The sequence below is a fragment of the Bradyrhizobium campsiandrae genome (assembly GCF_014529705.1).
Taxonomy (GTDB): Bacteria; Pseudomonadota; Alphaproteobacteria; order Rhizobiales; family Xanthobacteraceae; genus Bradyrhizobium; species Bradyrhizobium campsiandrae.
Genome location: NZ_JAANIH010000006.1, coordinates 1 through 204788, shown reverse-complemented (window position 1 = coordinate 204788; position 204788 = coordinate 1). Strand labels below are relative to the sequence as shown.

The window sequence follows — 204788 nt, the reverse complement described above, 5'->3', positions numbered from 1 at the left end:
GTTCGACACGCTGACCAAGGCAGTGCCTGGCACGGTGGTGATCGTATCGTTGAACCCACCGCCGCCACCGCCCCCGCCGTCTCCCGCGGCTGCGCCAGCATTGCCAACTGCTCCGTTGATATTGAAGGTGGTCGCGCCCGATCCGCCCGCGGCACCGCCGCTGCCCGCGCCGCCAAATCCTCCCGCTCCGGAGTATGGGAATCCAGAGCCGCCATTGCCACCACCACCACCGCCGCCGCCGCCGCCTGCACTGGCGGTGCCCGCCGTTCCAGTGCCGCCGGTCCCGCCCACCAGATTGTCGGTGGCGCCAGCGCCGCCCGCGCCCGCGCCTGTCGCGCCGGCGCCGCCCGATCCGCCGTCCGCCTTTGCAGGTGACGCCGATGCCAGCGCGAGGTACATCGCACAGAGGGCAGCGAATGCGGCCCGGCCGAGTGCGGTCGTCGTCGGCAGCGATGATCTGAAAATAAATGTTCGCTGCTTGCGCATTCCAAATCCGGTCCCGCCCATCGCAATTGCTCGTTCGTCGGCCACGTACGAACGCAACCAATTTACAGAAGTGGGTTGCACAGGCTTGGACCAGACGGCACGGGACACGGGCAGCGCGGCATTCTGCTTGCCAATTTGAGCGGCTGTTGCCGTTGGGCGACAAAAACGCGGCGGCCCGCGATCTTCATCGCGGGCCGCTTGGGACTGATGGGAATTCGCGGGGGCGTGCCGGCTGCTACACGGCCGGCAAGAGGCCTTCGCGGGGCAGTTTGCCGGCGCCACCTCCGCCGCCAAGTGCTCCGTATCCGCCACTGACGTTATCCAGCTGCTTTTGATCGAGCTCGCCGTTCTGCTTGCGCTGCTCGGCCGGAGCGGACGTCTTGTCTTTCGTGCTGTCGCTCATCGTTCAAAACTCCTCGGCTTGAATGGGATCTTTAGAAAGGGCGGGGCGCGTACGCTCCGCGATCAATAGTCCACGTTGGTCGGGCAGTTGAAGGTCCGGCCCGATCCGCCGGTCTGGTAGCCGCCGCTGACCTGCGCGAGATCGTGCTCGGACAGCTCGAACTGCTCGGTCTTGCCGGCATGTGCATCAGGCGCGATCGAATCGTCAGATGTCCGATTCGCGCTCAGCGCCTTGGACGATGTCTTGGTCATGTAAACTCCGTCTGGAAGTTGATAAGCGGTCGCGTGGTGCGCTCGCCTGCAATCCGTGTCGGCAAACGCGCGCGAGGTTCTGGGTGCAGGATTTCACTTAATCGTTATTGCTGAAAATCAGCATATCGGGAGATGAATGACTTGGGCCAGACGGCACTGTGTTTGGACTCGGCGGCAAGAACGTCCCTCACCAGGCGTAGCGCACGACGCCCTTGCCGGCATAGGAGCGGGTGACTTGCGAGAACTCGCCCTCGAAGGTCGCGGCCGCCGACCAGCCGTTCAGCCATTTCATCTCGGCCGATGCGGTCGTGAGTGCGGAATCGCGCGCCTGCGCCGCGCCGTTGACGACGAAGCTTGCGCCCGGCAGCGCCTGGAAGGTCGCAGCGATCGTGCGGTTCGGATTGAAATCATGCGCCCAGGCGAGGCGGCCGCGCAGCGTCAGCACGCCGCTCTGCTGCGCAAAGGATTTGTCGCTGCGCAGGCCGAGCTCGCTGCGCGCATCGGTCACGTCCTTGGCCGCATAATTGAGCGCGAAGGCCGGCGCCCCTGAAATCACCTGCTCGGCATAGGACGGCAGCTGGAACGTGGTGGCTTGCGCGGCCGCATAGGGCGTGAGACCGACGCCGCCGATCCACGGCGCAACGAAGCGATAGCCGCCTTCGAGCCGACCGGACCATGCATTGGCGTTGAACTCCGCGCGCAGCCGGTCGGCGCCCGCGATCGTCACGGTGCGGTCGGTGGTCACATCCTGCCAGCCGTAGGCGAGTGCGGCGGTGACGTAAGCGGGGCCGCTGGTGTGATGCACATAGGCGCCGGCCTGAAACAGGTCGGAGCGTCCGCCGCCGAGCCCGCTGACGCCAAAACTGGTGCCGCCACCGGCGAGCGCAAAGCCGGCCAGCGTGCTCGGCGAGATCAGATAGTCCGCGCCGACGGCAGTGCCGAAGATGCGGCTGGTCGCCTGGCTCGAGCCGACGATGGCGTTGCCCTCGGTGGTCTGTGTGCCGCCGAATCCGGCCGCCCACACGCTCCAGCGCTGTTCGAACGGGCGGCCGCGCAGCGGCGCCTTGGTGAACATGGCATAGGCGTCGGCGCGGCGATCGTCCGCATAGCCGATCGCGCCCGCGGGCGCATCGCCGCAGGCGGCCTGCGATGGCGAAGCGGTGCGGCAATTGGAGTTTCGCATGAAGGGATCCGTCAGCAGGCCCATGAACTGGCTCATGGCATCGAAGGTGGCCTGCTGCGAACCGGCCGCGCTCTCGCCCGAGGCCTGGGTCAGGCCTGCGGGCGTCAGGCTGCCATAGACTGCAGGGATTCCTCCGGTCGAATTGAAATAGCCGACCAGCGCGTCGGCGACCGCCTGCTGGTTTTGATTCATCGCGTTATACGAAGGGCCAGCAAAGCCGAGCGCGAGATTGAGATAGACGTTGTTGGCGTCATAGCTCAGCGTGTCATGGAATCCGGCAGGCAGGTTGTTGTTGGCGATGACCGACGCGAACGTTCCGGATAGGCCACCGGTTGCGGTGAGGATCGTGTACTGCTTGCTGACATAGCTGCCGGTGAGGAAGGCAGCCTGCACGGTGGCGCCGTTGAGGGTCGCCGTGCCCGAGACCGTCGTGAAGGAGGCAGTCGAGGGGTTCAACCCGATCAAATAGAGCGCACCGGCCTGGAAGGCGAGATTGCCGGCGACCGTCAGCGAGGTCGTTGGCGTGCCGTTACCAGGGCCGAGCAGGCCGCCGGCATTGACCTGCGTATTGCCGATCGTGCCCGCGCCCACAAGCCAGGCGCCATTGTTGACCGTGGTCAGGCTCGATGTGGCGATCGAGCCGTCCACCCACAACGTGCCGCCGTTGACCGTCGTCGCGCCGGTGTAGGTGTTGGCGCCGGTCAGCCGCATGATGCCGTTGCCGATCTTCACGAGCGAGCCGCCCGTGCCGCCACCGCCGCCGCCGTCCTTGATCACCCCGGACACTGTCGTTGAGAAATTATTGCCGCCGACGGTCAACTGGTTGCTGCCGAGCTGGAAGAATCCGCCGCCTGCTATGGAGCCGGCCGAGAGTTGATGGTTGCCGGCAGGTCCGGATGAGAGGGAGAAATCCGTCGAGGCTGTGGCGTTATTGGTGATGGCAGCGTTGCCCGCCGTCGCGTTGTTCGACAGGGCAAGAAAGCTCTGGTTGTCGATAACGGCGTTGCCGGCAGAACTATTGGCGACAAAATAGAGGCCACCCTGGTTTGTGAAGACGGCGCTGCCCGCGGTGCTCGCGTCGAAGAAATACATGGTGGCGGCGGCGGCGTTTCCAACCGTCGCGTTGCCCGCAGTACTGTTGTTGAAGAAGCCGGTCGAGCCCGCGTTGCTGATAGTGGCAGTGCCGGCGGAGCTATTATTGGTGAAGTAAAGGGTACCAGTCTGGCTCGTGGCGATCGAAATGCTGCCGCCGTTGGCCGCGATCCCTGCGCCCGTGAACGAGAGCGTAACGTTTGCCCCGATCGTGGCCTGGTAGCTGGAGGCCCCTGAATTGAGAGTCCAGCCGCCCACACTGGCGTCGGCCGCGATGGCGATGGCGGTCTGGTTGGACGTACCGAAGAAGGCCGTGCCAGTCGGCACCAGACCCGTGTTCCAGTTCGTGCCAGCGTTGTAGATGCCACTGCCGGGATTCGTCTTCCAGGTGGCATTCTGCGCCGACGACGGCGCGGCGGGAATCATGAACGCGAGTGTGGAGCAGGCGGCCAGCAACGCCGCACGCGTCCGTTTTCGCTGCGATGTGGTGATCGCGGCAGCGGCAACGACAGTCATCTTCGTCATGGTCTTCCCAGGGCATTACCGGGCGAAGCGAGCGTCGCCCATCCAATTGGCTACCTAGCGTGCGAGCGATAGTCCGGCTTGGGCACAACGGCAGCCCCCTTGGGCTGTGCGGACCTGCGGTCGCGAATTGCGATCTCTGTTGAAGTTGAGCAACAGCGCCGGAGAGCCGCGACTTGAGCGCGTGGGTCAACAATTGGACTGGGCGGCACATGGCGCGGACTAAACGGCACTCACGTGCCGTTTGATCCAATGTTCCCCTTGTGCGACAAATTGGCATGTCCATTGGGGGTCCTGTCGTGACGGCGGTCGATGCCAACGAGTTGCTTCAGTTTCGCGTGACGTCCGCGCCCTTTGCGGCGAGCGGACAGCTCGACGCCTTCATCGAGGTGTGGGGCCGCAAGATGATGCGCTTTGCGATCGAGCCGTTGGCCGGCCAACCGCTCCAGATCGATGCCATGCTGCGCTCGCTGCCCGACTTCGCGATGGCGAGCGGGCTACGTTCGCCGATGCGGGTTCATCGCCACGCCGAGCTGATCGACAATGACGATCTCCACCTCGTCGTTATCGCGCAAGGCACGGGCGAGCTGCGTCAGCAGGGCCGTGTCGCGACCATTCGCGCGGGCGAGGCCGTTCTGACCGACAACGGCACGCCGGCGATCTTCGTGATGCCGACGCGGTGTCACACCATCACCTACCGCTTCAGCAGGGATCTGCTGCGGCATCGCGTCAGTCGCGTCGACGCTCTCGTCGCGCGGCCGAGCGACAGGGATCACCCGGCGCTGCGCCTGCTGACCGGCTATGCCGGAATCCTCAACGATCAGAGTGCGCTCGCCACGGCCGAGCTGCGCCGCGCCGTCAGCGATCACATGCACGACCTTGCTGCTCTGCTGTTCGGTGCCCGGACGGGGCCGAGTCTGGCCGAGGGGCTTCGCGCCGCGCGGCTCAAGGCGATGAAGGACGAGATTTTCCGGCGGCTCGTCGACAGTTCGCTTTCGGTCGGCGACGTTGCGCGCAGCCAGCAGATTTCGGAGCGCTACATCCGCCAGCTCTTCGCCGGCGACGGCACCACCTTCACCGATTTCGTCCGCGATGCACGCCTCGCACGTGCCCATCGCATCCTGACAGATCTCACCGCGCCACACCGGCCAATCAACGCGATCGCCTATGAATGCGGTTTCAACGACCTCTCTTATTTCAACCGTGCGTTCCGCCAGCGCTACGACATGACGCCGTAGGGGGCCCGCGGCGCGACGACGCACACGGTCTCCTCGATCTGTGTCTTTCTCTATGAGTTCCGAGAATCCGGCGGAAGCTGACTTTCATGAGCAAACGCCCTACTGCCTCTGCAGCAGCTTCAGCCGGCAGCGCAGCGCCTCGCGGATATGGGCGCGGGCGAGCTGCTCGGCCTTGTCGCCGTCGCGCGCGGCAATGGCCTCGATGATGGCCTGGTGCTCGCCATGGCTGGTTAAGGGGCGGCCCGTCACGGTGAAGGTGGTGGGGCCGAGGAGGGCGATCCAGTCCGGCCTTTCCCGCGAGGCGTTGTCGAGGGAGCGGTGGCGCGCGGCACGGAAGATCGCCTCGGGGTAGGCGCGGTTGAGCTTTGCCGTCTCGATGGCGTCAGGCTACGGCGCCGCGACACAGGCCGGTGCGATATCCCTGAGCGCGTCGACCTCGGGCGCGGAGGCGTGCTCGGCGGCAAGACGCGCGGCGGCGCCTTCCATGATTTCGCGCATCGCATAGAGCTCGAGCACCTCCGAGATGTCGAGGCTGCGGACGATCAACCCGCGACCGGCGGCGGGCGCGACGAAGCCGCGCGCGGCGAGCCGGCCCAGCGCCTCCCGCACCGGCGTGCGGCTGACCCTCAGCCGCTGGGCGACTTCCTCCTCGCGCAAGCGGTCGCCCGCGCGGTAGTTGCCGGCCTGGAGCGCCTCGCAGAGCGAGCGAAATACCGCCTCACCCAGCGCGACACCACCGCCGCGGGTGATTGATCCGCCTGTCTTCGCCGGACGTCTGGCCATAGTCCCTCGACGCATCCTGCCCATGCAGAGATGCCGCTTGCACCGCTTCTGTATATCTTTGTATACAATAGTACGCAAGCGCGAAGCTGGTTGACGCCGGCCGCTGGCGGGCAAGAATGGCTCCAACTTGGTCGTGACGGACAGACGGCATGGGCAGCAAATACGACGTGCTGGTGATTGGCGGCGGCAACGCCGCTCTGTGCGCGGCGATCAGCGCCCGCCGCGGCGGCGCCTCGGTGCTCGTGCTCGAGGGCGCGCCAAAATTCTACCGCGGCGGCAACACCCGCCACACCCGCAACATGCGCTGCGCTCATGACGCCGCGACCGAAATCCTCACAGGACCGTACACCGAGGAGGAGTTCTGGGAGGACCTGCTGCGGGTCACCGGCGGGCAGACCGACGAGGTGCTTGCCCGCCACATGATCCGCGAATCCAAGGACATCCTGAACTGGATCGTGGAGCAGGGCGTGCGCTGGCAGCCTTCGCTCGGCGGCACGCTGAGCCTTGGCCGTACCAACTCGTTCTTCCTCGGCGGCGGCCGGGCGATGCTCAACGCGCTGTATCTGACCGCCGAACGTCTCGGCGTCGAAGGTCAGTACGATGCAGAAGTTAACGACCTCGTGCTCGAGGCCGGCCTGTTCCTCGCCGCGCGCCTGAAGCGGCCGATCCATGGCGAGACCGAAATCCGCGAGACCTCGCTGGTGGCGGCCGCCGGCGGCTTCGAAGCCAACAGCGATTGGCTCAAGCAATATTGGGGCGAGGCCGCCGACAATTTCCTGATCCGCGGCACGCCCTATAATCGCGGCTCGATCCTGAAGATGCTGCTCGCCAAGGGCGTGCAGGAGGTCGGCGATCCCACCCAGTGCCACGCGGTCGCGATCGACGCCCGCGCACCGAAATTCGACGGCGGCATCATCACGCGGCATGATTCCGTCGTGTTCGGCATCGTCGTCAACAAGCACGCCCAGCGCTTCTACGACGAGGGCGAGGACATCTGGCCGAAACGCTATGCGATCTGGGGCCGGCTGGTCGCGGCGCAGCCGGGCCAAATCGCCTACATCATCTTCGATTCGACCGTCGTCACCAGCTTCATGCCGACGCTGTTCCCGCCGATCGCCGGGCAAACCATCGCCGAGCTTGCCGGCAAGCTCGAGCTCGATCCGGCCGTGCTGGAAAAGACCATCTCCGAATTCAACGCCGCGGTGCGGCCAGGCACGTTCGATCACACCATCCTCGACGATTGTCGCACCGAAGGCATCACGCCGGCCAAGACGCATTGGGCGCGCAAGATCGAGACGCCGCCCTACCTCGCCTATCCGGTGCGGCCCGGCATCACCTTCACCTATCTCGGCACGCGCGTGACCAAGGAGGCGCGGATGCTGATGGCCGACGGCAAGCCGTCCGCCAACATGTTCGCCGCCGGGGAGATCATGGCCGGCAACGTGCTTGGCAAGGGTTACGCTGCCGGCATCGGCATGACCATCGGCAGCGTGTTCGGACGGATCGCGGGGCGGGAAGCGGCACGCCACGCCAAGAATTAGGATCAAGAAAAGATGCAGGGAGTAAACATGTCACGCCTAGCCATTGCTTCGATCGCGACGCTGTTGATCGTCAGCGACGTGTATGCCGACGAGCCCATCACCCTGCGCGACATGGGCTCGTTCCATGTCGGCGGGCGGCTGGTCGAAATCTCCGGCAAGCCGGTGAGGGAGGTCGTGTTCTCGCCAGGCGGCGTGCCTGCCAAGGTCGATCCCAACGGCACCTACCAGGTCGAGCAAATGTATGTGCAGTATTTCCTGCCGGCGAGCGAGAAGGGCGCCTATCCGCTGCTGATGTGGCACGGCGGCGGGCTGACCGGCGTCACTTATGAGACCACACCCGATGGGCGCGAAGGCTGGCTGAACTATTTCCTGCGCAAGGGCTGGGCGGTCTATAATTCCGACGCGGTGGAGCGCGGGCGCGCGGGCTGGGCGCAATATCCTGACATCTTCAAGGGCGAGCCGGTCTTCCTGACCACGGCCAATCCGTTCGAGCGCTTCCGCATCGGCGATGGCCCGAACTCCTACGATCCCGATCCCGCCAAGCGGAAGGTGCTGCCGGGCAACCAGTTCCCCGTTGAACGCTACGAGAATTTCGTCAAGCAGAACGTGCCGCGCTGGACCACGACGGACGATGCGACCATCGCCGCCTATATCGCCGAGATCGATCGCGTCGGACCCTCGGTGATCCTGTTCCACAGCCAGGCCGGCAGCTTCGGCTTCAAGGTCGCGCAAGCCCGGCCCGACAAGGTCAAGGCGCTGATTGCGATCGAGCCCGCCGGCATTGGCGATATCGCCAAGGCGGACGCGCTGAAGAACATCCCGACCCTCATCATCTATGGCGACTATATCGATCGCGATTCGCGCTGGCCCAAAATCCGCGCCAATGGCGTTGCTTTTGCCGACGCCATCAAGGCGGCCGGGGGCAGCGTCGACATCGTCGACCTGCCGCAAGTGGGCATCAAGGGCAATTCGCACATGGTGATGATGGACAAGAACAACCTCGTGGTCGCCGACCTGATCCAGAAATGGCTCGCGGCCAAAGGATTGACGAAGTAGCGCCATGCACGGAAGCAGAATCCTGGACGAAGCCGACCGTCTGATGACGGTCTGCAATTCCTGCCGCTACTGCGAGGGGCTTTGCGCGGTGTTTCCGGCGATGGAGATGCGGCGCGCCTTCTCGGACGGCGATCTCAACTATCTCGCCAATCTCTGCCATGCCTGTGGCGCCTGCTATGTCGATTGCCAGTTCTCGCCGCCGCACGAGTTCAACGTCAACGTTCCGAAGACGCTCGCGGTCGCCCGTGCCGAGTCCTACGCCATTTATGCCTGGCCACAGGCCCTGTCGGGCGCCTTCGCGCACAACGGCCTCGTCATCAGCATCGTCGCTGCGCTCAGCGTGGCGGCCTTCGTTTTTGGTTTCGCCGCGCTCAATGACCGGAGCGTGCTGTTCGGCGTGCACGCCGGCGCCGGCGCGTTCTACAAGCTGATGCCGCACAATGCGATGGCTGCATTGTTCAGCGCTGCATTCCTCTATGCGATCGTCGCACTGGTCATGAGCGTGCGCACATTCTGGCGCGACATCGCCACGCCGGTCGGCGGGCGCGCCGATGGCGGCTCGATCTTCCAGGCCATTCGCGATGCGGGTGAACTGCGTTATCTCCATGGCGGCGGCGTCGGCTGCTACAACGAGGACGACAAGCCGACCGACCGGCGTAAATTGTTCCATCACCTGACGTTCTATGGCTTCCTGCTGTGTTTCGCCGCGACGTCGGTGGCGACGCTCTATCACTATCTCCTGGGACGCGAGGCGCCGTATCCGTGGTGGGACCTGCCCGTGGTGCTCGGCACGTTCGGCGGCTTCGGCCTGATCGTCGGCCCGATCGGCCTGTTCGTGGCCAAGCTGCGGCGCGATCCGGCCTTGCTCGACGAAAACCGCTACGGCATGGATGTCGGCTTCATCGCTATGCTGTTCCTGACCGGGCTTACCGGTATGCTGTTGTTGATCCTGCGTGAGACTGCCGCGATGGGACCGCTGCTGGCGCTGCATCTCGGCGCGGTGTTCGCGCTGTTCATCACCATGCCCTATGGCAAGTTCGTGCACGGCATCTACCGCTTTGTGGCATTGGTGCGCTATGCCCAGGAGCGGCGGACGGCTGTCTAGAACGAAATGGACTTGGATTGAATCAGCCGCGGGCTCGGTGCACCTCCGATACCGTGGCGCAAGACCACGCCGCCAGACCGCGCATGCGCTGGCGCGATGGGCACGGGCCGGGCCTCATGCAACCTCGCGCTCCGGCGCGGACGCCTGTTCGCGGGCCATCGTCGTTGCCGTGACATAGTCGGTCTTGCCGGTGCCGAGCAGCGGCACCTTGTCGACCACCATGATCGTCGCGGGCACGGTCAGCTCGGAGGCGCCGATCGACTTGGCCTGAGCCTGCATCGTGCTGCGCTCGGCGTTCTTTTGTGTGGTCAGCAGCACGATGCGCTCGCCCTTGCGCGGGTCGGGGATCGAGACCGCGACTGAGGCGGCCTGCGGCCACAGCGTGGTCGCGATGCTCTCGACCGCCGACAGGGAGACCATTTCGCCCGCGATCTTGGCAAAGCGCTTGGCGCGACCCTTGATGGTGATGAAGCCGGCCGCGTCGATGGCCACGATGTCGCCGGTGTCGTGCCAGCCCTCGGGCAGCACTTCGAGCACGCCAGGATTTTCGGCCCTGAGATACCCGAGCATCACGTTCGGGCCGCGCACCGACAGGCGGCCGCCATCCTCGATGCCGGGGACCGGGTCGAGGCGGCTTTCCATCAGCGGCGAGAGCCGGCCGACGGTGCCGGGGCGGTTCGCCATCGGCGTATTCATCGCCAGCACAGGCGCGGTCTCGGTGACGCCATAGCCTTCGAGGATGCGGATGCCGTAGCGCTCCATGAACACCTGACGCGTGCGGTCCTTGACGGCTTCCGCGCCGGCGATCACGAGGCGCAAGGTGCGGAAGTCGTAGGCATGCGCCGAGCGGGCATAGCCTGACAGGAACGTGTCGGTGCCGAACAGGATGGTGGCGCCGGTCTGGTAGATCAGCTCGGGCACGATGCGATAATGCAGCGGCGAGGGATACATGTAGATCGGAATGCCCGCCAGCATTGGCATCATCATGCCGCCCGTCAGGCCGAATGAATGGAACACCGGCAGCACGTTGAAGACCTTGTCATTGGCATTGGCATCGACCCGCGCCAGCGCCTGCGCCGCGTTGGCGAGGATGTTGCGGTGGGACAGCACCACGCCCTTGGGCGTGCCTTCGGAGCCTGACGTGAACAGCACGACGGCGGGATCGCTCGCCTGGCGGGTGACACGCGGCGTGGTTCCGGCGAGCAGGCCCTTGATCTTGTCGACTGTTCCGATCGAGGCGCGGATATCTTCGAGATAGATAACGCGCGCCTCGGCGGAGATCGCGGCCATCAGCTTGTCGAGCTTGCCCTTCTCGATGAAGGCCTTCGAGGTCAACACGGTCTTGACCTGCGCGGCCTTCATGGCGGCCAGGACGTTGACCGGGCCTGCGGAGAAGTTGAGCATGGCCGGGACGCGGCCGATATTTTGCAGCGCCATGAAGACCACGGCGACGCCGGCGGAGTTCGGCAGCAGGACGCCGACATTCTCGCCGACGGAGGTGCCGTCTTCCAGCTTCCGGCTCAGCACCTGCGCGCCGAGGATCAGCTTGCGATAGGTCAGCTTGGTGCCGAGCGCGTCCTCGATGATGACCTTGCCGGTGTCGCGGTCGCGATAGGCATGTCCGAGCGCTTCGAACAGCGAGTGATCAAGCATGGCGTTCTTCACCAGGGCGTCGATCATGACGTCCTGCAGCGCCGCGCCGGCGGCGTTGCGGCGCGCCTTGCCCTTCAGCTCCGAAGCAACCGGCAGCTTGACCGGCGGCAGAATCGTGACCGTCACCCGCGGAAACCACGAGCGCTTGATCTGGCTCGAGGTGAGATAACTGAGATGCGAGCGCTGCGCACCTTCGATCCGGACCGGCACCACCACGGCGTCGGCCTTGTCCGCGATCATTGCCGTGCCGTCATAGACCTTCATCAGCGAACCGGAGACGGTGATGCGCCCCTCCGGGAAAATGACCACGGGCTCGCCCGCGGCGACCAGCTTGATCAGGTCGCGCGCAGCCAGCGGCTTGGTCGGGTCCATGGTGTAGTGCTTGACCACCCGCAGGAAGGGCTTCGCCCACCAGGCCTTGGCGATGCCGGTATCGACCGCGAAGCTGGCGTCGATCGGCAGCACGGCGTGCAGCAGCGGGCCGTCGATCAGGCTGACATGATTGGGTGCGATCAGCATCCGCGTGCCCGGAGGCGGCAGGTTTTCGAGGCCGCGAATCTCGGTGCGGAACAGGGCACGGAACAAGAGGGCGCCGAAATCGCGCACGCCCTCCTTGCCCCATTTCGTCAGCACGAACCACACCGCGCCGAAGCTGGCGACACCGAGGCCGAAGAAGATCCAGCCGACATGCAGCCCGCCCGCCTGCAGCAGCGCGACGAACAGGGAGCCCACCACCATGAAGGCCGCCTGCAGCACATTGCCCGCGGCGATGATGCGGGCGCGCTCGTTCGGGACCGACCAGGCCTGCACGGCGGCGAAGGAGGGAACCACGAACAGGCCGCCGCCGAACGCGAAGGCGACGAAATCGGCCAGCATACGCAAGCCCATGAATGAGGTCGCAAAGTCGATCGCTGCGATGTCCTGGCCCTTGGTCGCGACGGCGATGGCCCAGGCGAGATCAAGGCCGGCACAGCCCATGATGATGGCGCCGATCGGCACCAGTGCGAGGTTCGGGCGAACGTGGCTCAGGCTGGCGGCGAACAGCGAGCCAGCCGCAATGCCGATCGCGAAGATCGCCAGGCACAGCGTCACCACCCCTTCACTGCCGCCGACGACGTCCTTGACCAGCGCCGGCAGCAGCGACAGCACGATGGCGCCGACCAGCCAGAACCAGGAGACGATCACCGTGCCGTCCCACAGCCTGTGGTCCGCGTGCAGCGTCTTGAGCAGGCCAAGCGTCGAGGTCCACGGATTGGCATCGACCGGCAGATCGGGCGCGGAGGGCGTCGTTTGCGGAATGCGGGAGGCGAAGGCCCAGGACAGCAGGGCCAGCACGACCACGGCCGATGCGACCCAGCCCATGTGGGCGGAGCCGGCCACGAACTGGCCGCCGGCGACCGTGCCGAGCAGGATGGCCATGAACGTCGCGCCTTCGACCAGCGCGTTGCCGGTCGCGAGCTCGCCGAGCTCGAGCTGGTCCGGCAGCATGGCGTATTTCACGGGGCCGAACAGGGCGGCGATGATGCCGAACAAGGCGAGCGCGGTGAACAATAGCGGCACCGAGTGCATGAAGAAGCCGGCGGCGGCAAAGCCTGCTGCGAAGATCTCGGCGAACTTCAATCGTCGCGCGACGACCGACTTGACGTATTTGTCGGCGAGCTGGCCGCCGAGCCCGGACAGGATGAAATAGGGGAAGATGAAGACGGCGCCTGCCACCGTCACGAGCGCATCGCCGTGGCCGGTCGCCGCGCTGTAAAGCAGGATGATGACGAGCGCGTTCTTGAGCACGTTGTCATTGAGCGCCGAGAAGAATTGCGCCCAGAACAGCGGCGCGAAACGGCGTGACGACAGCAAATCCCTGATCATGACTAGTCCTGTTTTGAAAAAGGCAGCCTGAGGTTGTTACCTGGTCGGTCGTGCGTCACGACCGGATGAGTGTGGGAGGAGCGATTGCAGGGTGACTGTTGTCACCGGCCTGCTGTGTTCCCCCGGCTCCTCCGATCCTGTTGGTCGCCAAGTGATCCCGTTAGGTTCGCAAAATATCCGGTCGCGGCCCGCAGTTCGGGCGACCATGCGCGCAAACCTTGTCTCAGGTGAGGTCGGCGAGATGGCGAAGAGGGTTGAACCGGCCGAGCAGGCCGAAGCGGCGACCCTCGAGGCGGGCACGGGCGCGGCTGGCCCGCCACATCCGGAAGGTCGCGCGGCGTTCAGCCAGGACGCCGGCAATGTCGCAGGCGTTTGCGATCCGGTCGATCGGCGCCATGGCGAACCGCAGCAGGGCGCGGCCAAGCCCGGTCACGAGGGCTGCGGCGTCCTCGACGAAGGTGGAGGCGATATCGACAGCGAGCGTTTGCATTTTGCAGGTCTCCGGGTTAATTTGAACATTGTTCACATGAGTAGCTTAAAAATGAACAATGTTCAAGAGGATTCGCTGCGGGATCGAAAAAAAACCCGGAGGCGGTTCCAGATCCTGGAGATCGCCCGTGGCATCATTGCATCCAAGGGATTGAGATCGTTGAAGGTTCGGGACGTCGCCGAAGCCGCCAATTGCTCGGTCGGCAGCGTCTATAACGAGTTCGGCGACTTCGACGGGGTGATCCTGACCGTCAACAGGGAGACGGTTCAGGCGCTGACCGCGCGGCTGCGCGGGGTTCCAGGGGAGGATCCGGTCCGCCAGCTCTATGGATTGGCCGAGACCTATCTCGACTTCTTCGCCGAGCACGCCAATTTGCTGCGCGCGCTGTTCGCGCATCGGACGGAGGACGACAGTCCCTATCCCGACGACATCCTCCAGATGGTGATGGACGCCTTCGCGTTGATGCATCTGCTGCTGGTGCGGGTGCTGCCGAATGCCGATGACGTCAGGATCGCGCTCTTGTCACGCACGCTGTTTTCCGCGGTGCATGGGATCATCTCGCTCGGCCTTGAAGAGCGCATGGTCGCCGTGCCGCCGCAGATGCTGCGCCAGCAGGTCACGCAATTCCTGGACGCGCATCTCGTGGGTCTCGGAATCCTGCCGGCGCGCTGACGACGCTACCCGCCGTCACGCGCGGGCAGCTTCGCGCGGCCTTGCGGCGACGACGACGACATCCGCTTTCCCGTTGTCGACCTGAACCCGGTTGCGCCCTTTTTCCTTGGCGCGATAGCAGGCGGCATCGGCGCGGCGCATTGCGTCCTCGAGCGTGGTGTTGCGATCGGCGATGCAGGCAACGCCGATGCTGGCGGTGATAGCAAAGCAGCGATCATCCCAGGCGAAGCTGAACAGCTCGAGCGAGCGCCGCAGCCGCTCGGCAATGTCGACGGCCTCGTAGGGCGCGCATTCCGGCAGCATCAGTCCAAATTCATCGCCGCCGAGCCGGGCGACCAGATCCTGCGGCCGTCGGTCCTGCCGCAACAATTGCGCGACCTGACACAGCAGCCGGTCGCCGGCGAGATGTCCGCAGCTGTCGTTGACGCTCTTGAACTGGTCGAGGTCGAGCAGGATCAGGCTGAGCGCGCCCGCAGCGTTACCGTCAAGCTCGCCTTGCAGGCGCGCCTCGAAGGCGCGGCGGTTGGTGAGGCCCGTGAGCCAGTCGTGCGACGCCTGATAGGCCAGGCGCTCCTTCTCCGCGTGCAAGGCATCCTCGAATGCCTGTCGCTGCAACACCAGTCGCCGTGTGTGCCAGATCAGGAGCAGGATCAGGGCTGCGGCAGTGACGATGTTGACGCAGGTCAGCGTCACCTTGATGGTGCGAGAGCCTTCGCCCAGAGCGGTCGAGAATCGCTCTGCATGTCCGGTAAACTGCGTGTTCAGCTCCGAAAGCCGCGACGACAGGAAGTGCAGCCGATCTGCGTTGCGGATGGGGCCGCCCTTCAGGTCGCTTCGGATCACTTCACTGAAGATGCTGAGTTCGAGCAGCATCGGGTCGGTGGCAGCCCACTCCCGGATTGCCTCCTGAAAGAAGTTGATGCCGCTGAAGTACCGGAACAACCAGATCATGCCCGGAACATCGTCGGGATGGTTGCCGCCTTGCAGGAAGCCGATGCGCGCGAGCTCGACATTGACCGGATCGCGCTCGAGCGCCCACCTTGCGTACTCGTCACCGATAGGAACGGCGATCGACGACTGATACTGCGCGAACTGGCTTGCCTCGCCTGACTGCAGATACAGATGGAGAAAATAGACGGCGTTCTTCTGCGAGCGCGACCACATCGCCTCGCCGGCGACATAAGCGCGAACCGACGACATCACCTCCAGGCTGAATCCAGCGATCATCGCCTGGAGCACGACGACCATGACGAATGGCGAGACGAGCTTGATGACGTGAAGGAGACTACGTTCCTTCGCCGAAAATGCTGTTCTGCGAAACACCCTGCGTTCCCCAAGTCACGCAACGACCCCAGCGGAGCGTTGCGCCTGCAACGCCAAGTAGAGGGGATGGTTGCTTAACTGGACCTGAAAACTGCGGGGGACCACATGCTAGAGTGAAAGCGTCGTGAAGCGGATGTTTCAAATACCGGCGAAGCGGAACTGACGCGGTATCGGCGAACCAATATCGCGTATTCATCGCGTGCGGTTTACTCGATCGAGAGAATTGCTAGACCAGCACCGGCTTGCGCACGCGGCCGGCGTCGCCGAACACGCGCAGGTATCGCTCGATCTCCGAGGCCATGCCGGTCGCCTTCTCCGGATTGTCGGAGAGCTTGACGGCCGGATGTCCGTCGACCGACGACACCTTGCAGACCAGCGAGATCGGATCGAGGTTGAACGAGCCGTCCGGCGCGCAGCCGACGAAGTCGTTGGTGAGATTGGTGCCCCAGCCGAAGGAGAGCCGCACGCGGCCGGCGAAGTGGTGATAGGTCTCCTCGATCGAGCCGACGTCCATCGCATCGGAGAACACCAGCAGCTTGTCCTTGGGGTTACGGCCTTTCTTCTCCCACCACGCGATGATCTCCTCGCCGGCCTGGATCGGCGGCGCGCTGTCGGGGCGGAAGCCGGTCCAGTCGGCCACCCATTCCGGTGCATCGCGCAGGAAGGCCTTGGTGCCGAAGGCGTCGGGCAACGCGATCAACAGATTGCCGCCATAGGTCTGGCGCCACTGGTCGAGGATGCGGTAGGGCGCCCAGCGCAGCTCCTCGTCGTCCCTGGCGAGCGCGGCCGCGACCATCGGCAGCTCGTGCGCATTGGTGCCGATGGCTTCGAGATCGTTGTCCATCGCGAGCAGCACGTTGGAGGTGCCGATGAAGGACGGACCCAGCCCTTCCTTCACCGCTTCCACGCACCAGCGCTGCCACAGGAAGCCGTGGCGGCGGCGGGTGCCGAAATCGGACAGCCGCAAATTCTCCAGCTTGCGCAGCCGCTCGACCTTGGTCCACAGCTTGGCCTTGGCGCGGGCATAGAGCACGTCGAGCTCGAAGCGGCCGCGGCCCTTCATGGCCGAACGCGAGCGCAGTTCGTTGAGGATGGCGAGCGCCGGGATCTCCCACATCGTGGTGTGGGTCCATGGCCCGTGGAAATGCAGCTCGTACTGGCCTTCGACCTTGCGCAGCTCGTATTCGGGAAGGCGGAATTCGGCCAGCCAACGGATGAAGTCCGCCGAGAACATGTGGGTCTTGCCGTAGAAGGTGTTGCCGGCGAGCCAGATCAGCTCCTTCTTGGAGAAGCGGATGGTCCGGGCGTGGTCGAGCTGGGCCCGCAGCTCGCCCTCGTCGATGATCTCGGCAAGGCGCACATGGCGCGAGCGGTTGATCACCGAGAAGGTCACCTGCTGATCCGGGTAGTCCTCCCGAATCATCTGCAACATCAACAGCTTATAGAAGTCAGTATCAAGCAGGCTGCGGATGATGGGATCCAGCCGCCAGCTGTGATTGTAGGTTCGGCTCGCAATGTCGGTCACTGTCATGGCGGAATTCTAGCGTGGCGGCCAGCGTGCAACCAGTGGGTTTGGCGAAGGGCCGGCCGCCTGATGCCGAACCAACGCATACCTCCGGGTAGGGCGCCGCGGCTGACCCGATCGAGTGCAGCAAGGGCGTGATGGTTACATCGCGTCGAACTGCCCCGTCAGCGTAACGCGCGGACCGTGGGTGTAGCGGTCCGGCGTGAAACCGGAGTTGGATCTGCCGGTCTCGTTGAACACGTTGATGAACGTATCGAGCCGGTAGGAGGCGCCAAGCTTCAGGTTCTGCGTCAGCCAGTAGGAGACGCCGACCTGAATGTCTGCGCTCAGCACGCCGGCAAACTGCCGGTCATTGCCCGTTGCGACCTGATCGAAGACGGTGAGAGGCGGGCCGCCAATGAACAAGCTCCTCGTCGTGATCTGCGATTGCTGCCGCCCCAACAGCAAGGCGACGTCGCCGCTATAGTCGAACGACCATTGGCGGGCGAACCGGGCCGAGCCTTCCAGACCGATGAGTGGTCCGGCGCCCAGGGAGCTCGCACGCGTGTCATCGAAAATCGATTGCGTGGTGGAGAGGCCGCCGGCTGTGCCAGCCTGGACATTAGAGTCCGAGCTCCGGGCGGGGAATTCGGGAATGCGAAGCCCCGCCTTTAGCTGGAGGGCGTCCGGGCCGTGCCCGGCGGTGGCATGCCCGCCCGCAAGTTCAGCGAGCCAGTGGGTTTCCTTGTAAGCGGCCCCGAAGGTTTGTGTTCCCGTTACCCCGCCGGGCAAGAGGAAGCCGATCGTTCGTGTGCCGTCGGTCTTGCCGCCTTCGCCGTAGCGGAATTGGCCGTTGATGTGCCAGGGAGATCCGGCGAAGCGATGGTCGAATCCGATGGCTGTTTCCCAGCCGACCTTGGGCGTCAGATCGAAGACACCGGTGACATTGTTGTTGCTGCTATAGGTGTTGAACACGGGATCCCCGCCACTCCAGATCGCGCCGCCTTCGATCCAGGCCCTGAACTGTCCCGGGGCTTCGGGTGGGAGTGCCTTGATGGGCAGGGCGGCATAAGCCTGCAATGGATTGCGGCTTCGTGGCGAGGGAGCTGAGGTTGAGGCGAACTCAGCCTGGCGTGATTGAGACGAAGTTCTGCCGGGTTCGCTCGAAGCCCGCGCGCCCAGCGATTTCAGCCGGTTATTTTCGTCGAGCAGCCTCTGGTTCTCGCGAAGCGCGGCGTTTTCCTTGCGGATCGCGGCATTCTGGCGTTCCAGCTGTACGAGGCGCGCATTGACGTCTTCGAGTTCCCCGGCAGTGGCGCCGGTCGCCGGCAAGGCCGCAATTGCGCCGCTCGTGAGCGCAAGACTTTTCTTCATTGATTCACGTCGTCACACCAGTGGCGCGACCGCGACGGTCCATCTGGGCTTGCGCATCAACCTATAGGGTGAAGCCGTACTGCCGCCGTGCTCTGCGCAGCATTGCCGCACATGGGTGTGACCGATAGGACGCAGCTGATGCGTTCAGCCGTGCGCGGCCGTCGCTGCGACTGTCTCGAGCTGGCTCCTGACCCAGCGATGCGCCGGGTCCTTCTGGTAGCGCTGGTGCCAGACCATGAACATCGGCAATTCGGCTAGCGTGCGCGTGCGTGAGGCCAGCGGAATCCGCGCTTGTGCGAATCCGCGCATGACGCCGGAGGCGAGCAGGCTCGGCATGCTCGCCAGCATCTGCGAGCCGCGCAGGAACGCCGGCACGCCGGAGAAGCTCGGCACGGAGATGGCGATGTCGCGGTGGAGGCCGTTGGCAGCGAGCCTGCGGTCGAAGTCAAGCCGCTCATTGTCGGTATAGACGACCGAAATGTGACGCGCCGCGCGATAGGCGTTACGGACGGCCGGCGCGGCACGCGCCCTGGCGTCGGAGTGGCAGACGTAATGATGGCTCAAAAGCCGCTTCTGCACGATGTCGATGCCGACAGGCGGCAACGGGGTGATCAGAAGGTCGCAGCGATTCTCCCGCAGCATGGCCGGCGAGGGCGATTGCGATGGGATCACGCGCAGGTTCAGGCCCTTCACCTGCGCGGCAACATGTCCGAAGAAGCGCGGCAGCAGCAGGTCGCGCTGGAAATCGTTGGCGGCGATCGTCAGCGAAAGTTGCGCGCTTGCCGGCTCGAACGTGACGCCGCCGGCGAAGCTGCGCATCTCGTCGATCAACGCTCGCGCCTTTGCCGCCAGCGCCTGGGCATGGGCGGTCGCGACGATGCCGCGGCCGGATTTTGCAAACAGCGGATCACCGGCGATCCGCCGCAGCTTGTTCAGGCCGTGGCTGACGGCCGATTGCGTCAGATCGAGCCGGGTTGCGGCCGCCGTCACCGAGCCTTCCTCCAGCACGGCCAGGAACAGGTCGAGGGCGTGGCCATCGAGGGCCAAATGATCGATTTCTTTCATGTAATGCATTATAATTGATCTATTTATTTGTGGAATAGGCCGGCCCATGATCTCCCGATAAAGCCGCGCGCCCGCAAACCCGGCGCGTCCAAGGGCGACACAACGCCGATGAATGCCCAGGCGCCAGCCTCGCAGGATCCCCGCCTCAACCGCCCCGAACCGTTCACGCCGCCGCTTGGCGATGGAGGCTTCTTCCAGCGCGACCGCAGCATCCATCCGCCGGCCTACGCGCCCGGCTACAAATCCTCGGTCTTGCGCTCGCCGCGCCAGTCGCTGCTGTCGCTGGAAGGCTCGGCCTCGGAGATCACCGGCCCGGTGTTCGGCCACAATGATCTCGGCCCGCTCGACAATGATCTGATCCGCAATTACGCCAAGGACGGCGATCCCGTCGGCGAGCGCATCATCGTCCATGGCCGAGTGCTGGACGAGAACGGCCGCGGCGTGCCGAATACGCTGGTCGAGTTCTGGCAGGCCAATGCCGGCGGACGCTACCGGCACAAGAAGGATACCTATCTGGCGCCGATCGATCCGAACTTCGGCGGATGCGGCCGCGCGCTGACCGATGACACCGGCTATTATTATTTCCGCACGGTGAAGCCCGGGCCTTATCCCTGGCGCAACTTCGTCAACAGCTGGCGTCCCGCCCACATCCATTTCTCGGTGTTCGGCTCGGGCTTTGCGCAGCGGCTGATCACGCAGATGTACTTCGAGGGCGATCCGCTGATCCCGATCTGCCCGATTCTGACGACGATCCCGGACAAGGACGCGCTCGACCGCCTGGTGGCGCCGCTCGACCTCAATGCCTCGACGCCGTTCGACTCGCTCGCCTACCGCTTCGACATCGTGCTGCGCGGCCAGCGCTGCACCTATTTCGAAAATCGTCCCGAAGGGAACTGAGCAAATGCCACAGCCGCTCAACTATCTCAAGGAAACAGCCTCGCAGACCGCCGGACCCTACGTTCATATCGGCCTGATTCCGGCGATGGCGGGTTTCGATATCTTCGAGAAGAACTTTTCCAACGTGCTGGTGAGGCCGAACACGCAAGGCGAGCGCATCACGCTGGAAGGCAAGGTGCTCGACGGCACCGGCTCGCCGCTGCGCGACGTGCTGCTCGAGATCTGGCAGGCCAACGCAGCCGGCCGCTACAACCATCCCGCCGATCGCTCCGCCGGCGCTTTGGACGCGGACTTCCGCGGCTGGGGCCGCGCCGGCTCCGATTTCGAAACCGGATTGGTGACATTCGAGACCATCAAGCCGGGCGCGATCACCGACAGGGCAGGGCGCAAATGCGCGCCGCATGTCAATGTCTGGATCGTCGCGCGCGGCATCAATATCGGCCTCAACACGCGGCTCTATTTCTCCGACGAGGAAGCCGCCAACGCCACCGATCCCGTGCTCAATCTGGTCGAGCCGCCGGTGCGTCGCAAGACGCTGATTGCCACGCGAGGAGAGCGCGCCGGCAACGTCGTGTATTCCTTCACGATCAATTTGCAGGGCTCGGACGAGACGGTGTTCTTCGACGTGTGAACTGACTCCGTCCAAAATCAAACGGCCCCATCCGAAGATGGGGCCGTTTCTGTTGTCACGACACTGAAAGCTAGAAGCCGGTCGGTCCCACCGCACCGATCCAGTGCTTGACCTTGGTCGGATCCTTTTCGTCCATATAGAAGAAATGGACCATCGTCGGCCTCACGGCTGCGATGGTGGGATCGTCGAAGCGCATCGCGACCTTGCCGTGGAAGATCTTGAGCTCCGGGCTGTCCCAGAACTCGACAACGTCGTGGAGCGCCGGGAAGCCGCGATCGACGAACTGACGCAGATTGTTGCGGATCGCCTCGCGGCCGTGCCAGTCGGCGACGCCGAGATTGCAGATCGCATCTTCGGCGAAGCAATCAAATCCCTTGCCGAAGGTCTTGTCGTCGATCTCCTTCCACATTGCGAGGAGCCAGTCTGGCGCGGTGGTCTTGGTGAAGGTTTTCGTGCTCATGATCTTTCCTTTGATGTTCGATTGTGAGTTCCGCGAATTAGCGATTGGACGTGGCAATCCCGAGCTTTGCGGCCACGCGCCGGGCAGTTGCTTCCCGTTGGGCCGTGATGCCGGCCACGGCACGCTTCTCTTGGGCGAGGATTGGGACTGGAGAACGCACCGGCGAGCCGGCGTCGAACGGCGGTTCCGGCGCATACTGCATGTAGAGCTGGATCGCGCGCGCCACGTCGTCGCCACGTAACTCGGCTGCGAGGCATAACGCCCCGTCAATTCCGGCGGTGACGCCGGCCGCAAAGATCCAGCGGCCGTCGACGACGACGCGTTCGTTGATGGGAACGGCACCGAACAACGGCAACAGGTGAAACGAAGCCCAGTGGGTCGTCGCCCGTCGTCTCCTGAGCAGTCCCGCCGCGCCGAGAAGCAGAGCGCCGGTGCAGACGGAGAATATGCTGCGCGCACCCGCGGCCTGTTGGGCGATCCAGGCCAGAATTTCCTCGTTGTCCATCAAGGCTTCCTGGCCGAAGCCGCCCGGCACGTGGAGCACATCCAACTGGGGCGCCTCCGCAAGCGTCGCGTCCGGCGTGAGTCTCAGGCCTTTGACGTCGCGAACCGGTTCGGCCGTCTTGGCGTAGACGCGGTAAGTCGCGTTGGGGATGCGCGACAGCACCTCGAAGGGGCCGGTCAGGTCGATCTGGTCGAGACCGTCGAACAGCAGGGATCCGATTTGCAGGTGCGTCTCTTGCGGGATCATGGGTTTGCTCTCAACGGGAGGCTGGACAGGGCCAACCTAGCGGGGCAGGCTATGGCGCAAATGCCAAAGTCCCCTCGGTTTCCGCCAAGTTCGATCTCGCGTGCCCAGCGGAGCGGGTCCGCGCGCGTGATCGAGGTGCTGGCCTATCCGGCGGTGCAGCTGCTCGACGTCACGGGACCGCTCCAGGTGTTCGCGACCGCCAACGAGCAGGTCGTGGAGGCGGGCGGAACGCCGCCCTATGCCCTCCGGGTGGTTGCAAAAGATCGCTCGCGCGTGGCGGCTTCGTCGGGACTGGAGATCGCAACCGAGCCGCTGCCACGCCGTGGACGTGCGCCGGACACGCTCGTGGTTGCAGGCGGCCCAGGGGTTGATCTCGCCGCGTCAGATCCAGCGCTGCTGGACTGGCTGCGGCAGCGTGTGAAGAAAGCACGGCGCGTGGCGTCGGTCTGCACCGGCGCATTTCTGCTGGGTGCATCAGGTGCACTGGACGGACGGCGTGCTGTGACCCATTGGTCGTACTGCGCAGAGCTCGCGAAGCGTTTCCCGGCCATACGGGTCGAGTCCGACCCGATCTTCGTGCGTGATGGTTCGATCTGGACCTCGGCCGGCGTGACCGCCGGCATCGATCTGGCGCTGGCTTTGGTGGAGGAGGATCTGGGCCGCACCACGGCGCTGGCGGTGGCGCGCTATCTCGTCGTCTTCCTCAAGCGACCGGGTGGACAGGCGCAGTTCAGCGAGGCGCTGTCGCTGCAATCGGCCGAGGACGAATTCGGGGCGCTGCACCAATGGATCAGCAAGAATCTCTCTGGCGACCTCTCCTTGTCCCGACTGGCCAGCGAGGCCGGCATGAGCGAGCGCAGTTTCAGCCGCCACTATGCCAAGGCGACCGGACTGACCCCGCTTCGGGCCATCGAGCGGCTGCGGGTGGAGGCTGCGCGACGCATGCTGTCGGAGACGCGGTTGCCAGTGAAGCGGATATCCCAGCGCTGCGGCTTCGGATCCGAGGAAACCATGCGCCGCAGTTTCCTGCGCGTGCTCGCGACCGTACCGCAGGACTATCGCCGCCGCTTCGGCGCGTAAGCGCGATCGACATGGTTGAATGGGGGCCGGTCGATCCGGCCCCCATCCATTACTCCACGATCGCAGTCACGATGCCGGCACCGACGGTGCGGTTGCCTTCACGGATCGCGAAGCGCGAGCGCTCTTCGAGCGCGATCGCCTTGTTGAGCTCGATCGTGAGCTCGGCGCTGTCGCCCGGCATCACCATCTCGACGCCGTCGTCGAGCTGGACGGTGCCGGTCACGTCGGCCGTACGGAAGTAGAACTGCGGGCGATAGTTCTTGAAGAACGGCGTATGCCGCCCGCCTTCGTCCTTCGTCAGCACGTACACCTCCGCGCGGAAAGCCCTGTGCGGTTTCGCAGCACCCGGCCGCGACAGCACCTGGCCCCGCTGCACCGCCTCCCGATCGATCCCGCGCAGCAGGCAGCCGACATTGTCGCCGGCCTGCCCCTGTTCGAGGATCTTCCGGTAGGTCTCGATGCCCGTCACCACCGATTTGCGCGTCTCGCCGAGACCGACGATCTCGACCTCGTCGCCGAGCTTGACGGTGCCGCGCTCGATCAGCCCGGTCACGACGGTGCCGCGGCCGGAGATCGATTGCACGCCTTCGATCGGCATCAGGAACGGACGATCCCTCGGCCGCTCGGGCACCTCGATCCAGCGATCGAGCGCCTCGAACAGCTTCAGGATCGCCTGGTCCGCGAGCGGGCCGGTCTCGCCGCGCAGTGCCTGGATGGCGGAGCCGCGGATGACCGGCGCATTGTCCCCGTCGTAGCCGTACTTCGACAGGAGATCGCGCAGCTCGATCTCGACGAGATCGACCAACTCGAGGTCGTCAGCGACATCGCACTTGTTCAGGAACACCACGATGCGCGGCACGCCGACCTGTCGCGCCAGCAAGATATGCTCGCGCGTCTGCGGCATCGGCCCGTCGGTTGCGGAGACCACCAGGATCGCGCCGTCCATTTGCGCCGCGCCGGTGATCATGTTCTTCACGTAATCGGCGTGGCCCGGGCAGTCGACGTGCGAATAGTGCCGCGCCGCCGTCGAGAACTCGACGTGGCTCGTCGCGATCGTCAGGATCTTGGAATCGTCACGCGTACCTTGCGCAGCCGATGCCTTGGCGACGTCCTGATAGGAGACGAAGGCGCCCCAGCCGTAATCGGCCGAGACCTTCGTCAGCGCCGCCGTCAGCGTCGTCTTGCCGTGGTCCACATGGCCGATCGTGCCCACGTTGCAGTTGGGCTTGAGGCGAGTGAACTTCTCTTTGGACATAGGACACCTGTGGTGCTCGAGCTCCCGTGCTGGATTTGCACGACTCGGGACACCGCGAGAGCTCGACCGGCATCCGGAGCCGTATCCGCTCCGGGCCGCTTCGATTGTCAGGTGTGACGTTCGTTCAGGCGCAAAGCAGATCCACGGCGGACCAGGGCATTAGCCCTGCCGTCATCATCAGCACTGATGCTTGCTGTGACTGCCGCATTGTCGGTTGCCTGATTACAAAGTGAGGCGCGTACATAGGGGATGGCCGCGCCGTTTGCAAGGGGGCGCTATTCGTCCCCGTGAAGCTGCGCGCGAAAGGCACGCGGCGACAGTCCGGTCGCCGCGGCATAGACCCGGCTGAAATAGGCCGGATCCTCGAAGCCGAGCGCGTAGGCGATCGTCGAGACCGGCAGATTGGTATAGACGAGGTTGCGTCGCGCCTCGCGGATCAGCCGGTTCAGGATCAGGTGCGAGGCGGTATCGCCGGTCGCCGCGCGCGTGACGCGGTTGAGATGGGTCGGCGTGATCGCCAGCGCCTTCGCATAGTCCGCAACGCTCCAGCGCTCCAGATGATGCTGTTCGAGCAGGGCCTCGAAGCGGCGGAACAGGTTTGACTCCGCGCTGCCGCTGCCGCCGCTTTCGCCCGACAGCGCGCGTGCCACGAGGCCGACCATGGCCGCCGACAGCGCACGCAGCACATGCGCGCGGCCGAAATCGCGTGCGGCGTGCTCGGCGAAGATCTGCTTCATGGTGGCCCGGATCTGCGGTGTGCCGCGCACCACGGCGGATCGCGCCAGCACGCCGCGGAGTCCCTCGGCGGCGAGCAGCGCCTCGTCGAGGATTTCCGCGGCGATGGTCAGGACCCAGCCCAGGGTCCCCGGAATGAAGCGGAAGCCGTGGACGTGGCCGACCGGCACGTTGACGATCTGCATCGGCTTCAAGGCAACCAGGCGGCCGTCGAGCGTGGCCTCGCCGCCGCCGCGCTCGATCAGCAGCACCTGGTGCAGCCGGGCATGCCGGTGCACCGCGAGCTTCCAGTCGTGCAGCACCGAGCGCGAGGCAATCGTCTCGCAATGGACGACATCAGGCAGGTCGCCGGCTTCGCCGAACAGGTTGTAGACCCGGATGGCCGGGGCGGGAACTGCGCTTCTCATGTTCGAATTGTACAAGATAATGGCGAAAGCCTCCATCGGTCCCGCCTGCGGAATCTGCAAAAAAGTGCCGACGGGAGGACGCAAAAATGAAAGTTCAGGTCTGCATCATCGGCGGTGGGCCGTCCGGATTGCTGCTGTCTCAGCTGCTGCACCTGAAGGGCATCGACACGATCGTGCTGGAGAAATACAGCCGCGACCACGTGCTGGCCCGCATCCGCGCCGGTGTGCTCGAGCACGGCTTTGCGCGGCTGATGCGCGAGGCGCAATGCGGCGAGCGGATGGACCTGGAGGGCGAGATCCACAAGGGCTTCGAGATCGCCCATGACGGCGTGCTCTCCCACATCGATCTGCACAGGCATTCCGGCGGCAATTCGGTGCTGGTCTATGGCCAGACCGAGCTGACGCGCGACCTCTACGAGGCGCGTGACCGTCTCGGCGGCAAGGTCGTGCACAATGCCGAGGACGTGACGCCGCACGATCTGACGTCGGACCGGCCCTACATGACCTATCGCGCGACCGGTGCCACCATTCGCGTCGATTGCGACGACATCGTCGGCGCCGACGGCTTTCACGGCGTCAGCCGCAAGTCGATCCCGAAGGACGTGCTGCGGGAGTACGAGAAGGTCTACCCGTTCGGCTGGCTAGGGGTGCTGTCGCGAACCAAGCCGGTGTCGCCGGAGCTGATCTATGTGAAGCACGAACGCGGCTTTGCGCTGTGTTCGCTGCGCTCACAGGTGCTGAGCCGCTACTACGTCCAGGTGCCGCTCACCGACACGGTCGAGGACTGGTCGGACGATGCGTTCTGGGCCGAGCTGAAGCGTCGTCTGCCGGACGAGGTTGCCGCACGGCTGATCACCGGACCCTCGATCGAAAAGAGCATCGCGCCGCTGCGCAGCTTCGTCGCCGAGCCGATGAGCTACGGCCGTCTGTTCCTCGCTGGCGACGCCGCCCATATCGTGCCGCCGACCGGCGCGCGCGGGCTCAACAGTGCGGCCTCCGACATCTACTATCTCTACCACGCCATGCTCGCGCATTATCAGGACGGCGACGATGCCGGGCTGAAGGGCTATTCCGCCAAGGCACTGGCGCGGATCTGGAAGGCGCAGCGCTTCTCGTGGTGGATGACGATGATGCTGCACCGTTTCCCGGATCGCTCCGAATATGAAGACCGGCTCCAGCAGACGGAGCTCGAATATCTGTTGTCGTCAGAGACGGCGCAGCGGCTCCTGGCGGAGAACTATGTCGGGCTGCCGTTCTAGAGCCTTTTCCGTTCCGATGGCATCGGCACGGGGCTCTAGATTCTTGTTTTGACGCGTTTTCTTGACGCGAACCGGTATCCAGTTCGCTCGAAAACGCTCTAGGCAGCCGCTACTTCCCTTCCAGCATATTCACCGGCGTCCAATCGGCCGGCGGTGGATTGGCAGCCAGCGCCCGCGCGCGTCTGGCGAAGTAACGGCACGGCGGATCATCCGCGGCGGCGCTTTCGGACAGCGCGGGGGCCTTCGCGAAAACGCGCGCGCGCCAGCACGCAAGGCCGCCGGCATAGGCCGCCGCGCGCATGCCTTGCTCTTGCGTCTCTCTGTTCTTCTCGGCGAGAGGTTCGTACACCCTGATCGGCTCGTCGCGCCCCTGCACCCGGACCAGGTCCAGCTCGCGCCAGGTGTAAGCGCCGCGGCTTCGATTGACGGTCGCCTCGGACACCATGATCACGGTGCCGAAATATTTGTTGGCGCCCTCGAGCCGTGAGGCGAGGTTCACCGTGTCGCTCATGACGGTGTAGTTGAAGCGCCGGCGCGAACCGATATTGCCGACCACGGCCTCGCCGCTGTTCCGCCCGATGCGGTGGGCGAGGCCGCGGCCGTGGAAGGCGGGATGGCTGCCGTTGCGCTCCTCGAGCCGGGCGCGGCATTGCAGCGCTGCCGCAACCGCATGCGTTGCGTGATCGGGATCGTCGGCCGGCGCGCCGAACATGGCGACGATGGAATCGCCGATATATTTGTCGACATAGCCGCCATGGCTTTCGATGATGTCGGTCATGGCGGAGAGATACTCGTTCATCAGCGCGACCAGCTCGGCGGGCGTCATCTTCTCGGCGATCGAGGAGAAGCCGCTGAGGTCGGAGAAGAACATGGTGATGTCACGCATCTCGCCGCCGAGCACCGGCATCTTGCCGGAGGCCACCATGCCGTCGATCACCTCGGGGGCGAGATAGAACGCAAAGCTCTTGCGCAGGAAGCGCTCCTCGCGGTCGGCGATCACGAAGCGGTAGCCGATCATCATGGCGAGCGCCGTGAGGCCCGCAAGCACGGGCTCGGTCAGCGGCAGCGCGATGGCATGCGCGAATGTGCCGACGGCGACGGCCGTATAGGCGACGGTGAGCGCAAACCAGGTGATCGCCGCCCCGGTCGGAGCCAGCCCGCAGGCGGCGCCGGCGCTGATCGCCGCGAACAGGATCGCCAGAACCAGCCGTAGTAAAGAGCCAGGCTCGGTGACGGCATCATGCTCGATCAGATTTCTGACGGCGGTGGCATGGACGAAGACGCCGGCGACCGTGCCGCGGGCCGCTCGCGCGGTGCTGGCCGGGGCGGGCAGGGCGCATCGCGCCGCCGGCACACCGTCATATCCACCGGTCAGGTGCATCGACGTGAGCTTGCGGTCATCGAAATTGAGGATGCTGCCGAGCAGCACGATCTTGCCGCCGAAGGCGCGGCGGAAGAAGTCGGTGTCTCCCTTCTCGAGACAGGCGCGCAGATCGGCGAAGGAATAGGCCGGAATGTCGCGGCCCATGCCGCGGAAGTTGAGCGTCAGCGTGTTGGTGACCGCGCTCGGGATCGCATAGCCGGACAAATTCGTCACGCCGGCTGGCCCGGTCTCGGGCCTGGTACTGAGCGAACGTGCGGCGAGCTCGACGGCCACCGCGGGCCGCGGCTGGCCCTCGATGGAAACTCTCAGCGGCATCCGCCGGAGCACGTTGTCGGCGCCGGAATGAACGTTGAGGGCGCGGATGTTGTTTCTCACCGCCAGTTGCTGCGCGCGATCCGGCCTCTCCGGATGGTCGTTGCTCAGAATCTCGCCAAGCACGAGCTTGCCGGTGTCGGAGAGCTTCTTCAGAGCAATGAGATAGTCCCGGTCAAAGCCCTTCACACGGCTGCCGAATGACGCGTCGCCAAAGGGGATCTCCGACTGCTCGATCGAGCTCGGAAAGATCACGTCGAAGCCGATGACCTTGGCGCCCCCGTCGGCGATGCCGCCGAGCACCCGGCCGATTTCGCGGGTCCAGGTCTGCGTCGGCGATCCCTTGAAAGGCGGCGTGTCGTAGGTCTCCCCGTCGATCGCCACGACCACCACCGGCGACGTCGCGACATCGCGGCGGTCGCCGATCGAGTTCCAGCGTAGGGTCGTGAGAAGGTCGAGCGAGAGACCGTGCAGCCTCTGAAGCGGCGGGGACGCGAACGCCGCGCCCGCAACCAGCGCCATCAGGACCGTCGCAACGATGTTCCGCCTGCCGATCCGCCGCATCGCTGCTGACGCGCGCCGTCTATTCCAGTCGCAGCAGACGGCCGATGATCGGCGTCGGCGACGAGGTCGCGCTTGCGTCGACCTGGAATGTGTGGCGTTTGGTGCCGAGCTTGGCGAGATAGCTGCCGCCCGGCGTCAGCGACTTTCCGGCTTTCGCAAAGTCATAGAACTTTCCGGCCACCATGTTGTCGCTCCTGAGCGGCACGCTGATCGCCGGCTCCTTGCCGTCGGTGCGTTCGATCACCAGCGTGCTGCCGCTCTTGGCCTGGATCAGCGGTGCGACACTGTAGATCGTCGGCAGCTTGGCCGGCGTGCTGCCGGCGTCGGCTCGCATGGTGCGGAACGTGGTCGCCGCACTCTGGTTCGCCTCGTGCTCGGAGAGCTGCACCGCGTTGGTATCGCACGGCACCTTGACGCGCTGGACGTTGCCGAGTTGCACGGTACTTTGCTCGGTTCCGACTAGAACGACGCCTTCGGTGATGCTCGCGCGCAGGCAGGACTTGAGGACGCTGAGCGGGATGCCGGCCTTGTGGCCAAGCTTGATGATCTTGCCGGGCGCCACATAGTCCATGAATTCGATGCCGTCGATCTTGCCCTGGACGTCCTCGACGAGGGCGGCCGGCGTTTCCGCGACGGCCGGCGCGCTCAGGCAAAACACGCCGACGATGGCGCCGATCAGGCTTTTCATGACTTCTCTCATCCAGTTCGATCGGTAGGCGAGGAATCCGCGTCCCGGCGCGAGCCTAGCAAGGGGGCCCCCCGGCCAGTGTGATCAGAATCACTCTCGGCATTGGTGCACCCCGGCAGGAACAGGTTCAAACCGTTGATGGCAGAAAACGGCGTCGCGGCGAACCGACATTGCATGCGCAAGGTCAGCTAGGAGAGGTCTCCGGCGCGCGGTCCTGGTCCGGCGGGGCCCCGGGCGCTCCCAATATAAGGGGTGCCAGCCCCGGCCCGATGTCGGCCAGGCGGGGGCCGGTGTGCGCGGCGTTCGCCCCCACCTCATCCCAGCGCGACAGAAAGGCTTCGACGCAGGCCGGGTCGAACTGCCGTCCCCGGTTTTCGATCAGATAGTCACGGGCCAATGCCAACGGCATCGGCTCTTTATATGGCCGTCGCGTCGTCAAGGCGTCGAAGACGTCGGCGACGGCGACCACGCGCGCGGCGATCGGGATCTCCTCCGCCTTGAGGCCGTTCGGATAGCCGGCGCCGTCCCAGCGCTCGTGATGGCCTGCGGCGATTTGTGCGCCGAGCTGAATCAGCTCGCAGCTGGAATCGGCGAGAATCCTCTCGCCGATCGTCGCGTGGGTGCGGCTCACCGCCATCTCGTCGTTGCTCAACTTGCCCGGCTTGAGCAGGAGGTTGTCGGGAATGGCGACCTTGCCGACGTCGTGCAAGGGGGCGGCGAGATAGATGTCACGGCAGAGCCGGGCGGGAAGGCCGAGCTGCTCGGCGATGATCCGGCTGTAGCGCGCGACCCGCAGCGTGTGCTCGCCCGTATCGTTGTCGCGATATTCGACCGCGAGCGCGAGCCGCAGGATGATCTCTTCCTCGCGCTCGCCGAGCTTGCGTGTTGCGGCTGCGACTTCGCTTGCCAAATGTGCGGCGCGATCGTTGAGCTTGCGTACGGCTGCACCAAGCTGAATCAAATTCCGCAAGCGCACCGTCATCTCGACGCTTTGCGGGGCCTTCGGCAGGAAATCGGTTGCACCTGCCTGCAGCGCTTCCATTTTGACGTCGTCGGTCTGACGCGAGGTGATCATCGCGATCGGAATGTCGGTGCAGCCAGGCAGCGCACGAAGCGCGCGGATGAAGCTGATCCCGTCCATATGAGGCATTTCGTAGTCGACGAGCACGAGGTCGAAGCCACGCTCGCGCGCGCAGGCCAGCGCCTCGACAGGGTCGAGAAATGCTGTGGCCTCGACGAGGCCCTCCGCTTCGATATGACGTTTCAGGAAATTGAGGACAGAGCGGCTGTCGTCAACCAGAAGCGCTTGGGTCAGCATCGGCGGCCGGGCTCGTTCGGATGGCGAGGCGCGATCTCGACAAATAGCCGGTGCGATTTAACGTGAAGCAAACATCCGTGCGGCGCCGCGCCGCCTCAACGTTGCGCGCAACGCATGAGATTTGGGCGGGCTATGCACGCCTGCATGCAGACGCGAGATTTCGCGGATTGTGACCCGTAGTTGTACGGACGGGTTCATTAGGGGTTTGCACACACTCCGAAGCGAATAGTCCTCATGTCAGATTCGCGTCATGCGTGCAGCGAATCTCCGGAAATTGGGGGACGAATGTCGTCTGATGTCACTGCGCCGAAGTGGTCCCTACGGCTGCCTGCGGACTGCAGCATCGCTGCGATCCGTAGTGTCTATGACCTGATCCGTGAAGCCTTCAACCGGCAGGACCGGCTCGAGATCGACTGTTCGAGCGTCGACAAGGCCGACGTGACCTCGATCCAGCTTCTGCTGTCTGCTGCCAAGACCGGCGATGCCCAGGGCCGCCCGGTGGTCTTGACGTCCTTTTCCCAATCTCTGCGTAACACTCTTCGCCGCGCCGGTTTCGCCAGCGAGGCGATGATTGATCAGCACTTCCCGCAAAAGAAAGATGGCACCTAATGGCCACGATTCTGACCGTCGACGATTCGCCCAGCATCCGGCAGATGATCAAGGTCGTGCTCGAGCCGGCCGGTCACAGTGTGATCGAGGCGGGTGACGGCGCTCAAGGCCTCGGCCAGGCGCCGGCCGGCAAACCCGACCTCGTCATCACCGATCTCAACATGCCCGTCATGAACGGGCTGGAGTTGATCAAGGCGCTGCGCAAGCTTCCGAGCGCGGTGGGCATGCCCATCGTCTTCCTGACCACCGGATCCAACGATACGGTCAAGCAGGAGGCCAAGAGCGCCGGCGCCACGGGGTGGATCACCAAACCGTTCAAGCCCGCGCAGCTGCTCGCTGTCGTCGCAAAACTGGTGCGCGCATGAGTGCGATGGACCCGACCGAGGTCTTTCGGCAGGAAGCCAGCGAGCTGTTCGAGGTCCTGGAAGGGGCCCTGCTCGATCTTGGCCAGCGGCCCGACGACCGCGAGCTGGTCGACTCCGCCTTCCGCGCCCTGCACACGATCACGGGCTCGGGCGCGATGTTCGGCTTCGACAAGGTCGCTTCCTTCACCCACGAATTCGAGACCGCGTTCGATCGCGTTCGCAAGGGCGAGATCAGGCCGACCCAGGAGTTGATCTCGGTCGCGCTCGCCGCCAAGGACTATATCCGCGCGCTGATCGAGAATCCTCAGTCGACCGACGACATCATCGGCGAGGCCATCCTCGACGATCTCAAGCGCTTCGTCTCGTCCGATCAGTCTGCCGCGGCCGTTGTCGAAGTCGCCGGAGCGCCGCCGCTGGCCCCCGTCGAGAGCAAGCAGGCCGGCTGGCACCTTCATCTGGAATTCGAATCCCACATTCTGCGCAACGGCTCGAACCCGCTCGATCTTCTGGAAGATCTCTGCAAGCTCGGTCCCTGTTTCGTCGTGCCGATCACCGACGGCGTTCCGTTCCTCGACGAAATGGAGCCGGAAGACTGCTATCTGAAGTGGGACGTCAAGCTGCATGCGGCTTGCGACAAGGACGCGATCGACGACGTCTTCATGTTCGTCTCGGACGAGATGAAGCTGACGCTCTCGCCGCTCGAGCATGTCGAAGTGCCTGCGCCGGCGCCGCCGTTGCAGCTGCTCGACGAGGACCCGATCGCAGCGGCCGAGATGCCTGCGCCGGTCGTCGAGGCCGTTGCGGTCCCCGTTGTCGAGCAGCCCGTCGCAAAGGCGCAGTCTCAATCCAAGACCAATGTCGAAGTCAAAGCCGAGCCGAAGCCTGAACCGAAGGCCGAAGCCAAGCGCGACGAGCGCGGCATCGCCACCGTCCGTGTCCAGGCCGAGCGTCTCGACGAGCTGATGGATCGGGTCGGCGAGCTCGTGATCGCGCAGGCGCGGCTGAGCCAGCTTGCGGCTTCCGGCTCCGATCTTTCGATCAAGATGATCGCCGAGGGAATCGAGCGTCGCGCCTCCTCGTTGCGCGACACCACGATGGGCGCGCGGATGGGGACGGTCGGTTCGCGGTTCGGCCGCTTCCGCCGCCTGATCCACGACCTGTCGCGCGATCTGTCGAAGCCGGTCGAGTTCGTCACCTCGGGCGAGGACACCGAACTCGACAAGACCATGATCGAGTGTCTGGCCGATCCGCTCGTGCACCTGATCCGCAATGCCATCGACCACGGCATCGAGGACACCGCGACCCGCGCCGCCAATGGCAAGACCGAGCAGGGCCGGATCGAGCTCGCGGCCGTGCATTCCGGCGCGCAAGTGCTCGTCACCGTCAAGGACAATGGCGGCGGCCTCAATACAGCCCGCATCCGCGCGAAAGCGGAAGAGCAGGGGCTGATCGCGGCCGGCGCGGTGCTCACCGATCACGAGATCCACCAGTTCCTGTTCCATCCCGGCTTCTCGACCGCGCAGACCATCTCGGCGCTGTCGGGCCGCGGCGTCGGCATGGATGTGGTCAAGCGCACCATCGAGAATATGCGCGGCACGATCGACCTGTCGACCAGGCCCGGCCAGGGCACCACGGTGACGCTGCGCCTGCCGCTCACGCTTGCGATCATCGAAGGTCTTCTGATTCGCGTCGGCGAAGGCCGCTATATCATTCCGCTGTCGGCGGTCGAGGAATGCGTCGAGCTGACCGCCGAGGACGAGCGCTCGCGAGGCCGCAACTTCCTCAACGTACGTGGCAATCTCGTTCCCTTCCTGCGTCTGCGCGAGATCATGTCGTCGACCGGCTTGCCGGATCGCCACCAGAAGACGATCATCATCTCGACCGGTGAGACCCGCGTCGGCCTCGTCGTCGATCAGATCATCGGCAACCACCAGACGGTGATCAAGTCGCTCTCCAAGCTGCATTCGGATGTCACGATCTTCTCCGGAGCGACCATCCTCGGCGACGGCACAGCGGCACTGATCCTCGACGTCGCGCAGCTGGTCGCGCTGGCGCAGTCGAAGGTCGAGAAGCAGCATATCAGCGAGGCGGCGTAATGACCGAAGCTTTGGCGGCGGAACACCAGGTCGACGCGATGCAGGTCGTGATGATCGGTCTCGGCGAAGAGAAGTTTGCGCTCGATGCGGGGCTTGTCCGCGAAATCATCGACCCCGTGCCGGTGACGAAGGTCGCCGGCGCGCGGTCGTTCGTTCCGAGCGTGATCAACGTGCGCGGCAATGTCATTCCGCTTGCGGACCTGCGTATCCGCTTCGGCATGCCGCAGCTCGAGGATTCCGCCGATACGCGGATCGTGGTGATCGAGATCGAGCTCGACAACGAACCGGTGCTCGTCGGCGTAACCGCCGACAAGGTCTATGAGGTCACGGAGATCTCGCAGACCGCCGTGCAGCAGACGCCGCGCGTCGGCATGCACTGGAAGCCCGAGTTCATTCGTTTCATCGCGAAGTGGCGTGAAGAGTTCGTCATCGTTCCGAACATGGAACGCATTCTGAATTGAAATAAGGGCCTCGCGAGAGGTCTGAGGGGCAGGGGCTGAAGATGAGATTTACGGTTAAGGCGAAGCTGGCCAGTGCGTTCGGCCTGGTCATCGTCCTGTCCATGGTCGCCGGCGGCGTCGCCTATATGAAGCTCGGCGACATGATGGCAACCGCCGACAGCATGGTCCTGCGCGCAAAGCGCATGGAAAAGGCGATGGAGATCGAGAAGGACGTTCTCATCCAGCTCCGCGCGGAAAAGAATGCCATCATCGGCAGTGAAAGCGAAGTCGAACTGGCGGCGGCTGACGCCGCCAAGCGCCGCGATGCAGCCTTGAAGACCAGGGACGAGGTCTACGCCCTGGCGAGCGAGGCGGGCAGGAAGCTGCTCGACGGCTTTGCCGCGACATACGCCAAAATGAATGCCTATCAGGAAGAGACGATCCGGATCGCCAGGACCGACAAGGCCAAGGCGGCGGACCGCTCGACCAATGAGGGCCGCAAGGTCGTGAACGAAGCGCTCGAGTCGATGGGCGCCTATGTCGAGAACACCAAGAAGCAGATGGCCGACCAGGCCCTCGCGTCGAAGGAGGAGGGACATCAGGCGCAATTCCTGCTGATGACGCTTCTCGGCGTGTCGCTGATGGTTGCGGTGGGCGCGGCTCTGTGGATATCGATTGCGATCAGCCGTTCGCTCGGCCGCGCGGTCAATCTCGCCGGCGCCGTGGCCAATGGTGATCTCAGCCAGACCATTCCCTCCGCCAGCAACGATGAGATCGGCGATCTCATCCGGTCACTGAACCTGATGGTCGGCAAGCTCCGGCAGATCGTCGCCGAAGCGATCACCGCGGCGCAAAACGTCTCGGCCGGTAGCCAGGAGCTCTCCGCCAGCGCCGAGCAACTCTCGCAAGGTGCGACCGAGCAGGCTTCTTCTGCCGAGGAAGCCTCGTCCTCGATGGAGGAAATGGCCTCGAACGTGAAGCAGAACGCTGATAACGCCAACCAGACCGAGAAGATCGCGGCGCAGTCGGCCAAGGACGCGGAAGCCAGCGGCGTCGCCGTCGGCCGCGCCGTCAACGCGATGCAGACGATCGCCGAGAAGATCACGATCGTGCAGGAGATCGCACGGCAGACCGATCTTCTCGCGCTCAACGCCGCGGTCGAGGCCGCGCGCGCCGGCGAGCACGGCAAGGGGTTCGCCGTCGTCGCCTCCGAAGTGCGCAAGCTCGCCGAACGCAGCCAGGCTGCGGCGGCCGAGATCGGCACGTTGTCGACGGAAAGCGTGAAGGTCGCCCAGGAAGCGGGCTCCATGCTGTCGAAGCTCGTGCCCGACATCAAGAAGACGGCCGAACTGGTCCAGGAGATCACGGGGGCTTGCCGCGAGCAGGACGTCGGATCGGCCCAGATCAACCAGGCGATCCAGCAGCTCGACAAGGTCGGCCAGCAGAACGCCAGTGCGTCCGAGCAGGTGTCCTCGACCTCGGAAGAGCTCGCCTCGCAGGCCGAGCAGCGGCAGTCGGCGATCTCGTTCTTTCGGATCGAGGAGGGCTCGCGCAAGACGAAAGCAGCTCCTCAGGAAATTGACCGCGCCGTCAGCCAGCTTCGTACCAAGGCCGCAAAGATGGCCGACGCCGACGGCCGCGGCAGGAAGCCGGCCGCCAAGCCCGCGCGGGCGCTGAAGGCCGCGGGTGGCGGAGGCGGCTTTGCCTTCGACATGGACGACGGCGAAGACGACCGCGACGCCGAGTTCCAACGATAAGTGTTGTTGCTGGACGGGCGCAGCAAGTGATGTCGCTCGCGAATTCCAACATCAAACCGGGCCTGGCCCGAAGGTTCTGAAATATGCGCTTCACCGTCAAAGCAAAGCTGGCGACTGCTTTTGGTGCCGTCCTGCTCCTCTCCATGATCGCGGGTGGCGTCGCCTATCTGAAGCTCGCCGATATGGCCAACTCCACCGAGGTGCTGATTGGAGCCGCCGGACGATCGGCGAAGGCCGACGAGTTGCAGAAGGATCTGCTGCTTCAAATCCGCGCCGAAAAGAACGCGATCCTGGCGCAGTCAGACAGCGACGTCGAGCGCTACGCCGGTGAGGTACGCAAGATTCGCGAGGACCTGCTCAAGACGAAGGATGACATCTACGCGACCGCCACCGAAACCGGAAAGAAGATGCTCGACCGGTTCTCGCCGCTTTACCGCGACGTGAATGCCGCCCAGGACGAGTCCCTTAAATTCGCGCGATCCGACAAGGCCAAGGCTCTGGAGCAATCGACCGGACCGGTTCGCAAGGCCGTCGCCGAGGCATCGAAGAGCCTCGATGAATATGTCGGCTTCCTCAAGAAGCTGATGGACGAGCGGGCTGAACAGTCGCGGGTGGAGAGCAGCCACGCCCAGATGCTGCTCTTGAGCATCCTGATCGCCTCCTTGCTCCTCGGCGACGCTGCTGCGACCCTGATTGCGCTCAGCATCAGCCGCGCGTTGCCGAAGGCCGTCGGGCTGGCGAATGCGGTCGCAATCGGCGCTCGCAGGCAGACGATCGACGTCAAGAGCAACGACGGGGGCGGTGATCTCGTCAGGCCGCTGAATGGGGAGACCGCAAATCTCAACGCGACGGCCGCGATCGCCAACGAGGTCGCGCTGGGCAACCTAGCCGTGGAAGCCAAGCGTCTGTCCGACAAGGACACGTTGGGCATCGCCCTGGAGCGGATGATCGCGAGCCTGAACACCAATGCGGAGGTCGCCAACGAGATCGCGCGGGGCAATCTCATGGTCGAAGCCAAGCGCATTTCCGACAAGGACAAGCTGGGCATCGCGCTGGAGACCATGGTCGAAAAGCTCAGGCAGATCGTCACCGAAGCAATCACGGCGGCCCAGAACGTTTCGTCCGGCAGCCGGGGGCGCTCCGCCAGCGCCGAGCAGCTGTCGCAAGGCGCGACCGAGCAGGCCTCCTCTGCGGAAGAGGCGTCGTCCTCGATGGAGGAGATGGCCTCCAACGTGAAGCAGAATGCCGACAACGCCAACCAGACGGAGCAGATCGCCGCGCAATCGGCCAGGGACGCGGAAGCCAGCGGCGCCGCCGTGGGTCGCGCCGTCAACGCGATGCAGACCATCGCCGAGAAGATCACCATCGTGCAGGAGATCGCCCGCCAGACCGACCTGCTCGCGCTCAACGCGGCCGTCGAGGCCGCGCGCGCCGGCGAGCACGGCAAGGGCTTTGCGGTTGTCGCCTCCGAGGTGCGCAAGCTCGCCGAGCGCAGCCAGGCCGCGGCCGCCGAGATCGGTACGTTGTCGACGGAGACCGTCAAGGTCGCGCAGGAGGCCGGCGGCATGCTGGCCAAGCTCGTGCCCGACATCAAGAAGACCGCCGAGCTCGTGCAGGAGATCACCGCCGCCTGCCGCGAGCAGGATGTCGGTTCCTCGCAGATCAACCAGGCGATCCAGCAGCTCGACAAGGTCGGCCAGCAGAACGCCAGTGCCTCCGAGCAGGTGTCGTCGACTTCGGAAGAACTCGCCTCGCAGGCCGAGCAGCTCCAGTCGACGATATCGTTCTTCCGGATCGAGCAGGCGGCGCACAGGGAAAAGGCTGCGGCTGGGCCGATCGATCGCGCGGTAGGCCAGCTCCGTGCCAAGGCCGCACACATGGCCGTGGCCGATCGCGGCGCGAAGAAGCCTGCGGCCGTGAGGCAGCCGGCGCGTGCGCTCAAGGCGGCCAATGGCGGCGGCTTTGCCTTCGACATGAACGATGCCGACGACGATCGCGATGCGGAGTTTCAGCGTTAGCCGGCGGCCCGACCTCGCGGTCGGGCGGCCTTCTCGAAATCTCGTGACCGGGTGGACTATATCATGGCCGCAACCTCGCAATATCTGACGCTCGGGCTCGCCGGCGAGACGTTCGGCATCAGCATCCGCAACGTGCGGGAAATTCTCGACATGCGGCCGATCTCGCGCCTGCCGCATGCGCCGAATTTCCTGCTCGGCATGATCGACGTTCGCGGCGCCGGCTACCCCATCGTGGATCTCCGGACCAAGCTCGGTCTGGCGGCCGCTGCCGCCACCGAGGCAACCCGCATCATCATCCTCGACGTGCCGATGAAGGACCGCCTCGTCGGCGTCGGCTTCGTTGCCGATTGCGTGTTCGAGGTGACTGATATCGACGAGCAGGCGATCGAGCCGATCCCCGAAGTGGGTGGAAAATGGCAGTCCGCCTATGCCGCCGGCATCGGCCGCAAGGGCGCGAAGTTCGTCGTCATCTTCGATCTCGCGAAGCTGATGGCCAGTGATGAATTTCCCGAGGGGCGCGAAGCGTCGGTCGACGCCTCCTGCGCCGCCTGCCCGCGTAGCAGTAAAGCGTCGCCAAGCGTAGCAACCCCTTTCACGCCCAGATAACGAGCCATACAAATGAGATTCACCGTCAAAGCGAAGCTTGCGAGTGCCTTCGGCCTCGTCATTCTGCTGTCCGCCATCGCGGGTGCAGTCGGCTACGTCAAACTGACCGATATGGCTGCGACGACCGAGGTTCTGACGGCGGCGGCAGGACGCCTGGACAAAGCCAGTCAGTTGAAGGAGTTGATCCTGCAGCAGGTGCGCGCTGAAAAGAACGCGCTGCTGGCGAGCTCAGACAGCGAGGTGGACCGTTTCAACACCGAGATTGGCAGCCTTCGCGCGAAAATGATGCAGGCTAGGGACGAGGTTCACGCCGTTGCCACCGAGAACGGCAAGAAAATTCTCGACAAATTCTCCGGAGCCTACGCGCACATGAACAGCGTCGAGGATCAGGCGCTGCACCTGGCAAAAGCCGACAGGGCAAAGGCGGTCGAGCTGTCGACCGTGGAGGTTCGCAAGGCGGTCGTCGAGTCGACGGCGGCGCTGGACGCATACGTCGTCTTTCTGCGAAAGCTGATGGCGGATCGTTCGGAGCAGGCCAGGGAGGACGGTGCTCGCGCCCAGCTGATGCGGGTCAGCCTCGTCCTGGGGTCATTGCTGGGGGCCGTGGGCGCCGCGACCTGGATCGCGCTGAACATCAGCCGCGGACTGAGCCGCGCCGTTAACCTCGCGGATGCGGTCGCAATCGGCGATCTCAGCCACAAGATCGAGGTCTCGAGCAATGACGAGGTCGGCGACCTCGTCAAATCGTTGACGGCGATGACGGTGAACCTGAACGCAACCGCGGCGGTCGCCAACGAGATCGCCCAAGGCAATCTCACCATCGAAGCCAAGCCCCTGTCGGACAAGGATACGCTTGGCCTGGCACTCGAGCGCATGATCGAGAAGCTCCGCCAGATCGTCGCGGAAGCGCTGACGGCGGCCCAGAACGTCTCCGCGGGCAGCCAGGAGCTGTCGGCGCGCGCCGAGCAGCTCTCGCAAGGCGCGACCGAGCAGGCCTCTTCCGCCGAAGAAGCATCCTCCTCGATGGAGGAGATGGCGTCCAACGTGAAACAGAACGCCGACAACGCCAACCAGACCGAGAAGATCGCGGCCCAGTCCGCCAAGGATGCGGAGGCGAGCGGTGCGGCCGTCGGGCGTGCCGTCAACGCGATGCAGACCATCGCCGAGAAGATCACCATCGTGCAAGAGATTGCCCGCCAGACCGATCTGCTCGCGCTCAACGCGGCGGTCGAGGCCGCGCGCGCCGGCGAGCACGGCAAGGGCTTTGCGGTGGTTGCCTCCGAAGTACGCAAGCTTGCCGAGCGCAGCCAGGCCGCCGCAGCCGAGATCGGCACGCTTTCGGCCGACACCGTCAAGGTCGCGCAGGAGGCCGGCTCCATGCTCGCCAAACTCGTTCCCGACATCAAGAAGACCGCCGAGCTGGTCGAGGAGATCACCGCGGCCTGCCGTGAGCAGGACGTCGGTTCGGCCCAGATCAACCAGGCCATCCAGCAGCTCGACAAGGTCGGACAGCAGAACGCCAGCGCCTCCGAGCAGGTATCCTCCACGTCGGAGGAGCTTGCCTCGCAGGCCGAGCAGCTTCAGTCGACGATCGCCTATTTCCGTATCGAGCATGGCGGAAGGAATCCTGCTGCGGCGCCGATCGACCGCGCCGTCAATCAGCTCCGTGCCAAGGCTGCAACCATGGCGGCGACTGAACGTCCCGCCAAGAAACCGCAGTCAAAGCCGGCGCGCGCGATGAAGGTGGCGGGCGGCGGCGGCTTTGCTTTTGACTTGAACGACGGCGAGGATGATCGGGACGCCGATTTTCAGCGCTGAGATTTTCGAAGGATAGGTCCACCTCGCTTCCGGGGTGGACCTATCCATCTTCTGTTGTCGCGTAAACGCGTAGGATTCAATATGGCCCGTCTGGCCCGACATTCATTGCGTGCTCGCCTTCGGGGCCGAGGCTGGCGGCCATGATCCCCGCCGTGCAGGCTACGGACGTGCACCTGTCGGACCGGCATTTCCGGACCATTGCCGAATTGATCGAGGGCCAGGTCGGCATCAAGCTGCCGCAGGGCAAGCGGCTGATGCTGGAGGGGCGCCTGCACAAGCGGGTGCGCGCGCTGAATTTCTCCGACCTGAACGACTATGTCGACAATTTGTTCGAGGCCGATCATTTCGAGACCGAGCTCACCCATCTGATCGATGTGGTGACGACCAACAAGACCGATTTCTTCCGCGAGCCGCAGCACTTCGACTTCATGCGGGAGATCGCCATCCCGTCGCTGCTCAAGTCGCACGGCCGCAGAAACGCGAATCTGAACGTCTGTAGCTCGGCGAGCTCCACCGGCATGGAGGCCTACTCCATCGCCATGGTGCTGGACGACATGGCGCGGAGCGGATCGCGGTTCCAGTATCGCATCGTCGGAACCGACATCTCGACCGCGGTTCTGCGGCTCGCCAAGACCGCGATCTACACCCGCGACGTGCTGGCGCCCGTGCCGGAGCCGTTCGTGAAGCGGTATTTTCTCTCCTCGCGCGACAAATCGCGCGGCGAGGTGCGGGTGGTTCCGGAATTGCGGCGCATGACGCATTTCATGCGGATGAACCTGATGGATCCGTCCTATCCCGTCGACCGGGATGTCGACATGATCTTCTGCCGCAACGTGCTGATCTATTTCGACAAGCCGACGCAGCGAAAGGTCGTCGAACAGCTCTGCAGCCACCTTCGGCCGGGAGGATATCTGCTGGTCGGACATTCCGAATCGATGATACACAGTGCCGTTCCAGGCTTGAAGCAGGTTCAGCCGACCATTTTCCAGGTCTGACCGGGAGCACATGTCATCATGCCGAGGGAGAAAGTTCGCGTACTGATCGTGGACGATTCGGCGTCGGTGCGCCAAATCCTTCAGACGATCCTCAATGACGATCCCGACATCGAGGTGATGGCGACGGCGTCCGATCCGTTCGTAGCGGCGCGGCGTCTGCAGGACGAAATCACAGACGTCATGATTCTCGATCTCGAGATGCCGAGGATGGACGGCATGACGTTCCTGCGCAAGATCATGGCGCAGCGTCCGATCCCCGTGATCATTTGTTCTTCGCTTACCGAGGAGGGCTCGAACGTGATGTTCGAGGCATTCGAGGCCGGCGCCGTCGACATCGTGCCGAAGCCGAAGATCGACACGAGACAGGCCTTGCTCGAGTGCTCGACGCGGCTGCGCGAAGCCGTGAAATCGGCAGCGCGCGCGCGCGTGCGGCCGCGCGCGGAGCGACGGGCGATCGAGAAGAAGCTGACGGCGGACGCTATCATCCCGCCGCCGGTGCAAGGCAAGGTTCGACCGACGACCGAGCGCATCGTGTGCATCGGGGCATCGACCGGGGGCACGGAGGCGCTCAACGACGTTCTCGAAATGCTGCCGGCGAACTGTCCTCCCATCCTGATCGTGCAACATATGCCGGCTGGCTTCACGGCTGCCTTCGCCAGGCGTCTCGACAGCGTTTGCCAGATCCGCGTCAAGGAAGCGGAGGATCGCGAGCCGGTATTGCCGGGCTGCGCGTATATCGCGCCGGGCGCCCACCACATGCTGGTCCAGCGCATCGGCCTCCGCTACCAGGTCGCGATCAAGGACGGCCCGCCGGTGTCGCGGCATCGTCCCTCCGCCGATGTGCTGTTTCGCTCCGCGGCCCAGCATGCCGGCGCCAATGCGCTCGGGGTCATCATGACCGGCATGGGCGACGATGGCGCACGCGGCATGCTGGAGATGCGCAAGCTCGGCGCCGCGACCCGCGCGCAGGACGAAGAGAGCTGTGTGGTGTTCGGCATGCCCAAGGAAGCCATCGCCCATGGCGGGGTCGAGAAGGTGGTTCCGCTGCACCACATTTCGCGCGAGATCATGCACTGGTACCAGGCCGGGCACGTGGTGACGGGCTGAGCGCGATGACCGCCATTTCGACCGGCAAATTGACTGAGACCATCGCTGCGGTCGAGGACGTCTCGTCGCGCATCGAGGACGTGTTTGCGCGCGTCGGCCACGAGCTCGGTCGTGGCCACATCATGTGCAAGGAGCTCAATCTGGGCCTCGCCTCCCTGTCCGGCGCACTCTCCGGCGAGGAGAGCGAAGGAGCCGCAACCGCCCTGCAGGAGATCGCGGCGCGGCTCAGAGAGCTGGCGCCGGCGCTGCCTTCCGAGAGCGCGCTGCTCGCGATGATCGGAAAGAGCACGACCGAGGCATCTGCGCTGCTGAAGCCGCTGTTCAAGCATGTCCAGATGATCACCATCATCGCGCGTAGCGCGCGGATCGAGGCGGCGTCGCTCGAGGGCGATCGCGAGGGCTTTCTCGCCTTCACGCAGGAAGCTTACGATCTGGGCAAGGCCGTGCAGGGCTCGATCGAGGGCTGCGCGCGGGACCAGCAGCATCTATCGGAAGCGGTTGCCACCGCCTCGGGTCGGCAGAAGGAGTTCGAGAGCCGCTATGGCGATCAACTGATCGCCGAGAGCGCCGAGCTTGGCGCGGCCTATTACGGCCTGCGTGACCAGCGCAGCAAGAGCAGCCATCTCGCCGACCTCGCGAGCGGCAGCACGCGGAAGATCGCCGAGGCCGTCGGCAGCGCGATCATTTCCTTGCAGGCCGGCGACAGCACGCGGCAACGCCTGGAACATGTCTGCCATGGCCTGCGCCTCTCATCCAGCTCGGAGCCGAGCCTCGTCCCGGGGGCGGTCGCAAGCGAAGACGGCGCGCACGCAATCCGCAAGCTTGAGGCGGCCCAGCTCAGGGACGCCCAGCGCGAGTTTAGCGGCGACATCGGTCAGATCATCCGGGCACTGGCGGCGATCCTGAATGACGCGGGAAGAGTCGTCGCTCACGGCAGCTCGCTGTTCGGCGGCGAGAATGGTTCCTCGTCGTCGTTCCTGACCCGTATCAAGCAGCGGCTGGCTCAGGCCTCGACCCTGATCGCAACTTGCGAGAGCGCTGGCCGCTCGGTCGACGAGGCGCTGGCGGTCGTCGAGGAGACGCTGGCGAAATTTCGCCAAGCGATAGCGGGCTTGGCCGAAGCCACGGTCGATATCACGTTGATCGGCATGAATGCGGGTCTCAAGGCGAGCCATCTCGGCAGCCGTGGCAGCGCTTTCGTCGTCATCGCCAACGAGCTCAAGGCGACCGCCGACCAGGTCTCGGCGGGCGCCGGGCGCTTGCGGCCCGTCCTCGATGGCATTGAGCGCTCCGCCAGCCAATTGAAGGACCTTCGGGTTCAGGGTGATCCGACCCAGCTTGCCAATCTCGAGCCGCAGATCCTTCGGGCGCTGCGCGAGGTCGAGACCGGGAACGAACGGCTCGGCAAGCTGATGAGCCGGCTCGTGGACGAAGGAGCGGAGTTCGAGGGGTTGATGAACTCGGCGCAGGGTTTGATGAGCTCGCTCGGCGAGAGCTCCGCGGCGCAGCCCGCCGTCGCGGCACTCCACGAGACCGCAAGCGCAGGTACGCATCGGACGCAGCCCCAGGACGAGGAGCTGCTCGACGATCCCTTCGCGCACTACCGGACGGAGCGGCAGCGCTACGTCCACCGCGAATTCCTCGGAACCCTCGGGGATTCGTCGACAGCGGCCGCGCGCCCGGTCGAGGAAGTCGCGCCGGCGGATGACGGCATCGAGCTGTTTTAGGCTCGCCACCGCGGCGCGCGCATGCGGCGCCGGCAATTTGACGGATTGATTTTGCAGGACGTTAACCGTGGCGCAATGCGCGCCACGTCGGCCATTGTCGCGCCCCACAGTTGGTCGCAAATACGTTTGAATTTCACGACGGATATTGTTCATGCTCAGAGACGGCAAATACGCTGCCTGGTTCAGGACCCCACGTGGTCAAGGCACGGGGCTTGTCGAGTTGTCCGATGGACGGATCTCCGGCCGCGACAGCTTCTTCACCTATGGCGGCTCCTATCGGGTCGATCAGCAGCGCTTCACCGCCATCCTCACCGTGAAGCGGCATACCGAGGGCAATCCGAGCGTGTTCGGTCCTGACGAGGTCGAGGTCGATCTGTCCGGCCTCTGCGCCGGCGCGATGGCGACCTGCTCGGGGGCGGCGAGGGAGGTGCCTGATATCAAGTTCGAGGCGACGCTGATCTACAGCCAGGAAGACGCCGTTGCAGGCGACGCCAAATGCGCGGTCGTGAAGCTCAATGCCGACACATTGCCCAAGGTCCTCGACAGCAGATCGCGGCCACGGCCTCCGTTCGGGCCCGCCAGGCCTCCTGCGTCCTGATGTTCATCCGAGCTTTAGCATTGCGTTGACGCTGTTCGCGCGAAAGCGTGTGATGCCCGCACCTCGGCAAGAGTGCTTTTAGGTGTGAAATCTAGGTTGAGGCTCACAACAAAAGGCGGACAGGGACATGCCTCAGATCTGGATGACTTATGACGAACTCGGGATGCTTTGCGGCTGTAGTGCCGGCGAGGCCCGGGTGCAGGCGCTGCATTGGGCGCTCGATCGCCGCAGGAGCCGCGATGGCAACACCCGCGTCAAGCTGAACTTCGCCCTGATGAACCGGTTCTTCGAGGGCATTCGCAACACCGAATCCGATCTTGACGAGGCGATCTCGGCGCTCCGCGATACGCATCGGCAGATGTCCCGCGGCTTCATCTCCGATCAAGGGGATTTCAAGCGCGACGCGGTGTAGGTCCGTCGCTTCGGCGGCGGTCGTTCGAATCAGGCATAATCAGTCGGCCGGATTTGGCGCGACCTCCAGGGTTTCACGCTGGAGCAGGTCGGGACCAACGGGATCCGGGCTGGGAGGTTGCCATGATGAGAGCCGTGTACCTGGTCGGTGCCTTGGTTTTTGTGCTTCCGCATCTTCTCGTGACGGCGGCCAGGGCCGAACTCGTCAAATTGCATGCGGAACTCAAGGGCGGCAACGAAGTGCCGCCCAATACGAGTTCCGGCTCGGGCAAGGCCGAGGCGGCGTTCGACACCGAGACGAAGCTCCTCACCTACACCGTCACCTACGCAGGTCTGACCGGGCCGGCGCTCGGCGCGCATTTCCATGGACCGAGCGAAGCCGGCAAGAACGCCGGCATCGCGCTGCCGTTCAAGTCGACGCAAAGTCCGATCCAGGGCACCGCGACCCTCACCGAGGCGCAGGCTGCCGATCTGCTGGCCGGCAAATGGAATACGAACATTCATACCGCAGCCAATCCAGGCGGTGACCTGCGCGTGCAGATGGCCAAGTAAGCTGCCGCGCATCGCCGCGATGTGCGCCGAGGCCGCGCCCGCGTCAGGACGGTGGTCTGGGCAGGAAAGCCAGAATGGTCTGGGCGAGGATGACGCCGAGGGTGCCGCCGGCGGCCTTTTGCAGCACGTCGATGAACGCCGGATCGCGGTCGGGCACCATCGCCTGCAACACTTCGAGCCCGATGGCGACGGCGACCACGAATGCGCAAGCCAGCCCGAAGCGTCCCGGCAGCAGAAAGGACAGCAGGAAGCCGAGCAGGCAATAGGCGCTGAAGCGCTCGATGACGACGACCCAATAGGCTTCGGCATGGCCGAGCAGGACCGGCCTGCCAGCAAGCGTGGCCAGTGTGGCGTAGACGATCAGCGCAAGGCAGATGGCCGCCGCTGCGATGAGATGATTTCGGCGCATTTCGGCATCATAGCCGCTCGGCCGGCGCGCCGCTCCCAAAAGCGGATAACATCGTTAAGAGTGCGCACATCGTGGATGGCTTGCAACCGACTGGTGGCTCCCAAGGGGACGTATCGGTGGCGGCGTCTTGCCCGGTCGTCCGAACGCGGGCCAGCCGGATCAGTCAGGCGACCAGCACGGCGCCGGCAGCCTGAGCTGAAATTGCGGCGGCGGTGCGCTGCGACGCCATCAATTCGCAAAAACCGGCAAAGGGTAGAGGCGCTGCAACGAGGTAGCCCTGCCCTTCTCCCACGCCGCACGAAACCAGGGCGCGGACCTGCTCCTCGGTCTCGATGCCTTCCGCTACCACGGTCATGTGGAAATCTCTGGCGAGCGCCACCAGCATCTCCACGATGGTCGTGGTCGAGGCGTCCGCCGTGATGGTGTCGACGAAGAACTTGTCGATCTTGATCGTGTTGGCGCCGAGCCCTTTCAGTCGCGACAGCCCGCTATGGCCGACGCCGACGTCATCGATGGCAACGCGAAAGCCGTAATCGCGCAGCTCGCCCACCACGGCTGCAGCGCGCGTCAGATCGTCGAGCTCGTCGCGCTCGGTCACCTCGATCATGATCTGCCGTGCGGACACTCGTGCCGCAGCGACGGTGCTGCGGAGCGTCTCGACGAAGCCGGCGCCGAGGATATGCCTGGGCACCACATTGAACGAGAGCTTGAAGTCCTTGTCGGCTTTCAGCTGCGGCTGGAGGTCGGTCAGCGCCTGGTGGAGCAACTGCCAGGTCATGGCTTCGATCCGCCCGCTGGATTCCGCCAGCGGAATGAAGTTCATCGGCGGCACCACCGTGCCGTCCTCACGCAGCCAGCGTGCCAGGATCTCACAGCCTCTGATCTCGCGGGTGCGCAGATCGAAGATCGGCTGGAAATAGGGCCTGAATTCGCCGCGCGTCAGCGCGCGATCGAGGTCGGCAACCGGCCCTTCCATGCGCCGGGCCCGTGACAGCAGGATGCCGAACAGGACACCGAGCGCGAGCGCAACCGTCATCGTGGGCCAGTAGGCCTGGCTGTTCCATGTCGACAGCACGGACTTGTCGATGCGGATGATCACGCGCAGCGGATAACGCGTCGAGCTCTTTTCGAAGTCGATCGCATGCGTCAGCGCCTTGTCGGCCTCGAGCGCGAATTCGCCGAGCCTTGCGCCGTTCTTCAGTGCGAGCAGCACCTCGCCGTGCGCGCGCAGCTCGGCCGGCATGATGTCGAACAGGCTGGAATTGATGCCGAGAATGGCGACCAGCGCTTTCTTGTCGCCGATGTCCCTGAGCACGCCGAGTGCGTCACCACCGAACTGCTCGACGCGAAACAGCATCAATTTCGAATCGCGCGACGCGAGCATGTCCGCCCGATCGACCCAGCCTTTGTCGAATTCGAGCGTCTCGGAATAGGCCGAGCAGATCACCGAGCCGTCGGAATTGACCAGACGGACATCCTTCACGGCGGAGCGTTGGTAGACGTGCAGTCGGATCGCCTGAAGCGAAGCGGGCGCGCATGTCGCAAGTCCGCGGCCGGCCAGATCGTCAAGGCTTGCCGTCGCGAAGTCGACGGCGAGTTCCGACCGGTGCAGCACCACTTCGGTCAACTCATGGAGCTGACGCATTTGCTGATCATGGATGAAGCGCGTCGCGGCGATGTGGCCCGCGAGCGCGAACGCCGCCATGCCTGCAAGCACGAGCGCCGCCATCGAGAGTCTCGGCCGTGTTGCTTTCATCCAGCCCGCGAAGGTTAAACGGATGAGATAACCTTAACCTTGGAGCCTCTAAAATACGGTTTAAGGCGATCGCGGGCCGGTTTGGTCGCCTACAGCGGCCAACAGTCCGTTAACGGCTCGTTTCAGGAATAATGCTGGGGCGCCGGCAGTTCCATTCGCTGGAACTCACGCTCATCACGGGCTCGAATTCCCGTCATCCGCAAGCGGGAGCCCGTGGGCAACCCAGAAGGCCGGTCGCCCCGGCAGGCGGGCGCCCGTGAGCTGCGGCCTCACCGTCGATTGTAGGACCAGCCCTTGTCGACATTGGTCGGGTAGCGCGCAGCGAAGTAGGGATTCCGGAGGCAGTTGCGCGCGGGATCATAAACCCAGTCGGCGCATTCGTGGAAATTCAGGAATCTGCAATCGAAACCAAAAGCACACCAAGGCGCCCCGTTGGGAAATCCGAAGCGGACGGGGCCTTGTGCCCACGCTATCGAGGGCAGGGCCAGGAGCAAAGCTACGGCGAGAGCACGGGACACCATGGTGCAATCCTCCAGCGGATCTTCGGCGGGACACCGAGGTATCGAGCGATCGTCCGCAGCGAGAAACAACCGACGTTCAATTGGGAAGTCTAGCATCGTGGGATGAGGAGATCGAGAGCGCTGTGGCGCCGGAAAGGCGTCGTTCTGCCCCTATATCCAGTTCGTGCCGGCGACAATCGCCTGTCTCTCCCATTACCGCTCACCCGGCGTATGGGCACTAGCCCTTCTTGGCGGCCTTCGATTTCAACGCCAGGCCGAGACGCAAAGCCATGCGCTTGATTGCGTCGGGCGATCGTCCGAGCTGCTTTGCCGCTTCCTCCAGCGATGTCGAAGATTTCGCCAGCTCCATGAGCCGGCGGTCTTCCTTGAACGACCAGGGCTTCCGCGCCATAACCGAAATAATCCTCCTGCAACGACACAACGACAAAGCCGCCAAGCGGACCCATGTCGCTCGGCGGCTTTGCTTGGGTGGGGCCGGGCCTTGGGGGAAGCCCGGTGCGGAAATGGATATGCGATCGGTGAGACTTCGCAACAAACAACGCGGATTAAGCTAACTGCTCAACCTTACCGCGATAAAATCGGCGCCCGGGGCTCCGTACAACTCCGGGGTTTTTGTGGATGTCGTGCCGGTCTGCCCAATGCCGCAGCTCCAGGACATGTCGCCCGCAGGGTGGCGCGATCGCCGCAAGGCGCGGCGACCAAATCTGAGCATGCAGTTCGACCGACTCTCTTGAAAGTTGCAATCTCTCGAATCCCTTCGGACATCGATCAAGGACGTCTTCGGAGATATTGTTCCGTCGCTCGACGCTGGTTGCCGCATCGATTCAAAATTCGTTGAAGACAGAGATCGTGATGGAGCATGTTTGAACATCGGCCGCTTCTCGTTCGCGTCGTCACGAGATCGTCGAATTCGTTCGGTTATGATCAGTGCAAACGATACGAATAGAAGAAGATCGAGATGCTTCAAAAAACGCTGTCCGAGAAGCCTCTGGCGAAGATAAGAGAACGAGCATTCGAAGGCGCTTTTCTCGGCGTCGCGTTGATCGCAATGGCGGGATGGGCCTATTTCATCATTCTGCTGTCGCTGAAATTCTTCCTCTGGCTGATCGGGTGATGCAAACGATCGGGAAGCATGCACATTGCTGCTCAAGAATTCCCGCCCTTGGTGAAAAAATCAGCGATCATCGTTGTTGTGTAAAGACAACTGTAGGGTGAGAATAGACGTGCAGCGAACGAAGATGGCAGTATCCGCGAGCAGAGGGAGCTCTGCATGACACAGGCGTCATTGCTGATTTCGGCCTTTGCCGACTTGCGCGTCAGTTATGCGGGGCGTGGGCACGCGAGGGACGACGATCGCCTTGAGCGCGTGGGCGCGGCGGCACCGGCCTTGTCGCAGCCGCCATGCATTCGGACTGGGGTTGACGGATGGCAGGGCGCGCAACGGTAACCATAACCGGCAAGGTTACGTCGCTCCCGACATTGTTCCCCCACTCATGTCCTTACTAGATTACGCACGGTTCTTTCGGGAGTGTCCTGTTGATCCTAGCCGCCCGTCGATCGCGAAAGAGGTGCGCCATGGCTACCGTCAGGAGCAATAATGCGCCGCGACGATATTTCGTCGATGGGGGCGGCAGGCGCGTTCTGATCGGTCTTACGCCCGAGGAGACCTCCGAGTTCGAACGGCTTGATAGAGCGCCGACCCGAACCGAAATGATATCGATCGAGCGTGGTCCTCAACCGGCTCCGGGCGAGCGGCGCTGGTTGGAGCTCTACGCCAAGCATGAAGACGCGTGGAAGGACTGGATGGCGCAGAGCCGCGTGGATCGGCCTTACCTCTAGCCAGTCTTCTATTGGACGCGGCCGGGCTGCGGCCGCCCTCTTGCGGGACGGCGGCCGCCGGCGAAAGGGGGCTATCCGAGGCCGATGCGCTTCTGCTGGTAGCCGCGATCGAGAATGGCTTGCCACCATGGCCTGTTGTCGAAGAACCAGCGAACGGTCTTGGCCAGCCCGCTTTCAAAATTCTCATCCGCCCGCCATCCGAGTTCGCGCTCGAGCTTCGAAGCGTCGATGGCGTAGCGCCGATCGTGACCAGGGCGGTCGGCGACGAACGAAATGAGGCCACGTCGGGAGCCTGCCGCGTGCGGCGACATCTCGTCGAGCAGGTCGCAAATGCTTTCCACGACGTGCAGGTTGGTGCGCTCGTTGCGGCCGCCGACATTGTATGTCTCGCCGATCGCACCGCGCTCGAGCACAAGCGTCAGCGCCTTGGCATGGTCCTCGACGTAGAGCCAGTCGCGGATGTTCTGTCCATCGCCGTAAACCGGCAGCGGTTCTCCCGCGAGCCCCTTGATGATGATGTGGGGAATGAGCTTCTCGGGAAAGTGATAAGGCCCGTAATTGTTCGAGCAGTTCGTCACCATCGTCGGAAGATCATAGGTCTCGCGCCAGGCGCGGACCAGATGGTCGGACGACGCCTTGCTCGCCGAGTAGGGCGAATTCGGTGAATAGGACGTGGTTTCGGTGAAGTAGCCGTCCTTGCCGAGCGATCCGAACACCTCGTCGGTCGAGATGTGGAGGAAGCGGAACTGCGAGCGGCGCTCCGAGGATAGCGCCCGCCAGTATCGCAGCGCCTCCTGAAGCAGCGTGAAGGTGCCGACGATGTTGGTCTGGATGAATTCGCCGGGGCCGTCGATCGAGCGATCGACATGGCTCTCGGCCGCCAGGTTCATCACCGCGGCCGGCTGGTACTTCTCGAACAGCTTGCGCAGCGAGGCAGCCTCACAAATGCATTGCCTCTCGAATGTGTAGCGTGGGTTCGCATCGGCATCCGGAATTGACTCGAGGTTTGCCGCATAAGTCAGCTTGTCGATGTTGACGACGCGCGCCTGCGTGTCGCGGAGCAGGTGACGGACGACCGCGGAGCCAATGAAACCCGCACCGCCCGTGACGAAAATCGTGGAGCCTTTGAAACGCATGGGTGATCTACCTCAGGCTTGAGCGGCGAAGGAGCGGGCCACCGAATGCAGATACTGGCCGTAGCTGCTCTTGGCGGTCTTCTCGGCGACCTTCGTGAAGGCGTCGAGGGAGATGTAACCGCGGCGCAATGCGATCTCCTCTGGGCAGGCGATGCGCAAGCCCTGGCGCTGCTCCAGGATCTGGACGAAATGACTGGCTTCGACCAGCGAGGCGTGCGTGCCGGTGTCGAGCCAGGCGAACCCGCGCCCGAGCACCTCGACGAACAGATCGCCGCGTTTGAGGTAGGCGTTGTTCACGTCGGTGATCTCGATCTCGCCCCGCGCAGAAGGCTTGATCCCTGCGGCGATGTCGACCACCGCATTGTCGTAGAAATAAAGCCCGGTTACGGCCACATTCGACTTCGGCTGCTTGGGCTTCTCTTCGATCGATCGCGCGCGTCCATCAGTGTCGAGCTCAACCACGCCGTATTGTTCGGGGGAGACGACGACATAGCCGAAGATCGTGGCGCCGCTCTTGCGCGCTGCGGCCTTGGCGAGCATTTCCGGAAGTCCGTGGCCGTAGAAGATGTTGTCGCCGAGAACAAGAGCGACGGAATCCGATCCCACGAATTCGCGGCCAACGATGAACGCGTCGGCAAGACCGCGCGGTGTTTCCTGCGTGGCGTATGAGAATTTGACGCCAATCTCCGATCCATCGCCGAGCAGGCGTTGGAACAGCGGCTTGTCCTGCGGAGTCGAAATGATGAGGATGTCGCGAATTCCAGCGAGCATCAACGTTGACAGCGGATAGTAGATCATCGGTTTGTCGAAAACCGGTAGCAGCTGCTTCGACACCACGGTCGTGACAGGATAAAGGCGCGAGCCAGTTCCGCCAGCGAGGATGATTCCCTTCATTGGTCCCTCCGGTTTACCCGTTCGAAAATATCAGATAGTGTGCGCTGCACAACATCGATGTGTGCGCGAAGCGGAAGTCGCTGGAATGAACGTTATCAAGACGGATCTGCCCGAAGTTCTGATCATCGAGCCGAAACTGTTCGGCGATCAACGCGGCTTTTTCTTGGAGACTTATCAGTTCGAGCGCTACGCGCAGAGCGGGATTGCGCGGCCGTTCGTTCAGGACAATCTGTCACGCTCGCGTCACGGGGTGTTGCGTGGGTTGCATCTGCAGAATCCGTTCACGCAGGGCAAGCTGGTCTCAGCACTTCGCGGTCGAGTCTTGGATGTTGCTGTCGATGTTCGAGTCGGTAGCCCGAATTTTGGGCGTCACGTTGCGGTCGAATTGAGCGAGGACAACCGCAGGCAATTGTGGGTTCCACGCGGATTCGCGCATGGATTTGCCGTTCTCTCCGAGACGGCCGACTTCTTCTACAAATGCGACGCGCTCTACAGCCCGAAGGACGAGATCTCCATTCGGTGGAATGACCCGGCGATCGGCATCGACTGGGGCCTCGCAGATCCCTCGCTGTCGCCGAAGGATGCCGATGCGCCATTGCTTGCCGATATGAAGAATCTGCCGCGTTACGGAGAGATTTGACATGAGGATCCTCCTGACGGGCGCTGCCGGGCAGGTGGGCGGAACTCTGCTTCCGTTGCTTCGCGAACGAGCCGACGTCGTTGCGCCATCGCGGGAACAGTTCGACCTGTCGCGGCCGGACGAGCTCGCAGACAGATTGGACTCGATCAAGCCGCATCTGATCGTCAACCCGGCTGCCTACACCGCCGTCGATCGTGCCGAAGACGAGCGCGAGCTCGCTTTTCGGGTCAACGCGGACGCGCCTGCCGCGATCGCCCGATGGGCGGCGCCTCGCGGCGTGCCGCTCGTGCATTTTTCGACGGACTATGGCTTAGAAGGAACCGGTGGAAGCCCCAGGCGCGCGAACCGCACGCCGGGACCGCTCTCGGTGTATGGCAAAAGCAAGCTCGCCGGCGACTTGGCGATCGCCGAGGCCGGTTCCCTGCACGTGATCGCGCGGACGTCCTGGGTGTACGCTGCGTCAGGTGCGAATTTTCTCAAGACCATCGTGCGGCTTGCCGGAGAACGCGAGCAGCTGCGCATCGTTGCCGACCAGATCGGCGCGCCGACAAGTGCCCATGCCATTGCGCAAGCGGTGGTTGCGATGCTGCCGCGGAACGACGAGGAGCTTCGCGGTATGTTCGAGGCGCGAGGTGGCGTCGTCAATCTGGTCTGCGCGGGCGAGACCAGCTGGCACGGCTTTGCGACGGCAATCGTTTCCGGGCTGCAATCGAGGGGCGTCAGCTTCGCGGTGAAGGAGATCGTTCCGATCCGTTCGGACGAATTTCCCGTGAAGGCGAAGCGGCCCGCCAATTCCCGCCTTGATGTGACCCGGCTGCGCGAGCGCTTCGGGATTGCACCGCCGAGCTGGCAGCATGCGCTCGATCGAGAACTGGATGCCCTGAAGGCCGCGATCTGAACGCGCTCCGCTCGGCCAGAGGCCGCGCCGGAGCGCAAGGTGCGTCAGGCTTTAAACTTTATTAACCATCCAGGGCCCATTTTCCGGTCTGGTGCCTCGAACCGGAAATGCACGCATGTTTCAGCTCTTCTTGCGGGCCCGCACTCACAATTTCCTGAAAGACCGTTTCGGCGGAGAGCAGACGTTTCGTGCACGCTCGCCCGAGCGCGACGCCGAAACCGATCGGACGCGCATCGAAGCCATCATGGCCGCGATCGAGAACGCGCTGCAGGCCGCGGAGCGCGAGCAATCCGGCCTGAACCGCCGGGTGGAAGACGTGCTGGCGCGCGCGGCCGTGACCATCGGCCATGGCGATGACGAATATCTCGAACGCGAGGCGCTGGACAATCACCACCAGGATCTGTTCGACAGGGAAATCCTGAACGGCCAGCGCAGGCTCAAAGAGCTCACGGCCTCGATCGCCCATTTCAAGTTCCTGAAGGCGGCGATGCTCAGCCGGTTTCCGGAATACCGGCAACCATCAAGCCAACCCAACTGATGTTCCGCGCCGCGTGCCGGCGCGTCGCTAGATCGCGAGCATGCTGTCGCCCTGAATCGACAGCAGCGTCAGGTTGCCGGTGGCATAGGCTCCGGTGTCGATATTGGCGCGGTTCTCGAGCAACTCGGCCTGACGTACCGGCGTATGGCCGTGCACGACGTATTTGCCGAAGCGCTTCTTGCTCTGGAGAAATTCGTCCCTGATCCAGAGCAGATCCTGCTCACGCTGTTCGGATAGCGGAATTCCGGGACGAACGCCCGCATGCACAAAGAAAAAGTCGCCGCATGTGAATGTCGGCCGCAGCTGGCGCAGGAACGCGATGTGCTGCGGCGGCATCGCCGAGATGAGTTCGCGCACGAGATCGGCCTGTTCGTCCTCGCCAAGATCTGGAGGCGCTGAGATCCCGTAGGACATCAGGGTCTGCAGGCCGCCGAACTGAAGCCAGTCGGCCGCGCGCGAGGGATCGTCCAGCATCGCGGTGAAATAGGCCTCGTGATTGCCCTTGAGAAAGACCGTGTTGCGGTACCGGCTGCGCTGTATCAGAAGGTCGAGGGTACGACGGGAGTCCGGTCCGCGATCGATGTAGTCGCCGAGAAAGACCTCGATGGCGCGATAGGGGCGGCTGTTCGCCATGTCGGCATCGATGACGGCGAACATCTGCTCGAGCAGATGCGCGCAGCCGTGAATGTCCGTGAGCGCGTAGATCCGCACGCCGTTCGGCAGCTTCGGCCGGGGCGAGTTCTGGGAAGGGAGCGTGATCATGGGGTTCAACTCTTGGAAAGAGCTTCGCCCGGGATGTCAATATGCTATCGACCGATCCGGCTCAGCAAGCGCGGTTTTTATGTCCACGGCGATGTGAACGTCCCGTTTTGGACGGCTGCCGGATGACCATGCCGATAGGTGGCGCGTCGATTTGCGGCCCGGCCTCGTCAGCTGAGGCTGCTGCCGTCGAACGACGGTGCGGCCTTGCCACGATAGCCGACCACGCGAGCGCGGCTCAGGATGGCGCCGCAGCAATAACCAAGCTGCAACACCGTCGCAAACAGCAAGATCATGCCGACCGTGTGAGCCGGTCCCTGTCCTTGCCATGCAGACATCCCGCCGATCAGCGCGGCACCGAGGACGATGGCAGGAGGCAGGATGAAAACTCTGAAGCGACCCCCGAGCAACGATCCGATCAACAGACTGAAAATGGCGATAGTACTCACGGCACAACTCCCCCGAACCGACCATCAGTGTGGCCGGTCCCGCCCTAAGGGTCGCTTAAGCAACAGGGTTGAATAACCGTTCAAATATCTGCGCAATGTTGCGTAAAATGCGTGCGATTGGCACGAAGCGCGTCACGTTGCTCAGCCAAAGGTCACACCCGCGACCGCGCTTTGATCACCGACGTATGCAGACGCCGCAGTGCAGAAATCGAATCGGTTTTTTTGGTTGCAGTGCCGCAATGTTGCTTTGTTTGGTTAAGACATTCCGCAACACGCATCGCAAGTTTGAATCGACCGCTTGCACTTATCGGCTGCGAGTGCGTGGCGAGGCAGCGAGGGACGGATGGCTGTAGCTAGTTATGGTTCGGGCAACGTCTATTCGGCTGTCGCGAACCGTCGCAGTGCCCTACAACACCCTCTCCAGATCGTGCTGCTCGCGGGTGACTTACTTGAACTCCGGCTTAGATATTCCGCGGAGAGTGGATTGTATCGTCTGCTCGTGGCCGAGCAGGATTCGTCGGTTGGTGCGGGTCTCGTCGTCGCCGCGGTGTTCGTGACGATCTCGTACTTCCAGGGCATCTACGAACATCATCGTCTCCTGGGCGCAGTCTGGCAGCTGCGCAAGACGCTGGCGATCTGGATCGTCTCGCTGACGATACTCGCGGTCGAAGCGTTTCTGCTCAAATCGTCGGCGGATCTGTCGCGCGGAACCACGCTGCTGTTTGCTGCGACTGGCGGCATTGCCTTGGCTGGGCTTCGGGTGCTGTGGCGCATTGCCTTGAATTCGTGCTACGCCAGGGGCCGTCTGGTCGACCTCAAAATCATGTTGCTCAGTCTGAAACCACTCGTTTTCACCTCAATTCGTTTCAAGGATCTGCGCAAGCACGGTTTCAACGTCGTGCGGCATTACGTTCTCGGACCATGCGCAGACGGTGCCGGGTGGGATCACGCGATTCGCGGCGTGGTGCGGCAGACGCTCGGGGCCGTTGTCGCGGGCTATCTTCATAAGATCAGCAGGGTCGAAAAGCCTCTGCTGCAGCGGCTGAGCCACAACCTTCGTGTCGTCCCGCAGCCGATCCGGCTGCTGCCCGACTTCCCGATCGCCGATCTCGTTTCTCGCCCGTTTCAGCCCGTCAGCGGAACGGTTGCCATCGAGATTCAACGTGCACCGCTCACCGTGTTCGAGCGGGCGCAGAAGCGCTGCCTCGATGTTGGCCTTGCCTCGTTTGCCCTGCTGCTGCTGGCGCCCCTGTTGGTGACGGCCGCGGTCATGATCAAGCTGGACTCGGCGGGCAGCGTGATCTTCAAGCAGTCCCGACGCGGGTTCAACGGCAAGCCCTTCCAGATCTGGAAGTTCCGTTCCATGACGGTGGCGGAGAATGGTCACACCGTGACGCAGGCGACGAGGTCCGATGTGCGGGTCACCCGGGTTGGTCGCATGTTGCGACGGACCAGCATTGACGAGCTACCGCAGCTCTGGAACGTCCTGCGCGGCGAGATGTCGCTGGTCGGGCCACGGCCGCATGCGTTGGCCCACGACAATTATTACGACCAGCTCATCAGCAACTACGTGTATCGGCACCACATGAAGCCGGGTCTAACCGGTTGGGCCCAGGTCAACGGTTTTCGTGGCGAGACACCGACCATCGACCTGATGGAAAAGCGCGTCGAATACGATGTCTGGTACGTCAGCAACTGGAGCATCTGGCTCGACATCAGGATCATCCTGAAGACTGCGCTGGCGCTGGTCCATCACGAAGCCTACTGAGCGCGGCAGGGCTCGCGTCGGTCCGAAGCGGCCGAGGATTGTCGGCTCTGCAGTAGACGCGATGGTTTTTGTCGTTGGCCATCCTGTGATGAGCGCCGGCCGAGAAGGTCCCAAGCGATCCGAAAGATCCGGTTGAGCGCACCCAACAGGGGTCTTGCCCATCCGATTCAACGGCCTCGACATTCGCCTGGCTCGGGTCGGTGGCCGCGCACGGTCATGTCGGCGGCCGATCGATCGGTGCAGGGCGAGAAGCGCGCCAGCCACTTTGGTTCGCACGCGCGGCTGAGCCACCGGCAGGTCTGGGGTTACGATACGCCCGGGCACAAGACTCGCTGGCTATGGGACCTGTCTGGCAAATCCAGGATTACCGACGGTTCGGGTCAGGTTGGTGATGCTGGCCCCAGGTCAGGGTTGATACCGGCGGCAGGAATGGGCTCCAGGCGTGAGCCGGACCCAGGCGCCGGCGTCGCCTCAGGCTCCTTCGACATAATACGCGTTGTAGTGCGAGCCCTTATAGCCTTCGATGCGCTTCAGCATCTTCGGGTTTGCACCGTTGAGAACCGCGCCGAGCACCTTCTTCTGAATGCCTTCCGAGCTCGACAGCGATTCCTGCAGGGCAGTGCGCGTCGTGCGGCCCCATTCGATGACATAGATGTAGGCGTCGGCGAGGTGGCTGATCGCCTTGGCATCGGTCACCGGCATCACCGGAGCCGGATCGATGACGATGTAGTCGTATTCGTTTCGCAGCAGCGTCAGCAGGTCGGCCATCGCCTTCGAGGCCATGATGTCGGCGGAATTCACCATCCGAGAAACCGCAAACGAAGGCAGGAAATCCAGTCCGGTCTCTGCGCTGCGCCTGATCTGGTGTCCAACCGATTGCGGATTCTTGAGAGCCTCGAGCAATCCGCTCTTCGCAGTCGGGTCGAGCTCCCTGGTCAACGAGCGCGTATGGAGATCGCCGTCGATCAGCAGCACACGCTTGCCGGTGAACGCGGTGAGATGGGCGAAGTTGGCCGAAACCGTGGTCTTCCCTTCCTTCGGAAGCGAGGACACGATGCCGATGACCTTCACCTCGCGAGAGAGCCGCGCGAGATCGATCGAAACCTTGATGATGCGCATGGTCTCAGCATAGCGCGAGAAGGGATGATCGATGTCGTAGCGGGACAGCTGGCCGCTGGGCTCGGCCGGCTCGCCATCCTGCGATCGCGACCGGCGCAGCTTCGGCAAGCCCATCGCCTTGGTGCCGATGGCGGGCAGCACCCCCAGGCATTTGACGCCGATCTCCTCCTCGACCTCGGTCGGCGCGCGAAGGACGTCGCTCAGCATTTCCCGGGCGAAGGCGGCTCCGAGGCCGAAGCAGAGGCCACCGAACAGGGCTCCGATCAGCGAGAGTATCGTCTTGGGCGAGCTCTTGCGGTCCGGCTTGACGGCGGTGCTGATGATGCGGGATTCGCTGATGGGGAAGCTCTGGTTTTGCATTGCCTGCTGCTGCTTCTCGAGGAAGCTGTTGTACAGGTTGCGATAGGTGTCGGCGGCGCTCTCGAGGTCGCGCAGCTTCACCTGCGCCTGGCCGGTGTTGCCGGCCTGGCTGACCAGATTCTTGAGGTTTTCCTCCAGCGACGTCTCGCGGCTCTTGGCGATTTCGTAGTCGCTGCGATAGGCGTCGCCGATGCGCTTGACTTCGTCTGCGATCGACTTGCGCAGCTCCTCCATGCGGCTGGCCAGATTGATCGAGGCTTGATGGGTCTTGCCGTAGCGGGCCGACCAATCGGAATACTGCGCCTGCAGGTCGAGATATTGCGCGCGCAGCCGGGTGATCACGGGATTGTTCAGCGCGTCGGTGACCGTCGGCTGGGCCAGGTCCTTGTCGGTGATCGCATCGATGCGGTCGAGCCGGGCCTTGGCCTCGGCGGTGGACGCGCGGGCCTGGATCAGTTGCGTGTTGACGTCGGTCAGCTGCTGCTCGTTCATCAAGCCGCGGCTGGTACCAACGATATTGTTCTGGCTCTTGAAGGTCTGCACGGCGCGGTCGCTGGCGGTCGCTTGCTCGCGCAAATCGGCGCTGCGCTGCTGAAGCCCTTCGCTGGCGCGCTTGGTGGACTGATATTTTGCGTCGAGGGCGCCCACGATATAGGCATCCGCGATCTCGTTGGCGATCTTCGCCGCCTTGTCCGGATCCCGCGACTTGAAGCTGGCCGACAGGACGTAGGTCGTCAGCAGGCGCTCGACCTTGAGATTGTTCTCGACCGCGGCAACCGTTCCGCGTTCGATCCGCTCCTTCGACGCAGGCCCGTCCGAGCCGAACAATCCGATGACTTTACCGATAAGGGCACCCAAGAGGCCCGGATCATCGCCGTTAAACTCGGGATCCGCCGTCAGATTCAGGCGGCGGACCACGGACCGGATCAGATCGTCGGAGGTGATGATCTCGACCTGACTGTCGACGAAGCCGGGGTCGATCAGCGCGTTGTTCGTGCCGTTGTCCTTGTCAAGCACCTGTGTCTGGCGCGTGTCCATCAGGATACGCGTGTTCGCCGTGTACATCGGCGTCGCGGTCAGCAGGTAGACGAGACAGATCGCCAGGGCCACTCCCACGACCGTTGCGATAACAGGCCATTGCCGGCGCAGAATGCCAATGATCCGCTCGAGGCTGAGCGTCGATGCCGCCATCTCGACCGCGGACCTCTCCTGCAGATGAAATTGCTCTCTGGGCTGATACATCTGAATGTTCATCGACCTGACGTGGGGTTATTGGGGGAGCGGCGCAGGAGCAAACGGATCGCCGATATCCGTGCTCCATTCACCAGTCATGAGGCTGTTCGCCGAAGTGGAAGGCTTGTTGCTTGCCGATCCCGGCGCGCTTCCACCTAGGGAGGGGGAGGCCACCGCGTTCGGATTGAATTCGACGGCCTCAAGCTCCGCGGAGTAGCCCGAGCTAACGGCAGAGTCTGCCAGCTTTTGCACAAACTGACGGGTCTTCTGGGCATTCTCGGGCTTGCGCGACAGACAGATCAGCTGCGCCCGACGCAGCGCCATGCCGATCGAGCTCCGTTCGGCATTGGCGGATTCGCTGACGAGATCGCGGACGGCGGTCAGGAGTGTCAGGTCGCTCACGATATAGGCAGCAAACCGGCCTGTGAGCTTGCTGCTGTCGCCGCGCACGGTGGGGTCGTGGAGCAGCGACGCAGGTTCCGTCTGGAAGACCTTCAAAATGGTTGCGGGGACGCGCTCCGATTGGTCGACGCATTGGGCCTCGCAACGACCCGCGCACGCCAGTGTCAGCCCTGCGACCGCAAGCGCTGCGCGAAGCCCGCTCAGCGGGCGACCGGGAGATTGTCGTCGTTGAAGCAGGGCCAAACCGCTCATTGCGCTCATTCACATCGTCGCAAGGACACATCGTCGCAAGGATTCTTTCAGGCACAGTGTCGCGCTTAACTATGTCAAATTCTTGTGCGGTGCAAAATTTAGTACGAAGCTCGGAGATTCTCGGCAAATTCTACGCTCAGCGATCGGCCTGTTTGCAAGCCCACCACATGCAAGCGAAAGCTTGCGCTCTTGATCGCCGATGTTCGCCGGAATCGCAGGTTGATTGCCGAACTGCATCGCAATCCATTCCTGACCGCGGAACTCCTTGCGCGAACGGGCAAGTACAAATTGTCCAGTGCGACGTCGCTATCCGAAAGCCGCGCCTCGATGATTCGTTCCACAATTCCTTCCTGCAACTGCAAGATGTAAATCCACTTGCGGCGATCCGGTCGCGATCAGTTTGTGGTGACTGGTGATTGCGCGGTCGTTGCGGCAGTCGTCAGCCGACGGCGAGACTGATGACGAGATCGGCGACGATGAGAAATCATCGAGCATCATGCTTCCCAGATAGGCAGCAGCGAGACTGCGAGCGGGCATCATGAGCGTCTCACAAGATCAACCACTGACAGCCGCAGCGGCGCCGCATTTGAGTTCCCGAAGCGCGATGCTCTTTTGCCACATTCGTGTCGAATGAAGAGGCTAGTTGCGTTGTGCTGCGAGCACGCAAAGCGAGGGACATCGACGGCAAGAGATGCGTTGGCTGATGGGCTTCTTGTTCTGTGGATCACCAGTTGCTCATCCAGAAGTGCGCGATCGTTTCCTTCGCGGCTTGTCGACGGATCGTGTGCGGCGAAGCGCGTCGTCGCGCTCGTGCATTTGATGTGGGCGGCTCTTCCATCGATCTGCATGCAAGAAATGCGAGCCGAACATTGTGCTCACGTCGAATGCTCAGTAGAAATGTTGCGCTGCAAAGTGCTAGGAAATTGCCGTGACGGTGCCCGTCCATCGCGAGAAAGAGCATGTCCTCACGCTGGACAGCATTCGGGGAATTGCTGCGGTTACCGTGGTGATTCACCACGTCATCCTGATGCCGACATTCCTCGCGGCGTTTCCGAATCGTGCCTGGATCGATTGCGCGTTCTTCCGCAGCGGCGGATTCATGGTCGATCTGTTTTTCGTGCTCAGCGGCATCGTGATGTCGTTGAACTATCTGCAACCCGATTTCGGGCGATTTTCCTTGCGCGAGTTCATGGCCCGACGGTTCGCGCGCGTATATCCCCTTCACATCGTGATGCTTCTCGTGTTGCTGCTATTCCGCCTCGCGCGCATCGGGCTTGGATTGGTGATGGCCGGGATCGTCGTGACCGCTCCCGCGGCGTTCGAAGTCAACAACGGGTATTCGTTCTTCCTGAATGTCTTCCTGTTGCAGTCCGTCGGCCTTGTTCAGTACCTGAGCTGGAATGCGCCGAGCTGGAGCATCAGCGTCGAATTCTACACCTATCTCGTGTTCGGCCTGATGCTGCTGGCCGCGCAGCGGTTTAATTCGCTCGCCTGGTTTTACGGCGGGGCCGTCGCACTGGCGGTCTGCAGCTGGTTGATCCTCACGATGGTGGTGGCGGCACCGCAATTGGACGTGCAGTTCGACTGGGGCCTGCTGCGCTGCTTCACGAGCTTCTTTCTCGGCGTGCTCGCTGTGAAAGCAGTCGAGGCATTGCCGCGCGACATCAGCCCGGCCTTGCAGGGCGCCATCCAGCTTGCGGCCGTGGTGGCATCAGTTGCGCATGTCGCGTTGACGGAGGCCCATCCGTGGATGAGTTACCTTGTGCCGGTGACTTTTGCGGTGCTGCTCGGCTCGCTCTTGGCGTTTCCCAGGGCCGCGGTCGTCCCCGGCATGCTCAGCATCAGGCCACTGCTATGGCTCGGTGAACGATCGTACTCGATTTACATGGTCCACGCCTTCGTCGTGCTGCTCGCCGAGTATTTTGTTCGCGCCGTGGGCAAGCATGCAGTGGCAAGCCTCGAGGCAATCCATCCGGGGTTGGCGCCGACGCTCAATCTGCTGGTCGTGCTCGGCGCCGTGCTCGCTCTGTCGCAATTGACCTATCGGTGGATTGAACTGCCCGGGTCAAGGCTGGTGCGAAACATCTTCCACGGAGTGGCGGCCTATTCGCCGGCGCCGGCGGAGCCCTCCACACGGCTGTCGAGCTGAGGACCGATATGACGACGACAACGCTCGCGCTACGCCGGACGATGCCGATATTGCGGTTCCCGCTGCTGATGTGGGGGGCGTTCAGCCTCGAGGCCGTTGCCATGGCCACATATTTCCTGCGCGATGATTTCTCGGCCGCCGCGCGATACTATCTCTACATCGCGCATCTGAGCCCGATCTGGTTCATACCGGATGGCTTCGGATTCATCTGTCTCTTCCTGTTCATTTACCGCTGCATCATCCAGAACCGGAGCATCATCGCCCTGGTCGTGCTGGTGTGGATCTTCCTGTCGCTCGGGATCGGCTATCTCTTTCTCGGCAACTCCACGGCGCTCGCCTCGTCTTTCAAGATGATCCTGCCGGTTTTCATCGGCTTCAGCTTTTGCGATTCGAACACGGCTGCCTACAAGAAGCTGCTGCTGCTGATGTCGGTACTCTTCTACGCATCGATCTTCGGCGTCGTGCTGTCGGCGTATTGGAAGGCGCCGTGGCTCAATTACACCTATGAGGCGTTCGGCGTGAAGCGGCAGGCCGGGCGGCTGTGGTGGGCAGGCTCCGAGCAGCGACTCTCCGGCTTCTGCGAGGATAGCACCGTCGTCAGCCTCTTCATTCTGGTCGGCTTCGTCATGACGTCGATACGAAAGAACGTGTGGTGGTGTCTCGTTTGCGGCGGGGTCGCTCTCTATGCGTTGAAGCTGACAACGAGCAAGACGACCATGGGCGTTCTCGCCATGTATCTCCTCGCCTTGCTCGTCGTCCGCGCAATGCCTGAAAGAATGCGTTTCCCGACCTTGAGGATGTTGGCGGCATGGTCCTATGCCACGATCCTGGTTCCCATCTTCCTGATCCTGGTGTTCGGCGGGACGTCGGTCGGTCAAAAAGCTCTTCTCTTCAGCCTGGTCGACCGGATCAACAACAGCTGGCAGAAGCCGTTCGTCTTCATGTCTCAGTTGATGCCGATCGGCTATATCACCGGGTGCGGCGTGGGCTGCTTCAACTATCCCATGAATCAGTTTTCAAACCTGACGTCCTACTGGGTACCGGTCGATAATTTCTATCTCGTCACCTTTCTGATGTTTGGTCTGCCTTTCGTCGCCTTCATGTTTTTTGTCATCCGAGCAACCCTGCTGACGACCGACATTTACAAATTGTCGCTTATATTCGTGCTGAATATCTTCAGCATCACGGTGGCTGATTATGGGCCGGCGTCGGGGCTGTTGCTGATGTCGTTCATCTTCAGCGACGTGTTCTCCAGGCGCGCTTCCTTCGTCTTCCAGGGCGGAAGGACGAAACGAGGCTATGCGCTGCATCCGAGCGCGGCCGCCCAGGGCGTGCCGGCAATGGCCGGAGCCACGCCTCGATTGAACGAGTCGGGTTGAAGGGCGGGCGATGCACAGGCGGCTCGCATTCATAGATACCTTGCGCGGCATCGCGGTCCTCGCGGTGCTGCTCCAGCACGCGCTGGAGCAGATCGTGCTGAACGGGTCCGCCGGTGATTACTATCGGATCCTCCACAATGCGGTCGGCGAATACTTCAATTTCGGCCGCTTCGGCGTCGCGCTGTTCTTCTTCGTCAGCGGCTTCGTGATTCCGAACAGCTTTCCCGACAGCTCGGCGCCGATCCGGGACTTTGCGATCAGCCGCGTTTTCAGGCTCTATCCGGCCTATTGGGTGTCGATCGTCGTTGTCTTGCTCATCGCGCCGGGGTTCGAAGCCAAGACATTTCCGCTGTCGCAGATCCTTGCCAACATCACGATGTTGCAGATGTTCATGAACGTCCCGAACCTCAACATCGGGTATTGGACGTTGGCCGTTGAGCTGATCTTCTATGTCGCATGCATCGCGTTGTTTGCGATCGGGTTCCTGAGGACGCGCTGGACCGCGATTTGCATCGTCGTGGCGGCCTCTCTGACTGCGATCGTGGCGGCTCCGTTCGTCAAGGCGCATCTCTTCTGGGGGCTGCTGGAGCTCATGCTGGATCTGACGGCGATGTTCCTCGGCAAGGTGGTGCGCGATGCCGTGATCGGCGAACGCCTGCAGTGGCGTCATGTCGCGATCTGCACGCTGCTTTACGTGCTCTATGCGGCCGTTTGCGCCTATCGGCGCTATGGCGTGGACTACCAGGACAATTTCTTCTGTGCTTACGGCATGGGGGCCGCCTATATCGCGGCTGCCATCGTGTTCGTGGCCTTTGCCGGACTAGGCGAGCGAGGCGCGGTGGGTGTGCTGTCGTTCGTCGGCCGCATCAGCTATTCGGTCTACCTGATGGGCCCCTACGCGCTGGTGGTGGTCGTTCATTTTTTCGGAACGGGGCAGAGCCCGCTGCAATGGTCTGTCTTTGTGATCGGAGTTGCCTGCGTGTCGATCTTGGTCAGCTGGCTGAATTATCTCACCGTGGAGAAGCCGATGATAGCCTTTGGTCTCCGGTTTCGTTCGCAGGCGCTTCGTGCGGTCACACTTCAGCCGTCGTTGCGGGGACAGGGGGCCGAATGAGCAGCCACAGCGAAAAATCCTATGCGGAATCGGGCGGCGCGTTCGTCCCTTCCATTCAGGGATTGCGCGGAATTGCCGCGCTCACGGTCCTGATCTGTCACTTTCGCGACATGCCCAAGGGGGGCATGCCCGATGTCCCAGGCGCGGGCTTCCTGCCGCCGATCTGGCCATGGCTTCAGGCCGTGCTCAATTCCGGCGGGCACGGGGTCGAGCTGTTCTTCATGATCAGCGGCTTCCTGATTCCGGCGAGCCTGGTGCGGCATGCGTCGATCGCGAAATTCATCTACGATCGTGTTCTGCGCATCATGCCGCTCTTCGTCATTTTGCACCTGACGCTGTTCCTGGTCGGGCCGTTCGTCGGGTATAAGTTCTTCCGCGGTCTGGATCTTGCGGGCTATCTTGAGATTTTCATCGCCAACCTGTTCTTCCTGCAGAACGCGCTGGGCTTGCCGATCGCCCAGCAGAACGCCTGGACCCTGACCTATGAATGGGCGTTCTACATCTGGTTCGCGCTGACCTTCTGTGCGGTCGTCCAGCTCAAGAACTGGTGGCTGGCGGCGCCCATGATGGTGGTGGCTGCGATTGCGCTGTTCTATTGGCCGATCGCGGCCTTCTTCGGCATCGGCATGCTCTTCAGCGCCACCAACATCCGCATTCCCGCCTCCGGTCCCTTGGGCCTGGCTGCGGGCCTGATCTGCTTTGCCGCGATGTATGCGGCGCTCGATCTCTTCCACCCCTTTGTCAGCCTGATTCCGGGCTTCCTCCTGTTCGGAATGGTGCTTGCGCCCGGGTCCGGCGTCTCGACCATCCTGAAGGCGTCGCCGCTGCAATATCTCGGCAAGATCAGCTACAGCTTCTACCTGGTCCACCCGTTCATGCTGTTTCCACTGCAGATGATGGGTCTGAAGCTGGTTGAGCGCGGCTACGATCGATGGCTGTTGTGGTCGGGCTTCGTGATCATCGGGACCGTCCTGGTGCTGATCGCGAGCGCCATGAGCTATGAGCTGATCGAGGTGCGGTTCCGCCGCCTGATTGACAGCGTGTTCCGCAACGCCTTGTTCGGAAAGAGGGCGGCGCGCAGTCCTGCCTGATCTCGGTTCCTCACGCCGGGCATGCCCGCTTGCGTCAGGCGGGTCTCTGGTAGAACCGGCGCAGCCGAAGCGCCGGTTTTTCGATGACGTTCCACGAGAAGGCCGCGAAGCCCAGCGTCAGCACCACGACGATCGGGAGGATCACCGCCAGCGAAAGGTGGTGATCGGGCCCAAGGACACGCTGGAAGATGTCGATCGTCGCCTGCGTGATCGGGAAGCCGTAGAGATAGATGCCGTAGGAAAGATCCTGGCTGAACAGGCGATCGAATGCCTTGAAGCTCTGCATGCCGATATAGACCGTGCAATAGGTCAGGAAGAGTCCGGCAAGCGGCAGCAATACGTTGAGCCACATGATGCCCGCGTAGCAGAGGGCCGATGCCACAAAGAGCATCCAGTGGATCGGCACGTATTTCGCGTTGAGGCGGAACACCATGCCGAAGAAGAACATGTAGACGAGGTACCAACCGGCGAGCCGCGTCGAATCGGACCGGACGTTGAAGGTGCCGGGATCGATGCAGTAAGCGACGAGCTCGGCAAGGAGCGCCGCGCCCACCAGGAACGTGATCCAGCGGACCTTTCGCGCCTCACCCGAGATCATGCGCGCAAGCAGAAGCGCGAAGGCGAAGACGTAGCACCACAGCTCCCAGGGCAGGGTCCAGAGATTGGCATTGACCATCTCCGGCCAGGGATTGTGCAGGAACAGGCCCGGCAGCTCGAACGTGACGTGGCCGACGATGTTGCCGAAATAGCGGTAGAACTGGTACTCGGACAAATATTGCGACAGCGGCAGTTGCGTCAGCAGCGGCCCGACCAGCAGCGCACAGAGCGTCACCTCGACGCTGAGCGCCGGGACGATCCGCAGCACGCGGTTGATGAAGAAGGTCTTGAGATCCGGGTTCTTGATGGCGCTGCCGGTGACCAGGAAGCCGCTGAGCGCAAAGAACATGCCGACGAGGGCGATCAGTCCGGGCCGCAGCAATTCCTGGATGATCTCGGATGCATGGAGGTGGCTGAACGACAGCGCGGTCAGTCCTCCCATCTTGTCGAAGGCGGCCGCGCCGGGATCCTTGAGGACATAGACGGCCATTCCTGGTTCATCCAGCTTCTTGACGAAGGCTGCGCCGGCGAACAGGCCGGCAACCGCGACACGACAATGATGCGACAGGATGATCAGCGACAGCATGTGCCGCATCATGTTGAAGCCCGGCCCGAGACCCCCGTTCCTGGCGAGAATGCTTTCCGCGGTGTCCTGCCGCGCCAGGCTCGACTGGATGGTGTCGGGCAGCCGCCGGAGACGAGACGGAGCGGAGGGACGCACGCGACCGAGGGCGCCCGGCAACGAAACGGCTGCGAGCTCTGGGTCCCGATCCGGTTGCGACATTCTCGTCAGCCTTTCATGCGCGCAGTTTTGCCGGCATCAGCCGATGCCACGAAGTTGAAGCCAATTCATGGCCGCCCGACAGCTCGGCGCTAGGCGACGACCGAGCGGCGGCGTCCGAGCCTGCGGCACCAGGCGATGAGCGGCTGCTCGATATACCAATGGATCAGGATTCCGGCGAGGATCGACACGATCACCGACATCATGACGAACAGCGCGGACGGCAGTGGATTGTGAAGCCGCGCGGATATCTGAATCAGCACGACAGCGGTCGCTGCGTGGGTGAGATAGATGGAATAGGAGGCGTTGCCGAGCAGCATGCCGAGGGAATGCCACGGTCCTGGCGCCTCGGTCGAGACGATGCCGAGCCAGACCACTAATGTCGCGAACAAGGTCCACCACAGCGCCCGAAGGCCATTGTCTTCAGACAGCGTGGCCCCGACAAGGGCAGTTGCCAGGATGGTCGCTGCAAGTGTGAGCAGGAATGCCGCCGGGAAGCGGTTCTGCACGATGGGGTGCGCCTTCAGCCACAGCAGGCCCAGCACGAAGCCCATGCCGAACTGCAGGTTGGGCATCATGATGTTGCCGTAACCGACCACGGTTGCGAGCGCGAGGCTGGAACTTTCGGGCTGCAGCAGCTCCGGCCACGCAAGCAGGCGGGACGCCGCGAACCACGCCGGCGGCGCGACGAACCAGGCCGCCAGCAAATATGCAAGAGGGCCCGGCCGCCACATGGTGAGAGCGAGCAAGGTGGAGGAAATGAAATCGAGCCTGAGCGTCCAGACCACGTGGGGGCGCAGCTCGCCGATCGGCCACAACGCCATGGCGCGTAGTCCCGGCAGCAGATCGATCCTTGCGGTCCCGGCCATGGACAGCAGGTTGTATCCGATCACGCATACCCACATGAAGGGAATGATGCGCACGAAGCGCCGGACGAAGAATTCCGTGCGCGTGGCGCGGATCGGGCCGAATGAAACAATCGTGATGATGAAGCCGCTGATGACGAAGAAGATGGCGACGCCGAAGAGGCCGGTTTCAGCGAGCGCGAACGGGCTAATCCCGTAAGACGGCGGCAGGCTGACCAGCCAGTTGACGTGCCAGATCACCACCAGAATGGCGGCAAAACCGCGCAGATACTGAATTCCCGGGACGATCCCGCCCTTGGGCGAACGTGCACCCTCAATATCCGTCAATGTCGCCTCAATGCCGCGTCAGCTCGCAATGTCGAGCGCATCAGGGCTGCCGTCTAACCCTGATTTTGCGGCGCGATGATGGTCGATGAGGCGAGGTGGTGGCGAGCAGGCGAGGCCCAGCTCATGCCCGGGGTTGCGTGCGGTGAGGTGGAACCGCGCCGCACGCGCCCCCGGGCCTGATCAGACGAACAAGAAGTCGTTGCTGCTCAGATTTGCGGCGACGACGTTCTTCAGCAGAACGGTGTCATTCGCGGTGACGTGGACCAGCGTGTCGGCGCCGGACTGGCTGAGCTGGAGCTGGCTGTAGTCGGTCGCCAGCAGCTTGGCGATCGCGACCGTATCGTGGCCGGTTGCCGATCCCGCGTGAAAGCCGTTGACCGTGTCGCTGCCGCCGCTGAAGGAGATCGTGGTCGATCCGGCGCCAGCCACCGCAAAGACGTCGTTTCCGGTACCGCCGGCAAGCGAGATGCCTGCGACCTTCGCCGCGGCGTTGTGCGTTCCGTTCGAGTTCAGGATGTCGACATAGGCGAGGTTTCCGGCGGTGTTGTAGGCGTCGTGCTCCGTGTTGGTGGCATTGAAGTAGAAGTTGTCGTGCGACCCGTCGGCGTTGTTGACGTACATCTTCGCCTTGACGCCGTCCGTGTAGACCGTCGTCGAATTCGAGCCGTCGGTGTTCTGGACATAGTCGCTGGCGATCTTGCCGTTCGAATAGGTCTGGGTATCCTTCGAGCCGTCGGCATTGGTGATGTAGACCGAAGTCTTGACCCCGCTGCTGTAGTTGGTGGTCGTGGTATTGCCGCTGGCCTTCGCCACCGTCTGGGTCACGCTGCCGGCCGTATCGAACGAGGAGGTCAGGCTCGACCCGTCGGTGTAGTTCTGCACCTCGGTGGTCTTGTGCCCGGTCTGGTCGTACAGATCCGTCGTGATGCTGCCGTCCGAATTGACGACCTTGCTGTACTGCAGGGTGCCGTCGGCGTGCAGATCGGTGATCGCCGTGATCGTGCCGTCCGCCTTGCTCTGCTGGATCTCGGTCGTGTAGGCCTTGCCGGTGATGTTGAAGAACGTGTTGGTGTGCGTGCCGTCCGCATGCGTCTCGTAGGTCGCGGTCTTGACGTCGTTGCTGTAGACCGTCGTCGACGACGAGCCGTCGGTGTTCTGGATCAGCGTGCTGGTCAGATGGCCGGACGTGTAGAGATCGGATTCCTTCACGCCGTCGGCGTGGGTGATGTAGACCGAGGTCTTGACGCCGTCGCTGTAATTGGTCGTCGTCGAATCGCCGCCGGCCTTCGCCACCGTCTGCGTGACGGCGCCTGCCGTATTGTAGGTGGAGGTCAGCGTCGAGCCGTCGGCGTAGTTGACGACCTCGGTGGTCTTGTGACCGGTGCCGTCATACTGGTCGGTGGTGACGCTGCCGTCGGCATTGACGACCTTGCTGTATTGCAGGGTGCCGTCCGCGTGCAGGTCGGTGATCGCGGTGATGGTGCCATCGGCCTTGGTCTTCTGGATCTCGGTCGTGTAGGCTTGGCCGGTGATGTTGTAGAAGGTGTTGGTGTGGGTGCCATCGGCGTTGGTGGCGTAAACCTTGGATTTCACGCCGCTGGCATAGACCGTCATCGTCGACGAGCCGTCGGTCTTCTGGACGAGGTCGCTGGCGATCACGCCTGATGTGAACAGCTTGGTGTCCCTGGTGCCGTCGGCGCTGGTGACGTAGATCGAGGTCTGCACGCCGGCGCTGAGGTTGGTGGTCGTGGTGGTGCCGTCGATTGCCTTGGCCACGGTCTGTGTGACGACGCCCGAACTGTTGTAGGTCGTCGTGAGGCTTGAACCGTCGATGTAGTTGCGCACCTCCGTGATCTTCTGGCCGGCCGTGTTGTAGAGGCCGGTGGTGGTGCTGCCGTCCGCGTTGGTGATCTTGGTGTACTGCGTGGTGCCGTCAGCGTGAAGGTTGGTGAAAGCCGTCACGGTTCCGTCGGCCTTGGTGGTCTGGATCTGCGTCGTGTAGGGCTGACCCGTGATATTGTAGAACGTGTTGGTGTGGGTGCCGTCGGCGTTGGTGACATACACCTTGGATTTGACGCCGTTGGCATAGACCGTCATCGTCGAGGAGCCGTCGGTCTTCTGGACGAGATCGCTGGTGATCACGCCGGCTGCGAACAGCTTGGTCTCCTTGCTGCCGTCGGCGGCGGCGATATAGATCGACGTCGGAACGCCCGCGTTGAGGTTCGTCGTCGTGGCCGTGCCGTTGGCAGACTTGGAGACCGTCTGCGTCGCGACCCCCGACGTATTGTAGGTCGTGGTGAGGCTCGAGCCGTCGGCGTAATTCTGGACGACCGAGATTTTCTGTCCGGCGCTGTTGTAGAAGCCGGTGGTGGTGCCGCCGTCAGCGTTCAGGACCTTGGTATATTGCGTCGTGCCGTCGGCATGCAGTTGGGTAATGGCGGTCACCGTTCCGTCGGCCTTGGTGGTCTGGATCTGCGTCGTGTAGGCCTGGCCGGTGATATTGTAGAAGGTGTTGGTGTGGGTGCCGTCGGTGTTGGTGACGTACACCTTCGATTTGGCGCCATTGACATAGAGCGTCACCGTCGATGATCCGTCCGTCTTCTGGATGGTATCGCTGGAGATCACACCTGATGTGAACAGCTTGGCTTCCTTGGTGCCGTCGGCGCTGGTGATGTAGATCGACGTCTGCACCCCCGCGAGGTAGTTGGTGGTCGTGCTGGCACCGCCGGCACCCTTGGCAACGGTCTGCGTCACCGCTCCGGAGGTGTTGTAGGTCGTGGTCAGGCTCGAGCCGTCGGTGTAGTTGCGCACCTCCGACGTCTTCTGTCCGGCGCTGTTGTAGAGATCCGTTGTGGTGCTGCCGTCGGCGTTGACCACCTTGGTGTATTGCGTCGTGCCGTCGGCGTGCAGGTTGGTAATGGACGTGATCGTCCCGTCAGCCTTGAGAGTCTGGATCTGAGTGGCGTAGGCCTGCCCGGTGATGCCGTAGAACGTGTTGATATGAGTTCCGTCGGCGTTGGTCTCGTAGACCTTGGACTTCAGGCCGTTGGCGTAAACCGTCGTCGTGACCGATTTGTCGGAGCCGAGGACCGTTTCGCTGGAGATGCTGCCGTCCGAATTGTAGTTGATGGTCTGCTTCGCGCCGTTGGCGCTGACGATGACTTCCTGCGTCTTCACGCCGGCTGCGTACAAGATCGTGTCGCTGCTGGAGTCGACGTTGACGAGCGATTTGCTGGTGATGACGCCGTTGCTGAAATTCGACGTCTGCGTTCCCGTCAGCGTGCCGGAGGCATTGAAGAATTTCGTCTCGCTCCAGCTCGTCGTGGAGGTCGTCACGGAGAAGGAGTAGCCGCCCTGAATCGCCGCCAGCGCGTTGCCGTAGTGCGAAATGATGTAGTTCATCGTCGACGCCGAGGCGACGGCCAGCACGTGGGTGTCCGTCAGGGTGATCGATTGCAGCGTCGTGGAGGCCGAGAGATCGGCGAGTTCGGCGACGATCTGGGCGGCAGTGCCGGTGACGTCGCTGGTCTGGCCGGGATTCGAGGGAGCCCGGGCGACGCCATCGATCTCGATGATGATCGGGTGATCGCTCACGGGAATCGTGAATGAGCTGACATTGGTGTAGGTCGCGATCGGGTCGGTGCCGCCGGTGGGATCGTAGACCTTGATGGACTGGTGCACGCCGTCGAGCTGAACCGTGACGGTCTGGCTCGGATTGCTGATCTCCGTGTTCGTCTTGGGATCCCAGACCTTCGGTTCGGCCCAGACGACGAGATCGTAAGCGCCGTTGCTCTTGCCAAGCACCATGCTGTTGCCGGAGTCGGGCATGTTGCTCAGCGTGTAACTCAAGGGGCTCGTCGGCTGGCCGCTGCCGGTTCCGTCGTCGTTGAGGATTGTCGTCAGATTATGCACGGCGGTGGCAGCCAGCTTGGGCGTGCCGTCGTCATAGAACAGTCCGAAATGGCTCTGCGGGTCGGTGTCGCTGCTCGACGAGTTGCGATCGAGCAGCTCGTAGAGATAGGTTGTGCCGACACCGCTCTTGAAGGCGTCCATCAGGGTGTTGAGGATGGATTTCGCCTGGACCGATTCGTTCACACCGAGATATGGCGTGGTGCTCAGCGTGGTGTATCCGGTTTCGGTGATCACCGTGGGATCGCCTGGTGATACCGAGCTTGCCAGGTTCAGCGCCGATGCCAGCGCGGCCGCAGGCGTCGTACCGGTGCTGACATAGGCGTGCGAGTTGGCGTAGTCCGAGGACGCACCGAGATTGCCGAGCTTGGCGAAATCCGCGGGGTCGTCGTAGCCGAGGGTCAGATTGTAGACCGGAAGCTTCGCGAGGGAAGCGTCGGCCTTGATCGCGCTGTAGAGCGCCTGCTGGAATTGCGCGGCGGCGCTGATCGACGAACTGCCATTGTAGCTGAACGCCTGGAGATTGACTTCGTTCAGGCCTTCGAGCGCGATGACGCTGCCCGGGTGGGCCGCCTGGAACGCATCGAGCGCGGCAATGTATTGCTGCAGGCCGGCGGCGCCGGTCGCCGGGATCGATGATGAGACGCCGAGATCGAATTTGTATCCGTCGTTCGCCAGGCCATCAAGCACAGGTTGTGCTGCTGGAATGTTGGTCAAAACGTCGCGAAGCGTGGAGACGCCGAGATATTTGAGATAGTCTTCGATCAGCGCGAGGTTGTGGTACATGCCCAACGCATATGACAAGTGCGTGTTGACGTCGATGGCGCTCGCGAAAGCGCTTGAGGCGAGAAAGGCTTGATTGCTGCTGGTGATAGTCGTCGACATGAGTTGCTCTGGTGATGCCCGCTGTGTTGCTTCATTGCGTAGCGGCAGAGTTTGTCAGTGACGTTAGAAAGAAGGCTAAAGATGTAGGTATCCGCGGCTTTTCGCTGAACGAACTGCAAGTATTTTCAGCATATTGTGCGACACTGCTTGTTCCATGTGGGAACTCGTCGCGATCGCCAAATCAGCGTCCGCGCATGCCCGTTGTTCTACGGAATCTTTTCACGACAACGACGTGACGAAGATGAAAATGATTCGTCGCGCGCTAATGCACCGATGCGGTGTTCGATGCCGATGCGCCAGGCAACTGATACTCGCTTCGCCACCCGAGTCGCTGCGCATCGCCGTCGGAGATGGCTTCCAGCAGCGGTCGCAGCGCCTTTCTGGCGCCGCTCAGGCTGCGCTAGGCCAGGATTGCCTCGATCGCGAGGAGGCCGACATAGCTCGTTCGGTTGATTCGATAAATGATCGGGGAGGTTGTATACCGTTTCTCAATAAGGATTCGGTTCCGGCAGGCATAATAGAGCCGCCAGGCAGGTGCAGCGGGACTGACAAGCGCGCTGCGTGCACTGGTGCTGGGCTTGTCCCAGGATTCCTCGGCATCGTTGATGCAGCCCACATCGGTCAGATAGACGGTAATGCCGGCGTCCATCAGCCGCAGCGAGTAGTCGTGGTCGTCGCTGTAGAGGACGAAATCCTTGTTCGGGGGCGACACCTTCCGGATGGCGGCCATCGGCAGCAGCAGCCCGCCATAAGGGGCAGTCTCGATCCGGCGCAGATGAAGTTCCCCGTGATTGTCCTGATCTGGCCGGCCGGATCGCGTGAACCGTCGCCATAGTTTCGACGGAAGCGAGGCGAGGTGAAAATTCAGGAACGAGTTGGCGCGGATGGCCACGGCGTTCTGATCGGCGAGCAGGGTCGGATAAATACCCCGATGCCTGCGCAACGCGCACAGCCCGATATCATCGGTCGCGCCGAGCGCCGTATGCAGCGCGAGCAGGCGCTCGAGGAAGCCGTCCTCGCCGACATTATCGTCGTCCAGAATCAAGACAAATCCCACATCGTCGTCTTCGAGCCGCTGGACGGCGGTGATCCCGGCATGAAATCCGCCGGCAGATCCCAGATTCGAATCCAGCCTGATGACGTCGACGCGTGGCTCGGTTGCGAAATCGTCAGCCCGGACGGGGCGTCTGCATCCATTGTCGACCACGATCACGCGTTTGACCGCTTGGTTGCTCTGGACAGCTGCCACGGTCCGCCGCACCAGCTGCTCGCGCCGCCCGTAAGTGACGATGACACATGCGACCGATCGTCCCGCGCTGGTCGTGCGATTGAGAACGATCGATGGCTTCGGTTCCAGTGGAGCGTTCGACAATTTACTCTCGCTTGGCATCAGTTCATTTCGTTCGGACGACATTATAGCTACTCGGCCGAATTGGAACGGCAATTTCGCCGGCAATTTTCGCCACAAAAGCGTGCAAGCCTCCTGTTCGCTCCGGAAGCGGCTGTGCCCTCCCGGTGAAAGCGGATTGTGATCATATTGTGAAGGTCGGTCGTACGGATGCAGGCGATGGTGGATCAGAATCTGATGCATGCAGTTTCCCGAATGCACGGAGGCGCAATGTTCCGGCAAGTGAAGAGAGCGATTCTGGCTGCACTGTTCATAGCGCTCAGTCTGGCGACGTTCGTCGAGACTGCCAGCGCAGGTCCGCTCACATGGGGGGTCGACGGTCCCGACGGACGACGCGCAGACCTGAAGGCGATCTTCGAGGTCATGCGGGCGCGCGGGCTCACGCAGTACAGGGTCGGTGCGAACCTCGCACGGGACACCGATCCCTACGAAGTGCAGATGTACCGGGACATGCTCGCGCTCGCCAAGACCTACGGCATCACGCTCAAGCCGATATTGGCAACTCCTTTTGCCTGGGGTGATCGCACCGATGGCGGCAAATATCCGGCCGGCGACTGGAACGCGCTGTACCAGCAGGCCTATTCGAGAACCTATAGCTTCGTGATCAACTTCAAGGATCAGATCAAAGATTGGGAGATGGGCAACGAGATCAACCTTCTGGCGCTGGATTCCAGCGGCAAGAAGCTCTACGGCCGCGGCTGGACCGCCGAGGAATTCGACATGCCGGTCATGAACGACTGGGTCGCGGTGCTCAAGGGCATGTCGGATGCGATCGACAAGATCAATCGCGAGAACGGCACGCATTTGCGACGGGTGCTCAACACCACATCGACGATGTTCGGCTTCCTCGACTTCATGGCGTCGAAAGGCGTCGGCTTCGACGTGATCTCCTATCACTACTACGAGGTCCTGAATCAGAATCCGAACCGCGCGTGGGGAGGCAGCCGGCAGCCCTACAACCTGTTCAAGAAGCTTGGGTCGTATGGCAAGCCTGTGGTCTTCAACGAGGTCAATTGCGGAGAGATCTACAAGCCGGCTTACGAGAACGAGGCCGGCAAGCCTCTCACCGAGGCATGCTTCAAGAGCCTGCATACGACCTTGAGCTTCATCGCCAACCAGGTCGATGCCGACGTCGAGAGCGTGCTGATCTACGAGCTGTTCGACGAGCCGAAGAAAGCCCCGCCGGAAAACCGCTTCGGTTTGATGTACGACCTCAAGACGCCGAAGATTCCGCTTTACATGGTGTCGCGCTTCGCGGGAAAGGAACTCGCGCCGCACGAGGCCGAGGAGCTGAACAAGCGGGGAATGTAGCAGCGGCAGGTCAGGCGCTGCAGCTGCCGCCCCTGCGGCAACGTTCGGTCTAGATCCAGAGCCACGGGCAGACCGTGTCTAGCCCCACCCGGATGTAGAACTTCCAGATGTTGTCGGTTGCATATCCCTTATTGTCGAGGCCACGGATGCCGCTCACGAGCGGCACGGTCCGGAACCGTCGAACGAATTTCGACGTTCGCGGCGCGGCGTCGAAATCGTCGCGCAACGCCTTCTCGGGGAACGCGGCAGCGGACGTCTCCTCATAGAGCTTGCATTTGCCCTGGAGATATCGGCGATAGCCGGCTTTGGTCCACGCCATCATGTACATGTCGACGACCCTCTTGGGGTAGTTGCGCATGTTGACGTAGAAGTCGAATTCTTTCGGGCGCTTCTGGATCAGCTTGGCAAGATTGAGGACGATGTAGCGGCCGGTGACCTTCCAGATCGGGGTGTTCGCCTCGGCTTCCCTGACGAAGCGCGAATTCTCCATGGCATAGTCGAGCAGGAACAGTTCGCCGTAGCCACGGCCATACATCTGCGGGTAATCCAGCCCCGGGAAGGATATGAACTCGATCTTGTCCATGATGTTCAATTGCTCGGCGATGGCCTTGAGGCTCGACAGGTCGGATTCGGAGTTCTCGACGAAGACGATCTGGTCGATGCACTGGCCGACCAGGCGGCCATAGAACCCGAGCGCGTCTTCATAATCCTTGCGGCGGAGGGCGGGATCCTTGCGGCCGAGACTTCTGACGTCGGCTTTCGGCGTGATGGTCGCCGTCATGATCAGGATATTCATGGGTCCTTTCGATGTCATCTCATCAAATCCTCGCGGTCTGGCGCGGCAGATACTGTCGCTAGCTCGTCGAAGTCTTGCAGGTTTGTCCGATGGTGTGAAGGTTCGAGGCCGATCGCATGGGCTGCGATCGAGCCGGATTTCTAGGTGGCGGCAACGCGCTCCTTGTTCAGTTCAAGATCGCGCAAACCGAGGACACTTCGTCCCAATTGTCGGTGAAACAGCAGATAGCTGATCGCGATGGTCACGACGTAGGCAGCCGTGCCAAGCAGCCAGGCGGACCTCGGTGTCACCGCCATTTCCATGACGCGATTTGCGGCAACGAGACCGAGCAACGTCGCGATCGTCGCAGGCGCAAGCGCCTTGACCAGATCGAGCACCGGCAGCCGGGTTTCCCACGAGGTGATCAGCATCGTGGCGACGGAAACGACCAGCGTCACCGCGAGGTAGATCTTGATGATCCCGATCAGCCCAAATCTCAGTCCGATGACGAACGCCACGATGGTCGAGATGCTGTTCGCGGTCGACACCCAGAATTGCAGCTTAGCCTTGCCGCGCGACAGCAGCATGGCGCCGCTATAGGCCGTGATCGATTGCGCCGCGCCGGCGATCGACATCAGCCCGACCAGGGGAATGATGCCGGTCCACTTGGCCGGAAAGAACGTGGTGAAGAGATAGTCGGCGCCGAAGGTGAGATAGAGCATGCCGGGAAACACCACGGCCGCCGTCAGCGACAGCACGCCGCAGATGATCTCGTTGCGCTCCTTCAGGGAACCCCTTGCGGCCTGACGGCTGAGCGTAGCCATCAGGACGCCGCTGCCGGGCCATGTGATCACCATCAGCGGAAGGATCATGATCTGGTAGGCGAGGCCATACAAGCCGACGGCCGCCGCGCCGACGGCGCCGCCGATCAGGACGTTGCCGACCGCCCGGCCGGCAAAGTTGAGCAGATTGCTGGCCAGCACCCAGCCGCCGAAGGTCAGGATCGAGCGCACGCGGCCCCATTGAAAGTTGAGCTGCACGTCCTTTCGCGCGATGAATGCGAAGGCCGCGGCGCGGACGATCTGGACGACCACATAATAGCTCACCAGTGCCCAGACGCCCCAGCCGAGGAGAGCGCCCAGAACGCAACTGATGACCGAGACGATGACGGCGGTGATCTCGACGCTCGCCACGACCTGATAGCGCAAATGCCGCTCGAGCACGGCGCGCGGGCCGAGTGCGGCAATCGAGAGCACCACCGAAATCGACAGCGTGGCGAGCACGCGTCCCAATCCCTCCATTTCGAGGCCGGCGGCAAGAGGCGCGGAGATGGCCGCCAGGATCGCCGCGCAGAGCAGCCCGATGGCGCAGATCAGCGTGATCGCCGCGCCCGCGTCATCCCGATCGAGCGTTGCCCGCTGCACCATGGCGCTCGACATGCCGAGATCGGTCAGGAGCGCGATGAATCCGACGAACGGCAGCGAAAAGGTGACGAGGCCGAATTCTGCAGGCGCCGCGAAATACGTCATCATGACGGTCATCGCGAACTGCAGGCCGGATTTGAGGACGTTCATGCCGGACATCGACAGCAGATTTTTCAGCATTGCGTCGATCTCCGGGTGCCAGAGGATGACATCCACTCAAGTTCCATATCCCCCAGCCCCCGCACCCGCGCGTTTATCTCGCACATGCACAACTGGCAAGACAAGCGATCGTGCAAGTCGCACTGCCGGGTTGTTGGGCAGAGCATTGTTCGTTTTCGCGCGCATGGTGGCGTCATGCTGTCTTTACACATCTGCTCGGGATGTGCCGGGCGCTTCGAGAAAGCGTCCTCTCCAGGCAAGGAGCGCGACGATCGCCGTGGCCGCCACGATCTTCGCGCCCAGCCAGATCGCAGACGTCGAGGGAACAGCCGAAAATGCGCCGATGATTGCGGCCCCCGCAACGGATGCCGCGACGAGACTCCATCGTGGCGTTGCGCCGAACCGGATCATGGGCCCCGCTGCGAGCACGATGACGATCGCGGTTGCGAGGATCGCCCCGGTCAGGACGAAAGTCGGTATTCCCGTGATTGCTTGTGTCGGCACGGCGACGGCGAGGACGAGCAGCAATTGGCAGAGTGCGACGACGACGAGCCGCACCGCGGATTTCGTCAAATGTGGCGCAATCGCGAGCGTGGATTGCAGATGACAATGCATGAAATAGAAGCAGGCCGCGGCCGCCGACGTCTGGAGAAAGCCCGGCAGAATGGACGCCGGAACGAACAATTGCCCGGCGTCCGGCAGAAATCCGATCAGACCTCCGAGCATCACCAGGGTGGCGCATATGATGAAGTCGAGGAGGTGGGCGACGGCCGAACGGGCATCGGCGGCGCTGCCGCGCTCGTATTGATGGACGACCTCGGGGTAGTTGACGGTATGAATGGCCGCGACGAGCACCGCGAACGGCCGTTGCAGCAGATCGATCGCCATCGAGAAGCCCGCGGTGACCGCCGGGGCGTTCGCACCCAGGCCCGACACGACGACGAAGCGCATCGAGACCGGAACCGAAAGGTGTAGCACCGAAGCGCCGGCGGCGAGCATCCCATAGTGCGCGAAGCCGCTCCAATCCCGAAGCAGGTCCGAACGCGCCACTTTCCGCAGCGCGTAAGGATACAGCCCTTGGCCCACGATCAGGACGGCGCGTTGAGCCCCTAGCATGCCGAGCAGCGCCGCGTCGGCCGTGCCATGGAACCACGCTGCGGCTGTCGCCCCGCCCACCATCAGCGTCGCTCTGAGAATCAGGAGAAACGCAGCTGCACCGAGCCGGTGCGAGACGCGGACGACCATGAAGTGGAGGTCCGTAGCACCCTGGGCGACGGCCAGCGCGAGGCCGACATAACCCACGCTCGCGGCGATCGGTGGCACGAACGAAACGACGAGGCCGCCGATCACCAGCAGCGCGAGCGCGCTGGCGAGCGCGGCGGCGAACAGCGAGGATCTCAGTCGTTCTGCAACGTCCCGCACGGCGGCGGCCAGAAAGCGCACGCCGGCCAGTTGCAGCCATTCGAACATCAGCACGCTGAGCAGCTGACTGGCGGCGAGCGTGAGGGAGAACGTGGCGTAGGCGAGCGGCGAGAGAACCCGGCCGAGCAGAAAGATGAGAATGATCGCCGCCGCACTCTGGTAGACGACCCCGGCAAGTGCGAACAGGCGGGTCATGTGACATTCAAGCCGCTGACCGTCGCGCAGGGAGGAACGGGTTCATGGCGCAAACCGGTCATCCCGATTCTATTGCTTTCGCCGGCTCAAATGTTCGAAGGCGTCGCGATATTCGGTGATGACGTCCGTGAACGTGCGGTGGTCGTTCTTCTCGGCCAGCCTGCCGACCATCGCCGCCAGCTCCTCGGGCTTCGACATGATGCGCAGAATGCTGTCCGCCAGCGATTTCGGGTCTGGCGCGGTCAACCAGCCGACGGCACCGCGCTCCACGGCCTCTGGGATTCCGCCGAATTGCGTCCCCAGGAAAGGCTTGCGGGCCGCCTGAGCGTCGGCGACGACGAGCGGACCCGGCTCCTCCCAGATCGGCGGGATCACGACCACGTCGATCTGCCGGTAGAACTTCTCCGGCTCGACGAAGCCGAGAAATTCGATGTTGGCCTTCGGCGCCATCGCCCTGAGCTCCTGCTGGATCTGCGCGTCAGCGACGCCTGCGATGACGAGCCGCACCCGGTCATGGGGAAGATAGGCGAACGCCTTGACGAGATTGTAGATGCCTTTCTCTTCCGTGAGACGGCCGATGAAGCCGAGGATCAGGACCGGACCTGGAGCATGCCGCGAGGGCGCGGAGACCGGCATCGTCGATGCATGGGGGATCACCTTGCGCAGCTCCGTATCCGCGAACAGGCCCGTCTCGAGATGGATGTCGAGGATGCGCTGGCTGACGCCGACGACGCCGCGCAGATATTTGGTCGCGCCTCGGCGATTGATGGTCAGCAATCTGCAGCTCATGCAGGTATGCTCGCAGGTCTTCCCCTTCGAGAAGCGCGAGCATCGCGGGCAAGTCAGGTAGTAATCGTGCAAGGTGTGGAGCACCGGCACGTTCATTTCGGCGGCGACCTTCCATACGGCCGTGGTGAGGCCCGATAGATTGTTCGAGTGCAGCACGTCGGGCCTGAAGGCATTGATCCTGTCGGCGACGAGGTCGGCGCTCCCGCACCAGTCCTCCATCACATGCCACAAGCCTCTCGCCGGCGCGCTGCGCTGCCCGGTGAAGGGTCGATAGATATTCTTGACCGGCGCCGAGTACACCTCGATCCCGTTGACCGTCTCCATAGCCTGTTCAGGCAGCGAGGCGGCGCGACCGACCTCGACGGTATCGCCATTCTTCAACAGGCCGTCGGCAATGCGGCGCACGAATATCTCGGCTCCGCCGACCACCTTCGGGGCGCCGGGAGTCGGGTACAATGACGATGTAATCAATACCCTCATCGAAAGAATCTCATCCAGTATGGATCTGTGAACGAACCCCGAGAGTCCTTCTCATCTTTCTCCATCGGCGTTCGGGGTGCCTGCCAAATAGACGTCGAGATATTGTCGGGTGACAGCTTCAGGCGTGAAGCTGGCTGCAAATTCAGGCCGCGGTGGGAAAGCCTTCTTCCATTTCGGCGCCTCGCTGATGGCCTGCTTCATCAGTTTGGCAAGTTCGTGAAAGTCGCTCGGCTCGTAAGAGCCGAGCGAGGTCGAGAAATGCGAGATCTCCGGTATGCCGCCGGCGGTCGAGCAAATGGTCGCCCGACCGGCGTTGATGCTTTCGATCAGCGTGCGCGGCAATGGCTCGGGCCAAACCGAACTGATCAGGCAAACATCCACGGTGGAGTAGAATTCCGTGGGCTTCACGAAGCCCAGCCATTTGATCCTCTGATTATCATACCGTCCCCTCAGCTCCCGTTCGTAAGCTTCGAGGCCCTTTCCGGCGATTTTGAGTTGCCAGCCCGAATCCGGGATCAGCGAGACGGCTTTGAGGACGACATCGATGCCCTTTTCCGGCTCGATGCGGCCGATGAAGCCGAAAGTCATGTCGGCATCGGAGTTCGGCGGGCCAGGCCGAACGCTGGAATATGCAATGTTGTAGATGACCCGGTGCGAAACGTCGGGGAAAAAGCCGAGCTTGAGGTGCCGGTCGAGCACGTACTGGCTGTTGGAGACCACCGCATCGACCATCCGCGAGGCGTACAGATGCGGCATGGTCATGGTGGTGCACGCCAGGCAACGCTGTTCGCAGGTGGAGCCTTTGCTGAAGAGCGTCGATCGTTTGCAGATCAGCGAATAGTCGCGCAGCGTATGAACGATACGAAGGTTGCGGCGCTTGGCCTCGGCCCAGAGCGAGACTGAAAATCCGGTCAGATTGTTGGTGTGGACGACATCCGGCTTCTCGGCGTCGAGAATGGCGCCAAACCTCTTCGCCGCCGGCCTGTTCCAGGTATCGCGCAGGTGCCATCGCAGACGTTCGAACGGAGGCGGCTTGCGATCCTGTCCAAACGGCCAATAGGCATTGTCGATCTGCACCCGATAGGTGCGGATCCCGTTGCGATTGCCGATCGAGACGTCGCCGGCTTCCTGCAGGCAGACGACGGCAACCTGATGGCCATTGCGCATGAAGGCTTCTGCGAGCAGCGATACCGACACCTCGGCTCCTCCCATGACGTCGGGCGGATAGAGGGTATTCACGATGAGTATCTTCAACGATCGCCTCATGCGTTGATCGATGATTGGGGCGCACCTCGCTTGCCACGCAAGAGCCGGATCCGCAATCGCATTCCATCCCAAAACGGCGTGAACGATCACGCCGGGGACGAGCGTGGAATGCTCATCCGGTATTCAAGAAGCGGGCCATGAAAATCCGGTCCGGATCTCCGCGCAGGATGAAACCGAACCGAACCATGCGAGATGAGACGCGCGTGGTCGTTCCTATTTGGAGTTGACCACGACGGTGGAGATGTTCGACGCGTTCGTCGAGGCCGCATCCAGCGGGTTCATGAGTTTGACAAATTCGGTCGACGGCGATTCCGCGACCGAAATCACGTCGTGATCTCGCATCCTGAACGTATCGGCCTGGAACCAGCCGTCGGGCTTGCTCATGTCGAACTTGTAGACGGCCGGGACCGTCACGGTCGGAAATTGCGAGACGTTGACGCCGATGCTCGCGAGAAGCGGCTTTGGCTCGAACCGGTAGACGTAGATCGACTTGGAATCGGCGCGAGTTCCATCGAGGCCGCCGGCTTTCGCGAGGGCCTCGGCCAGCGACATGTTGTCGTTCTCGAAGGTGAAGCGGCGGTTGTTCGTGCCGCCGATCGATCCCGGCGACGGCGTCGAGCCGAACGCCATGTAAACCCTGGGAATGCGCGTGAGGAAGACCACGTCACCGGGAGCGAGCAGCACGTCCTCGCTCGGATGATGCACGACCGAGGACATCGTCTCGCTGTAGGTGCGTCCTTCGCGCTTGATCGTGATCGTGCTCTCATAGGACGGAAATTTGGGACCGCCGGCGCGCGCGATCGCGCCCATCAGTCGAATGCCGCCGGGATCGATCGGAAAACGCAACGGCGAATTGACTTCGCCCAGCACGCTGACCTGATTGCCGCGCTGCTCCGCGACGCTGACGACCGCTTGCGGATCGATGGCGCGATCCTTGAGGCGTTCACGGACGATGTTCGAGACGGCCCGCGGCGTCAGTCCGGCGACCTTGATCGAGCCGGCGTAGGGAATGTTGATATTGCCGGACTGGTCGACCTGCTGGCGCGGAATGTCGACGAAGTTGCCCGGCCTCACGCCGGCTTCGCGCGGAATGAACAGGCCGCCCGCCTGTGCCTCGTAGACGGTCACGGTGACGATGTCGCCGACGCCGATCGTCACGTCGCGGTAATTGCCGCCGGGGAGGTGGGAGAAGATGAGACCGGAACTGTCGGTGAACGCGTTGGTCGCCTGCAGCACCGCCGGATTGACCGGCATCAGGGCATAGGCAAGCGGCGCACTCGGCTCGGTGACAAGCGCTGCATTGGTCTGCGTGGCAACGGCATCGGGAGCGTCCAAGGGGATGACGTTCGCGCAGCCCGCCAAGGAAATGCCGACCGCGGCGATGGCCAGAATTCGACTGATCCCGAAGTCCGAATGAGTTCGTTCGGTCATCGTCAATGTCATGTCCCCGCACTCACGCAAAATCTGAATTACCGTAGCAATCATTCAGCCGCAGAGTCACTGCTGCCTCTTCGTGTTTATGGTAAAGCGCAGATGGTTGTGTCCTTATTGCAACTTCGGAATCTGCAGACACGTCTGCGCGGCTGTCTAAAGTTCGCGCGCGACATTGTTCGCATCCTTGCGTCGCGCAAAGTAGACGCACGCGTGTCGGATCGATGTCACCATTAAGGCCGAGGCGACTTCGTGAGCAGTGCAACGACCAATCTGCGCATCCGATGATCATCACGCGATGGAGTTCCCTTCGGGCTGAGTTGCCTGATGTCGATCCGATGTCTCGTCTTTGAGCACTGGGACTGCACCGACCGATTGCATCGAAATTGTCCGTTGTCGGCACCATCTCAGTCGATGCTTCGATCCGATCGGGGGACGGTCGGATATCAAGGCGCAGACAGCGCGACAAACCGCATCATGACTGATCGGGGCTCGCGCAACTCTTGCTAGCCCGATGGCATGCTCGGCCGGTGCTTATGGTCGAAGATTGTTCGAGAAATCGGACTGCAGCTTGGGTTGCCGCCTGGCCTCGGTCTTCTGGATGTGCAGGACGTCGGCATACACCTGAGTCAGGTTCCGGTGGGTCTGCCTGATGTCGTAAAGGCGCGCAAAGCGGCTGTATCCGGCCTGGCCGACCGCGGGCAGATCCAGCTGGCTCGCGCGCTGAAAACCCTCGACCAGCTTGTCCGGCGAGACCTCGTCGCAGAGCACGCCCGTGACGTCGTCTTCGACGATTTCCGGCAGCGCGCCGATGCGGAACGCGATGATCGGCTTTGCCGCCCGCATCGCCTCGATCGCCACCAGGCCAAACGCCTCCCAGCGCGAGGGAATCGCGACCAGATCGGCCTGGTCCAGTTCCGCTTCGATCTCGTTTCGATTCATCCAGCCGAGCAGCGAGACGTTGGCAGGCAGGTCGTCGACGTTGAACTTGCTCACGACCGAAGCGCCGATGAGGCGCACGTCGACCAAATTACCGAGCGCGCGCGCCGCATCAATCAGCAGGTCATATCCCTTCTGACGGTCGAGGCGTCCGATGAAGAGGACCTTGATCTTGTCCGACCGCCACGGTGCTGCACGCGTGTCGAGCATGGGACGCTGTTTGGAAATGCCGTTATGCACAAGGACTAGGCGATCCGCCGCAATGCCGGCCCGTATGGCGTCCGCTCGCTCGCTTTCCGAAATGCAAATGATGCGGTCGGTGAGGGGCGACAGTGCAAGCTCGGTGAATTTCGTGACGTCGTGGCTGAGACGGCCCGTCTCGCGACCGAAGGCCCATCCATGGGGGCAATAGACGATGCGTGTATGTCGGGAGGCGAACCACAGCACCGGGCGCACCACGAAGCCGGCGAGCGACGAGTGAAGGTGGATGATGTCAGGCTGAAGCTGCCGGACCGCACGGATGGTTGCAGAAAGCATGCGAAACAACCCGAGCACGCTGCGTCCGTCACGCGGAAATGTGGTGATGGCATCGTCTGCGATGTTCACCAGGTCGCTGCGATGATCGGATGGAACGACGTAGTGAACGTTTCCAGGCCCGAAGCTCGCGGACTGATGAGGATGGAGCTCGTTGAGATAGGTCGCAATCCCGCCCCTGACCGTTTCGGCGATGTGCAGAACCTTCAAGCCGCTGGACAACGGTCAATCCTTCCTTGTCTTGCGAAGACCATGTGTAGCGCCTCTAAAGCAGCGATATCTGGGCCGCATCATCGTGACGGGCCGGCGGTTGCGTCTTGCGGCACGAGTTTGCCAAGGACATCAAGCAAGATTGCGGCCGATTTGTTCCATGAATATGTCGCCAGCCGTTTGCGCTGCTGTTCCTGCTCCATCGGCGAGATCCTGCCGAGATCAATTCTTTCGCGCATGCGCGCTGACAGCTCGTCGGCGTCGAGCGGGTCGAAATAAGCGGCGGCATCGGCGCAGGTCTCGCGAATCGCTGGAGCGGAACTCGCGATCACCGGGCAGCCGAAATACATCGCTTCCAGCGGAGGAATTCCGAAGCCTTCATAGAGACTTGGGAATACGAACGCCGTTGCGCGGGCGAACAGCGCTGCGATCTCCTCGTCCTTCAGGCGCCCGGCGACGATGATCCCCGCTCCCGATTCGGCCGAGCGTCCGCCGAACACTTTGTTGTTGTCGCCGCCGACTACAACCAGCGGGAAATCCGTGCGGCCGAGCTGCTCGGCCGCACGGATGGCGGTCTCGACATTCTTGTTCTTGGTCATCGACCCGACGAAAAGAAAGAATCGGTAGGGCTCGAGGCGCAGAGTCTCGATGATCGAGAACTGCGGATCGACCGACGCGAAAGGTTCCGCGCTGATCGGAAGGATCGGGATCGAGGCGGGAACCAGAGACAGCACGGCAGCAAGGTCGGGGCGGGAAAACGCGGAAACCGTCGCGATCCTTGCCGTGCGGGCCAGCAGATGGCCCAGCGTCCGATGCAGGGCGAGATAGCGCCGACTGAAGAAGTCCGGTCGCCGGAATACTTGTGCGTCGTGGAGCACGACCAGATGATCGCGGTGAAGCACGGGGCCGGAGTTGGCGAGGCTGATGAGGCGGGTGGCGGAGGCCCCGCGCGCCAGATCGATCTGGTCCCACGCATGCCCACGGAATGTTCCGACGTGTTTGAGCCTGATGTGGCGGAGACCGGCGAGTGTCTGCGCATTCGGCGGCGCCAGGATTTGCCACTCTGCATCCAGCAGTTGCTGTGGGGCCTGTTTGCTCGCAAGCAGACGGTCCGTCGCCTTGACGATTTCCGCTGCGTAGCGCTGCACGCCCGTGAGCGACTGTGACAGGAACCTTCCGTTGATGGAAAACTTCAAGAGCGATCTTTTTCTTTGCGCGTCTCTCGCGCGAACGATGCCTCAAGACTGAGCATTAGCGCCGACTGTGCGATCTCGCGTGCACGACCCATTGCATGTAGCACATGTAACGCCGTCATCCGAGTGTGCTCGCAAGGCGGGTCCGCATGCGAGGATGCATGACGCCATCATGTTTCCCACACATTTCGATGCGCTTAGATGCACGCGCTCGGCTTGATGATTCCTGTCATCGTCAAAACCTTGCCTCTCATGTCCTGGTCTGGCATTGCTTCACGGAGTGAACGAGGTGACAAGTTTGCGGCCAGTGATCGTGACCGGCGCTGCCGGCTTTATCGGAATGCACGTTTGCGAGCGACTGGTCGCCCGTGGCGAGCGGGTCGTTGGTATCGATGCGCTCACGCCGTACTACGACCCGGCGCTCAAGCGGGCGCGCCTCGAAAGGCTCAAGCATCTTCCCGGCTTCAGCTTTCACGAGATCGACCTTGCGGATTTCGCCGCAGTGACACACGTTTTCGATGAAGCTGCGCCCGATCGGGTCGTGCATCTCGCGGCGCAGCCCGGCGTCCGCGCCTCGATCGACGATCCCATCACCAGCATCCGCGCCAATTGTGACGGCTTCGTCACCGTGCTCGAAGCTGGCCGACGCCACTGTCTGGCGCATCTCGTCTATGCCTCGTCGAGCTCGGTGTATGGTGCCAATCGTACCTTGCCGTACTCGACCGAGCAGTCGGTCAACCATCCGGTCAGCCTTTACGCCGCGAGCAAGAAGGCCAACGAGCTGATGGCCCACACTTTTGCGCATGTTCACAAGCTGCCGGTGACGGGTCTTCGCTTCTTCACCGTCTACGGACCGTGGGGCCGGCCCGACATGGCCGCCTAGCTGTTCACGCGCGCGATCTTCGAGAATGAGCCGATCAAGATATTCAACAATGGCGATATGTGGCGCGACTTCACCTATGTCGACGACATCGTCGAAGGCGTGATCCGCACTCTCGATCGGCCCGCGGCGCCAAATCCGGCATGGAACGCCGAGCAGCCGGAAAATTCGTCGAGCTATGCGCCTTATCGCGTCTACAACATCGGCAACAATTGTTCGGTCAAGCTGCTCGAATTCGTCGAGACGCTGGAGAAGATCATCGGCAAGCCGGCGGTCCGCCAACTGATGCCGATGCAGGCCGGTGACGTCCTGGAAACACGCGCCGACATTTCCGCCCTGCAGCGCGACGTCGGTTTCGCGCCATCGACGCCCATCGCGGAGGGCCTTGCCCGCTTTGTCGAATGGTATCGAAAGTATCACAGCGTGTAGTCGCCGAACCGAACGGCAGCGCAGCACGCTGCTCGGCGCACAGCCGGCGTGGTTCGCCTGTCAATCGCGACGTTAAGGTTTATTCGGTGCGCGCAGCCATCTGCCCTAATGTTGGGCGTGCGACCGGATAGCGAATTGGTCTAGGGTGTTCGATGAACATCCGCCTTCAACGGAAAGAGTCTCTATCATGCGCATCACGATGATCGGCACGGGTTATGTGGGACTTGTGTCCGGGGCCTGCTTTGCCGATTTCGGCCACGACGTGGTTTGTGTCGATAAGGACGGAAAGAAGATCGCGGCGCTACATCGCGGTGAAATCCCGATCTACGAGACGGGCCTCGACGACTTGGTCACGACCAACGTCACGGCCCAGCCCCTCCGCTTCACCACCGATTTGTCGCAGCCGGTGGCCGATGCGGACGCCGTGTTCATCGCGGTCGGCACCCCCTCGCGCCGCGGCGACGGCCACGCCGATCTCTCCTATTTCAACGCCGCCGATAAGGAGATCGCGAAGGCGCCGACCGTCTTCACCGTAGTGGTTACGCAGTCGTCGGTGCCCGTCGGCACACGCGATGCGGTCGAGCGCAGCATCAGCGAGACCAATCCGAACGCCGACGTCGTCGTCGCCTCCAATCCGGAGTTCCTGCGCGAGGGCGCGGCGATCCGCGACTTCAAGTTTCCCGACCGCGTCGTGGTCGGCACCGCCGACGAGCGCGGCCGCAAGGTGATGGGCGACATCTATCGCCCGCTGTCGCTGAACCAGGCGCCGCTGATGTTCACCGCGCGCCGCACCGCCGAGATGATCAAATACGCCGCCAACGCCTTCCTGGCGACCAAGATCACCTTCATCAACGAGATCGCCGACCTGTCGGAAAAGGTCGGCGCCAACGTGCAGGAGGTCGCGCGCGGCATTGGCCTGGACAACCGCATCGGCACCAAGTTCCTGCATGCCGGTCCCGGCTTCGGCGGCTCGTGCTTTCCGAAAGACACCAAGGCGCTGATCAAGATCGCGCAGGATTACGACGTGTCCTTGCGCATCGTCGAATCCGTGCTGGCCGTGAACGAGAACCGCAACCGCGCGATGGCGCGGAACGTCAGCCAGGCGCTCGGCGGCGCCCTGCGCGGCAAGAACATCGCAGTGCTCGGCCTCACCTTCAAGCCCGACACCGACGACATGCGCGATGCGCCGTCGATCCCGCTCGTCACCGGCCTCCTCGACATGGGCGCCAAGGTGAAGGCGTTCGATCCGGTCGGCATGGAGCAGGCCAAGGGCGAGCTGCCCAACATTATTTATTGCGAGGATGCCTATTCCTGCGCGCAAGGTGCCGACGCGCTCGTCGTCGTCACCGAATGGACCCAGTTCCGCGCGCTCGATCTCGATCGGCTGAAGACGATCATGGCGCAGCCTGTTGTCGTCGACCTCCGCAACATCTACCGCCCCGAAGAGATGCTGGCGGCCGGATTCGTCTATGAGAGTGTCGGGCGGTCGTCTCAGGCCTAGCGCGGCAATGCGCCGCTGAACCCGGCGATGTTTCGCCCCTCGTCACGAGGCGGGCGAAATGGTTTCCGTTGCGGTATGCTCCCGCCGATGAGGCCACAGCCTTCGGGCCGTGAGCCGTGTTGCCGCTATGGAGACTGTCATGACCGACGACACGCACACGATTCGCAGTGACGGGCTCACCGCCACCATCAAGGCGCACGGCGCTGAGATGTGTTCGCTGAGGGATCGCGGCGGCACCGAATTCATCTGGCAGGCCGGGCCGGCCTGGCCGCGCCACGCGCCGCTCCTGTTTCCGATTGTCGGACGCCTCGCCAATGACGAGTTCAGGCACCGCGGCAAGATCTACCGGGTGACGCAGCACGGCTTTGCGCGCGACAGCCGCTTTGCGTGGGTGGCGCGCAGCGAAAGCAGCTGCAGCCTGGTGCTGGAGGACAGCGAAGCAACACGCACGCTTTATCCGTTCGCATTCCGTCTCACAGCCACCTATGCGATCGACGATGCCGGTCTCGATCTTTCGCTCGCGGTCGTCAATACCGGGGGCGAGACATTGCCGGTGTCGCTGGGCGGTCATCCCGCTTTCAACTGGCCGCTTCAGGCTGGCGTGCCGAAGGAGAGCTACGCGCTGACGTTCACGAACGAGGAGCCGTCTCCGATTCGCCGGGTCGAGGGCGGATTGCTGCTTGCGGAAACGGATCCGAGCCCCGTTCGAGGCAAATTACTTCCGTTGTCGGAATCGCTGTTCAGCAACGACGCCGTCATCCTCGATCCCGTCAACAGCCGTGCGGTTCGCTATGCCGCCAGGAATGACGCCGGGCCTTGGCTCGAGATGTCATGGCGTGGCTTTCGTGAGCTCGGGGTCTGGTCGAAACCCTCAGGCGCGCCGTTCCTCTGCATCGAGCCCTGGCGCGGCTATGCCAGTCCGGCGGGCTTTGCGGGCGAGTTCAGCGACAAGCCGGGCTTGATGCACATTGCGCCCGGTGCAGAGGAGCAGAGGACGTTCCGGAGCGAGGAGGGAAAGACCTGAGGAAGCATGATTTTCAGAACTCGATTCGCGTGAACCCTCAGCGCAGGCCTGTCGCGGTTGCGGCCACCGTCGGTTGGACGGTCGGGCGCACCGATCCGGACGATGTCAGGCGATGCGCCAGATCTTGGGCGTGCCGTTCGACCAGATGCCAGGTGGCGCGCGCGACCAGGTAGCTCAGCGCGGCGGTGACGACATAGGCGAGCAGCAGCGAGGCCAGCCCATCGGCGAACGGGCATACGGGACGCAGACCGTACATCAACGCGCAATGCGACAGATACATCGAATAGGAATTGCGGCCGAGCGCCTCGATCGGCTGCAAGCGGAGCGCAAGACGGATGCACCAGAACACGAATGCGCCGAGCACGAGATTGATCACGAGGTAGTTGAACTCGTGTGACCCGGTCGCGCGGTTGGCCACGAACGACAGGGCGAAGAAGCAGGCCAGGATCGCGGCATCCAACTTCGCAAAGCCGTCGCGCAGCGCGAAGAACAGTGCGCAGCCGACGAGGAACACCGGCAGCTGGTTCAGGAAGCTCATGTGCAGGGCGTTCCAGACAAAGGCCTCGTGCCCGGGCCCGTAATAGGCCGAGAACAGCGCGAAGGCCCACGGCTTGAACAGGCAGACATTGGCCAGATGCAGCACGATTGCCAGCGCCAGATAGAGATGCCGGCGCGATCCGAATGCGGTGATCACGAGCGGGAAGACGAGATAGAACATCATCTCGTCGGCGATCGACCAGTCGCCGGGCACCACGCTGTTGATGCTGTCGGGCCAGGAGCCGTGCAGGAACGTCGCGGTCCGGCGGACCTGGTGCGGCCCGACGACATCAGGCGCATTGGGGCACGGTCCCGTGCCGTTGACGACCAGGTAGAGGGGGATCGCAAGCCAGAACAGCGGCGCGATGCGCAGGAAGCGGCGGATGGAGAATTTGCGCGGCGGCTTGGCCTCGCTGCGCTGCGGCCACATCAGGCACATCGTCATCGCGCTGACGAAGTAGAATACGTTGACGCCGGCCCAGCCCCACAGAAAGGCGTAATCGACGGAGGCGATGGGTGAGGGAAAAGACTGTGAAACGCGAATCGCCATCACGCCGATGATGGGGAGACCGCGCAGGAAGTCGAGGCTGTGCGAACGACCGAACGGCGTTGCGCCTGTATCGGTCCGGCCGGCAGCCAACCGGGCCTGCCCCTGCATCACGCCGCTCCTGGATCTTGCGTTCTGTCGCGCTTGCGATGCGAAACCATAGAGGCGCGGCCGGCCAAACCGAAGCGGAAGCCTTTCTTTACGTTAACCAGCGGTTGAATCCGAATTCGGACGGGGTTGTGGTGAGCCGGCGCACCTCTCGCCGTTTCAGCAGGAAGCGTGCGCGGAATGAGAAGTGTGGGGCAATTCATAGTTAATACTTCAATACCGTGACTTATATTGTTTGGGCGGGACAACACGCCTAGTATTCCAGTGGGCGATTTCGGGGACTAGAATAAGTCGTGAATGTTCGTTCACAGGACAGCGCATCACGCGACGACTTGAACTTTCAAGCCGGGGCACAGGCGCACAGGACATCCAACATCGTGGCTGAATCCGCGCTTCGGGAATTGCGGCCCGTCGGGCGCGAGCGGTTGATCGTCGTCGAAGACGATCCCGTGACGCGAACGATGCTGGTCGGTTACTTCAGCGAGAACAATTTCGACGTGGTCGGCGCCGGCACCTGTGCGGAATGCCGCCAGGCGCTGCGGGCGCGCACCGATCTCGTCTTTCTCGATGTGCAATTGCCGGACGGCGACGGCTTCGAGCTCGCCAAGGAGATCCAGGCGACGAGCAATGCGGGCATCATCTTCGTGACCCGCCGCGACACCGACGTCGATCGCATCCTGGGTCTCGAGATTGCCGGCGACCATTACGTCACCAAGCCGATCAATCTGCGCGATCTGTTGGCGCGCGCGCGCAGCGTGCTGCGGCGGCGCTCGATCGATCGCAAGGCCGCGCGCAACCACAATTCGATCGCCTTCGGCGACTGGATTATCGACCTGACGCGGCGCGAGCTGCTCGGCGGTGACGGCAAGCCGGTGGCGCTGACGCGCGCCGAGTTCGACCTGCTCGCCGCTCTCGTCGGTGCGGACGGGCGGCCGCTCAGCCGCGATTATCTGATCGAGGTCGTCAGCAACCGCCAGGCCGAGGTCGACATCCGCACCGTCGATGCACTGGTGGCGCGGCTGCGCCGCAAGCTGGTCGGCAGCGGCACGCCCGTCATCGCCACCGTCACTGGCGTCGGCTACAAGCTCGCGCTCAGCGAACGTCTCTAGAGCTACCGGTCAGTCGCTGACCGGCAGCGTTGATTCAACCGTTGAACCCGACGACGCGCCGGATGGCGATGGAGGTCGACGTGGCCACGGCGGCCGGCGCGGAGATCGCAAACAGAACTCTCAAACTATTGTGCATGGTCTCTATTCGAGGTTACGCAGAAAAAGACTGTTGGTCCAATTGCGGCACTTGCTCCCAAAAAGGGGAGTATCCGTAATTTTCCATCGGCGATGACCGGCTCGTCAAGGGCTAAGCCGTGAGCGGAAGCGACGTGCCGTCGTCACTGCGGTTGAGCGCCGCGTCTATCGTGCGCGCGAAACCTGGTCCGCGGCTGCCTTCTGGGCGCCGCTGACGAGCTGGTCGTCAACCGCGTAGGGCGTACATGTCGGCGACCATTTCATGCAAGCCGCGAGCGAGTCGCGCCGGGCATCGTCGGTTGTCGCGCGCCCCGAACGCCAGCCGTAGCCGCCGTTGGATCGCTGCGCGCAGGTCGGCAACCGCAACGGCCGTGGCCGGCAGGTCGGCCGCGCTGGCGCAGCCGCCGACGCTGTCGGCGCGCCCGCCGGGAGAGGTGCCGTAGCCGCGCCGCATCCGCGCCGGGCATATTCCAGCGCAATGCCGTAATATTTATGCGCCGACATCTTCGCGCGCTCATCGAAGCTGCGCGGCGAGCCGTGGCTGAGCAGCGCGAGCGGATAGCGCTTGGTTCCGGCCGGGCGGACCAGAAACGCCTCCAGCCCCTGCGGTCCGGCCTCCGCCATCGGGATGCGCAGATCCTCGGTGTAGAACCGGGTCGCATTGGCGCGAATCGTCGTCGCCGCGACGGCGAGCAGGATGAGCACGGGCAGACGCCAGCGCGCCAAGTCCATGGTTGGATGATTCTCCGTGGTCGCGCGGATCATAACAGAACCGCATGCCCCCGGCGAACGGGCGTCATTCGGGCGAGTCTCAGCCGTTCATTTCAGCCTCTCAAGATAGGCGATGACGTTGGCCCGGTCTGCGGGATTCGGCAGCCCCTTGAAGAACATCTTGACGCCGTGGACGTCGCCGCGGGGGTCGGCGAGGTAGGCATCCAGCGCGGCCACCGTCCAAGGCTGCTTGTTGGCCTTCATTGCTTCGGAATAGGCAAAGTCGGGAACGGCGGCGGGCTTGCGGTCGAGGACATTCCACAGGCTCGGGCCGACCTTGTTCACGCCGATCACCACGGCGTGGCAGTTCTCGCAGGTTCGCTCGAAGAGGGCCTTGCCGGCGGCCGGATCGCCATCTGCGGCGGAGGCTGGCGGCGTGGCCAAGGACGACGCGGCCAGGGCCAGCATGAGCGCGAAGATCGAACGTCCAGTCATGTTGGGTCCACTCCACCGGCAAATCCCGGCTTTCCTTGATCAAGCGGAGCGTGCCCCACGCGGCGCGGCAGCGTCTTTGTCCTGTATCAAGCGAAATCCAGGACCAAAGTACGAGGGAACGCTATGCGTCATCGCCATGGATCGTCCGGTGCCGGATCGGCGTTGTCGGTTGATCGCGGGCCAGAACTGGCATCGCGCCGCCCGGCAAGCGGCTTGGCCAAACGGTTTGGCCAAACGGTTTGGCGATGTGCCGGCCGATGATATGGTGTGGCGTCTGAAGGCACGGAGAGGTGAAGTGGCAGAAGTCGATCCCGCGGCGGGTAAGCCGGGTGCGGCGAGGGCGCTTGGCAATGGTCCAAGGCTGGTGACGGCCTATTTCGCGGGCAAGCCCGACGCATCGGACCCGGCGCAGCGGGTGGCGTTCGGAACGTCGGGCCATCGCGGCACCTCGCTCAAGAACAGCTTCAACGAGGGCCACATCCTCGCGACCACGCAGGCCATCTGCGACTATCGGACAGAGAAGGGTCTGACCGGTCCGCTCTTCATCGGCATCGACACCCACGCGCTGGCCGAGCCGGCGCTTGCCAGTGCCGTGGAGGTGTTCGCGGCGAACGGCGTCGAGGTCATGATCGACAAGGACGGCGGCTACACGCCGACGCCGGTGATCTCGCATGCGATCCTGACCTACAACAAGGGCCGCGGTAGCGGCCTTGCGGACGGCGTCGTCGTCACGCCCTCGCACAATCCCCCGGAGGACGGCGGCTACAAATAAATCCGCCGCATGGCGGCCCGGCCGATACGGACGCGACCTCCGTCATCGAGAAGCGCGCAAACGCCTATCTCGCCGAGGCACTCAAAGGCGTGAAGCGCATCGACTACGCCAAGGCGAAGAAATCGGCCAACGTCCACGCCTACGCCTACCTCGCCCCTTACGCCGCCGATCTCGGCCATGTCGTCTACCTCGATCTGGTCAAATCCGCCGGCATCACTATCGACATCGCTCCGCTCGGCGCCGCCGCCGCGCACTACTGGCACCCGATCATCGCGCGCTACGGCCTCAAAGCCACCGTCGGGAACGCGGCAATCGCACCGACCTTCCGCTGCCTGACGGTGGATTGGGACAACAACATCCGCCTGGACCGCTCCTCGCCTTATGCGATGGCGAGCCTGATCGCGATGCGCGACCGATTCGACGTCGCCTTCGCCAACGACACCGACGCCGATCGCCACGGCATCGTCACGCGCACCGGCGGATTGATGAATCCGAACCATTATCTGGCGACCGCGATTTCGTACCTGTTCGCGCACCGGCCGAACTGGGGCAAGGATGCCGCCATCGGCAAGACCGTGGTGTCGAGCTCGATCATCGACCGCGTCGCCAAGAAGCTCGGCCGCAAGCTGGTGGAGACCCCGGTCGGCTTCAAATGGTTCGTGGATGGTCTGGTGAGCGGCAGCTTCGGCTTCGGCGGCGAGGAGAGTGCGGGCGCCTCGTTCCTGCGCCGCGATGGCACGGTGTGGACCACCGACAAGGACGGCATCATCCTCGGCCTGCTCGCCGCCGAGATCATGGCCAGGACCGGCCGCGATCCGAGCCAGCTCTTTGGTGATCTCACCGCCGAGCTCGGCGTGCCGCATTACGCGCGCATCGATGTCGCCGCGACCGGGCCGCAGAAGAACATCTTGAAATCCGTCACGCCCGAGCAACTCGGCCTGAAAGACCTCGCCGGCGATCCGGTTCGCGCGACGCTGAGCAAGGCGCCGGGCAACGGCCAGCCGTTCGGCGGCATCAAGGTCGAGACCGATTTCGGCTGGTTCGCCGCGCGGCCGTCCGGCACCGAGGACGTGTACAAGATCTACGCGGAGAGCTTCCGCAGCACCGAGCATCTGAAGCGGATTCAGGACGAAGCCCAGGCGGGGCTGAAGAAGGTGTTCGGGGCGTAAGGGCCGACGCCACCGCTCTCTTAACTCCCCCCTGGAGGGCCCCCGCCCCAGGGGGGGTAGACACGTTCGCGGCGTGATCCTTGACCTGATGTGTATACAATAATTCGATTGAAGGTATTTAGTTAAGCCAATTTCGGCCTTGAACGATCTGTGTGTCCCCGCTATTGTATACATAACGAATACAACATGTCTGGGAGATCGCCGGTGACCAAACCCTTCCCCATGAATGCCTGGTACGCCGCCGCCTGGGATGCCGAGGTGAAGCCGGCGCTGCTGCCGCGGACGATCTGCGGCAAGCACGTCGTGATGTATCGCAAGGCCGATGGCTCGGTGGCCGCGCTCGAGGATGCCTGCTGGCACCGCCTGGTGCCGCTCTCCAAGGGCCGGCTCGAAGGCGACACCGTCGTCTGCGGCTATCACGGCCTGAAGTACAATGCGCAGGGACGCTGCACCTTCATGCCCTCGCAGGAGACCATCAACCCGTCGGCCTGCGTCCGCGCCTATCCGGTCGTCGAGCGCCATCGTTACATCTGGCTCTGGATGGGCGACCCCGCGCTGGCCGATCCCGCGCTCGTCCCCGACATGCACTGGAATCACGATCCGGCCTGGGCCGGCGACGGCAAGACCATTCGCGTCAATTGCGACTACCGCCTCGTGCTCGACAATCTCATGGACCTCACCCACGAGACCTTCGTGCACGGCTCCTCGATCGGCAACGACGCGGTGGCGGAAGCGCCGTTCGACGTCACCCATGGCGAGAAGACGGTGACGGTGACGCGCTGGATGCGCAACATCGAGCCGCCGCCGTTCTGGGCGAAACAACTCGGCAAGCCCGGCCCCGTCGATCGCTGGCAGATCATCCGCTTCGAGGCGCCGTGCACCATCGCCATCGATGTCGGCGTCGCGCCAACAGGCACCGGCGCGCCGGAAGGCGGCCGCTCGCAGGGCGTCAACGGCTTCGTGCTCAACACCATCACGCCGGAGACCGAGAAGACCTGCCACTATTTCTGGGCCTTCGTCCGCAACTATCAGATCGGCGAGCAGCGCATCACCACCGAGATTCGCGAGGGCGTCTCCGGTATCTTCCGCGAGGACGAGCTGATCCTCGAAGCGCAGCAGCGCGCGATGGACGAGAACCCGGATCGCATCTTCTACAACCTCAACATCGACGCCGGCGCGATGTGGATGCGCAAGCTGATCGACCGCATGGTGGCGAAGGAAAGCGGACCGCTGCATCTGCAGGCCGCGGAGTAGGGCAAGTGAAAGCAGTGCCCGAGGTCGACCGCTCCGTCTCGCAGACCGTGAAGGCGCAGCTCGCGCTGCGCGACCAGATCCTGGCGGGCTCCTTGCGGCCGGGCGAGCGCATCTCCGAGCTCCAGGCGGTGGAAACCACGGGTGCCTCGCGCACGCCGGTGCGGATGGCGCTGGTGCGGCTGGAGGAGGAGGGGCTGCTCGAGGCCATTCCCTCCGGCGGCTTCATGGTGAAGGCGTTCTCGGAGCGTGACATCTCCGATTCCATCGAGCTGCGCGGCACGCTGGAAGGCCTTGCCGCGCGCTTTGCCGCCGAGCGCGGCGTCTCCGCGCGCGAGCTCGAGCCGCTGAAGGAGTGCCTCGCCGCGATCGACGAGCTGCTGCGCCAGGTGCCGATCTCGATCGAGGCGTTCTCGTCCTACGTCACGCTGAATGCGCGTTTCCACGCGCTGCTCACCGAGCTGTCGCGCAGCCCGCCCTTGATCCGGCAGATCGACCGCGCCTCGGCGCTGCCGTTCGCATCCCCAAGCGGGTTCGTGATGGCGCAGTCGGCATTGCCCGAGGCGCAGCAGATCCTGATCATCGGTCAGGAGCACCACCGCGTCGTGATCGACGCCATCGAGAACCGCGAAGGCGCGCGCGCCGAGGCGATCATGCGCGAGCATGCGCGCCTTGCCGTGCGCAATTTGCGGCTGGCGCTGCGCAACCGCACCCATCTCGATCTCCTGCCGGCGCTTGCGCTGACCAAGACCGCAACCGATTGAGGGCAATGCCATGCGCGTCATCGAAACCTGGATTCCCGCCACGCTGGGCTCGACCCGCGCTCCTACGCCCGGCATCCGCGAATTCGTGATCCGGCCGGATCAGTTCGACGTTACAGCCTATCCGGTCGGCAGCCACATCAATGTCAGCGTCACCATCGACGGCCTGCCCGAAACGCGGTCCTATTCGCTGGTCGGCGAGGCGTCTTCGCGCGGTTTCAAGATCGCGGTGCGCCGCGCCGAAGATTCTCGCGGCGGCTCGCGCTACATGTGGCAGCTGGCGCCGGGCGCACGGCTCGACATCACCCGGCCGGCTTCGCTCGTGGCCGTCGACTGGGAGCGTGAAAACTACTGCCTGATCGCCGGCGGCATCGGCATCACCCCGATCCTCGGCGCTGCGCAGGCACTGGCGCGGCGCGGCGCAAATGTCACGCTGCATTATGCCGTGCGCTCGCGCGCGGATGCCGCCTATCTCGAGGACCTCGCAAGCCTGCTGGGCGATCGGCTGCTCGTCCATGCCAGCGACGAGGGCAAGCGGCTCGACCTCGACGCGCTGTTCGCCTCACTGCCGAAGGGCACGCTGACGCTGTTCTGCGGCCCGATGCGGATGCTCGATGCCGCTCGTCACGCCTGGATCGGCGCCGGCCATCCGCTCGCCGATCTTCGCTACGAGACCTTCGGCTCCAGCGGCACGCTGCCGACCGAAGCATTTCGCGTCCGCCTGAAGGACAGCGATGTCGAGCTCGAAATCCCGCGCGAGCGCTCGATGCTCGACGTCCTCAACGCCAGCGGCTTCGAGGTGATATCCGACTGCAAGCGCGGCGAATGCGGCCTCTGCGCCATCGACGTCGTCGCCCTCGACGGCGAGATCGATCATCGCGACGTCTTCTTCAGCGATCACCAGAAGAGCAGCAACGCCAAGATGTGCGCCTGCGTGTCGCGCGCGCGCGGGACCATCACGGTGGACACGCTGCTGCGGGCGGATGCGGTTTGAGGCTTAGCGGATTCGGTCAACACAATGCTCTCTCCGTTCCCTCCCTCCCTGTGGGCAGGGGGCGGGGAGGGGTCACCCCAGCTGCTTCGGGTCGTAATAGAACCGTTCTTCGATCAGCTGATCGCCGCGCCAGGTCTGCCAGGCGATTTCATCCAGCGTATGCGTGACGCCTTCGGCGTTGGTGAAGCTGAAGCTCCAGCGTGTGGCGACGTGATCGCCTTCGATCAGGCTCGGCCCGACGCGGACGGCCTTGACCTCTCGGAACGCAGCCAGCACGCCACGCTCTTTGGCTGCCAGTCTATCTCGGCCGACAACCGGGGCGTCGTTGTTTTCGTAAGTCGCGGCGTCGGGCGCATAGAAGTGCTCGATCGCTTCGACGAAGTCCCCGGCCTCCAGACGCTGCGCAAACGCTTCCACGATCTCACGGCCCGGCATGACGCACCTCTCCAAAAACAGACTGTTGGTCGGTAAATACCGACTGATAGTCGAAAAGTCAACTGGCGTCCGGGCGCGAATTCGATTAGAGCCAAAGGAGTGAAACACAGCTGGCGCTCCGACGAAGGTGTGTTCCCTCCCCCCTTGTGGGGGAAGGATAGGGAGAGGGGTAGCCCAGCAAAGAGTGCCAATTGTCGAAGATGCACCGAGCGAATGCACGGCCGATAGAATCCCCGTGTGGCACCCCCCTCCCTGACCCTCGCCCCCAAGGGGGGAGGGAACGGAGAGAGTGCCGCTTGGGGTCGCGCTCGCTTCGACTTCAGCCTATCAATCTCGAGGAGCCGGCGTGTCCACACACTCAGAGCGGCGCGCAGCAACAGCCGCGGCAATCCTGACGCCGGCGGGGAGGCTGTGCGGGACGCAAGGGTGTGCCGCCACGCCCATGGACGGGATCGCGGGAGCCGCGGGCGTCGCCAAGGGCGCGGTCTATCACCACTTCAAGACCAAGGAGGCGGTGTTCGAAGCGGTGTTCGATGCGGTCTCGCGCGACCTCGTCACGGAAATCGACCGCGCCGCACGAACCGAAAAGGACGTGCTGGCCGCGATGGTCGCCGGCACCCAGCATTATTTTGCCGCGACGGCCAAAGGCCCGACCGGCCGGATCATTCTGCGCGATGGGCCGGCCGTGCTCGGCTGGGAACGCTGGCGCGAGATCGACGCCAGGCATTTCGGCGGCAAGATGCCGCGCGCGCTGTCGGCGGCGATGGAGGCCGGCCTCATCGCAAAGCAGCCGGTCGAGCCGCTGGCACGGCTGCTGCTCGGCGCGGCCACCGAGGCCGCGGTCGCCTGCGCCGGCCGCGCCGATCTCGCAAAAGCGGGCGCGGAATATGCCCGTGCGTTCAGGTCGCTGGTCGAGGCGCTGCGTCTTCGCGCATGATTGTGCTAGTCACGGAACTGGAAACGCCCACGCCAACAAGAAGAACAGTAGCGCATGAATGCAACTTCGTCCCTCACGCCGTCGGATCCCGAATTCGACTACATCATCGTCGGCGCCGGCTCGGCCGGCTGCGTGCTCGCCAACCGTCTCTCCGCGAACGGCAAGCACAGCGTGCTGCTGCTGGAGGCCGGCCCCAAGGATTCCAACATCTGGATTCACGTGCCGCTCGGCTACGGCAAGCTGTTCAAGGAGAAGACGGTCAACTGGATGTACCAGACCGAGCCGGAGCCCGAGTTGAAGGGACGGCAAGTATTCCAGCCGCGCGGCAAGACGCTGGGCGGATCGAGCTCGATCAACGGCCTGCTCTATGTCCGCGGCCAGCATGAGGACTACGATCGCTGGCGCCAGCTCGGCAACACCGGCTGGGGCTATGACGACGTGCTGCCCTATTTCAAGAAGGCCGAGAACCAGTCGCGTGGCGCCGATCAGTATCACGGTGCGGGAGGTCCGCTGCCGGTGTCCAACATGATCGTGACCGACCCGCTGTCGAAGGCGTTCATCGACGCCGCGGTCGAGACCGGCCTGCCCTATAATCCGGATTTCAACGGCGCCACGCGACTGGTTCTCGGCCTTCTTGAAATAGGGCAGCACGTCGTCATAGCCCCAGCCGGTGTTGCCGAGCTGGCGCCAGCGATCGTAGTCCTCATGCTGGCCGCGGACATAGAGCAGGCCGTTGATCGAGCTCGATCCGCCCAGCGTCTTGCCGCGCGGCTGGAATACTTGCCGTCCCTTCAACTCGGGCTCCGGCTCGGTCTGGTACATCCAGTTGACCGTCTTCTCCTTGAACAGCCTGCCGTAGCCGAGCGGCACGTGAATCCAGATGTTGGAATCCTTGGGGCCGGCCTCAAGCAGCAGCACGCTGTGCTTGCCGTTCGCGGAGAGACGGTTGGCGAGCACGCAGCCGGCCGAGCCGGCGCCGACGATGATGTAGTCGAATTCGGGATCCGACGGCGTGAGGGACGAAGTTGCATTCATGCGCTACTGTTCTTCTTGTTGGCGTGGGCGTTTCCAGTTCCGTGACTAGCACAATCATGCGCGAAGACGCAGCGCCTCGACCAGCGACCTGAACGCACGGGCATATTCCGCGCCCGCTTTTGCGAGATCGGCGCGGCCGGCGCAGGCGACCGCGGCCTCGGTGGCCGCGCCGAGCAGCAGCCGTGCCAGCGGCTCGACCGGCTGCTTTGCGATGAGGCCGGCCTCCATCGCCGCCGACAGCGCGCGCGGCATCTTGCCGCCGAAATGCCTGGCGTCGATCTCGCGCCAGCGTTCCCAGCCGAGCACGGCCGGCCCATCGCGCAGAATGATCCGGCCGGTCGGGCCTTTGGCCGTCGCGGCAAAATAATGCTGGGTGCCGGCGACCATCGCGGCCAGCACGTCCTTTTCGGTTCGTGCGGCGCGGTCGATTTCCGTGACGAGGTCGCGCGAGACCGCATCGAACACCGCTTCGAACACCGCCTCCTTGGTCTTGAAGTGGTGATAGACCGCGCCCTTGGCGACGCCCGCGGCTTCCGCGATCTCGTCCATGGTGGTGGCGGCCAACCCTTGCGCCCCGAACAGCCGCCGCGCCGCCGTCAGGCTTGCCTCGGTTGTTGCTGCGCGCCGCTCTGATTGTTTGGCCACGCCGTCTACTCGAGAGTGATAGGCTGAAGTCGAAGCGAGCTCGACCCCAAGCGGCACTCTCACTCTCTCCGTTCCCTCCCCCCTTGCGGGTCAGGGAGGGGGGTGCCACACGGGGATTCTATCGGCCGTGCATTCGCTCGGTGCATCTTCGACAATTGGCACTCTTTGCTGGGCTACCCCTCTCCCTATCCTTCCCCCACAAGGGGGGAGGGAACACACCTTCGTCGGAGCGCCAGCTGTGTTTCACTCCTTTGGCTCTAATCGAATTCGCGCCCGGACGCCAGTTGACTTTTCGACTATCAGTCGGTATTTACCGACCAACAGTCTGTTTTTGGAGAGGTGCGTCATGCCGGGCCGTGAGATCGTGGAAGCGTTTGCGCAGCGTCTGGAGGCCGGGGACTTCGTCGAAGCGATCGAGCACTTCTATGCGCCCGACGCCGCGACTTACGAAAACAACGACGCCCCGGTTGTCGGCCGAGATAGACTGGCAGCCAAAGAGCGTGGCGTGCTGGCTGCGTTCCGAGAGGTCAAGGCCGTCCGCGTCGGGCCGAGCCTGATCGAAGGCGATCACGTCGCCACACGCTGGAGCTTCAGCTTCACCAACGCCGAAGGCGTCACGCATACGCTGGATGAAATCGCCTGGCAGACCTGGCGCGGCGATCAGCTGATCGAAGAACGGTTCTATTACGACCCGAAGCAGCTGGGGTGACCCCTCCCCGCCCCCTGCCCAACGGGAGGGAGGGAACGGAGAGAGCATTGGTGTTGACAGAATACGCTAAGCCTCAAACCGCATCCGCCCGCAGCAGCGTGTCCACCGTGATGGTCCCGCGCGCGCGCGACACGCAGGCGCAGATCTTGGCGTTGCTGCTCTTCTGGTGATCGCTGAAGAAGACGTCGCGATGATCGATCTCGCCGTCGAGGGCGACGACGTCGATGGCGCAGAGGCCGCCTTCGCCGCGCTTGCAGTCGGGTATCACCTCGAAGCCGCTGGCGTTGAGGACGTCGAGCATCGAGCGCTCGCGCGGGATTTCGAGCTCGACATCGCTGTCCTTCAGGCGGACGCGAAATGCTTCGGTCGGCAGCGTGCCGCTGGAGCCGAAGGTCTCGTAGCGAAGATCGGCGAGCGGATGGCCGGCGCCGATCCAGGCGTGACGAGCGGCATCGAGCATCCGCATCGGGCCGCAGAACAGCGTCAGCGTGCCCTTCGGCAGTGAGGCGAACAGCGCGTCGAGGTCGAGCCGCTTGCCCTCGTCGCTGGCATGGACGAGCAGCCGATCGCCCAGCAGGCTTGCGAGGTCATCGAGATACGCGGCATCCGCTAGCGAGCGCACGGCTTAATGAAGCGGGACATTTGCGGCTCGCCGCGCAAGAGCCTGCGCAGCGCCGCGGATAGGGGCGATGCCGATGCCGCCGGCGATCAGGCAGTAGTTTTCACGCTCCCAGTCGACGGCCACGAGCGAAGCCGGCCGGGTGATGTCGAGCCGTGCGCCCGGCGCCAGCTGCCACATGTAGCGCGAGCCGCCGCGAGAATCTTCGGCGCGGCGCACCGCGATCTTGAAACCGCGCGAAGACGCCTCGCCGACCAGCGAATAGGACCGCGTTTCGGGCAGGCCGTCGATGGTGACGCTGACATTGATGTGGCTGCCGACCGGATAGGCTGTAACGTCGAACTGATCCGGCCGGATCACGAATTCGCGGATGCCGGGCGACAGATCGCGGGTCGAGACCAGCGTTGCGGGAATCCAGGTTTCGATGAAGCGCATGGCATTGCCCTCAATCGGTTGCGGTCTTGATCAGCGCAAGCGCCGGCAGGAGATCGAGATGGGTGCGGTTGCGCAGCGCCAGCCGCAAATTGCGCACGGCAAGGCGCGCATGCTCGCGCATGATCGCCTCGGCGCGCGCGCCTTCGCGGTTCTCGATGGCGTCGATCACGACGCGGTGGTGCTCCTGACCGATGATCAGGATCTGCTGCGCCTCGGGCAATGCCGACTGCGCCATCACGAACCCGCTTGGGGATGCGAACGGCAGCGCCGAGGCGCGGTCGATCTGCCGGATCAAGGGCGGGCTGCGCGACAGCTCGGTGAGCAGCGCGTGGAAACGCGCATTCAGCGTGACGTAGGACGAGAACGCCTCGATCGAGATCGGCACCTGGCGCAGCAGCTCGTCGATCGCGGCGAGGCACTCCTTCAGCGGCTCGAGCTCGCGCGCGGAGACGCCGCGCTCGGCGGCAAAGCGCGCGGCAAGGCCTTCCAGCGTGCCGCGCAGCTCGATGGAATCGGAGATGTCACGCTCCGAGAACGCCTTCACCATGAAGCCGCCGGAGGGAATGGCCTCGAGCAGCCCCTCCTCCTCCAGCCGCACCAGCGCCATCCGCACCGGCGTGCGCGAGGCACCCGTGGTTTCCACCGCCTGGAGCTCGGAGATGCGCTCGCCCGGCCGCAAGGAGCCCGCCAGGATCTGGTCGCGCAGCGCGAGCTGCGCCTTCACGGTCTGCGAGACGGAGCGGTCGACCTCGGGCACTGCTTTCACTTGCCCTACTCCGCGGCCTGCAGATGCAGCGGTCCGCTTTCCTTCGCCACCATGCGGTCGATCAGCTTGCGCATCCACATCGCGCCGGCGTCGATGTTGAGGTTGTAGAAGATGCGATCCGGGTTCTCGTCCATCGCGCGCTGCTGCGCTTCGAGGATCAGCTCGTCCTCGCGGAAGATACCGGAGACGCCCTCGCGAAGCTCGGTGGTGATGCGCTGCTCGCCGATCTGATAGTTGCGGACGAAGGCCCAGAAATAGTGGCAGGTCTTCTCGGTCTCCGGCGTGATGGTGTTGAGCACGAAGCCGTTGACGCCCTGCGAGCGGTCGCCTTCCGGCGCGCCGGTGCCTGTTGGCGCGACGCCGACATCGATGGCGATGGTGCACGGCGCCTCGAAGCGGATGATCTGCCAGCGATCGACGGGGCCGGGCTTGCCGAGTTGTTTCGCCCAGAACGGCGGCGGCTCGATGTTGCGCATCCAGCGCGTCACCGTCACCGTCTTCTCGCCATGGGTGACGTCGAACGGCGCTTCCGCCACCGCGTCGTTGCCGATCGAGGAGCCGTGCACGAAGGTCTCGTGGGTGAGGTCCATGAGATTGTCGAGCACGAGGCGGTAGTCGCAATTGACGCGAATGGTCTTGCCGTCGCCGGCCCAGGCCGGATCGTGATTCCAGTGCATGTCGGGGACGAGCGCGGGATCGGCCAGCGCGTGGTCGCCCATCCAGAGCCAGATGGAACGATGGCGCTCGACGACCGGAGAGGCGCGGACGCAGGCCGACGGGTTGATGGGCTCCGGCGAGGGCATGAAGGTGCAGCGGCCCTGCGCATTGGACTTAAGGCCGGGATAGCCGCAGACGACGGTGTCGCCTTCGAGCCGGCCCTTGGAGAGCGGCACCAGGCGGTGCCAGCAGGCATCCTCGAGCGCGGCCACCGAGCCATCGGCCTTGCGATACATCACGACGTGCTTGCCGCAGATCGTCCGCGGCAGCAGCGCCGGCTTCACCTCGGCATCCCAGGCGGCGGCGTACCAGGCATTCATGGGGAAGGGTTTGGTCACCGGCGATCTCCCAGACATGTTGTATTCGTTATGTATACAATAGCGGGGACACACAGATCGTTCAAGGCCGAAATTGGCTTAACTAAATACCTTCAATCGAATTATTGTATACACATCAGGTCAAGGATCACGCCGCGAACGTGTCTACCCCCCCTGGGGCGGGGGCCCTCCAGGGGGGAGTTAAGAGAGCGGTGGCGTCGGCCCTTACGCCCCGAACACCTTCTTCAGCCCCGCCTGGGCTTCGTCCTGAATCCGCTTCAGATGCTCGGTGCTGCGGAAGCTCTCCGCGTAGATCTTGTACACGTCCTCGGTGCCGGACGGCCGCGCGGCGAACCAGCCGAAATCGGTCTCGACCTTGATGCCGCCGAACGGCTGGCCGTTGCCCGGCGCCTTGCTCAGCGTCGCGCGAACCGGATCGCCGGCGAGGTCTTTCAGGCCGAGTTGCTCGGGCGTGACGGATTTCAAGATGTTCTTCTGCGGCCCGGTCGCGGCGACATCGATGCGCGCGTAATGCGGCACGCCGAGCTCGGCGGCGAGATCACCAAAGAGCTGGCTCGGATCGCGGCCGGTCCCGGCCACGATCTCGGCCCCGAGCAGGGCGCGGATGATGCCGTCCTTGTCGGTGGTCCACACCGTGCCATCGCGGCGCAGGAACGAGGCGCCCGCACTCTCCTCGCCGCCGAAGCCGAAGCTGCCGCTCACCAGACCATCCACGAACCATTTGAAGCCGACCGGGGTCTCCACCAGCTTGCGGCCGAGCTTCTTGGCGACGCGGTCGATGATCGAGCTCGACACCACGGTCTTGCCGATGGCGGCATCCTTGCCCCAGTTCGGCCGGTGCGCGAACAGGTACGAAATCGCGGTCGCCAGATAATGGTTCGGATTCATCAATCCGCCGGTGCGCGTGACGATGCCGTGGCGATCGGCGTCGGTGTCGTTGGCGAAGGCGACGTCGAATCGGTCGCGCATCGCGATCAGGCTCGCCATCGCATAAGGCGAGGAGCAGTCCATGCGGATCTTGCCGTCCCAATCCACCGTCATGAAGCGGAAGGTCGGGTCGATCGCCTCGTTCACGACGGTGGCCTTGAGGCCGTAGCGCGCGATGATCGGATGCCAGTAGTGCACGGCGGCGCCGCCGAGCGGATCGATGCCGATATTGATGCCGGCGGATTTGACCAGATCGAGGTCGACGACATGGCCGAGATCGGCGACGTAAGGGGTGATGTAGTCGTAGGCGTGGACGTTGGCCGATTTCTTCGCCTTGGCGTAGTCGATGCGCTTCACGCCTTTGAGTGCCTCGGCGAGATAGGCGTTTGCGCGCTTCTCGATGACGGAGGTCGCGTCCGTATCGGCCGGGCCGCCATGCGGCGGATTGTATTTGTAGCCGCCGTCCTCCGGGGGATTGTGCGAGGGCGTGACGACGACGCCGTCCGCAAGGCCGCTACCGCGGCCCTTGTTGTAGGTCAGGATCGCATGCGAGATCACCGGCGTCGGCGTGTAGCCGCCGTCCTTGTCGATCATGACCTCGACGCCGTTCGCCGCGAACACCTCCACGGCACTGGCAAGCGCCGGCTCGGCCAGCGCGTGGGTGTCGATGCCGATGAAGAGCGGACCGGTCAGACCCTTCTCTGTCCGATAGTCGCAGATGGCCTGCGTGGTCGCGAGGATGTGGCCCTCGTTGAAGCTGTTCTTGAGCGAGGTGCCGCGATGGCCCGACGTTCCGAACGCCACCCGCTGCGCCGGGTCCGATGCGTCGGGCTTGCCCGCGAAATAGGCCGTCACCAGCCTTGGAACATTGGCAAGCGCGCTCGGCGCAACCGGCTTACCCGCCGCGGGATCGACTTCTGCCACTTCACCTCTCCGTGCCTTCAGACGCCACACCATATCATCGGCCGGCACATCGCCAAACCGTTTGGCCAAACCGTTTGGCCAAGCCGCTTGCCGGGCGGCGCGATGCCAGTTCTGGCCCGCGATCAACCGACAACGCCGATCCGGCACCGGACGATCCATGGCGATGACGCATAGCGTTCCCTCGTACTTTGGTCCTGGATTTCGCTTGATACAGGACAAAGACGCTGCCGCGCCGCGTGGGGCACGCTCCGCTTGATCAAGGAAAGCCGGGATTTGCCGGTGGAGTGGACCCAACATGACTGGACGTTCGATCTTCGCGCTCATGCTGGCCCTGGCCGCGTCGTCCTTGGCCACGCCGCCAGCCTCCGCCGCAGATGGCGATCCGGCCGCCGGCAAGGCCCTCTTCGAGCGAACCTGCGAGAACTGCCACGCCGTGGTGATCGGCGTGAACAAGGTCGGCCCGAGCCTGTGGAATGTCCTCGACCGCAAGCCCGCCGCCGTTCCCGACTTTGCCTATTCCGAAGCAATGAAGGCCAACAAGCAGCCTTGGACGGTGGCCGCGCTGGATGCCTACCTCGCCGACCCCCGCGGCGACGTCCACGGCGTCAAGATGTTCTTCAAGGGGCTGCCGAATCCCGCAGACCGGGCCAACGTCATCGCCTATCTTGAGAGGCTGAAATGAACGGCTGAGACTCGCCCGCATGACGCCCGTTCGCCGGGGGCATGCGGTTCTGTTATGATCCGCGCGACCACGGAGAATCATCCAACCATGGACTTGGCGCGCTGGCGTCTGCCCGTGCTCATCCTGCTCGCCGTCGCGGCGACGACGATTCGCGCCAATGCGACCCGGTTCTACACCGAGGATCTGCGCATCCCGATGGCGGCGGCCGGACCGCAGGGGCTGGAGGCGTTTCTGGTCCGCCCGGCCGGAACCAAGCGCTATCCGCTCGCGCTGCTCAGCCCCGGCTCGCCACGCAGCTTCGATGATCGCGCGACGATGTCGGCGCATAAATATTACGGCATTGCGCTGGAATATGCCCGGCGCGGATGCGGCGCGGCTACGGCACCTCTCCCGGCGGGCGCGCCGACAGCGTCGGCGGCTGCGCCAGCGCGGCCGACCTGCCGGCCACGGCCGTTGCGGTTGCCGACCTGCGCGCAGCGATCCAACGGCGGCTACGGCTGGCGTTCGGGGCGCGCGACAACCGACGATGCCCGGCGCGACTCGCTCGCGGCTTGCATGAAATGGTCGCCGACATGTACGCCCTACGCGGTTGACGACCAGCTCGTCAGCGGCGCCCAGAAGGCAGCCGCGGACCACGTTTCGCGCGCACGATAGACGCGGCGCTCAACCGCAGCGACGAAGGCACGTCGCTTCCGCCCCCGGCTTTACCCTGGACGAGCCGGTCATCGCCGATGGAAAATTACGGATACTCCCCTTTTTGGGAGCAAGTGCCGCAATTGGACCAACAGTCTTTTTCTGCGTAACCTCGAATAGAGACCATGCACAATAGTTTGAGAGTTCTGTTTGCGATCTTCGCGACGGCCGCCGTGGCCACGTCGACCTTCATCGCCATCCGGCTCGTCGTCGGGTTCAACGGTTGAATCAACGCTGCCGGTCAGCGACTGACCGGTAGCTCTAGAGACGTTCGCTGAGCGCGAGCTTGTAGCCGACGCCAGTGACGGTGGCGATGACGGGCGTGCCGCTGCCGACCAGCTTGCGGCGCAGCCGCGCCACCAGTGCATCGACGGTGCGGATGTCGACCTCGGCCTGGCGGTTGCTGACGACCTCGATCAGATAATCGCGGCTGAGCGGCCGCCCGTCCGCACCGACGAGAGCGGCGAGCAGGTCGAACTCGGCGCGCGTCAGCGCCACCGGCTTGCCGTCACCGCCGAGCAGCTCGCGCCGCGTCAGGTCGATAATCCAGTCGCCGAAGGCGATCGAATTGTGGTTGCGCGCGGCCTTGCGATCGATCGAGCGCCGCCGCAGCACGCTGCGCGCGCGCGCCAACAGATCGCGCAGATTGATCGGCTTGGTGACGTAATGGTCGCCGGCAATCTCGAGACCCAGGATGCGATCGACGTCGGTGTCGCGGCGGGTCACGAAGATGATGCCCGCATTGCTCGTCGCCTGGATCTCCTTGGCGAGCTCGAAGCCGTCGCCGTCCGGCAATTGCACATCGAGAAAGACGAGATCGGTGCGCGCCCGCAGCGCCTGGCGGCATTCCGCACAGGTGCCGGCGCCGACCACGTCGAAATTGTTCTCGCTGAAGTAACCGACCAGCATCGTTCGCGTCACGGGATCGTCTTCGACGACGATCAACCGCTCGCGCCCGACGGGCCGCAATTCCCGAAGCGCGGATTCAGCCACGATGTTGGATGTCCTGTGCGCCTGTGCCCCGGCTTGAAAGTTCAAGTCGTCGCGTGATGCGCTGTCCTGTGAACGAACATTCACGACTTATTCTAGTCCCCGAAATCGCCCACTGGAATACTAGGCGTGTTGTCCCGCCCAAACAATATAAGTCACGGTATTGAAGTATTAACTATGAATTGCCCCACACTTCTCATTCCGCGCACGCTTCCTGCTGAAACGGCGAGAGGTGCGCCGGCTCACCACAACCCCGTCCGAATTCGGATTCAACCGCTGGTTAACGTAAAGAAAGGCTTCCGCTTCGGTTTGGCCGGCCGCGCCTCTATGGTTTCGCATCGCAAGCGCTACAGAACGCAAGATCCAGGAGCGGCGTGATGCAGGGGCAGGCCCGGTTGGCTGCCGGCCGGACCGATACAGGCGCAACGCCGTTCGGTCGTTCGCACAGCCTCGACTTCCTGCGCGGTCTCGCCATCATCGGCGTGATGGCGATTCACGTTTCACAGTCTTTTCCCTCAAACATAGCCGCCGTCGATTACGCCTTTCTGTGGGGCTGGGCCGGCGTCAACGTATTCTACTTCGTCAGCGCGATGACGATGTGCCTGATGTGGACGCAGCGCAGCGAGGCCAAGCCGACGCGCAAATTCTACATCCGCCGCTTCCTGCGCATCGCGCCGCTGTTCTGGCTTGCGATCCCCCTCTACCTGGTCGTCAACGGCACGGGACCGAGCACCAATGCGCCTGATGGCATCGGGCCGCACCAGGTCATCCTGACCGCGACATTCCTGCACGGCTTCTGGCCCGACAGCATCAACAGCGTCGTGCCCGGCGACTGGTCGATCGCCGCCGAGATGATGTTCTATCTCGTCTTCCCGCTCGTGATCACCGCATTCGGATCGCGCCGGCTGCGCGATCTGGCGCTGGCAATCGTGCTGCATCTGGCCAATGTCTGCCTGTTCAAGCCGTGGGCCTTCGCGCTGTTCTCGGCCTATTACGGGCCCGGGCACGAGGCCTTTGTCTGGAACGCCCTGCACCTGAGCTTCCTGAACCAGCTGCCGGTGTTCCTCGTCGGCTGCGCACTGTTCTTCGCGCTGCGCGACGGCCTGGCGAAGTTGGATGCCGCGATCCTGGCCTGCTTCTTCGCCCTGTCGTTCGTGGCCAACCGCGCGACCGGGTCACACGAGTTCAACTACCTCGTGATCAATCTCGTGCTCGGCGCATTCGTGTTCTGGTGCATCCGTCTTGCGCTCCGCTTGCAGCCGATCGAGGCGCTCGGCCGCAATTCCTATTCGATGTATCTGTCGCATTTCGCGGTGATCTACGGTCTGCGTCACGTATGGCCGTTCGCCGATGGGCTGGCCTCGCTGCTGCTCGCCTATGTCGTCACCGCCGCGCTGAGCTACCTGGTCGCGCGCGCCACCTGGCATCTGGTCGAACGGCACGCCCAAGATCTGGCGCATCGCCTGACATCGTCCGGATCGGTGCGCCCGACCGTCCAACCGACGGTGGCCGCAACCGCGACAGGCCTGCGCTGAGGGTTCACGCGAATCGAGTTCTGAAAATCATGCTTCCTCAGGACGTTCCCACCTCGATCCGGAACGACATCTGCTCCTCTGCACCGGGCGCAATGTGCATCAAGCCCGGCTTGTCGCTGAACACGCCCGCAAAGCCCGCCGGACGGGCATAGCCGCGCCAGGGCTCGATGCAGAGGAACGGCGCGCCTGAGGGTTTCGACCAGACCCCGAGCTCACGAAAGCCACGCCATGACATCTCGAGCCAAGGCCCGGCGTCATTCCTGGCGGCATAGCGAACCGCACGGCTGTTGACGGGATCGAGGATGACGGCGTCGTTGCTGAACAGCGATTCCGACAACGGAAGTAATTTGCCTCGAACGGGGCTCGGATCCGTTTCCGCAAGCAGCAATCCGCCCTCGACCCGGCGAATCGGAGACGGCTCCTCGTTCGTGAACGTCAGCGCGTAGCTCTCCTTCGGCACGCCAGCCTGAAGCGGCCAGTTGAAAGCGGGATGACCGCCCAGCGACACCGGCAATGTCTCGCCCCCGGTATTGACGACCGCGAGCGAAAGATCGAGACCGGCATCGTCGATCGCATAGGTGGCTGTGAGACGGAATGCGAACGGATAAAGCGTGCGTGTTGCTTCGCTGTCCTCCAGCACCAGGCTGCAGCTGCTTTCGCTGCGCGCCACCCACGCAAAGCGGCTGTCGCGCGCAAAGCCGTGCTGCGTCACCCGGTAGATCTTGCCGCGGTGCCTGAACTCGTCATTGGCGAGGCGTCCGACAATCGGAAACAGGAGCGGCGCGTGGCGCGGCCAGGCCGGCCCGGCCTGCCAGATGAATTCGGTGCCGCCGCGATCCCTCAGCGAACACATCTCAGCGCCGTGCGCCTTGATGGTGGCGGTGAGCCCGTCACTGCGAATCGTGTGCGTGTCGTCGGTCATGACAGTCTCCATAGCGGCAACACGGCTCACGGCCCGAAGGCTGTGGCCTCATCGGCGGGAGCATACCGCAACGGAAACCATTTCGCCCGCCTCGTGACGAGGGGCGAAACATCGCCGGGTTCAGCGGCGCATTGCCGCGCTAGGCCTGAGACGACCGCCCGACACTCTCATAGACGAATCCGGCCGCCAGCATCTCTTCGGGGCGGTAGATGTTGCGGAGGTCGACGACAACAGGCTGCGCCATGATCGTCTTCAGCCGATCGAGATCGAGCGCGCGGAACTGGGTCCATTCGGTGACGACGACGAGCGCGTCGGCACCTTGCGCGCAGGAATAGGCATCCTCGCAATAAATAATGTTGGGCAGCTCGCCCTTGGCCTGCTCCATGCCGACCGGATCGAACGCCTTCACCTTGGCGCCCATGTCGAGGAGGCCGGTGACGAGCGGGATCGACGGCGCATCGCGCATGTCGTCGGTGTCGGGCTTGAAGGTGAGGCCGAGCACTGCGATGGTCTTGCCGCGCAGGGAGCCGCCGAGCGCCTGGCTGACTTTCCGCGCCATCGCGCGCTTGCGGTTCTCGTTCACGGCCAGCACGGATTCGACGATGCGCAAGGACACGTCGTAATCCTGCGCGATCTTGATCAGCGCCTTGGTGTCTTTCGGAAAGCACGAGCCGCCGAAGCCGGGACCGGCATGCAGGAACTTGGTGCCGATGCGGTTGTCCAGGCCAATGCCGCGCGCGACCTCCTGCACGTTGGCGCCGACCTTTTCCGACAGGTCGGCGATCTCGTTGATGAAGGTGATCTTGGTCGCCAGGAAGGCGTTGGCGGCGTATTTGATCATCTCGGCGGTGCGGCGCGCGGTGAACATCAGCGGCGCCTGGTTCAGCGACAGCGGGCGATAGATGTCGCCCATCACCTTGCGGCCGCGCTCGTCGGCGGTGCCGACCACGACGCGGTCGGGAAACTTGAAGTCGCGGATCGCCGCGCCCTCGCGCAGGAACTCCGGATTGGAGGCGACGACGACGTCGGCGTTCGGATTGGTCTCGCGGATGATGCGCTCGACCTCATCGCCGGTGCCGACGGGCACGGTCGACTTCGTCACCACCACGGTGAAGCCGGTCAGCGCCTGCGCGATCTCCTTCGCGGCGGCGTAGACATAGGAGAGATCGGCGTGGCCGTCGCCGCGGCGCGAGGGGGTGCCGACCGCGATGAACACGGCGTCCGCATCGGCCACCGGCTGCGACAAATCGGTGGTGAAGCTGAGGCGCTTGGCCTTGACGTTGGTCGCGACCAATTCGTCGAGGCCCGGCTCGTAGATCGGGATTTCACCGCGAAGTAGCGCCGCGATCTTCTTTTCGTCCTTATCAACACAAACCACGTCGTGGCCGAAATCGGCCAAGCAGGCCCCGTACCCAAGTCCCACATAACCCGTGCCGATCATCGTGATGCGCATGATAGAGACTCTTTCCGTTGAAGGCGGATGTTCATCGAACACCCTAGACCAATTCGCTATCCGGTCGCACGCCCAACATTAGGGCAGATGGCTGCGCGCACCGAATAAACCTTAACGTCGCGATTGACAGGCGAACCACGCCGGCTGTGCGCCGAGCAGCGTGCTGCGCTGCCGTTCGGTTCGGCGACTACACGCTGTGATACTTTCGATACCATTCGACAAAGCGGGCAAGGCCCTCCGCGATGGGCGTCGATGGCGCGAAACCGACGTCGCGCTGCAGGGCGGAAATGTCGGCGCGTGTTTCCAGGACGTCACCGGCCTGCATCGGCATCAGTTGGCGGACCGCCGGCTTGCCGATGATCTTCTCCAGCGTCTCGACGAATTCGAGCAGCTTGACCGAACAATTGTTGCCGATGTTGTAGACGCGATAAGGCGCATAGCTCGACGAATTTTCCGGCTGCTCGGCGTTCCATGCCGGATTTGGCGCCGCGGGCCGATCGAGAGTGCGGATCACGCCTTCGACGATGTCGTCGACATAGGTGAAGTCGCGCCACATATCGCCATTGTTGAAAATCTTGATCGGCTCATTCTCGAAGATCGCGCGCGTGAACAGATAGGCGGCCATGTCGGGCCGGCCCCACGGTCCGTAGACGGTGAAGAAGCGAAGACCCGTCACCGGCAGCTTGTGAACATGCGCAAAAGTGTGGGCCATCAGCTCGTTGGCCTTCTTGCTCGCGGCGTAAAGGCTGACCGGATGGTTGACCGACTGCTCGGTCGAGTACGGCAAGGTACGATTGGCACCATACACCGAGCTCGACGAGGCATAGACGAGATGCGCCAGACAGTGGCGTCGGCCAGCTTCGAGCACGGTGACGAAGCCGTCACAATTGGCGCGGATGCTGGTGATGGGATCGTCGATCGAGGCGCGGACGCCGGGCTGCGCCGCGAGATGCACGACCCGATCGGGCGCAGCTTCATCGAAAACGTGTGTCACTGCGGCGAAATCCGCAAGGTCGATCTCGTGAAAGCTGAAGCCGGGAAGATGCTTGAGCCTTTCGAGGCGCGCCCGCTTGAGCGCCGGGTCGTAGTACGGCGTGAGCGCATCGATACCAACGACCCGCTCGCCACGGGCGACCAGTCGCTCGCAAACGTGCATTCCGATAAAGCCGGCAGCGCCGGTCACGATCACTGGCCGCAAACTTGTCACCTCGTTCACTCCGTGAAGCAATGCCAGACCAGGACATGAGAGGCAAGGTTTTGACGATGACAGGAATCATCAAGCCGAGCGCGTGCATCTAAGCGCATCGAAATGTGTGGGAAACATGATGGCGTCATGCATCCTCGCATGCGGACCCGCCTTGCGAGCACACTCGGATGACGGCGTTACATGTGCTACATGCAATGGGTCGTGCACGCGAGATCGCACAGTCGGCGCTAATGCTCAGTCTTGAGGCATCGTTCGCGCGAGAGACGCGCAAAGAAAAAGATCGCTCTTGAAGTTTTCCATCAACGGAAGGTTCCTGTCACAGTCGCTCACGGGCGTGCAGCGCTACGCAGCGGAAATCGTCAAGGCGACGGACCGTCTGCTTGCGAGCAAACAGGCCCCACAGCAACTGCTGGATGCAGAGTGGCAAATCCTGGCGCCGCCGAATGCGCAGACACTCGCCGGTCTCCGCCACATCAGGCTCAAACACGTCGGAACATTCCGTGGGCATGCGTGGGACCAGATCGATCTGGCGCGCGCGGCCTCCGGCACCCGCCTCATCAGCCTCGCCAACTCCGGCCCCGTGCTTCACCGCGATCATCTGGTCGTGCTCCACGACGCACAAGTATTCCGGCGACCGGACTTCTTCAGTCGGCGCTATCTCGCCCTGCATCGGACGCTGGGCCATCTGCTGGCCCGCACGGCAAGGATCGCGACGGTTTCCGCGTTTTCACGCAACGAACTTGCTGACGTGCTGTCGCTGGATCCCGCCTCGATCCCGATCATTCCGAACAGCGCGGAACATTTTGCGTCGGTCGATCCGCAGTTCTCGATCATCGAGACTCTGCGCCTCGAGCCCTACCGATTCTTTCTTTTCGTCGGGTCGATGACCAAGAACAAGAATGTCGAGACCGCCATCCGTGCGGCCGAGCAGCTCGGCCGCACGGATTTCCCGATGGTTGTAGTCGGCGGCGACAACAACAAAGTGTTCGGCGGACGCTCGTCCGAATCGGGAGCGGGGATCATCGTCGCCGGGCGCCTGAAGGACGAGGAGCTCGCAGCGCTGTTCGCCCGCGCAACGGCGTTCGTCTTCCCAAGTCTCTATGAAGGCTTCGGAATTCCTCCGCTGGAAGCGATGTATTTCGGCTGCCCGGTGATCGCGAGTTCCGCTCCAGCGATTCGCGAGACCTGCGCCGATGCCGCCGCTTATTTCGACCCGCTCGACGCCGACGAGCTGTCAGCGCGCATGCGCGAAAGAATTGATCTCGGCAGGATCTCGCCGATGGAGCAGGAACAGCAGCGCAAACGGCTGGCGACATATTCATGGAACAAATCGGCCGCAATCTTGCTTGATGTCCTTGGCAAACTCGTGCCGCAAGACGCAACCGCCGGCCCGTCACGATGATGCGGCCCAGATATCGCTGCTTTAGAGGCGCTACACATGGTCTTCGCAAGACAAGGAAGGATTGACCGTTGTCCAGCGGCTTGAAGGTTCTGCACATCGCCGAAACGGTCAGGGGCGGGATTGCGACCTATCTCAACGAGCTCCATCCTCATCAGTCCGCGAGCTTCGGGCCTGGAAACGTTCACTACGTCGTTCCATCCGATCATCGCAGCGACCTGGTGAACATCGCAGACGATGCCATCACCACATTTCCGCGTGACGGACGCAGCGTGCTCGGGTTGTTTCGCATGCTTTCTGCAACCATCCGTGCGGTCCGGCAGCTTCAGCCTGACATCATCCACCTTCACTCGTCGCTCGCCGGCTTCGTGGTGCGCCCGGTGCTGTGGTTCGCCTCCCGACATACACGCATCGTCTATTGCCCCCATGGATGGGCCTTCGGTCGCGAGACGGGCCGTCTCAGCCACGACGTCACGAAATTCACCGAGCTTGCACTGTCGCCCCTCACCGACCGCATCATTTGCATTTCGGAAAGCGAGCGAGCGGACGCCATACGGGCCGGCATTGCGGCGGATCGCCTAGTCCTTGTGCATAACGGCATTTCCAAACAGCGTCCCATGCTCGACACGCGTGCAGCACCGTGGCGGTCTGACAAGATCAAGGTCCTCTTCATCGGACGCCTCGACCGTCAGAAGGGATATGACCTGCTGATTGATGCGGCGCGCGCGCTCGGTAATTTGCTCGACGTGCGCCTCATCGGCGCTTCGGTCGTGAGCAAGTTCAACGTCGACGACCTGCCTGCCAACGTCTCGCTGCTCGGCTGGATGAATCGAAACGAGATCGAAGCGGAACTGGACCAGGCCGATCTGGTCGCGATTCCCTCGCGCTGGGAGGCGTTTGGCCTGGTGGCGATCGAGGCGATGCGGGCGGCAAAGCCGATCATCGCGTTCCGCATCGGCGCGCTGCCGGAAATCGTCGAAGACGACGTCACGGGCGTGCTCTGCGACGAGGTCTCGCCGGACAAGCTGGTCGAGGGTTTTCAGCGCGCGAGCCAGCTGGATCTGCCCGCGGTCGGCCAGGCCGGATACAGCCGCTTTGCGCGCCTTTACGACATCAGGCAGACCCACCGGAACCTGACTCAGGTGTATGCCGACGTCCTGCACATCCAGAAGACCGAGGCCAGGCGGCAACCCAAGCTGCAGTCCGATTTCTCGAACAATCTTCGACCATAAGCACCGGCCGAGCATGCCATCGGGCTAGCAAGAGTTGCGCGAGCCCCGATCAGTCATGATGCGGTTTGTCGCGCTGTCTGCGCCTTGATATCCGACCGTCCCCCGATCGGATCGAAGCATCGACTGAGATGGTGCCGACAACGGACAATTTCGATGCAATCGGTCGGTGCAGTCCCAGTGCTCAAAGACGAGACATCGGATCGACATCAGGCAACTCAGCCCGAAGGGAACTCCATCGCGTGATGATCATCGGATGCGCAGATTGGTCGTTGCACTGCTCACGAAGTCGCCTCGGCCTTAATGGTGACATCGATCCGACACGCGTGCGTCTACTTTGCGCGACGCAAGGATGCGAACAATGTCGCGCGCGAACTTTAGACAGCCGCGCAGACGTGTCTGCAGATTCCGAAGTTGCAATAAGGACACAACCATCTGCGCTTTACCATAAACACGAAGAGGCAGCAGTGACTCTGCGGCTGAATGATTGCTACGGTAATTCAGATTTTGCGTGAGTGCGGGGACATGACATTGACGATGACCGAACGAACTCATTCGGACTTCGGGATCAGTCGAATTCTGGCCATCGCCGCGGTCGGCATTTCCTTGGCGGGCTGCGCGAACGTCATCCCCTTGGACGCTCCCGATGCCGTTGCCACGCAGACCAATGCAGCGCCTGGCACCGCGCCGAGGGCGCCGCTTGCCTATGCCCTGATGCCGGTCAATCCGGCGGTGCTGCAGGCGACCAACGCGTTCACCGACAGTTCCGGTCTCATCTTCTCCCACCTCCCCGGCGGCAATTACCGCGACGTGACGATCGGCGTCGGCGACATCGTCACCGTGACCGTCTACGAGGCACAGGCGGGCGGCCTGTTCATTCCGCGCGAAGCCGGCGTGAGGCCGGGCAACTTCGTCGACATTCCGCGCCAGCAGGTCGACCAGTCCGGCAATATCAACATTCCCTACGCCGGCTCGATCAAGGTCGCCGGACTGACGCCGCGGGCCGTCTCGAACATCGTCCGTGAACGCCTCAAGGATCGCGCCATCGATCCGCAAGCGGTCGTCAGCGTCGCGGAGCAGCGCGGCAATCAGGTCAGCGTGCTGGGCGAAGTCAATTCGCCGTTGCGTTTTCCGATCGATCCCGGCGGCATTCGACTGATGGGCGCGATCGCGCGCGCCGGCGGTCCCAAATTTCCGTCCTATGAGAGCACGATCACGATCAAGCGCGAAGGACGCACCTACAGCGAGACGATGTCCTCGGTCGTGCATCATCCGAGCGAGGACGTGCTGCTCGCTCCCGGTGACGTGGTCTTCCTCACGCGCATTCCCAGGGTTTACATGGCGTTCGGCTCGACGCCGTCGCCGGGATCGATCGGCGGCACGAACAACCGCCGCTTCACCTTCGAGAACGACAACATGTCGCTGGCCGAGGCCCTCGCGAAAGCCGGCGGCCTCGATGGAACTCGCGCCGATTCCAAGTCGATCTACGTCTACCGGTTCGAGCCAAAGCCGCTTCTCGCGAGCATCGGCGTCAACGTCTCGCAATTTCCGACCGTGACGGTCCCGGCCGTCTACAAGTTCGACATGAGCAAGCCCGACGGCTGGTTCCAGGCCGATACGTTCAGGATGCGAGATCACGACGTGATTTCGGTCGCGGAATCGCCGTCGACCGAATTTGTCAAACTCATGAACCCGCTGGATGCGGCCTCGACGAACGCGTCGAACATCTCCACCGTCGTGGTCAACTCCAAATAGGAACGACCACGCGCGTCTCATCTCGCATGGTTCGGTTCGGTTTCATCCTGCGCGGAGATCCGGACCGGATTTTCATGGCCCGCTTCTTGAATACCGGATGAGCATTCCACGCTCGTCCCCGGCGTGATCGTTCACGCCGTTTTGGGATGGAATGCGATTGCGGATCCGGCTCTTGCGTGGCAAGCGAGGTGCGCCCCAATCATAGATCAACGCATGAGGCGATCGTTGAAGATACTCATCGTGAATACCCTCTATCCGCCCGACGTCATGGGAGGAGCCGAGGTGTCGGTATCGCTGCTCGCAGCAGCCTTCATGCGCAATGGCCATCAGGTTGCCGTCGTCTGCCTGCAGGAAGCCGGCGACGTCTCGATCGGCAATCGCAACGGGATCCGCACCTATCGGGTGCAGATCGACAATGCCTATTGGCCGTTTGGACAGGATCGCAAGCCGCCTCCGTTCGAACGTCTGCGATGGCACCTGCGCGATACCTGGAACAGGCCGGCGGCGAAGAGGTTTGGCGCCATTCTCGACGCCGAGAAGCCGGATGTCGTCCACACCAACAATCTGACCGGATTTTCAGTCTCGCTCTGGGCCGAGGCCAAGCGCCGCAACCTTCGTATCGTTCATACGCTGCGCGACTATTCGCTGATCTGCAAACGATCGACGCTCTTCAGCAAAGGCTCCACCTGCGAACAGCGTTGCCTGGCGTGCACCACCATGACCATGCCGCATCTGTACGCCTCGCGGATGGTCGATGCGGTGGTCTCCAACAGCCAGTACGTGCTCGACCGGCACCTCAAGCTCGGCTTTTTCCCCGACGTTTCGCACCGGGTCATCTACAACATTGCAGATTCCAGCGTTCGGCCTGGCCCGCCGAACTCCGATGCCGACATGACTTTCGGCTTCATCGGCCGCATCGAGCCGGAAAAGGGCATCGATGTCGTCCTCAAAGCCGTCTCGCTGCTCCCGGATTCGCGCTGGCAACTCACAACCGCCGGAAAGGGCATCGAAGCTTACGAACGGGAGCTGAGGGGACGGTATGATAATCAGAGGATCAAATGGCTGGGCTTCGTGAAGCCCACGGAATTCTACTCCACCGTGGATGTTTGCCTGATCAGTTCGGTTTGGCCCGAGCCATTGCCGCGCACGCTGATCGAAAGCATCAACGCCGGTCGGGCGACCATTTGCTCGACCGCCGGCGGCATACCGGAGATCTCGCATTTCTCGACCTCGCTCGGCACTTACGAGCCGAGCGACTTTCACGAACTTGCCAAACTGATGAAGCAGGCCATCAGCGAGGCGCCGAAATGGAAGAAGGCTTTCCCATCGCGGCCTGAATTTGCAGCCAGCTTCTGGCGTGAAGCTGTCACCCGACAATATCTCGACGTCTATTTGGCAGGCACCCCGAACGCCGATGGAGAAAGATGAGAAGGACTCTCGGGGTTCGTTCACAGATCCAGACTGGATGAGATTCTTTCGATGAGGGTATTGATTACATCGTCATTGTATCCGACTCCCGGCGCCCCGAAGGTGGTCGTAGGACCCGAGATATTCGTGCGCCGCATTACCGACGGCCTGTTGAAGAATGGCGATACCGTCGAGGTCGTTCGCGCCGCCTCGCTGCCTGAACAGGCGATGGAGACGGACAACGGGATCGAGGTGTACTCGGCGCCGGTCAAGAATATCTATCGACCCTTCACCGGGCAGCGCAGCGCGCCGGCGAGAGGCTTGTGGCATGTGATGGAGGACTGGAGCGGGAGCGCCGACCTCGTCGCCGACAGGATCAAGGCCTTCAGGCCCGACGTGCTGCACTCGAACAATCTATCGGGCCTCACCACGGCCGTATGGAAGGTCGCCGCCGAAATGAACGTGCCGGTGCTCCACACCTTGCACGATTACTACCTGACTTGCCCGCGATGCTCGCGCTTCTCGAAGGGGAAGACCTGCGAGCATACCTGCATGAGCTGCAGATTGCTGACCATCAATCGCCGAGGCGCGACCAAATATCTGCGCGGCGTCGTCGGCGTCAGCCAGCGCATCCTCGACATCCATCTCGAGACGGGCCTGTTCACGGATACGGAGCTGCGCAAAGTGAGCCACCATGCATCGACGATGCCGGTCTCCGCGCCCTCGCGGCATGATCCAGGTCCGGTCCTGATCCTCGGCTTCATCGGCCGTCTCACGGAAGAGAAAGGCATCTACAATCTCGTCAAGGCGTTCGCCTATCTTCCCCATGACCGGGTGCGGCTCGTCATCGCAGGCGTCGCTGACGCGCAGATCCAGCAGGAGCTCAGGGCGATGGCGCCGAAGGCCAACATCGAATTTCTCGGCTTCGTCGAGCCGGAGAAGTTCTACCGGCAGATCGACGTGGTCGTGCTCCCGCCGATCTGGGAGGAGCCGGGTCCGCTCGTCGTCGCCGACGCGCAGGCCGCCCGCAAGCCTTTCCTGGGGACGCCATTAGGCGGAATCCCAGAAGCCGTGGAGCGCGGGGCAGTCGGCTGGTTGACCGCGCCAGACCCGAAATCGCTGGCGGACAGCATTCTGCGCATCATGTCGAAGCCCGAGGAGCTGGCGGCGATGGTCGGCAGGCTGGCCGAGAAGAACGACCACCGCACGTTCACGGACGTCATCACCGAATATCGCGACGCCTTCGAACATTTGAGCCGGCGAAAGCAATAGAATCGGGATGACCGGTTTGCGCCATGAACCCGTTCCTCCCTGCGCGACGGTCAGCGGCTTGAATGTCACATGACCCGCCTGTTCGCACTTGCCGGGGTCGTCTACCAGAGTGCGGCGGCGATCATTCTCATCTTTCTGCTCGGCCGGGTTCTCTCGCCGCTCGCCTACGCCACGTTCTCCCTCACGCTCGCCGCCAGTCAGCTGCTCAGCGTGCTGATGTTCGAATGGCTGCAACTGGCCGGCGTGCGCTTTCTGGCCGCCGCCGTGCGGGACGATGCAGAACGACTGAGATCCTCGCTGTTCGCCGCCGCGCTCGCCAGCGCGCTCGCGCTGCTGGTGATCGGCGGCCTCGTCGTTTCGTTCGTGCCACCGATCGCCGCGAGCGTGGGTTATGTCGGCCTCGCGCTGGCCGTCGCCCAGGGTGCTACGGACCTCCACTTCATGGTCGTCCGCGTCTCGCACCGGCTCGGTGCAGCTGCGTTTCTCCTGATTCTCAGAGCGACGCTGATGGTGGGCGGGGCGACAGCCGCAGCGTGGTTCCATGGCACGGCCGACGCGGCGCTGCTCGGCATGCTGGGGGCGCAACTCGCCAGCCTGATCGCGGGCCAATGGCTGCATCCTTACGCGCTGCGGAAAGTGGCGCGTTCGGACCTGCTTCGGGATTGGGGCGGCTTCGCGCACTATGGGATGCTCGCCGCCGGCGCCTCGGTGCTACACCTTTCGGTTCCGGTCTCGATGCGCTTCGTCGTCGTGTCGGGCCTGGGTGCGAACGCCCCGGCGGTCACCGCGGGCTTCTCGATGGCGATCGATCTGCTGCAACGGCCGTTCGCGGTGCTCGTCGCGGCCATTCATACCGTCAACTACCCCGAGGTCGTCCATCAATACGAGCGCGGCAGCGCCGCCGATGCCCGTTCGGCCGTCGCCCACCTCCTCGACTTCATCATATGCGCCACCCTGGTGATGCTCGGAGGTCTGATCGGATTTCTGCCGGACGCCGGGCAATTGTTCGTTCCGGCGTCCATTCTGCCGGGCTTTCTCCAGACGTCGGCGGCCGCGGCCTGCTTCTATTTCATGCATTGTCATCTGCAATCCACGCTCGCGATTGCGCCACATTTGACGAAATCCGCGGTGCGGCTCGTCGTCGTCGCACTCTGCCAATTGCTGCTCGTCCTCGCCGTCGCCGTGCCGACACAAGCAATCACGGGAATACCGACTTTCGTCCTGACCGGGGCGATCCTCGCAACCGCGATCGTCATCGTGCTCGCAGCGGGGCCCATGATCCGGTTCGGCGCAACGCCACGATGGAGTCTCGTCGCGGCATCCGTTGCGGGGGCCGCAATCATCGGCGCATTTTCGGCTGTTCCCTCGACGTCTGCGATCTGGCTGGGCGCGAAGATCGTGGCGGCCACGGCGATCGTCGCGCTCCTTGCCTGGAGAGGACGCTTTCTCGAAGCGCCCGGCACATCCCGAGCAGATGTGTAAAGACAGCATGACGCCACCATGCGCGCGAAAACGAACAATGCTCTGCCCAACAACCCGGCAGTGCGACTTGCACGATCGCTTGTCTTGCCAGTTGTGCATGTGCGAGATAAACGCGCGGGTGCGGGGGCTGGGGGATATGGAACTTGAGTGGATGTCATCCTCTGGCACCCGGAGATCGACGCAATGCTGAAAAATCTGCTGTCGATGTCCGGCATGAACGTCCTCAAATCCGGCCTGCAGTTCGCGATGACCGTCATGATGACGTATTTCGCGGCGCCTGCAGAATTCGGCCTCGTCACCTTTTCGCTGCCGTTCGTCGGATTCATCGCGCTCCTGACCGATCTCGGCATGTCGAGCGCCATGGTGCAGCGGGCAACGCTCGATCGGGATGACGCGGGCGCGGCGATCACGCTGATCTGCGCCATCGGGCTGCTCTGCGCGGCGATCCTGGCGGCCATCTCCGCGCCTCTTGCCGCCGGCCTCGAAATGGAGGGATTGGGACGCGTGCTCGCCACGCTGTCGATTTCGGTGGTGCTCTCGATTGCCGCACTCGGCCCGCGCGCCGTGCTCGAGCGGCATTTGCGCTATCAGGTCGTGGCGAGCGTCGAGATCACCGCCGTCATCGTCTCGGTCATCAGTTGCGTTCTGGGCGCTCTCCTCGGCTGGGGCGTCTGGGCACTGGTGAGCTATTATGTGGTCGTCCAGATCGTCCGCGCCGCGGCCTTCGCATTCATCGCGCGAAAGGACGTGCAGCTCAACTTTCAATGGGGCCGCGTGCGCTCGATCCTGACCTTCGGCGGCTGGGTGCTGGCCAGCAATCTGCTCAACTTTGCCGGCCGGGCGGTCGGCAACGTCCTGATCGGCGGCGCCGTCGGCGCGGCGGCCGTCGGCTTGTATGGCCTCGCCTACCAGATCATGATCCTTCCGCTGATGGTGATCACATGGCCCGGCAGCGGCGTCCTGATGGCTACGCTCAGCCGTCAGGCCGCAAGGGGTTCCCTGAAGGAGCGCAACGAGATCATCTGCGGCGTGCTGTCGCTGACGGCGGCCGTGGTGTTTCCCGGCATGCTCTATCTCACCTTCGGCGCCGACTATCTCTTCACCACGTTCTTTCCGGCCAAGTGGACCGGCATCATTCCCCTGGTCGGGCTGATGTCGATCGCCGGCGCGGCGCAATCGATCACGGCCTATAGCGGCGCCATGCTGCTGTCGCGCGGCAAGGCTAAGCTGCAATTCTGGGTGTCGACCGCGAACAGCATCTCGACCATCGTGGCGTTCGTCATCGGACTGAGATTTGGGCTGATCGGGATCATCAAGATCTACCTCGCGGTGACGCTGGTCGTTTCCGTCGCCACGATGCTGATCACCTCGTGGGAAACCCGGCTGCCGGTGCTCGATCTGGTCAAGGCGCTTGCGCCTGCGACGATCGCGACGTTGCTCGGTCTCGTTGCCGCAAATCGCGTCATGGAAATGGCGGTGACACCGAGGTCCGCCTGGCTGCTTGGCACGGCTGCCTACGTCGTGACCATCGCGATCAGCTATCTGCTGTTTCACCGACAATTGGGACGGAGGGTCCTCGGTTTGCGCGATCTTGAACTGAACAAGGGGCGCGTTGCCGCCACCTAGAAATCCGGCTCGATCGCAGCCCATGCGATCGGCCTCGAACCTTCACACCATCGGACAAACCTGCAAGACTTCGACGAGCTAGCGACAGTATCTGCCGCGCCAGACCGCGAGGATTTGATGAGATGACATCGAAAGGACCCATGAATATCCTGATCATGACGGCGACCATCACGCCGAAAGCCGACGTCAGAAGTCTCGGCCGCAAGGATCCCGCCCTCCGCCGCAGGGATTATGAAGACACGCTCGGGTTCTATGGCCGCCAGGTCGGCCAATGCATCGACCAGATCGTCTTCGTCGAGAACTCCGAATCGGACCTGTCGAGCCTCAAGGCCATCGCCGAGCAATTTAACATCAGGGACAAAATCGAGTTCATATCCGTCCCGGGGCTGGATTACCCGCAGATGTATGGCCGTGGCTACGGCGAACTGTTCCTGCTCGACTATGCCATGGAGAATTCGCGCTTCGTCAGGGAAGCCGAGGCGAACACCCCGATCTGGAAGGTCACCGGCCGCTACATCGTCCTCAATCTTGCCAAGCTGATCCAGAAGCGCCCGAAAGAATTCGACTTCTACGTCAACATGCGCAACTACCCCAAGAGGGTCGTCGACATGTACATGATGGCGTGGACCAAAGCCGGCTATCGCCGATATCTCCAGGGCAAATGCAAGCTCTATGAGGAGACGTCCGCTGCCGCGTTCCCCGAGAAGGCGTTGCGCGACGATTTCGACGCCGCGCCGCGAACGTCGAAATTCGTTCGACGGTTCCGGACCGTGCCGCTCGTGAGCGGCATCCGTGGCCTCGACAATAAGGGATATGCAACCGACAACATCTGGAAGTTCTACATCCGGGTGGGGCTAGACACGGTCTGCCCGTGGCTCTGGATCTAGACCGAACGTTGCCGCAGGCGCGGCAGCTGCAGCGCCTGACCTGCCGCTGCTACATTCCCCGCTTGTTCAGCTCCTCGGCCTCGTGCGGCGCGAGTTCCTTTCCCGCGAAGCGCGACACCATGTAAAGCGGAATCTTCGGCGTCTTGAGGTCGTACATCAAACCGAAGCGGTTTTCCGGCGGGGCTTTCTTCGGCTCGTCGAACAGCTCGTAGATCAGCACGCTCTCGACGTCGGCATCGACCTGGTTGGCGATGAAGCTCAAGGTCGTATGCAGGCTCTTGAAGCATGCCTCGGTGAGAGGCTTGCCGGCCTCGTTCTCGTAAGCCGGCTTGTAGATCTCTCCGCAATTGACCTCGTTGAAGACCACAGGCTTGCCATACGACCCAAGCTTCTTGAACAGGTTGTAGGGCTGCCGGCTGCCTCCCCACGCGCGGTTCGGATTCTGATTCAGGACCTCGTAGTAGTGATAGGAGATCACGTCGAAGCCGACGCCTTTCGACGCCATGAAGTCGAGGAAGCCGAACATCGTCGATGTGGTGTTGAGCACCCGTCGCAAATGCGTGCCGTTCTCGCGATTGATCTTGTCGATCGCATCCGACATGCCCTTGAGCACCGCGACCCAGTCGTTCATGACCGGCATGTCGAATTCCTCGGCGGTCCAGCCGCGGCCGTAGAGCTTCTTGCCGCTGGAATCCAGCGCCAGAAGGTTGATCTCGTTGCCCATCTCCCAATCTTTGATCTGATCCTTGAAGTTGATCACGAAGCTATAGGTTCTCGAATAGGCCTGCTGGTACAGCGCGTTCCAGTCGCCGGCCGGATATTTGCCGCCATCGGTGCGATCACCCCAGGCAAAAGGAGTTGCCAATATCGGCTTGAGCGTGATGCCGTAGGTCTTGGCGAGCGCGAGCATGTCCCGGTACATCTGCACTTCGTAGGGATCGGTGTCCCGTGCGAGGTTCGCACCGACCCTGTACTGCGTGAGCCCGCGCGCCCGCATGACCTCGAAGATCGCCTTCAGGTCTGCGCGTCGTCCGTCGGGACCGTCGACCCCCCATGTGAGCGGACCTGCGCTGGCAGTCTCGACGAACGTCGCCAGACTGAGCGCTATGAACAGTGCAGCCAGAATCGCTCTCTTCACTTGCCGGAACATTGCGCCTCCGTGCATTCGGGAAACTGCATGCATCAGATTCTGATCCACCATCGCCTGCATCCGTACGACCGACCTTCACAATCTGATCACAATCCGCTTTCACCGGGAGGGCACAGCCGCTTCCGGAGCGAACAGGAGGCTTGCACGCTTTTGTGGCGAAAATTGCCGACGAAATTGCCGTTCCAATTCGGCCGAGTAGCTATAATGTCGTCCGAACGAAATGAACTGATGCCAAGCGAGAGTAAATTGTCGAACGCTCCACTGGAACCGAAGCCATCGATCGTTCTCAATCGCACGACCAGCGCGGGACGATCGGTCGCATGTGTCATCGTCACTTACGGGCGGCGCGAGCAGCTGGTGCGGCGGACCGTGGCAGCTGTCCAGAGCAACCAAGCGGTCAAACGCGTGATCGTGGTCGACAATGGATGCAACCGCCCCGTCCGGGCTGACGATTTCGCAACCGAACCACGCGTCGACGTCATCAGGCTGGATTCGAATCTGGGATCTGCCGGCGGATTTCATGCCGGGATCACCGCCGTCCAGCGGCTCGAAGACGACGATGTGGGATTTGTCTTGATTCTGGACGACGATAATGTCGGCGAGGACGGCTTCCTCGAGCGCCTGCTCGCGCTGCATACGGCGCTCGGCGCGACCGATGATATCGGGCTGTGCGCGTTGCGCAGGCATCGGGGTATTTATCCGACCCTGCTCGCCGATCAGAACGCCGTGGCCATCCGCGCCAACTCGTTCCTGAATTTTCACCTCGCCTCGCTTCCGTCGAAACTATGGCGACGGTTCACGCGATCCGGCCGGCCAGATCAGGACAATCACGGGGAACTTCATCTGCGCCGGATCGAGACTGCCCCTTATGGCGGGCTGCTGCTGCCGATGGCCGCCATCCGGAAGGTGTCGCCCCCGAACAAGGATTTCGTCCTCTACAGCGACGACCACGACTACTCGCTGCGGCTGATGGACGCCGGCATTACCGTCTATCTGACCGATGTGGGCTGCATCAACGATGCCGAGGAATCCTGGGACAAGCCCAGCACCAGTGCACGCAGCGCGCTTGTCAGTCCGGATGCACCTGCCTGGCGGCTCTATTATGCCTGCCGGAACCGAATCCTGATTGAGAAACGGTATACAACCTCCCCGATCATTTATCGAATCAACCGAACGAGCTATGTCGGCCTCCTCGCGATCGAGGCAATCCTGGCCTATCGCAGCCTGAGCGGCGCCAGAAAGGCGCTGCGACCGCTGCTGGAAGCCATCGCCGACGGCGATGCGCAGCGACTCGGGTGGCGAAGCGAGTATCAGTTGCCTGGCGCATCGGCATCGAACACCGCATCGGTGCATTAGCGCGCGACGAATCATTTTCATCTTCGTCACGTCGTTGTCGTGAAAAGATTCCGTAGAACAACGGGCATGCGCGGACGCTGATTTGGCGATCGCGACGAGTTCCCACATGGAACAAGCAGTGTCGCACAATATGCTGAAAATACTTGCAGTTCGTTCAGCGAAAAGCCGCGGATACCTACATCTTTAGCCTTCTTTCTAACGTCACTGACAAACTCTGCCGCTACGCAATGAAGCAACACAGCGGGCATCACCAGAGCAACTCATGTCGACGACTATCACCAGCAGCAATCAAGCCGTTCTCTCCGCAAGCGCGTTCACGAGTTCCATCGGCGTCAACACGCACGTGTCATACGCGTGGGGCAACTACAACAACCTCGCGCTGATCGAAGCCGATCTCAAATATCTCGGCGTCACGCCGCTTCGCGACGGTTTGACCAACATTCCAGCAGCACAACCTGTGCTTGATGGCCTGGCGAACGACGGATACAAATTCGATCTCGGCGTCTCATCATCGATCCCGGCGACCGGCGCCGCCGGCCTGCAGCAATACATTGCCGCGCTCGATGCGTTCCAGGCGGCCCACCCGGGCAGCGTCATCGCGCTCGAAGGCCTGAACGAAGTCAATCTCCAGGCGTTCAGCTACAATGGCAGTTCGTCGATCAGCGCCGCCGCGCAATTCCAGCAGGCGCTCTACAGCGCGATCAAGGCCGACGCTTCCCTCGCGAAGCTTCCGGTCTACAATCTGACCCTCGGCTACGACGACCCCGCGGATTTCGCCAAGCTCGGCAATCTCGGTGCGTCCTCGGACTACGCCAACTCGCACGCCTATGTCAGCACCCGTACGACCCCTGCGGCCGCGCTGGCATCGGCGCTGAACCTGGCAAGCTCGGTATCACCAGGCGATCCCACGGTGATCACCGAAACCGGATACACCACGCTGAGCACCACGCCATATCTCGGGGTGAACGAATCGGTCCAGTCGAAATCCATCCTCACCGCCCTGATGGACGCCTTCAAGAGCGGTGTCGGCACAACCTATCTCTACGAGCTGCTCGATCGCAACTCGTCGAGCAGCGACACCGACCCGCAGAGCCATTTCGGACTGTTCTATGACGACGGCACGCCCAAGCTGGCTGCCACCGCCGTGCATAATCTGACGACAATCCTCAACGACGACGGAACCGGCAGCGGCCAGCCGACGAGCCCCTTGAGGTACCCGCTGAACAACATGCCCGACCCCGGCAACAGCATGGGGCTTGGCAAGAGCAACGGCGCTTACGATCTCGTCGTCTGGGCCGAACCGAAGGTCTGGGATCCCAAGACGAACACGGAGATCAGCAATCCGAGCCAGACCGTCACGGTTCAGCTCGACGGCGTGCACCAGTCCATCAAGGTCTACGATCCCACCGGCGGCACCGACCCGATCGCGACCTACACCAATGTCAGCTCATTCACGATTCCCGTGAGCGATCACCCGATCATCATCGAGATCGATGGCGTCGCCCGGGCTCCCTCGAATCCCGGCCAGACCAGCGACGTCACCGGCACTGCCGCCCAGATCGTCGCCGAACTCGCCGATCTCTCGGCCTCCACGACGCTGCAATCGATCACCCTGACGGACACCCACGTGCTGGCCGTCGCCTCGGCGTCGACGATGAACTACATCATTTCGCACTACGGCAACGCGCTGGCGGCGATTCAGGGCGGCTACTCCTTCTCCGTGACGACCTCCACGACGAGCTGGAGCGAGACGAAATTCTTCAATGCCTCCGGCACGCTGACGGGAACGCAGACGTCGAATTTCAGCAACGGCGTCATCACCAGCAAATCGCTCGTCAACGTCGACTCCAGCAGCGACACGATCTTGTACGCAGCCGGCGTGAAGACGCAGGAAGTCATCGTCAGCGCCAACGGCGCGAAGCAGACCATCAACTACAATTCGGACGGCAGCATCTCCAGCGAAACGGGCCTCGGCTCCGACAAATCGGTCACGACGACGGTTTACGCCAACGGCCTGAAGTCCAAGGTCTACGAGACCAACGCCGACGGAACTCGTATCAACACGTTCTACGGCATCACCGGGCAGGCCTACGCCACTCAGATCCAGACTCTCAAGGCTGACGGGACGATCACGTCCATTACCAACCTGCACGCCGACGGCACGACGCAATACACCAAGGTGGTCAACGCCGACGGCAGCCCCACAAAGGATCTCTACAACAGCGCCGGCCAGAAGCCGTCGGCGGTGCGCAACTACACCGACGGCTCGAGCCTGACCACGACCGACAACACATCCCGCGCGGGGACGCAGACCGTTGCCAAGGGTGCCGGCGGTGCCAGCACGACCACCAACTACCTCGCGGGGGTGCAGACGTCGATCTACATCACCAGCGCCGACGGCACCAAGGAAGCCAAGCTGTTCACATCAGGTGTGATCTCCAGCGATACCATCCAGAAGACGGACGGATCATCGACGGTGACGCTCTATGTCAATGGCGCCAAATCGAAGGTGTACGTCACCAACACCGACGGCACCCACACCAACACCTTCTACAATATCACCGGCCAGGCCTACACGACGCAGATCCAGACCACCAAGGCCGACGGAACGGTGACCGCCATTACCCAACTGCATGCCGACGGCACGACGCAATATACCAAGGTCCTGAACGCTGACGGCGGCACCACCACCGGCTTCTACAACAGCGCCGGACAGAAAATCTCGGTCGTCCAGAATTACGCCGACGGCTCGAGCCTCACCACGACCTACAATACGTCGGGGGTCGCGACGCAGACGGTCTCCAAGTCTGCCAACGGCACGGCCACGACGACGAACCTCAACGCGGGCGTTCCGACGTCGATCTATATCGCCGCCGCCGACGGCAGCAAGGAGACCAAGCTGTTCGCAGCCGGCGTGATCACCAGCGATCTCGTCCAGAAGACCGACGGCTCCTCGACGATGACGGTCTATGCCAACGGCGTCAAATCCAAGGTGTATGTCACCAACGCCGACGGCACCCACACCAACACGTTCTACAATATCACGGGTCAGCCCTACACGACGCAGATCCAGACCACCAAGGCCGACGGAACCGTGACGGCTTTCACCAACCTTCACGCTGACGGCACCACGCAGTACACCAAGATCACCAACGCGGACGGCAGCACCACCACCGGCCTCTACAACACGGCCGGCCAGAAGATCACGGAGGTGCGCAACTACATCGACGGTTCAAGCCTCACGACGACCTACAACAGTTCGGGCGTCGTCACACAGACCGTGGCCAAGGCAATCGACGGCACCACCACGACCACCAACCTCAGCGCCGGCGTGCAGACCTCGATCTACGTCACCAGCGCCGACGGCACCAGGGACACCAAGCTGTTCACATCAGGCGTGATCGCCAGCGACCTCGTCCAGAAGACCGACGGCTCGTCGACGATGACGGTCTATGCCAGCGGCGTGAAATCCAAGGTTTACGCCACCAACGCCGATGGCACCCACACCAACACCTTCTACAACATCACCGGCCAAGCCTACACGACCGAGATCCAGAAGACCAAGGCCGATGGCACCATCACCGCGATCACCGACCTGCACGCGGACGGCACCCTGCAATACAGCAAGGTCGTCAATGCCGACGGCAGCGTCACCACCGACCAGTATGACGGCACCGGTCACAAGACCACCGAGGTCGTCAACTACGCCGACGGCTCGACGCTGACCTCCACCTACAATACGGCAGGCGCCGTCACGCAGACGGTGGCGAAGGCCGGCGGCGATTCGACGACGACCAATTACAGCGACGGCGTCAAGACCTCGGTCTACATCACCCACGCCGACGGCGTGAAGGAATCCGATCTCTACACGTCCGGCCATCTGACCAGCACGCTGATCCAGAACACCGACGGCTCGTCGTCGACGACGGTCTACAGCAACGACGTCAAGACCGCGACCTACGAGACGCATGCGGACGGCACGCACACCAACACGTTCTTCAACATCACCGGCAAGGCCTACCCGACCGAGATCCAGCAGAGCACGGCGGACGGCACGATCACGGCTATCACCGATCTGCACGCCGACGGCACCCTGCAGGACAGCAAGGTCGTCAATTCGGACGGCAGCATCACGACGGATCTGTACGACCAGACCGGGCACAAGACCACCGAGGTGCAGAACTACACCGACGGGTCGAGCCTGACCTCCTCGTTCGATACGGCCGGCAGCGTGACCCAGACGGTGGCGAAGGCCAGCGGCAATACCACGACCACCAACTACAGCAGCGGGGTCAAGACTTCGGTCTACATCACCAATGCCGACGGCTCGAAGGATACCCAGGCCTATTCGAACGGCAAGGTCGCCAGCGACTATGTCCAGAACACCGACGGCTCGAATTCGACGACGGTCCACACGGACGGCGACGACGCGAAGATGTACGTCAACACCGCCGACGGGTCGCACGACAACTTCTACTTCAATGCCACCAACACGGAGCACGACGCCTACAACACCGCCGGAAACCTCGCCTATGTCGACATCCTGAACTCGAACGGAACGCACAACGCCGCGGCGAAGGTCGCAGGCATCTCGCTTGCCGGCGGTACCGGAAACGACGTCTTTGCGGTGGCTGGCGCCGGATCGACCACGATCTCCTTCAGCGGCGGCAACGACACGGTCAACGGCTTTCACGCGGGATCGGCAACCGGCCACGATACGGTCGCGATCGCCAAGCTGCTGGCGACCGACTACAGCCAGCTCCAGCTCAGCCAGTCCGGCGCCGACACGCTGGTCCACGTCACCGCGAATGACACCGTTCTGCTGAAGAACGTCGTCGCCGCAAATCTGAGCAGCAACGACTTCTTGTTCGTCTGATCAGGCCCGGGGGCGCGTGCGGCGCGGTTCCACCTCACCGCACGCAACCCCGGGCATGAGCTGGGCCTCGCCTGCTCGCCACCACCTCGCCTCATCGACCATCATCGCGCCGCAAAATCAGGGTTAGACGGCAGCCCTGATGCGCTCGACATTGCGAGCTGACGCGGCATTGAGGCGACATTGACGGATATTGAGGGTGCACGTTCGCCCAAGGGCGGGATCGTCCCGGGAATTCAGTATCTGCGCGGTTTTGCCGCCATTCTGGTGGTGATCTGGCACGTCAACTGGCTGGTCAGCCTGCCGCCGTCTTACGGGATTAGCCCGTTCGCGCTCGCTGAAACCGGCCTCTTCGGCGTCGCCATCTTCTTCGTCATCAGCGGCTTCATCATCACGATTGTTTCATTCGGCCCGATCCGCGCCACGCGCACGGAATTCTTCGTCCGGCGCTTCGTGCGCATCATTCCCTTCATGTGGGTATGCGTGATCGGATACAACCTGCTGTCCATGGCCGGGACCGCAAGGATCGATCTGCTGCCGGGACTACGCGCCATGGCGTTGTGGCCGATCGGCGAGCTGCGCCCCCACGTGGTCTGGACGCTCAGGCACGAGTTCATTTTCTACATCCTGTTCGCGCTCACCATGTTGCGGCCGCGCCCTCTTTCATATGTGCTGGCCGCCTGGTTCGTCGCGCCGCTGGCGTGGTACGCGGCGTCCCGCCTGCTTGCGTGGCCGGAGCTGCTGCAGCCCGAAAGTTCCAGCCTCGCGCTCGCAACCGTGGTCGGTTACGGCAACATCATGATGCCCAACCTGCAGTTCGGCATGGGCTTCGTGCTGGGCCTGCTGTGGCTGAAGGCGCACCCCATCGTGCAGAACCGCTTCCCGGCGGCATTCCTGCTCACACTTGCAGCGACCATCCTGGCAACTGCCCTTGTCGGGGCCACGCTGTCTGAAGACAATGGCCTTCGGGCGCTGTGGTGGACCTTGTTCGCGACATTAGTGGTCTGGCTCGGCATCGTCTCGACCGAGGCGCCAGGACCGTGGCATTCCCTCGGCATGCTGCTCGGCAACGCCTCCTATTCCATCTATCTCACCCACGCAGCGACCGCTGTCGTGCTGATTCAGATATCCGCGCGGCTTCACAATCCACTGCCGTCCGCGCTGTTCGTCATGATGTCGGTGATCGTGTCGATCCTCGCCGGAATCCTGATCCATTGGTATATCGAGCAGCCGCTCATCGCCTGGTGCCGCAGGCTCGGACGCCGCCGCTCGGTCGTCGCCTAGCGCCGAGCTGTCGGGCGGCCATGAATTGGCTTCAACTTCGTGGCATCGGCTGATGCCGGCAAAACTGCGCGCATGAAAGGCTGACGAGAATGTCGCAACCGGATCGGGACCCAGAGCTCGCAGCCGTTTCGTTGCCGGGCGCCCTCGGTCGCGTGCGTCCCTCCGCTCCGTCTCGTCTCCGGCGGCTGCCCGACACCATCCAGTCGAGCCTGGCGCGGCAGGACACCGCGGAAAGCATTCTCGCCAGGAACGGGGGTCTCGGGCCGGGCTTCAACATGATGCGGCACATGCTGTCGCTGATCATCCTGTCGCATCATTGTCGTGTCGCGGTTGCCGGCCTGTTCGCCGGCGCAGCCTTCGTCAAGAAGCTGGATGAACCAGGAATGGCCGTCTATGTCCTCAAGGATCCCGGCGCGGCCGCCTTCGACAAGATGGGAGGACTGACCGCGCTGTCGTTCAGCCACCTCCATGCATCCGAGATCATCCAGGAATTGCTGCGGCCCGGACTGATCGCCCTCGTCGGCATGTTCTTTGCGCTCAGCGGCTTCCTGGTCACCGGCAGCGCCATCAAGAACCCGGATCTCAAGACCTTCTTCATCAACCGCGTGCTGCGGATCGTCCCGGCGCTCAGCGTCGAGGTGACGCTCTGTGCGCTGCTGGTCGGGCCGCTGCTGACGCAACTGCCGCTGTCGCAATATTTGTCCGAGTACCAGTTCTACCGCTATTTCGGCAACATCGTCGGCCACGTCACGTTCGAGCTGCCGGGCCTGTTCCTGCACAATCCCTGGCCGGAGATGGTCAATGCCAATCTCTGGACCCTGCCCTGGGAGCTGTGGTGCTACGTCTTCGCCTTCGCGCTTCTGCTTGCGCGCATGATCTCGGGTGAGGCGCGAAAGGTCCGCTGGATCACGTTCCTGGTGGGCGCGGCGCTCCTTGCCGAGCTCGTCGCTTACTGCATCGATCCCGGCACCTTCAACGTCCGGTCCGATTCGACGCGGCTCGCCGGTTGGTACCTCGTCTACATGTTCTTCTTCGGCATGGTGTTCCGCCTCAACGCGAAATACGTGCCGATCCACTGGATGCTCTTTGTGGCATCGGCCCTCTGCTACGCGGGCATCATGTGGCTCAACGTATTGCTGCCGCTTGCCGGACTCTTCCTGACCTATTGCACGGTCTATATCGGCATGCAGAGCTTCAAGGCATTCGATCGCCTGTTCAGCCAGGATCTTTCCTACGGCATCTATCTCTACGGCTTCCCGATCACGCAGGCGACGATCGACATCTTCCAGCGTGTCCTTGGGCCCGATCACCACCTTTCGCTGGCGGTGATCCTCCCGATCGTCGTGGTGCTGACGCTGGGCTTCGCGGCCTTCTCGTGGAACGTCATCGAAAAACCGGCGCTTCGGCTGCGCCGGTTCTACCAGAGACCCGCCTGACGCAAGCGGGCATGCCCGGCGTGAGGAACCGAGATCAGGCAGGACTGCGCGCCGCCCTCTTTCCGAACAAGGCGTTGCGGAACACGCTGTCAATCAGGCGGCGGAACCGCACCTCGATCAGCTCATAGCTCATGGCGCTCGCGATCAGCACCAGGACGGTCCCGATGATCACGAAGCCCGACCACAACAGCCATCGATCGTAGCCGCGCTCAACCAGCTTCAGACCCATCATCTGCAGTGGAAACAGCATGAACGGGTGGACCAGGTAGAAGCTGTAGCTGATCTTGCCGAGATATTGCAGCGGCGACGCCTTCAGGATGGTCGAGACGCCGGACCCGGGCGCAAGCACCATTCCGAACAGGAGGAAGCCCGGAATCAGGCTGACAAAGGGGTGGAAGAGATCGAGCGCCGCATACATCGCGGCAAAGCAGATCAGGCCCGCAGCCAGGCCCAAGGGACCGGAGGCGGGAATGCGGATGTTGGTGGCGCTGAAGAGCATGCCGATGCCGAAGAAGGCCGCGATCGGCCAATAGAACAGCGCAATCGCAGCCACCACCATCATGGGCGCCGCCAGCCACCAGTTCTTGAGCTGGACGACCGCACAGAAGGTCAGCGCGAACCAGATGTAGAACGCCCATTCATAGGTCAGGGTCCAGGCGTTCTGCTGGGCGATCGGCAAGCCCAGCACGCTCTGCAGGAAGAACAGGTTGGCGATGAAAATCTCAAGCTAGCCCTCAAGCTCCAGACCGCGGAAGCACTTCTACCCGCCGAACGGCCAGACCCGGCACACCGTCAGGTGCAAAATGACGAAGAGCGGCATGATGCGCAGAACACGATCGTAGATGAATTTCGCGATCGACGCATGCCGCACCAGGCTCGCCGGAATCAGGAAGCCGCTGATCATGAAGAACAGCTCGACCCCGTGCCCGCCGGAATTGAGCACGGCCTGAAGCCATGGCCAGATCGGCGGCAGGAAGCCCGCGCCTGGGACATCGGGCATGCCCCCCTTGGGCATGTCGCGAAAGTGACAGATCAGGACCGTGAGCGCGGCAATTCCGCGCAATCCCTGAATGGAAGGGACGAACGCGCCGCCCGATTCCGCATAGGATTTTTCGCTGTGGCTGCTCATTCGGCCCCCTGTCCCCGCAACGACGGCTGAAGTGTGACCGCACGAAGCGCCTGCGAACGAAACCGGAGACCAAAGGCTATCATCGGCTTCTCCACGGTGAGATAATTCAGCCAGCTGACCAAGATCGACACGCAGGCAACTCCGATCACAAAGACAGACCATTGCAGCGGGCTCTGCCCCGTTCCGAAAAAATGAACGACCACCACCAGCGCGTAGGGGCCCATCAGGTAGACCGAATAGCTGATGCGGCCGACGAACGACAGCACACCCACCGCGCCTCGCTCGCCTAGTCCGGCAAAGGCCACGAACACGATGGCAGCCGCGATATAGGCGGCCCCCATGCCGTAAGCACAGAAGAAATTGTCCTGGTAGTCCACGCCATAGCGCCGATAGGCGCAAACGGCCGCATAGAGCACGTAAAGCAGCGTGCAGATCGCGACATGACGCCACTGCAGGCGTTCGCCGATCACGGCATCGCGCACCACCTTGCCGAGGAACATCGCCGTCAGATCCAGCATGAGCTCCAGCAGCCCCCAGAAGAGATGCGCCTTGACGAACGGAGCCGCCACGATCGCAGTCAGAGAGGCCGCCACGACGATGCAAATCGCGGTCCAGCGCGTCCTCAGGAACCCGATCGCAAACAACGCGATGCATGCGACATAGAAGATCAGCTCAACGGCCAACGTCCAATACCCGATGTTGAGGTTCGGGACGTTCATGAACATCTGCAACATCGTGATGTTGGCAAGGATCTGCGACAGCGGAAATGTCTTGGCTTCGAACCCCGGCGCGATGAGCAAGACAACGACGATCGACACCCAATAGGCCGGATAGAGCCTGAAAACGCGGCTGATCGCAAAGTCCCGGATCGGCGCCGAGCTGTCGGGAAAGCTGTTCGGAATCACGAAGCCGCTGACGAAGAAGAACAGCGCGACGCCGAAGCGGCCGAAATTGAAGTATTCGCCGACCGCATTGTGGAGGATCCGATAGTAATCACCGGCGGACCCGTTCAGCACGATCTGCTCCAGCGCGTGCTGGAGCAGCACCGCGAGGACCGCGATGCCGCGCAAGGTATCTATGAATGCGAGCCGCCTGTGCATCGCCCGCCCTTCAACCCGACTCGTTCAATCGAGGCGTGGCTCCGGCCATTGCCGGCACGCCCTGGGCGGCCGCGCTCGGATGCAGCGCATAGCCTCGTTTCGTCCTTCCGCCCTGGAAGACGAAGGAAGCGCGCCTGGAGAACACGTCGCTGAAGATGAACGACATCAGCAACAGCCCCGACGCCGGCCCATAATCAGCCACCGTGATGCTGAAGATATTCAGCACGAATATAAGCGACAATTTGTAAATGTCGGTCGTCAGCAGGGTTGCTCGGATGACAAAAAACATGAAGGCGACGAAAGGCAGACCAAACATCAGAAAGGTGACGAGATAGAAATTATCGACCGGTACCCAGTAGGACGTCAGGTTTGAAAACTGATTCATGGGATAGTTGAAGCAGCCCACGCCGCACCCGGTGATATAGCCGATCGGCATCAACTGAGACATGAAGACGAACGGCTTCTGCCAGCTGTTGTTGATCCGGTCGACCAGGCTGAAGAGAAGAGCTTTTTGACCGACCGACGTCCCGCCGAACACCAGGATCAGGAAGATGGGAACCAGGATCGTGGCATAGGACCATGCCGCCAACATCCTCAAGGTCGGGAAACGCATTCTTTCAGGCATTGCGCGGACGACGAGCAAGGCGAGGAGATACATGGCGAGAACGCCCATGGTCGTCTTGCTCGTTGTCAGCTTCAACGCATAGAGAGCGACCCCGCCGCAAACGAGACACCACCACACGTTCTTTCGTATCGACGTCATGACGAAGCCGACCAGAATGAAGAGGCTGACGACGGTGCTATCCTCGCAGAAGCCGGAGAGTCGCTGCTCGGAGCCTGCCCACCACAGCCGCCCGGCCTGCCGCTTCACGCCGAACGCCTCATAGGTGTAATTGAGCCACGGCGCCTTCCAATACGCCGACAGCACGACGCCGAAGATCGATGCGTAGAAGAGTACCGACATCAGCAGCAGCAGCTTCTTGTAGGCAGCCGTGTTCGAATCGCAAAAGCTGAAGCCGATGAAAACCGGCAGGATCATCTTGAAAGACGAGGCGAGCGCCGTGGAGTTGCCGAGAAAGAGATAGCCGATCCCGAGCGACAGGAAGATCCACACCAGCACGACCAGGGCGATGATGCTCCGGTTCTGGATGATGCAGCGGTAAATGAACAGGAAGAGACAGATGAATCCGAAGCCATCCGGTATGAACCAGATCGGGCTCAGATGCGCGATGTAGAGATAGTATCGCGCGGCGGCCGAGAAATCATCGCGCAGGAAATATGTGGCCATGGCAACGGCCTCGAGGCTGAACGCCCCCCACATCAGCAGCGGGAACCGCAATATCGGCATCGTCCGGCGTAGCGCGAGCGTTGTCGTCGTCATATCGGTCCTCAGCTCGACAGCCGTGTGGAGGGCTCCGCCGGCGCCGGCGAATAGGCCGCCACTCCGTGGAAGATGTTTCGCACCAGCCTTGACCCGGGCAGTTCAATCCACCGATAGGTCAATTGCGACAGAGCGAGCACGGCGCCGAGCACGACCAGCAGATTGAGCGTCGGCGCCAACCCCGGATGGATTGCCTCGAGGCTTGCCACTGCATGCTTGCCCACGGCGCGAACAAAATACTCGGCGAGCAGCACGACGAAGGCGTGGACCATGTAAATCGAGTACGATCGTTCACCGAGCCATAGCAGTGGCCTGATGCTGAGCATGCCGGGGACGACCGCGGCCCTGGGAAACGCCAAGAGCGAGCCGAGCAGCACCGCAAAAGTCACCGGCACAAGGTAACTCATCCACGGATGGGCCTCCGTCAACGCGACATGCGCAACTGATGCCACCACGGCCGCAAGCTGGATGGCGCCCTGCAAGGCCGGGCTGATGTCGCGCGGCAATGCCTCGACTGCTTTCACAGCGAGCACGCCGAGAAAGAAGCTCGTGAAGCAGCGCAGCAGGCCCCAGTCGAACTGCACGTCCAATTGCGGTGCCGCCACCACCATCGTGAGGATCAACCAGCTGCAGACCGCCAGTGCGACGGCCCCGCCGTAAAACCAGGCGAGCGAATTAAACCGCTGCGCGGCCAGCAGCATCAGGCCGAACACGAGATAGGTGTAGAATTCGACGCTGATGCTCCAGCTCGGCGCATTCCAGCTCAGGTACTGAACAAGGCCGACGGACTGCAACAGGAAGACATTCAGGAAGAACGAATACCCGTTGTTGACTTCGAACGCCGCGGGAGCGGTCACGACGATCCCGGCCATCACCAATCCAAGCCCGATGCGCGCGAGGCGGAATAGCAGCAACACGAGAAGCATCACGATGTGAAGGGGATATACGCGCGCGAACCGTCGGGCCATGAACTCGCGCAAGGAAAATCGCCCGAAATCGGGTTGCAGATAGTTCAACGACATCACGATGCCGCTGAGCACGAAAAACAGATCGACCATGAATCCGCCGCTGCGGAAGAACGCGCAATCGATCCAGGCACGATTCGGAAACGCCGCGAGGAATGTCGGCATCAGGATGACGTGGTGAATCACCACGGTAACCGCAGCAATTCCCCGAATGCTGTCCAGCGTGAGGACATGCTCTTTCTCGCGATGGACGGGCACCGTCACGGCAATTTCCTAGCACTTTGCAGCGCAACATTTCTACTGAGCATTCGACGTGAGCACAATGTTCGGCTCGCATTTCTTGCATGCAGATCGATGGAAGAGCCGCCCACATCAAATGCACGAGCGCGACGACGCGCTTCGCCGCACACGATCCGTCGACAAGCCGCGAAGGAAACGATCGCGCACTTCTGGATGAGCAACTGGTGATCCACAGAACAAGAAGCCCATCAGCCAACGCATCTCTTGCCGTCGATGTCCCTCGCTTTGCGTGCTCGCAGCACAACGCAACTAGCCTCTTCATTCGACACGAATGTGGCAAAAGAGCATCGCGCTTCGGGAACTCAAATGCGGCGCCGCTGCGGCTGTCAGTGGTTGATCTTGTGAGACGCTCATGATGCCCGCTCGCAGTCTCGCTGCTGCCTATCTGGGAAGCATGATGCTCGATGATTTCTCATCGTCGCCGATCTCGTCATCAGTCTCGCCGTCGGCTGACGACTGCCGCAACGACCGCGCAATCACCAGTCACCACAAACTGATCGCGACCGGATCGCCGCAAGTGGATTTACATCTTGCAGTTGCAGGAAGGAATTGTGGAACGAATCATCGAGGCGCGGCTTTCGGATAGCGACGTCGCACTGGACAATTTGTACTTGACCGTTCGCGCATGGAGTTCCCCGGCCAAGAATGGATTTCGATGCAGTTCGGCAATCAACCTGCGCTTCCGGCGAACATCGGCGATCAAGAGCGCAAGCTTTCGCTTGCATGTGGTGTGCTTGCAAACAGGCCGATCGCTGAGCGTAGAATTTGCCGAGAATCTCCGAGCTTCGTACTAAATTTTGCACCGCACAAGAATTTGACATAGTTAAGCGCGACACTGTGCCTGAAAGAATCCTTGCGACGATGTGTCCTTGCGACGATGTGAATGAGCGCAATGAGCGGTTTGGCCCTGCTTCAACGACGACAATCTCCCGGTCGCCCGCTGAGCGGGCTTCGCGCAGCGCTTGCGGTCGCAGGGCTGACACTGGCGTGCGCGGGTCGTTGCGAGGCCCAATGCGTCGACCAATCGGAGCGCGTCCCCGCAACCATTTTGAAGGTCTTCCAGACGGAACCTGCGTCGCTGCTCCACGACCCCACCGTGCGCGGCGACAGCAGCAAGCTCACAGGCCGGCTTGCTGCCTATATCGTGAGCGACCTGACACTCCTGACCGCCGTCCGCGATCTCGTCAGCGAATCCGCCAATGCCGAACGGAGCTCGATCGGCATGGCGCTGCGTCGGGCGCCGCTGATCTGTCTGGCGCGCAAGCCCGAACATGCCCAGAAGATCAGTCAGTTTGTGCAAAAGCTGGCAGACTCTGCCTTGAGCTCGGGCTACTCCGCGGAGCTTGAGGCCGTCGCATTCAATCCGAACGCGGTGGCCTCCCCCTCCCTAGGTGGAAGCGCGCCGGGATCGGCAAGCAACAAGCCTTCCACTTCGGCGAACAGCCTCATGACTGGTGAATGGAGCACGGATATCGGCGATCCGTTTGCTCCTGCGCTGCTCCCCCAATAACCCCACGTCAGGTCGATGAACATTCAGATGTATCAGCCCAGAGAGCAATTTCATCTGCAGGAGAGGTCCGCGGTCGAGATGGCGGCATCGACGCTCAGCCTCGAGCGGATCATTGGCATTCTGCGCCGGCAATGGCCTGTTATCGCAACGGTCGTGGGAGTGGCCCTGGCGATCTGTTTCGTCTACCTGCTGACCGCGACGCCGATGTACACGGCGAACACGCGTATCCTGATGGACACGCGCCAGACACAGGTGCTTGACACTGACAACGGCACGAACAACGCGCTGATCGACCCCGGCTTCGTCGACAGTCAGGTCGAGATCATCACCTCAGACGATCTGGTCCGGTCCGTGGCCCGCCGCCTGAATCTGCCAGCGGATCCCGAGTTTCACGGCGATGATCCGGGCCTCTTGGGTGCCCTTATCGGTAAAGTCATCGGATTGTTCGGCTCGGACGGGCCTGCGTCGAAGGAGCGGATCGAACGCGGAACGGTTGCCGCGGTCGAGAACAATCTCAAGGTCGAGCGCCTGCTGACGACCTACGTCCTGTCGGCCAGCTTCAAGTCGCGGGATCCGGACAAGGCGGCGAAGATCGACAACGAGATCGCGGATGCCTATATCGTGGGCGCCCTCGACGCAAAATATCAGTCCACCAAGCGCGCCAGCGAATGGCTTCAGCAGCGCAGCGCCGAGTTGCGCGAGCAAGCGACCGCCAGCGACCGCGCCGTGCAGACCTTCAAGAGCCAGAACAATATCGTTGGTACCAGCCGCGGCTTGATGAACGAGCAGCAGCTGACCGACGTCAACACGCAACTGATCCAGGTCCGCGCGTCCACCGCCGAGGCCAAGGCCCGGCTCGACCGCATCGATGCGAGCACCGACAAGGACCTGGCCCAGCCGACGGTCACCGACGCGCTGAACAATCCCGTGATCACCCGGCTGCGCGCGCAATATCTCGACCTGCAGGCGCAGTATTCCGATTGGTCGGCCCGCTACGGCAAGACCCATCAAGCCTCGATCAATCTGGCCAGCCGCATGGAGGAGCTGCGCAAGTCGATCGCAGACGAAGTCAAGCGCATCGGCGACGCCTATCGCAGCGACTACGAAATCGCCAAGAGCCGCGAGACGTCGCTGGAGGAAAACCTCAAGAATCTGGTCAGCCAGGCCGGCAACACCGGCCAGGCGCAGGTGAAGCTGCGCGACCTCGAGAGCGCCGCCGACACCTATCGCAACCTGTACAACAGCTTCCTCGAGAAGCAGCAGCAGGCAATGCAAAACCAGAGCTTCCCCATCAGCGAATCCCGCATCATCAGCACCGCCGTCAAGCCGGACCGCAAGAGCTCGCCCAAGACGATACTCTCGCTGATCGGAGCCCTGTTCGGTGGCCTCTGCTTCGGCCTCGGAGCCGCCTTCGCCCGGGAAATGCTGAGCGACGTCCTTCGCGCGCCGACCGAGGTCGAGGAGGAGATCGGCGTCAAATGCCTGGGGGTGCTGCCCGCCATCGGCACCAAGGCGATGGGCTTGCCGAAGTTGCGCGGATCGCGATCGCAGGATGGCGCGCCGGCCGAGCCCAGCGGCCAGCTGTCCCGCTACGTCATCGATCATCCCTTCTCGCGCTATGCTGAGACCATGCGCAACATCAAGGTTTCGATCGATCTCGCGCGGCTCTCTCGCGAGGTGAAGGTCATCGGCATCGTGTCCTCGCTTCCGAAGGAAGGGAAGACCACGGTTTCGGCCAACTTCGCCCATCTCACCGCGTTCACCGGCAAGCGTGTGCTGCTGATCGACGGCGATCTCCATACGCGCTCGTTGACCAGGGAGCTCGACCCGACTGCGAAGAGCGGATTGCTCGAGGCTCTCAAGAATCCGCAATCGGTTGGACACCAGATCAGGCGCAGCGCAGAGACCGGACTGGATTTCCTGCCTTCGTTTGCGGTTTCTCGGATGGTGAATTCCGCCGACATCATGGCCTCGAAGGCGATGGCCGACCTGCTGACGCTGCTGCGAAACGAATACGACTACATCGTCATCGATCTGGCTCCGGTGATGCCGGTGACCGATGCCAAGGCGATCAGCCGCCTCGTCGACGCCTACATCTATGTCATCGAATGGGGCCGCACGACGCGCACTGCCCTGCAGGAATCGCTGCCGAGCACGGAAGGCATTCAGAAGAAGGTGCTCGGCGCGGTTCTCAACGGTGCAAACCCGAAGATGCTGAAGCGCATCGAAGGCTATAAGGGCTCGCACTACAACGCGTATTATGTCGAAGGAGCCGGAGGCGACGCCGGCGCCTGGGTCCGGCTCACGCCTGGAGCCCATTCCTGCCGCCGGTATCAACCCTGACCTGGGGCCAGCATCACCAACCTGACCCGAACCGTCGGTAATCCTGGATTTGCCAGACAGGTCCCATAGCCAGCGAGTCTTGTGCACGGGGGGATCGGAACCCCAGAACTGCAGGCGGCGCAGCCGCGCGTGCGAACCAAAGGGGCGGGCGCGCGTCCCGCCCGGCACCGAGCGATCGGCCGCCGACATGACCGGGCGCGGCCACCGAACCGAGCCAGGCGAATGTCGAGGCCGTTGAATCGGATGGGCAAGACCCCTGTTGGGTGCGCTCAACCGGATCTTTCGGATCGCTTGGGACCTTCTCGGCCGGCGCTCATCACAGGATGGCCAACGACAAAAACCATCGCGTCTACTGCAGAGCCGACAATCCTCGGCCGCTTCGGACCGACGCGAGCCCTGCCGCGCTCAGTAGGCTTCGTGATGGACCAGCGCCAGCGCAGTCTTCAGGATGATCCTGATGTCGAGCCAGATGCTCCAGTTGCTGACGTACCAGACATCGTATTCGACGCGCTTTTCCATCAGGTCGATGGTCGGTGTCTCGCCACGAAAACCGTTGACCTGGGCCCAACCGGTTAGACCCGGCTTCATGTGGTGCCGATACACGTAGTTGCTGATGAGCTGGTCGTAATAATTGTCGTGGGCCAACGCATGCGGCCGTGGCCCGACCAGCGACATCTCGCCGCGCAGGACGTTCCAGAGCTGCGGTAGCTCGTCAATGCTGGTCCGTCGCAACATGCGACCAACCCGGGTGACCCGCACATCGGACCTCGTCGCCTGCGTCACGGTGTGACCATTCTCCGCCACCGTCATGGAACGGAACTTCCAGATCTGGAAGGGCTTGCCGTTGAACCCGCGTCGGGACTGCTTGAAGATCACGCTGCCCGCCGAGTCCAGCTTGATCATGACCGCGGCCGTCACCAACAGGGGCGCCAGCAGCAGCAGGGCAAACGAGGCAAGGCCAACATCGAGGCAGCGCTTCTGCGCCCGCTCGAACACGGTGAGCGGTGCACGTTGAATCTCGATGGCAACCGTACCGCTGACGGGCTGGAACGGGCGAGAAACGAGATCGGCGATCGGGAAGTCGGGCAGCAGCCGGATCGGCTGCGGGACGACGCGAAGGTGCTGGCTCAGCGGCTGCAGCAGAGGCATTTCGTCCCAGTCGCTCAGAAGAGGAGATTCCTCGACATCGGCCGCGCGCGCCTCCCGCACCACGTCGCGAATCGCGGGATGCCACCCGGCACCGTCTGCGCATGGTCCGAGAACGTAATGCCGCACGACGTTGAAACCGTGCTTGCGCAGATCCTTGAAACGAATTGAGGTGAAATCGAGCGGTTTCAGACTGAGCAGCATGATTTTGCGGTCGACCAGACGGCCCCTGGCGTAGCCCGAATTCAAGGCAATGCGCCACAGCACCCGAAGCCCAGCCAAGGCAATGCCGCCAGTCGCAGCAAACAGCAGCGTGGTTCCGCGCGACAGATCCGCCGACGATTTGAGCAGAAACGCTTCGACCGCGAGTATCGTCAGCGAGACGATCCAGATCGCCAGCGTCTTGCGCAGCTGCCAGACTGCGCCCAGGAGACGATGATGTTCGTAGATGCCCTGGAAGTACGAGATCGTCACGAACACCGCGGCGACGACGAGACCCGCACCAACCGACGAATCCTGCTCGGCCACGAGCAGACGATACAATCCACTCGCCGCGAAATAGCTAAGCAGAAGTGCAAGGAAGTCACCCGCGATCAGAGCGATCTGGAGAGGGCGCTGGAGTGCACTGCGACGGCTCGAGACAGCCGAATAGACGTTGTCCGAACCATAAGTAGCTACAGCCATCCGAACCTCGCTGCCTCGCCACGCACTCGCAGCCGAGAAGTGCAAGCGGTCGATTCAAACTTGCGATGCGTGTTGCGGAATGTCTTAACCAAACAAAGCAACATTGCGGCACTGCAACCAAAAAAACCGATTCGATTTCTGCACTGCGGCGTCTGCATACGTCGGTGATCAAAGCGCGGTCGCGGGTGTGACCTTTGGCTGAGCAACGTGACGCGCTTCGTGCCAATCGCACGCATTTTACGCAACATTGCGCAGATATTTGAACGGTTATTCAACCCTGTTGCTTAAGCGACCCTTAGGGCGGGACCGGCCACACTGATGGTCGGTTCGGGGGAGTTGTGCCGTGAGTACTATCGCCATTTTCAGTCTGTTGATCGGATCGTTGCTCGGGGGTCGCTTCAGAGTTTTCATCCTGCCTCCTGCCATCGTCCTCGGTGCCGCGCTGATCGGCGGGATGTCTGCATGGCAAGGACAGGGACCGGCTCACACGGTCGGCATGATCCTGCTGTTTGCGACGGTGTTGCAGCTTGGTTATTTCTGCGGCGCCATCCTGAGCCGCGCTCGCGTGGTCGGCTATCGTGGCAAGGCCGCACCGTCGTTCGACGGCAGCAGCCTCAGCTGACGAGGCCGGGCCGCAAATCGACGCGCCACCTATCGGCATGGTCATCCGGCAGCCGTCCAAAACGGGACGTTCACATCGCCGTGGACATAAAAACCGCGCTTGCTGAGCCGGATCGGTCGATAGCATATTGACATCCCGGGCGAAGCTCTTTCCAAGAGTTGAACCCCATGATCACGCTCCCTTCCCAGAACTCGCCCCGGCCGAAGCTGCCGAACGGCGTGCGGATCTACGCGCTCACGGACATTCACGGCTGCGCGCATCTGCTCGAGCAGATGTTCGCCGTCATCGATGCCGACATGGCGAACAGCCGCCCCTATCGCGCCATCGAGGTCTTTCTCGGCGACTACATCGATCGCGGACCGGACTCCCGTCGTACCCTCGACCTTCTGATACAGCGCAGCCGGTACCGCAACACGGTCTTTCTCAAGGGCAATCACGAGGCCTATTTCACCGCGATGCTGGACGATCCCTCGCGCGCGGCCGACTGGCTTCAGTTCGGCGGCCTGCAGACCCTGATGTCCTACGGGATCTCAGCGCCTCCAGATCTTGGCGAGGACGAACAGGCCGATCTCGTGCGCGAACTCATCTCGGCGATGCCGCCGCAGCACATCGCGTTCCTGCGCCAGCTGCGGCCGACATTCACATGCGGCGACTTTTTCTTTGTGCATGCGGGCGTTCGTCCCGGAATTCCGCTATCCGAACAGCGTGAGCAGGATCTGCTCTGGATCAGGGACGAATTTCTCCAGAGCAAGAAGCGCTTCGGCAAATACGTCGTGCACGGCCATACGCCGGTACGTCAGGCCGAGTTGCTCGAGAACCGCGCCAATATCGACACCGGAGCCTATGCCACCGGCAACCTGACGCTGCTGTCGATTCAGGGCGACAGCATGCTCGCGATCTAGCGACGCGCCGGCACGCGGCGCGGAACATCAGTTGGGTTGGCTTGATGGTTGCCGGTATTCCGGAAACCGGCTGAGCATCGCCGCCTTCAGGAACTTGAAATGGGCGATCGAGGCCGTGAGCTCTTTGAGCCTGCGCTGGCCGTTCAGGATTTCCCTGTCGAACAGATCCTGGTGGTGATTGTCCAGCGCCTCGCGTTCGAGATATTCGTCATCGCCATTGCCGATGGTCACGGCCGCGCGCGCCAGCACGTCTTCCACCCGGCGGTTCAGGCCGGATTGCTCGCGCTCCGCGGCCTGCAGCGCGTTCTCGATCGCGGCCATGATGGCTTCGATGCGCGTCCGATCGGTTTCGGCGTCGCGCTCGGGCGAGCGTGCACGAAACGTCTGCTCTCCGCCGAAACGGTCTTTCAGGAAATTGTGAGTGCGGGCCCGCAAGAAGAGCTGAAACATGCGTGCATTTCCGGTTCGAGGCACCAGACCGGAAAATGGGCCCTGGATGGTTAATAAAGTTTAAAGCCTGACCGTCCTGTCGCTCCGGCGCGGCCTCTGACCGATCGGAGCGCGTTCAGATCTCGTCCTTCACGGCATCCAGTTCTCGATCGAGCGCCTGCTGCCAGCTCGGCGGCGCAATCCCGGCGCGCTCCCGCAGCCGGGGCCCATCAAGGCGGGAATTGGCGGGCCGCTTCGCCTTCGCGGGAAATTCGTCCGAACGGAGCGGCATGATCTCCTTCACCGCTGACCTGACGACCCTCGCTTGCGGCACGGAAACGATTGCCGTCGCAAAGCCGTGCCAGCTGGTCTCGCCCGCGCAGACCAGATTGACGACGCCACCTCGCGCCTCGAACATACCGCGAAGCTCCTCGTCGTTCCGCGGCAGCATCGCAACCACCGCTTGCGCAATGGCATGGGCACTTGTCGGCGCGCCGATCTGGTCGGCAACGATGCGCAGCTGCTCGCGTTCTCCGGCAAGCCGCACGATGGTCTTGAGAAAATTCGCACCTGACGCAGCGTACACCCAGGACGTCCGCGCGATCACGTGCAGGGAACCGGCCTCGGCGATCGCCAAGTCGCCGGCGAGCTTGCTTTTGCCATACACCGAGAGCGGTCCCGGCGTGCTGTTCTCGCGCCAGGGGCTTTCACCGGATCCGTCGAAGACATAGTCCGTCGAAAAATGCACGAGCGGCACGCCGCGAGGCGCCGCCCATCGGGCGATCGCGGCAGGCGCTTCCGCGTTGACCCGAAAAGCGAGCTCGCGCTCGTCTTCGGCACGATCGACGGCGGTGTAGGCAGCCGGGTTGACGATCAGATGCGGCTTGATCGAGTCCAATCTGTCTGCGAGCTCGTCCGGCCGCGACAGGTCGAACTGTTCCCGCGATGGCGCAACGACGTCGGCTCGTTCGCGAAGCAACGGAAGCAGAGTTCCGCCCACCTGCCCGGCAGCGCCCGTCAGGAGGATCCTCATGTCAAATCTCTCCGTAACGCGGCAGATTCTTCATATCGGCAAGCAATGGCGCATCGGCATCCTTCGGCGACAGCGAGGGATCTGCGAGGCCCCAGTCGATGCCGATCGCCGGGTCATTCCACCGAATGGAGATCTCGTCCTTCGGGCTGTAGAGCGCGTCGCATTTGTAGAAGAAGTCGGCCGTCTCGGAGAGAACGGCAAATCCATGCGCGAATCCGCGTGGAACCCACAATTGCCTGCGGTTGTCCTCGCTCAATTCGACCGCAACGTGACGCCCAAAATTCGGGCTACCGACTCGAACATCGACAGCAACATCCAAGACTCGACCGCGAAGTGCTGAGACCAGCTTGCCCAGCGTGAACGGATTCTGCAGATGCAACCCACGCAACACCCCGTGACGCGAGCGTGACAGATTGTCCTGAACGAACGGCCGCGCAATCCCGCTCTGCGCGTAGCGCTCGAACTGATAAGTCTCCAAGAAAAAGCCGCGTTGATCGCCGAACAGTTTCGGCTCGATGATCAGAACTTCGGGCAGATGCGTCTTGATAACGTTCATTCCAGCGACTTCCGCTTCGCGCACACATCGATGTTGTGCAGCGCACACTATCTGATATTTTCGAACGGGTAAACCGGAGGGACCAATGAAGGGAATCATCCTCGCTGGCGGAACTGGCTCGCGCCTTTATCCTGTCACGACCGTGGTGTCGAAGCAGCTGCTACCGGTTTTCGACAAACCGATGATCTACTATCCGCTGTCAACGTTGATGCTCGCTGGAATTCGCGACATCCTCATCATTTCGACTCCGCAGGACAAGCCGCTGTTCCAACGCCTGCTCGGCGATGGATCGGAGATTGGCGTCAAATTCTCATACGCCACGCAGGAAACACCGCGCGGTCTTGCCGACGCGTTCATCGTTGGCCGCGAATTCGTGGGATCGGATTCCGTCGCTCTTGTTCTCGGCGACAACATCTTCTACGGCCACGGACTTCCGGAAATGCTCGCCAAGGCCGCAGCGCGCAAGAGCGGCGCCACGATCTTCGGCTATGTCGTCGTCTCCCCCGAACAATACGGCGTGGTTGAGCTCGACACTGATGGACGCGCGCGATCGATCGAAGAGAAGCCCAAGCAGCCGAAGTCGAATGTGGCCGTAACCGGGCTTTATTTCTACGACAATGCGGTGGTCGACATCGCCGCAGGGATCAAGCCTTCTGCGCGGGGCGAGATCGAGATCACCGACGTGAACAACGCCTACCTCAAACGCGGCGATCTGTTCGTCGAGGTGCTCGGGCGCGGGTTCGCCTGGCTCGACACCGGCACGCACGCCTCGCTGGTCGAAGCCAGTCATTTCGTCCAGATCCTGGAGCAGCGCCAGGGCTTGCGCATCGCCTGCCCAGAGGAGATCGCATTGCGCCGCGGTTACATCTCCCTCGACGCCTTCACGAAGGTCGCCGAGAAGACCGCCAAGAGCAGCTACGGCCAGTATCTGCATTCGGTGGCCCGCTCCTTCGCCGCTCAAGCCTGAGGTAGATCACCCATGCGTTTCAAAGGCTCCACGATTTTCGTCACGGGCGGTGCGGGTTTCATTGGCTCCGCGGTCGTCCGTCACCTGCTCCGCGACACGCAGGCGCGCGTCGTCAACATCGACAAGCTGACTTATGCGGCAAACCTCGAGTCAATTCCGGATGCCGATGCGAACCCACGCTACACATTCGAGAGGCAATGCATTTGTGAGGCTGCCTCGCTGCGCAAGCTGTTCGAGAAGTACCAGCCGGCCGCGGTGATGAACCTGGCGGCCGAGCGCCATGTCGATCGCTCGATCGACGGCCCCGGCGAATTCATCCAGACCAACATCGTCGGCACCTTCACGCTGCTTCAGGAGGCGCTGCGATACTGGCGGGCGCTATCCTCGGAGCGCCGCTCGCAGGTCCGCTTCCTCCACATCTCGACCGACGAGGTGTTCGGATCGCTCGGCAAGGACGGCTACTTCACCGAAACCACGTCCTATTCACCGAATTCGCCCTACTCGGCGAGCAAGGCGTCGTCCGACCATCTGGTCCGCGCCTGGCGCGAGACCTATGATCTTCCGACGATGGTGACGAACTGCTCGAACAATTACGGGCCTTATCACTTTCCCGAGAAGCTCATTCCCCACATCATCATCAAGGGGCTCGCGGGAGAACCGCTGCCGGTTTACGGCGATGGACAGAACATCCGCGACTGGCTCTACGTCGAGGACCATGCCAAGGCGCTGACGCTTGTGCTCGAGCGCGGTGCGATCGGCGAGACATACAATGTCGGCGGCCGCAACGAGCGCACCAACCTGCACGTCGTGGAAAGCATTTGCGACCTGCTCGACGAGATGTCGCCGCACGCGGCAGGCTCCCGACGTGGCCTCATTTCGTTCGTCGCCGACCGCCCTGGTCACGATCGGCGCTACGCCATCGACGCTTCGAAGCTCGAGCGCGAACTCGGATGGCGGGCGGATGAGAATTTTGAAAGCGGGCTGGCCAAGACCGTTCGCTGGTTCTTCGACAACAGGCCATGGTGGCAAGCCATTCTCGATCGCGGCTACCAGCAGAAGCGCATCGGCCTCGGATAGCCCCCTTTCGCAGGCGGCCACCGTCCCGCAAGAGGGCGGCCGCAGCCCGGCCGCGTCCAATAGAAGACTGGCTAGAGGTAAGGCCGATCCACGCGGCTCTGCGCCATCCAGTCCTTCCACGCGTCTTCATGCTTGGCGTAGAGCTCCAACCAGCGCCGCTCGCCCGGAGCCGGTTGAGGACCAAGCACGATCGATATCATGTCGGTTCGGGTCGGCGCTCTATCAAGCCGTTCGAACTCGGAGGTCTCCTCGGGCGTAAGACCGATCAGAACGCGCCTGCCGCCCCCATCGACGAAATATCGTCGCGGCGCATTATTGCTCCTGACGGTAGCCATGGCGCACCTCTTTCGCGATCGACGGGCGGCTAGGATCAACAGGACACTCCCGAAAGAACCGTGCGTAATCTAGTAAGGACATGAGTGGGGGAACAATGTCGGGAGCGACGTAACCTTGCCGGTTATGGTTACCGTTGCGCGCCCTGCCATCCGTCAACCCCAGTCCGAATGCATGGCGGCTGCGACAAGGCCGGTGCCGCCGCGCCCACGCGCTCAAGGCGATCGTCGTCCCTCGCGTGCCCACGCCCCGCATAACTGACGCGCAAGTCGGCAAAGGCCGAAATCAGCAATGACGCCTGTGTCATGCAGAGCTCCCTCTGCTCGCGGATACTGCCATCTTCGTTCGCTGCACGTCTATTCTCACCCTACAGTAGTCATTACACAACAACGATGATCGCTGATTTTTTCACCAAGGGCGGGAATTCTTGAGCAGCAATGTGCATGCTTCCCGATCGTTTGCATCACCCGATCAGCCAGAGGAAGAATTTCAGCGACAGCAGAATGATGAAATAGGCCCATCCCGCCATTGCGATCAACGCGACGCCGAGAAAAGCGCCTTCGAATGCTCGTTCTCTTATCTTCGCCAGAGGCTTCTCGGACAGCGTTTTTTGAAGCATCTCGATCTTCTTCTATTCGTATCGTTTGCACTGATCATAACCGAACGAATTCGACGATCTCGTGACGACGCGAACGAGAAGCGGCCGATGTTCAAACATGCTCCATCACGATCTCTGTCTTCAACGAATTTTGAATCGATGCGGCAACCAGCGTCGAGCGACGGAACAATATCTCCGAAGACGTCCTTGATCGATGTCCGAAGGGATTCGAGAGATTGCAACTTTCAAGAGAGTCGGTCGAACTGCATGCTCAGATTTGGTCGCCGCGCCTTGCGGCGATCGCGCCACCCTGCGGGCGACATGTCCTGGAGCTGCGGCATTGGGCAGACCGGCACGACATCCACAAAAACCCCGGAGTTGTACGGAGCCCCGGGCGCCGATTTTATCGCGGTAAGGTTGAGCAGTTAGCTTAATCCGCGTTGTTTGTTGCGAAGTCTCACCGATCGCATATCCATTTCCGCACCGGGCTTCCCCCAAGGCCCGGCCCCACCCAAGCAAAGCCGCCGAGCGACATGGGTCCGCTTGGCGGCTTTGTCGTTGTGTCGTTGCAGGAGGATTATTTCGGTTATGGCGCGGAAGCCCTGGTCGTTCAAGGAAGACCGCCGGCTCATGGAGCTGGCGAAATCTTCGACATCGCTGGAGGAAGCGGCAAAGAAGCTCGGAAGATCGCACGACGCCAACAAGAGCATGGCTTTGCGTCACGGCCTGGCGGTGAAATCGACAGCAGACAAGCAGGGCTAGAGACCATACGCCGGGAGAGCGGGAATGGGCGAGACAGGCGATTGTCGCCGGCACGAACTGGATATAGGGGCAGAACGACGCCTTTCCGGCGCCACAGCGCTCTCGATCTCCTCATCCCACGATGCTAGACTTCCCAATTGAACGTCGGTTGTTTCTCGCTGCGGACGATCGCTCGATACCTCGGTGTCCCGCCGAAGATCCGCTGGAGGATTGCACCATGGTGTCCCGTGCTCTCGCCGTAGCTTTGCTCCTGGCCCTGCCCTCGATAGCGTGGGCACAAGGCCCCGTCCGCTTCGGATTTCCCAACGGGGCGCCTGGGTGAGCTTTCGGCTTCGATTGCAGATTCCTGAATTTCCACGAATGCGCCGACTGGGGTTATGATCCCGCGCGCAACTGCCTCCGGAATCCCTACTTCGCTGCGCGCTACCCGACCAATGTCGACAAGGGCTGGTCCTACAATCGACGGTGAGGCCGCAGCTCACGGGCGCCCGCCTGCCGGGGCGACCGGCCTTCTGGGTTGCCCACGGGCTCCCGCTTGCGGATGACGGGAATTCGAGCCCGTGATGAGCGTGAGTTCCAGCGAATGGAACTGCCGGCGCCCCAGCATTATTCCTGAAAGGAGCCGTTAACGGACTGTTGGCCGCTGTAGGCGACCAAACCGGCCCGCGATCGCCTTAAACCGTATTTTAGAGGCTCCAAGGTTAAGGTTATCTCATCCGTTTAACCTTCGCGGGCTGGATGAAAGCAACACGGCCGAGACTCTCGATGGCGGCGCTCGTGCTTGCAGGCATGGCGGCGTTCGCGCTCGCGGGCCACATCGCCGCGACGCGCTTCATCCATGATCAGCAAATGCGTCAGCTCCATGAGTTGACCGAAGTGGTGCTGCACCGGTCGGAACTCGCCGTCGACTTCGCGACGGCAAGCCTTGACGATCTGGCCGGCCGCGGACTTGCGACATGCGCGCCCGCTTCGCTTCAGGCGATCCGACTGCACGTCTACCAACGCTCCGCCGTGAAGGATGTCCGTCTGGTCAATTCCGACGGCTCGGTGATCTGCTCGGCCTATTCCGAGACGCTCGAATTCGACAAAGGCTGGGTCGATCGGGCGGACATGCTCGCGTCGCGCGATTCGAAATTGATGCTGTTTCGCGTCGAGCAGTTCGGTGGTGACGCACTCGGCGTGCTCAGGGACATCGGCGACAAGAAAGCGCTGGTCGCCATTCTCGGCATCAATTCCAGCCTGTTCGACATCATGCCGGCCGAGCTGCGCGCGCACGGCGAGGTGCTGCTCGCACTGAAGAACGGCGCAAGGCTCGGCGAATTCGCGCTCGAGGCCGACAAGGCGCTGACGCATGCGATCGACTTCGAAAAGAGCTCGACGCGTTATCCGCTGCGCGTGATCATCCGCATCGACAAGTCCGTGCTGTCGACATGGAACAGCCAGGCCTACTGGCCCACGATGACGGTTGCGCTCGCGCTCGGTGTCCTGTTCGGCATCCTGCTGTCACGGGCCCGGCGCATGGAAGGGCCGGTTGCCGACCTCGATCGCGCGCTGACGCGCGGCGAATTCAGGCCCTATTTCCAGCCGATCTTCGATCTGCGCACCCGCGAGATCAGAGGCTGTGAGATCCTGGCACGCTGGCTGCGTGAGGACGGCACGGTGGTGCCGCCGATGAACTTCATTCCGCTGGCGGAATCCAGCGGGCGGATCGAAGCCATGACCTGGCAGTTGCTCCACCAGGCGCTGACCGACCTCCAGCCGCAGCTGAAAGCCGACAAGGACTTCAAGCTCTCGTTCAATGTGGTGCCCAGGCATATCCTCGGCGCCGGCTTCGTCGAGACGCTCCGCAGCACCGTCGCTGCGGCACGAGTGTCCGCACGGCAGATCATGATCGAGGTGACCGAGCGCGACGAGCTCGACGATCTGACGCGCGCTGCAGCCGTGGTGGGCGAGCTGCGCGATTACGGCTTTCGCGTTGCCATCGATGACGTCGGCGTCGGCCATAGCGGGCTGTCGCGACTGAAAGGGCTCGGCGCCAACACGATCAAGATCGACAAGTTCTTCGTCGACACCATCACGGCGGACGCCTCGACCACGACCATCGTGGAGATGCTGGTGGCGCTCGCCAGAGATTTCCACATGACCGTGGTAGCGGAAGGCATCGAGACCGAGGAGCAGGTCCGCGCCCTGGTTTCGTGCGGCGTGGGAGAAGGGCAGGGCTACCTCGTTGCAGCGCCTCTACCCTTTGCCGGTTTTTGCGAATTGATGGCGTCGCAGCGCACCGCCGCCGCAATTTCAACTCCGGCTGCCGTCGCCGTGCTGGTCGCCTGACTGATACGGATGGCCCACGTTCGGACGACCGGGCAAGACGCCGCCACCGATACGTCCCCTATGGGGCCACCAGGCGGCTGCAAGCCCGCCACGAAGGGCGCACTCATCACGATGTTATGCGCTCATGGGAGCTGCGCGCCGGCCGAGCGGCTATGATGCCGAAATGCGCCGAAATCATCTCATCGCAGCGGCGGCCATCTGCCTTGCGCTGATCGTCTACGCCACACTGGCCACGCTTGCTGGCAGGCCGGTCCTGCTCGGCCATGCCGAAGCCTATTGGGTCGTCGTCATCGAGCGCTTCAGCGCCTATTGCCTGCTCGGCTTCCTGCTGTCCTTTCTGCTGCCGGGACGCTTCGGGCTGGCTTGCGCATTCGTGGTCGCCGTCGCCATCGGGCTCGAAGTGTTGCAGGCGATGGTGCCCGACCGCGATCCGGCGTTCATCGACGTGCTGCAAAAGGCCGCCGGCGGCTCCCTCGGCGTCATCCTCGCCCAGACCATTCTGGCTTTCCTGCCCAGACCACCGTCCTGACGCGGGCGCGGCCTCGGCGCACATCGCGGCGATGCGCGGCAGATTATTTTGCCATCTGCCCGCGCAGCTCACCACCGGGATTGGCTGCGGTATGAATGTTCGCATACCATTTGCCGGCCAGCAGATCGGCAGCCTGCGCCTCGGTGAGGGTCGCGGTGCCCTGGATCGGACTTTGCGTCGACTTGAACGGCAGCGCGATGCCGGCGTTCTTGCCGGCTTCGCTCGGTCCATGGAAATGCGCGCCGAGCGCCGGCCCGGTCAGACCTGCGTAGGTGACGGTGTAGGTGAGGAGCTTCGTCTCGGTGTCGAACGCCGCCTCGGCCTTGCCCGAGCCGGAACTCGTATTGGGCGGCACTTCGTTGCCGCCCTTGAGTTCCGCATGCAATTTGACGAGTTCGGCCCTGGCCGCCGTCACGAGAAGATGCGGAAGCACAAAAACCAAGGCACCGACCAGGTACACGGCTCTCATCATGGCAACCTCCCAGCCCGGATCCCGTTGGTCCCGACCTGCTCCAGCGTGAAACCCTGGAGGTCGCGCCAAATCCGGCCGACTGATTATGCCTGATTCGAACGACCGCCGCCGAAGCGACGGACCTACACCGCGTCGCGCTTGAAATCCCCTTGATCGGAGATGAAGCCGCGGGACATCTGCCGATGCGTATCGCGGAGCGCCGAGATCGCCTCGTCAAGATCGGATTCGGTGTTGCGAATGCCCTCGAAGAACCGGTTCATCAGGGCGAAGTTCAGCTTGACGCGGGTGTTGCCATCGCGGCTCCTGCGGCGATCGAGCGCCCAATGCAGCGCCTGCACCCGGGCCTCGCCGGCACTACAGCCGCAAAGCATCCCGAGTTCGTCATAAGTCATCCAGATCTGAGGCATGTCCCTGTCCGCCTTTTGTTGTGAGCCTCAACCTAGATTTCACACCTAAAAGCACTCTTGCCGAGGTGCGGGCATCACACGCTTTCGCGCGAACAGCGTCAACGCAATGCTAAAGCTCGGATGAACATCAGGACGCAGGAGGCCTGGCGGGCCCGAACGGAGGCCGTGGCCGCGATCTGCTGTCGAGGCCCTTGGGCAATTTGTCGGCATTGAGCTTCACGACCGCGCATTTGGCGTCGCCTGCAACGGCGTCTTCCTGGCTGTAGATCAGCGTCGCCTCGAACTTGATATCAGGCACCTCCCTCGCCGCCCCCGAGCAGGTCGCCATCGCGCCGGCGCAGAGGCCGGACAGATCGACCTCGACCTCGTCAGGACCGAACACGCTCGGATTGCCCTCGGTATGCCGCTTCACGGTGAGGATGGCGGTGAAGCGCTGCTGATCGACCCGATAGGAGCCGCCATAGGTGAAGAAGCTGTCGCGGCCGGAGATCCGTCCATCGGACAACTCGACAAGCCCCGTGCCTTGACCACGTGGGGTCCTGAACCAGGCAGCGTATTTGCCGTCTCTGAGCATGAACAATATCCGTCGTGAAATTCAAACGTATTTGCGACCAACTGTGGGGCGCGACAATGGCCGACGTGGCGCGCATTGCGCCACGGTTAACGTCCTGCAAAATCAATCCGTCAAATTGCCGGCGCCGCATGCGCGCGCCGCGGTGGCGAGCCTAAAACAGCTCGATGCCGTCATCCGCCGGCGCGACTTCCTCGACCCGGCGTGCGGCCGCGGTCGACGAAAGCCCGAGGGATCGCAGGAATTCGCGGTGGACGTCGCGCTCACGCTCCATCGTGTAGCGCGCGAAGAGATCGTCGAGCAGCGCCTCGTCCTGCGGCTGCGGCCGATGCGTACCTGCGCTTGCGGTCTCGAGGCGTGCCGCGACGGCGGGCAGCGCCGCGGAGCTCTCGCCGAGCGAGCTCATCAAACCCTGCGCCGAGTTCATCAACCCCTCGAACTCCGCTCCTTCGTCCACGAGCCGGCCCATCAGCTTGCCGAGCCGTTCGTTCCCGGTCTCGACCTCGCGCAGCGCCCGAAGGATCTGCGGCTCGAGATTGGCAAGCTGGGTCGGATCACCCTGAACCCGAAGGTCCTTCAATTGGCTGGCGGAGCGCTCAATGCCATCGAGGACGGGCCGCAAGCGCCCGGCGCCCGCCGAGACCTGGTCGGCGGTCGCCTTGAGCTCGTTGGCGATGACGACGAAAGCGCTGCCACGGCTGCCGAGATGGCTCGCCTTGAGACCCGCATTCATGCCGATCAACGTGATATCGACCGTGGCTTCGGCCAAGCCCGCTATCGCTTGGCGAAATTTCGCCAGCGTCTCCTCGACGACCGCCAGCGCCTCGTCGACCGAGCGGCCAGCGCTCTCGCAAGTTGCGATCAGGGTCGAGGCCTGAGCCAGCCGCTGCTTGATACGGGTCAGGAACGACGACGAGGAACCATTCTCGCCGCCGAACAGCGAGCGGCCGTGACCGACGACGCTTCCCGCGTCATTCAGGATCGCCGACAGTGCCCGGATGATCTGACCGATGTCGCCGCTAAACTCGCGCTGGGCGTCCCTGAGCTGGGCCGCCTCAAGCTTGCGGATTGCGTGCGCGCCGTCTTCGCTTGCGACCGCCCCCGGGACGAGGCTCGGCTCCGAGCTGGATGAGAGGCGCAGGCCATGGCAGACATGTTCCAGGCGTTGCCGCGTGCTGTCGCCGGCCTGCAAGGAAATGATCGCGCTGCCGACGGCCTCGGCGATCTTCCGCGTGCTGCCGCTCGCGAGGTCGGCGAGATGGCTGCTCTTGCTGCGCTGGTCACGCAGGCCGGAATAGGCCGCGCCAAGCTCGGCGCTCTCGGCGATCAGTTGATCGCCATAGCGGCTCTCGAGCTCCTTCTGCCGACCCGAGGCGGTGGCAACCGCTTCCGATTGATGCTGCTGGCCCCGCGCGCAGCCCTCGATCGAGCCCTGCACGGCCTTGCCCAGATCGTAAGCTTCCTGCGTGAAGGCGAGAAAGCCCTCGCGATCGCCCTCGAGCGACGCCGCCTCGATCCGCGCGCTACGCGCGATGATGGTGATCATCTGGACATGCTTGAACAGCGGCTTCAGCAGCGCAGATGCCTCGGTCGTGCTCTTTCCGATCATCGCGAGCAGCGCGCTCTCGGCAGGCAGCGCCCGCGCCAGCTCGCTGAGCCGCGCCGCGGTCTCCTGCAGGGCGGTTGCGGCTCCTTCGATCTCCGCGCCGGAGAGTTCGCCGGACAGGGAGGCGAGGCCCAGATTGAGCTCCTTGAACATGATGTGGCCACGACCGAGCTCGTGGCCGACGCGCGCAAACACGTCCTCGATGCGCGACGAGACGTCCTCGACCGCAGCGATGGTCTCAGTCACTTTGCCGGTCGAAATGGCGGTCATCGCGCTAAGCCCGCCACCACCGGCCCGGCCTGGGACCAGTGCATGATCTCGCGCGAAATGTGGTGCAGCGGAACCACCTTCTCGACCCCGCCATGGGCGATGGCTTCCTTGGGCATGCCGAACACCACACAGCTCTCTTCGTCCTGCGCGCGGGTCGCGGCGCCGAGCTTGCGCATCTCCAGCATGCCGCGTGCGCCATCGTCGCCCATGCCGGTCATGATGACCCCGAGCGCATTGGCGCCGGCATGCTGGGCCGCGGAGCGAAACAGCACATCGGCTGAGGGACGATGCCGCGACACCGGCGGGCCGTCCTTGAGCGCGACCTGGTAGCGGGGGCCGATGCGCTGGACCAGCATGTGGTGGGCGCCCGGCGCGATATACGCGCAGCCCGGCAATACCGGCTCGCGATCCTCCGCTTCCTTGACGCGGATCTGGCAAACGCTGTCGAGACGCCTGGCGAAGGCAGCCGTGAAGCCAGCCGGCATATGTTGCACGATCAGGATGGGAGGACAGTTCGCCGGCAGCATTTCGAGAACGTCGTTGAGCGCCTCCGTGCCCCCGGTCGATGCCCCGATGCACACGATGCGCTCGGTCGTCGGTCGAACCTTGCCTTGCACCGGCGGCGGGATGATAGCGTCCGCCGTCAGCTTCTTCTCGATCGCCCGTCGCTCCGCGCGCGGCCGCACGCGCGCGCGCGCTGCCGATTTCACGGCTTCGCGCAGCCGCGTCGAGCACTCGAGCAAGGCCTGTCTCGTGTCGATCTTCGGCTTCGGCACGATGTCGACGGCGCCGGCCTCGAATGCCTCGAACATCACGTTCGAGCCCTCCTCGGTAAGCGAAGAACAAATGATCACGGGGATCGGACGCTGCGCCATGATCTTGCGCAGGAACGTCATGCCGTCCATGCGCGGCATCTCGAGATCGAGAATCATGACGTCGGGGATTTCGTCCTGCAGACGCCGCGCCGCTACGAACGGATCGGACGCCGTCGCCATCACCTCGATGTCGGGATCGTCATTGAGGATCGTCTGAAGGATTTGGCGCACCGACGCCGAATCGTCCACGATCAGTACGCGAACTTTCTCCCTCGGCATGATGACATGTGCTCCCGGTCAGACCTGGAAAATGGTCGGCTGAACCTGCTTCAAGCCTGGAACGGCACTGTGTATCATCGATTCGGAATGTCCGACCAGCAGATATCCTCCCGGCCGAAGGTGGCTGCAGAGCTGTTCGACGACCTTTCGCTGCGTCGGCTTGTCGAAATAGATCAGCACGTTGCGGCAGAAGATCATGTCGACATCCCGGTCGACGGGATAGGACGGATCCATCAGGTTCATCCGCATGAAATGCGTCATGCGCCGCAATTCCGGAACCACCCGCACCTCGCCGCGCGATTTGTCGCGCGAGGAGAGAAAATACCGCTTCACGAACGGCTCCGGCACGGGCGCCAGCACGTCGCGGGTGTAGATCGCGGTCTTGGCGAGGCGCAGCACCGCGGTCGAGATGTCGGTTCCGAGGATGCGATACTGGAATCGCGATCCGCTCCGCGCCATGTCGTCCAGCACCATGGCGATGGTGTAGGCCTCCATGCCGGTGGAGCTCGCCGAGCTCCAGACTTTCAGATTCGCGTTTCTGCGGCCGTGCGACTTGAGCAGCGACGGGATGGCGATCTCCCGCATGAAGTCGAAGTGCTGCGGCTCGCGGAAGAAATCGGTCTTGTTGGTCGTCACCACATCGATCAGATGGGTGAGCTCGGTCTCGAAATGATCGGCCTCGAACAAATTGTCGACATAGTCGTTCAGGTCGGAGAAATTCAGCGCGCGCACCCGCTTGTGCAGGCGCCCCTCCAGCATCAGCCGCTTGCCCTGCGGCAGCTTGATGCCGACCTGGCCCTCGATCAATTCGGCAATGGTCCGGAAATGACGGTCCGACAGGTGCACGTCCGTATCCTGCACGGCGGGGATCATGGCCGCCAGCCTCGGCCCCGAAGGCCCGCACGCAATGAATGTCGGGCCAGACGGGCCATATTGAATCCTACGCGTTTACGCGACAACAGAAGATGGATAGGTCCACCCCGGAAGCGAGGTGGACCTATCCTTCGAAAATCTCAGCGCTGAAAATCGGCGTCCCGATCATCCTCGCCGTCGTTCAAGTCAAAAGCAAAGCCGCCGCCGCCCGCCACCTTCATCGCGCGCGCCGGCTTTGACTGCGGTTTCTTGGCGGGACGTTCAGTCGCCGCCATGGTTGCAGCCTTGGCACGGAGCTGATTGACGGCGCGGTCGATCGGCGCCGCAGCAGGATTCCTTCCGCCATGCTCGATACGGAAATAGGCGATCGTCGACTGAAGCTGCTCGGCCTGCGAGGCAAGCTCCTCCGACGTGGAGGATACCTGCTCGGAGGCGCTGGCGTTCTGCTGTCCGACCTTGTCGAGCTGCTGGATGGCCTGGTTGATCTGGGCCGAACCGACGTCCTGCTCACGGCAGGCCGCGGTGATCTCCTCGACCAGCTCGGCGGTCTTCTTGATGTCGGGAACGAGTTTGGCGAGCATGGAGCCGGCCTCCTGCGCGACCTTGACGGTGTCGGCCGAAAGCGTGCCGATCTCGGCTGCGGCGGCCTGGCTGCGCTCGGCAAGCTTGCGTACTTCGGAGGCAACCACCGCAAAGCCCTTGCCGTGCTCGCCGGCGCGCGCGGCCTCGACCGCCGCGTTGAGCGCGAGCAGATCGGTCTGGCGGGCAATCTCTTGCACGATGGTGATCTTCTCGGCGATGGTCTGCATCGCGTTGACGGCACGCCCGACGGCCGCACCGCTCGCCTCCGCATCCTTGGCGGACTGGGCCGCGATCTTCTCGGTCTGGTTGGCGTTGTCGGCGTTCTGTTTCACGTTGGACGCCATCTCCTCCATCGAGGAGGATGCTTCTTCGGCGGAAGAGGCCTGCTCGGTCGCGCCTTGCGAGAGCTGCTCGGCGCTCGCCGACAGCTCCTGGCTGCCCGCGGAGACGTTCTGGGCCGCCGTCAGCGCTTCCGCGACGATCTGGCGGAGCTTCTCGATCATGCGCTCGAGTGCCAGGCCAAGCGTATCCTTGTCCGACAGGGGCTTGGCTTCGATGGTGAGATTGCCTTGGGCGATCTCGTTGGCGACCGCCGCGGTTGCGTTCAGGTTCACCGTCATCGCCGTCAACGATTTGACGAGGTCGCCGACCTCGTCATTGCTCGAGACCTCGATCTTGTGGCTGAGATCGCCGATTGCGACCGCATCCGCGAGGTTAACGGCGCGGCTCAGTCCGCGGCTGATGTTCAGCGCGATCCAGGTCGCGGCGACCACGGCCACCAGCAATGACGCCAGGACGAGGCTGATCAGCATCAGCTGGGCGCGAGCACCGTCCTCCCTGGCCTGCTCCGAACGATCCGCCATCAGCTTTCGCAGAAAGACGACGTATTCGTCCAGCGCCGCCGTCGACTCGACGACCGCCTTGCGAACCTCCACGGTCGACAGCTCGACCGCCTTTGCCCTGTCGGCTTTTGCCAGGTGCAGCGCCTGATCCTCGACGCTGTTCATGTGCGCGTAGGCTCCGGAGAATTTGTCGAGAATTTTCTTGCCGTTCTCGGTGGCAACGGCGTGAACCTCGTCCCTAGCCTGCATCATTTTCGCGCGAAGGCTGCCAATCTCGGTGTTGAAACGGTCCACCTCGCTGTCTGAGCTCGCCAGCAGCGCGTTCTTTTCAGCGCGCACCTGCTGCAGGATCAACTCCTTCAACTGACTGGCTTTGTCCAGGCGTCCTGCCGCCGCCGTCAGAACCTCGGTCGTCGCAGCCATATCGGTCAGTTTGACGTAGCCGACTGCACCCGCGATGGCGGACAGCAGAATGACGAGGCCGAAGGCACTCGCAAGCTTCGCTTTGACGGTGAATCTCATTTTTCTTGCTCGTTATCTTGGCGTGAAAGGGGTTGCTACGCTTGGCGACGCTTTGCTGCTACGCGTTCAGGCGGGGCAGGATGAGTCAACAGACGCTTCGCGCCCCTCGGGAAATTCATCACTGGCCATCAGCTTCGCGAGATCGAAGATGACGACGAACTTCTCGCCCTTGCGGCCGATGCCGGCGGCATAGTCGGACTGCCATTTTCCACCCACTTCGGGGATCGGCTCGATCGCCTGCTCGTCGATATCAGTCACCTCGAACACGCAATCGGCAACGAAGCCGACGCCGACGAGGCGGTCCTTCATCGGCACGTCGAGGATGATGATGCGGGTTGCCTCGGTGGCGGCAGCGGCCGCCAGACCGAGCTTGGTCCGGAGATCCACGATGGGGTAGCCGGCGCCGCGAACGTCGATCATGCCGAGCAGGAAATTCGGCGCATGCGGCAGGCGCGAGATCGGCCGCATGTCGAGAATTTCCCGCACGTTGCGGATGCTGATGCCGAACGTCTCGCCGGCGAGCCCGAGCGTCAGATATTGCGAGGTTGCGGCCATGATATAGTCCACCCGGTCACGAGATTTCGAGAAGGCCGCCCGACCGCGAGGTCGGGCCGCCGGCTAACGCTGAAACTCCGCATCGCGATCGTCGTCGGCATCGTTCATGTCGAAGGCAAAGCCGCCGCCATTGGCCGCCTTGAGCGCACGCGCCGGCTGCCTCACGGCCGCAGGCTTCTTCGCGCCGCGATCGGCCACGGCCATGTGTGCGGCCTTGGCACGGAGCTGGCCTACCGCGCGATCGATCGGCCCAGCCGCAGCCTTTTCCCTGTGCGCCGCCTGCTCGATCCGGAAGAACGATATCGTCGACTGGAGCTGCTCGGCCTGCGAGGCGAGTTCTTCCGAAGTCGACGACACCTGCTCGGAGGCACTGGCGTTCTGCTGGCCGACCTTGTCGAGCTGCTGGATCGCCTGGTTGATCTGCGAGGAACCGACATCCTGCTCGCGGCAGGCGGCGGTGATCTCCTGCACGAGCTCGGCGGTCTTCTTGATGTCGGGCACGAGCTTGGCCAGCATGCCGCCGGCCTCCTGCGCGACCTTGACGGTCTCCGTCGACAACGTACCGATCTCGGCGGCCGCGGCCTGGCTGCGCTCGGCGAGCTTGCGCACCTCGGAGGCGACAACCGCAAAGCCCTTGCCGTGCTCGCCGGCGCGCGCGGCCTCGACGGCCGCGTTGAGCGCGAGCAGGTCGGTCTGGCGGGCGATCTCCTGCACGATGGTGATCTTCTCGGCGATGGTCTGCATCGCGTTGACGGCGCGACCCACGGCGGCGCCGCTGGCTTCCGCGTCCCTGGCCGATTGCGCGGCGATCTGCTCCGTCTGGTTGGCGTTGTCGGCATTCTGCTTCACGTTGGAGGCCATCTCCTCCATCGAGGACGACGCCTCTTCCGCAGAGGAGGCCTGCTCGGTCGCGCCTTGCGACAGCTGCTCGGCGCTGGCGGAGAGCTCCTGGCTGCCGGCCGAAACGTTCTGGGCCGCCGTGATTGCTTCGGTGACGATCTGCCTGAGCTTTTCGACCATGGTCTCCAGCGCGATGCCCAGCTTGTCCTTGTCGGAAATGCGCTTGGCTTCGACCATGAGATTGCCCCGCGCGATCTCGTTGGCGACCTCCGCATTGGTGTTCAGGCTCGCGATCATCCGCTCCAGGGCGATGCCCAACGTGTCCTTGTCGGACAGACGCTTGGCTTCCACGGCTAGGTTGCCCAGCGCGACCTCGTTGGCGATCGCGGCCGTCGCGTTGAGATTTGCGGTCATCCCATTCAGCGACCTGACGCGATCACCGACCTCGTCGTTGCTCTTGACGTCGATCGTCTGACTGAGATCGCCGCTTGCGACCGCATTCGCCAGCCCGACGGCCTTCGTCAACGCGCGGCTGATGCTGAGCGCAATCAGGGTCGCAGCAGCGGCGCCGATGAGCAAGGAGGCGATCAGGATGCTCAAGAGCAGCATCTGGGCGTGGCTGCTCTCCACCCGCGACTGTTCAGCCCGCTCGTCCATCAGCTTCTTGAGGAAGCCGACATATTCATCGAGGCTCTTCGATGCCTCGGCGACGGCCTTGCGAACCGGTCCGGTCGATTGCTCCAGAGCCTTGGCCTTGTCGGATCGCGCGAAGTTAAGGGACTCGTCCGGGGCGGCATTCACGTCGCGGTAAAGCGGCGAGAACCGGACGGGCATCTTCTTTCCGGGTTCGGGGGCGGTCGCGTAGATGTCATCCTTCGTCTTGAGCAGGTCCTCGCGAATCTTGCGTACCTCACCGGCGTAGCGCTCGACGTCGCTGTCTGACTGCGCCAGGATCGCGTTCTTTTCGGCGCGGATTTGAAGCAGCAGATCCTTCTGCAACTCGTCGGCCTTCGCCGATCGTCCGGCGGCTCCAATCAGCACCTCGGTGGAGTTGGCCATATCGGCGAGCTTCAGATAGGCGACGCCACCCGCGATCATGGAGAGGAGCAGGACGGCACCAAAAGCAGTCGCCAGCTTTGCTTTGACGGTGAAGCGCATATTTCAGAACCTTCGGGCCAGGCCCGGATTGATGTTGGAATTCGCGAGCGACATCACGTGCTGAGCCCGTCAAGCAACAACACATATCGTTGGAACTCGGCGTCGCGGTCGTCTTCGCCGTCGTCCATGTCGAAGGCAAAGCCGCCTCCGCCACCCGCGGCCTTCAGCGCCCGCGCGGGCTTGGCGGCCGGCTTCCTGCCGCGGCCGTCGGCGTCGGCCATCTTTGCGGCCTTGGTACGAAGCTGGCTGACGGCGCGGTCAATTTCCTGAGGAGCGGCTTTCGTCTTGCGCGAGCCCTCCTCGATCCGGAAGAACGAGATCGTCGACTGCAGCTGCTCGGCCTGCGAGGCGAGCTCTTCCGAGGTCGAGGACACCTGCTCGGACGCACTGGCGTTCTGCTGGCCGACCTTGTCGAGCTGCTGGATCGCCTGGTTGATCTGGGCCGATCCGACGTCCTGCTCGCGGCAAGCCCCCGTGATCTCCTGGACCAGTTCGGCCGTCTTCTTGATGTCGGGCACGAGCTTCGACAGCATGTAGCCCGCTTCCTGGGCGACCTTCACGCTTTCCGTCGACAACGTGCCGATCTCGGCCGCCGCAGCCTGGCTGCGTTCGGCGAGCTTGCGCACTTCGGAGGCGACGACGGCGAACCCCTTGCCGTGCTCGCCGGCGCGCGCGGCCTCGACCGCGGCGTTGAGCGCGAGAAGATCGGTCTGCCGTGCGATCTCCTGCACGATCGTGATCTTCTCGGCGATCGTCTGCATCGCGTTGACGGCGCGGCCGACGGCGACGCCGCTGGCTTCCGCGTCCTTGGCCGACTGCGCCGCGATCTTCTCGGTCTGGTTGGCGTTATCAGCGTTCTGCTTCACGTTCGAGGCCATTTCCTCCATCGAGGACGAGGCTTCCTCGGCAGAAGAAGCCTGCTCGGTCGCACCTTGCGAGAGTTGCTCGGCGCTGGCGGAGAGCTCCTGGCTACCGGCCGAGACGTTTTGCGCCGCGGTGATCGCTTCGGCGACGATCTGCCGGAGCTTGCCGACCATCAGGTTCAGTGACCGGATGAGATCGCCGATCTCATCGTTGCTGGCGGAGGGAATGGTCTGGCTGAGATCACCATTGGCCACGGCGCCGGCGAGATTGACCGCGCGGCCGAGCGAACGGCTGATCGCAATCGATATCCACAGAGCCGCGCCCACCGCAACCATCAGCGACACGCCGAGAAGCGTCATCAGCAGGAATTGCGCCTGATGTCCCTCCTCCTTCGACGCGAGGGCCTGGTCGGCCATCTGCTTCTTGGTGTTCTCGACATAGGCGCCCATCGACTCGAGCGCTTCGTTCACGACCTTGCGGCCCTCATTGGTCGAGCGGTCCGCCGCCTTGGCCTTGTCGGTCCTGGCGATCCGGATCGTCTCTTCCTGATAGGCATTCATTTTGGCGTATGTCGCGGCAAAGCCGTCGAGCAGCTTCCTGCCCGCCTCGCTCGCCAGGGCGTAGACCTCGTCCCTGGTCTTCAAGGCTGCATCGCGGCGCTTGGCGGCGTCAGCCGCCGCCAGTTCGACTTCGCTTTCACTGCCGATGATGGCATTCTTTTCCGCGCGGAGCTGGATGAGAACGTCCTTCTCGATCTCCATCGCCTTTTCCATGCGCTTTGCGCGCAGGACCATGCTGTCGGCGGTTGCCATCATGTCGCCGAGCTTCATATAGGCGACGCCGCCGGCGACCATGGACAGGACGATGACCAGGCCGAACGCACTGGCCAGCTTCGCCTTAACCGTAAATCTCATCTTCAGCCCCTGCCCCTCAGACCTCTCGCGAGGCCCTTATTTCAATTCAGAATGCGTTCCATGTTCGGAACGATGACGAACTCTTCACGCCTCTTCGCGATGAAACGAATGCACTCGGGATTGCCGTGCATGCCGCCGCGCGGCGCACGCTGCACGGCGGTCCGCGAGAGATCCGGGACCTCTTAGATCTTGTCAGCGGTTCCGCAGACGAGCACCGGTTCGTTGTCGAGCTCGATCTCGATCACCACGATCCGCGTATCGGCGGAATCCTCGAGCTGCGGCATGCCGAAGCGGATACGCAGGTCCGCAAGCGGAATGACATTGCCGCGCACGTTGATCACGCTCGGAACGAACGACCGCGCGCCGGCGACCTTCGTCACCGGCACGGGGTCGATGATTTCGCGGACAAGCCCCGCATCGAGCGCAAACTTCTCTTCGCCGAGACCGATCATCACGACCTGCATCGCGTCGACCTGGTGTTCCGCCGCCAAAGCTTCGGTCATTACGCCGCCTCGCTGATATGCTGCTTCTCGACCTTCGACTGCGCCAGCGCGACCAGCTGCGCGACGTCGAGGATCAGTGCCGCTGTGCCGTCGCCGAGGATGGTCGCTCCGGAGAAGATCGTGACATCCGAATGCAGCTTGGAGAGCGACTTGATCACCGTCTGGTGGTTGCCGATGATCTGATCGACGACGAGGCCGACGCGGGTCTCACCGGTCGAGATGATGATCGTCTTCGGGTGGCGATCCGGAAAGCCGGTCGACGACATGATCTCGCGTAGAGGCAGGAGGGGAACGAGATTGCCACGTACGTTGAGGAAGTTGCGGCCTCGCGAGCGCTCGTCCTCGGCGGTCAGCTCGACGCATTCCTCGACCGCCGACAGCGGAATGATATAGCGGCCTTCGCCGACGCGAATCAGAAGACCTTCGATGATCGCAAGCGTGAGCGGCAGGCGCAGCGTCACCGTGGTGCCCTGGCCGGGCCTGGTCGACAGGTCGATCGTGCCGCGCATATTCTCGATGGTGCGCTTGACCACATCCATGCCGACGCCGCGGCCCGACAGCGCCGAGATGGTCTGCGCGGTCGAGAAGCCGGGATGGAACAGGAACTGGTGGATCTCGTGATCGGTGAGCACCGCGCCGGCCGCGATCAGCCCCTGCTCTTCCGCTTTCGCGCGGATGCGGGCTGTATTGAGGCCGCCGCCATTGTCCTTGACGGTGACGAGCACTTGCGCGCCGGAATGCACGGCCGCGAGCCCGTTCCGGCCCTGCTCGGTCTTGCCATTGGCGGCGCGGGTCGCGGTGTCCTCGATGCCGTGGTCGATGGCATTGCGGATCAGGTGCACGAGCGGATCGGCCAGACACTCGATCATGGTCTTGTCGAGTTCGGTGTCCTCGCCCGAGGTGACGAACTCGACCGGCTTCGACAGATCGCGCGACAGGTCGTGGATCAGGCGGCGGAAGCGGCCGAACAGCGAACCGATCGGCACCATGCGCGCGCCCATCGTGGTGTCGCGCAACGAGGAGGCGAGACGCTCGATTTCCTCGGCGATCATCTTGATCGAAAGATCGGAGCCGGAAGCCGCAAGCTGGCTCAGCCGCGCCTGCGCGATCACGAGCTCGCCGACCCGATCCATCAGCTCGTCGAGACGCTCGGCCTGGACACGGACGGTGGCGATGCCGCGCTCGTCGCGCTTGGCTTCGGCCTTCGGTTCAGGCTTCGGCTCGGCTTTGACTTCGACATTGGTCTTGGATTGAGACTGCGCCTTTGCGACGGGCTGCTCGACAACGGGGACCGCAACGGCCTCGACGACCGGCGCAGGCATCTCGGCCGCTGCGATCGGGTCCTCGTCGAGCAGCTGCAACGGCGGCGCCGGCGCAGGCACTTCGACATGCTCGAGCGGCGAGAGCGTCAGCTTCATCTCGTCCGAGACGAACATGAAGACGTCGTCGATCGCGTCCTTGTCGCAAGCCGCATGCAGCTTGACGTCCCACTTCAGATAGCAGTCTTCCGGCTCCATTTCGTCGAGGAACGGAACGCCGTCGGTGATCGGCACGACGAAACAGGGACCGAGCTTGCAGAGATCTTCCAGAAGATCGAGCGGGTTCGAGCCGTTGCGCAGAATGTGGGATTCGAATTCCAGATGAAGGTGCCAGCCGGCCTGCTTGCTCTCGACGGGGGCCAGCGGCGGCGCTCCGGCGACTTCGACAACGGCCGCGGCAGACTGATCGGACGAGACGAAGCGCTTGAGATCGTCGAGGATGGCCTCGCCGATGATGTCGTCGGTCGACTGAGGATTCTCGATCAGCGCGCGGATATAGTCCTTGGCGGCGAGCGCGACCGAGATCAACTCCTGGGTCGGCCTGATCTCGCCCTTGCGAACGCGATCGAACGCGGTCTCGAATTCGTGGGTGAAGGAAGCGACCTTGTCGAAGCCGAACATCGCGCCCGAGCCCTTGATCGTGTGCAGGGCGCGGAAGGCGGAGTCGACCAGCTCGCGGTCGTCGGGCCGCTGGCCAAGATCGAGCAGGGCCCCTTCCAGGACCTCGAACAGCTCGCTGGCTTCCTGCCGAAAGACCTCGGTCGGGTCCATCGCACTCATGCGCGCACCAGTTTTGCGACGACAGCGAGCAGCTGCTCGGGCTTGAACGGTTTGGTGATCCACCCCGTGGCGCCGGCGCTCTTGGCCTCCTGCTTGACCGTATCGTTGGATTCGGTGGTCAGGAAGACGATGGGCATGCCCACCGCGCTCGGAAGCTTGCGCAGCGCCTTGATCAACTCCAGCCCGTTCATGACGGGCATGTTGAGATCGGTGATGACGAGGTCGAGCTTGCCGGCCTGCGCCTTGGCGAGGCCTTGAGCGCCGTCACCCGCCTCGATCACACTGTGACCGGCCGGCTCGAGCACGACCTTGATCATCTGCCGGATGCTGGGCGAATCGTCGACGGTCAGAATCGTGGCCATTAGGTGCCATCTTTCTTTTGCGGGAAGTGCTGATCAATCATCGCCTCGCTGGCGAAACCGGCGCGGCGAAGAGTGTTACGCAGAGATTGGGAAAAGGACGTCAAGACCACCGGGCGGCCCTGGGCATCGCCGGTCTTGGCAGCAGACAGCAGAAGCTGGATCGAGGTCACGTCGGCCTTGTCGACGCTCGAACAGTCGATCTCGAGCCGGTCCTGCCGGTTGAAGGCTTCACGGATCAGGTCATAGACACTACGGATCGCAGCGATGCTGCAGTCCGCAGGCAGCCGTAGGGACCACTTCGGCGCAGTGACATCAGACGACATTCGTCCCCCAATTTCCGGAGATTCGCTGCACGCATGACGCGAATCTGACATGAGGACTATTCGCTTCGGAGTGTGTGCAAACCCCTAATGAACCCGTCCGTACAACTACGGGTCACAATCCGCGAAATCTCGCGTCTGCATGCAGGCGTGCATAGCCCGCCCAAATCTCATGCGTTGCGCGCAACGTTGAGGCGGCGCGGCGCCGCACGGATGTTTGCTTCACGTTAAATCGCACCGGCTATTTGTCGAGATCGCGCCTCGCCATCCGAACGAGCCCGGCCGCCGATGCTGACCCAAGCGCTTCTGGTTGACGACAGCCGCTCTGTCCTCAATTTCCTGAAACGTCATATCGAAGCGGAGGGCCTCGTCGAGGCCACAGCATTTCTCGACCCTGTCGAGGCGCTGGCCTGCGCGCGCGAGCGTGGCTTCGACCTCGTGCTCGTCGACTACGAAATGCCTCATATGGACGGGATCAGCTTCATCCGCGCGCTTCGTGCGCTGCCTGGCTGCACCGACATTCCGATCGCGATGATCACCTCGCGTCAGACCGACGACGTCAAAATGGAAGCGCTGCAGGCAGGTGCAACCGATTTCCTGCCGAAGGCCCCGCAAAGCGTCGAGATGACGGTGCGCTTGCGGAATTTGATTCAGCTTGGTGCAGCCGTACGCAAGCTCAACGATCGCGCCGCACATTTGGCAAGCGAAGTCGCAGCCGCAACACGCAAGCTCGGCGAGCGCGAGGAAGAGATCATCCTGCGGCTCGCGCTCGCGGTCGAATGTCGCGACACCGATACGGGCGAGTAAACGCTGCAGGACGCGCGCTACAGCCGGATCACCGACGAGCAGCTCGGCCCTCCCGCCCGGCTCAGCCGTGACAACGATCTCGCCGCACCCTTGCACGACGTCGGCAAGGTCGCCATTCCCGACAACATCCTGCTCAAGCCGGGCAAGTTGAGCAACGACGAGATGGCGGTGATCCGCACCCACGCGACGATCGGCGAGAGGATTCTCGCCGATTCCAGCTGCGAGCTGATTCAGCTCGGCGCACAAATCGCCGCAGGCCATCACGAGCGCTGGGACGGCGCCGGCTATCCGAACGGCCTCAAGGCGGAGGAGATCCCGATCGCCGCGCGCGTGGTCGCCGTCGCCGACGTCTTCGACGCCTTGACGACGCGACGGCCATATAAAGAGCCGATGCCGTTGGCATTGGCCCGTGACTATCTGATCGAAAACCGGGGACGGCAGTTCGACCCGGCCTGCGTCGAAGCCTTTCTGTCGCGCTGGGATGAGGTGGTGGCGATCGCCGCGCAAACCGGGCCCCGCCTTGCCGACATCGGGCCGGTGCTGGCACCCTTTATATTGGGAGCGCCCGGGGCCCCGCCGGACCAGGACCGCGCGCCGGAGACCTCTCCTAGCTGACCTTGCGCATGCAATGTCGGTTTGCCGCGACGCCGTTTTCTGCCATCAACGGTTTGAACCTGTTCCTGCCGGGGTGCACCAATGCCGAGAGTGATTCTGATCACACTGGCCGGGGGCCCCCCTTGCTAGGCTCGCGCCGGGACGCGGATTCCTCGCCTACCATCGAACTGGATGAGAGAAGTCATGAAAAGCCTGATCGGCGCCATCGTCGGCGTGTTTTGCCTGAGCGCGCCGGCCGTCGCGGAAACGCCGGCCGCCCTCGTCGAGGACGTCCAGGGCAAGCTCGACGGCATCGAATTCATGGACTATGTGGCGCCCGGCAAGATCATCAAGCTTGGCCCCAAGGCCGGCATCACGCTCAGCTACCTCAAGTCCTGCCTGCGCGAGACCATCACCGAAGGCGTCGTTCTGGTCGGAACCGAACAAAGCACCGTGCAACTCGGCAACGTCCAGCGCGTCAAGGTGCCGTGCGATACCAACGCGGTGCAGCTCTCCGAGCACGAGGCGAACCAGAGTGCGGCGACCACGTTCCGCACCATGCGAGCCGACGCCGGCAGCACGCCGGCCAAGCTGCCGACGATCTACAGTGTCGCACCGCTGATCCAGGCCAAGAGCGGCAGCACGCTGGTGATCGAACGCACCGACGGCAAGGAGCCGGCGATCAGCGTGCCGCTCAGGAGCGACAACATGGTGGCCGGAAAGTTCTATGACTTTGCGAAAGCCGGAAAGTCGCTGACGCCGGGCGGCAGCTATCTCGCCAAGCTCGGCACCAAACGCCACACATTCCAGGTCGACGCAAGCGCGACCTCGTCGCCGACGCCGATCATCGGCCGTCTGCTGCGACTGGAATAGACGGCGCGCGTCAGCAGCGATGCGGCGGATCGGCAGGCGGAACATCGTTGCGACGGTCCTGATGGCGCTGGTTGCGGGCGCGGCGTTCGCGTCCCCGCCGCTTCAGAGGCTGCACGGTCTCTCGCTCGACCTTCTCACGACCCTACGCTGGAACTCGATCGGCGACCGCCGCGATGTCGCGACGTCGCCGGTGGTGGTCGTGGCGATCGACGGGGAGACCTACGACACGCCGCCTTTCAAGGGATCGCCGACGCAGACCTGGACCCGCGAAATCGGCCGGGTGCTCGGCGGCATCGCCGACGGGGGCGCCAAGGTCATCGGCTTCGACGGGATCTTTCCGAGCTCGATCGAGCAGTCGGAGATCCCCTTTGGCGACCCGTCATTCGGCAGCCGTGTGAAGGGCTTTGACCGGGACTATCTCATTGCTCTGAAGAAGCTCTCCGACACCGGCAAGCTCGTGCTTGGCGAGATTCTGAGCAACGACCATCCGGAGAGGCCGGATCGCGCGCAGCAACTGGCGGTGAGAAACAACATCCGCGCCCTCAACGTTCATACCGACGCCGACAACGTGATCCGGCGGATGCCGCTGAGCTTTTCCATCGAGGGCCAGCCGGTGCCCGCGATGGCCGTCGAGCTCGCCGCAAGTTCGCTCAGTGCCAGGCCCGAAGCCGTGCCAGCCGGCGTGACGGATTTGTCCGGCTATGCGATCCCGAGCGCGGTCACCAACACGCTGACGCTCAACTTCCGCGGCATGGGCCGCGACATTCCGGCCTATTCCTTCGCCGATCTGCGCGCCTGTCTCGAGAAGGGAGACACCGACTTCTTCCGCCGCGCCTTCGGCGGCAAGATCGTGCTGCTCGGCAGCATCCTCAATTTCGATGACCGCAAGCTCACGTCGATGCACCTGACCGGTGGATATGACGGTGTGCCGGCGGCGCGATGCGCCCTGCCCGCCCCGGCCAGCACCGCGCGAGCGGCCCGCGGCACGGTCGCCGGCGTCTTCGTCCATGCCACCGCCGTCAGAAATCTGATCGAGCATGATGCCGTCACCGAGCCTGGCTCTTTACTACGGCTGGTTCTGGCGATCCTGTTCGCGGCGATCATCGCCGGCGCCGCCTGCGTGCTGGCTCCGACCGGGGCGGCGATCACCTGGTTTGCGCTCACCGTCGCCTATACGGCCGTCGCCGTCGGCACATTCGCGCATGCCATCGCGCTGCCGCTGACCGAGCCCGTGCTTGCGGGCCTCACGGCGCTCGCCATGATGATCGGCTACCGCTTCGTGATCGCCGACCGCGAGGAGCGCTTCCTGCGCAAGAGCTTTGCGTTCTATCTCGCCCCCGAGGTGATCGACGGCATGGTGGCCTCCGGCAAGATGCCGGTGCTCGGCGGCGAGATGCGTGACATCACCATGTTCTTCTCCGACCTCAGCGGCTTCTCCTCGATCGCCGAGAAGATGACGCCCGCCGAGCTGGTCGCGCTGATGAACGAGTATCTCTCCGCCATGACCGACATCATCGAAAGCCATGGCGGCTATGTCGACAAATATATCGGCGATTCCATCGTCGCCATGTTCGGCGCGCCGGCCGACGATCCCGATCACGCAACGCATGCGGTTGCGGCAGCGCTGCAATGCCGCGACCGGCTCGAGGAGCTCAACGGCAGCCATCCCGCCTTCCACGGCCGCGGCCTCGCCCACCGCATCGGGCTGAACAGCGGCGAGGCCGTGGTCGGCAATATCGGTTCGCGCCGGCGCTTCAACTACACCGTCATGAGCGACACGGTGAACCTCGCCTCACGGCTCGAGGGCGCCAACAAATATTTCGGCACCGTGATCATGGTGTCCGAGGCGACCGTCAATCGAAGCCGCGGCGCTTACACCTGGCGCGAGCTGGACCTGGTCCGGGTGCAGGGGCGCGACGAGCCGATCAGGGTGTACGAACCTCTCGCCGAGAAGAACAGAGAGACGCAAGAGCAAGGCATGCGCGCGGCGGCCTATGCCGGCGGCCTTGCGTGCTGGCGCGCGCGCGATTTCGCGAAGGCCGCCGAGCTGTTCGAAAGCGCCGCCGCGGATGATCCGCCGTGCCGTTACTTCGCCAGACGCGCGCGGGCGCTGGCTGCCAATCCACCGCCGGCCGATTGGACGCCGGTGAATATGCTGGAAGGGAAGTAGCGGCTGCCTAGAGCGTTTTCGAGCGAACTGGATACCGGTTCGCGTCAAGAAAACGCGTCAAAACAAGAATCTAGAGCCCCGTTCCGATTCCATCGGAACGGAAAAGGCTCTAGAACGGCAGCCCGACATAGTTCTCCGCCAGGAGCCGCTGCGCCGTCTCGGACGACAACAGATATTCGAGCTCCGTCTGCTGGAGCCGGTCTTCATATTCGGAGCGATCCGGGAAACGGTGCAGCATCATCGTCATCCACCACGAGAAGCGCTGCGCCTTCCAGATCCGCGCCAGTGCCTTGGCGGAATAGCCCTTCAGCCCGGCATCGTCGCCGTCCTGATAATGCGCGAGCATGGCGTGGTAGAGATAGTAGATGTCGGAGGCCGCACTGTTGAGCCCGCGCGCGCCGGTCGGCGGCACGATATGGGCGGCGTCGCCAGCGAGGAACAGACGGCCGTAGCTCATCGGCTCGGCGACGAAGCTGCGCAGCGGCGCGATGCTCTTTTCGATCGAGGGTCCGGTGATCAGCCGTGCGGCAACCTCGTCCGGCAGACGACGCTTCAGCTCGGCCCAGAACGCATCGTCCGACCAGTCCTCGACCTTGTCGGTGAGCGGCACCTGGACGTAGTAGCGGCTCAGCACCTGTGAGCGCAGCGAACACAGCGCAAAGCCGCGTTCGTGCTTCACATAGATCAGCTCCGGCGACACCGGCTTGGTTCGCGACAGCACCCCTAGCCAGCCGAACGGGTAGACCTTCTCGTACTCCCGCAGCACGTCCTTCGGGATCGACTTGCGGCTGACGCCGTGAAAGCCGTCGGCGCCGACGATGTAGTCGCAATCGACGCGAATGGTGGCACCGTTCGCGCGATAGGTCACGTAGGGCCGGTCCGACGTCAGATCGTGCGGCGTCACGTCCTCGGCATTGTGCACGACCTTGCCGCCGAGACGGTCACGCGCCTCGTAGAGGTCGCGCGTCAGCTCGGTCTGGCCATAGACCAGCACCGAATTGCCGCCGGAATGCCTGTGCAGATCGATGTGGGAGAGCACGCCGTCATGGGCGATCTCGAAGCCCTTGTGGATCTCGCCCTCCAGGTCCATCCGCTCGCCGCATTGCGCCTCGCGCATCAGCCGCGCAAAGCCGTGCTCGAGCACACCGGCGCGGATGCGGGCCAGCACGTGGTCGCGGCTGTATTTCTCCAGCACGATCGTGTCGATGCCCTTCAGGTGCAGCAGCTGAGACAGCAGCAATCCGGACGGCCCACCGCCGATGATGCAGACCTGAACTTTCATTTTTGCGTCCTCCCGTCGGCACTTTTTTGCAGATTCCGCAGGCGGGACCGATGGAGGCTTTCGCCATTATCTTGTACAATTCGAACATGAGAAGCGCAGTTCCCGCCCCGGCCATCCGGGTCTACAACCTGTTCGGCGAAGCCGGCGACCTGCCTGATGTCGTCCATTGCGAGACGATTGCCTCGCGCTCGGTGCTGCACGACTGGAAGCTCGCGGTGCACCGGCATGCCCGGCTGCACCAGGTGCTGCTGATCGAGCGCGGCGGCGGCGAGGCCACGCTCGACGGCCGCCTGGTTGCCTTGAAGCCGATGCAGATCGTCAACGTGCCGGTCGGCCACGTCCACGGCTTCCGCTTCATTCCGGGGACCCTGGGCTGGGTCCTGACCATCGCCGCGGAAATCCTCGACGAGGCGCTGCTCGCCGCCGAGGGACTCCGCGGCGTGCTGGCGCGATCCGCCGTGGTGCGCGGCACACCGCAGATCCGGGCCACCATGAAGCAGATCTTCGCCGAGCACGCCGCACGCGATTTCGGCCGCGCGCATGTGCTGCGTGCGCTGTCGGCGGCCATGGTCGGCCTCGTGGCACGCGCGCTGTCGGGCGAAAGCGGCGGCAGCGGCAGCGCGGAGTCAAACCTGTTCCGCCGCTTCGAGGCCCTGCTCGAACAGCATCATCTGGAGCGCTGGAGCGTTGCGGACTATGCGAAGGCGCTGGCGATCACGCCGACCCATCTCAACCGCGTCACGCGCGCGGCGACCGGCGATACCGCCTCGCACCTGATCCTGAACCGGCTGATCCGCGAGGCGCGACGCAACCTCGTCTATACCAATCTGCCGGTCTCGACGATCGCCTACGCGCTCGGCTTCGAGGATCCGGCCTATTTCAGCCGGGTCTATGCCGCGGCGACCGGACTGTCGCCGCGTGCCTTTCGCGCGCAGCTTCACGGGGACGAATAGCGCCCCCTTGCAAACGGCGCGGCCATCCCCTATGTACGCGCCTCACTTTGTAATCAGGCAACCGACAATGCGGCAGTCACAGCAAGCATCAGTGCTGATGATGACGGCAGGGCTAATGCCCTGGTCCGCCGTGGATCTGCTTTGCGCCTGAACGAACGTCACACCTGACAATCGAAGCGGCCCGGAGCGGATACGGCTCCGGATGCCGGTCGAGCTCTCGCGGTGTCCCGAGTCGTGCAAATCCAGCACGGGAGCTCGAGCACCACAGGTGTCCTATGTCCAAAGAGAAGTTCACTCGCCTCAAGCCCAACTGCAACGTGGGCACGATCGGCCATGTGGACCACGGCAAGACGACGCTGACGGCGGCGCTGACGAAGGTCTCGGCCGATTACGGCTGGGGCGCCTTCGTCTCCTATCAGGACGTCGCCAAGGCATCGGCTGCGCAAGGTACGCGTGACGATTCCAAGATCCTGACGATCGCGACGAGCCACGTCGAGTTCTCGACGGCGGCGCGGCACTATTCGCACGTCGACTGCCCGGGCCACGCCGATTACGTGAAGAACATGATCACCGGCGCGGCGCAAATGGACGGCGCGATCCTGGTGGTCTCCGCAACCGACGGGCCGATGCCGCAGACGCGCGAGCATATCTTGCTGGCGCGACAGGTCGGCGTGCCGCGCATCGTGGTGTTCCTGAACAAGTGCGATGTCGCTGACGACCTCGAGTTGGTCGATCTCGTCGAGATCGAGCTGCGCGATCTCCTGTCGAAGTACGGCTACGACGGGGACAATGCGCCGGTCATCCGCGGCTCCGCCATCCAGGCACTGCGCGGCGAGACCGGCCCGCTCGCGGACCAGGCGATCCTGAAGCTGTTCGAGGCGCTCGATCGCTGGATCGAGGTGCCCGAGCGGCCGAGGGATCGTCCGTTCCTGATGCCGATCGAAGGCGTGCAATCGATCTCCGGCCGCGGCACCGTCGTGACCGGGCTGATCGAGCGCGGCACCGTCAAGCTCGGCGACGAGGTCGAGATCGTCGGTCTCGGCGAGACGCGCAAATCGGTGGTGACGGGCATCGAGACCTACCGGAAGATCCTCGAACAGGGGCAGGCCGGCGACAATGTCGGCTGCCTGCTGCGCGGGATCGATCGGGAGGCGGTGCAGCGGGGCCAGGTGCTGTCGCGGCCGGGTGCTGCGAAACCGCACAGGGCTTTCCGCGCGGAGGTGTACGTGCTGACGAAGGACGAAGGCGGGCGGCATACGCCGTTCTTCAAGAACTATCGCCCGCAGTTCTACTTCCGTACGGCCGACGTGACCGGCACCGTCCAGCTCGACGACGGCGTCGAGATGGTGATGCCGGGCGACAGCGCCGAGCTCACGATCGAGCTCAACAAGGCGATCGCGCTCGAAGAGCGCTCGCGCTTCGCGATCCGTGAAGGCAACCGCACCGTCGGTGCCGGCATCGTGACTGCGATCGTGGAGTAATGGATGGGGGCCGGATCGACCGGCCCCCATTCAACCATGTCGATCGCGCTTACGCGCCGAAGCGGCGGCGATAGTCCTGCGGTACGGGCGCGAGCACGCGCAGGAAACTGCGGCGCATGGTTTCCTCGGATCCGAAGCCGCAGCGCTGGGATATCCGCTTCACTGGCAACCGCGTCTCCGACAGCATGCGTCGCGCAGCCTCCACCCGCAGCCGCTCGATGGCCCGAAGCGGGGTCAGTCCGGTCGCCTTGGCATAGTGGCGGCTGAAACTGCGCTCGCTCATGCCGGCCTCGCTGGCCAGTCGGGACAAGGAGAGGTCGCCAGAGAGATTCTTGCTGATCCATTGGTGCAGCGCCCCGAATTCGTCCTCGGCCGATTGCAGCGACAGCGCCTCGCTGAACTGCGCCTGTCCACCCGGTCGCTTGAGGAAGACGACGAGATAGCGCGCCACCGCCAGCGCCGTGGTGCGGCCCAGATCCTCCTCCACCAAAGCCAGCGCCAGATCGATGCCGGCGGTCACGCCGGCCGAGGTCCAGATCGAACCATCACGCACGAAGATCGGGTCGGACTCGACCCGTATGGCCGGGAAACGCTTCGCGAGCTCTGCGCAGTACGACCAATGGGTCACAGCACGCCGTCCGTCCAGTGCACCTGATGCACCCAGCAGAAATGCGCCGGTGCAGACCGACGCCACGCGCCGTGCTTTCTTCACACGCTGCCGCAGCCAGGCCAGCAGCGCTGGATCTGCCGCGGCGAGATCAACCCCCGGGCCGCCTGCAACCACGACCGTGTCCGGGGCACGTCCACGGCGGGGCAGCGGCTCGGTTGCGATCTCCAGTCCCGACGAAGCCGCCACGCGCGAGCGATCTTTTGCAACCACCCGGAGGGCATAGGGCGGCGTTCCGCCCGCCTCCACGACCTGCTCGTTGGCGGTCGCGAACACCTGGAGCGGTCCCGTGACGTCGAGCAGCTGCACCGCCGGATAGGCCAGCACCTCGATCACGCGCGCGGACCCGCTCCGCGTGGCACGCGAGATCGAACTTGGCGGAAACCGAGGGGACTTTGGCATTTGCGCCATAGCCTGCCCCGCTAGGTTGGCCCTGTCCAGCCTCCCGTTGAGAGCAAACCCATGATCCCGCAAGAGACGCACCTGCAAATCGGATCCCTGCTGTTCGACGGTCTCGACCAGATCGACCTGACCGGCCCCTTCGAGGTGCTGTCGCGCATCCCCAACGCGACTTACCGCGTCTACGCCAAGACGGCCGAACCGGTTCGCGACGTCAAAGGCCTGAGACTCACGCCGGACGCGACGCTTGCGGAGGCGCCCCAGTTGGATGTGCTCCACGTGCCGGGCGGCTTCGGCCAGGAAGCCTTGATGGACAACGAGGAAATTCTGGCCTGGATCGCCCAACAGGCCGCGGGTGCGCGCAGCATATTCTCCGTCTGCACCGGCGCTCTGCTTCTCGGCGCGGCGGGACTGCTCAGGAGACGACGGGCGACGACCCACTGGGCTTCGTTTCACCTGTTGCCGTTGTTCGGTGCCGTTCCCATCAACGAACGCGTCGTCGTCGACGGCCGCTGGATCTTTGCGGCCGGCGTCACCGCCGGAATTGACGGGGCGTTATGCCTCGCAGCCGAGTTACGTGGCGACGACGTGGCGCGCGCGATCCAGCTCTACATGCAGTATGCGCCGGAACCGCCGTTCGACAGCGGCACGCCGGAGCGTGCTCCAGGCCCAATCCTCGACCAAGCGAAGCGTGCCGTGGCCGGCATCACGGCCCAACGGGAAGCAACTGCCCGGCGCGTGGCCGCAAAGCTCGGGATTGCCACGTCCAATCGCTAATTCGCGGAACTCACAATCGAACATCAAAGGAAAGATCATGAGCACGAAAACCTTCACCAAGACCACCGCGCCAGACTGGCTCCTCGCAATGTGGAAGGAGATCGACGACAAGACCTTCGGCAAGGGATTTGATTGCTTCGCCGAAGATGCGATCTGCAATCTCGGCGTCGCCGACTGGCACGGCCGCGAGGCGATCCGCAACAATCTGCGTCAGTTCGTCGATCGCGGCTTCACGGCGCTCCACGACGTCGTCGAGTTCTGGGACAGCCCGGAGCTCAAGATCTTCCACGGCAAGGTCGCGATGCGCTTCGACGATCCCACCATCGCAGCCGTGAGGCCGACGATGGTCCATTTCTTCTATATGGACGAAAAGGATCCGACCAAGGTCAAGCACTGGATCGGTGCGGTGGGACCGACCGGCTTCTAGCTTTCAGTGTCGTGACAACAGAAACGGCCCCATCTTCGGATGGGGCCGTTTGATTTTGGACGGAGTCAGTTCACACGTCGAAGAACACCGTCTCGTCCGAGCCCTGCAAATTGATCGTGAAGGAATACACGACGTTGCCGGCGCGCTCTCCTCGCGTGGCAATCAGCGTCTTGCGACGCACCGGCGGCTCGACCAGATTGAGCACGGGATCGGTGGCGTTGGCGGCTTCCTCGTCGGAGAAATAGAGCCGCGTGTTGAGGCCGATATTGATGCCGCGCGCGACGATCCAGACATTGACATGCGGCGCGCATTTGCGCCCTGCCCTGTCGGTGATCGCGCCCGGCTTGATGGTCTCGAATGTCACCAATCCGGTTTCGAAATCGGAGCCGGCGCGGCCCCAGCCGCGGAAGTCCGCGTCCAAAGCGCCGGCGGAGCGATCGGCGGGATGGTTGTAGCGGCCGGCTGCGTTGGCCTGCCAGATCTCGAGCAGCACGTCGCGCAGCGGCGAGCCGGTGCCGTCGAGCACCTTGCCTTCCAGCGTGATGCGCTCGCCTTGCGTGTTCGGCCTCACCAGCACGTTGGAAAAGTTCTTCTCGAAGATATCGAAACCCGCCATCGCCGGAATCAGGCCGATATGAACGTAGGGTCCGGCGGTCTGCGAGGCTGTTTCCTTGAGATAGTTGAGCGGCTGTGGCATTTGCTCAGTTCCCTTCGGGACGATTTTCGAAATAGGTGCAGCGCTGGCCGCGCAGCACGATGTCGAAGCGGTAGGCGAGCGAGTCGAACGGCGTCGAGGCATTGAGGTCGAGCGGCGCCACCAGGCGGTCGAGCGCGTCCTTGTCCGGGATCGTCGTCAGAATCGGGCAGATCGGGATCAGCGGATCGCCCTCGAAGTACATCTGCGTGATCAGCCGCTGCGCAAAGCCCGAGCCGAACACCGAGAAATGGATGTGGGCGGGACGCCAGCTGTTGACGAAGTTGCGCCAGGGATAAGGCCCGGGCTTCACCGTGCGGAAATAATAATAGCCGGTGTCATCGGTCAGCGCGCGGCCGCATCCGCCGAAGTTCGGATCGATCGGCGCCAGATAGGTATCCTTCTTGTGCCGGTAGCGTCCGCCGGCATTGGCCTGCCAGAACTCGACCAGCGTATTCGGCACGCCGCGGCCGGTCTCGTCCAGCACGCGGCCATGGACGATGATGCGCTCGCCGACGGGATCGCCGTCCTTGGCGTAATTGCGGATCAGATCATTGTCGAGCGGGCCGAGATCATTGTGGCCGAACACCGGGCCGGTGATCTCCGAGGCCGAGCCTTCCAGCGACAGCAGCGACTGGCGCGGCGAGCGCAAGACCGAGGATTTGTAGCCGGGCGCGTAGGCCGGCGGATGGATGCTGCGGTCGCGCTGGAAGAAGCCGCCATCGCCAAGCGGCGGCGTGAACGGTTCGGGGCGGTTGAGGCGGGGATCCTGCGAGGCTGGCGCCTGGGCATTCATCGGCGTTGTGTCTCCCTTGGACGCGCCGGGTTTGCGGGCGCGCGGCTTTATCGGGAGATCATGGGCCGGCCTATTCCACAAATAAATAGATCAATTATAATGCATTACATGAAAGAAATCGATCATTTGGCCCTCGATGGCCACGCCCTCGAACTGTTCCTGGCCGTGCTGGAGGAAGGCTCGGTGACGGCGGCCGCAACCCGGCTCGATCTGACGCAATCGGCCGTCAGCCACGGCCTGAACAAGCTGCGGCGGATCGCCGGTGATCCGCTGTTTGCAAAATCCGGCCGCGGCATCGTCGCGACCGCCCATGCCCAGGCGCTGGCGGCAAAGGCGCGAGCGTTGATCGACGAGATGCGCAGCTTCGCCGGCGGCGTCACGTTCGAGCCGGCAAGCGCGCAACTTTCGCTGACGATCGCCGCCAACGATTTCCAGCGCGACCTGCTGCTGCCGCGCTTCTTCGGACATGTTGCCGCGCAGGTGAAGGGCCTGAACCTGCGCGTGATCCCATCGCAATCGCCCTCGCCGGCCATGCTGCGGGAGAATCGCTGCGACCTTCTGATCACCCCGTTGCCGCCTGTCGGCATCGACATCGTGCAGAAGCGGCTGTTGAGCGATCATTACGTCTGCTACTACGACGCCAGGGCGCGTGCCGCGCCGGCCGGCCGTAACGCCTATCTCGCGGCGCGTCACATTACGGTCGTCTATACCGACAATGAGCGGCTTGACTTCGACCGCAGGCTCGCTGCCAACGGCCTCCACCGCGACATCGCCATCTCCGTGCCGAGCTTCTCCGGCGTGCCGGCGTTCCTGCGCGGCTCGCAGATGCTGGCGAGCATGCCGAGCCTGCTCGCCTCCGGCGTCATGCGCGGATTCGCACAAGCGCGGATTCCGCTGGCCTCACGCACGCGCACGCTAGCCGAATTGCCGATGTTCATGGTCTGGCACCAGCGCTACCAGAAGGACCCGGCGCATCGCTGGGTCAGGAGCCAGCTCGAGACAGTCGCAGCGACGGCCGCGCACGGCTGAACGCATCAGCTGCGTCCTATCGGTCACACCCATGTGCGGAAATGCTGCGCTGAGCGCGGCAGCAGGCCGGCTTCAACCTAACGGTTGATGCGCAATCCCAGATTGCCCGTCACGGTCGCGCCACTGGTGTGACGAGGTGAATCAATGAAGAAAAGTCTTGCGCTCACGATCGGCGCAATTGCGGCCTTGACGGCGACCGGCGCCACTGCCGGGGAACTCGAAGACGTCAATGCGCGCCTCGTACAGCTGGAACGCCAGAATGCCGCGATCCGCAAGGAAAACGCCGCGCTTCGCGAGAACCAGAGGCTGCTCGACGAAAATAACCGGCTGAAATCGCTGGGCGCGCGGGCTTCGAGCGAACCCGGCAGAACTTCGTCTCAATCACGCCAGGCTGAGTTCGCCTCAACCTCAGCTCCCTCGCCACGAAGCCGCAATCCATTGCAGGCTTATGCCGCCCTGCCCATCAAGGCACTCCCACCCGAAGCCCCGGGACAGTTCAGGGCCTGGATCGAAGGCGGCGCGCTCTGGAGTGGCGGGGATCCCGTGTTCAACACCTATAGCAGCAACAACAATGTCACCGGTGTCTTCGATCTGACGCCCAAGGTCGGCTGGGAAACAGCCATCGGATTCGACCATCGCTTCGCCGGATCTCCCTGGCACATCAACGGCCAATTCCGCTACGGCGAAGGCGGCAAGACCGACGGCACACGAACGATCGGCTTCCTCTTGCCCGGCGGGGTAACGGGAACACAAACCTTCGGGGCCGCTTACAAGGAAACCCACTGGCTCGCTGATCTTGCGGTCGGGCATGACATCGCCGGGCCCGGCCCGGACGCACTCCAGCTCAAGGCTGGGCTTCGCATTGCCGAATTCACCGCCCGGAGCTCGGACTCTAATGGCCAGACTGGCACAGCCGGCGGCCTCTCCATCACGCAATAGAATTTCGATGACACGCCTGCGAGCTTCCCGGGCGCCTGACCACTCATCGGTCTGGACGGCGCGGCCCGGTTCGCCCGCCAATGGTCGTTCGACTATAGCGGCGACGTCGCCTTGCTGTTGGGGCGGCAGCAATCGCAGATCACGACGAGGAGCTTGTTCATTGGCGGCCCGCCTCTCACCGTCTTCGATCAGGTCGCAACGGGCAATGACCGGCAGTTTGCCGGCGTGCTGAGCGCAGACATTCAGGTCGGCGTCTCCTACTGGCTGACGCAGAACCTGAAGCTTGGCGCCTCCTACCGGCTCGATACGTTCATCAACGTGTTCAACGAGACCGGCAGATCCAACTCCGGTTTCACGCCGGACCGCTACACCCACGGTCCGCGCGTTACGCTGACGGGGCAGTTCGACGCGATGTAACCATCACGCCCTTGCTGCACTCGATCGGGTCAGCCGCGGCGCCCTACCCGGAGGTATGCGTTGGTTCGGCATCAGGCGGCCGGCCCTTCGCCAAACCCACTGGTTGCACGCTGGCCGCCACGCTAGAATTCCGCCATGACAGTGACCGACATTGCGAGCCGAACCTACAATCACAGCTGGCGGCTGGATCCCATCATCCGCAGCCTGCTTGATACTGACTTCTATAAGCTGTTGATGTTGCAGATGATTCGGGAGGACTACCCGGATCAGCAGGTGACCTTCTCGGTGATCAACCGCTCGCGCCATGTGCGCCTTGCCGAGATCATCGACGAGGGCGAGCTGCGGGCCCAGCTCGACCACGCCCGGACCATCCGCTTCTCCAAGAAGGAGCTGATCTGGCTCGCCGGCAACACCTTCTACGGCAAGACCCACATGTTCTCGGCGGACTTCATCCGTTGGCTGGCCGAATTCCGCCTTCCCGAATACGAGCTGCGCAAGGTCGAAGGCCAGTACGAGCTGCATTTCCACGGGCCATGGACCCACACCACGATGTGGGAGATCCCGGCGCTCGCCATCCTCAACGAACTGCGCTCGCGTTCGGCCATGAAGGGCCGCGGCCGCTTCGAGCTCGACGTGCTCTATGCCCGCGCCAAGGCCAAGCTGTGGACCAAGGTCGAGCGGCTGCGCAAGCTGGAGAATTTGCGGCTGTCCGATTTCGGCACCCGCCGCCGCCACGGCTTCCTGTGGCAGCGCTGGTGCGTGGAAGCGGTGAAGGAAGGGCTGGGTCCGTCCTTCATCGGCACCTCCAACGTGCTGCTCGCGATGGACAACGATCTCGAAGCCATCGGCACCAATGCGCACGAGCTGCCGATGGTCGCGGCCGCGCTCGCCAGGGACGACGAGGAGCTGCGCTGGGCGCCCTACCGCATCCTCGACCAGTGGCGCCAGACCTATGGCGGCAATCTGTTGATCGCGTTGCCCGACGCCTTCGGCACCAAGGCCTTCCTGCGCGATGCACCGGAATGGGTGGCCGACTGGACCGGCTTCCGCCCCGACAGCGCGCCGCCGATCCAGGCCGGCGAGGAGATCATCGCGTGGTGGGAGAAGAAAGGCCGTAACCCCAAGGACAAGCTGCTGGTGTTCTCCGATGCGATGGACGTCGGCTCGATCGAGGAGACCTATCACCACTTCGCCGGCCGCGTGCGGCTCTCCTTCGGCTGGGGCACCAATCTCACCAACGACTTCGTCGGCTGCGCGCCGGACGGCTCGTTCAACCTCGATCCGATCTCGCTGGTCTGCAAGGTGTCGTCGGTCGACGGACATCCGGCCGTCAAGCTCTCCGACAATCCGGAGAAGGCGACCGGCATGGCCTCGGAGATCGAGCGATACCTGCGCGTGTTCGGCGACGCCGGCCGCGTGCGCAAGCCGGTGCTGGTCTAGCAATTCTCTCGATCGAGTAAACCGCACGCGATGAATACGCGATATTGGTTCGCCGATACCGCGTCAGTTCCGCTTCGCCGGTATTTGAAACATCCGCTTCACGACGCTTTCACTCTAGCATGTGGTCCCCCGCAGTTTTCAGGTCCAGTTAAGCAACCATCCCCTCTACTTGGCGTTGCAGGCGCAACGCTCCGCTGGGGTCGTTGCGTGACTTGGGGAACGCAGGGTGTTTCGCAGAACAGCATTTTCGGCGAAGGAACGTAGTCTCCTTCACGTCATCAAGCTCGTCTCGCCATTCGTCATGGTCGTCGTGCTCCAGGCGATGATCGCTGGATTCAGCCTGGAGGTGATGTCGTCGGTTCGCGCTTATGTCGCCGGCGAGGCGATGTGGTCGCGCTCGCAGAAGAACGCCGTCTATTTTCTCCATCTGTATCTGCAGTCAGGCGAGGCAAGCCAGTTCGCGCAGTATCAGTCGTCGATCGCCGTTCCTATCGGTGACGAGTACGCAAGGTGGGCGCTCGAGCGCGATCCGGTCAATGTCGAGCTCGCGCGCATCGGCTTCCTGCAAGGCGGCAACCATCCCGACGATGTTCCGGGCATGATCTGGTTGTTCCGGTACTTCAGCGGCATCAACTTCTTTCAGGAGGCAATCCGGGAGTGGGCTGCCACCGACCCGATGCTGCTCGAACTCAGCATCTTCAGTGAAGTGATCCGAAGCGACCTGAAGGGCGGCCCCATCCGCAACGCAGATCGGCTGCACTTCCTGTCGTCGCGGCTTTCGGAGCTGAACACGCAGTTTACCGGACATGCAGAGCGATTCTCGACCGCTCTGGGCGAAGGCTCTCGCACCATCAAGGTGACGCTGACCTGCGTCAACATCGTCACTGCCGCAGCCCTGATCCGGCTCCTGATCGGGCACAAACGGCGACTGGTGGTGCAGCGACAGGCATTCGAGGATGCCATGCACGCGGAGAAGGAGCGCCTGGCCTATCAGGCGTCGCACGACGGGCGCACGGGCCGCACCAACCGCCGCGCCTTCGAGGCGCGCCTGCAAGGCGAGCGTGACGGTAACGCTGCGGGCGCGCTCAGCCTGATCCTGCTCGACCTCGACCAGTTCAAGAGCGTCAACGACAGCTGCGGACATCTCGCCGGCGACCGGCTGCTGTGTCAGGTCGCGCAATTGTTGCGGCAGGACCGACGGCCGCAGGATCTGGTCGCCCGGCTCGGCGGCGATGAATTTGGACTGATGCTGCCGGAATGCGCGCCCTACGAGGCCGTCGACATTGCCGAGCGGCTGCGGCGCTCGCTCGAGCTGTTCAGCTTCGCCTGGGATGATCGCTGCTTTGCTATCACCGCCAGCATCGGCGTTGCCGGAAGCGCCGATCGCAACACCACGCTCGAGGACGCAATGCGCCGCGCCGATGCCGCCTGCTATCGCGCCAAGGAAAAAGGGCGCAACCGGGTTCAGGTCGACAACGGGAAAGCGGATGTCGTCGTCGTCGCCGCAAGGCCGCGCGAAGCTGCCCGCGCGTGACGGCGGGTAGCGTCGTCAGCGCGCCGGCAGGATTCCGAGACCCACGAGATGCGCGTCCAGGAATTGCGTGACCTGCTGGCGCAGCATCTGCGGCGGCACGGCGACCATGCGCTCTTCAAGGCCGAGCGAGATGATCCCATGCACCGCGGAAAACAGCGTGCGTGACAAGAGCGCGATCCTGACGTCATCGGCATTCGGCAGCACCCGCACCAGCGGCGGATGCATCAACGCGAAGGCGTCCATCACCATCTGGAGGATGTCGTCGGGATAGGGACGGTCGTCCTCCATCCGATGCTCGAACAGCGAGCGCAGCAAATTGGCGTGCTCGGCGAAGAAGTCGAGATAGGTCTCGGCCAATCCATAGAGCTGGCGGACCGGATCCTCCCCTGGAACCCCGCGCAGCCGCGCGGTCAGCGCCTGAACCGTCTCCCTGTTGACGGTCAGGATCACCCCGTCGAAGTCGCCGAACTCGTTATAGACGCTGCCGACCGAGCAATTGGCGGCTTCGGCGACGTCCCGAACCTTCAACGATCTCAATCCCTTGGATGCAATGATGCCACGGGCGATCTCCAGGATCTGGAACCGCCTCCGGGTTTTTTTTCGATCCCGCAGCGAATCCTCTTGAACATTGTTCATTTTTAAGCTACTCATGTGAACAATGTTCAAATTAACCCGGAGACCTGCAAAATGCAAACGCTCGCTGTCGATATCGCCTCCACCTTCGTCGAGGACGCCGCAGCCCTCGTGACCGGGCTTGGCCGCGCCCTGCTGCGGTTCGCCATGGCGCCGATCGACCGGATCGCAAACGCCTGCGACATTGCCGGCGTCCTGGCTGAACGCCGCGCGACCTTCCGGATGTGGCGGGCCAGCCGCGCCCGTGCCCCCCTCGAGGGTCGCCGCTTCGGCCTGCTCGGCCGGGTCAACCCCCTTCGCCCTCTCGCCGCCCTCACCTTAGACAAGGTTTTCGCGCCTGGTCGCCCCAACTGCGGGCCGCGACCGGCTATTTTTCGAACCTAACGGGATCACTTGGCGCCCAACAAGATCGGCGGAGGCGGGGGGACACAGCAGGCCGGTGACAACAGTCACCCTGCAATCGCTCCTCCCACACTCATCCGGTCGTGACGCACGACCGACCAGGTAACAACCTCAGGCTGCCTTTTTCAAAACAGGACTAGTCATGATCAGGGATTTGCTGTCGTCACGCCGTTTCGCGCCGCTGTTCTGGGCGCAATTCTTCTCGGCGCTCAATGACAACGTGCTCAAGAACGCGCTCGTCATCATCCTGCTTTACAGCGCGGCGACCGGCCACGGCGATGCGCTCGTGACGGTGGCAGGCGCCGTCTTCATCTTCCCCTATTTCATCCTGTCCGGGCTCGGCGGCCAGCTCGCCGACAAATACGTCAAGTCGGTCGTCGCGCGACGATTGAAGTTCGCCGAGATCTTCGCAGCAGGCTTTGCCGCCGCCGGCTTCTTCATGCACTCGGTGCCGCTATTGTTCACCGCGCTCGCCTTGTTCGGCATAATCGCCGCCCTGTTCGGCCCCGTGAAATACGCCATGCTGCCGGACCAGCTCGAGCTCGGCGAGCTCGCGACCGGCAACGCGCTGGTCGACGGCGCCACGTTCATGGCCATCCGGCGCGGCACGGTCGCCGGCGGCCAGTTCGTGGCCGGCTCCGCCCACATGGGCTGGGTCGCATCGGCCGTGGTCGTGCTGGCCCTGCTGTCCTGGGCCTTCGCCTCCCGCATTCCGCAAACGACGCCCTCCGCGCCCGATCTGCCGGTCGATGCCAATCCGTGGACCTCGACGCTTGGCCTGCTCAAGACGCTGCACGCGGACCACAGGCTGTGGGACGGCACGGTGATCGTCTCCTGGTTCTGGCTGGTCGGCGCCATCGTGCTGTCGCTGCTGCCGGCGCTGGTCAAGGACGTCGTCGGCGGCAGTGAAGGGGTGGTGACGCTGTGCCTGGCGATCTTCGCGATCGGCATTGCGGCTGGCTCGCTGTTCGCCGCCAGCCTGAGCCACGTTCGCCCGAACCTCGCACTGGTGCCGATCGGCGCCATCATCATGGGCTGTGCCGGCCTTGATCTCGCCTGGGCCATCGCCGTCGCGACCAAGGGCCAGGACATCGCAGCGATCGACTTTGCGACCTCATTCATGGGCTTGCGTATGCTGGCCGATTTCGTCGCCTTCGCGTTCGGCGGCGGCCTGTTCGTGGTTCCCTCCTTCGCCGCCGTGCAGGCCTGGTCGGTCCCGAACGAGCGCGCCCGCATCATCGCCGCGGGCAATGTGCTGCAGGCGGCCTTCATGGTGGTGGGCTCCCTGTTCGTCGCGCTGCTGCAGGCGGGCGGGCTGCATGTCGGCTGGATCTTCTTCGGCCTCGGTGTCGCCAGCTTCGGCGCGGTGTGGTTCGTGCTGACGAAATGGGGCAAGGAGGGCGTGCGCGATTTCGGCGCCCTCTTGTTCCGTGCCCTGTTCCGCACCGAGATTCGCGGCCTCGAAAACCTGCCGCCTCCGGGCACGCGGATGCTGATCGCACCCAATCATGTCAGCCTGATCGACGGCCCGCTGCTGCACGCCGTGCTGCCGATCGACGCCAGCTTCGCGGTCGATACCGGCATCGCCAAGGCCTGGTGGGCGAAGCCCTTCCTGCGGGTGGTCAAGCACTACACCATGGACCCGACCAAGCCGCTGGCTGCGCGCGACCTGATCAAGCTGGTCGCCGCGGGCGAGCCCGTGGTCATTTTCCCGGAGGGGCGCATCACCGTCTCCGGTTCGCTGATGAAGGTCTATGACGGCACGGCAATGATCGCGGACAAGGCCGACGCCGTGGTGGTGCCGGTCCGGATCGAAGGTGCGCAGCGCTCGCATCTCAGTTATCTCACCTCGAGCCAGATCAAGCGCTCGTGGTTTCCGCGGGTGACGGTCACGATTCTGCCGCCGGTCAAGCTGCCGGTTGCTTCGGAGCTGAAGGGCAAGGCGCGCCGCAACGCCGCCGGCGCGGCGCTGCAGGACGTCATGATCGACGCCCTGGTGAAGAACGCCATGCTTGATCACTCGCTGTTCGAAGCGCTCGGACATGCCTATCGCGACCGCGACACCGGCAAGGTCATCATCGAGGACGCGCTCGGCACCAAGCTGACCTATCGCAAGCTGATCCTCGGCGCGCAGGTGCTGAGCCGGAAGCTGGAAGACGGCACCTCCGTCGGCGAGAATGTCGGCGTCCTGCTGCCGAACTCCGCCGGCGTCGCCGTGGTCTTCATGGCGCTGCAAAATATCGGCCGCGTCCCGGCCATGCTCAACTTCTCCGCAGGCCCGGTCAACGTCCTGGCCGCCATGAAGGCCGCGCAGGTCAAGACCGTGTTGACCTCGAAGGCCTTCATCGAGAAGGGCAAGCTCGACAAGCTGATGGCCGCGATCTCCGCCGAGGCGCGCGTTATCTATCTCGAAGATATCCGCGCCTCGATCGGAACAGTCGACAAGATCAAGGGCCTGCTCGCCGGAACCACGCCGCGTGTCACCCGCCAGGCGAGCGATCCCGCCGTCGTGCTGTTCACGTCAGGCTCCGAAGGCACGCCCAAGGGCGTGGTGCTGTCCCACCGCAACATCCTCGCCAACGCGGCGCAGGCGCTGGCGCGGGTCGATGCCAATGCCAATGACAAGGTCTTCAACGTGCTGCCGGTGTTCCATTCATTCGGCCTGACGGGCGGCATGATGATGCCAATGCTGGCGGGCATTCCGATCTACATGTATCCCTCGCCGCTGCATTATCGCATCGTGCCCGAGCTGATCTACCAGACCGGCGCCACCATCCTGTTCGGCACCGACACGTTCCTGTCAGGCTATGCCCGCTCGGCGCATGCCTACGACTTCCGCACCTTGCGCCTCGTGATCGCCGGCGCGGAAGCCGTCAAGGACCGCACGCGTCAGGTGTTCATGGAGCGCTACGGCATCCGCATCCTCGAAGGCTATGGCGTCACCGAGACCGCGCCTGTGCTGGCGATGAATACGCCGATGGCGAACCGCCCCGGCACCGTCGGCCGGCTCTCGCCGCTGATGGAAAGCCGCCTCGACCCGGTCCCCGGCATCGAGGATGGCGGCCGCCTGTCGGTGCGCGGCCCGAACGTGATGCTCGGTTATCTCAGGGCCGAAAATCCTGGCGTGCTCGAAGTGCTGCCCGAGGGCTGGCACGACACCGGCGACATCGTGGCCATCGACGCGGCCGGCTTCATCACCATCAAGGGTCGCGCCAAGCGCTTTGCCAAGATCGCGGGCGAAATGGTCTCCCTGTCGGCGGTCGAGAGCATCGCGACCACGCTGTGGCCGCAGGCCGCCTCAGTCGCGGTCTCGATCCCCGACCCGCGCAAGGGCGAGCGCATCGTGCTGCTGACCACACAAAAGAACGCCGAGCGCAGCACGATGCAGGCTCAGGCCAAGTCGATCGGCGCCTCCGAGCTGACCGTGCCCGCGACGATCATGGTGGTCGACAAGGTGCCGCTGCTCGGCACCGGCAAGACCGACTATGTCACGGCAACGACGATGGCCCGCGAACAGGCGTCCGCGCCGGAGCGCGAGGTTGCATGAGGCCCGGCCCGTGCCCATCGCGCCAGCGCATGCGCGGTCTGGCGGCGTGGTCTTGCTCCACGGTATCGGAGGTGCACCGAGCCCGCGGCTGATTCAATCCAAGTCCATTTCGTTCTAGACAGCCGTCCGCCGCTCCTGGGCATAGCGCACCAATGCCACAAAGCGGTAGATGCCGTGCACGAACTTGCCATAGGGCATGGTGATGAACAGCGCGAACACCGCGCCGAGATGCAGCGCCAGCAGCGGTCCCATCGCGGCAGTCTCACGCAGGATCAACAACAGCATACCGGTAAGCCCGGTCAGGAACAGCATAGCGATGAAGCCGACATCCATGCCGTAGCGGTTTTCGTCGAGCAAGGCCGGATCGCGCCGCAGCTTGGCCACGAACAGGCCGATCGGGCCGACGATCAGGCCGAAGCCGCCGAACGTGCCGAGCACCACGGGCAGGTCCCACCACGGATACGGCGCCTCGCGTCCCAGGAGATAGTGATAGAGCGTCGCCACCGACGTCGCGGCGAAACACAGCAGGAAGCCATAGAACGTCAGGTGATGGAACAATTTACGCCGGTCGGTCGGCTTGTCGTCCTCGTTGTAGCAGCCGACGCCGCCGCCATGGAGATAACGCAGTTCACCCGCATCGCGAATGGCCTGGAAGATCGAGCCGCCATCGGCGCGCCCGCCGACCGGCGTGGCGATGTCGCGCCAGAATGTGCGCACGCTCATGACCAGTGCGACGATCGCATAGAGGAATGCAGCGCTGAACAATGCAGCCATCGCATTGTGCGGCATCAGCTTGTAGAACGCGCCGGCGCCGGCGTGCACGCCGAACAGCACGCTCCGGTCATTGAGCGCGGCGAAACCAAAAACGAAGGCCGCCACGCTGAGCGCAGCGACGATGCTGATGACGAGGCCGTTGTGCGCGAAGGCGCCCGACAGGGCCTGTGGCCAGGCATAAATGGCGTAGGACTCGGCACGGGCGACCGCGAGCGTCTTCGGAACGTTGACGTTGAACTCGTGCGGCGGCGAGAACTGGCAATCGACATAGCAGGCGCCACAGGCATGGCAGAGATTGGCGAGATAGTTGAGATCGCCGTCCGAGAAGGCGCGCCGCATCTCCATCGCCGGAAACACCGCGCAAAGCCCCTCGCAGTAGCGGCAGGAATTGCAGACCGTCATCAGACGGTCGGCTTCGTCCAGGATTCTGCTTCCGTGCATGGCGCTACTTCGTCAATCCTTTGGCCGCGAGCCATTTCTGGATCAGGTCGGCGACCACGAGGTTGTTCTTGTCCATCATCACCATGTGCGAATTGCCCTTGATGCCCACTTGCGGCAGGTCGACGATGTCGACGCTGCCCCCGGCCGCCTTGATGGCGTCGGCAAAAGCAACGCCATTGGCGCGGATTTTGGGCCAGCGCGAATCGCGATCGATATAGTCGCCATAGATGATGAGGGTCGGGATGTTCTTCAGCGCGTCCGCCTTGGCGATATCGCCAATGCCGGCGGGCTCGATCGCAATCAGCGCCTTGACCTTGTCGGGCCGGGCTTGCGCGACCTTGAAGCCGAAGCTGCCGGCCTGGCTGTGGAACAGGATCACCGAGGGTCCGACGCGATCGATCTCGGCGATATAGGCGGCGATGGTCGCATCGTCCGTCGTGGTCCAGCGCGGCACGTTCTGCTTGACGAAATTCTCGTAGCGTTCAACGGGGAACTGGTTGCCCGGCAGCACCTTCCGCTTGGCGGGATCGGGATCGTAGGAGTTCGGGCCATCGCCGATGCGGAAGCGCTCGAACGGATTGGCCGTGGTCAGGAAGACCGGCTCGCCCTTGAAGATGTCAGGATATTGCGCCCAGCCCGCGCGCCCGCGCTCCACCGCGTCGGAATTATAGACCGCCCAGCCCTTGCGCAGGAAATAGTTCAGCCAGCCTTCGCGCCCATCGGGTGTGGTCTCATAAGTGACGCCGGTCAGCCCGCCGCCGTGCCACATCAGCAGCGGATAGGCGCCCTTCTCGCTCGCCGGCAGGAAATACTGCACATACATTTGCTCGACCTGGTAGGTGCCGTTGGGATCGACCTTGGCAGGCACGCCGCCTGGCGAGAACACGACCTCCCTCACCGGCTTGCCGGAGATTTCGACCAGCCGCCCGCCGACATGGAACGAGCCCATGTCGCGCAGGGTGATGGGCTCGTCGGCATACACGTCGCTGACGATCAACAGCGTCGCGATCGAAGCAATGGCTAGGCGTGACATGTTTACTCCCTGCATCTTTTCTTGATCCTAATTCTTGGCGTGGCGTGCCGCTTCCCGCCCCGCGATCCGTCCGAACACGCTGCCGATGGTCATGCCGATGCCGGCAGCGTAACCCTTGCCAAGCACGTTGCCGGCCATGATCTCCCCGGCGGCGAACATGTTGGCGGACGGCTTGCCGTCGGCCATCAGCATCCGCGCCTCCTTGGTCACGCGCGTGCCGAGATAGGTGAAGGTGATGCCGGGCCGCACCGGATAGGCGAGGTAGGGCGGCGTCTCGATCTTGCGCGCCCAATGCGTCTTGGCCGGCGTGATGCCTTCGGTGCGACAATCGTCGAGGATGGTGTGATCGAACGTGCCTGGCCGCACCGCGGCGTTGAATTCGGAGATGGTCTTTTCCAGCACGGCCGGATCGAGCTCGAGCTTGCCGGCAAGCTCGGCGATGGTTTGCCCGGCGATCGGCGGGAACAGCGTCGGCATGAAGCTGGTGACGACGGTCGAATCGAAGATGATGTAGGCGATTTGGCCCGGCTGCGCCGCGACCAGCCGGCCCCAGATCGCATAGCGTTTCGGCCAGATGTCCTCGCCCTCGTCGTAGAAGCGCTGGGCGTGCTTGTTGACGACGATGCCGAACACGACGGAATCATGCCGCGTGATGATGCCGCCGTCGAATTTCGGTGCGCGGGCGTCGATCGCGACCGCGTGGCACTGGGTGGGATCGCCGACCTCCTGCACGCCCTTGGCGAGCAGCATCTTCAGGATCGAGCCGCGATTATAGGGCGTGCCGCGGATCAGGAAATTGTCGGCGGCCTCGCCCCAATATTGCTTGAGCCAATCGATGTTGGCTTCGAAGCCGCCGGCGGCCGCCACCAGCGAGGTCGCGCGGATTTCGGTCTCGCCATGGATCGGCCGCTTCAGGCGCGCGGCGAGGAACATGCCGTCCTCGATCACGAGGTCGGTAACTTCTGCATCGTACTGAACTTCGACGCCGAGACGTTCGGCGGTCAGATACAGCGCGTTGAGCATCGCCCGGCCGCCGCCGAGGAAGAACGAGTTGGTACGGCCAAGGCTCAGCGTGCCGCCGAGCGAAGGCTGCCAGCGCACGCCCTGCTCCACGATCCAGTTCAGGATGTCCTTGGATTCGCGGATCATGTGGCGGGCAAGCACCTCGTCGGTCTGCCCGCCGGTGACCCGCAGCAGGTCCTCCCAGAACTCCTCCTCGGTGTACGGTCCTGTGAGGATTTCGGTCGCGGCGTCATGAGCGCAGCGCATGTTGCGGGTGTGGCGGGTGTTGCCGCCGCGGTAGAATTTTGGCGCGCCCTCGAGCACGAGCACCGAGGCGCCGCCGCGGCGGGCGCTGATCGCCGCGCACAGAGCGGCGTTGCCGCCGCCAATCACCAGCACGTCGTATTTGCTGCCCATGCCGTCTGTCCGTCACGACCAAGTTGGAGCCATTCTTGCCCGCCAGCGGCCGGCGTCAACCAGCTTCGCGCTTGCGTACTATTGTATACAAAGATATACAGAAGCGGTGCAAGCGGCATCTCTGCATGGGCAGGATGCGTCGAGGGACTATGGCCAGACGTCCGGCGAAGACAGGCGGATCAATCACCCGCGGCGGTGGTGTCGCGCTGGGTGAGGCGGTATTTCGCTCGCTCTGCGAGGCGCTCCAGGCCGGCAACTACCGCGCGGGCGACCGCTTGCGCGAGGAGGAAGTCGCCCAGCGGCTGAGGGTCAGCCGCACGCCGGTGCGGGAGGCGCTGGGCCGGCTCGCCGCGCGCGGCTTCGTCGCGCCCGCCGCCGGTCGCGGGTTGATCGTCCGCAGCCTCGACCTCTCGGAGGTCCTCGCGCTCTATGCGATGCGAGAACTCATGGACGGCGCCGCCGCGCGTCTTACCGCCGAGCAAGCCTCCGCGCCCGCGGTCGCCGCGCTCAGGGATCTCGACCCGGCCTTTGTCGAGGCGCCGGAGCCTGACGCCACCGCGATGGCAAAGCTCAACCGCGCCTTCCACGAGGCGATCTGCCGTGCCGCGCGCAACCGCTATCTCGACAACGCCTCGCGGGAATTGCAGGACTGGATCGCCCTGCTCGGCCCCACCACCTTCACCGTGACGGGCCGCCCCTTAACCAGCCATGGCGAGCACCAGGCCCTCATCGAGGCCATTGCCGCGCGCGACGGCGACAAGGCCGAGCAGCTCGCCCGCGCCCATATCCGCGAGGCGCTGCGCTGCCGGCTGAAGCTGCAGCAGAGGCAGGAGGGCGTTTGCTCATGAAAGTCAGCTTCCGCCGGATCAGCGGAAGTCATAGAGCAAGCCTCAGAACGAGGAGCCCGTGTGCTTCGCCGCGCCGCGGGCCTCCGACGGCGTCATGTCGTAGCGCTGGCGGAACGCACGGTTGAAATAAGAGAGGTCGTTGAAACCGCATTCATAGGCGATCGCGTTGATTGGCCGGTGTGGCGCGGTGAGATCTGTCAGGATGCGATGGGCACGTGCGAGGCGTGCATCGCGGACGAAATCGGTGAAGGTGGTGCCGTCGCCGGCGAAGAGCTGGCGGATGTAGCGCTCCGAAATCTGCTGGCTGCGCGCAACGTCGCCGACCGAAAGCGAACTGTCGACGAGCCGCCGGAAAATCTCGTCCTTCATCGCCTTGAGCCGCGCGGCGCGAAGCCCCTCGGCCAGACTCGGCCCCGTCCGGGCACCGAACAGCAGAGCAGCAAGGTCGTGCATGTGATCGCTGACGGCGCGGCGCAGCTCGGCCGTGGCGAGCGCACTCTGATCGTTGAGGATTCCGGCATAGCCGGTCAGCAGGCGCAGCACCTGGTGATCCCTGTCGATCGGCCGCGCGACGAGATCGTCGACGTGACTGACGCGATGCCGCAGCAGATCCCTGCTGAAGCGGTAGGTGATGGTGTGACACCGCGTCGGCATCACGAAGATCGCCGGCGTGCCGTTGTCGGTCAGAACGGCCTCGCCCGCGCGAATGGTCGCGACACGGCCCTGCTGACGCAGCTCGCCCGTGCCTTGCGCGATAACGACGAGGTGGAGATCGTCATTGTCGATCAGCTCGGCGTGGCGATGAACCCGCATCGGCGAACGTAGCCCGCTCGCCATCGCGAAGTCGGGCAGCGAGCGCAGCATGGCATCGATCTGGAGCGGTTGGCCGGCCAACGGCTCGATCGCAAAGCGCATCATCTTGCGGCCCCACACCTCGATGAAGGCGTCGAGCTGTCCGCTCGCCGCAAAGGGCGCGGACGTCACGCGAAACTGAAGCAACTCGTTGGCATCGACCGCCGTCACGACAGGACCCCCAATGGACATGCCAATTTGTCGCACAAGGGGAACATTGGATCAAACGGCACGTGAGTGCCGTTTAGTCCGCGCCATGTGCCGCCCAGTCCAATTGTTGACCCACGCGCTCAAGTCGCGGCTCTCCGGCGCTGTTGCTCAACTTCAACAGAGATCGCAATTCGCGACCGCAGGTCCGCACAGCCCAAGGGGGCTGCCGTTGTGCCCAAGCCGGACTATCGCTCGCACGCTAGGTAGCCAATTGGATGGGCGACGCTCGCTTCGCCCGGTAATGCCCTGGGAAGACCATGACGAAGATGACTGTCGTTGCCGCTGCCGCGATCACCACATCGCAGCGAAAACGGACGCGTGCGGCGTTGCTGGCCGCCTGCTCCACACTCGCGCTCATGATTCCCGCCGCGCCGTCGTCGGCCCAGACTGACACCTGGAAGACGAATAACGGGAGGGGCATCTACAACGCTGGCACGAACTGGAACACGGGTCTGGGGCCGACTGGCACGGCCTTCTTCGGTACGTCCAACCAGACCGCCATCGCCATCGCGGCCGACGCCAGTGTGGGCGGCTGGACTCTCAATTCAGGGGCCTCCAGCTACCAGGCCACGATCGGGGCAAACGTTACGCTCTCGTTCACGGGCGCAGGGATCGCGGCCAACGGCGGCAGCATTTCGATCGCCACGAGCCAGACTGGTACCCTTTACTTCACCAATAATAGCTCCGCCGGCACTGCCACTATCAGCAACGCGGGCTCGACCGGCTTCTTCAACAACAGTACTGCGGGCAACGCGACGGTTGGAAACGCCGCCGCCGCCACCATGTATTTCTTCGACGCGAGCACCGCGGGCAGCGCCGTCTTCACAAACCAGGGTGGCCTCTATTTTGTCGCCAATAGTTCTGCCGGCAACGCCGTTATCGACAACCAGAGCTTTCTTGCCCTGTCGAACAACGCGACGGCGGGCAACGCTGCCATCACCAATAACGCCACAGCCTCGACGGATTTCTCCCTCTCATCCGGACCTGCCGGCAACCATCAACTCTCGGCCGGCTCCATAGCAGGCGGCGGATTCTTCCAGCTCGGCAGCAACCAGTTGACCGTCGGCGGCAATAATTTCTCAACGACAGTGTCCGGGTTGATCAGGGACGGCGGCGGCGGGGGCGGCACGGGCGGCTGGCTCGGGAAGATCGGCAACGGCATCAGGGGGCTGACCGGGGCAAACACCTACACCGGCGCGACGACGGTCAACGGCGGCACGTTGTGGGTGGACGGCTCGATCGCCACATCGAGCCTGACCACGGTCAACAATGGCGCCTGGCTTGTGGGCGCGGGCACGATCGGCAATACGCAGGTCAATGCCGGCGGCCTGCTCGGCCCTGGTAACGGCACGCCAACGACCTCGCTGACGGTCGCCGGCAATCTCGCCTTCCAGGCCGGTGCGCTCTATTTGATCGGGTTGAACCCCTCGACTGCCTCCTTCACGACGGTCTCGGGCACGGCGACCCTCAACGGCGCCACCGTGCAGGCTGCCTTCCTCACCGGCAGCTATGTCAGCAAGCAGTACACGATCCTCACCGCAACCGGTGGCCTATCCGGAACGTTCGCGTCGGTCATCGCCAACAACAACCTGCCTGCCGGATTCCATGACACGCTGAGCTATGACGCCAACAACGTCTATCTCAATCTCGCGCTCGGCTTTGCTGGCCCTTCGTATAACGCGATGAATCAAAACCATCAGGCGGATGCCGACGCGCTGGTCGGCGATTTCAATTCGACCGGAGGAATCCCTGCAGTCTATGGCAGCCTGACGCCCGCAGGCCTGACCCAGGCCTCGGGCGAGAGCGCGGCCGGTTCGCAGCAGGCCACCTTCGATGCCATGAGCCAGTTCATGGGCCTGCTGACGGATCCCTTCATGCGAAACTCCAATTGCCGCACCGCTTCGCCATCGCAGGCCGCCTGCGGCGATGCGCCCGCGGGCGCGATCGGCTATGCGGACGATCGCCGCGCCGACGCCTATGCCATGTTCACCAAGGCGCCGCTGCGCGGCCGCCCGTTCGAACAGCGCTGGAGCGTGTGGGCGGCCGGATTCGGCGGCACACAGACCACCGAGGGCAACGCCATCGTCGGCTCGAGCCAGGCGACCAGCCGCATCTTCGGCACTGCCGTCGGCGCGGACTATCTGATCTCGCCGAGCACGCTGGCCGGCTTTGCGCTCGCCGGTGGCGGCACCAGTTTTGGCGTCAGCGGGCTCGGCGGCGGACGCTCCGACCTGTTTCAGGCCGGCGCCTATGTGCATCACACCAGCGGCCCCGCTTACGTCACCGCCGCACTCGCCTACGGCTGGCAGGATGTGACCACCGACCGCACCGTGACGATCGCGGGCGCCGACCGGCTGCGCGCGGAGTTCAACGCCAATGCATGGTCCGGTCGGCTCGAAGGCGGCTATCGCTACGATGCGCCGTGGATCGGCGGCGTGGTTCGCAGGCCCTATGCGGCCGAGCACGCCACCACGATCCCGCTGCCGACCTATGCCGAGCAGGTGATTTCAGGGGCGCCGGCCTTCGCGCTCAATTATGCGGCCAAGGACGTGACCGATGCGCGCAGCGAGCTCGGCCTGCGCAGCGACAAATCCTTTGCGCAGCAGAGCGGCGTGCTGACGCTGCGCGGCCGCCTCGCCTGGGCGCATGATTTCAATCCGAACCGCACGATCGCTGCGACCTTCCAGGCGCTGCCGGGCGCAAGCTTCGTCGTCAACGGCGCGGCGCAGGCGCGCGATTCCGCACTCACGACCGCATCGGCCGAGATGAAATGGCTGAACGGCTGGTCGGCGGCCGCGACCTTCGAGGGCGAGTTCTCGCAAGTCACCCGCTCCTATGCCGGCAAGGGCGTCGTGCGCTACGCCTGGTGAGGGACGTTCTTGCCGCCGAGTCCAAACACAGTGCCGTCTGGCCCAAGTCATTCATCTCCCGATATGCTGATTTTCAGCAATAACGATTAAGTGAAATCCTGCACCCAGAACCTCGCGCGCGTTTGCCGACACGGATTGCAGGCGAGCGCACCACGCGACCGCTTATCAACTTCCAGACGGAGTTTACATGACCAAGACATCGTCCAAGGCGCTGAGCGCGAATCGGACATCTGACGATTCGATCGCGCCTGATGCACATGCCGGCAAGACCGAGCAGTTCGAGCTGTCCGAGCACGATCTCGCGCAGGTCAGCGGCGGCTACCAGACCGGCGGATCGGGCCGGACCTTCAACTGCCCGACCAACGTGGACTATTGATCGCGGAGCGTACGCGCCCCGCCCTTTCTAAAGATCCCATTCAAGCCGAGGAGTTTTGAACGATGAGCGACAGCACGAAAGACAAGACGTCCGCTCCGGCCGAGCAGCGCAAGCAGAACGGCGAGCTCGATCAAAAGCAGCTGGATAACGTCAGTGGCGGATACGGAGCACTTGGCGGCGGAGGTGGCGCCGGCAAACTGCCCCGCGAAGGCCTCTTGCCGGCCGTGTAGCAGCCGGCACGCCCCCGCGAATTCCCATCAGTCCCAAGCGGCCCGCGATGAAGATCGCGGGCCGCCGCGTTTTTGTCGCCCAACGGCAACAGCCGCTCAAATTGGCAAGCAGAATGCCGCGCTGCCCGTGTCCCGTGCCGTCTGGTCCAAGCCTGTGCAACCCACTTCTGTAAATTGGTTGCGTTCGTACGTGGCCGACGAACGAGCAATTGCGATGGGCGGGACCGGATTTGGAATGCGCAAGCAGCGAACATTTATTTTCAGATCATCGCTGCCGACGACGACCGCACTCGGCCGGGCCGCATTCGCTGCCCTCTGTGCGATGTACCTCGCGCTGGCATCGGCGTCACCTGCAAAGGCGGACGGCGGATCGGGCGGCGCCGGCGCGACAGGCGCGGGCGCGGGCGGCGCTGGCGCCACCGACAATCTGGTGGGCGGGACCGGCGGCACTGGAACGGCGGGCACCGCCAGTGCAGGCGGCGGCGGCGGCGGTGGTGGTGGTGGCAATGGCGGCTCTGGATTCCCATACTCCGGAGCGGGAGGATTTGGCGGCGCGGGCAGCGGCGGTGCCGCGGGCGGATCGGGCGCGACCACCTTCAATATCAACGGAGCAGTTGGCAATGCTGGCGCAGCCGCGGGAGACGGCGGGGGCGGTGGCGGCGGTGGGTTCAACGATACGATCACCACCGTGCCAGGCACTGCCTTGGTCAGCGTGTCGAAC

At 63.3% G+C, this 204788-nt stretch carries 164 protein-coding genes and 11 pseudogenes; 88 read left to right on the top strand and 87 right to left on the bottom strand.

The window, feature by feature from the left end:
- From G8O24_RS45115 to G8O24_RS06770, 4 genes and pseudogenes are all read right to left on the bottom strand, one after another.
- Positions 1-486 (bottom strand): annotated as a pseudogene (locus tag G8O24_RS45115) (hypothetical protein); the annotation flags it as partial.
- 235 nt (positions 487-721) lie between these two features.
- Entirely contained in the window at positions 722-889 is a 168-nt protein-coding gene (locus G8O24_RS06780) for a hypothetical protein (protein WP_188097437.1), read from the bottom strand.
- A 62-nt stretch (positions 890-951) separates the two neighbouring features.
- Positions 952-1140: a bacteriocin gene (locus G8O24_RS06775; RefSeq protein ID WP_188097439.1), complete on the bottom strand. Its 189-nt coding sequence runs from the start codon at positions 1138-1140 to the stop codon at positions 952-954.
- 187 nt (positions 1141-1327) lie between these two features.
- Positions 1328-3940, bottom strand: a complete 2613-nt coding sequence (locus G8O24_RS06770) for an autotransporter family protein (protein WP_188097688.1) — start codon at positions 3938-3940, stop codon at positions 1328-1330.
- A gap of 275 nt (positions 3941-4215) precedes the next feature.
- Here G8O24_RS06770 and G8O24_RS06765 point away from each other — a divergent pair, with 275 nt between their 5' ends.
- A complete protein-coding gene (locus G8O24_RS06765; RefSeq protein ID WP_188097686.1) occupies positions 4216-5175 on the top strand; it encodes a helix-turn-helix transcriptional regulator in 960 nt (319 codons plus the stop codon).
- A gap of 99 nt (positions 5176-5274) precedes the next feature.
- On the opposite strand, the pseudogene G8O24_RS06760 reads toward G8O24_RS06765, so the two are convergent.
- A pseudogene (locus G8O24_RS06760) lies at positions 5275-5958 on the bottom strand (GntR family transcriptional regulator).
- Positions 5959-6107: 149 nt separating this feature from the next.
- Here G8O24_RS06760 and tcuA (G8O24_RS06755) point away from each other — a divergent pair.
- The 3 genes from tcuA (G8O24_RS06755) to tcuB (G8O24_RS06745) are packed head-to-tail and all read left to right on the top strand — an operon-like array spanning position 6108 to position 9660.
- Positions 6108-7499, top strand: coding sequence for an FAD-dependent tricarballylate dehydrogenase TcuA (gene tcuA, locus G8O24_RS06755; RefSeq protein WP_188097685.1), 1392 nt, complete (start codon positions 6108-6110; stop codon positions 7497-7499).
- Positions 7500-7526: 27 nt separating this feature from the next.
- The gene (locus tag G8O24_RS06750; RefSeq protein WP_188097448.1) at positions 7527-8555 is read left to right on the top strand and encodes an alpha/beta hydrolase; all 1029 of its coding nucleotides are present in this window, start codon (positions 7527-7529) and stop codon (positions 8553-8555) included.
- A gap of 4 nt (positions 8556-8559) precedes the next feature.
- Positions 8560-9660, top strand: a complete 1101-nt coding sequence (gene tcuB / locus G8O24_RS06745; RefSeq protein WP_188097450.1) for a tricarballylate utilization 4Fe-4S protein TcuB — start codon at positions 8560-8562, stop codon at positions 9658-9660.
- Between the two features lie 114 nt (positions 9661-9774).
- Here the strand turns inward: tcuB (G8O24_RS06745) and G8O24_RS06740 are convergent, their stop codons facing one another.
- Both G8O24_RS06740 and G8O24_RS06735 read right to left on the bottom strand, forming a co-directional pair.
- Complete coding sequence (locus G8O24_RS06740) at positions 9775-13179, bottom strand: acyl-[ACP]--phospholipid O-acyltransferase (protein WP_188097682.1); 3405 nt, start codon at positions 13177-13179, stop codon at positions 9775-9777.
- A 223-nt stretch (positions 13180-13402) separates the two neighbouring features.
- Positions 13403-13669, bottom strand: a complete 267-nt coding sequence (locus G8O24_RS06735) for a hypothetical protein (RefSeq protein WP_188097680.1) — start codon at positions 13667-13669, stop codon at positions 13403-13405.
- A 51-nt stretch (positions 13670-13720) separates the two neighbouring features.
- Between G8O24_RS06735 and G8O24_RS06730 the strand changes: the two genes are divergently transcribed.
- Positions 13721-14341, top strand: a complete 621-nt coding sequence (locus G8O24_RS06730) for a TetR/AcrR family transcriptional regulator (RefSeq protein WP_188097679.1) — start codon at positions 13721-13723, stop codon at positions 14339-14341.
- A 15-nt stretch (positions 14342-14356) separates the two neighbouring features.
- Here G8O24_RS06730 and G8O24_RS06725 read toward each other — a convergent pair whose 3' ends face one another.
- The 4 genes from G8O24_RS06725 to G8O24_RS06710 form a co-directional block, all read right to left on the bottom strand.
- Positions 14357-15664, bottom strand: a complete 1308-nt coding sequence (locus tag G8O24_RS06725) for a GGDEF domain-containing protein (protein ID WP_188097677.1) — start codon at positions 15662-15664, stop codon at positions 14357-14359.
- A gap of 226 nt (positions 15665-15890) precedes the next feature.
- On the bottom strand, positions 15891-17195 hold the full coding sequence (gene pncB / locus G8O24_RS06720) for a nicotinate phosphoribosyltransferase (RefSeq protein ID WP_188097458.1): 1305 nt from the start codon (positions 17193-17195) through the stop codon (positions 15891-15893).
- Positions 17196-17330: 135 nt separating this feature from the next.
- A complete protein-coding gene (locus G8O24_RS06715; protein ID WP_188097675.1) occupies positions 17331-18500 on the bottom strand; it encodes a hypothetical protein in 1170 nt (389 codons plus the stop codon).
- A gap of 186 nt (positions 18501-18686) precedes the next feature.
- Positions 18687-19616, bottom strand: coding sequence for a LysR family transcriptional regulator (locus G8O24_RS06710; RefSeq protein ID WP_188097672.1), 930 nt, complete (start codon positions 19614-19616; stop codon positions 18687-18689).
- A gap of 99 nt (positions 19617-19715) precedes the next feature.
- Between G8O24_RS06710 and pcaH (G8O24_RS06705) the strand changes: the two genes are divergently transcribed.
- Positions 19716-20504 (top strand): protocatechuate 3,4-dioxygenase subunit beta, encoded by a 789-nt coding sequence (pcaH, locus tag G8O24_RS06705; protein WP_188097670.1) that lies wholly within the window; start codon positions 19716-19718, stop codon positions 20502-20504.
- A 4-nt stretch (positions 20505-20508) separates the two neighbouring features.
- Complete coding sequence (pcaG, locus tag G8O24_RS06700; protein ID WP_188097467.1) at positions 20509-21135, top strand: protocatechuate 3,4-dioxygenase subunit alpha; 627 nt, start codon at positions 20509-20511, stop codon at positions 21133-21135.
- Positions 21136-21205: 70 nt separating this feature from the next.
- Here pcaG (G8O24_RS06700) and G8O24_RS06695 read toward each other — a convergent pair whose 3' ends face one another.
- Together G8O24_RS06695 and G8O24_RS06690 are read right to left on the bottom strand one after the other, a co-directional pair.
- Entirely contained in the window at positions 21206-21595 is a 390-nt protein-coding gene (locus G8O24_RS06695) for a nuclear transport factor 2 family protein (RefSeq protein WP_188097668.1), read from the bottom strand.
- A gap of 37 nt (positions 21596-21632) precedes the next feature.
- Entirely contained in the window at positions 21633-22346 is a 714-nt protein-coding gene (locus G8O24_RS06690) for a DJ-1/PfpI family protein (RefSeq protein WP_188097666.1), read from the bottom strand.
- Between the two features lie 129 nt (positions 22347-22475).
- Between G8O24_RS06690 and G8O24_RS06685 the strand changes: the two genes are divergently transcribed.
- On the top strand, positions 22476-23426 hold the full coding sequence (locus tag G8O24_RS06685; RefSeq protein ID WP_438503267.1) for a GlxA family transcriptional regulator: 951 nt from the start codon (positions 22476-22478) through the stop codon (positions 23424-23426).
- 49 nt (positions 23427-23475) lie between these two features.
- Here G8O24_RS06685 and tuf (G8O24_RS06680) read toward each other — a convergent pair whose 3' ends face one another.
- Positions 23476-24681, bottom strand: coding sequence for an elongation factor Tu (tuf, locus tag G8O24_RS06680; protein WP_188097473.1), 1206 nt, complete (start codon positions 24679-24681; stop codon positions 23476-23478).
- A 275-nt stretch (positions 24682-24956) separates the two neighbouring features.
- A complete protein-coding gene (locus tag G8O24_RS06675; RefSeq protein WP_188097474.1) occupies positions 24957-25859 on the bottom strand; it encodes a helix-turn-helix domain-containing protein in 903 nt (300 codons plus the stop codon).
- Between the two features lie 50 nt (positions 25860-25909).
- Between G8O24_RS06675 and pobA (G8O24_RS06670) the strand changes: the two genes are divergently transcribed.
- Positions 25910-27082 carry a 4-hydroxybenzoate 3-monooxygenase gene (gene pobA, locus G8O24_RS06670; RefSeq protein ID WP_188097662.1) on the top strand — a complete coding sequence of 391 codons (1173 nt, stop codon included), beginning with the start codon at positions 25910-25912 and terminating at the stop codon, positions 27080-27082.
- 109 nt (positions 27083-27191) lie between these two features.
- Here pobA (G8O24_RS06670) and G8O24_RS06665 read toward each other — a convergent pair whose 3' ends face one another.
- The 3 genes from G8O24_RS06665 to G8O24_RS06655 all read right to left on the bottom strand — a co-directional run bounded on the left by G8O24_RS06665 (position 27192) and on the right by G8O24_RS06655 (position 31348).
- The gene (locus tag G8O24_RS06665; RefSeq protein ID WP_188097660.1) at positions 27192-29342 is read right to left on the bottom strand and encodes an adenylate/guanylate cyclase domain-containing protein; all 2151 of its coding nucleotides are present in this window, start codon (positions 29340-29342) and stop codon (positions 27192-27194) included.
- A gap of 19 nt (positions 29343-29361) precedes the next feature.
- A complete protein-coding gene (locus G8O24_RS06660; protein WP_188097658.1) occupies positions 29362-30030 on the bottom strand; it encodes a hypothetical protein in 669 nt (222 codons plus the stop codon).
- 184 nt (positions 30031-30214) lie between these two features.
- Complete coding sequence (locus tag G8O24_RS06655; RefSeq protein WP_188097656.1) at positions 30215-31348, bottom strand: HD-GYP domain-containing protein; 1134 nt, start codon at positions 31346-31348, stop codon at positions 30215-30217.
- A 285-nt stretch (positions 31349-31633) separates the two neighbouring features.
- On the opposite strand from G8O24_RS06655, the gene G8O24_RS06650 reads away from it, so the two are divergent.
- The 14 genes from G8O24_RS06650 to G8O24_RS06585 all read left to right on the top strand — a co-directional run bounded on the left by G8O24_RS06650 (position 31634) and on the right by G8O24_RS06585 (position 46447).
- Positions 31634-31957 (top strand): STAS domain-containing protein, encoded by a 324-nt coding sequence (locus tag G8O24_RS06650; protein WP_188097482.1) that lies wholly within the window; start codon positions 31634-31636, stop codon positions 31955-31957.
- On the top strand, positions 31957-32322 hold the full coding sequence (locus G8O24_RS06645; protein ID WP_188097654.1) for a response regulator: 366 nt from the start codon (positions 31957-31959) through the stop codon (positions 32320-32322). Before G8O24_RS06650 ends, G8O24_RS06645 begins: the two co-directional genes overlap by 1 nt.
- The gene (locus G8O24_RS06640) at positions 32319-34418 is read left to right on the top strand and encodes a chemotaxis protein CheA (protein WP_188097652.1); all 2100 of its coding nucleotides are present in this window, start codon (positions 32319-32321) and stop codon (positions 34416-34418) included. The genes G8O24_RS06645 and G8O24_RS06640 overlap by 4 nt, the downstream gene beginning before the upstream one ends.
- Positions 34418-34879: a chemotaxis protein CheW gene (locus G8O24_RS06635; RefSeq protein WP_188097650.1), complete on the top strand. Its 462-nt coding sequence runs from the start codon at positions 34418-34420 to the stop codon at positions 34877-34879. The genes G8O24_RS06640 and G8O24_RS06635 overlap by 1 nt, the downstream gene beginning before the upstream one ends.
- 41 nt (positions 34880-34920) lie before the next feature.
- A complete protein-coding gene (locus tag G8O24_RS06630; protein ID WP_188097649.1) occupies positions 34921-36615 on the top strand; it encodes a methyl-accepting chemotaxis protein in 1695 nt (564 codons plus the stop codon).
- 83 nt (positions 36616-36698) lie between these two features.
- Positions 36699-38633: a HAMP domain-containing methyl-accepting chemotaxis protein gene (locus G8O24_RS06625; RefSeq protein ID WP_188097648.1), complete on the top strand. Its 1935-nt coding sequence runs from the start codon at positions 36699-36701 to the stop codon at positions 38631-38633.
- Between the two features lie 63 nt (positions 38634-38696).
- Positions 38697-39239, top strand: a complete 543-nt coding sequence (locus G8O24_RS06620; protein ID WP_188097646.1) for a chemotaxis protein CheW — start codon at positions 38697-38699, stop codon at positions 39237-39239.
- 12 nt (positions 39240-39251) lie between these two features.
- Positions 39252-41057 (top strand): methyl-accepting chemotaxis protein, encoded by a 1806-nt coding sequence (locus G8O24_RS06615; protein ID WP_188097643.1) that lies wholly within the window; start codon positions 39252-39254, stop codon positions 41055-41057.
- A 140-nt stretch (positions 41058-41197) separates the two neighbouring features.
- Positions 41198-42052, top strand: a complete 855-nt coding sequence (locus G8O24_RS06610) for a CheR family methyltransferase (RefSeq protein ID WP_188097641.1) — start codon at positions 41198-41200, stop codon at positions 42050-42052.
- Between the two features lie 18 nt (positions 42053-42070).
- Complete coding sequence (locus tag G8O24_RS06605; protein WP_188097639.1) at positions 42071-43159, top strand: protein-glutamate methylesterase/protein-glutamine glutaminase; 1089 nt, start codon at positions 42071-42073, stop codon at positions 43157-43159.
- Positions 43160-43164: 5 nt separating this feature from the next.
- A complete protein-coding gene (locus G8O24_RS06600; protein ID WP_188097637.1) occupies positions 43165-44886 on the top strand; it encodes a chemotaxis protein in 1722 nt (573 codons plus the stop codon).
- Between the two features lie 151 nt (positions 44887-45037).
- Positions 45038-45484, top strand: a complete 447-nt coding sequence (locus tag G8O24_RS06595) for a hypothetical protein (RefSeq protein ID WP_188097635.1) — start codon at positions 45038-45040, stop codon at positions 45482-45484.
- 127 nt (positions 45485-45611) lie between these two features.
- Positions 45612-45896 carry a hypothetical protein gene (locus tag G8O24_RS06590; RefSeq protein WP_188097498.1) on the top strand — a complete coding sequence of 95 codons (285 nt, stop codon included), beginning with the start codon at positions 45612-45614 and terminating at the stop codon, positions 45894-45896.
- Positions 45897-46018: 122 nt separating this feature from the next.
- Positions 46019-46447: a CHRD domain-containing protein gene (locus G8O24_RS06585; protein WP_188097633.1), complete on the top strand. Its 429-nt coding sequence runs from the start codon at positions 46019-46021 to the stop codon at positions 46445-46447.
- A gap of 43 nt (positions 46448-46490) precedes the next feature.
- Here G8O24_RS06585 and G8O24_RS06580 read toward each other — a convergent pair whose 3' ends face one another.
- From G8O24_RS06580 to G8O24_RS06570, 3 genes are all read right to left on the bottom strand, one after another.
- Positions 46491-46856, bottom strand: a complete 366-nt coding sequence (locus tag G8O24_RS06580) for a VanZ family protein (protein ID WP_188097631.1) — start codon at positions 46854-46856, stop codon at positions 46491-46493.
- A 163-nt stretch (positions 46857-47019) separates the two neighbouring features.
- Positions 47020-48585, bottom strand: coding sequence for an EAL domain-containing protein (locus tag G8O24_RS06575; RefSeq protein ID WP_244645764.1), 1566 nt, complete (start codon positions 48583-48585; stop codon positions 47020-47022).
- 765 nt (positions 48586-49350) lie between these two features.
- Positions 49351-49524 carry a hypothetical protein gene (locus tag G8O24_RS06570; protein WP_188097628.1) on the bottom strand — a complete coding sequence of 58 codons (174 nt, stop codon included), beginning with the start codon at positions 49522-49524 and terminating at the stop codon, positions 49351-49353.
- Positions 49525-50091: 567 nt separating this feature from the next.
- Between G8O24_RS06570 and G8O24_RS06565 the strand changes: the two genes are divergently transcribed.
- On the top strand, positions 50092-50247 hold the full coding sequence (locus G8O24_RS06565; protein WP_188097508.1) for a hypothetical protein: 156 nt from the start codon (positions 50092-50094) through the stop codon (positions 50245-50247).
- 461 nt (positions 50248-50708) lie between these two features.
- Positions 50709-50972: a hypothetical protein gene (locus G8O24_RS06560; protein WP_188097626.1), complete on the top strand. Its 264-nt coding sequence runs from the start codon at positions 50709-50711 to the stop codon at positions 50970-50972.
- A gap of 71 nt (positions 50973-51043) precedes the next feature.
- On the opposite strand, the gene rfbB (G8O24_RS06555) is transcribed toward G8O24_RS06560, so the two are convergent.
- The gene (rfbB, locus tag G8O24_RS06555; protein WP_188097624.1) at positions 51044-52108 is read right to left on the bottom strand and encodes a dTDP-glucose 4,6-dehydratase; all 1065 of its coding nucleotides are present in this window, start codon (positions 52106-52108) and stop codon (positions 51044-51046) included.
- A gap of 12 nt (positions 52109-52120) precedes the next feature.
- Positions 52121-53002, bottom strand: coding sequence for a glucose-1-phosphate thymidylyltransferase RfbA (rfbA, locus tag G8O24_RS06550; RefSeq protein ID WP_188097514.1), 882 nt, complete (start codon positions 53000-53002; stop codon positions 52121-52123).
- A gap of 85 nt (positions 53003-53087) precedes the next feature.
- Here rfbA (G8O24_RS06550) and rfbC (G8O24_RS06545) point away from each other — a divergent pair, with 85 nt between their 5' ends.
- From rfbC (G8O24_RS06545) to G8O24_RS06535, 3 genes are all read left to right on the top strand, one after another.
- A complete protein-coding gene (gene rfbC / locus G8O24_RS06545; RefSeq protein WP_188097698.1) occupies positions 53088-53642 on the top strand; it encodes a dTDP-4-dehydrorhamnose 3,5-epimerase in 555 nt (184 codons plus the stop codon).
- 1 nt (position 53643) lies between these two features.
- Positions 53644-54540 (top strand): dTDP-4-dehydrorhamnose reductase, encoded by an 897-nt coding sequence (gene rfbD / locus G8O24_RS06540; RefSeq protein WP_188097622.1) that lies wholly within the window; start codon positions 53644-53646, stop codon positions 54538-54540.
- Between the two features lie 115 nt (positions 54541-54655).
- Complete coding sequence (locus G8O24_RS06535; RefSeq protein WP_188097620.1) at positions 54656-55078, top strand: hypothetical protein; 423 nt, start codon at positions 54656-54658, stop codon at positions 55076-55078.
- Positions 55079-55105: 27 nt separating this feature from the next.
- On the opposite strand, the gene G8O24_RS06530 is transcribed toward G8O24_RS06535, so the two are convergent.
- Both G8O24_RS06530 and G8O24_RS06525 read right to left on the bottom strand, forming a co-directional pair.
- Positions 55106-55840 (bottom strand): metallophosphoesterase family protein, encoded by a 735-nt coding sequence (locus G8O24_RS06530; protein WP_188097521.1) that lies wholly within the window; start codon positions 55838-55840, stop codon positions 55106-55108.
- Positions 55841-56007: 167 nt separating this feature from the next.
- Complete coding sequence (locus G8O24_RS06525) at positions 56008-56286, bottom strand: hypothetical protein (protein ID WP_188097619.1); 279 nt, start codon at positions 56284-56286, stop codon at positions 56008-56010.
- Between the two features lie 343 nt (positions 56287-56629).
- Here G8O24_RS06525 and G8O24_RS06520 point away from each other — a divergent pair, with 343 nt between their 5' ends.
- Positions 56630-58054: an exopolysaccharide biosynthesis polyprenyl glycosylphosphotransferase gene (locus G8O24_RS06520; protein WP_188097617.1), complete on the top strand. Its 1425-nt coding sequence runs from the start codon at positions 56630-56632 to the stop codon at positions 58052-58054.
- A 471-nt stretch (positions 58055-58525) separates the two neighbouring features.
- On the opposite strand, the gene G8O24_RS06515 is transcribed toward G8O24_RS06520, so the two are convergent.
- Together G8O24_RS06515 and G8O24_RS06510 are read right to left on the bottom strand one after the other, a co-directional pair.
- On the bottom strand, positions 58526-60775 hold the full coding sequence (locus G8O24_RS06515; RefSeq protein WP_188097615.1) for a polysaccharide biosynthesis tyrosine autokinase: 2250 nt from the start codon (positions 60773-60775) through the stop codon (positions 58526-58528).
- A gap of 27 nt (positions 60776-60802) precedes the next feature.
- Entirely contained in the window at positions 60803-61420 is a 618-nt protein-coding gene (locus G8O24_RS06510; RefSeq protein ID WP_188097613.1) for a hypothetical protein, read from the bottom strand.
- 928 nt (positions 61421-62348) lie between these two features.
- Between G8O24_RS06510 and G8O24_RS06505 the strand changes: the two genes are divergently transcribed.
- The 4 genes from G8O24_RS06505 to G8O24_RS06490 are packed head-to-tail and all read left to right on the top strand — an operon-like array spanning position 62349 to position 67153.
- A complete protein-coding gene (locus tag G8O24_RS06505) occupies positions 62349-63569 on the top strand; it encodes an acyltransferase family protein (RefSeq protein WP_368736597.1) in 1221 nt (406 codons plus the stop codon).
- Positions 63570-63577: 8 nt separating this feature from the next.
- Positions 63578-64948, top strand: coding sequence for a hypothetical protein (locus tag G8O24_RS06500; RefSeq protein WP_188097531.1), 1371 nt, complete (start codon positions 63578-63580; stop codon positions 64946-64948).
- 10 nt (positions 64949-64958) lie between these two features.
- Entirely contained in the window at positions 64959-66062 is a 1104-nt protein-coding gene (locus G8O24_RS06495) for an acyltransferase family protein (protein WP_188097533.1), read from the top strand.
- Entirely contained in the window at positions 66059-67153 is a 1095-nt protein-coding gene (locus G8O24_RS06490; protein ID WP_188097611.1) for an acyltransferase family protein, read from the top strand. Before G8O24_RS06495 ends, G8O24_RS06490 begins: the two co-directional genes overlap by 4 nt.
- Positions 67154-67187: 34 nt before the next feature.
- Here G8O24_RS06490 and G8O24_RS06485 read toward each other — a convergent pair whose 3' ends face one another.
- The 4 genes from G8O24_RS06485 to G8O24_RS06470 form a co-directional block, all read right to left on the bottom strand.
- Entirely contained in the window at positions 67188-68534 is a 1347-nt protein-coding gene (locus G8O24_RS06485) for an acyltransferase family protein (RefSeq protein WP_188097535.1), read from the bottom strand.
- Positions 68535-68623: 89 nt separating this feature from the next.
- On the bottom strand, positions 68624-69724 hold the full coding sequence (locus G8O24_RS06480) for an acyltransferase family protein (protein ID WP_188097609.1): 1101 nt from the start codon (positions 69722-69724) through the stop codon (positions 68624-68626).
- Positions 69725-69904: 180 nt separating this feature from the next.
- Positions 69905-74518, bottom strand: a complete 4614-nt coding sequence (locus tag G8O24_RS06475; RefSeq protein WP_188097607.1) for a beta strand repeat-containing protein — start codon at positions 74516-74518, stop codon at positions 69905-69907.
- A 400-nt stretch (positions 74519-74918) separates the two neighbouring features.
- On the bottom strand, positions 74919-76109 hold the full coding sequence (locus G8O24_RS06470; RefSeq protein WP_188097605.1) for a glycosyltransferase: 1191 nt from the start codon (positions 76107-76109) through the stop codon (positions 74919-74921).
- A gap of 27 nt (positions 76110-76136) precedes the next feature.
- On the opposite strand from G8O24_RS06470, the gene G8O24_RS06465 reads away from it, so the two are divergent.
- Entirely contained in the window at positions 76137-77237 is a 1101-nt protein-coding gene (locus G8O24_RS06465; protein WP_188097543.1) for a glycoside hydrolase family protein, read from the top strand.
- Between the two features lie 49 nt (positions 77238-77286).
- On the opposite strand, the gene G8O24_RS06460 is transcribed toward G8O24_RS06465, so the two are convergent.
- The 8 genes from G8O24_RS06460 to G8O24_RS06425 form a co-directional block, all read right to left on the bottom strand.
- Positions 77287-78033 carry a hypothetical protein gene (locus tag G8O24_RS06460; protein ID WP_188097603.1) on the bottom strand — a complete coding sequence of 249 codons (747 nt, stop codon included), beginning with the start codon at positions 78031-78033 and terminating at the stop codon, positions 77287-77289.
- Positions 78034-78173: 140 nt separating this feature from the next.
- Entirely contained in the window at positions 78174-79616 is a 1443-nt protein-coding gene (locus tag G8O24_RS06455; RefSeq protein WP_188097601.1) for an oligosaccharide flippase family protein, read from the bottom strand.
- A gap of 183 nt (positions 79617-79799) precedes the next feature.
- Positions 79800-81212, bottom strand: coding sequence for a polysaccharide biosynthesis protein (locus G8O24_RS06450; protein ID WP_188097599.1), 1413 nt, complete (start codon positions 81210-81212; stop codon positions 79800-79802).
- A gap of 69 nt (positions 81213-81281) precedes the next feature.
- Positions 81282-82481 (bottom strand): glycosyltransferase family 4 protein, encoded by a 1200-nt coding sequence (locus tag G8O24_RS06445; RefSeq protein WP_188097597.1) that lies wholly within the window; start codon positions 82479-82481, stop codon positions 81282-81284.
- A gap of 51 nt (positions 82482-82532) precedes the next feature.
- Positions 82533-83720, bottom strand: coding sequence for a glycosyltransferase family 4 protein (locus tag G8O24_RS06440; RefSeq protein ID WP_368736600.1), 1188 nt, complete (start codon positions 83718-83720; stop codon positions 82533-82535).
- A gap of 240 nt (positions 83721-83960) precedes the next feature.
- Positions 83961-85178 (bottom strand): polysaccharide biosynthesis/export family protein, encoded by a 1218-nt coding sequence (locus G8O24_RS06435; protein WP_244645762.1) that lies wholly within the window; start codon positions 85176-85178, stop codon positions 83961-83963.
- Between the two features lie 534 nt (positions 85179-85712).
- Positions 85713-86873 carry a glycosyltransferase family 4 protein gene (locus G8O24_RS06430; protein WP_188097592.1) on the bottom strand — a complete coding sequence of 387 codons (1161 nt, stop codon included), beginning with the start codon at positions 86871-86873 and terminating at the stop codon, positions 85713-85715.
- A gap of 68 nt (positions 86874-86941) precedes the next feature.
- The gene (locus G8O24_RS06425; RefSeq protein WP_188097589.1) at positions 86942-88057 is read right to left on the bottom strand and encodes a glycosyltransferase family 4 protein; all 1116 of its coding nucleotides are present in this window, start codon (positions 88055-88057) and stop codon (positions 86942-86944) included.
- A gap of 295 nt (positions 88058-88352) precedes the next feature.
- On the opposite strand from G8O24_RS06425, the pseudogene G8O24_RS06420 reads away from it, so the two are divergent.
- The 3 genes and pseudogenes from G8O24_RS06420 to G8O24_RS06410 all read left to right on the top strand — a co-directional run bounded on the left by G8O24_RS06420 (position 88353) and on the right by G8O24_RS06410 (position 91888).
- A pseudogene (locus tag G8O24_RS06420) lies at positions 88353-89363 on the top strand (NAD-dependent epimerase).
- A 187-nt stretch (positions 89364-89550) separates the two neighbouring features.
- On the top strand, positions 89551-90864 hold the full coding sequence (locus G8O24_RS06415; RefSeq protein WP_188097588.1) for a UDP-glucose dehydrogenase family protein: 1314 nt from the start codon (positions 89551-89553) through the stop codon (positions 90862-90864).
- A gap of 139 nt (positions 90865-91003) precedes the next feature.
- The gene (locus G8O24_RS06410; protein ID WP_188097586.1) at positions 91004-91888 is read left to right on the top strand and encodes an aldose 1-epimerase family protein; all 885 of its coding nucleotides are present in this window, start codon (positions 91004-91006) and stop codon (positions 91886-91888) included.
- Between the two features lie 37 nt (positions 91889-91925).
- On the opposite strand, the gene G8O24_RS06405 is transcribed toward G8O24_RS06410, so the two are convergent.
- Positions 91926-93083, bottom strand: a complete 1158-nt coding sequence (locus G8O24_RS06405) for an acyltransferase family protein (RefSeq protein ID WP_188097584.1) — start codon at positions 93081-93083, stop codon at positions 91926-91928.
- Between the two features lie 290 nt (positions 93084-93373).
- Between G8O24_RS06405 and G8O24_RS06400 the strand changes: the two genes are divergently transcribed.
- Positions 93374-94189, top strand: a complete 816-nt coding sequence (locus tag G8O24_RS06400; RefSeq protein ID WP_188097566.1) for a winged helix-turn-helix domain-containing protein — start codon at positions 93374-93376, stop codon at positions 94187-94189.
- Positions 94190-94489: 300 nt separating this feature from the next.
- On the opposite strand, the gene G8O24_RS06395 is transcribed toward G8O24_RS06400, so the two are convergent.
- Both G8O24_RS06395 and G8O24_RS06390 read right to left on the bottom strand, forming a co-directional pair.
- Positions 94490-95056 (bottom strand): hypothetical protein, encoded by a 567-nt coding sequence (locus G8O24_RS06395; RefSeq protein ID WP_438503265.1) that lies wholly within the window; start codon positions 95054-95056, stop codon positions 94490-94492.
- Positions 95057-95143: 87 nt separating this feature from the next.
- Complete coding sequence (locus G8O24_RS06390; RefSeq protein WP_244645761.1) at positions 95144-95503, bottom strand: c-type cytochrome; 360 nt, start codon at positions 95501-95503, stop codon at positions 95144-95146.
- A gap of 322 nt (positions 95504-95825) precedes the next feature.
- On the opposite strand from G8O24_RS06390, the pseudogene pgm (G8O24_RS06385) reads away from it, so the two are divergent.
- From pgm (G8O24_RS06385) to G8O24_RS06370, 4 genes and pseudogenes are all read left to right on the top strand, one after another.
- Positions 95826-97471, top strand: a pseudogene (gene pgm / locus G8O24_RS06385) (phosphoglucomutase (alpha-D-glucose-1,6-bisphosphate-dependent)).
- A 204-nt stretch (positions 97472-97675) separates the two neighbouring features.
- The gene (locus G8O24_RS06380) at positions 97676-98725 is read left to right on the top strand and encodes an aromatic ring-hydroxylating dioxygenase subunit alpha (protein ID WP_188097582.1); all 1050 of its coding nucleotides are present in this window, start codon (positions 97676-97678) and stop codon (positions 98723-98725) included.
- Positions 98726-98730: 5 nt separating this feature from the next.
- Complete coding sequence (locus G8O24_RS06375) at positions 98731-99486, top strand: GntR family transcriptional regulator (RefSeq protein ID WP_368736599.1); 756 nt, start codon at positions 98731-98733, stop codon at positions 99484-99486.
- Positions 99487-99496: 10 nt separating this feature from the next.
- Positions 99497-100477, top strand: a complete 981-nt coding sequence (locus tag G8O24_RS06370) for a PDR/VanB family oxidoreductase (RefSeq protein WP_188097580.1) — start codon at positions 99497-99499, stop codon at positions 100475-100477.
- Between the two features lie 72 nt (positions 100478-100549).
- Here G8O24_RS06370 and G8O24_RS06365 read toward each other — a convergent pair whose 3' ends face one another.
- Positions 100550-100912, bottom strand: a complete 363-nt coding sequence (locus tag G8O24_RS06365) for a nuclear transport factor 2 family protein (RefSeq protein ID WP_188097574.1) — start codon at positions 100910-100912, stop codon at positions 100550-100552.
- A gap of 346 nt (positions 100913-101258) precedes the next feature.
- On the opposite strand from G8O24_RS06365, the gene G8O24_RS06360 reads away from it, so the two are divergent.
- Together G8O24_RS06360 and G8O24_RS06355 are read left to right on the top strand one after the other, a co-directional pair.
- Positions 101259-101849, top strand: a complete 591-nt coding sequence (locus G8O24_RS06360) for a TetR/AcrR family transcriptional regulator (protein ID WP_188097578.1) — start codon at positions 101259-101261, stop codon at positions 101847-101849.
- A gap of 54 nt (positions 101850-101903) precedes the next feature.
- A pseudogene (locus G8O24_RS06355) lies at positions 101904-102543 on the top strand (GMC family oxidoreductase); the annotation flags it as partial.
- On the opposite strand, the pseudogene G8O24_RS06350 reads toward G8O24_RS06355, so the two are convergent.
- Positions 102513-102884: pseudogene (locus tag G8O24_RS06350) on the bottom strand (GMC family oxidoreductase); the annotation flags it as partial. The pseudogenes G8O24_RS06355 and G8O24_RS06350 overlap by 31 nt on opposite strands.
- A gap of 54 nt (positions 102885-102938) precedes the next feature.
- Positions 102939-103529: a TetR/AcrR family transcriptional regulator gene (locus G8O24_RS06345; RefSeq protein WP_188097576.1), complete on the bottom strand. Its 591-nt coding sequence runs from the start codon at positions 103527-103529 to the stop codon at positions 102939-102941.
- A 346-nt stretch (positions 103530-103875) separates the two neighbouring features.
- Between G8O24_RS06345 and G8O24_RS06340 the strand changes: the two genes are divergently transcribed.
- Positions 103876-104238 (top strand): nuclear transport factor 2 family protein, encoded by a 363-nt coding sequence (locus G8O24_RS06340; protein ID WP_188097574.1) that lies wholly within the window; start codon positions 103876-103878, stop codon positions 104236-104238.
- A gap of 73 nt (positions 104239-104311) precedes the next feature.
- Here G8O24_RS06340 and G8O24_RS06335 read toward each other — a convergent pair.
- From G8O24_RS06335 to pgm (G8O24_RS06320), 4 genes and pseudogenes are all read right to left on the bottom strand, one after another.
- Positions 104312-105292, bottom strand: a pseudogene (locus G8O24_RS06335) (PDR/VanB family oxidoreductase).
- A 10-nt stretch (positions 105293-105302) separates the two neighbouring features.
- Positions 105303-106058: a GntR family transcriptional regulator gene (locus G8O24_RS06330; protein ID WP_311972274.1), complete on the bottom strand. Its 756-nt coding sequence runs from the start codon at positions 106056-106058 to the stop codon at positions 105303-105305.
- Between the two features lie 5 nt (positions 106059-106063).
- On the bottom strand, positions 106064-107113 hold the full coding sequence (locus tag G8O24_RS06325; RefSeq protein ID WP_188097572.1) for an aromatic ring-hydroxylating dioxygenase subunit alpha: 1050 nt from the start codon (positions 107111-107113) through the stop codon (positions 106064-106066).
- 204 nt (positions 107114-107317) lie between these two features.
- Entirely contained in the window at positions 107318-108964 is a 1647-nt protein-coding gene (gene pgm, locus G8O24_RS06320) for a phosphoglucomutase (alpha-D-glucose-1,6-bisphosphate-dependent) (protein WP_188097570.1), read from the bottom strand.
- Between the two features lie 322 nt (positions 108965-109286).
- Here pgm (G8O24_RS06320) and G8O24_RS06315 point away from each other — a divergent pair, with 322 nt between their 5' ends.
- Positions 109287-109646 carry a c-type cytochrome gene (locus tag G8O24_RS06315; protein ID WP_244645761.1) on the top strand — a complete coding sequence of 120 codons (360 nt, stop codon included), beginning with the start codon at positions 109287-109289 and terminating at the stop codon, positions 109644-109646.
- Positions 109647-109733: 87 nt separating this feature from the next.
- Positions 109734-110300, top strand: a complete 567-nt coding sequence (locus G8O24_RS06310; protein ID WP_438503264.1) for a hypothetical protein — start codon at positions 109734-109736, stop codon at positions 110298-110300.
- Positions 110301-110600: 300 nt separating this feature from the next.
- Here G8O24_RS06310 and G8O24_RS06305 read toward each other — a convergent pair whose 3' ends face one another.
- The gene (locus G8O24_RS06305) at positions 110601-111416 is read right to left on the bottom strand and encodes a winged helix-turn-helix domain-containing protein (protein ID WP_188097566.1); all 816 of its coding nucleotides are present in this window, start codon (positions 111414-111416) and stop codon (positions 110601-110603) included.
- A gap of 290 nt (positions 111417-111706) precedes the next feature.
- Between G8O24_RS06305 and G8O24_RS06300 the strand changes: the two genes are divergently transcribed.
- Entirely contained in the window at positions 111707-112864 is a 1158-nt protein-coding gene (locus G8O24_RS06300) for an acyltransferase family protein (RefSeq protein ID WP_188097564.1), read from the top strand.
- Positions 112865-112901: 37 nt separating this feature from the next.
- Here the strand turns inward: G8O24_RS06300 and G8O24_RS06295 are convergent, their stop codons facing one another.
- From G8O24_RS06295 to G8O24_RS06285, 3 genes are all read right to left on the bottom strand, one after another.
- Complete coding sequence (locus G8O24_RS06295) at positions 112902-113786, bottom strand: aldose 1-epimerase family protein (protein ID WP_188097562.1); 885 nt, start codon at positions 113784-113786, stop codon at positions 112902-112904.
- 139 nt (positions 113787-113925) lie between these two features.
- Positions 113926-115239: a UDP-glucose dehydrogenase family protein gene (locus tag G8O24_RS06290; protein ID WP_188097560.1), complete on the bottom strand. Its 1314-nt coding sequence runs from the start codon at positions 115237-115239 to the stop codon at positions 113926-113928.
- Between the two features lie 187 nt (positions 115240-115426).
- A complete protein-coding gene (locus G8O24_RS06285; protein ID WP_188097693.1) occupies positions 115427-116437 on the bottom strand; it encodes an NAD-dependent epimerase in 1011 nt (336 codons plus the stop codon).
- A gap of 295 nt (positions 116438-116732) precedes the next feature.
- On the opposite strand from G8O24_RS06285, the gene G8O24_RS06280 reads away from it, so the two are divergent.
- The 8 genes from G8O24_RS06280 (at position 116733) to G8O24_RS06245 (ending at position 127503) form a co-directional block, all read left to right on the top strand.
- The gene (locus tag G8O24_RS06280; RefSeq protein ID WP_188097558.1) at positions 116733-117848 is read left to right on the top strand and encodes a glycosyltransferase family 4 protein; all 1116 of its coding nucleotides are present in this window, start codon (positions 116733-116735) and stop codon (positions 117846-117848) included.
- 68 nt (positions 117849-117916) lie between these two features.
- On the top strand, positions 117917-119077 hold the full coding sequence (locus G8O24_RS06275) for a glycosyltransferase family 4 protein (protein WP_188097555.1): 1161 nt from the start codon (positions 117917-117919) through the stop codon (positions 119075-119077).
- 534 nt (positions 119078-119611) lie between these two features.
- A complete protein-coding gene (locus G8O24_RS06270) occupies positions 119612-120829 on the top strand; it encodes a polysaccharide biosynthesis/export family protein (protein WP_244645760.1) in 1218 nt (405 codons plus the stop codon).
- 240 nt (positions 120830-121069) lie between these two features.
- Positions 121070-122257 carry a glycosyltransferase family 4 protein gene (locus tag G8O24_RS06265; protein ID WP_368736598.1) on the top strand — a complete coding sequence of 396 codons (1188 nt, stop codon included), beginning with the start codon at positions 121070-121072 and terminating at the stop codon, positions 122255-122257.
- Between the two features lie 51 nt (positions 122258-122308).
- A complete protein-coding gene (locus G8O24_RS06260) occupies positions 122309-123508 on the top strand; it encodes a glycosyltransferase family 4 protein (protein ID WP_188097549.1) in 1200 nt (399 codons plus the stop codon).
- A gap of 69 nt (positions 123509-123577) precedes the next feature.
- A complete protein-coding gene (locus G8O24_RS06255; protein ID WP_188097548.1) occupies positions 123578-124990 on the top strand; it encodes a polysaccharide biosynthesis protein in 1413 nt (470 codons plus the stop codon).
- Positions 124991-125173: 183 nt separating this feature from the next.
- A complete protein-coding gene (locus G8O24_RS06250) occupies positions 125174-126616 on the top strand; it encodes an oligosaccharide flippase family protein (RefSeq protein ID WP_188097546.1) in 1443 nt (480 codons plus the stop codon).
- Between the two features lie 140 nt (positions 126617-126756).
- On the top strand, positions 126757-127503 hold the full coding sequence (locus G8O24_RS06245) for a hypothetical protein (RefSeq protein ID WP_188097544.1): 747 nt from the start codon (positions 126757-126759) through the stop codon (positions 127501-127503).
- A gap of 49 nt (positions 127504-127552) precedes the next feature.
- Here G8O24_RS06245 and G8O24_RS06240 read toward each other — a convergent pair whose 3' ends face one another.
- Positions 127553-128653: a glycoside hydrolase family protein gene (locus G8O24_RS06240; RefSeq protein ID WP_188097543.1), complete on the bottom strand. Its 1101-nt coding sequence runs from the start codon at positions 128651-128653 to the stop codon at positions 127553-127555.
- A gap of 27 nt (positions 128654-128680) precedes the next feature.
- On the opposite strand from G8O24_RS06240, the gene G8O24_RS06235 reads away from it, so the two are divergent.
- From G8O24_RS06235 to G8O24_RS06220, 4 genes are all read left to right on the top strand, one after another.
- Positions 128681-130009, top strand: coding sequence for a glycosyltransferase (locus G8O24_RS06235; RefSeq protein ID WP_188097541.1), 1329 nt, complete (start codon positions 128681-128683; stop codon positions 130007-130009).
- A gap of 262 nt (positions 130010-130271) precedes the next feature.
- Positions 130272-134885: a beta strand repeat-containing protein gene (locus G8O24_RS06230; RefSeq protein WP_188097539.1), complete on the top strand. Its 4614-nt coding sequence runs from the start codon at positions 130272-130274 to the stop codon at positions 134883-134885.
- A gap of 180 nt (positions 134886-135065) precedes the next feature.
- Positions 135066-136166: an acyltransferase family protein gene (locus G8O24_RS06225; RefSeq protein ID WP_188097537.1), complete on the top strand. Its 1101-nt coding sequence runs from the start codon at positions 135066-135068 to the stop codon at positions 136164-136166.
- 89 nt (positions 136167-136255) lie between these two features.
- Entirely contained in the window at positions 136256-137602 is a 1347-nt protein-coding gene (locus G8O24_RS06220; RefSeq protein ID WP_188097535.1) for an acyltransferase family protein, read from the top strand.
- 34 nt (positions 137603-137636) lie between these two features.
- Here G8O24_RS06220 and G8O24_RS45565 read toward each other — a convergent pair.
- The 4 genes and pseudogenes from G8O24_RS45565 to G8O24_RS06200 form a co-directional block, all read right to left on the bottom strand.
- Positions 137637-138731 (bottom strand): annotated as a pseudogene (locus G8O24_RS45565) (acyltransferase family protein).
- Positions 138728-139831: an acyltransferase family protein gene (locus tag G8O24_RS06210; protein ID WP_188097533.1), complete on the bottom strand. Its 1104-nt coding sequence runs from the start codon at positions 139829-139831 to the stop codon at positions 138728-138730. Before G8O24_RS06210 ends, G8O24_RS45565 begins: the two are co-directional and overlap by 4 nt.
- A 10-nt stretch (positions 139832-139841) precedes the next feature.
- Positions 139842-141212: a hypothetical protein gene (locus G8O24_RS06205; protein ID WP_188097531.1), complete on the bottom strand. Its 1371-nt coding sequence runs from the start codon at positions 141210-141212 to the stop codon at positions 139842-139844.
- 8 nt (positions 141213-141220) lie between these two features.
- Entirely contained in the window at positions 141221-142441 is a 1221-nt protein-coding gene (locus G8O24_RS06200; protein WP_368736597.1) for an acyltransferase family protein, read from the bottom strand.
- 928 nt (positions 142442-143369) lie between these two features.
- Between G8O24_RS06200 and G8O24_RS06195 the strand changes: the two genes are divergently transcribed.
- Complete coding sequence (locus G8O24_RS06195; protein WP_188097529.1) at positions 143370-143987, top strand: hypothetical protein; 618 nt, start codon at positions 143370-143372, stop codon at positions 143985-143987.
- A gap of 27 nt (positions 143988-144014) precedes the next feature.
- A complete protein-coding gene (locus G8O24_RS06190) occupies positions 144015-146330 on the top strand; it encodes a polysaccharide biosynthesis tyrosine autokinase (protein ID WP_188097527.1) in 2316 nt (771 codons plus the stop codon).
- A gap of 405 nt (positions 146331-146735) precedes the next feature.
- On the opposite strand, the gene G8O24_RS06185 is transcribed toward G8O24_RS06190, so the two are convergent.
- Positions 146736-148160: an undecaprenyl-phosphate glucose phosphotransferase gene (locus G8O24_RS06185; protein ID WP_188097525.1), complete on the bottom strand. Its 1425-nt coding sequence runs from the start codon at positions 148158-148160 to the stop codon at positions 146736-146738.
- Between the two features lie 343 nt (positions 148161-148503).
- Here G8O24_RS06185 and G8O24_RS06180 point away from each other — a divergent pair, with 343 nt between their 5' ends.
- Both G8O24_RS06180 and G8O24_RS06175 read left to right on the top strand, forming a co-directional pair.
- Entirely contained in the window at positions 148504-148782 is a 279-nt protein-coding gene (locus tag G8O24_RS06180; RefSeq protein WP_188097523.1) for a hypothetical protein, read from the top strand.
- Between the two features lie 167 nt (positions 148783-148949).
- Positions 148950-149684, top strand: coding sequence for a metallophosphoesterase family protein (locus tag G8O24_RS06175; RefSeq protein ID WP_188097521.1), 735 nt, complete (start codon positions 148950-148952; stop codon positions 149682-149684).
- Between the two features lie 27 nt (positions 149685-149711).
- On the opposite strand, the gene G8O24_RS06170 is transcribed toward G8O24_RS06175, so the two are convergent.
- The 3 genes from G8O24_RS06170 to rfbC (G8O24_RS06160) all read right to left on the bottom strand — a co-directional run bounded on the left by G8O24_RS06170 (position 149712) and on the right by rfbC (G8O24_RS06160) (position 151702).
- Positions 149712-150134, bottom strand: coding sequence for a hypothetical protein (locus tag G8O24_RS06170; protein WP_188097519.1), 423 nt, complete (start codon positions 150132-150134; stop codon positions 149712-149714).
- A gap of 115 nt (positions 150135-150249) precedes the next feature.
- The gene (gene rfbD / locus G8O24_RS06165) at positions 150250-151146 is read right to left on the bottom strand and encodes a dTDP-4-dehydrorhamnose reductase (RefSeq protein ID WP_188097516.1); all 897 of its coding nucleotides are present in this window, start codon (positions 151144-151146) and stop codon (positions 150250-150252) included.
- Between the two features lies 1 nt (position 151147).
- The gene (gene rfbC / locus G8O24_RS06160; protein ID WP_188097690.1) at positions 151148-151702 is read right to left on the bottom strand and encodes a dTDP-4-dehydrorhamnose 3,5-epimerase; all 555 of its coding nucleotides are present in this window, start codon (positions 151700-151702) and stop codon (positions 151148-151150) included.
- Between the two features lie 85 nt (positions 151703-151787).
- Here rfbC (G8O24_RS06160) and rfbA (G8O24_RS06155) point away from each other — a divergent pair, with 85 nt between their 5' ends.
- Positions 151788-152669 carry a glucose-1-phosphate thymidylyltransferase RfbA gene (rfbA, locus tag G8O24_RS06155; protein WP_188097514.1) on the top strand — a complete coding sequence of 294 codons (882 nt, stop codon included), beginning with the start codon at positions 151788-151790 and terminating at the stop codon, positions 152667-152669.
- A gap of 12 nt (positions 152670-152681) precedes the next feature.
- Complete coding sequence (gene rfbB, locus G8O24_RS06150) at positions 152682-153746, top strand: dTDP-glucose 4,6-dehydratase (RefSeq protein WP_188097512.1); 1065 nt, start codon at positions 152682-152684, stop codon at positions 153744-153746.
- Between the two features lie 71 nt (positions 153747-153817).
- On the opposite strand, the gene G8O24_RS06145 is transcribed toward rfbB (G8O24_RS06150), so the two are convergent.
- Positions 153818-154081, bottom strand: coding sequence for a hypothetical protein (locus tag G8O24_RS06145; protein ID WP_188097510.1), 264 nt, complete (start codon positions 154079-154081; stop codon positions 153818-153820).
- Between the two features lie 461 nt (positions 154082-154542).
- Positions 154543-154698, bottom strand: a complete 156-nt coding sequence (locus G8O24_RS06140) for a hypothetical protein (protein ID WP_188097508.1) — start codon at positions 154696-154698, stop codon at positions 154543-154545.
- Between the two features lie 567 nt (positions 154699-155265).
- Between G8O24_RS06140 and G8O24_RS06135 the strand changes: the two genes are divergently transcribed.
- From G8O24_RS06135 to G8O24_RS06125, 3 genes are all read left to right on the top strand, one after another.
- Positions 155266-155439: a hypothetical protein gene (locus G8O24_RS06135; RefSeq protein ID WP_188097506.1), complete on the top strand. Its 174-nt coding sequence runs from the start codon at positions 155266-155268 to the stop codon at positions 155437-155439.
- Positions 155440-156204: 765 nt separating this feature from the next.
- Positions 156205-157770: an EAL domain-containing protein gene (locus G8O24_RS06130; RefSeq protein ID WP_244645758.1), complete on the top strand. Its 1566-nt coding sequence runs from the start codon at positions 156205-156207 to the stop codon at positions 157768-157770.
- Positions 157771-157933: 163 nt separating this feature from the next.
- Positions 157934-158299, top strand: coding sequence for a VanZ family protein (locus G8O24_RS06125; protein WP_188097502.1), 366 nt, complete (start codon positions 157934-157936; stop codon positions 158297-158299).
- A 43-nt stretch (positions 158300-158342) separates the two neighbouring features.
- Here the strand turns inward: G8O24_RS06125 and G8O24_RS06120 are convergent, their stop codons facing one another.
- From G8O24_RS06120 to G8O24_RS06055, 14 genes and pseudogenes are all read right to left on the bottom strand, one after another.
- A complete protein-coding gene (locus G8O24_RS06120) occupies positions 158343-158771 on the bottom strand; it encodes a CHRD domain-containing protein (RefSeq protein WP_188097500.1) in 429 nt (142 codons plus the stop codon).
- Between the two features lie 122 nt (positions 158772-158893).
- Positions 158894-159178, bottom strand: a complete 285-nt coding sequence (locus G8O24_RS06115) for a hypothetical protein (RefSeq protein ID WP_188097498.1) — start codon at positions 159176-159178, stop codon at positions 158894-158896.
- Between the two features lie 127 nt (positions 159179-159305).
- Positions 159306-159752, bottom strand: a complete 447-nt coding sequence (locus tag G8O24_RS06110; RefSeq protein ID WP_188097497.1) for a hypothetical protein — start codon at positions 159750-159752, stop codon at positions 159306-159308.
- 151 nt (positions 159753-159903) lie between these two features.
- Positions 159904-161625, bottom strand: coding sequence for a chemotaxis protein (locus G8O24_RS06105; protein WP_188097495.1), 1722 nt, complete (start codon positions 161623-161625; stop codon positions 159904-159906).
- Positions 161622-162719, bottom strand: a complete 1098-nt coding sequence (locus G8O24_RS06100) for a protein-glutamate methylesterase/protein-glutamine glutaminase (protein ID WP_188097493.1) — start codon at positions 162717-162719, stop codon at positions 161622-161624. Before G8O24_RS06100 ends, G8O24_RS06105 begins: the two co-directional genes overlap by 4 nt.
- Before the next feature lie 18 nt (positions 162720-162737).
- On the bottom strand, positions 162738-163592 hold the full coding sequence (locus tag G8O24_RS06095) for a CheR family methyltransferase (protein ID WP_188097492.1): 855 nt from the start codon (positions 163590-163592) through the stop codon (positions 162738-162740).
- Between the two features lie 140 nt (positions 163593-163732).
- The gene (locus G8O24_RS06090; protein ID WP_188097490.1) at positions 163733-165538 is read right to left on the bottom strand and encodes a methyl-accepting chemotaxis protein; all 1806 of its coding nucleotides are present in this window, start codon (positions 165536-165538) and stop codon (positions 163733-163735) included.
- Between the two features lie 66 nt (positions 165539-165604).
- Positions 165605-166093 carry a chemotaxis protein CheW gene (locus tag G8O24_RS06085; RefSeq protein WP_188097488.1) on the bottom strand — a complete coding sequence of 163 codons (489 nt, stop codon included), beginning with the start codon at positions 166091-166093 and terminating at the stop codon, positions 165605-165607.
- Positions 166094-166156: 63 nt separating this feature from the next.
- Positions 166157-168091: a methyl-accepting chemotaxis protein gene (locus tag G8O24_RS06080; protein WP_188097487.1), complete on the bottom strand. Its 1935-nt coding sequence runs from the start codon at positions 168089-168091 to the stop codon at positions 166157-166159.
- Between the two features lie 53 nt (positions 168092-168144).
- Positions 168145-169869, bottom strand: a complete 1725-nt coding sequence (locus G8O24_RS06075) for a methyl-accepting chemotaxis protein (RefSeq protein ID WP_188097485.1) — start codon at positions 169867-169869, stop codon at positions 168145-168147.
- Positions 169870-169910: 41 nt separating this feature from the next.
- Positions 169911-170372: pseudogene (locus G8O24_RS06070) on the bottom strand (chemotaxis protein CheW).
- On the bottom strand, positions 170372-172471 hold the full coding sequence (locus G8O24_RS06065) for a chemotaxis protein CheA (protein WP_188097484.1): 2100 nt from the start codon (positions 172469-172471) through the stop codon (positions 170372-170374). The pseudogene G8O24_RS06070 and the gene G8O24_RS06065 overlap by 1 nt, the downstream one beginning before the upstream one ends.
- Complete coding sequence (locus G8O24_RS06060) at positions 172468-172833, bottom strand: response regulator (RefSeq protein WP_092300982.1); 366 nt, start codon at positions 172831-172833, stop codon at positions 172468-172470. Before G8O24_RS06060 ends, G8O24_RS06065 begins: the two co-directional genes overlap by 4 nt.
- Entirely contained in the window at positions 172833-173156 is a 324-nt protein-coding gene (locus G8O24_RS06055; RefSeq protein ID WP_188097482.1) for an STAS domain-containing protein, read from the bottom strand. Before G8O24_RS06055 ends, G8O24_RS06060 begins: the two co-directional genes overlap by 1 nt.
- 285 nt (positions 173157-173441) lie before the next feature.
- On the opposite strand from G8O24_RS06055, the pseudogene G8O24_RS06050 reads away from it, so the two are divergent.
- The 3 genes and pseudogenes from G8O24_RS06050 (at position 173442) to G8O24_RS06040 (ending at position 177597) form a co-directional block, all read left to right on the top strand.
- A pseudogene (locus G8O24_RS06050) lies at positions 173442-174575 on the top strand (response regulator).
- 183 nt (positions 174576-174758) lie between these two features.
- On the top strand, positions 174759-175427 hold the full coding sequence (locus G8O24_RS06045; protein WP_188097480.1) for a hypothetical protein: 669 nt from the start codon (positions 174759-174761) through the stop codon (positions 175425-175427).
- Positions 175428-175446: 19 nt separating this feature from the next.
- Positions 175447-177597, top strand: a complete 2151-nt coding sequence (locus G8O24_RS06040; RefSeq protein WP_188097478.1) for an adenylate/guanylate cyclase domain-containing protein — start codon at positions 175447-175449, stop codon at positions 177595-177597.
- Between the two features lie 109 nt (positions 177598-177706).
- On the opposite strand, the gene pobA (G8O24_RS06035) is transcribed toward G8O24_RS06040, so the two are convergent.
- Positions 177707-178879 (bottom strand): 4-hydroxybenzoate 3-monooxygenase, encoded by a 1173-nt coding sequence (gene pobA / locus G8O24_RS06035; RefSeq protein WP_188097476.1) that lies wholly within the window; start codon positions 178877-178879, stop codon positions 177707-177709.
- A 50-nt stretch (positions 178880-178929) separates the two neighbouring features.
- On the opposite strand from pobA (G8O24_RS06035), the gene G8O24_RS06030 reads away from it, so the two are divergent.
- Together G8O24_RS06030 and tuf (G8O24_RS06025) are read left to right on the top strand one after the other, a co-directional pair.
- Positions 178930-179832: a helix-turn-helix domain-containing protein gene (locus tag G8O24_RS06030; RefSeq protein WP_188097474.1), complete on the top strand. Its 903-nt coding sequence runs from the start codon at positions 178930-178932 to the stop codon at positions 179830-179832.
- Between the two features lie 275 nt (positions 179833-180107).
- Entirely contained in the window at positions 180108-181313 is a 1206-nt protein-coding gene (tuf, locus tag G8O24_RS06025; RefSeq protein ID WP_188097473.1) for an elongation factor Tu, read from the top strand.
- A gap of 49 nt (positions 181314-181362) precedes the next feature.
- On the opposite strand, the gene G8O24_RS06020 is transcribed toward tuf (G8O24_RS06025), so the two are convergent.
- Positions 181363-182313, bottom strand: a complete 951-nt coding sequence (locus G8O24_RS06020) for a GlxA family transcriptional regulator (protein WP_438503266.1) — start codon at positions 182311-182313, stop codon at positions 181363-181365.
- A 129-nt stretch (positions 182314-182442) separates the two neighbouring features.
- On the opposite strand from G8O24_RS06020, the gene G8O24_RS06015 reads away from it, so the two are divergent.
- Positions 182443-183156: a DJ-1/PfpI family protein gene (locus G8O24_RS06015; protein ID WP_188097470.1), complete on the top strand. Its 714-nt coding sequence runs from the start codon at positions 182443-182445 to the stop codon at positions 183154-183156.
- A 37-nt stretch (positions 183157-183193) separates the two neighbouring features.
- A complete protein-coding gene (locus G8O24_RS06010; RefSeq protein WP_188097468.1) occupies positions 183194-183583 on the top strand; it encodes a nuclear transport factor 2 family protein in 390 nt (129 codons plus the stop codon).
- A gap of 70 nt (positions 183584-183653) precedes the next feature.
- Here G8O24_RS06010 and pcaG (G8O24_RS06005) read toward each other — a convergent pair whose 3' ends face one another.
- Positions 183654-184280, bottom strand: coding sequence for a protocatechuate 3,4-dioxygenase subunit alpha (gene pcaG, locus G8O24_RS06005; RefSeq protein ID WP_188097467.1), 627 nt, complete (start codon positions 184278-184280; stop codon positions 183654-183656).
- 4 nt (positions 184281-184284) lie between these two features.
- The gene (gene pcaH / locus G8O24_RS06000; protein ID WP_188097465.1) at positions 184285-185073 is read right to left on the bottom strand and encodes a protocatechuate 3,4-dioxygenase subunit beta; all 789 of its coding nucleotides are present in this window, start codon (positions 185071-185073) and stop codon (positions 184285-184287) included.
- 99 nt (positions 185074-185172) lie between these two features.
- Between pcaH (G8O24_RS06000) and G8O24_RS05995 the strand changes: the two genes are divergently transcribed.
- The 5 genes from G8O24_RS05995 (at position 185173) to G8O24_RS05975 (ending at position 190432) form a co-directional block, all read left to right on the top strand.
- Positions 185173-186102 (top strand): LysR family transcriptional regulator, encoded by a 930-nt coding sequence (locus G8O24_RS05995; RefSeq protein WP_188097464.1) that lies wholly within the window; start codon positions 185173-185175, stop codon positions 186100-186102.
- Between the two features lie 186 nt (positions 186103-186288).
- Positions 186289-187041 carry a hypothetical protein gene (locus G8O24_RS05990; protein WP_188097462.1) on the top strand — a complete coding sequence of 251 codons (753 nt, stop codon included), beginning with the start codon at positions 186289-186291 and terminating at the stop codon, positions 187039-187041.
- A 153-nt stretch (positions 187042-187194) separates the two neighbouring features.
- Positions 187195-187458, top strand: coding sequence for a hypothetical protein (locus G8O24_RS05985; RefSeq protein ID WP_188097459.1), 264 nt, complete (start codon positions 187195-187197; stop codon positions 187456-187458).
- A gap of 135 nt (positions 187459-187593) precedes the next feature.
- The gene (gene pncB, locus G8O24_RS05980) at positions 187594-188898 is read left to right on the top strand and encodes a nicotinate phosphoribosyltransferase (protein WP_188097458.1); all 1305 of its coding nucleotides are present in this window, start codon (positions 187594-187596) and stop codon (positions 188896-188898) included.
- A gap of 226 nt (positions 188899-189124) precedes the next feature.
- Positions 189125-190432, top strand: coding sequence for a GGDEF domain-containing protein (locus G8O24_RS05975; protein ID WP_188097456.1), 1308 nt, complete (start codon positions 189125-189127; stop codon positions 190430-190432).
- Between the two features lie 15 nt (positions 190433-190447).
- Here G8O24_RS05975 and G8O24_RS05970 read toward each other — a convergent pair whose 3' ends face one another.
- Positions 190448-191068 (bottom strand): TetR/AcrR family transcriptional regulator, encoded by a 621-nt coding sequence (locus G8O24_RS05970; protein WP_188097454.1) that lies wholly within the window; start codon positions 191066-191068, stop codon positions 190448-190450.
- Positions 191069-191119: 51 nt separating this feature from the next.
- Between G8O24_RS05970 and G8O24_RS05965 the strand changes: the two genes are divergently transcribed.
- On the top strand, positions 191120-191449 hold the full coding sequence (locus G8O24_RS05965; RefSeq protein WP_244645757.1) for a hypothetical protein: 330 nt from the start codon (positions 191120-191122) through the stop codon (positions 191447-191449).
- Positions 191450-191609: 160 nt separating this feature from the next.
- Positions 191610-195014, top strand: coding sequence for an acyl-[ACP]--phospholipid O-acyltransferase (locus G8O24_RS05960; RefSeq protein WP_188097452.1), 3405 nt, complete (start codon positions 191610-191612; stop codon positions 195012-195014).
- 114 nt (positions 195015-195128) lie between these two features.
- Here G8O24_RS05960 and tcuB (G8O24_RS05955) read toward each other — a convergent pair whose 3' ends face one another.
- From tcuB (G8O24_RS05955) to tcuA (G8O24_RS05945), 3 genes are read right to left on the bottom strand one after another with little or no spacing between them, the layout of a single operon-like run.
- Positions 195129-196229 carry a tricarballylate utilization 4Fe-4S protein TcuB gene (gene tcuB / locus G8O24_RS05955; RefSeq protein ID WP_188097450.1) on the bottom strand — a complete coding sequence of 367 codons (1101 nt, stop codon included), beginning with the start codon at positions 196227-196229 and terminating at the stop codon, positions 195129-195131.
- A gap of 4 nt (positions 196230-196233) precedes the next feature.
- Positions 196234-197262 (bottom strand): alpha/beta hydrolase, encoded by a 1029-nt coding sequence (locus tag G8O24_RS05950; protein WP_188097448.1) that lies wholly within the window; start codon positions 197260-197262, stop codon positions 196234-196236.
- 27 nt (positions 197263-197289) lie between these two features.
- The gene (gene tcuA, locus G8O24_RS05945; protein WP_188097446.1) at positions 197290-198681 is read right to left on the bottom strand and encodes an FAD-dependent tricarballylate dehydrogenase TcuA; all 1392 of its coding nucleotides are present in this window, start codon (positions 198679-198681) and stop codon (positions 197290-197292) included.
- 149 nt (positions 198682-198830) lie between these two features.
- Between tcuA (G8O24_RS05945) and G8O24_RS05940 the strand changes: the two genes are divergently transcribed.
- Positions 198831-199529 (top strand): GntR family transcriptional regulator, encoded by a 699-nt coding sequence (locus G8O24_RS05940; RefSeq protein ID WP_188097444.1) that lies wholly within the window; start codon positions 198831-198833, stop codon positions 199527-199529.
- Positions 199530-199571: 42 nt separating this feature from the next.
- Here G8O24_RS05940 and G8O24_RS05935 read toward each other — a convergent pair whose 3' ends face one another.
- Entirely contained in the window at positions 199572-200573 is a 1002-nt protein-coding gene (locus G8O24_RS05935) for a helix-turn-helix transcriptional regulator (RefSeq protein ID WP_188097443.1), read from the bottom strand.
- Positions 200574-200848: 275 nt separating this feature from the next.
- On the opposite strand from G8O24_RS05935, the gene G8O24_RS05930 reads away from it, so the two are divergent.
- The 4 genes and pseudogenes from G8O24_RS05930 to G8O24_RS45110 form a co-directional block, all read left to right on the top strand.
- Entirely contained in the window at positions 200849-203461 is a 2613-nt protein-coding gene (locus G8O24_RS05930; protein WP_188097441.1) for an autotransporter outer membrane beta-barrel domain-containing protein, read from the top strand.
- Positions 203462-203648: 187 nt separating this feature from the next.
- Positions 203649-203837, top strand: coding sequence for a bacteriocin (locus G8O24_RS05925; RefSeq protein ID WP_188097439.1), 189 nt, complete (start codon positions 203649-203651; stop codon positions 203835-203837).
- 62 nt (positions 203838-203899) lie between these two features.
- Positions 203900-204067: a hypothetical protein gene (locus G8O24_RS05920; RefSeq protein ID WP_188097437.1), complete on the top strand. Its 168-nt coding sequence runs from the start codon at positions 203900-203902 to the stop codon at positions 204065-204067.
- Positions 204068-204302: 235 nt separating this feature from the next.
- A pseudogene (locus tag G8O24_RS45110) lies at positions 204303-204788 on the top strand (hypothetical protein); the annotation flags it as partial.

Excerpts from the sequence above, each read along its gene's own strand:
- G8O24_RS06780 (WP_188097437.1), bottom strand. The coding sequence starts at position 889 with ATGAGCGACAGCACGAAAGACAAGACGTCCGCTCCGGCCGAGCAGCGC.
- G8O24_RS06775 (WP_188097439.1), bottom strand. The coding sequence starts at position 1,140 with ATGACCAAGACATCGTCCAAGGCGCTGAGCGCGAATCGGACATCTGAC.
- G8O24_RS06770 (WP_188097688.1), bottom strand. The coding sequence starts at position 3,940 with ATGACGAAGATGACTGTCGTTGCCGCTGCCGCGATCACCACATCGCAG.
- G8O24_RS06765 (WP_188097686.1), top strand. The coding sequence starts at position 4,216 with ATGTCCATTGGGGGTCCTGTCGTGACGGCGGTCGATGCCAACGAGTTG.
- tcuA (WP_188097685.1), top strand. The coding sequence starts at position 6,108 with ATGGGCAGCAAATACGACGTGCTGGTGATTGGCGGCGGCAACGCCGCT.
- G8O24_RS06750 (WP_188097448.1), top strand. The coding sequence starts at position 7,527 with ATGTCACGCCTAGCCATTGCTTCGATCGCGACGCTGTTGATCGTCAGC.
- tcuB (WP_188097450.1), top strand. The coding sequence starts at position 8,560 with ATGCACGGAAGCAGAATCCTGGACGAAGCCGACCGTCTGATGACGGTC.
- G8O24_RS06740 (WP_188097682.1), bottom strand. The coding sequence starts at position 13,179 with ATGATCAGGGATTTGCTGTCGTCACGCCGTTTCGCGCCGCTGTTCTGG.
- G8O24_RS06735 (WP_188097680.1), bottom strand. The coding sequence starts at position 13,669 with ATGCAAACGCTCGCTGTCGATATCGCCTCCACCTTCGTCGAGGACGCC.
- G8O24_RS06730 (WP_188097679.1), top strand. The coding sequence starts at position 13,721 with ATGAACAATGTTCAAGAGGATTCGCTGCGGGATCGAAAAAAAACCCGG.
- pncB (WP_188097458.1), bottom strand. The coding sequence starts at position 17,195 with ATGACAGTGACCGACATTGCGAGCCGAACCTACAATCACAGCTGGCGG.
- G8O24_RS06710 (WP_188097672.1), bottom strand. The coding sequence starts at position 19,616 with ATGCATTACATGAAAGAAATCGATCATTTGGCCCTCGATGGCCACGCC.
- pcaH (WP_188097670.1), top strand. The coding sequence starts at position 19,716 with ATGAATGCCCAGGCGCCAGCCTCGCAGGATCCCCGCCTCAACCGCCCC.
- pcaG (WP_188097467.1), top strand. The coding sequence starts at position 20,509 with ATGCCACAGCCGCTCAACTATCTCAAGGAAACAGCCTCGCAGACCGCC.
- G8O24_RS06695 (WP_188097668.1), bottom strand. The coding sequence starts at position 21,595 with ATGAGCACGAAAACCTTCACCAAGACCACCGCGCCAGACTGGCTCCTC.
- G8O24_RS06690 (WP_188097666.1), bottom strand. The coding sequence starts at position 22,346 with ATGATCCCGCAAGAGACGCACCTGCAAATCGGATCCCTGCTGTTCGAC.
- tuf (WP_188097473.1), bottom strand. The coding sequence starts at position 24,681 with ATGTCCAAAGAGAAGTTCACTCGCCTCAAGCCCAACTGCAACGTGGGC.
- G8O24_RS06675 (WP_188097474.1), bottom strand. The coding sequence starts at position 25,859 with ATGGAGGCTTTCGCCATTATCTTGTACAATTCGAACATGAGAAGCGCA.
- pobA (WP_188097662.1), top strand. The coding sequence starts at position 25,910 with ATGAAAGTTCAGGTCTGCATCATCGGCGGTGGGCCGTCCGGATTGCTG.
- G8O24_RS06665 (WP_188097660.1), bottom strand. The coding sequence starts at position 29,342 with ATGCGGCGGATCGGCAGGCGGAACATCGTTGCGACGGTCCTGATGGCG.
- G8O24_RS06660 (WP_188097658.1), bottom strand. The coding sequence starts at position 30,030 with ATGAAAAGCCTGATCGGCGCCATCGTCGGCGTGTTTTGCCTGAGCGCG.
- G8O24_RS06655 (WP_188097656.1), bottom strand. The coding sequence starts at position 31,348 with ATGCTGACCCAAGCGCTTCTGGTTGACGACAGCCGCTCTGTCCTCAAT.
- G8O24_RS06650 (WP_188097482.1), top strand. The coding sequence starts at position 31,634 with ATGTCGTCTGATGTCACTGCGCCGAAGTGGTCCCTACGGCTGCCTGCG.
- G8O24_RS06645 (WP_188097654.1), top strand. The coding sequence starts at position 31,957 with ATGGCCACGATTCTGACCGTCGACGATTCGCCCAGCATCCGGCAGATG.
- G8O24_RS06640 (WP_188097652.1), top strand. The coding sequence starts at position 32,319 with ATGAGTGCGATGGACCCGACCGAGGTCTTTCGGCAGGAAGCCAGCGAG.
- G8O24_RS06635 (WP_188097650.1), top strand. The coding sequence starts at position 34,418 with ATGACCGAAGCTTTGGCGGCGGAACACCAGGTCGACGCGATGCAGGTC.
- G8O24_RS06630 (WP_188097649.1), top strand. The coding sequence starts at position 34,921 with ATGAGATTTACGGTTAAGGCGAAGCTGGCCAGTGCGTTCGGCCTGGTC.
- G8O24_RS06625 (WP_188097648.1), top strand. The coding sequence starts at position 36,699 with ATGCGCTTCACCGTCAAAGCAAAGCTGGCGACTGCTTTTGGTGCCGTC.
- G8O24_RS06620 (WP_188097646.1), top strand. The coding sequence starts at position 38,697 with ATGGCCGCAACCTCGCAATATCTGACGCTCGGGCTCGCCGGCGAGACG.
- G8O24_RS06615 (WP_188097643.1), top strand. The coding sequence starts at position 39,252 with ATGAGATTCACCGTCAAAGCGAAGCTTGCGAGTGCCTTCGGCCTCGTC.
- G8O24_RS06610 (WP_188097641.1), top strand. The coding sequence starts at position 41,198 with ATGATCCCCGCCGTGCAGGCTACGGACGTGCACCTGTCGGACCGGCAT.
- G8O24_RS06605 (WP_188097639.1), top strand. The coding sequence starts at position 42,071 with ATGCCGAGGGAGAAAGTTCGCGTACTGATCGTGGACGATTCGGCGTCG.
- G8O24_RS06600 (WP_188097637.1), top strand. The coding sequence starts at position 43,165 with ATGACCGCCATTTCGACCGGCAAATTGACTGAGACCATCGCTGCGGTC.
- G8O24_RS06595 (WP_188097635.1), top strand. The coding sequence starts at position 45,038 with ATGCTCAGAGACGGCAAATACGCTGCCTGGTTCAGGACCCCACGTGGT.
- G8O24_RS06590 (WP_188097498.1), top strand. The coding sequence starts at position 45,612 with ATGCCTCAGATCTGGATGACTTATGACGAACTCGGGATGCTTTGCGGC.
- G8O24_RS06585 (WP_188097633.1), top strand. The coding sequence starts at position 46,019 with ATGATGAGAGCCGTGTACCTGGTCGGTGCCTTGGTTTTTGTGCTTCCG.
- G8O24_RS06580 (WP_188097631.1), bottom strand. The coding sequence starts at position 46,856 with ATGCGCCGAAATCATCTCATCGCAGCGGCGGCCATCTGCCTTGCGCTG.
- G8O24_RS06575 (WP_244645764.1), bottom strand. The coding sequence starts at position 48,585 with ATGGCGGCGCTCGTGCTTGCAGGCATGGCGGCGTTCGCGCTCGCGGGC.
- G8O24_RS06570 (WP_188097628.1), bottom strand. The coding sequence starts at position 49,524 with ATGGCGCGGAAGCCCTGGTCGTTCAAGGAAGACCGCCGGCTCATGGAG.
- G8O24_RS06565 (WP_188097508.1), top strand. The coding sequence starts at position 50,092 with ATGCTTCAAAAAACGCTGTCCGAGAAGCCTCTGGCGAAGATAAGAGAA.
- G8O24_RS06560 (WP_188097626.1), top strand. The coding sequence starts at position 50,709 with ATGGCTACCGTCAGGAGCAATAATGCGCCGCGACGATATTTCGTCGAT.
- rfbB (WP_188097624.1), bottom strand. The coding sequence starts at position 52,108 with ATGCGTTTCAAAGGCTCCACGATTTTCGTCACGGGCGGTGCGGGTTTC.
- rfbA (WP_188097514.1), bottom strand. The coding sequence starts at position 53,002 with ATGAAGGGAATCATCCTCGCTGGCGGAACTGGCTCGCGCCTTTATCCT.
- rfbC (WP_188097698.1), top strand. The coding sequence starts at position 53,088 with ATGAACGTTATCAAGACGGATCTGCCCGAAGTTCTGATCATCGAGCCG.
- rfbD (WP_188097622.1), top strand. The coding sequence starts at position 53,644 with ATGAGGATCCTCCTGACGGGCGCTGCCGGGCAGGTGGGCGGAACTCTG.
- G8O24_RS06535 (WP_188097620.1), top strand. The coding sequence starts at position 54,656 with ATGTTTCAGCTCTTCTTGCGGGCCCGCACTCACAATTTCCTGAAAGAC.
- G8O24_RS06530 (WP_188097521.1), bottom strand. The coding sequence starts at position 55,840 with ATGATCACGCTCCCTTCCCAGAACTCGCCCCGGCCGAAGCTGCCGAAC.
- G8O24_RS06520 (WP_188097617.1), top strand. The coding sequence starts at position 56,630 with ATGGCTGTAGCTAGTTATGGTTCGGGCAACGTCTATTCGGCTGTCGCG.
- G8O24_RS06515 (WP_188097615.1), bottom strand. The coding sequence starts at position 60,775 with ATGTATCAGCCCAGAGAGCAATTTCATCTGCAGGAGAGGTCCGCGGTC.
- G8O24_RS06510 (WP_188097613.1), bottom strand. The coding sequence starts at position 61,420 with ATGAGCGGTTTGGCCCTGCTTCAACGACGACAATCTCCCGGTCGCCCG.
- G8O24_RS06500 (WP_188097531.1), top strand. The coding sequence starts at position 63,578 with ATGACGACGACAACGCTCGCGCTACGCCGGACGATGCCGATATTGCGG.
- G8O24_RS06495 (WP_188097533.1), top strand. The coding sequence starts at position 64,959 with ATGCACAGGCGGCTCGCATTCATAGATACCTTGCGCGGCATCGCGGTC.
- G8O24_RS06490 (WP_188097611.1), top strand. The coding sequence starts at position 66,059 with ATGAGCAGCCACAGCGAAAAATCCTATGCGGAATCGGGCGGCGCGTTC.
- G8O24_RS06485 (WP_188097535.1), bottom strand. The coding sequence starts at position 68,534 with ATGTCGCAACCGGATCGGGACCCAGAGCTCGCAGCCGTTTCGTTGCCG.
- G8O24_RS06475 (WP_188097607.1), bottom strand. The coding sequence starts at position 74,518 with ATGTCGACGACTATCACCAGCAGCAATCAAGCCTTTCTCGCCTCAAGC.
- G8O24_RS06470 (WP_188097605.1), bottom strand. The coding sequence starts at position 76,109 with ATGCATCAGATTCTGATCCACCATCGCCTGCATCCGTACGACCGACCT.
- G8O24_RS06465 (WP_188097543.1), top strand. The coding sequence starts at position 76,137 with ATGTTCCGGCAAGTGAAGAGAGCGATTCTGGCTGCACTGTTCATAGCG.
- G8O24_RS06460 (WP_188097603.1), bottom strand. The coding sequence starts at position 78,033 with ATGAATATCCTGATCATGACGGCGACCATCACGCCGAAAGCCGACGTC.
- G8O24_RS06455 (WP_188097601.1), bottom strand. The coding sequence starts at position 79,616 with ATGCTGAAAAATCTGCTGTCGATGTCCGGCATGAACGTCCTCAAATCC.
- G8O24_RS06450 (WP_188097599.1), bottom strand. The coding sequence starts at position 81,212 with ATGACCCGCCTGTTCGCACTTGCCGGGGTCGTCTACCAGAGTGCGGCG.
- G8O24_RS06445 (WP_188097597.1), bottom strand. The coding sequence starts at position 82,481 with ATGAGGGTATTGATTACATCGTCATTGTACCCGACTCCCGGCGCCCCG.
- G8O24_RS06435 (WP_244645762.1), bottom strand. The coding sequence starts at position 85,178 with ATGACCGAACGAACTCATTCGGACTTCGGGATCAGTCGAATTCTGGCC.
- G8O24_RS06415 (WP_188097588.1), top strand. The coding sequence starts at position 89,551 with ATGCGCATCACGATGATCGGCACGGGTTATGTGGGACTTGTGTCCGGG.
- G8O24_RS06410 (WP_188097586.1), top strand. The coding sequence starts at position 91,004 with ATGACCGACGACACGCACACGATTCGCAGTGACGGGCTCACCGCCACC.
- G8O24_RS06405 (WP_188097584.1), bottom strand. The coding sequence starts at position 93,083 with ATGCAGGGGCAGGCCCGGTTGGCTGCCGGCCGGACCGATACAGGCGCA.
- G8O24_RS06395 (WP_438503265.1), bottom strand. The coding sequence starts at position 95,056 with ATGGACTTGGCGCGCTGGCGTCTGCCCGTGCTCATCCTGCTCGCCGTC.
- G8O24_RS06390 (WP_244645761.1), bottom strand. The coding sequence starts at position 95,503 with ATGCTGGCCCTGGCCGCGTCGTCCTTGGCCACGCCGCCAGCCTCCGCC.
- G8O24_RS06370 (WP_188097580.1), top strand. The coding sequence starts at position 99,497 with ATGCGCGTCATCGAAACCTGGATTCCCGCCACGCTGGGCTCGACCCGC.
- G8O24_RS06365 (WP_188097574.1), bottom strand. The coding sequence starts at position 100,912 with ATGCCGGGCCGTGAGATCGTGGAAGCGTTTGCGCAGCGTCTGGAGGCC.
- G8O24_RS06340 (WP_188097574.1), top strand. The coding sequence starts at position 103,876 with ATGCCGGGCCGTGAGATCGTGGAAGCGTTTGCGCAGCGTCTGGAGGCC.
- G8O24_RS06315 (WP_244645761.1), top strand. The coding sequence starts at position 109,287 with ATGCTGGCCCTGGCCGCGTCGTCCTTGGCCACGCCGCCAGCCTCCGCC.
- G8O24_RS06310 (WP_438503264.1), top strand. The coding sequence starts at position 109,734 with ATGGACTTGGCGCGCTGGCGTCTGCCCGTGCTCATCCTGCTCGCCGTC.
- G8O24_RS06300 (WP_188097564.1), top strand. The coding sequence starts at position 111,707 with ATGCAGGGGCAGGCCCGGTTGGCTGCCGGCCGGACCGATACAGGCGCA.
- G8O24_RS06295 (WP_188097562.1), bottom strand. The coding sequence starts at position 113,786 with ATGACCGACGACACGCACACGATTCGCAGTGACGGGCTCACCGCCACC.
- G8O24_RS06290 (WP_188097560.1), bottom strand. The coding sequence starts at position 115,239 with ATGCGCATCACGATGATCGGCACGGGTTATGTGGGACTTGGGTACGGG.
- G8O24_RS06270 (WP_244645760.1), top strand. The coding sequence starts at position 119,612 with ATGACCGAACGAACTCATTCGGACTTCGGGATCAGTCGAATTCTGGCC.
- G8O24_RS06260 (WP_188097549.1), top strand. The coding sequence starts at position 122,309 with ATGAGGGTATTGATTACATCGTCATTGTATCCGACTCCCGGCGCCCCG.
- G8O24_RS06255 (WP_188097548.1), top strand. The coding sequence starts at position 123,578 with ATGACCCGCCTGTTCGCACTTGCCGGGGTCGTCTACCAGAGTGCGGCG.
- G8O24_RS06250 (WP_188097546.1), top strand. The coding sequence starts at position 125,174 with ATGCTGAAAAATCTGCTGTCGATGTCCGGCATGAACGTCCTCAAATCC.
- G8O24_RS06245 (WP_188097544.1), top strand. The coding sequence starts at position 126,757 with ATGAATATCCTGATCATGACGGCGACCATCACGCCGAAAGCCGACGTC.
- G8O24_RS06240 (WP_188097543.1), bottom strand. The coding sequence starts at position 128,653 with ATGTTCCGGCAAGTGAAGAGAGCGATTCTGGCTGCACTGTTCATAGCG.
- G8O24_RS06235 (WP_188097541.1), top strand. The coding sequence starts at position 128,681 with ATGCATCAGATTCTGATCCACCATCGCCTGCATCCGTACGACCGACCT.
- G8O24_RS06230 (WP_188097539.1), top strand. The coding sequence starts at position 130,272 with ATGTCGACGACTATCACCAGCAGCAATCAAGCCGTTCTCTCCGCAAGC.
- G8O24_RS06220 (WP_188097535.1), top strand. The coding sequence starts at position 136,256 with ATGTCGCAACCGGATCGGGACCCAGAGCTCGCAGCCGTTTCGTTGCCG.
- G8O24_RS06210 (WP_188097533.1), bottom strand. The coding sequence starts at position 139,831 with ATGCACAGGCGGCTCGCATTCATAGATACCTTGCGCGGCATCGCGGTC.
- G8O24_RS06205 (WP_188097531.1), bottom strand. The coding sequence starts at position 141,212 with ATGACGACGACAACGCTCGCGCTACGCCGGACGATGCCGATATTGCGG.
- G8O24_RS06195 (WP_188097529.1), top strand. The coding sequence starts at position 143,370 with ATGAGCGGTTTGGCCCTGCTTCAACGACGACAATCTCCCGGTCGCCCG.
- G8O24_RS06190 (WP_188097527.1), top strand. The coding sequence starts at position 144,015 with ATGTATCAGCCCAGAGAGCAATTTCATCTGCAGGAGAGGTCCGCGGTC.
- G8O24_RS06185 (WP_188097525.1), bottom strand. The coding sequence starts at position 148,160 with ATGGCTGTAGCTACTTATGGTTCGGACAACGTCTATTCGGCTGTCTCG.
- G8O24_RS06175 (WP_188097521.1), top strand. The coding sequence starts at position 148,950 with ATGATCACGCTCCCTTCCCAGAACTCGCCCCGGCCGAAGCTGCCGAAC.
- G8O24_RS06170 (WP_188097519.1), bottom strand. The coding sequence starts at position 150,134 with ATGTTTCAGCTCTTCTTGCGGGCCCGCACTCACAATTTCCTGAAAGAC.
- rfbD (WP_188097516.1), bottom strand. The coding sequence starts at position 151,146 with ATGAGGATCCTCCTGACGGGCGCTGCCGGGCAGGTGGGCGGAACTCTG.
- rfbC (WP_188097690.1), bottom strand. The coding sequence starts at position 151,702 with ATGAACGTTATCAAGACGCATCTGCCCGAAGTTCTGATCATCGAGCCG.
- rfbA (WP_188097514.1), top strand. The coding sequence starts at position 151,788 with ATGAAGGGAATCATCCTCGCTGGCGGAACTGGCTCGCGCCTTTATCCT.
- rfbB (WP_188097512.1), top strand. The coding sequence starts at position 152,682 with ATGCGTTTCAAAGGCTCCACGATTTTCGTCACGGGCGGTGCGGGTTTC.
- G8O24_RS06145 (WP_188097510.1), bottom strand. The coding sequence starts at position 154,081 with ATGGCTACCGTCAGGAGCAATAATGCGCCGCGACGATATTTCGTCGAT.
- G8O24_RS06140 (WP_188097508.1), bottom strand. The coding sequence starts at position 154,698 with ATGCTTCAAAAAACGCTGTCCGAGAAGCCTCTGGCGAAGATAAGAGAA.
- G8O24_RS06135 (WP_188097506.1), top strand. The coding sequence starts at position 155,266 with ATGGCGCGGAAGCCCTGGTCGTTCAAGGAAGACCGCCGGCTCATGGAG.
- G8O24_RS06130 (WP_244645758.1), top strand. The coding sequence starts at position 156,205 with ATGGCGGCGCTCGTGCTTGCAGGCATGGCGGCGTTCGCGCTCGCGGGC.
- G8O24_RS06125 (WP_188097502.1), top strand. The coding sequence starts at position 157,934 with ATGCGCCGAAATCATCTCATCGCAGCGGCGGCCATCTGCCTTGCGCTG.
- G8O24_RS06120 (WP_188097500.1), bottom strand. The coding sequence starts at position 158,771 with ATGATGAGAGCCGTGTACCTGGTCGGTGCCTTGGTTTTTGTGCTTCCG.
- G8O24_RS06115 (WP_188097498.1), bottom strand. The coding sequence starts at position 159,178 with ATGCCTCAGATCTGGATGACTTATGACGAACTCGGGATGCTTTGCGGC.
- G8O24_RS06110 (WP_188097497.1), bottom strand. The coding sequence starts at position 159,752 with ATGCTCAGAGACGGCAAATACGCTGCCTGGTTCAGGACCCCACGTGGT.
- G8O24_RS06105 (WP_188097495.1), bottom strand. The coding sequence starts at position 161,625 with ATGACCGCCATTTCGACCGGCAAAGTGACTGAGACCATCGCTGCGGTC.
- G8O24_RS06100 (WP_188097493.1), bottom strand. The coding sequence starts at position 162,719 with ATGCCGAGGGAGAAAGTTCGCGTACTGATCGTGGACGATTCGGCGTCG.
- G8O24_RS06095 (WP_188097492.1), bottom strand. The coding sequence starts at position 163,592 with ATGATCCCCGCCGTGCAGGATACGGACGTGCACCTGTCGGACCGTCAT.
- G8O24_RS06090 (WP_188097490.1), bottom strand. The coding sequence starts at position 165,538 with ATGAGATTCACCGTCAAAGCGAAGCTTGCGAGTGCCTTCGGCCTCGTC.
- G8O24_RS06085 (WP_188097488.1), bottom strand. The coding sequence starts at position 166,093 with ATGGCCGCAACCTCGCAATATCTGACGCTCGGGCTCGCCGGCGAGACG.
- G8O24_RS06080 (WP_188097487.1), bottom strand. The coding sequence starts at position 168,091 with ATGCGCTTCACCGTCAAAGCAAAGCTGGCGACTGCTTTTGGTGCCGTC.
- G8O24_RS06075 (WP_188097485.1), bottom strand. The coding sequence starts at position 169,869 with ATGAGATTTACGGTTAAGGCGAAGCTGGCCAGTGCGTTCGGCCTGGTC.
- G8O24_RS06065 (WP_188097484.1), bottom strand. The coding sequence starts at position 172,471 with ATGAGTGCGATGGACCCGACCGAGGTCTTTCGGCAGGAAGCCAGCGAG.
- G8O24_RS06060 (WP_092300982.1), bottom strand. The coding sequence starts at position 172,833 with ATGGCCACGATTCTGACCGTCGACGATTCGCCCAGCATCCGGCAGATG.
- G8O24_RS06055 (WP_188097482.1), bottom strand. The coding sequence starts at position 173,156 with ATGTCGTCTGATGTCACTGCGCCGAAGTGGTCCCTACGGCTGCCTGCG.
- G8O24_RS06045 (WP_188097480.1), top strand. The coding sequence starts at position 174,759 with ATGAAAAGCCTGATCGGCGCCATCGTCGGCGTGTTTTGCCTGAGCGCG.
- G8O24_RS06040 (WP_188097478.1), top strand. The coding sequence starts at position 175,447 with ATGCGGCGGATCGGCAGGCGGAACATCGTTGCGACGGTCCTGATGGCG.
- pobA (WP_188097476.1), bottom strand. The coding sequence starts at position 178,879 with ATGAAAGTTCAGGTCTGCATCATCGGCGGTGGGCCGTCCGGATTGCTG.
- G8O24_RS06030 (WP_188097474.1), top strand. The coding sequence starts at position 178,930 with ATGGAGGCTTTCGCCATTATCTTGTACAATTCGAACATGAGAAGCGCA.
- tuf (WP_188097473.1), top strand. The coding sequence starts at position 180,108 with ATGTCCAAAGAGAAGTTCACTCGCCTCAAGCCCAACTGCAACGTGGGC.
- G8O24_RS06015 (WP_188097470.1), top strand. The coding sequence starts at position 182,443 with ATGATCCCGCAAGAGACGCACCTGCAAATCGGATCCCTGCTGTTCGAC.
- G8O24_RS06010 (WP_188097468.1), top strand. The coding sequence starts at position 183,194 with ATGAGCACGAAAACCTTCACCAAGACCACCGCGCCAGACTGGCTCCTC.
- pcaG (WP_188097467.1), bottom strand. The coding sequence starts at position 184,280 with ATGCCACAGCCGCTCAACTATCTCAAGGAAACAGCCTCGCAGACCGCC.
- pcaH (WP_188097465.1), bottom strand. The coding sequence starts at position 185,073 with ATGAATGCCCAGGCGCCAGCCTCGCAGGATCCCCGCCTCAACCGCCCC.
- G8O24_RS05995 (WP_188097464.1), top strand. The coding sequence starts at position 185,173 with ATGCATTACATGAAAGAAATCGATCATTTGGCCCTCGATGGCCACGCC.
- pncB (WP_188097458.1), top strand. The coding sequence starts at position 187,594 with ATGACAGTGACCGACATTGCGAGCCGAACCTACAATCACAGCTGGCGG.
- G8O24_RS05970 (WP_188097454.1), bottom strand. The coding sequence starts at position 191,068 with ATGAACAATGTTCAAGAGGATTCGCTGCGGGATCGAAAAAAAACCCGG.
- G8O24_RS05965 (WP_244645757.1), top strand. The coding sequence starts at position 191,120 with ATGCAAACGCTCGCTGTCGATATCGCCTCCACCTTCGTCGAGGACGCC.
- G8O24_RS05960 (WP_188097452.1), top strand. The coding sequence starts at position 191,610 with ATGATCAGGGATTTGCTGTCGTCACGCCGTTTCGCGCCGCTGTTCTGG.
- tcuB (WP_188097450.1), bottom strand. The coding sequence starts at position 196,229 with ATGCACGGAAGCAGAATCCTGGACGAAGCCGACCGTCTGATGACGGTC.
- G8O24_RS05950 (WP_188097448.1), bottom strand. The coding sequence starts at position 197,262 with ATGTCACGCCTAGCCATTGCTTCGATCGCGACGCTGTTGATCGTCAGC.
- tcuA (WP_188097446.1), bottom strand. The coding sequence starts at position 198,681 with ATGGGCAGCAAATACGACGTGCTGGTGATTGGCGGCGGCAACGCCGCT.
- G8O24_RS05940 (WP_188097444.1), top strand. The coding sequence starts at position 198,831 with ATGGCCAGACGTCCGGCGAAGACAGGCGGATCAATCACCCGCGGCGGT.
- G8O24_RS05935 (WP_188097443.1), bottom strand. The coding sequence starts at position 200,573 with ATGTCCATTGGGGGTCCTGTCGTGACGGCGGTCGATGCCAACGAGTTG.
- G8O24_RS05930 (WP_188097441.1), top strand. The coding sequence starts at position 200,849 with ATGACGAAGATGACTGTCGTTGCCGCTGCCGCGATCACCACATCGCAG.
- G8O24_RS05925 (WP_188097439.1), top strand. The coding sequence starts at position 203,649 with ATGACCAAGACATCGTCCAAGGCGCTGAGCGCGAATCGGACATCTGAC.
- G8O24_RS05920 (WP_188097437.1), top strand. The coding sequence starts at position 203,900 with ATGAGCGACAGCACGAAAGACAAGACGTCCGCTCCGGCCGAGCAGCGC.